This window comes from Desulforhabdus amnigena (genome assembly GCF_027925305.1).
Taxonomy (GTDB): Bacteria; Desulfobacterota; Syntrophobacteria; order Syntrophobacterales; family Syntrophobacteraceae; genus Desulforhabdus; species Desulforhabdus amnigena.
Genome location: NZ_BSDR01000001.1, coordinates 2,351,172 through 2,581,857, shown reverse-complemented (window position 1 = coordinate 2,581,857; position 230,686 = coordinate 2,351,172). Strand labels below are relative to the sequence as shown.

Annotated in this window: 191 protein-coding genes, 5 tRNA genes, 2 pseudogenes and 4 riboswitches (2 of these 202 only partly in view); of the genes and pseudogenes, 97 read left to right on the top strand and 101 right to left on the bottom strand. The window is 53.4% G+C overall.

Features of this window, described 5'->3' with window-relative positions; all coding sequences use genetic code 11:
* The 14 genes from nadD to QMG16_RS10955 form a co-directional block, all read left to right on the top strand.
* On the top strand, positions 1–168 hold the 3' end of the coding sequence (gene nadD / locus QMG16_RS11020; protein ID WP_281794191.1) for a nicotinate-nucleotide adenylyltransferase. It extends 504 nt beyond the left edge of the window; the window shows 168 of its 672 coding nt (coding positions 505–672); its start codon lies beyond the left edge, outside the window; the stop codon is at positions 166–168.
* Between the two features lie 17 nt (positions 169–185).
* Complete coding sequence (rsfS, locus tag QMG16_RS11015; RefSeq protein ID WP_281794190.1) at positions 186–617, top strand: ribosome silencing factor; 432 nt, start codon at positions 186–188, stop codon at positions 615–617.
* 19 nt (positions 618–636) lie between these two features.
* Positions 637–2,094 carry a M48 family metallopeptidase gene (locus QMG16_RS11010; RefSeq protein WP_281794189.1) on the top strand — a complete coding sequence of 486 codons (1,458 nt, stop codon included), beginning with the start codon at positions 637–639 and terminating at the stop codon, positions 2,092–2,094.
* A gap of 131 nt (positions 2,095–2,225) precedes the next feature.
* The gene (locus QMG16_RS11005; RefSeq protein WP_281794188.1) at positions 2,226–3,668 is read left to right on the top strand and encodes a thioredoxin domain-containing protein; all 1,443 of its coding nucleotides are present in this window, start codon (positions 2,226–2,228) and stop codon (positions 3,666–3,668) included.
* 196 nt (positions 3,669–3,864) lie between these two features.
* Entirely contained in the window at positions 3,865–5,445 is a 1,581-nt protein-coding gene (serA, locus tag QMG16_RS11000) for a phosphoglycerate dehydrogenase (RefSeq protein WP_281794187.1), read from the top strand.
* Between the two features lie 22 nt (positions 5,446–5,467).
* Entirely contained in the window at positions 5,468–5,896 is a 429-nt protein-coding gene (locus tag QMG16_RS10995; RefSeq protein ID WP_281794185.1) for a DUF1844 domain-containing protein, read from the top strand.
* A gap of 73 nt (positions 5,897–5,969) precedes the next feature.
* Positions 5,970–6,842, top strand: coding sequence for a 4-(cytidine 5'-diphospho)-2-C-methyl-D-erythritol kinase (gene ispE, locus QMG16_RS10990; RefSeq protein WP_281794184.1), 873 nt, complete (start codon positions 5,970–5,972; stop codon positions 6,840–6,842).
* A 5-nt stretch (positions 6,843–6,847) separates the two neighbouring features.
* Positions 6,848–6,922, top strand: a tRNA-Gln gene (locus QMG16_RS10985).
* A gap of 73 nt (positions 6,923–6,995) precedes the next feature.
* On the top strand, positions 6,996–7,934 hold the full coding sequence (locus QMG16_RS10980; protein WP_281794183.1) for a ribose-phosphate diphosphokinase: 939 nt from the start codon (positions 6,996–6,998) through the stop codon (positions 7,932–7,934).
* A gap of 49 nt (positions 7,935–7,983) precedes the next feature.
* Positions 7,984–8,580, top strand: a complete 597-nt coding sequence (locus QMG16_RS10975) for a 50S ribosomal protein L25/general stress protein Ctc (protein WP_281794182.1) — start codon at positions 7,984–7,986, stop codon at positions 8,578–8,580.
* Between the two features lie 46 nt (positions 8,581–8,626).
* On the top strand, positions 8,627–9,250 hold the full coding sequence (pth, locus tag QMG16_RS10970; RefSeq protein ID WP_281794181.1) for an aminoacyl-tRNA hydrolase: 624 nt from the start codon (positions 8,627–8,629) through the stop codon (positions 9,248–9,250).
* A gap of 503 nt (positions 9,251–9,753) precedes the next feature.
* A complete protein-coding gene (locus QMG16_RS10965; RefSeq protein WP_373878734.1) occupies positions 9,754–10,233 on the top strand; it encodes a CarD family transcriptional regulator in 480 nt (159 codons plus the stop codon).
* 121 nt (positions 10,234–10,354) lie between these two features.
* Entirely contained in the window at positions 10,355–11,392 is a 1,038-nt protein-coding gene (locus QMG16_RS10960) for a PIN/TRAM domain-containing protein (RefSeq protein ID WP_507769824.1), read from the top strand.
* 186 nt (positions 11,393–11,578) lie between these two features.
* The gene (locus tag QMG16_RS10955) at positions 11,579–12,556 is read left to right on the top strand and encodes an RluA family pseudouridine synthase (protein ID WP_281794179.1); all 978 of its coding nucleotides are present in this window, start codon (positions 11,579–11,581) and stop codon (positions 12,554–12,556) included.
* 286 nt (positions 12,557–12,842) lie between these two features.
* Here the strand turns inward: QMG16_RS10955 and gspD are convergent, their stop codons facing one another.
* The 9 genes from gspD to QMG16_RS10910 form a co-directional block, all read right to left on the bottom strand.
* Entirely contained in the window at positions 12,843–15,203 is a 2,361-nt protein-coding gene (gene gspD / locus QMG16_RS10950) for a type II secretion system secretin GspD (RefSeq protein ID WP_281794178.1), read from the bottom strand.
* A 97-nt stretch (positions 15,204–15,300) separates the two neighbouring features.
* Positions 15,301–15,888 (bottom strand): GspMb/PilO family protein, encoded by a 588-nt coding sequence (locus tag QMG16_RS10945; RefSeq protein WP_281794177.1) that lies wholly within the window; start codon positions 15,886–15,888, stop codon positions 15,301–15,303.
* Between the two features lie 4 nt (positions 15,889–15,892).
* Positions 15,893–17,413 (bottom strand): PilN domain-containing protein, encoded by a 1,521-nt coding sequence (locus QMG16_RS10940; RefSeq protein WP_281794176.1) that lies wholly within the window; start codon positions 17,411–17,413, stop codon positions 15,893–15,895.
* Between the two features lie 32 nt (positions 17,414–17,445).
* Entirely contained in the window at positions 17,446–18,360 is a 915-nt protein-coding gene (locus tag QMG16_RS10935) for a type II secretion system minor pseudopilin (RefSeq protein ID WP_281794175.1), read from the bottom strand.
* Positions 18,361–18,398: 38 nt separating this feature from the next.
* Positions 18,399–19,133, bottom strand: a complete 735-nt coding sequence (locus QMG16_RS10930) for a PulJ/GspJ family protein (RefSeq protein ID WP_281794174.1) — start codon at positions 19,131–19,133, stop codon at positions 18,399–18,401.
* A 31-nt stretch (positions 19,134–19,164) separates the two neighbouring features.
* A complete protein-coding gene (locus QMG16_RS10925; protein ID WP_281794173.1) occupies positions 19,165–19,563 on the bottom strand; it encodes a type IV pilus modification PilV family protein in 399 nt (132 codons plus the stop codon).
* A 3-nt stretch (positions 19,564–19,566) separates the two neighbouring features.
* Entirely contained in the window at positions 19,567–20,031 is a 465-nt protein-coding gene (locus QMG16_RS10920) for a prepilin-type N-terminal cleavage/methylation domain-containing protein (RefSeq protein WP_281797071.1), read from the bottom strand.
* A 78-nt stretch (positions 20,032–20,109) separates the two neighbouring features.
* A complete protein-coding gene (locus tag QMG16_RS10915) occupies positions 20,110–21,297 on the bottom strand; it encodes a type II secretion system F family protein (protein ID WP_281794172.1) in 1,188 nt (395 codons plus the stop codon).
* Positions 21,298–21,413: 116 nt separating this feature from the next.
* Positions 21,414–23,123 carry a GspE/PulE family protein gene (locus QMG16_RS10910; RefSeq protein ID WP_281794171.1) on the bottom strand — a complete coding sequence of 570 codons (1,710 nt, stop codon included), beginning with the start codon at positions 23,121–23,123 and terminating at the stop codon, positions 21,414–21,416.
* Between the two features lie 274 nt (positions 23,124–23,397).
* Between QMG16_RS10910 and QMG16_RS10905 the strand changes: the two genes are divergently transcribed.
* From QMG16_RS10905 to QMG16_RS10775, 27 genes and pseudogenes are all read left to right on the top strand, one after another.
* Entirely contained in the window at positions 23,398–24,129 is a 732-nt protein-coding gene (locus QMG16_RS10905) for a hypothetical protein (protein ID WP_281794170.1), read from the top strand.
* Positions 24,130–24,368: 239 nt separating this feature from the next.
* A complete protein-coding gene (locus QMG16_RS10900) occupies positions 24,369–24,680 on the top strand; it encodes a hypothetical protein (protein ID WP_281794169.1) in 312 nt (103 codons plus the stop codon).
* Positions 24,677–25,738, top strand: coding sequence for a V-type ATPase subunit (locus QMG16_RS10895; RefSeq protein WP_281794168.1), 1,062 nt, complete (start codon positions 24,677–24,679; stop codon positions 25,736–25,738). The genes QMG16_RS10900 and QMG16_RS10895 overlap by 4 nt, the downstream gene beginning before the upstream one ends.
* The gene (locus QMG16_RS10890) at positions 25,731–27,722 is read left to right on the top strand and encodes a V-type ATP synthase subunit I (RefSeq protein ID WP_281794167.1); all 1,992 of its coding nucleotides are present in this window, start codon (positions 25,731–25,733) and stop codon (positions 27,720–27,722) included. The genes QMG16_RS10895 and QMG16_RS10890 overlap by 8 nt, the downstream gene beginning before the upstream one ends.
* Before the next feature lie 34 nt (positions 27,723–27,756).
* On the top strand, positions 27,757–28,068 hold the full coding sequence (locus QMG16_RS10885; RefSeq protein WP_281794166.1) for an ATP synthase subunit C: 312 nt from the start codon (positions 27,757–27,759) through the stop codon (positions 28,066–28,068).
* Positions 28,065–28,361: a V-type ATP synthase subunit F gene (locus tag QMG16_RS10880; RefSeq protein WP_281794165.1), complete on the top strand. Its 297-nt coding sequence runs from the start codon at positions 28,065–28,067 to the stop codon at positions 28,359–28,361. The genes QMG16_RS10885 and QMG16_RS10880 overlap by 4 nt, the downstream gene beginning before the upstream one ends.
* A 7-nt stretch (positions 28,362–28,368) precedes the next feature.
* Entirely contained in the window at positions 28,369–28,995 is a 627-nt protein-coding gene (locus QMG16_RS10875; protein ID WP_281794164.1) for a V-type ATP synthase subunit E, read from the top strand.
* A complete protein-coding gene (locus QMG16_RS10870; protein WP_281794163.1) occupies positions 28,967–30,778 on the top strand; it encodes a V-type ATP synthase subunit A in 1,812 nt (603 codons plus the stop codon). The genes QMG16_RS10875 and QMG16_RS10870 overlap by 29 nt, the downstream gene beginning before the upstream one ends.
* Positions 30,775–32,208, top strand: coding sequence for a V-type ATP synthase subunit B (locus QMG16_RS10865; protein ID WP_281794162.1), 1,434 nt, complete (start codon positions 30,775–30,777; stop codon positions 32,206–32,208). Before QMG16_RS10870 ends, QMG16_RS10865 begins: the two co-directional genes overlap by 4 nt.
* Positions 32,174–32,812, top strand: coding sequence for a V-type ATP synthase subunit D (locus tag QMG16_RS10860; protein WP_281794161.1), 639 nt, complete (start codon positions 32,174–32,176; stop codon positions 32,810–32,812). Before QMG16_RS10865 ends, QMG16_RS10860 begins: the two co-directional genes overlap by 35 nt.
* Entirely contained in the window at positions 32,799–33,236 is a 438-nt protein-coding gene (locus QMG16_RS10855; RefSeq protein ID WP_281794160.1) for a universal stress protein, read from the top strand. Before QMG16_RS10860 ends, QMG16_RS10855 begins: the two co-directional genes overlap by 14 nt.
* Positions 33,237–33,431: 195 nt before the next feature.
* On the top strand, positions 33,432–34,814 hold the full coding sequence (locus QMG16_RS10850) for a sigma-54 interaction domain-containing protein (RefSeq protein WP_281794159.1): 1,383 nt from the start codon (positions 33,432–33,434) through the stop codon (positions 34,812–34,814).
* Positions 34,815–34,999: 185 nt separating this feature from the next.
* Positions 35,000–35,599, top strand: coding sequence for a NifB/NifX family molybdenum-iron cluster-binding protein (locus QMG16_RS10845; protein WP_281794158.1), 600 nt, complete (start codon positions 35,000–35,002; stop codon positions 35,597–35,599).
* Positions 35,600–35,630: 31 nt separating this feature from the next.
* Entirely contained in the window at positions 35,631–35,987 is a 357-nt protein-coding gene (locus QMG16_RS10840) for a DUF5320 domain-containing protein (protein WP_281794157.1), read from the top strand.
* 267 nt (positions 35,988–36,254) lie between these two features.
* Entirely contained in the window at positions 36,255–37,109 is an 855-nt protein-coding gene (locus QMG16_RS10835; RefSeq protein ID WP_281794156.1) for a damage-control phosphatase ARMT1 family protein, read from the top strand.
* 73 nt (positions 37,110–37,182) lie between these two features.
* The gene (locus QMG16_RS10830; protein WP_281794155.1) at positions 37,183–37,488 is read left to right on the top strand and encodes a DUF5320 domain-containing protein; all 306 of its coding nucleotides are present in this window, start codon (positions 37,183–37,185) and stop codon (positions 37,486–37,488) included.
* 610 nt (positions 37,489–38,098) lie between these two features.
* Positions 38,099–39,166: a cytochrome c3 family protein gene (locus QMG16_RS10825; RefSeq protein WP_281794154.1), complete on the top strand. Its 1,068-nt coding sequence runs from the start codon at positions 38,099–38,101 to the stop codon at positions 39,164–39,166.
* 36 nt (positions 39,167–39,202) lie between these two features.
* On the top strand, positions 39,203–40,042 hold the full coding sequence (locus QMG16_RS10820) for an MBL fold metallo-hydrolase (protein WP_281794153.1): 840 nt from the start codon (positions 39,203–39,205) through the stop codon (positions 40,040–40,042).
* Between the two features lie 106 nt (positions 40,043–40,148).
* Positions 40,149–40,333: riboswitch (cobalamin riboswitch) on the top strand.
* Between the two features lie 245 nt (positions 40,334–40,578).
* A riboswitch (cobalamin riboswitch) is annotated at positions 40,579–40,780 on the top strand.
* Between the two features lie 30 nt (positions 40,781–40,810).
* Positions 40,811–41,248, top strand: coding sequence for a hypothetical protein (locus tag QMG16_RS10815; RefSeq protein WP_281794152.1), 438 nt, complete (start codon positions 40,811–40,813; stop codon positions 41,246–41,248).
* Positions 41,242–41,550, top strand: coding sequence for a hypothetical protein (locus QMG16_RS10810; RefSeq protein WP_281794151.1), 309 nt, complete (start codon positions 41,242–41,244; stop codon positions 41,548–41,550). Before QMG16_RS10815 ends, QMG16_RS10810 begins: the two co-directional genes overlap by 7 nt.
* Before the next feature lie 34 nt (positions 41,551–41,584).
* Positions 41,585–43,087: pseudogene (locus QMG16_RS10805) on the top strand (acyl-CoA mutase large subunit family protein); the annotation flags it as partial.
* A gap of 73 nt (positions 43,088–43,160) precedes the next feature.
* Positions 43,161–43,722 (top strand): annotated as a pseudogene (locus QMG16_RS10800) (cobalamin-dependent protein); the annotation flags it as partial.
* Positions 43,723–44,069: 347 nt separating this feature from the next.
* Positions 44,070–44,639, top strand: a complete 570-nt coding sequence (locus tag QMG16_RS10795; protein ID WP_281794148.1) for a cob(I)yrinic acid a,c-diamide adenosyltransferase — start codon at positions 44,070–44,072, stop codon at positions 44,637–44,639.
* Between the two features lie 77 nt (positions 44,640–44,716).
* A complete protein-coding gene (locus QMG16_RS10790) occupies positions 44,717–44,896 on the top strand; it encodes a hypothetical protein (RefSeq protein ID WP_281794147.1) in 180 nt (59 codons plus the stop codon).
* Between the two features lie 141 nt (positions 44,897–45,037).
* A complete protein-coding gene (locus QMG16_RS10785; protein ID WP_281794146.1) occupies positions 45,038–45,652 on the top strand; it encodes a Slp family lipoprotein in 615 nt (204 codons plus the stop codon).
* 36 nt (positions 45,653–45,688) lie between these two features.
* Positions 45,689–46,618 carry a PAS and helix-turn-helix domain-containing protein gene (locus QMG16_RS10780; protein WP_281794145.1) on the top strand — a complete coding sequence of 310 codons (930 nt, stop codon included), beginning with the start codon at positions 45,689–45,691 and terminating at the stop codon, positions 46,616–46,618.
* Between the two features lie 141 nt (positions 46,619–46,759).
* Positions 46,760–46,957 carry a hypothetical protein gene (locus QMG16_RS10775; RefSeq protein WP_281794144.1) on the top strand — a complete coding sequence of 66 codons (198 nt, stop codon included), beginning with the start codon at positions 46,760–46,762 and terminating at the stop codon, positions 46,955–46,957.
* 403 nt (positions 46,958–47,360) lie between these two features.
* On the opposite strand, the gene QMG16_RS10770 is transcribed toward QMG16_RS10775, so the two are convergent.
* The 17 genes from QMG16_RS10770 to QMG16_RS10690 all read right to left on the bottom strand — a co-directional run bounded on the left by QMG16_RS10770 (position 47,361) and on the right by QMG16_RS10690 (position 60,786).
* Positions 47,361–48,218, bottom strand: a complete 858-nt coding sequence (locus tag QMG16_RS10770) for a GNAT family N-acetyltransferase (RefSeq protein WP_281794143.1) — start codon at positions 48,216–48,218, stop codon at positions 47,361–47,363.
* 165 nt (positions 48,219–48,383) lie between these two features.
* The gene (locus tag QMG16_RS10765) at positions 48,384–48,998 is read right to left on the bottom strand and encodes a CD3072 family TudS-related putative desulfidase (protein ID WP_281794142.1); all 615 of its coding nucleotides are present in this window, start codon (positions 48,996–48,998) and stop codon (positions 48,384–48,386) included.
* Between the two features lie 463 nt (positions 48,999–49,461).
* Positions 49,462–50,175 (bottom strand): cytochrome c biogenesis CcdA family protein, encoded by a 714-nt coding sequence (locus QMG16_RS10760; protein WP_281794141.1) that lies wholly within the window; start codon positions 50,173–50,175, stop codon positions 49,462–49,464.
* A gap of 142 nt (positions 50,176–50,317) precedes the next feature.
* Complete coding sequence (locus QMG16_RS10755) at positions 50,318–50,722, bottom strand: thioredoxin family protein (RefSeq protein WP_281794140.1); 405 nt, start codon at positions 50,720–50,722, stop codon at positions 50,318–50,320.
* Between the two features lie 114 nt (positions 50,723–50,836).
* A complete protein-coding gene (locus QMG16_RS10750) occupies positions 50,837–51,667 on the bottom strand; it encodes an arsenite methyltransferase (RefSeq protein WP_281794139.1) in 831 nt (276 codons plus the stop codon).
* Positions 51,668–51,981: 314 nt separating this feature from the next.
* Positions 51,982–53,037 (bottom strand): cation diffusion facilitator family transporter, encoded by a 1,056-nt coding sequence (locus tag QMG16_RS10745; protein ID WP_281794138.1) that lies wholly within the window; start codon positions 53,035–53,037, stop codon positions 51,982–51,984.
* A gap of 60 nt (positions 53,038–53,097) precedes the next feature.
* Positions 53,098–53,280: a rhodanese-like domain-containing protein gene (locus QMG16_RS10740; protein ID WP_373878733.1), complete on the bottom strand. Its 183-nt coding sequence runs from the start codon at positions 53,278–53,280 to the stop codon at positions 53,098–53,100.
* 3 nt (positions 53,281–53,283) lie between these two features.
* Positions 53,284–53,451, bottom strand: a complete 168-nt coding sequence (locus QMG16_RS10735) for a hypothetical protein (protein WP_281794137.1) — start codon at positions 53,449–53,451, stop codon at positions 53,284–53,286.
* A 172-nt stretch (positions 53,452–53,623) separates the two neighbouring features.
* Entirely contained in the window at positions 53,624–54,502 is an 879-nt protein-coding gene (locus QMG16_RS10730; protein WP_281794136.1) for a universal stress protein, read from the bottom strand.
* Between the two features lie 50 nt (positions 54,503–54,552).
* Complete coding sequence (arsB, locus tag QMG16_RS10725; protein WP_281794135.1) at positions 54,553–55,734, bottom strand: ACR3 family arsenite efflux transporter; 1,182 nt, start codon at positions 55,732–55,734, stop codon at positions 54,553–54,555.
* A gap of 15 nt (positions 55,735–55,749) precedes the next feature.
* Complete coding sequence (locus QMG16_RS10720; RefSeq protein WP_281794134.1) at positions 55,750–56,217, bottom strand: arsenate reductase ArsC; 468 nt, start codon at positions 56,215–56,217, stop codon at positions 55,750–55,752.
* Positions 56,218–56,532: 315 nt separating this feature from the next.
* On the bottom strand, positions 56,533–56,910 hold the full coding sequence (locus QMG16_RS10715; protein ID WP_281794133.1) for a putative zinc-binding protein: 378 nt from the start codon (positions 56,908–56,910) through the stop codon (positions 56,533–56,535).
* A gap of 30 nt (positions 56,911–56,940) precedes the next feature.
* Positions 56,941–57,174: a thioredoxin family protein gene (locus tag QMG16_RS10710; RefSeq protein WP_281794132.1), complete on the bottom strand. Its 234-nt coding sequence runs from the start codon at positions 57,172–57,174 to the stop codon at positions 56,941–56,943.
* A gap of 61 nt (positions 57,175–57,235) precedes the next feature.
* On the bottom strand, positions 57,236–58,345 hold the full coding sequence (locus QMG16_RS10705; RefSeq protein ID WP_281794131.1) for a permease: 1,110 nt from the start codon (positions 58,343–58,345) through the stop codon (positions 57,236–57,238).
* A gap of 23 nt (positions 58,346–58,368) precedes the next feature.
* Positions 58,369–58,863, bottom strand: a complete 495-nt coding sequence (locus tag QMG16_RS10700) for a thioredoxin family protein (protein ID WP_281794130.1) — start codon at positions 58,861–58,863, stop codon at positions 58,369–58,371.
* A 33-nt stretch (positions 58,864–58,896) separates the two neighbouring features.
* Complete coding sequence (locus QMG16_RS10695; RefSeq protein ID WP_281794129.1) at positions 58,897–59,244, bottom strand: ArsR/SmtB family transcription factor; 348 nt, start codon at positions 59,242–59,244, stop codon at positions 58,897–58,899.
* A gap of 678 nt (positions 59,245–59,922) precedes the next feature.
* Entirely contained in the window at positions 59,923–60,786 is an 864-nt protein-coding gene (locus QMG16_RS10690; RefSeq protein WP_281794128.1) for a DMT family transporter, read from the bottom strand.
* A gap of 1,112 nt (positions 60,787–61,898) precedes the next feature.
* On the opposite strand from QMG16_RS10690, the gene QMG16_RS10685 reads away from it, so the two are divergent.
* Together QMG16_RS10685 and QMG16_RS10680 are read left to right on the top strand one after the other, a co-directional pair.
* A complete protein-coding gene (locus tag QMG16_RS10685) occupies positions 61,899–62,588 on the top strand; it encodes an SDR family oxidoreductase (protein WP_281794127.1) in 690 nt (229 codons plus the stop codon).
* A gap of 816 nt (positions 62,589–63,404) precedes the next feature.
* Positions 63,405–63,860, top strand: a complete 456-nt coding sequence (locus QMG16_RS10680) for an acyl-CoA thioesterase (protein ID WP_281794126.1) — start codon at positions 63,405–63,407, stop codon at positions 63,858–63,860.
* A gap of 261 nt (positions 63,861–64,121) precedes the next feature.
* Here QMG16_RS10680 and QMG16_RS10675 read toward each other — a convergent pair.
* Positions 64,122–64,196, bottom strand: a tRNA-Lys gene (locus QMG16_RS10675).
* Positions 64,197–64,219: 23 nt separating this feature from the next.
* Positions 64,220–64,296: transfer RNA gene (locus tag QMG16_RS10670), tRNA-Arg, on the bottom strand.
* A gap of 317 nt (positions 64,297–64,613) precedes the next feature.
* Here QMG16_RS10670 and QMG16_RS10665 point away from each other — a divergent pair.
* From QMG16_RS10665 to polA, 4 genes are read left to right on the top strand one after another with little or no spacing between them, the layout of a single operon-like run.
* Positions 64,614–65,447 (top strand): AAA family ATPase, encoded by an 834-nt coding sequence (locus QMG16_RS10665; protein ID WP_281794125.1) that lies wholly within the window; start codon positions 64,614–64,616, stop codon positions 65,445–65,447.
* Between the two features lie 28 nt (positions 65,448–65,475).
* Positions 65,476–66,681, top strand: coding sequence for a hypothetical protein (locus tag QMG16_RS10660; RefSeq protein ID WP_281794124.1), 1,206 nt, complete (start codon positions 65,476–65,478; stop codon positions 66,679–66,681).
* A 43-nt stretch (positions 66,682–66,724) separates the two neighbouring features.
* A complete protein-coding gene (locus QMG16_RS10655) occupies positions 66,725–67,513 on the top strand; it encodes a PP-loop family protein (protein ID WP_281794123.1) in 789 nt (262 codons plus the stop codon).
* 1 nt (position 67,514) lies between these two features.
* A complete protein-coding gene (polA, locus tag QMG16_RS10650; protein WP_281794122.1) occupies positions 67,515–70,238 on the top strand; it encodes a DNA polymerase I in 2,724 nt (907 codons plus the stop codon).
* Between the two features lie 89 nt (positions 70,239–70,327).
* Here the strand turns inward: polA and QMG16_RS10645 are convergent, their stop codons facing one another.
* Positions 70,328–70,630, bottom strand: a complete 303-nt coding sequence (locus QMG16_RS10645; protein WP_281794121.1) for a hypothetical protein — start codon at positions 70,628–70,630, stop codon at positions 70,328–70,330.
* A gap of 410 nt (positions 70,631–71,040) precedes the next feature.
* Between QMG16_RS10645 and QMG16_RS10640 the strand changes: the two genes are divergently transcribed.
* From QMG16_RS10640 to QMG16_RS10600, 9 genes are all read left to right on the top strand, one after another.
* The gene (locus QMG16_RS10640; protein WP_281794120.1) at positions 71,041–72,210 is read left to right on the top strand and encodes a cysteine desulfurase family protein; all 1,170 of its coding nucleotides are present in this window, start codon (positions 71,041–71,043) and stop codon (positions 72,208–72,210) included.
* 162 nt (positions 72,211–72,372) lie between these two features.
* A complete protein-coding gene (locus tag QMG16_RS10635; RefSeq protein ID WP_281794119.1) occupies positions 72,373–74,919 on the top strand; it encodes a TIGR03960 family B12-binding radical SAM protein in 2,547 nt (848 codons plus the stop codon).
* A complete protein-coding gene (locus QMG16_RS10630) occupies positions 74,891–76,468 on the top strand; it encodes an Rne/Rng family ribonuclease (protein WP_281794118.1) in 1,578 nt (525 codons plus the stop codon). The genes QMG16_RS10635 and QMG16_RS10630 overlap by 29 nt, the downstream gene beginning before the upstream one ends.
* A 90-nt stretch (positions 76,469–76,558) precedes the next feature.
* Positions 76,559–77,863, top strand: coding sequence for a glutamate-1-semialdehyde 2,1-aminomutase (gene hemL / locus QMG16_RS10625; RefSeq protein WP_281794117.1), 1,305 nt, complete (start codon positions 76,559–76,561; stop codon positions 77,861–77,863).
* A 75-nt stretch (positions 77,864–77,938) separates the two neighbouring features.
* Positions 77,939–78,181 (top strand): AtpZ/AtpI family protein, encoded by a 243-nt coding sequence (locus QMG16_RS10620; RefSeq protein WP_281794116.1) that lies wholly within the window; start codon positions 77,939–77,941, stop codon positions 78,179–78,181.
* Entirely contained in the window at positions 78,178–78,579 is a 402-nt protein-coding gene (locus QMG16_RS10615; protein WP_281794115.1) for an ATP synthase subunit I, read from the top strand. Before QMG16_RS10620 ends, QMG16_RS10615 begins: the two co-directional genes overlap by 4 nt.
* 3 nt (positions 78,580–78,582) lie before the next feature.
* Positions 78,583–79,302 carry a F0F1 ATP synthase subunit A gene (atpB, locus tag QMG16_RS10610; protein WP_281794114.1) on the top strand — a complete coding sequence of 240 codons (720 nt, stop codon included), beginning with the start codon at positions 78,583–78,585 and terminating at the stop codon, positions 79,300–79,302.
* Positions 79,303–79,498: 196 nt separating this feature from the next.
* Positions 79,499–79,879 (top strand): ATP synthase F0 subunit C, encoded by a 381-nt coding sequence (gene atpE / locus QMG16_RS10605; RefSeq protein ID WP_281794113.1) that lies wholly within the window; start codon positions 79,499–79,501, stop codon positions 79,877–79,879.
* Positions 79,880–80,086: 207 nt separating this feature from the next.
* A complete protein-coding gene (locus QMG16_RS10600; protein WP_373878732.1) occupies positions 80,087–80,746 on the top strand; it encodes a redox-sensing transcriptional repressor Rex in 660 nt (219 codons plus the stop codon).
* A 12-nt stretch (positions 80,747–80,758) separates the two neighbouring features.
* On the opposite strand, the gene uvrA is transcribed toward QMG16_RS10600, so the two are convergent.
* Genes uvrA through QMG16_RS10570 form a run of 6 tightly spaced genes read right to left on the bottom strand, consistent with a single transcriptional unit; the run spans position 80,759 to position 88,794 of the window.
* The gene (gene uvrA, locus QMG16_RS10595; protein WP_281794111.1) at positions 80,759–83,362 is read right to left on the bottom strand and encodes an excinuclease ABC subunit UvrA; all 2,604 of its coding nucleotides are present in this window, start codon (positions 83,360–83,362) and stop codon (positions 80,759–80,761) included.
* Positions 83,363–83,421: 59 nt separating this feature from the next.
* Entirely contained in the window at positions 83,422–84,462 is a 1,041-nt protein-coding gene (pdxA, locus tag QMG16_RS10590; RefSeq protein ID WP_281794110.1) for a 4-hydroxythreonine-4-phosphate dehydrogenase PdxA, read from the bottom strand.
* Between the two features lie 37 nt (positions 84,463–84,499).
* Complete coding sequence (locus QMG16_RS10585) at positions 84,500–84,832, bottom strand: 50S ribosome-binding protein YggL (protein WP_281794109.1); 333 nt, start codon at positions 84,830–84,832, stop codon at positions 84,500–84,502.
* Positions 84,833–84,869: 37 nt separating this feature from the next.
* On the bottom strand, positions 84,870–85,781 hold the full coding sequence (gene nadA, locus QMG16_RS10580) for a quinolinate synthase NadA (protein WP_281794108.1): 912 nt from the start codon (positions 85,779–85,781) through the stop codon (positions 84,870–84,872).
* 8 nt (positions 85,782–85,789) lie between these two features.
* Positions 85,790–86,554, bottom strand: coding sequence for a LolA family protein (locus QMG16_RS10575; protein ID WP_281794107.1), 765 nt, complete (start codon positions 86,552–86,554; stop codon positions 85,790–85,792).
* The gene (locus tag QMG16_RS10570; protein ID WP_281794106.1) at positions 86,551–88,794 is read right to left on the bottom strand and encodes a DNA translocase FtsK; all 2,244 of its coding nucleotides are present in this window, start codon (positions 88,792–88,794) and stop codon (positions 86,551–86,553) included. The genes QMG16_RS10575 and QMG16_RS10570 overlap by 4 nt, the downstream gene beginning before the upstream one ends.
* An 811-nt stretch (positions 88,795–89,605) precedes the next feature.
* Between QMG16_RS10570 and QMG16_RS10565 the strand changes: the two genes are divergently transcribed.
* Both QMG16_RS10565 and fdhF read left to right on the top strand, forming a co-directional pair.
* Positions 89,606–91,531 carry an FAD-dependent oxidoreductase gene (locus QMG16_RS10565; protein WP_281794105.1) on the top strand — a complete coding sequence of 642 codons (1,926 nt, stop codon included), beginning with the start codon at positions 89,606–89,608 and terminating at the stop codon, positions 91,529–91,531.
* 24 nt (positions 91,532–91,555) lie between these two features.
* Entirely contained in the window at positions 91,556–94,315 is a 2,760-nt protein-coding gene (fdhF, locus tag QMG16_RS10560) for a formate dehydrogenase subunit alpha (protein WP_281794104.1), read from the top strand.
* Between the two features lie 133 nt (positions 94,316–94,448).
* Here fdhF and QMG16_RS10555 read toward each other — a convergent pair whose 3' ends face one another.
* The 12 genes from QMG16_RS10555 to QMG16_RS10500 all read right to left on the bottom strand — a co-directional run bounded on the left by QMG16_RS10555 (position 94,449) and on the right by QMG16_RS10500 (position 112,895).
* Entirely contained in the window at positions 94,449–94,955 is a 507-nt protein-coding gene (locus QMG16_RS10555) for a YbaK/EbsC family protein (protein WP_281794103.1), read from the bottom strand.
* A gap of 86 nt (positions 94,956–95,041) precedes the next feature.
* Entirely contained in the window at positions 95,042–96,457 is a 1,416-nt protein-coding gene (glnT, locus tag QMG16_RS10550; protein ID WP_281794102.1) for a type III glutamate--ammonia ligase, read from the bottom strand.
* 482 nt (positions 96,458–96,939) lie between these two features.
* Positions 96,940–98,676 carry a cation:proton antiporter domain-containing protein gene (locus QMG16_RS10545; RefSeq protein ID WP_281794101.1) on the bottom strand — a complete coding sequence of 579 codons (1,737 nt, stop codon included), beginning with the start codon at positions 98,674–98,676 and terminating at the stop codon, positions 96,940–96,942.
* Between the two features lie 252 nt (positions 98,677–98,928).
* Positions 98,929–100,959, bottom strand: a complete 2,031-nt coding sequence (locus QMG16_RS10540; protein ID WP_281794100.1) for a monovalent cation:proton antiporter family protein — start codon at positions 100,957–100,959, stop codon at positions 98,929–98,931.
* Between the two features lie 492 nt (positions 100,960–101,451).
* On the bottom strand, positions 101,452–104,544 hold the full coding sequence (locus QMG16_RS10535; protein WP_281794099.1) for a glutamate synthase-related protein: 3,093 nt from the start codon (positions 104,542–104,544) through the stop codon (positions 101,452–101,454).
* A 76-nt stretch (positions 104,545–104,620) separates the two neighbouring features.
* On the bottom strand, positions 104,621–105,541 hold the full coding sequence (locus QMG16_RS10530; protein WP_281794098.1) for a class II glutamine amidotransferase domain-containing protein: 921 nt from the start codon (positions 105,539–105,541) through the stop codon (positions 104,621–104,623).
* A gap of 393 nt (positions 105,542–105,934) precedes the next feature.
* The gene (locus QMG16_RS10525; protein WP_281794097.1) at positions 105,935–106,552 is read right to left on the bottom strand and encodes a helix-turn-helix domain-containing protein; all 618 of its coding nucleotides are present in this window, start codon (positions 106,550–106,552) and stop codon (positions 105,935–105,937) included.
* A gap of 172 nt (positions 106,553–106,724) precedes the next feature.
* The gene (locus QMG16_RS10520; protein WP_281794096.1) at positions 106,725–107,354 is read right to left on the bottom strand and encodes an aminomethyltransferase family protein; all 630 of its coding nucleotides are present in this window, start codon (positions 107,352–107,354) and stop codon (positions 106,725–106,727) included.
* Between the two features lie 123 nt (positions 107,355–107,477).
* Positions 107,478–110,399: an FAD-dependent oxidoreductase gene (locus tag QMG16_RS10515; protein ID WP_281794095.1), complete on the bottom strand. Its 2,922-nt coding sequence runs from the start codon at positions 110,397–110,399 to the stop codon at positions 107,478–107,480.
* Entirely contained in the window at positions 110,396–110,674 is a 279-nt protein-coding gene (locus QMG16_RS10510) for a sarcosine oxidase subunit delta (RefSeq protein ID WP_281794094.1), read from the bottom strand. The genes QMG16_RS10515 and QMG16_RS10510 overlap by 4 nt, the downstream gene beginning before the upstream one ends.
* Positions 110,675–110,687: 13 nt before the next feature.
* On the bottom strand, positions 110,688–111,908 hold the full coding sequence (locus QMG16_RS10505) for an FAD-dependent oxidoreductase (protein WP_281794093.1): 1,221 nt from the start codon (positions 111,906–111,908) through the stop codon (positions 110,688–110,690).
* Between the two features lie 519 nt (positions 111,909–112,427).
* Positions 112,428–112,895, bottom strand: a complete 468-nt coding sequence (locus QMG16_RS10500; RefSeq protein ID WP_281794092.1) for a DUF5658 family protein — start codon at positions 112,893–112,895, stop codon at positions 112,428–112,430.
* A 193-nt stretch (positions 112,896–113,088) separates the two neighbouring features.
* On the opposite strand from QMG16_RS10500, the gene QMG16_RS19580 reads away from it, so the two are divergent.
* From QMG16_RS19580 to QMG16_RS10485, 4 genes are all read left to right on the top strand, one after another.
* The gene (locus QMG16_RS19580) at positions 113,089–113,361 is read left to right on the top strand and encodes an IS1/IS1595 family N-terminal zinc-binding domain-containing protein (protein ID WP_373878670.1); all 273 of its coding nucleotides are present in this window, start codon (positions 113,089–113,091) and stop codon (positions 113,359–113,361) included.
* Positions 113,358–113,729, top strand: a complete 372-nt coding sequence (locus tag QMG16_RS10495) for an HMA2 domain-containing protein (RefSeq protein ID WP_281794091.1) — start codon at positions 113,358–113,360, stop codon at positions 113,727–113,729. Before QMG16_RS19580 ends, QMG16_RS10495 begins: the two co-directional genes overlap by 4 nt.
* A 559-nt stretch (positions 113,730–114,288) precedes the next feature.
* Positions 114,289–115,557: a radical SAM protein gene (locus QMG16_RS10490; protein ID WP_281794090.1), complete on the top strand. Its 1,269-nt coding sequence runs from the start codon at positions 114,289–114,291 to the stop codon at positions 115,555–115,557.
* Positions 115,558–115,790: 233 nt separating this feature from the next.
* The gene (locus QMG16_RS10485) at positions 115,791–116,366 is read left to right on the top strand and encodes a hypothetical protein (protein ID WP_281794089.1); all 576 of its coding nucleotides are present in this window, start codon (positions 115,791–115,793) and stop codon (positions 116,364–116,366) included.
* A gap of 232 nt (positions 116,367–116,598) precedes the next feature.
* On the opposite strand, the gene QMG16_RS10480 is transcribed toward QMG16_RS10485, so the two are convergent.
* From QMG16_RS10480 to QMG16_RS10470, 3 genes are all read right to left on the bottom strand, one after another.
* The gene (locus QMG16_RS10480; RefSeq protein WP_281794088.1) at positions 116,599–118,014 is read right to left on the bottom strand and encodes a virulence factor family protein; all 1,416 of its coding nucleotides are present in this window, start codon (positions 118,012–118,014) and stop codon (positions 116,599–116,601) included.
* Positions 118,011–120,569, bottom strand: a complete 2,559-nt coding sequence (gene mprF, locus QMG16_RS10475; protein ID WP_281794086.1) for a bifunctional lysylphosphatidylglycerol flippase/synthetase MprF — start codon at positions 120,567–120,569, stop codon at positions 118,011–118,013. The genes QMG16_RS10480 and mprF overlap by 4 nt, the downstream gene beginning before the upstream one ends.
* A gap of 160 nt (positions 120,570–120,729) precedes the next feature.
* Entirely contained in the window at positions 120,730–123,225 is a 2,496-nt protein-coding gene (locus tag QMG16_RS10470; RefSeq protein WP_281794084.1) for a plasma-membrane proton-efflux P-type ATPase, read from the bottom strand.
* Positions 123,226–123,776: 551 nt separating this feature from the next.
* Between QMG16_RS10470 and QMG16_RS10465 the strand changes: the two genes are divergently transcribed.
* From QMG16_RS10465 to QMG16_RS10435, 7 genes are all read left to right on the top strand, one after another.
* A complete protein-coding gene (locus tag QMG16_RS10465; RefSeq protein WP_373878731.1) occupies positions 123,777–124,025 on the top strand; it encodes a FeoA family protein in 249 nt (82 codons plus the stop codon).
* Positions 124,018–126,243 carry a ferrous iron transport protein B gene (gene feoB, locus QMG16_RS10460; protein ID WP_281794081.1) on the top strand — a complete coding sequence of 742 codons (2,226 nt, stop codon included), beginning with the start codon at positions 124,018–124,020 and terminating at the stop codon, positions 126,241–126,243. Before QMG16_RS10465 ends, feoB begins: the two co-directional genes overlap by 8 nt.
* 94 nt (positions 126,244–126,337) lie before the next feature.
* Entirely contained in the window at positions 126,338–127,480 is a 1,143-nt protein-coding gene (locus tag QMG16_RS10455) for a DUF2325 domain-containing protein (RefSeq protein ID WP_281794079.1), read from the top strand.
* A 35-nt stretch (positions 127,481–127,515) separates the two neighbouring features.
* On the top strand, positions 127,516–127,836 hold the full coding sequence (locus QMG16_RS10450) for a tetratricopeptide repeat protein (protein ID WP_281794077.1): 321 nt from the start codon (positions 127,516–127,518) through the stop codon (positions 127,834–127,836).
* Between the two features lie 182 nt (positions 127,837–128,018).
* Positions 128,019–128,936, top strand: coding sequence for an ATP-binding protein (locus QMG16_RS10445; protein WP_281794075.1), 918 nt, complete (start codon positions 128,019–128,021; stop codon positions 128,934–128,936).
* 578 nt (positions 128,937–129,514) lie between these two features.
* On the top strand, positions 129,515–129,793 hold the full coding sequence (locus tag QMG16_RS10440; protein WP_281794074.1) for a hypothetical protein: 279 nt from the start codon (positions 129,515–129,517) through the stop codon (positions 129,791–129,793).
* 136 nt (positions 129,794–129,929) lie between these two features.
* Entirely contained in the window at positions 129,930–130,376 is a 447-nt protein-coding gene (locus QMG16_RS10435) for a hypothetical protein (RefSeq protein WP_281794072.1), read from the top strand.
* Positions 130,377–130,500: 124 nt separating this feature from the next.
* On the opposite strand, the gene QMG16_RS10430 is transcribed toward QMG16_RS10435, so the two are convergent.
* The 3 genes from QMG16_RS10430 to QMG16_RS10420 are packed head-to-tail and all read right to left on the bottom strand — an operon-like array spanning position 130,501 to position 133,031.
* Positions 130,501–131,232, bottom strand: a complete 732-nt coding sequence (locus QMG16_RS10430) for a divalent metal cation transporter (RefSeq protein WP_281794070.1) — start codon at positions 131,230–131,232, stop codon at positions 130,501–130,503.
* A 35-nt stretch (positions 131,233–131,267) separates the two neighbouring features.
* Entirely contained in the window at positions 131,268–131,669 is a 402-nt protein-coding gene (locus tag QMG16_RS10425; RefSeq protein ID WP_281794068.1) for a divalent metal cation transporter, read from the bottom strand.
* A gap of 3 nt (positions 131,670–131,672) precedes the next feature.
* Complete coding sequence (locus tag QMG16_RS10420; RefSeq protein WP_281794066.1) at positions 131,673–133,031, bottom strand: magnesium transporter MgtE N-terminal domain-containing protein; 1,359 nt, start codon at positions 133,029–133,031, stop codon at positions 131,673–131,675.
* 1,037 nt (positions 133,032–134,068) lie between these two features.
* Here QMG16_RS10420 and QMG16_RS10415 point away from each other — a divergent pair.
* Positions 134,069–134,305 carry a hypothetical protein gene (locus QMG16_RS10415; protein WP_281794064.1) on the top strand — a complete coding sequence of 79 codons (237 nt, stop codon included), beginning with the start codon at positions 134,069–134,071 and terminating at the stop codon, positions 134,303–134,305.
* 120 nt (positions 134,306–134,425) lie between these two features.
* Here the strand turns inward: QMG16_RS10415 and QMG16_RS10410 are convergent, their stop codons facing one another.
* Entirely contained in the window at positions 134,426–134,749 is a 324-nt protein-coding gene (locus tag QMG16_RS10410; protein WP_281794063.1) for an HMA2 domain-containing protein, read from the bottom strand.
* A 728-nt stretch (positions 134,750–135,477) separates the two neighbouring features.
* On the opposite strand from QMG16_RS10410, the gene QMG16_RS10405 reads away from it, so the two are divergent.
* The 6 genes from QMG16_RS10405 to QMG16_RS10380 all read left to right on the top strand — a co-directional run bounded on the left by QMG16_RS10405 (position 135,478) and on the right by QMG16_RS10380 (position 143,003).
* Entirely contained in the window at positions 135,478–135,747 is a 270-nt protein-coding gene (locus QMG16_RS10405; RefSeq protein ID WP_281794061.1) for a DUF5132 domain-containing protein, read from the top strand.
* A gap of 73 nt (positions 135,748–135,820) precedes the next feature.
* Positions 135,821–136,633 carry a hypothetical protein gene (locus QMG16_RS10400; protein WP_281794059.1) on the top strand — a complete coding sequence of 271 codons (813 nt, stop codon included), beginning with the start codon at positions 135,821–135,823 and terminating at the stop codon, positions 136,631–136,633.
* Positions 136,634–136,957: 324 nt separating this feature from the next.
* Positions 136,958–137,581, top strand: a complete 624-nt coding sequence (locus QMG16_RS10395) for a hypothetical protein (RefSeq protein WP_281794057.1) — start codon at positions 136,958–136,960, stop codon at positions 137,579–137,581.
* Positions 137,582–137,741: 160 nt separating this feature from the next.
* Positions 137,742–140,795 carry a cation-translocating P-type ATPase gene (locus QMG16_RS10390; RefSeq protein ID WP_281794055.1) on the top strand — a complete coding sequence of 1,018 codons (3,054 nt, stop codon included), beginning with the start codon at positions 137,742–137,744 and terminating at the stop codon, positions 140,793–140,795.
* A gap of 75 nt (positions 140,796–140,870) precedes the next feature.
* Complete coding sequence (gene metK, locus QMG16_RS10385) at positions 140,871–142,058, top strand: methionine adenosyltransferase (RefSeq protein WP_281794053.1); 1,188 nt, start codon at positions 140,871–140,873, stop codon at positions 142,056–142,058.
* A 525-nt stretch (positions 142,059–142,583) separates the two neighbouring features.
* The gene (locus tag QMG16_RS10380; protein ID WP_281794051.1) at positions 142,584–143,003 is read left to right on the top strand and encodes a response regulator; all 420 of its coding nucleotides are present in this window, start codon (positions 142,584–142,586) and stop codon (positions 143,001–143,003) included.
* A gap of 14 nt (positions 143,004–143,017) precedes the next feature.
* Here QMG16_RS10380 and QMG16_RS10375 read toward each other — a convergent pair whose 3' ends face one another.
* The 5 genes from QMG16_RS10375 to QMG16_RS10355 form a co-directional block, all read right to left on the bottom strand.
* A complete protein-coding gene (locus tag QMG16_RS10375) occupies positions 143,018–146,110 on the bottom strand; it encodes a hypothetical protein (protein WP_281794049.1) in 3,093 nt (1,030 codons plus the stop codon).
* A 57-nt stretch (positions 146,111–146,167) separates the two neighbouring features.
* Entirely contained in the window at positions 146,168–148,636 is a 2,469-nt protein-coding gene (locus tag QMG16_RS10370; RefSeq protein WP_281794047.1) for a glycosyltransferase, read from the bottom strand.
* 26 nt (positions 148,637–148,662) lie between these two features.
* Positions 148,663–149,349: a phosphatidylserine decarboxylase gene (locus QMG16_RS10365; protein ID WP_281794045.1), complete on the bottom strand. Its 687-nt coding sequence runs from the start codon at positions 149,347–149,349 to the stop codon at positions 148,663–148,665.
* Entirely contained in the window at positions 149,346–150,038 is a 693-nt protein-coding gene (locus tag QMG16_RS10360) for a class I SAM-dependent methyltransferase (protein ID WP_281794043.1), read from the bottom strand. The genes QMG16_RS10365 and QMG16_RS10360 overlap by 4 nt, the downstream gene beginning before the upstream one ends.
* 244 nt (positions 150,039–150,282) lie before the next feature.
* Positions 150,283–150,783: a TraR/DksA family transcriptional regulator gene (locus tag QMG16_RS10355; RefSeq protein WP_281794041.1), complete on the bottom strand. Its 501-nt coding sequence runs from the start codon at positions 150,781–150,783 to the stop codon at positions 150,283–150,285.
* 281 nt (positions 150,784–151,064) lie between these two features.
* On the opposite strand from QMG16_RS10355, the gene QMG16_RS10350 reads away from it, so the two are divergent.
* The gene (locus QMG16_RS10350) at positions 151,065–151,208 is read left to right on the top strand and encodes a hypothetical protein (RefSeq protein WP_281794039.1); all 144 of its coding nucleotides are present in this window, start codon (positions 151,065–151,067) and stop codon (positions 151,206–151,208) included.
* A gap of 65 nt (positions 151,209–151,273) precedes the next feature.
* Here QMG16_RS10350 and QMG16_RS10345 read toward each other — a convergent pair whose 3' ends face one another.
* The 7 genes from QMG16_RS10345 to QMG16_RS10315 form a co-directional block, all read right to left on the bottom strand.
* The gene (locus QMG16_RS10345) at positions 151,274–152,038 is read right to left on the bottom strand and encodes an NADH-quinone oxidoreductase subunit B family protein (RefSeq protein WP_281794037.1); all 765 of its coding nucleotides are present in this window, start codon (positions 152,036–152,038) and stop codon (positions 151,274–151,276) included.
* A 164-nt stretch (positions 152,039–152,202) separates the two neighbouring features.
* Entirely contained in the window at positions 152,203–153,723 is a 1,521-nt protein-coding gene (locus QMG16_RS10340; protein WP_281794035.1) for a hydrogenase large subunit, read from the bottom strand.
* An 82-nt stretch (positions 153,724–153,805) separates the two neighbouring features.
* Positions 153,806–155,323 carry a proton-conducting transporter transmembrane domain-containing protein gene (locus tag QMG16_RS10335; RefSeq protein ID WP_281794033.1) on the bottom strand — a complete coding sequence of 506 codons (1,518 nt, stop codon included), beginning with the start codon at positions 155,321–155,323 and terminating at the stop codon, positions 153,806–153,808.
* A gap of 5 nt (positions 155,324–155,328) precedes the next feature.
* Positions 155,329–155,973, bottom strand: a complete 645-nt coding sequence (locus tag QMG16_RS10330; protein WP_281794031.1) for an NADH-quinone oxidoreductase subunit K — start codon at positions 155,971–155,973, stop codon at positions 155,329–155,331.
* 1 nt (position 155,974) lies between these two features.
* Positions 155,975–156,925 carry a respiratory chain complex I subunit 1 family protein gene (locus tag QMG16_RS10325; protein ID WP_281794030.1) on the bottom strand — a complete coding sequence of 317 codons (951 nt, stop codon included), beginning with the start codon at positions 156,923–156,925 and terminating at the stop codon, positions 155,975–155,977.
* A 4-nt stretch (positions 156,926–156,929) separates the two neighbouring features.
* A complete protein-coding gene (locus tag QMG16_RS10320) occupies positions 156,930–158,933 on the bottom strand; it encodes a proton-conducting transporter transmembrane domain-containing protein (RefSeq protein WP_281794028.1) in 2,004 nt (667 codons plus the stop codon).
* A gap of 161 nt (positions 158,934–159,094) precedes the next feature.
* On the bottom strand, positions 159,095–159,577 hold the full coding sequence (locus QMG16_RS10315; RefSeq protein ID WP_281794027.1) for a polyhydroxyalkanoate synthesis regulator DNA-binding domain-containing protein: 483 nt from the start codon (positions 159,575–159,577) through the stop codon (positions 159,095–159,097).
* Between the two features lie 305 nt (positions 159,578–159,882).
* Here QMG16_RS10315 and QMG16_RS10310 point away from each other — a divergent pair, with 305 nt between their 5' ends.
* From QMG16_RS10310 to QMG16_RS10300, 3 genes are all read left to right on the top strand, one after another.
* On the top strand, positions 159,883–160,158 hold the full coding sequence (locus QMG16_RS10310; RefSeq protein ID WP_281794025.1) for a hypothetical protein: 276 nt from the start codon (positions 159,883–159,885) through the stop codon (positions 160,156–160,158).
* A 52-nt stretch (positions 160,159–160,210) separates the two neighbouring features.
* A complete protein-coding gene (locus QMG16_RS10305; RefSeq protein WP_281794024.1) occupies positions 160,211–161,827 on the top strand; it encodes a hypothetical protein in 1,617 nt (538 codons plus the stop codon).
* A gap of 127 nt (positions 161,828–161,954) precedes the next feature.
* Entirely contained in the window at positions 161,955–162,458 is a 504-nt protein-coding gene (locus tag QMG16_RS10300) for a hypothetical protein (RefSeq protein WP_281794022.1), read from the top strand.
* Positions 162,459–162,558: 100 nt separating this feature from the next.
* Here QMG16_RS10300 and QMG16_RS10295 read toward each other — a convergent pair whose 3' ends face one another.
* The 9 genes from QMG16_RS10295 to QMG16_RS10255 all read right to left on the bottom strand — a co-directional run bounded on the left by QMG16_RS10295 (position 162,559) and on the right by QMG16_RS10255 (position 174,784).
* Positions 162,559–162,978: a MaoC family dehydratase gene (locus QMG16_RS10295; protein ID WP_281794021.1), complete on the bottom strand. Its 420-nt coding sequence runs from the start codon at positions 162,976–162,978 to the stop codon at positions 162,559–162,561.
* A 62-nt stretch (positions 162,979–163,040) separates the two neighbouring features.
* Positions 163,041–164,090, bottom strand: coding sequence for a GAF domain-containing protein (locus QMG16_RS10290; protein ID WP_281794020.1), 1,050 nt, complete (start codon positions 164,088–164,090; stop codon positions 163,041–163,043).
* The gene (gene phaC, locus QMG16_RS10285; protein ID WP_281794018.1) at positions 164,087–165,301 is read right to left on the bottom strand and encodes a class III poly(R)-hydroxyalkanoic acid synthase subunit PhaC; all 1,215 of its coding nucleotides are present in this window, start codon (positions 165,299–165,301) and stop codon (positions 164,087–164,089) included. The genes QMG16_RS10290 and phaC overlap by 4 nt, the downstream gene beginning before the upstream one ends.
* A 35-nt stretch (positions 165,302–165,336) precedes the next feature.
* Positions 165,337–166,251 (bottom strand): poly(R)-hydroxyalkanoic acid synthase subunit PhaE, encoded by a 915-nt coding sequence (locus tag QMG16_RS10280; RefSeq protein WP_281794017.1) that lies wholly within the window; start codon positions 166,249–166,251, stop codon positions 165,337–165,339.
* Between the two features lie 414 nt (positions 166,252–166,665).
* Entirely contained in the window at positions 166,666–169,932 is a 3,267-nt protein-coding gene (locus QMG16_RS10275) for an efflux RND transporter permease subunit (protein ID WP_281794015.1), read from the bottom strand.
* Positions 169,913–171,568, bottom strand: coding sequence for an efflux RND transporter periplasmic adaptor subunit (locus QMG16_RS10270; RefSeq protein WP_281794014.1), 1,656 nt, complete (start codon positions 171,566–171,568; stop codon positions 169,913–169,915). Before QMG16_RS10270 ends, QMG16_RS10275 begins: the two co-directional genes overlap by 20 nt.
* 16 nt (positions 171,569–171,584) lie before the next feature.
* Positions 171,585–172,895 carry a TolC family protein gene (locus tag QMG16_RS10265; protein ID WP_281794012.1) on the bottom strand — a complete coding sequence of 437 codons (1,311 nt, stop codon included), beginning with the start codon at positions 172,893–172,895 and terminating at the stop codon, positions 171,585–171,587.
* Between the two features lie 141 nt (positions 172,896–173,036).
* Positions 173,037–174,203: a BaiN/RdsA family NAD(P)/FAD-dependent oxidoreductase gene (locus tag QMG16_RS10260; RefSeq protein WP_281794010.1), complete on the bottom strand. Its 1,167-nt coding sequence runs from the start codon at positions 174,201–174,203 to the stop codon at positions 173,037–173,039.
* Positions 174,204–174,256: 53 nt separating this feature from the next.
* Entirely contained in the window at positions 174,257–174,784 is a 528-nt protein-coding gene (locus tag QMG16_RS10255) for a ferritin-like domain-containing protein (RefSeq protein ID WP_281794009.1), read from the bottom strand.
* 393 nt (positions 174,785–175,177) lie between these two features.
* Here QMG16_RS10255 and QMG16_RS10250 point away from each other — a divergent pair, with 393 nt between their 5' ends.
* Together QMG16_RS10250 and QMG16_RS10245 are read left to right on the top strand one after the other, a co-directional pair.
* Entirely contained in the window at positions 175,178–175,339 is a 162-nt protein-coding gene (locus QMG16_RS10250; RefSeq protein ID WP_281794007.1) for a hypothetical protein, read from the top strand.
* Positions 175,293–175,631: a hypothetical protein gene (locus QMG16_RS10245; RefSeq protein WP_281794006.1), complete on the top strand. Its 339-nt coding sequence runs from the start codon at positions 175,293–175,295 to the stop codon at positions 175,629–175,631. Before QMG16_RS10250 ends, QMG16_RS10245 begins: the two co-directional genes overlap by 47 nt.
* Before the next feature lie 12 nt (positions 175,632–175,643).
* On the opposite strand, the gene cydB is transcribed toward QMG16_RS10245, so the two are convergent.
* The 3 genes from cydB to QMG16_RS10230 all read right to left on the bottom strand — a co-directional run bounded on the left by cydB (position 175,644) and on the right by QMG16_RS10230 (position 180,267).
* On the bottom strand, positions 175,644–176,639 hold the full coding sequence (cydB, locus tag QMG16_RS10240) for a cytochrome d ubiquinol oxidase subunit II (RefSeq protein WP_281794005.1): 996 nt from the start codon (positions 176,637–176,639) through the stop codon (positions 175,644–175,646).
* Between the two features lie 192 nt (positions 176,640–176,831).
* Positions 176,832–178,202 carry a cytochrome ubiquinol oxidase subunit I gene (locus tag QMG16_RS10235; RefSeq protein WP_281794003.1) on the bottom strand — a complete coding sequence of 457 codons (1,371 nt, stop codon included), beginning with the start codon at positions 178,200–178,202 and terminating at the stop codon, positions 176,832–176,834.
* A gap of 253 nt (positions 178,203–178,455) precedes the next feature.
* Entirely contained in the window at positions 178,456–180,267 is a 1,812-nt protein-coding gene (locus QMG16_RS10230) for a sigma-70 family RNA polymerase sigma factor (protein ID WP_281794002.1), read from the bottom strand.
* Between the two features lie 375 nt (positions 180,268–180,642).
* Here QMG16_RS10230 and QMG16_RS10225 point away from each other — a divergent pair, with 375 nt between their 5' ends.
* A complete protein-coding gene (locus tag QMG16_RS10225) occupies positions 180,643–181,059 on the top strand; it encodes a hypothetical protein (RefSeq protein WP_281794001.1) in 417 nt (138 codons plus the stop codon).
* Positions 181,040–181,426, top strand: a complete 387-nt coding sequence (locus tag QMG16_RS10220; protein WP_281794000.1) for an HIT family protein — start codon at positions 181,040–181,042, stop codon at positions 181,424–181,426. Before QMG16_RS10225 ends, QMG16_RS10220 begins: the two co-directional genes overlap by 20 nt.
* Positions 181,427–181,616: 190 nt before the next feature.
* Here the strand turns inward: QMG16_RS10220 and QMG16_RS10215 are convergent, their stop codons facing one another.
* From QMG16_RS10215 to QMG16_RS10150, 14 genes are all read right to left on the bottom strand, one after another.
* Positions 181,617–182,390: a radical SAM protein gene (locus QMG16_RS10215; protein ID WP_281793999.1), complete on the bottom strand. Its 774-nt coding sequence runs from the start codon at positions 182,388–182,390 to the stop codon at positions 181,617–181,619.
* Positions 182,391–183,347: 957 nt separating this feature from the next.
* On the bottom strand, positions 183,348–185,414 hold the full coding sequence (locus tag QMG16_RS10210; protein WP_281793998.1) for an adenosylcobinamide amidohydrolase: 2,067 nt from the start codon (positions 185,412–185,414) through the stop codon (positions 183,348–183,350).
* 331 nt (positions 185,415–185,745) lie between these two features.
* Positions 185,746–187,323: a carbon-nitrogen hydrolase family protein gene (locus QMG16_RS10205; protein WP_281793997.1), complete on the bottom strand. Its 1,578-nt coding sequence runs from the start codon at positions 187,321–187,323 to the stop codon at positions 185,746–185,748.
* A gap of 163 nt (positions 187,324–187,486) precedes the next feature.
* Entirely contained in the window at positions 187,487–191,266 is a 3,780-nt protein-coding gene (locus QMG16_RS10200; protein ID WP_281793995.1) for a cobaltochelatase subunit CobN, read from the bottom strand.
* A gap of 30 nt (positions 191,267–191,296) precedes the next feature.
* The gene (gene cobN / locus QMG16_RS10195) at positions 191,297–195,070 is read right to left on the bottom strand and encodes a cobaltochelatase subunit CobN (protein ID WP_281793993.1); all 3,774 of its coding nucleotides are present in this window, start codon (positions 195,068–195,070) and stop codon (positions 191,297–191,299) included.
* Between the two features lie 11 nt (positions 195,071–195,081).
* Positions 195,082–196,125 (bottom strand): magnesium chelatase ATPase subunit I, encoded by a 1,044-nt coding sequence (locus QMG16_RS10190; protein WP_281793992.1) that lies wholly within the window; start codon positions 196,123–196,125, stop codon positions 195,082–195,084.
* Entirely contained in the window at positions 196,122–198,164 is a 2,043-nt protein-coding gene (locus QMG16_RS10185; protein WP_281793990.1) for a putative cobaltochelatase, read from the bottom strand. Before QMG16_RS10185 ends, QMG16_RS10190 begins: the two co-directional genes overlap by 4 nt.
* Before the next feature lie 160 nt (positions 198,165–198,324).
* The gene (locus tag QMG16_RS10180; RefSeq protein ID WP_281793989.1) at positions 198,325–199,383 is read right to left on the bottom strand and encodes a radical SAM/SPASM domain-containing protein; all 1,059 of its coding nucleotides are present in this window, start codon (positions 199,381–199,383) and stop codon (positions 198,325–198,327) included.
* Positions 199,384–199,501: 118 nt separating this feature from the next.
* Positions 199,502–201,553 (bottom strand): TonB-dependent receptor plug domain-containing protein, encoded by a 2,052-nt coding sequence (locus QMG16_RS10175; RefSeq protein ID WP_281793988.1) that lies wholly within the window; start codon positions 201,551–201,553, stop codon positions 199,502–199,504.
* A 229-nt stretch (positions 201,554–201,782) separates the two neighbouring features.
* Positions 201,783–202,307: a cob(I)yrinic acid a,c-diamide adenosyltransferase gene (cobO, locus tag QMG16_RS10170; RefSeq protein WP_281793986.1), complete on the bottom strand. Its 525-nt coding sequence runs from the start codon at positions 202,305–202,307 to the stop codon at positions 201,783–201,785.
* On the bottom strand, positions 202,297–203,364 hold the full coding sequence (locus tag QMG16_RS10165) for an ABC transporter ATP-binding protein (protein WP_281793984.1): 1,068 nt from the start codon (positions 203,362–203,364) through the stop codon (positions 202,297–202,299). The genes cobO and QMG16_RS10165 overlap by 11 nt, the downstream gene beginning before the upstream one ends.
* Entirely contained in the window at positions 203,361–204,449 is a 1,089-nt protein-coding gene (locus QMG16_RS10160; protein WP_281793982.1) for an iron chelate uptake ABC transporter family permease subunit, read from the bottom strand. Before QMG16_RS10160 ends, QMG16_RS10165 begins: the two co-directional genes overlap by 4 nt.
* Entirely contained in the window at positions 204,449–205,723 is a 1,275-nt protein-coding gene (locus QMG16_RS10155; RefSeq protein WP_281793980.1) for an ABC transporter substrate-binding protein, read from the bottom strand. Before QMG16_RS10155 ends, QMG16_RS10160 begins: the two co-directional genes overlap by 1 nt.
* Positions 205,724–205,760: 37 nt before the next feature.
* Positions 205,761–205,933, bottom strand: a riboswitch (cobalamin riboswitch).
* 166 nt (positions 205,934–206,099) lie between these two features.
* Entirely contained in the window at positions 206,100–206,981 is an 882-nt protein-coding gene (locus QMG16_RS10150) for a sirohydrochlorin cobaltochelatase (protein WP_281793979.1), read from the bottom strand.
* Positions 206,982–207,120: 139 nt separating this feature from the next.
* Positions 207,121–207,305, bottom strand: a riboswitch (cobalamin riboswitch).
* Positions 207,306–207,549: 244 nt separating this feature from the next.
* Between QMG16_RS10150 and QMG16_RS10145 the strand changes: the two genes are divergently transcribed.
* Positions 207,550–208,008 carry a cyclic nucleotide-binding domain-containing protein gene (locus tag QMG16_RS10145; RefSeq protein WP_281793977.1) on the top strand — a complete coding sequence of 153 codons (459 nt, stop codon included), beginning with the start codon at positions 207,550–207,552 and terminating at the stop codon, positions 208,006–208,008.
* 237 nt (positions 208,009–208,245) lie between these two features.
* Here QMG16_RS10145 and QMG16_RS10140 read toward each other — a convergent pair whose 3' ends face one another.
* From QMG16_RS10140 to QMG16_RS10125, 4 genes are all read right to left on the bottom strand, one after another.
* Positions 208,246–211,014, bottom strand: a complete 2,769-nt coding sequence (locus QMG16_RS10140; RefSeq protein WP_281793974.1) for a DNA translocase FtsK — start codon at positions 211,012–211,014, stop codon at positions 208,246–208,248.
* 215 nt (positions 211,015–211,229) lie between these two features.
* Entirely contained in the window at positions 211,230–211,385 is a 156-nt protein-coding gene (locus QMG16_RS10135) for a hypothetical protein (protein WP_281793972.1), read from the bottom strand.
* 411 nt (positions 211,386–211,796) lie between these two features.
* On the bottom strand, positions 211,797–212,366 hold the full coding sequence (locus tag QMG16_RS10130; protein ID WP_281793970.1) for a hypothetical protein: 570 nt from the start codon (positions 212,364–212,366) through the stop codon (positions 211,797–211,799).
* Between the two features lie 675 nt (positions 212,367–213,041).
* Positions 213,042–213,803, bottom strand: coding sequence for an IS5 family transposase (locus tag QMG16_RS10125; RefSeq protein WP_281792066.1), 762 nt, complete (start codon positions 213,801–213,803; stop codon positions 213,042–213,044).
* 94 nt (positions 213,804–213,897) lie between these two features.
* On the opposite strand from QMG16_RS10125, the gene QMG16_RS10120 reads away from it, so the two are divergent.
* The 10 genes from QMG16_RS10120 to QMG16_RS10080 all read left to right on the top strand — a co-directional run bounded on the left by QMG16_RS10120 (position 213,898) and on the right by QMG16_RS10080 (position 222,910).
* Positions 213,898–214,221, top strand: a complete 324-nt coding sequence (locus QMG16_RS10120) for a helix-turn-helix domain-containing protein (RefSeq protein ID WP_281793968.1) — start codon at positions 213,898–213,900, stop codon at positions 214,219–214,221.
* Positions 214,196–215,035: an IS630 family transposase gene (locus QMG16_RS10115; RefSeq protein ID WP_281793966.1), complete on the top strand. Its 840-nt coding sequence runs from the start codon at positions 214,196–214,198 to the stop codon at positions 215,033–215,035. The genes QMG16_RS10120 and QMG16_RS10115 overlap by 26 nt, the downstream gene beginning before the upstream one ends.
* A gap of 239 nt (positions 215,036–215,274) precedes the next feature.
* A complete protein-coding gene (locus tag QMG16_RS10110; RefSeq protein WP_281793964.1) occupies positions 215,275–215,991 on the top strand; it encodes an O-methyltransferase in 717 nt (238 codons plus the stop codon).
* Position 215,992: 1 nt separating this feature from the next.
* On the top strand, positions 215,993–216,760 hold the full coding sequence (locus QMG16_RS10105; RefSeq protein WP_281793962.1) for an SDR family NAD(P)-dependent oxidoreductase: 768 nt from the start codon (positions 215,993–215,995) through the stop codon (positions 216,758–216,760).
* Positions 216,761–217,177: 417 nt separating this feature from the next.
* Complete coding sequence (locus QMG16_RS10100; RefSeq protein WP_281793960.1) at positions 217,178–218,398, top strand: MFS transporter; 1,221 nt, start codon at positions 217,178–217,180, stop codon at positions 218,396–218,398.
* Positions 218,399–218,988: 590 nt separating this feature from the next.
* A tRNA-Ala gene (locus QMG16_RS10095) sits at positions 218,989–219,064 on the top strand.
* Between the two features lie 142 nt (positions 219,065–219,206).
* On the top strand, positions 219,207–219,434 hold the full coding sequence (locus tag QMG16_RS19575) for a helix-turn-helix domain-containing protein (RefSeq protein WP_373878669.1): 228 nt from the start codon (positions 219,207–219,209) through the stop codon (positions 219,432–219,434).
* 101 nt (positions 219,435–219,535) lie between these two features.
* Complete coding sequence (locus tag QMG16_RS10090) at positions 219,536–219,943, top strand: transposase (protein ID WP_281793958.1); 408 nt, start codon at positions 219,536–219,538, stop codon at positions 219,941–219,943.
* 386 nt (positions 219,944–220,329) lie between these two features.
* Positions 220,330–221,784, top strand: a complete 1,455-nt coding sequence (locus QMG16_RS10085; protein ID WP_281793956.1) for a glycosyltransferase family protein — start codon at positions 220,330–220,332, stop codon at positions 221,782–221,784.
* A 10-nt stretch (positions 221,785–221,794) separates the two neighbouring features.
* Positions 221,795–222,910 carry a glycosyltransferase gene (locus tag QMG16_RS10080; protein WP_281793954.1) on the top strand — a complete coding sequence of 372 codons (1,116 nt, stop codon included), beginning with the start codon at positions 221,795–221,797 and terminating at the stop codon, positions 222,908–222,910.
* 249 nt (positions 222,911–223,159) lie between these two features.
* Here the strand turns inward: QMG16_RS10080 and QMG16_RS10075 are convergent.
* Positions 223,160–223,236: transfer RNA gene (locus QMG16_RS10075), tRNA-Met, on the bottom strand.
* A gap of 464 nt (positions 223,237–223,700) precedes the next feature.
* Here QMG16_RS10075 and QMG16_RS10070 point away from each other — a divergent pair.
* Positions 223,701–224,984, top strand: a complete 1,284-nt coding sequence (locus QMG16_RS10070) for a mechanosensitive ion channel family protein (protein ID WP_281793952.1) — start codon at positions 223,701–223,703, stop codon at positions 224,982–224,984.
* 79 nt (positions 224,985–225,063) lie between these two features.
* Here the strand turns inward: QMG16_RS10070 and hisB are convergent, their stop codons facing one another.
* The 3 genes from hisB to QMG16_RS10055 are packed head-to-tail and all read right to left on the bottom strand — an operon-like array spanning position 225,064 to position 227,213.
* Positions 225,064–225,660 (bottom strand): imidazoleglycerol-phosphate dehydratase HisB, encoded by a 597-nt coding sequence (gene hisB / locus QMG16_RS10065; RefSeq protein ID WP_281793950.1) that lies wholly within the window; start codon positions 225,658–225,660, stop codon positions 225,064–225,066.
* Positions 225,661–225,694: 34 nt separating this feature from the next.
* On the bottom strand, positions 225,695–226,105 hold the full coding sequence (locus QMG16_RS10060) for a thioesterase family protein (protein ID WP_281793948.1): 411 nt from the start codon (positions 226,103–226,105) through the stop codon (positions 225,695–225,697).
* 19 nt (positions 226,106–226,124) lie between these two features.
* Positions 226,125–227,213, bottom strand: a complete 1,089-nt coding sequence (locus QMG16_RS10055) for a cation diffusion facilitator family transporter (RefSeq protein ID WP_281793946.1) — start codon at positions 227,211–227,213, stop codon at positions 226,125–226,127.
* Positions 227,214–227,509: 296 nt separating this feature from the next.
* Between QMG16_RS10055 and glgX the strand changes: the two genes are divergently transcribed.
* Entirely contained in the window at positions 227,510–229,747 is a 2,238-nt protein-coding gene (gene glgX, locus QMG16_RS10050) for a glycogen debranching protein GlgX (RefSeq protein ID WP_281793944.1), read from the top strand.
* Positions 229,748–229,931: 184 nt separating this feature from the next.
* Here the strand turns inward: glgX and QMG16_RS10045 are convergent, their stop codons facing one another.
* Positions 229,932–230,686 carry the 3' portion of an Ig-like domain-containing protein gene (locus tag QMG16_RS10045; RefSeq protein ID WP_281793942.1) on the bottom strand. The gene runs 1,399 nt beyond the window's last position, so the window shows 755 of its 2,154 coding nt (coding positions 1,400–2,154); its start codon lies beyond the right edge, outside the window — the gene reads right to left on this strand; its stop codon occupies positions 229,932–229,934.

Sequence of the window (230,686 nt, the reverse complement as noted above, 5' to 3'; positions counted from 1 at the left end):
CTCTATCCCGTGCATTACCTTCATAACACTCACCTGGAAATTTCTTCGACTCGAATACGGCATTTGGTCAAAGAAGGAAGATCCATTCGGTATCTGGTTCTTCCGGAGGTCATGAGTTATATTATGACGAAAAAGCTTTATCATCTTGAAAGTCTGATCATTTCATAGGAGAGGAAACGAAAAATATGCTGGAGATGGAGAACGAAGTGAGAGCGTGCCTGGAAGGGGAGAAACAGAAAAGCCTGAAAAAAGTGAATAGCGTGACTTCCATGGAGAAGGCTCTCTTGTGTGCTCGGGTAGGAGCAGAATTCAAAGCTTTGGATCTGGTATTACTGGATGTCTCGAGGTTTACTTCTTTTGCGGATTTTTTCGTGATCTGCAGTGGAAAATCCAGCCGCCAGGTACAAGGCATCGCGGATAATGTGGAAAAGAGCCTTCGGGATCACGGGATCAAACCTCTTGGGGTTGAAGGACGCATCGAGGGGCAGTGGATTTTGATGGACTATGGGGATGTGATCATTCATATCTTTTATGAGCCCATTCGCCATTTTTATGATCTGGAAAGCCTCTGGTCGGAGGCCAAAAGGGTGCAGTGGGAAGAAAAGATAGAGTCCTGAAAGGGATGAAGGATGTTTTATGAGTTTTCTCCTGTACTTCTCCGAAAGATGGCATCGGGGGGCCGCACTGCTGATTCTGACTTTCTTTTGTGCTGCCATGGGGGTGACCGCTCCTAAAACCGCCTGGGCGCTCAGCTTGAGTGAAGAGAAGGAGCTGGGGGAAAAGATTCTGCAGCAAATCAGGGAGAAACTGCCCCTCATCGAAGACGGTGAGATCCTCACCTATGTGCAATCCGTGGGAAATCGTGTGAGCAAACAGGTGGGAACAACGTCTTATCAGCATAATTTTTTTGTGGTCGATCAACCTGTCCCCAATGCCTTCGCTGTTCCGGGCGGGAACATTTTCATTTACCGTGGACTCATCGAAATGATGAGCTCGGAGGGGGAGTTGGCAAGTATTCTGGCTCACGAATTGGCTCACATTCAGGCGCGTCACATCCATCGGCGCCTGGAGGAGAGCAAGATTCTCAATGTGGCCACCATTGCGGGTTTGGTGGCGGGCATTTTGCTCGGAGGATCGAGTCCTGAAGTTTCCCGGGCTGTGGTGATGGGGAGCATGGCCGGAGCCAAGAGTTTTGAGCTGAAATACAGCAGGGAAAACGAAGAGGAAGCGGACCAGCTTGGGTTCAGGTATCTTTGTGCCGCTGGATATCCTCCGGACGATATGGCGAATATCATGCAGAAGATGGCTCAGGGAAACTGGAGCACGAGTTCCAAAATTCCCTCTTATCTCTCCACGCACCCAGCCCTGGGGGAACGCGTCCAGTACTTGCGCGATCTTGCTTCGCAGCAGCGGAAAAAGACGGGAAGCAAAGTCTCTTCATCGGGAAATCAAGGGGATTTTCCCATCATGCAAGCGGCTCTCATTGCCGAGTATGGTGACCCCCGAGTCGCACTCGACCGTTTTGAAGGTGACGCGCAAAAGGGCAAAACGGTTGCCTTGTACGGACTGGGAAGGTTCTACTTGAGGCAGGGGAAGGTGAAGGAGGCGATACCTTTGCTGCAGCAGGCTGCGCGTCAGGATTCGGCAAGCCCCTTTATTCTGAGTACGCTCGGTTCGGCCTATATCGAAGAAGGGCGGCTCATGGAGGCGCGTAGAGTGCTGGAGACGGCGCTTTTGCTGGAACCTTCCGCATCCATCGTGCACTTTCGGCTGGCGATGGTTCTCCAGGAAATGGGGCAAAAAGACGCAGCACTGGAACATTTACAGCAAATCAAGGACCTCTCACCCATGTTTCCGGAAATCGATTACAATCTCGGGGTGCTTTACGGGCAACTGAATCGGCTGGGTCTCGCTCACTATCACCTTGGGCGCTATTACCAGCAGAAACAGGATTGGGAACTTGCCTTTTTTCATTATGAAAAAGCCAGAGTGCTGCTCAAGGAATCTCCTGACAAACTGCAGGAACTCGACAAGACACTGAAGGAAGTCGAAAAGAAGAAAAAGAAGGCCCATTGGGAAAGTTACCGAAAATGAGCTCAAAACAAAGTATTGAAGAGAAAAATGACCTTAAAACCTCGGATTTCGCCCATTCTCCCCTGTATTGTCTCTTTTATCTTATGAACTGTATTTTTGATCAAGCCTGAAAGTCGAGGATCATCTCAACCATGTTGGAAGAAAAGCTGAGATATAGGGTAATATTGTTTCTTGCTCTGACCGGACTCCTGGTTTCGCTGTTGTCGCTGCTGGCGGAGTTTTTTCCCTGGCTGCAATCCTTCTGCGCCGGTTTTTCCAATGGCTGCAGGGAGACGGAAAAGATCACCCTGCTTCGACTTCCTTTGTGGGGATGGGGGGTGGCCTATTATCTCCTGCTGACGGTATCAGCATGGCGCTTCAAGGGCTGGCTTTTGTGGTGGATTCCCGCAGGAGCAGGAGTGGAAGTCACGCTCCTCTGGTTCATGTATGCCATGAAAGCTCCGTGTGTATTTTGTCTCGGCAATTTTATGGTGATCTTGCTCCTTCTTCTTTTTTCCGTTCCAGGGTTGCGCTTTTGGTCAGCCGCTTCAATGCTCCAATTCCTTTTCATCGCTTCGTTTTTTGTTATGTCTCACGAAAATCAAGGGGTACTGTCAGAGGATGTGAAGGCTGGGGTTCAATCGGATGTTGTGGCCAAAATAGGGGATGAAATCATTACGCGTCAAAGATTGGAAGCTCCCCTGTATGCCAGGATTTCTCCTTATGAGCGGGAGGTCTATCGGCTGAAACGGGAGCGACTGGATGGGCTGATCAGGGAAATGCTCCTGGAAAAGGAATCCAAAGAACGGGGAATTTCCACGGAAAAATATATCGATGAGGTTGTCCTGAAGAAAGGAACCCAGGTGAGTGAAGAGGAAACGGACCGGTACCTTCGAGAAAATCAGGAGCGTTTGAAGAATTGGAGAGGGTCGCAAGATGAGCTTAGAGAGAGGGTAAGGGCATATCTCGAGCAAGAGAAAAAATTGCAGGAGATCAACCAATATGTAAAGGCATTGGAGCCCAAGTATGGAGTGACTGTTTTTCTTGGGGAACCCAAGCCTCCCCTCACGCAGGTGCAAGTGGAGGGCAGTCCGGTGCTGGGTCCTGAAGATGCACCGGTGACGGTTGTTGAATTTTCTGATTATCAATGCCCCGCCTGCCGCCATAGTCACGGCGTGGTTCGCCGGATTCGAGAGGCTTATGCCGGCAAACTTCGCTGGTTTTTCAAGGACTTGCCGTTGAAGATGCATAAGGACGCTAAGAAGGCGGCCGAAGCGGCCCGCTGTGCTGCAGAGCAGAATAAGTTCTGGGAGTACCAGGATGTTCTTTATTCTACCCAGGAGGGTCTTTCACAAGAGCAGTTGAAAAACTACGCTCAGGATATGAGATTGGATACCGGCCGTTTCAATCAGTGTCTGGAGAGCGGAAAATTCGGGGCGGCGATAGAAAAGGAAGTTCAGGAAGCCAGGACAGTGGGAATAGACAGCACACCAACTTTCGTCATTAATGGGAAGATGGCCGCAGGAGGCCCAACCTTTGAGCAGTTCAAAGAAATCATCGAAGAAGAGCTGAAGCAGTCGGAAGGAAAATCATAATACTGCCCCTGCCCTTACCCCAAAAATTCTCGGTGCATTCCTTTCTATGAGTTTATTTCTTGACGATTCATTCATTGTGGTGTTAGCGTAACCGTTCGGATGAGTCAAAAACAATATGAAAAATAGATATTTATATAAAAATCAAATAGTTTTATTTTTTGGCCTGGTCGAAATTCATGTGTTTCAGGAGGGGTAGATGAAAGTTTTGGTCAGTGATAATCTGGCAGATTCCGGTATTGAAAAGCTGATGAGTGTTCCCGAGTTCGAGGTGGAAGTGAACACCAGTCTCACCAAGGAAGAGTTTCAGCAGATCATTAAGGAATACGATGCTCTCGTCATCCGAAGCGCCACAAAGGTGACGGCAGATGTGATCGAAGCTGCCGATAATTTGAAGGTGATTGCCAGAGCCGGAATCGGTTTGGACAATGTGGACATCGAAGCTGCCAGCAAGCGGGGCATCGTGGTCATGAACACTCCTGAAGGAAATGTGATCACCACTGCTGAGCATACCATTGCCATGATGCTTTCCCTCAGCCGGAATATCCCCCAGGCGACACAGTCTCTCAAAGTTGGAAAATGGGAGAAAAAACGCTTCAGAGGCAAGGAGGTCTTCAACAAGGTGTTGGGGATCATCGGTGTGGGGCGCATCGGCCGCGTTGTTGCGGATCGCGCCAAGGGACTCAAGATGCATGTGATCGCCTACGACCCCTATATCAGTACGGAAGTGATCGATAAGATGGGTATCGAAGGGGTCGCCCTGGATGAACTCTTTGCCCGGTCCGACTATATCACCGTGCATACTCCCATGACTCAGGAGACCCGAAACATTCTCAATGCTGAGGCTTTTGCCAAAATGAAGAAGGGGGTTTTCATTCTCAATTGCGCGCGAGGCGGAATTGTAAACGAAGACGATCTTCTCAAGGCCATCGAGTCGGGCATTGTAGCTGGAGCGGCCATGGATGTTTTTGTGGTGGAGCCGCCCAAGGACCACCCCCTTCTCGCCTTGGATCAGGTCATCGCTACACCGCATCTCGGGGCATCCACGGATGAAGCCCAGGAAAATGTCGCCACGGCGGTTGCCGATCAGGTGATCGATTACCTCCTGCGCGGAACCATCCGCAATGCGGTCAATGCTCCCAATATTGACGGTGCCGTGCTGGCCCGGCTGAGACCCTATTTGACACTGGCGGAAAAACTTGGAAGTCTCCTGGCTCAAATCACGCGAGGGGCCATCCAGGAAATTGCCATCGAATATGTCGGTGAAGTCACCAAAGAAGATACCCAGCCGCTGACCATTTCGATTCTCAAGGGTCTGTTGACGCCCATCCTGGGGGATATGGTCAATTTTGTGAATGTTCCCGTTATGGTAAAAGAAAGGAACATCAAGGTTACGGAATCCATGCGGACCGAGGCTGAAGACTTTACGACTCTGATCAATGTCTCCATCAAGACGTCTGAAGAGCGGAACCTTGTGGCAGGAACCATTTTCGGCAAAAAGGATCCGCGCATTGTGCGTATCAATGATTTCCGCATGGAATCGGCTATGGAAGGAAATCTGTTGCTCATCTATAACATTGATACGCCGGGCACCATTGGAGCCATTGGAACATGCCTGGGGCGCAATAAGATCAACATTTCCATGATGGATGTAGGACAGGTTTTAGAGCGGGGGCAGAATATCATTTTCCTCCAGACAGACTCGGTTGTTCCCAAAGAGGTTGTACAAGAGTTGCTTGCTATGGAAAACGTCAATGTAGTCCAGACGGTGAAGCTCTGATGGTGTAATGGGAGAGTGTGATATGGAAGAAAAGGAAGAAAAAGGTTTTGTGATAAAGGATCGCCGGAAGTTCTCCATGGATGAGGCCGAACGGGAGCCGGCCGGCGAAACCATCGAGGAGCCAAAAGCCAAGGACGAAGCGAAGGCGAAAGCGGAATTCCAGGAGGCTGCAAAGAAGGAAGAGGAAAAGAGCCGTCTATCTCTTCCGGAAGTGTCCTTTTCGACCTTTGTATTTTCCTTGAGTTCATCGGCTCTGGTGCATCTGGGTGAAATTCCCGGGCCCGATACGCAGCGGGTTCAGGTGGACTTGCCCATGGCCAAACAGATCATTGACACGTTGGGCATGTTGCAGGATAAAACCAGGGGAAACCTGGATCCGGATGAAGATCGACTGCTGAAGACGGTTCTCTACGACTTGCGCATGCGTTATGTGCAAAAGAGCAGTCAATAAGGCCTGAATCCATAGAAAAGGGTTTGAGGAGTACAGAACGTGGTTCTGTACTCGACTCATGGGGACTTCCATTTTGACCATAGACATCAGTGTGCCGGGCAAAATCAATCTTTGGCTGGAAGTGCTGCAAAAACGTGAAGACGGGTATCACGAACTCTCCAGCCTTATGCTGCCCATCAGTGTTTACGATCACCTAGAAATGGGTTTGCTTGATCACGCCGGAATTCATCTGGAATGTGATCACCCCGGGGTGCCCGGGGATTCCGCCAATCTTGCATGGAAGGCGGCCGAATCTTACTTGAAGGCGTTGGGGGAGCGTGCGGGCGTGCACATCAAACTGTCCAAAAACATCCCCGTGGGAGCGGGGCTCGGTGGTGGCAGTGCGGATGCTGCAGCGGTCCTTCTGGGGATGAATCGACTCTTTGAATACCCTTTCCCTGTGGACAAACTGCATCAATTGGCTCTGATGCTGGGCGCCGATGTGCCGTTTTTCCTCTACAGGCGGCCTGCCCTGGCCACAGGGATCGGGGAAAATCTGCAAGAGTTGGATGGAATTCCCGCCTATCCACTCGTGCTGATCAAGATGCCCGTCGCCGTTTCTACACGATGGGTTTACCAAAGTTTGAAGTTGACAAGAGGGCGAAGTCGAATTAAACTCGCTTCGTTTTTGTCTCACCCGTGGCAGGTTGAAGATGTACTGGAAAACGATCTTGAAACCGTAACTCAGGAAAAGTTTCCTCTCCTCACTCGGATGAAGGCCTGGTTGCGGGGGCATGGTGCAGTTGGGGCTCTTATGAGTGGCAGCGGCCCCACGGTTTTCGGCGTCTTTCCTGAAAAGGGCTCAGCCGAAAAAGCTGCTCTGTTGGCCGGCGAGGAATGGAAAGATTGTTATGTTGCAGTTGCAGAGGTGTTGACAGCCTCTCCGGCCGGTGAAAAATGGTTTTGATTTTTTGGGGCGTCGCCAAGCGGTAAGGCACGGGTCTTTGGCACCCGCATTCGGAGGTTCGAATCCTCCCGCCCCAGCCAATGATTTATGCGTGGTGAACCTGGAAGAGATACAGCCGTAGTCTTCCATAGGAAGGGTGGGATCGGGGATTGCATGCAAAGCCGGCTTGTCATTTTATCTGGCAATTCCAATCCTGAGCTTACCCGGAAGGTGTGTTTGAACCTCGGAGTGGAAGCTGCAAAGGCTTTGATCGGTCGCTTCAGTGACGGTGAAGTTCGTGTAGAGATTCAACATAATGTCAGGGGAAAAGACGTATACGTCGTCCAGTCTACCTGCCCGCCTGTGAATGAGAATCTCGTTGAGCTCCTCGTAATGATTGATGCACTCAAAAGAGCTTCTGCGCGGTGTATCAACGTTGTGATTCCTTACTACGCCTATGGGCGCAAGGATCAAAAAGATAAGCCCCGGGTTTCCATCACCGCCAGGCTGGTGGCGGATCTTTTGACCGTTGCAGGGGCGCATCGGATCATTACGGTAAATTTGCACGCTGACCAGATCCAGGGCTTTTTCAATATCCCCGTAGAGCATCTCTTCGGAACTCGAGTCCTCCTGGATGCTATACGAAAGGACATCAGGGGGGATGAGGTGATTGTGGCTCCTGATGCCGGGGGGGTTTCCAGGGCTCGTGCATTTGCCAGTCGGCTGAATGTCGACCTGGCCATAATGGACAGTAGATACCAGAATGACGTTCGGCACTCTTTTATAGTCGGTGATGTGTCGGGACGTCGTGTGATCATTCTTGATGATATGGTGGACACTGCACGGACGTTGCTCCGGGCTGTGGAAGGCGCTGAGGCGGCTGGAGCCGCTTCGATAGTTGCCTGCGTTGTGCATCCGGTTCTTTCTGGAAACGCCGTAGAGAAGCTGGCTTCTTCCGCGCTTCAAGCTTTAACTGTTACGGACACGGTTCCCCTTTCCCAGGAGGCTACAGGGTGCGAGAAGATCCGGGTAGTGAGTATAGCGCCGATGCTCGCTGAGGCGATTCGGCGGGTTCACCTGGAGGAGTCGGTGAGTTCCCTCTTTTCTGGATAATGAGCACACGGGTCGCGTGTGCTTTCTCATTTTTGGGAGGCTATCAGGCATGGATATAGATTTGATCGGTCAACTGCGAAACAAAACGGGTAAGAGCGCGGCGCGTAGACTGCGCCGCGAAGAAATGGTTCCTGCGGTTCTTTATGGTCCGAAGATGGAGGTCCTTTCCCTTTCCGTCTCTTCCAGGCGCCTGGAAAGGCTTTTGAGAGATATGGGCGAGGAAAGCAGGCTCCTCAACCTCTCTATAGAGGGTTCACCGGAGACCGGTACGAAAAAGGTATTGATCCGGGAGGTTCAAGTCCATCCGGTACGCAGGCGTTTTCTTCATGTCGATTTTTATGAGGTTCCCCTGGATCATCCCATTGTGGTGATTGTTCCCGTTGAGCCCGTAGGGGATGCTGTGGGGGTCAAGAAGGGGGGAACGCTTGATTTGGTTCGAAGGACTGTTTCAGTGCGTTGCCTGCCCGGAGAGATTCCTGAAAAGATCGAGCTTGATGTCAGCAAGCTCGACTTGGGCGAAGCCATTCATGTCCGCGATTTGGCAAAGATCGTTCCTTTTGAGCTCGTAGACGACAAACACCTTTCCATTGTGAACATATCTGCACCTGAAGGGGCGGGTAAAGGGGGAGCGGCAGGGGAAGAATAATCTGCCGGCTGTTCTTCAAGGCCATAGTGTTGCGGAAACATAACGGATGCTGATAAAGGATGGCCAAGCCGGTGACGAAGCAAGGATTGCCGTTGTGGTGGGGTTGGGGAATCCTGGAAAGCAATACGCCCTGACCCGTCACAACGTGGGGTTCCGTGTTGTAGATTGTCTCGCTCGAAGATATGGAATCAACCTCGAGGAAGGAAGATTTTCCGCGCTTTGGGGAGAAGGAATCATTGCCGGTCGGCAGGTACGCCTCCTGAAGCCCGATACTTTCATGAATCGAAGTGGTGTGGCTGTCGCCGAGCTGGTGCATCTTTTTGGATATTCCGCTCCTCAGATTCTTGTGGTTCATGATGATCTCGATTTACCCTGCGGACGTATTCGTCTCGTTCGAAAAGGAGGGGCCGGTGGGCACCGTGGGGTTTCATCGATTATCGAGCATCTCGGAAGTAAGCAATTTCCAAGGGTGAAATTGGGTATAGGAAGGCCGTTGCGCGGAGAGACAGTTGAGGCCTTCGTGCTCGAACCTCCCTATCCGGAAGAAGAAAGCCTCTTTGCCGAGATGTTGGAATCGGGGGTTGAAGCGGTATTGACCACTCTTCAATGTGGCCTTACTGTCGCCATGAACCAATATAACAGGCGGGAGTCCCGGAGTGCAGATTCATGATCCGTCCATTTGCATGGATGCTTGAAGGGAAAAGAGTTTGTCGCTCATAACACACCGTCCTCTTATATAATCTCAAGCTGTCCAACGGTAGTCGAGGCGCTGTCAGATATGGCTGTTCCAAATGCCATTTGCCGTTGTACTTCTTTTTACTCTTCTTTTGACTCTAACAGTTGGACCCGGCATGGGTGGCCTTTAAACGGACTTGCCTTTTTTATCAAAGCTGCCTCCTCCTTTTTGTTGTTCGAGTACAGCCTTTATTTCGTTGGCAGACGCATGGAGTCATTCCTGGAACAAGTAAGGCTTGGAATTTCGCCTTCTTAGACATTGTTAAACAGAAATCGCCAATTTAATAATTACTTCATGTGGTTATCTTTTTCTTGACCTCTCTTGCTTTTCTTTATTCTTCGTTTGGGGCTTTGCGCGCTATTGGACTAATGATAAAATAAAAAAGATTTTAACTTTTTGAAGATAAGCCTTGAATGACCGGGAGCATGGAGGAAATAATGTTTAAACTTGGGGACTTAGCCGTTTATCCTGCTCATGGGGTTGGTAAAATCGAATCCATTGAAACGAAGAACATCGGAGGAAAGAAGCAGGAATTTTATATCATGCGCATTTTGGAAAATGACATGAAAATCATGATTCCCATCAGCAACGCCAAATCGGTTGGGCTGAGAGAACTATTAAATTATAATGATATTTCAAGAGTTTATGAAATACTCAAATCAAGAGAAGTTTCTGTCAACGGTGGAACTTGGAATCGGCGATATCGTGAGTATATGGAAAAGATCAAAACCGGTTCCATCTATGAACTGGCGGAGGTGTTAAGAGATCTGACGGTACTCAAGGGTGATAAGGAGCTCTCTTTTGGTGAAAGAAAGATGTTGGATACTGCCAGAGCTTTGCTTTTGAAAGAGCTCTCAATTGTGCAGGAAATTACTGAAGATGAAGTTGACAGGGAGATCAGTGAAATCTTGAAGTGACCTGCTCGGATGGTTTGCGGATTTTGTTGAAAACCGAAGCTCAAACCTTCTCATACCGAAAAATTATACATTAAAATCCTATTTAAATTAATTATATCGAAAACTTAATGGAAAGGGGGTGATGGGGTTGAGATGGGCTTGGCTTGTACTAAAAATACTTCTTTTTGTCGTATGTAGTGTAGGAGGTTATTTTATTGCCGACCAAATGGAGGGCTTGAAGCATTTTTCTTGGGCTCCCTGGGCCGGGTTGATGGTCGGAATCTTTTTTGCGTTGTTGGCCTTATCCGTTGAGAAAATCATCAAGCACCTTCCTCTCAAAATCATTTTCGGTGGGACCATCGGCCTTGTATCAGGGCTTTTTGTGGCTAAACTCATAGGTTTTGGTTTTGCAGGACTGCAAAACAATACGCTCAGTGTATCCATTTATGTCGTTTTGACTTGCATTTTTGGTTACATCGGTATGGTTTTGGGAAGCATTAAAATAGAAGAAATACGTATTCCCAATTGGTCCTGGCTCATGCGTGGGATGAATCGAAGCAATCAGGTCATAAAAATATTGGATACCAGTGTGATCATCGATGGCCGCATCGCAGACATAGTTGAAACGGGTTTTATGGGAGGTGTCCTGGTGATACCTGAGTTTGTGCTGCAGGAACTTCAGCATATCGCGGATAGTCCCGACCCGACACGGCGTGTTCGTGGAAGACGGGGGTTGGATATTATCAAACGCCTGCAGCAGGAAAATATGGTTGAAATCCGCATTGACCGTCAGGACTTCGATAATCTGAACGAAGTCGATGCAAAATTGGTGGCTCTTGCGCTCCGTTTGAACGCAAAAATCGTTACCAATGATTACAACCTGTCGAAGGTAGCAGAGGTTCAGGGAATTCGAGTTCTTAACATCAATCAGCTGGCTAATGCTCTAAAACCTGTGGTTTTGCCAGGCGAAATACTCCGCCTGCAGATTCTCAAGGAGGGCAAAGAACACGGCCAGGGAATAGCTTATCTTGAAGATGGAACCATGGTGGTGGTGGAAAATGCCAGCCGGCATCTTGGTAAAGAGGTAGATGTTTCAGTGACGAGCATTCTGCAGACCACCGCTGGGCGACTGATTTTTACGACCCTCAAGGACGGAGATCATAGCCGGCAGCAACATTGATCTTGTGCCTCCAGCCTTCTGAGCGGACCTCAGTTAAGATAATGAGCGGCGATGTGGGGTTAAGGAAATCCGTCGGAAGGCAAACAATCCTTGGGGAAAGCCCCTTGGCTCTTTAATGAACACATCCGGCAAACACATCCGGCAACATTTTTCGCATGATATGCTAATAAAGAAGGTATGCTTTCGTTGAGTGCACTAGAAATTGAAACACAAGGAGACCCAGAATGCTCCTTTGTTGTTCGTGATGAATTGAATCAGCGACTGGATATCTTTTTGAGTGAGCATTGCTCGGAACATTCGCGAAGCCGTTTCAAGAAGCTCATTCAGGATGGTCTGGTCCTGGTAAATGAGCAGCGTGTGAAACCGGGGTATGAACTCCGTTACGGTGACAAGATCGTCGTCTGGCTGCCCGTCCTGAAGGCTCAGGAGCAGTTGGTTCCTGAGCCCATGCCTCTTGAAATCCTGTATGAAGATGAAGATATCATTGTGGTAAATAAGGCACCAGGCGTTGTGGTGCATCCAGGTGCGGGGCATGAAGAGGGTACGCTGGTCCACGGACTGCTTGCGCATTGTTCCCGCCTGGCTATGCAGGGGGCTCCTCAACGGCCTGGCATTGTCCATCGCCTGGATCAGAACACTTCAGGCGCGCTGGTTGCGGCCAAAAGTGAACGGGCTTACCTGAATTTGATTCAGCAGTTCAAAGAACACAGGGTCCATAAAGAGTATCTGGCGCTGGTTTATGGACGACCGCGAGAAGGTGGAGGGGAAATCAGAACACAACTGGACCGCCACCCGGTCGATAGGAAAAAAATGGCCGTGTCCGTGAAAAAAGGGCGTGAAGCTGTTTCGCTGTGGTCGGTTGAAAAAGCCTGGGATGAAGTTGCTCTTCTTCGTGTCACAATCCAAACAGGGCGGACGCACCAGATCAGAGTTCATCTCAGCCATTCGGGGCATCCTGTTGTGGGGGATGAAACATACGGCGGGGGAAAACGGCGGGCGCGATCCCTGAAAGACAAAACCCTACAACAATTATTCCTGCAGATAGATCGCCAAATGTTGCATGCCTGGCATCTGGCATTTGAACATCCCTTGTCTCATGCTCCTCTTTCCTTCACTGCTCCGCTTGCTTCAGACTTTGCCGAACTTCTCAACAGGCTTTCCTGATTTGCTGCTGTCCGAAAGCCGGGCAATACCGTTCATCCTCATTATACTGCGAACGGTTGAAACCTTGACTTTCGTAGGAGTAGCTTCCAGCCACGATTTCTTGGGATCCGGCTATTTCTATTGCAGCTGGAAGCCACTCGGGGGCGTCAAAAGAACCTGTCCGGCCTCCTTGGACTTTGTGACACCCCCCTTCAATTCCCCCTTCGAGGGGGGACTAAGGGGGGGCGCTGCCGAGGTAGGTTTTCGGATAGGCTCTAAGTCATGACCTCATCCTCTCTGAGTATATTTATCCTTCAATCTGCTTGCGAAGTCTCTTGAGTTGCTCCAGGAATTCACGGTTGGCGCCCCCAAGTTCGCGGTGGTCCACCACATGTGGGGTGATGGCAATGATCAGTTCTGTGCGCTTTCGCGTTTTGGACTTGTTTGAAAAGAGGGGAGAAATGATGGGAACGTCTTGCAGGAAAGGAATCCCCGATTGAGTTATGTTGTCCGCTTGTTCGATGATCCCACCGATCACGACAGTCGATCCATTTTGAGAAAGAATTGTCGTCTTGATGTTTCGTTCCGTAAATCGCGGTGCGGTATTGTTCGCTCCGACAATGACGGATGTGTCATCTACTCTTCGAACAGTCTGCTCCACCTCCAGGCGCACCAGTCCTCCGGCGTTTATATGCGGAGTGACGTTGAGAATAACACCCGTTTCTTCGTATTCAATGGTTGTGAACGCAGTGGTATCTGTGGTGGTCGATACCCCTGTGCTGTAAGAACCGGTGGGAACCGGCTCTCTACCACCCACCTGAATGGATGCTTCCTGATTGTCGGTTGCGAGAAGAGTGGGTGAAGAAAGGACATTGACATCCGTCTTTTTGGCGAGAAGGTTGATGAGGGCAGCAATCTTCTCGTCGATGCTTCCCCAGAAAAGGGTGAGTCCGCCGGATGCGGCCGATGCCAATGTACTCGCATCCGCTAACCCATGGGCTGCCGTGAACTGGCCGGATTTCCCGGCAATATCCATGCCGATGTCTCTGAAAAACCATTCCACGCCGTACTCGAGGCCCTTGTCCAGTGTGATTTCCGCTATCATGACCTCGATCAAAACGGCCCTGGGCATAATGTCCAGAGTCTCTATCGTCTTTTTGATCTTGGCGTAATCGGCTGCATTCCCTCGGACCACAATGGCGTTGTTGACCTCGTCGGGAATGATCGTCACCTCTCCAGTGAGAGCTGTGCTCAGGGATTGACCTTGAGAGACAAATGTCCGCGCTCCTGTATTTCTAATGGTGCCCCCGCTTCCGGTTGAAGACCGCTGAGAGGAGGATTGTTGGTTGCCGAAGGCTGATGAAGAGGTGGAGCCGCCAAAAGAACTTCCTGAAGAGGACAATGTCGATGAACCGGTGCTCCTCGAAAATGAAGAACCCGATGAGCTGCTGCCAAAACCTGTTCCACTGGTGGATGAACTGCCGAAAGGTCGTCTAGTAGATGCTGAACCGAACGCTCCACCTGATCGTACGATCTGCTGCTCGAGTCCTCTCCCTGTTCCTGCCGGTGCCTGCAATCCATAAGCTTGGGTCAAAATATTGGCCAGATCTACGGCAAGACCATTTTTGACGAAGTATACAAAGATCTGCTCACCGCTTTCCTGGGTATGCACATCCAGAGCGGTCAGCCAGTATTTTGCGGTCTTGAGAAGCTCTTCACTCTGAGCCAGTACGAGAACACCTCCGAAACTCTGCAAGGGGATGAATGCCAGGTTATTCTTGATGGAGCTCTCTTTGAAGAGATTGAGCTTGCCCATCAAGGTTTCCATGCCCTGGACGGCCTCCTGGGGGTCGATGGACTGGAGTGGAACGATTTCCATGCTCACTTCCCGAAGCACATTGATATCCAGGGCCTTGATGATTTCAACGATGCTTCGCGCGTTGTCGGAATCTTCAACGAAGATAACGCTGTTGGTCAAACTGTCCGAAGTGATGGGGCGGCCTGGGGTGAGGAAAAACTTAATGGTATTGATGGCCTGTTTGACATCCATATAGAGCAGTCTGTAAATGACAATGACCGGCTGTGCTCCGTCGGCCCCCGCCTTCAGGGTGAATTCGCTGGCAATGGGCAGACCGCTGCTCGAACTTCTTTGGATCGGTTGGATATAATAAACCCCGTTTCGAGGGACAACGGAAATGTTGTTGGCTGCGTAAGCTCTGGTGATCATCTGAAAAAGGTCGTCTTTGGAATATTCGCCTTCCAGATAGAAACTGATGCGTCCTTGAAGGGTAGGGTCCAAAACATAGTTCAGCTTGAGGTAGTCTCCAAAGATCTGGCTGGTGACTTCAGCCACCTCGACCTTTTCGAAGAGAAAGCTGATCTTTTGTCTGTCCTTGTCGGGGAAAGTGATTTCCTTGCCCTTCGATGGGGGAGAAAATCCGAGGAGCCCGGATTCGATGGTACCCTTCAAACTGGGCATTGGAGGGCGTTTGGCGGCTTCCTTGGTATCCTCCTTTTGACTTCCGATTTCTGTCGTCTCAGAAACAGGGGGGGGAGCAAGGGGAGGCTTGTAACTGCTGGATCGGTCAGCCGGCATCTTTGTGGCGCCGGCACAGGCTTGAATCAAAAAAGCCAGCAAAATGAATAAAATAGTCTGGCGCATCTTCATAAAATAGCCCCTCCTGGTTTCTATGCTTTGCTTAACCTTGATGGTTTGATGATCTCTAATGACACATGAGCGCAATCGCAGGACCCATTCCATAATTTCAAGATTTCTCTTTCTTTTCCATCAAAGCCGAAAGAATGACATTGATCACAAGATCAGGACCCGATTTCCGCTGGATCCTCTGGATGTTTATTTCTTGAACAAGCATTGCTGTCTCAAAGTTTCGGACGCGTTCGAGAAAATACTGAAGGCCTTCGATGGAGGTCATGAAATTGAACCTCAAATGGACTTCCTGGTAGAGGCCGTATTCTTTGCTTGCCAGAACTTGGTACGTTTTTATGTCGAGCTTTTTGCTGGAGTCCCCGTGGGATGAAAGCATGTTTCCGAGAGATGCCGCCAGTTGATACGGATCGTTGCCCCTATAGAGGCGTTTTTGCATCTCCTTGAGCTCACTTTCTTTTTTTACCAGATTATCTTTAATGCTTTGCGCCTGATTCAGCTTCTCCTGATATTTTTTGACAAGCTCGGTTTGCTGTTTGACTTTTGTTTTGAGGTCCGCCTTCTCCGAATCCATGGGATCGAGCCATAGAAAGTAAACCACCAAAAGGAACAGCAGTGTAGCGGCAACGATGCCTATGGAGAGGCGGTTTTTCTTCAATTCTGCTGAGGTAGGGAAACGGTATTCCATGATGTCAGTTACCTTTCGGAACTGCAGGGGCTTCCTCGCTGTCGAGGGGAACTTCTTGCCCCGGCGCTTCGTCTGCTTCCATAGGGCCTGCCAGCGCTGCATCGGCTGGGCCCTCTTCCAGGGCCTTGTCTTCCTCCATCTCTATCTGCAGGTCGGCAATCGTTTTTCTGAGTTTCTCGAGGTCCACCTGGAGGTTGAGATTGAAGCGCTCTTCATCGGATGCAGGGTTGCGAGTTACAGGGGATGCAAATCTAACATCTTGAAATCCTTCAATTTTAGAAAGATCTGAAAGATACTTGATCGCTGATTTGCTCTCTCCACGCAGCATCATCTGCCCTTTGCGCAAGGAAAAATAATTCAGCCACGTGTCATCGGGGGTTGCGTTCGAGAGAAGGGTGAGGAGTTCAAAAAGAGGATAACCTTCGGCGTTGAACTCGGAGAGAGTCTTCTGATCTTCCTCGAACTTTGAGACGCGTGTCTGAAGTTCCTCGATAGGTTTCCATTGCGCTTCCAACTGCAGTATCTGACGTTTGAGTCGCAGAGAATCTTGCTGCAGCTTGTTGTAGGCATACACCTGGAAAGCGGCGTAGATGGAAAACAGGGCAACCAGGGCAAGAACGGGCCAGGCGACTTTAGGGACTTCCCAGGGTTTCAGGAGCAATTGGGTATCAAAAGTCTTCACCACGTCCTGTGTGAGCAAATGTTTCACCCAATTCACCACGAAAGGATGCTGTAATGAATGCACCTCGATGTTCAGATTTTCACGTTCCCATTCCAGCTTACAGGCTTCGTCATTTTCTCCCTCGGCGCAAATGATCTGAATGGGGATGTTGGCGTTATCGGTCCCGGCCTCGATGCACTGCAGGTTCTCCCGGAAAAGCCTGAGGTTATACATCTGTCTGGCGATGACAGCGGAATCCAGAAAGATGCCCTCGTAGAATCGATGTATTTCCATGTGATGAGGATCAAGGATTCGGCCTACGATCCTAAGAGGCAAAGCTTCTTCATTTTCGGGAGCAGGAGGCAGGATCGAGCCATAAACAAGGGCGCTGGGCATAACGGCGAAATTCTCGAAAGCTTCGCCTCCTATCGCCTGGCTGAACTTTTCGTACAAGTCTCTCTGCAGAGAGAAAATGGGAACGGAGAGCAGGTGGTCTACGGGTATGGACGGCGCAGCGAAATGAATTGTTCGATCCAGTTCGTAGAAGATGTTTTCCTGCCAGTCAAAATTGAGAGCATCTTCCAGCTGATCTTTAAGGGTCGAAGGATAGTGTTCCCGGTGGAAATTGTAATAGGTGTGAGGCAAAAAGAGAAGGAGAGCTGCTCCCTTTCTGGCTTTAGGGCGCAAGTTGAGACGTTGTAAATATTCATACAAGTTCTCATCCTGGGGTACCGTGAACGTTTCTGTGGAATCGATCAACCAGGACCGCCATTGTCGATGCGCTCTGAGAACCTCTACGCGCCGGGGCTCGACATAGACGGCCACGAGCTCCCTGGTTCGATGCTTGATAGAACCCTTCAGCATCCCGTTTTTTTCCCTTTCAAAAATTCTCTAGGCTAGAGGATCTTGCGATATAGTACTTCATACCCCTCTTCAGTTTCTGGAGCAAAACGAACGGTGAGCCATATGACGACTGCGGGAGTGCCTCCGGAGGTCATTCCGGTGGAAAGAATACGATAAATTCCTCCATTCTCCCAAGTGGTATGCTCCTTGATAAATTCCTGGGTATCGGGGTTGTCCTGTAAAGCAATATTTTTACCATAAATTGTCAGCATCTGAAACAGAGAATCAGGTCTTGGCAACAAGGGGGGGATATAGATGCCGGCTTCGTTCTCCTGGGCCGGAAGGTCACCCTTGATCCCATATCCATAGAAAAGCTGCTGTGTGATTCCCGGTATGAGGAGCATCTGGTCGAGGCTGGTCAACGGTCCGTTGAAGGGTTGATAAGGCAGCCCCATATCTTCGTAGCGGTCTTTTTCTGCACCTTTTAAACCGGGGATATCATCTTGGTCTATAAAATCCCGGATGCGATCGGCCATTTCATTGGCGGCATCTTCTTGCATGCCGGCCTTTTCAAGAACGGTTTTGAGCTGTTCTTGGCTGGCCTTATTCACATTGACCTTTAGATTTTCCGATTCGACAATGACGAGGGCCTGCCCCGTTTGATAGTCAATGACATGAGGCTGTCCATTGGGCTGCCAGTTCGATTCCGGCGGGGCGTCGAAGCCTAGAGAGAGAGCCGAACCCATATGCGCCAAGGCTTCATAGCACCCCCCCACTGCGAGATAGAACGCCTGGGACCTGCGCAACATATGGACTTCCTCGTCGCCCTGGAGCCTGGTTTCGACTCCGATCTGGAGGGCGAACCACATGATGAGGGCGCAGATCCACAAAACGGAAATGAGCACGACCCCTTTTTCCCGCTTTCGGTCCATGCGTCTCTCAGGCGTTTTTCTTGTACCGTCTATCATTTTTTCATTGTGTCTCATCATGAACATCGTGATGTTTTTCATTCAAAAGATGAAGAATCTTCCAATCCGTCCTGACGGGTTGTCTTCGGGAAAAAAGAGTTGGGTCTGACACGGGATATGAAAGAGACGGAATCTTTTTCCCCCATCCACGTAATTTCGATGATATCGGGGATGTTGCTATTGGCTGGACGAGAGTTCGCGTCCTGCTCTTCGGCTTTTTCATACTTGAGTTCGAAATGCGTCATTTCAACGGAATAAAAGACGGGCCATTGCTTGCCTCCTCCTGAAGGTTCCATGTTAAGGAATGCTTCGATGGGCTCGGGATGATAGGGATCCAGCGGAATTTCAGCATAATAAAGTTTTTTTTCACCTGGACTGTACACATAGCGAACGACGACGGGGGCCCCCTTGGAAAGAGCCTTGACCGAAAAATCAGTCGCAAAGGCGATGGAATTCTCTTCTCCCTGAAACAGGGGGTGCGACTCGCCCTCGGAACGAATATCGACGAGATCTATGCAGGCCAGTTGCCATTTGAGAAGTTCTACCATGCTTGGGGCTTCGCTTGTTTCCCTGTTTTGCTCTCTTTCCCAAACTCGAAGTGAGAAGGTCAAGGCTACGGAGAGAATCCCGATCACCAAAGAAGCGATCAGGGTGGCAAGCACCAGTTCGAGCAGCGTAAAGCCGGTCTCCTTGCCGCGCTCTTCTTGTCTGCACCTGGAGCCGGAAGTGTAATTGTTATCGAAACTGCTCCTCTTCTCTTTTGTAACGATCATTTTTTACGCCTCAAGAAAATCCATTTCGGCCTCATTGCAGCTGCGACTGGGGAATGATCAAGCTGAACTCAAGGATTTGCCCATTGCATTTCAAGAAAACGCGGTAGAGTTCATTCAATCGATTCGATCCGCTTTTTTCGCTTTCCTCTGCCTTGACAATGGCCAGGTCGACAGGGGGGGAGCCCGTCGGTACATTCAGGATAAAGTTGCCTTTGGCTGCACTTTGAGGGTTTGCAAGGATTTCCTGGGCAACCGCTTCGAGAACCGGCTGAATCCGGCTTTTTTCTTTAAGCCTTTGTTTATATTGCAACGATACCGAAATGAGTCCCATGACCCCTCCGGCAATGATGGTTCCCACAATAAGTCCTACCATGACTTCCAGCAGAGTGAAGCCTTCACTTTTACTGCGGAGGATAGATTGCATATTCATGATCTAGGGAGACCCCGCTCTGGACAAGCGGACCGTCCCGAAAAGGGGGTGAATGGAAATCCGAAAGGTGCGCTGCCGGTCAAAGATGATTTCCAGGTCGCTTCCTGTGATACTGCCGTCCGGAAAAAAAAGAATCACATGATCTCCTGTTGCAGGGTCCTGTTCCAGGTGGTCTGCAAAGAGGTCCACATTTTCTGGAATCGGCTGAGACGGAGGAACCTCCAGGCCATAGAGTTTCTCGGATCCCCGGATTCGGAAGACAGAAATTTCGCCCGAGTTCATGGCCTGGAGCCTCGCGCGTTTGAGTGTCTGGGTAACCTCCTGCAAAAACTCCCGGTCTTCCATACGTTTCCATCCCGCTCCGATTCTTGGGATCACCATGCCGATGGTCAGAGTGAGGATTATGAGGACCAGCATGAGTTCCATCAGGGTGAACCCCCTTGGACTTCCGGTGGCTTTGAACCTCATTGCGGCTTGCGTACTGAGGGCCCGATGAGATGGCTTGACTGTAAGCATAGAATATAAAATATCTTTTCTTCTATGTGATTAGAACTGAATTTCGTTGATCCCGAAAATCGCGGTGAACATGCTGAGCACCATTACACCGATGACAAGCCCCGTGGCGAGGATGACGACCGGTTCCAGGAGGCTCATCAACCGCTGAAGGCTCCGCTGCAGTTCTTTTTCAAAGTGATCTCCCAGTCCGATAAGCCCCTCGCCCAGATTCCCCTGCTCTTCGGCAATCCGCAGCATGGTACCCATCCGGGTTGGGAAAGCTTGCTGGGCTCGGAAGAAATTGCTCATAGAATGCCCCACTTTGATTTCTCTGTGGAGGGAAGAAAGCGCATCTTTGAGCACCGTGTTGAACAGCAGTTCCTGTCCAAGGCTCAGCGCCCTCAGCAGGGGGACTCCGGATTGGAGCATGGTGCCGAGGGTCCGGCAAAATCGCGTGAGTTCACTGTGCAGAATGAAATAGCGTGTGAAGGGAAAGCGAAAGAGTATTTCATCCATCTTTCTGCGAACCTTGGGCTGCCTGTAAAGATAGCGTCCTCCAAAAAAGGCGATTCCGATGAGCAGAGGGATCACCCACCCGTATTCCTTGAGTAAAACTCCTGCCTGAAGAAGCAGCTCCGTCAGAAAGGGTACTTTTTGGTTCAGGTCGTGGAAAATCTGGGCAAACTTTGGAATGACGTAGACAAGCAGCACAACCATGGAAAGCATGCTGGTGGAAAACAATATGGCAGGGTAAATCATGGAGGATACAAGGCTCTGCCTGAAACTGCGGCGCTGCTCCAGGTATTGAGCCAGCCTTTTGAGAATGGGGCCCAACGTACCGCTGGCTTCTCCCGCCCGCACCATGTGATCCGAGAGATCTCCAAAAATGTCTCGACACTTGCCGATGGCTCCCGAAAGGTCGCTTCCTCCCTGAACTTCTTCAAGAAGATCTTTCACAACTCGCTGGAAGACTTTATGAGTCTGATTGGTGCTGATGAGAGCGAGAGCGCGGTCCACAGGAAGTCCTGCGGACAAGAGATCCGAGAGATCATAGAAAAAGCGAATGATATGCTCTTCCGGAACGCGGCGCCCCCTCCCGCTTTTGACCGCCTTGATCTTGACAGGATAAAGTCTTCCCGATTTGAGCTTCCTCGCCGCATCCTGTTCGGACATGGCTTCCATGACGCCGCGGTGAGTTTCACCCTGGCCGTCTTTTGCCTGATACTGAAAATAACCCATATACTACTATCTCCCACGAACGGAGCGGTCACAACGAAGCATGAAAGCGCAGGTCGGGATTCTTTCCCAATCGAATTTAGCGCATGCAAAGGCTTTTCGTTTCTCTCGGGATGCGATCATTCCGTCAAAGAGAGACTGGTGACCCGGAGGACCTCGGACATCGTTGTGATTCCTTCGATGACTTTCCTGTAGCCGTGGTGAAGGAGGGGCCGGTAGGACTCTTTAAAAGCTATCTGGGAAATATCTCCTGCCGATTTTTCCGCCACAATGGCAGAACGGATGGTCTCGCTCACACGGAGTACTTCAAAGATGCCCTGACGTCCTCTGAATCCAGTGTATCCGCATTTTTCGCAGCCCTTGTTCTGATAGAGGGTAACGGATGCAGGAAGGTCGGGAATGACCTGTCGCATTCGAACCATGTCCACTTCCCGCGCCGGGTAGGCTTCTTTGCAGTGAGGACACAAAACGCGCACCAGTCTCTGCGCCAGGATGGCCAGAAGGGAATCCGCCATCAGGAAGGATTCTATACCCAGGTCCCGCATACGAGTAATGGCGCCGGGGGCATCATTGGTGTGGAGCGTGGAAAGGACAAGGTGGCCCGTAAGAGCGGATTCAATGGCGATGTCCGCCGTTTCCTTGTCACGAATTTCCCCGATGAGCAGGACGTCGGGGTCCTGGCGGACCAGAGACCTCAGTGCATTGGCAAAGGTGAGGTCGATCTGCGGTTTCACCTGAATCTGGTTGATGCCGTTGATTTGATATTCCACAGGGTCTTCGACGGTGATGATCTTGCGCGTGATATTGTTCAGTTTTCGGAGAACGCCGTAAAGAGTGGTCGTTTTTCCCGAACCGGTGGGGCCGGTGACCAGGATCATGCCGAAGGGCCGCTCGATCAACTCTTCCAGAACGCTCAACTGTTGTGGGTCCATGCCTACGGAAGCCAAATTATAATCCACCGCTTCCTGGGCGAGAAGCCTCAATACGATACTTTCTCCGTAAATGGTGGGAACGGTTGAAACTCGAATGTCCACATCACGGTTGCCGAATTTCAGCTTGATCTTCCCGTCCTGGGGAAGCCGCCGTTCTGCGATGTTGAGATTGGCCATGAGTTTCAAACGACTGATGATGGCAGCCTGCATGGTTTTTGGAGGCTGGTCCAGATCGAACAAGACGCCATCCACCCGGGAACGAACCTGGAAAGAGTGCTCAAAGGGTTCGAAGTGGATATCCGATGCCCGCATGTCGAGCGCCCTTGAAATGAGGATGTTGACCAGCCTGACGATGGGAGCTTCCTGTGCCAGTCCTTTCAAGTGTTCGAGATCCTCTTCGAATGCGTCGCCATTGAGAAGACCTCCCTCTCCGGTTCTCGAGAGAGCCTCGGCTTCGCGTGCAGCGGTTCCGTAAAGACGGTCGATGGCCGTGCGTATTTCTTCCCTCTGTCCAAGGCACAAATTGAGCTCCATCCCTGCAAAGTAGTTTCCGAGGATATTCAAAACCGGAAGATTCAAGGGGTTGTTCACCACGACACGCACCCGTCCACTTTCCACCTGGATGGGCAGTATACTGTGTTTCCTAAGGAAGAACATGGAAACCCCTTCGAGGAGAACCGGTTTTTCAGGATAATCTTCACGTTCCAGAAGCGGAAGCTGGAGATGGTCGGCCAGAACATGGAGTACCCGATTTTCATCGGTAATGGAGATCTGTTCGAAGGCATCCATGAGAGAAATGCCTTGCATGAAATATGAACTTTGCAACTGCTTGACCTGTTCGTCCTGCAGAGCGAATTCTTTTTGAAACAAAGCAAGCAACGTCATCGGTTCGGGCATACGAACTCCATTATAAAAAAGAGTGACTTTAGCCACACATGATTAACAAATCTCATTATAAAAGTAAACTTCTTGCCTTGGGGCATGAGTGATCCTCGGTACGAGTGTCTCTCCGGATATTTCCAATTGTCGTCTTCCCCTTCCAAAACAAGATTTTTATCCGAAAAACACCCTGAGAACACCGCAAATGCAGAGTTGCCAAAATTGTATGAAAAAGGATATGTTTGCTTCTAAAATGACAGCTATCTGTTGCATAAATTTTTGGAGGAAAAATATGAAAAGGGGTGAACGTTTCGCTCTTTTATTCGCCGGAATTTTAATCCTTCTGACCATGGTGTCCGAAGGCTTCTGTGCCACTCCCATGGTGGAGAAGAATCTCTTTGCCCCGGATCGCAAGCCCCCATCGCCGGAATCCGTGGAAGCGGCACCGCAGAAAAAGGGGCCTGGAGTTTCCATCAAAGCGATTCAATTGGATGGCATCATCGTCTATGGAAATACCAAGAAAGCGATCATACGTTTCAAAGGCGCGGCTTCCGGAGCCGATTCCAAGAAAAAGGGGGGATCTCCCTATTCGGCGGTTCAAGAAGGGGGGCAGGTCGGAGACTATAAGGTCATTAAAATAGGGACCAAAAGCATTATACTGGAAAAAGATGGCGTTCATGAAGAAATCAGCCTTTTTGCAGAAGGAAAGGTTGTTCCCCCGCCTCCCCCTGTTCCCGCCTCAATCCCGGTGAATGAGCGGCCGGGCGTTCCGGCGCAAGGATCCCCCCAAGAGAATGCCGCTCCCCAGGACGCTCGCCCAGGTGTGATGCAAGGCGGCAATCCCGCAAACCAAATCCCTCAGCAACTTCCCCCCCAGCCGCTCAACCCCAACTTGGTCCCCCCTCGTCCTCCGGAAGGTCAGTCGATTTCAAACGAGGAGGACCAACAGGGAGGGGACGAAGAAATTTCTCCTGACGATCAGAACATTGACGAAGGGGATGAAGCTGAAGATGAGGACCAATAGCAAAATGATTTCGAATATATGAAATTGAGACCCTGAGAGCGCGGCCGTCTCGGCCGCCTTCTGCGGGCGAGGGCGCTTGCGTTCCCAGGAATCCATAAAATGAAGAAAAATTTTGATCTCAATCCTTTACAGTATAAATGCAGCATTTTCTTCCGAATAGTATCTTTTCTTGAGGCAACCGTTCACCACCCTTTGTCTATTCACAGATTACGCAGGTGTCCGTAGATAGAGAAACTTTTATGAAAACCGAGATAGAAAAGATTGTGCAAGCGGATGAAAATGCTTGTGAAAGGGTAGAAGCTGCCAGGGAAGAAGCCCGGGAAATAAGAGCTCGCGCTCAGCGGAAAGCCGAGGAGATGCTTGCCTTGAGGGAAAAAGAGTTTGCCGAGGCATTGAGTGCTGAGCTTCAAAAGACAGTGTCGGAAGCCCGAGCGAAAGCTTTGGAAATCAATGAGGCAACGGACCATTATCTCAAGGGGATACGCGAAAGGAAAAACGCCGTTTGGGATGAACTCATTTCCATTCTCCTTCGAAAGGTGACGGGCTTTTGATTGGGCGGATCGTCAGATATTCCTTTGCTCAGGCCAAGACGCGGGCAATGAAGGGAAAGCTCCTGAATGCCGACGACTGGCATTATCTCCTGAGGATGCGAAGCCTGGAAGATATTTTCAGGTATTTGAAGGGGACGGACTATGGTGAGGTCCTCTCCTCCTTTTCTGATGTGCCGTCTGATACCAGGGGCCTCATTCTGGTTCTTTACGGCGAACTCTTCAAGGACTACGCGAAGCTCCTGAAGGCAGTGCCCGCCAATGGATCTCTCCTGTTGCGGAATCTTCTGCTCCGCTATGAAGCCGAAAATCTGAAAACGATCCTGCGAGGGATCTGGCAGGGAAGGTTTCCTGATGAAATCAAATCGTTGCTCTACGGAATGGGACGACTATCGACCCTACCCATCGAGGCCCTTCTGTCGGCGCGGGAAATCACGGATGCTTTCCGACTTCTGAAGCCGACAATCTTTTATGCCCCGCTGCTTCATGCCATGCCCCAATTCAAGGCTCGGGGGAGCCTCTTCCCTTTGGAAATTTCGATAGATACGGCAGTGTTCGAAAGCATTCCGGCAGGCTTGAAGTTGCTCAAAGGGGTGGATCGCAGGGGCGTTGAAAGGCTGACAGGGGAGATGATCGATTGGGTGAATTTATGCTGGTTGGTCAGGTTTCGTCACTTCTATGATCTTTCTCCGGAGGAAACCATCAATTACATTTTGTCCGGAGGCAGAAGGCTGGGCCTCAGGGACTTGGGCCGCCTGGCCAGAACCAGCGATCTGCCGTCGTTCCTGGCTGCATTGCCAAATCCCTACCGGGAATCTCTCGGTGCGGTTGAGAAGTGGCCAGAGATCCGATATGTTTTCGAAAAATGGTTTATCCATGAGCTTTATAAGATCTTCCATGAAGATCCTTTCCAAATAAGATTGCAGGTTTCTTACTTGTTCCTGAAAGAAATCGAGGTCATGTCCCTGGAAAGCCTCATATCCGCCGCAGGCGTTGGCGCATCGCCGGAGAGGCTTCTCGGTCTCATTGGCCTGCCGGTGAAGGGGATCGTCCGTGTTTAAGTCCGAAAAGCTGGTCAGGATCACGATTCAAGTCCCGGAACAGTTCATATCAGCGGCTACGGGCACTCTTGCTAGGTTCAAGCTGCTGCATCTCATAAGAATCGACGAGACTCACCTCGGGCATTTGGGATATGTCGCTGAAACGGATGCCGGTCTTGTCAACGAATTCGATGAGCTTTTCAAGACGGTGGAAGATTTGCTGAGGGTTCTCCAGGTCCCTTTGGAAACGGTGGCCCTTGAGGAAGCGGTCATACCGGAAAAGGAAATTTTCAGGGCCAAAGAGTATCTCGGCACCATAAAGAGTGAATCGGAATCCGTTCTGGGTGATCTGGTTGCCGTTGGAAAGAGGCTCAGGGAAGATAAAGCCCTTCTTGAAAGATTGAAACTTCTGCCGGGAGATCTGGATTTTTCGCGCCTTTCCAATCGTCATTACGTGAGTTGGGCTATCGGGTTGCTGCCGGTTCGGGGGCTTGAAAAGCTTGAAGAAAGCCTCTCGCAGGTGCATCATGCATTCATTGAAATGGGCACGCTGCAGGAACGCGCCGTCATTCTGGCCTTTGGCCTGAAAAAAGACTGGCAGATTTTTGAGAGAGCGCTCAAAGGAGCTCTTTTTGAACCCATCGAAGCTCCAGTCCGGGTTCCAGGAACCGTTGCGGAAATGATCTCGAACATCGAATCCGGCATCAGGGACCTGGAGGCGAAGGAGCACAGCCTTGCGGAACAAAAGGTGTCGTTCCAGCGCAAGTTCGGGGCAGAGCTTTTGATGCTGCGTGAAAGGATCATTTCGGCCCGGCAGGTCCTTTCCGCCCGTCGCTTCTTTGGAAAAATAGACAAGAGCTACCTGATTACGGGTTGGATACCCAACCGTCTCTTTTCAGATCTTGAAAAGGAGCTCAAGAGAATTACCGATGGGCAGGTCATTATTGAAAGAGTGGACCCCGAAGACTTGAGGGAGGTGAGGGAAGGAATTGTGAAGATACCGATCCTTTTCAACAATCCGATGCTCATCAGCCCTTTTGAAAAGCTCACGAGCCTTTACGGAACACCCCGTTACCGGGAGGTCGAACCCACCGTATTCTTCGCTCTGACCTTCCTCCTCATGTTCGGCATGATGTTTGGGGACGTGGGGCAGGGTGGGGTTCTCTTTCTTTTGGGTTATCTTGTTTTTCGACGTTTTTACAGGTACATAGATTATGGAATCATCCTCATGGAGGCCGGGGTCAGCGCAACCCTTTTCGGTTTTTTGTACGGAACCGTTTTTGGCCTGGAGGGCCTTATTCCCGCCCTGTGGATGCGCCCGGCGGAGAACATCCCGTACCTGATCAAAGTGACTCTTTCATTCGGGGTTGCTCTGGTGAGTCTCGGATTGATATTGAATCTGGTCAATGCCTTGAGGCTGAAAGAATACGAAAACCTGCTCAGTGCAAGCGGTCTGGCGGGAGCTCTTTTTTACTGGGTATTTGCGGGGTTGTTCATGAAATATCTGCTTTTGGGGCGGGTGGCGCCGGGCGAGCTGAACTTTTTGGGATGGGCGGGCGCGGTGCTTATGACCATCATGATTCTTCATCGCCCCCTCTACCGCCTGATATTCAGGAAAGAGCATCCCTCGCGTCTCTCTCGTCAGGCGGGCTTTGGGACCGAGTTGTTGGAATCCATCGTGGAACTCTTCGACGATCTCATTCGCTTTGTGGCCAATACCGTTTCTTTTATCCGCATCGCGGCCTTCGCCCTCTCGCATGCCGCTCTCTTCGCTGCAGTCTTTTCCATCGCGGATGCTGTCGCTCATGAAAAGGGAACGGGAATCTCCTACTGGCTGGTGGTAATGATGGGAAATGTCATCATCATTCTTCTGGAAGGACTGGTCGTCTCCATTCAGACCGTGCGCCTCGAGTACTACGAGTTTTTCAGCAAATTTTTCAGAGGGGGCGGTGAACCCTTCAAGCCTTTTGATCAGGAAATCGGTTCTCAGGGAAAACCTTTGTAATATTTGATTTGAATGCCTGTGAAAGGAGACTTTCGTGGAACGCCTAAAACTTCTTCTCATGTTTTTCCTTCCCGTTTGTCTCGTTCCTGCTGCAGCTTGGGCGCAAGAGGCCGCTTCCCAGGGGGGTATCTCCGGAGCCGGAATCGGCTATCTTTCCGCCGCCATCGCAGTGGGGGCTTCGACGTTGGGAGCGGGTATTGCGGTAGCCGTTGTGGGGTCTGCGGCCATGGGAGCTCTGAGTGAAAAACCGGAACTTGCAGGGCGGGCTCTCATCTTTGTGGGTCTGGCGGAAGGGATCGCCATTTATGGAATGATCGTGGCCTTGATGATTTTGGCAAAACTATGAAAGCCTTCCTTATTGGAGATTCAGAAACTGTTCTGGCATTTGGACTTGCCGGGATCAGAGGGCAGGCTGTACGGGCAGGGGATGATATCCCCGCTCTACTGGAAAGTCTGGATCGAGAGCAAACAGGTCTCATCCTCATTACCGAAGCGTTGGCTGAGGCGAATCGGGAAGCGATAGACAGAGTGCTTCTCTCACCCGGAGGTCCGCTCATCCTTGAAATTCCGGATGTCAAAGGGCCTCTTCCCGGAAAAGCCGGGGCTACCGAACGCATTGTTTCTTTGTTGAGGAGATGATTGAAAAATGCCCATTTGGGGTGAAGTGGAACTCCTTTGCAGGGCTGTTGCTGAAGAGGCGGGGAAGGAGTCGGAAAAGATCCTTGCCGAGGCAAATGCCGATGCCGCAAGAATCATGGCGGAGGCGCGGGAGCGAGCTTCCAATGCCCTTGAGATAAAGATGCGCGTTCAACGAAGTGAGGCTTACGCGGAAGCCAGGCGGACGGTTGATTCCGCCGAATTGGAGGCCAGAAAGCGCATCATGTCCTTTCGAGAGGATCTCATGCGCGAGATTTTCCAGGCTTTGGAACAGCGGCTGAAAGAGTTCAGAAAAGAGCCGAAATATCTTCAATTCTTGCTGTCGAGTGTCGAAGAAGGAGTGGAAAATCTATCCGGCAGCGCATTTGTGGTGGAATTGAACGAGGAAGATCAAAAGCTCCTGGAAGGGGAACTGGAAAATCTGGCCGTGCGACTGAACGTAAAAATGGATATGAAGCTGTCGACCTCGTTAGGCGGCGGCGTGCGGATTTACACGGCGGATCGGCGCATTCTCTTTGACAACAGTTTTTCGGCACGGCTCAAACGCATGGAAGAAGACATCCGGCAGGAAATCTGGAGAGCGATTTTTGGGACAGAGAGAAGAGCAAGTCAGTAATGCCGGCGTGGTGGCCATCAATGGTCCGGTCATAAAGGTCAGGGGAGCTTTGGGACTCTCCATGAACGAGATGGTCGTGGTAGGGGAAGAAAAGCTGCTGGGTGAAGTGGTGGAGCTGGTTCAGGATATTGCCACCGTGCAGGTTTATGAAGACACGACAGGTCTCAAGCCCGGTACACCGGTTCAAGGGTTGCGATTGCCCCTCTTTGTCGAACTCGGTCCCGGCATTGTGGGGCATATCTTCGATGGCACTCAGAGGCCGCTTTCGGTTGCTTACCAGGATACGGGGCCTTTCGTGGCTCGGGGCAGAAGATCATCGGCGTTGGAGCGGGACAAGGTATGGTCCTATGTTCCTACCGTCGGAGTGGGCGAAGAGGTTTCCCCTGGACAGGTCATCGGGGAGGTCAAGGAGACGGAATTCATCACCCATCGTGTCATGGTGCCTCCCACAATCAAAGGGCGGGTTGCGGAAGCGGTCGGGCCGGGCCTCTATACCTTGGAAGACAGAATCTGTCTGCTGGAGGACGGTAGCGGGAAGGAGGGCGAAATTCGCCTTTATCAACGGTGGCCCGTGAGAAAGATCCGCCCCTACAAGGAACGGGTTTTTCCCCATGAACCGCTTTTTACGGGGCAGAGGGTGCTCGATTTCTTTTTCCCTCTGGCCAAAGGGGGCACGGCCGCCATTCCCGGCGGATTCGGCACGGGAAAGACCATCACACAGCACCAGCTCTCCAAATGGACCGATGCCGATATCATTGTCTATATCGGATGCGGCGAGAGAGGGAATGAAATGGCCGGGGTTCTGGAGGACTTTCCGAAGCTCCTGGATCCTCGAAGCGGGAGGCCCCTCATTGAACGGACGATCCTTATCGCCAACACTTCGGATATGCCCGTTGCCGCTAGAGAGGCAAGCATCTACACGGGGATCACCATTGCCGAATATTATCGTGACATGGGCTATCATGTTGCCCTGATGGCTGATTCCACCAGCCGCTGGGCCGAGGCGTTGCGGGAAATTTCGGGGAGACTCGAAGAAATGCCCGCCGAAGAAGGTTTCCCGGCCTACCTGGCCTCGAGGCTTGCCGAGTTTTACGAACGGGCGGGAGCGGTAATCACTTTGGGAGGAAAGCGGGGTTCCATTTCGGTCATTGGAGCGGTTTCTCCACCGGGAGGCGATTTTTCCGAACCCGTCACACAGCACACCAAAAGGTTTGTGAGTACCTTCTGGGCCCTGGACAAAGAACTGGCCGGCGCCCGCTATTTCCCCGCCATCAATTATCTCAACAGCTACAGCGGCTATGTGAATTCAGTGGCTCTCTGGTGGAAAGAACAAGGCGGTGTGGACTGGGTGAAGATGCGAGACGAAGCGCTTCGAATTTTAAAAGAAGAAGCCAGGCTTCAAAATATTGTCAAACTCATTGGAGAGGATGCCTTGCCTGATGATCAGAAGGCGACTTTCCACGGAGCGCGGCTCATCAAGGAAGATTTTCTGCAGCAGAGTGCATACGATCCCGTTGATACCTATTCCCCTGCGGGAAAGCAGGTCCTCATGCTGCAAATCATCATGCGGTTCATCGAAGGGATGCGGGAGGCGGTATCCCACCGCATTCCCGTCTATCGCATCATGGAACTGGGAGTTCTGGAAGATATCCACCGCATGAAATACACCTATAAAGGGGATGATCCGGCCCCCTTTCAAGCCATTCGGGAACGCATCGAAAGAGAACTGGCTCAACTGCTCCAGAAAGAAGTGCACGGAGAGCTGAAGGGAGTCGGAAAGTGACCGCCAGGCCAGGCATCGAATATCTAGGGCTTTCCCAGGTTCAGGGACCCTTGATTTTCGTCAAAGGCATCCGCAACGTGGGTTTTCGGGAAATGGCCGAAGTCGAAAGCCCAGATGGGGAGGTGCGCCTGGGGAGGGTTCTTTCGGTTTCGGAGGATCTGGCCGTCGTGGAAATCTTCGAGGGAACGGTGGGGCTTTCCGCTTTTCGTTCCAAAGTCCGGTTTCTGGGGCATCCCTTTGAATATCGGGTCTCCTCCGAGGAAGTTTTAGGGCGGGTATTCGATGGGCTGGGACGACCCCTTGACGGAGGTCCCATGCCTCTGTTGGGAAAAGCGAGAGACATCAACGGGCTTCCCATAAATCCCGTGGCACGCGTGTATCCCCAGGATTTCATTCAGACGGGCATTTCAGCCATCGATGGGCTGAATGCTCTCGTGAGAGGTCAGAAACTGCCCGTTTTTTCAGGAAGCGGACTCCCTCATGCGCAGCTTGCAGCTCAGATCGTCCGCCAGGCAAAGCTTCTTGAAGGGGATGAAAAATTCGCTGTCGTTTTTGCGGCTGTGGGAATCAAACATGAAGAGGCTCAGTTTTTCAGAAAGGATTTCGAGGAGAGCGGGGGGCTCAAGAATGTCTCCATGTTTCTCAATCTGGCCGATGATCCTTCCATCGAAAGACTGATCACCCCGCGCATCGCCCTCACGGTGGCCGAACATCTGGCTTTTGAAGAAGAGATGCACGTGCTCGTCGTGCTCAGCGATATGACCAACTACTGCGAGGCATTGCGGGAAGTCGCCACATCCAAGGGTGAGGTGCCCAGCAGAAAGGGATATCCCGGCTATCTTTACAGTGATCTGGCATCCATTTATGAAAGGGCTGGAAGGATCGCTACGGCTCGGGGATCCATCACGCAAATTCCGATCCTGACCATGCCCGACGATGACATCACTCATCCCATACCGGATCTCACCGGCTATATCACCGAAGGGCAGATCGTTCTGGATCGAGGGCTTTTTCAAAAGGGGATCTATCCTCCCATCAATATTCTGCCGTCACTTTCGCGCCTCATGAGTGACGGTATCGGTGAGGGACGCACCAGGGAAGATCACCAGAATCTCGCCAGCCAGATCTATGCTCTCTATGCCCAGGCCAAGCGGGTGGAAATGCTTGCATCCATCATCGGTGAGGAGGACCTGACAGCTCATGACCGGCTTTTTCTCAAATTTTCGCAGGAACTTGAAAGACGCTTTATCGGGCAGGAGCCCTATGAAGACAGACCCATCTTTGAGACCCTTGACCTCGGGTGGGAACTTGCCATGATCTTCCCGGAAAGAGATCTCAGCAGGGTAAAGCCGGACCAGATCCGGGAGCACGGACTGCGGAAAGGAGCAGTGACCGATGGAAAGACTGCCCCTGTCGGTCAACAAAAGTAATCTTCTGCGCTTGAAGGATGAACTTTTTTTCGCCAGAGACGGACTGGAACTTCTGGACGAAAAAAAGGAGGCGCTCATGGCGCACATCAATACGCTTGCCGGCAAGGCCGAGCGGGTGCGGGCCAAAATGAACGCCATGCTGGAAGAGGCCTACTCCCATCTTCGTGAAGCCATTTTGGTGGATGGACGTTTGGCGTGTGAAAGAGCCGCTCTTGCCTCAAAGATGGGGGAAGAGGTCCGTGTCAGGGAAAAAAGCTTCATGGGGGTGGCCCTTCCCATTGTTCGCATAGATCTTCCCAGGTTTGTACCCTCTTATGGTTTTCAGGGAACAGGAACCGCCATGGATGCAGTCGCGAAGACGATTCAGGGGGGCATGGAAATCATTGCGGAGTTGGCTGAAATCGAGGTAGGGCTGTTCCGGTTGATTGCAGAGATCAAGAAAACCATCAAACGAATCAATGCGCTGGAAAACATCTATATCCCGGTCTACGAATCAACCATCAAGCATATGGAAGAGAGTCTGGAGGAAAAGGAGAGGGAATTTTTATTTCAGATGAAGCGGCAGAAGGGTCGCCGAAGGGAGGTCGAGCATGGTTCCATTTAAAAGAATTTTGGTTCCGGTGGATGGATCGCGCTACTCCCTCGACGCCGTATGTCTGGCTTCCCGGATGGCCAGATTTCACGATTCCGAACTCATGATTCTGCACGTGGTGGATGAATCTCTGCTGGACCAACTGGCGCGGTTTGCGGAAAAAAACAGGGAAGCCGTCCGGGATGAGCTCAGGAAGAGTGCTCGGGGGTTCCTCGAGGACATGCAGCGGCAGGCTTCTCAAGAGTCCGTTTCTTCCGAGATTTTGATCAAAGAAGGCGTGCCCCATGAAATCATACTGAGGGAGGCTGCTGCCTGGGGAGCGGATCTCATCGTTATGGGGAAACTGGGGCGCAGAGGGGTCGCCAAGATTCTCCTGGGAAGTGTCGCCGAGCGTGTAATCGAGTTTTCCGATATTCCCGTGCTGGTCGTGAAGTGAAGCGCAGAACCGAATTTTACTGAGTCTTTCCATTATCCTCCATGACCAGAGTGCTCACAATGAAGGATGAAAAAAGGCAAAGACAATAGGGAAGCGGGAAACGCTCTTGAAAAGCGATGTTAAGTATGATCCATGAACTGTGCGGCGGAGTAATGGAGGAATGAGCCCCGGAAGGGCACAATGAGGGCGGTGACCATGCGCAGACGGAAAAAAAAAGCCGAATTTTCACTCAATCAGAACGAGGTGATTTTAGAAAGTATTTCCGACGGTGTTTTTACGGTGGATCTGGATTGGTGCGTCACCTCTTTCAACCGGGCTGCCGAGGAGATCACGGGAGTGGCCCGCACGGAGGCGATAGGGCGGCGCTGCTCGGAGGTGTTCCGCTCCAGCATGTGCGGTGCCGATTGCCCGCTTCAGCAGACTCTGAAGACAGGCAAACCCATCATCTGCAAGTCCGGCTACATCATCGATGCCGACGGCAACCGCATTCCCGTCAGCGTTTCTACGGCCGTTCTGAGAGACGTCGAAGGCCGTGTGATTGGCGGGGCCGAGACCTTTCGCGACCTTTCCGAGGTTGAAGCGCTGCGCCGCGAATTGGAGGGAAAATTCAGGATCGGTGATCTTGTGAGCAGAAGCCCGCTCATGCAAAAAGTGCTGGAAGTGCTGCCCGCTATTGCTGCCAGTCCGAGCACGGTCCTGGTTCTGGGGGAAACCGGCACCGGTAAGGAACTGATTGCCAGAACAATACATGATCTCAGTCCTCGCCGTGAAGGACCCTTTATTGCGGTAAACTGTGGAGCCTTGCCCGATACTCTTCTCGAGTCGGAGTTGTTTGGCCATAAAGCCGGCGCTTTTACAGGAGCGACGAAAGACAAGCCCGGGCGTTTTGCCCTGGCCAGTGGAGGGACCCTCTTCCTGGACGAGATCGGTGAAGTGAGCCCTGCGCTCCAGGTGCGACTGTTGCGTGTTTTGCAAGAGCGGACTTACGAGCCGTTGGGTGCGACGCGTTCCGAGACGACAGATGCGCGGATCATTGTCGCCACCAATAAGGATTTGGCGGAGCAAACCCGTAAGGGGGCATTCCGTGAGGACCTTTACTACCGTGTGAATGTTGTCCGTGTAGAACTGCCGCCGCTTCGCCGGCGAAAGGAGGATATTCCTCTCCTGGTGGAATATTTTATCCAACGGTTCAACCGCCTGCAGCGCAAATCCATTGAAGGAATCACCGCACAGGCGCTTTCCCTCCTCATGGCACACCAATGGCCCGGCAATGTTCGCGAACTGGAAAACATGATCGAACGATCCTTCATTATGTGTCGCGAAGGGTTCATCGACATCGGACATCTGCCCGAGGAGTTGACGGCGCACGGTGGATCGATAACAGCGGATTCGGATGTACGATCTGCTCATGATCTTCTGGATGCCCAGGCCATCCGTTCGGCTTTGGAAAGGAATGGCTACAATCGCCTGGCTGCCGCCAGGGAACTGGGTATTCACAAAACCACCCTCTATCGTAGAATGAAGAAACTGGGAATATCCCTTCCCGAACAGGACGGACGGTTCCGCAGTGCACGGTAGAGTAGCATAGAAGCATCACTAGCTGGCATATTGAGTAGTATATTTGCAATCGTATTCTCTCCCCCCATATCTCCTTTCGCTGAATATCATGATTGATTACCAATAGTTAGAAAATTATTTCAAATTTTTAAAATTTGGCATTGAAAATGCTTTTGATTCTCTTGAACACCTGCAAAGGACCTTGAATGATGAAAGTGGCATTTTCACAATGGGAGAATCGTATTGCGCCTGTTTTCGACACCGCCCGGCAGATCCACCTCGTGGAGGTCGATTCGGGAGAAATTATCGGAGAAACCCAGGAAATCCTGCCTTATGAGCTCCCGGTTCAAAATGTACTTCGTCTTGTAGAACTTGCTGTCGGCACTCTTGTTTGTGGTGCCATTTCGAGGCCTTTGCAGGAGTTGGTCACTGCCTACGGCATTCGGGTGATTCCCTTTGTGGCCGGTGAGTTGAGGGCGGTCGTTGAGGCCTGGCTCAGAGGCGACCTGTGTAGTGCCGATTTCGCCATGCCGGGATGTTTTGGACGGGGTCGGCATCGCGTGCGTGGAAAACGCCACGTCGAGGGAGAGGAACATCTGGGAAAGATATATGGAAGAGGCCCGGGCCGTGGGTATGGACAGGGAAGGGGTGGTCGGAGGTCCGGCCGTTTGGGTGGAGTTGGGAATGTTGGAGTCGGGGGGGGCTGCGTGTGCCCCGTGTGTGGACAAAGACTGCCGAATGAAGGAGGAACCCCCTGTGTGGAGCGGAGGTGTCCCCGGTGTGGGGCTGCCATGATCCGGGAATAGAGTGAAAATCATTGGAATGGAGGATATGATCATGCCAAGAGGAGATGGAACAGGACCTATGGGTATGGGACCCATGACCGGGCGCGGCGCCGGCTATTGCGCCGGCACCGGAATGCCGGGCTATGCCAATCCCTTTCCCCGTTGCGGATTTGGAATGGGATTTGGCTGGGGCCGTGGATTTGGAGGCGGTGGGCGAGGATGGCGGCACATGTACTACGCTACGGGTGTGCCAGGCCGGTTGCGATTCGGTGGGTATGCCGGACCGTATCAAAAGCCCGATTTGGAGATGGAGAAACAGTCTCTTAGGAGCCAGGCCGAAGCCCTGCAGTCGGAACTTGACTTCATTAAAAAGCGCCTGAGCGAGTTGGAAACCGGTGAGCAGGCGTAAGCTTGCGACAGAAAGTGCACGGCCACACCTTAGAGGATGTCTGAAAATTCCCCCTTGAGAGGGGTAGGGGGTGTCAAGATTTCGCGAACCAGAAAAACACCCCCCTTGGCCCCCTCAAGGGGGGAATCGAAGCAGGTTCGGCTCCCAAGCAGAGGAATTTTCAGACAGCCTCTTACTTGTTGAGCGGGATGCGGTCGCGCATTCTTCATCTGGGGAAGCGGAAGGGGGGATCTATGCGCGTAAAGGGAGAAGAGGTGTAAGTTCGGAATGAAGACATATTTGGATTGTATTCCCTGCTTTGTTCGCCAGGCCCTCGATGCGGCCCGCATGGCGTCGGCGGAACCGGAAGTTCATGAAAGGATGCTCCGTGAGGTGTTGCACTGGACGAGCGAGATGGACCTGGATGAGCCGCCACCCGCCCTCGCGCAACGAATTCATCGGAGGCTGCGTGAAGTCAGCGGCGTGCCGGATCCTTACCGGGAGGCGAAGGATCGTTTGAACCAAATGGCCTTGAATTTCCTGCCGGAACTGAAAGCCGGTATTGATGCGGCGGCGGATCCACTGGCCATGGCGGTGCGTCTGGCCATTGCAGGCAATGTCATCGATATGGGGGTGAACAGCAATGTGGAGGAGTCGGATGTGCGCCAGTCGGTTTCCCAGGCGCTGACGGAACACTTCACCGGAGAGCTGAACGGCTTTCGCCGGGCTGTGGCCGAAGCAAGAAATATTCTCTACCTGGCTGATAACGCTGGTGAAATTGCCTTTGACCGTTTGCTCATCGAACAGCTTTTGCCTGCGCCGGTCACCCTGGTGGTGCGCGGCAGGCCGGTCATCAATGACGCAACCATGGCCGATGCCCATGCCGTGGGGCTTCACGAAGTCGTTGAGATCATCGACAATGGTTCAGACGCTCCCGGCACCATGCTCGAAGATTGCAGCAAGGAGTTCAGGCGCCGTTTTGCAGAGGCTGACATGATCCTTGCCAAAGGGCAGGGCAACTTCGAAACGCTCAGCGACGAATCCCATAACATTTTTTTCCTGTTCAAGGCCAAGTGTCCCGTGATCGCAGCCCACGCGGGGCTGCCGCTGGGAACCCATGCATTGAGGCGAAGCAACACGTAATGATGCCTGTTCAGGCGCACACAAAACGAAGGCTTCAAGCGTTGAGAATTGTATAACTGCAGGAGACCCAATCATGCCGGATTTCGACGGAACAGGTCCAAGAGGACTGGGGCCCATGAGCGGTAAGGGCAGAGGCTACTGCATGCTGAAGATATCCCAGCTTCCCGACGAACCTCATACAGGATTTGCCGGTTTGGCTGGAAAGCCGCTGACTTTGTATCCCGGTTCACCATCCGCGGATATTGCTTCCTTGAAGTTTCGGGTGCAGTGCCTTCAAGTGATGCTTCGAGACATTCAGCGTCGCATCGAAGTCCTGGAGGATGTCAGACGAAGAATGTGTGATCTACAGCCCCCTACTGACGCTTTTCAACCTCCATGACCGGAACAGTCACAAGGAAAAATGAAAAAAGGGCAAAGATATGCAAGGTGATAGGGAAAGCGGGAAATGCTCTTGAAAAGCGATGTCAGCATGAGCCATGAGCTATGAACCATGAGCCTTTTTTCATATAAACCGCAGAGACATGGAGAACACTAAGTTTTCATTTGAAAGTCTTTCTCTGAGCCCTCTGTGTCTCCGTGGTTCCGATGAAATCTAGCAATGCCAAGTTAAGAGCCTATCCGGAAGCCACTCATGGACCTTGGCCCCCTCGTAGTCCTCTGACAAGGGCAGTTTTTTGCCCTTCCCGCTAAAGCGGCTATTCAAGCCACTTTTATTTTAATTCCTGCTTTGGTATAACATATTGAATTTGCTGTATTTTAGAAAAAATGCCCTTATTGGCTTTAGTCCACCCCCTCGAAGAGGGAATTGAAGGGGAGGGGCCGCTCTGGAGGATAGGTTTTCGGATGGGCACCAAAATAGGCGGATACTTTCTGCTCTCTTTTGTCTCTTTGAAGCGAAGGTTTGGGCTCTCTCATGGTTCTGGCGGGAGCTGTTTGTTCAATGTCGAAAAACCGGTTTCACCGAAAACGGAATGATGAAAGAAGGAACAATGAAAAAAAAATTGCTTGCCGGTCTCATTTTTGGAAGCATGATTGCTATGGTTGCCCTGGGGCTGGCAGTCATTGGCTCTGCTCAGGGAACGAAAAAGGAGGATTGTTTTTATTCTTCCAGTCTGCACGCCACAGCGAGAGGAATGGCCTATTGGTATGACAAGGCAAATGGCGGCCTTGAAACCATTACGGGTATTCCCTACGCGGAAGCTGGATGCAATAAGTGCCATGTCGCTTCATGCGATGCCTGCCATAAGGTGGAGGTGAAGGGAAAACCCACCTATTCTGTCGCTACAGCAAAAGATCAGGAGAAGTGTCTGGGCTGCCACGCTCGCGAGGCACATATGATCATGAGGATCGATAAGGAATCGAACACTCCTGATGTTCACGTTGCAAACGGGATGGGCTGTATGGATTGCCACACCGCACGTGAAATCCATGGCGATGGGATGGAGTATAAGTCAATGAAAGAGCCGGGAGCAATGGACGTGACGTGTGAGCAGTGCCACGAATCGGGGCCGGAAAGCATCTCGCACACTGTTCATGGAAACAGGCTGGACTGTAAAGCCTGCCATGTGCGTCATGTTGTGAGCTGCAACAGTTGCCACTTCGAGACCATGATGAAAGAAAACAAAAGGGTAGCTCTTCCCGTATCCGGCTGGAAATTTCTGATGAACTACAATGGAAAGGTGACGTCGGCGAATATGCAATCTTTCGTAGCCCCGGGAAATAAAACTTTCCTCATATTTGCGCCTCAATTCAGTCATTCGGTGATGAAAGAGGGGACCAAATGTGAAGAATGTCATGCAACAGAAATTGTCCAGAAAACATTGAAGGGGGGTATCGATCTTTCCTGGCTTGAAGGAGGAAAAGAACTCAATCTGAAAGGGGTGATTCCTGTCGTAAAAGGAGTGCAGTACCGTTGTGTATATCAAAATTATGAAAACGGAACATGGACGCCGATTTCCAATCCAGCCGATCCGAAGATACAGTATGTCGGATTTGGTTCTCCTTTGACGGAAGAACAGTTAAAGAAAATGGGAAAGCCGCAAAAGAGCGAAAAATAGAGTTGCGATGGCTTCCTACATGGACGGGGAGAGTCGATGAGTTTGCCTCGGGTTAAGATTACAATTTTGGTGGACAACAAGTCTGCCGATGGACTGCTTGCCGAACATGGTCTGTCCTTCTGGATAGAGGTTGACGGCAAAAGAATTCTTTTTGATACAGGCCAGAAAGATGCTCTGGCAGTGAACTCCAGGATGCTTGGCGTGGACTTGAGCCGGACCGATCTCGTGGTTTTGAGCCATGGACACTATGATCATACCGGTGCCATCCCCTACGTACTTGGATGTGCTCCTTGCGCTCATGTATATTTGCATTCGGCGGCGTTCCTGCCACGCTACAGTGTTCGGGATAAAGTTGCAAAGCCCATACAGATGCCAGCCGATTCCATGAGCGCTGTAATGAATTTGGCCGATGAGAAGATTCATTATATCGCACAACCTGTATTTCCCCTCGAACGGGTTGGAATCACCGGCCCCATTCCAAGAGAGACTGATTTCGAAGATACGGGCGGCCCTTTCTTTCTCGACCCGATCGGATTGCGTCCGGATCCCATCGAGGACGATCTTGCCCTTTGGATCCAAACAGAGGAAGGTCTCGTCATTTGTGTCGGATGCTGCCATGGAGGTTTGGTGAATACGGTGCGTCGCATTGCAGATATAACGGGTGAGCGGCGTATTCGTGTGTTAATGGGAGGGTTTCATCTATCGAATGCGGATATGGACAGATTGAAACGAACGGCCGCAGCATTGAGGGAATACGATATTGCTGCGCTCATTCCCTGCCATTGCACCGGCGATGGGGCCGTCGAATACTTCAAAAAGCATTTGGATTGCCCTGTGCAAGCCGGACATGGAGGTTTCTCGCTGAATGTTCCATGAGGGATTGGGCCCATCGGCGCCGGATCTCCATGCGGCCAACGACTGCCTTCATGGCCCGTTTTATTTCTTGACAGGGTGTGAAAGACCGTGCTACTTGTTCTGCCACAATCGAATATCGCTGTCAGGTGCATTGCCGCTTAAAAGGGAATCCCGTGAAAATCGGGAACGGTCCCGCCGCTGTAAACGGAGACGAAATCCGCACATGCCACTGTTTCACGCCGCTGAGACGGGAAGGCTCGGAGAGTAGGACGATCCGGGAGTCAGAAGACCTGCCTGATGCATGAAGAGTCGTCCGTACGTGGATATATGTGGTGGCTCACTGAAGGACCAAGTAAATCAGGGTGCAATCCTCAGAGCGTTTTTTGCTCTGGGGATTTTTTTTTGGCTGAAGCTGAGCACCTTTCGTCTCGCTCACGAAAGGCTTTGGCCCCTCCTCAACACACTTTCATCTCTTGACCATCCGGAGGCTCTGCCGGGGGCTTCCGGATGCCCGGACATCAACAGCCTGGAGGTGCAGCATGTAACGAGGCATGATCCTTTAGTTTTTCCAATCACTTCATTGCCAAACCGATATTGAATCTGTCAGCACCAGGGAAGGGAGTGAGAATCTCCCGCCGCCCCGCGACTGTGACCGGGACGAAAGCCGCATGTTAGCCACTGTTCTCGGATGGAGAATGGGAAGGCGCGGCCGGTAGGGCGAACGGCAGCCAGGAGGCCTGAGCGACGGAAAAACCTGATTTGTTGTCCCCGAGGGGGGAAGGAGGTTTTATGTGCCGGTGTACCTCGCTTCGGTTCAAGTCGTGCTGCGTTCTTGCGGTCCTTTCTGTTTCCTGCCTTTATATCGCAGATATTTCAACAGGTAATCGTCCTGAAGGAAGCACCGGTGGGGTCTCGATGTCTGCCATTTATGCCGGAGTCCATTCCGATAGTGCTTGCTTATGGGCTCACGCTTCCCCACTGGATTCCGGTGCTTATGATAAGTCCTCCCGATGCGTCCCGGAAGCAATGCCGGTCACTGGAAATTCTTTCTCCACGCCTGCCAGAGATCCATCCGTGTACGTGGATGCCGTTTCGCCCCTTGAAATCGGGAGATCCAGGGCCCTGTACCTTTTGGACCTTCTGGAAGAAAAGCTTCCAGCCAACTTCCGCAATGGTCCGAATTTGCTCTTCCATCAAAAACCCATGAACAAGGAGCTCACATGTTAAACCTTCTTTCCAACACCGAAAGTTACATGTCTTTCTACCACACAGTCCTCTCCCTCAATGGAGAGAACATGCATCTGGGGCGGGCAAGCCATGTTCAGGTCTTTCGATTGCCCGATGATTGGGCTCACCCAGGTATCACCCATTCCGTCCGCTTTTACGACGGCCGCTACTACAGAGAATTGCTGGGAGCCGCCTCCATCGAGCTCGAAAGCGACACGGTGGTTCTCGACATGGGCCAGGGGAAGGTCTACCGCTTCGTCAAGCAGGCCGCCCGGCGCGACGTAAATAAAACACAAGCATAGCGCATCATTTTCTCAAACTAAGGACGAACAAATCATGGCAGACGAATTCAATGCGAACGCTCATCAGACCTGCGGATGCGACAGCCCCAGGCTCTTCCCTGAATTCGAGCCGGCCACTTACGAAACCTGGTATCAGGAAGCGGTGGCCAGTCTCAAAGGGGCGCCCTTCGAAAAGAAGGTGATCACCAAAACCTATGAAGAAATAGACCTGCAGCCCATGTATTGGGCCAAGGACGTGGAGGACCTTCCCCACATGGGGGCTCTTCCCAGCTATCCGGCATATGCCCGGGGGACGGAGCCCGGAGGCTATGTATTGAAGCCCTGGGACATTTGCCAGGAAATCGATTGCAGCACACCCCAGGAATTCAATGAAGTGGCCAGGCATGACCTGGCTCGGGGGCAAAATGCTCTCAAGCTCGTGCTTGACCGGTCGTCCCGCAGGGGGCTTGACCCCGATGTCCACAGCAACAATGACTGGGTGGGAAAAAACGGCCTTTCTCTCGCCACGGTGGATGAACTCGGTACCGCCCTGCGAGGCATCGACCTGCGCACGACACCCCTCATGATCCATGCCGGGGCGGTCGCTCTGCCCATGGTGGTGCTTCTTGCCGCCTACCTTCGCCATCAGGGAGATTCTCTGGCTGACATTCGATGCTGCGTGGGCGCCGATCCTTTGGCCGAGCTGGTCACGGAAGGGAAGCTTCGGGTTCCTTTTGCCACCGCTTACGATACCATGAGCACGCTTGTTTCCTGGTCCAAAGGACATGCTCCCCATCTTCAAACCATCCTGGTGCATGGGAGTCCCTATCACGATGCGGGCGGAAGCGCCGTCCAGGAGCTCGCCTACGCCATTGCAACGGGAGTGGAATACCTTCGCGAGTTGAGCAAAAGGAGGCTCTCCGTCGACGATGTCGCTCCATGCATGCGCTTCGTCTTTTCCCTGGGTCCCAATTTTTTCATGGAAATAGCCAAGCTCCGGGCTGCACGCCTCTTGTGGGCTCAGGTTGTCCAGGCTTTCGGCGGAAGCCCCGAAGCCCAAAAGATGACGATTCATGCCCGAACTTCGGCGTACACCAAGACTGTTTGTGATCCTTATGTGAACATGCTGCGCAACACTACCGAAGCCTTCTCGGGCGCCATGGGAGGAGTGGACAGTATGCATGTTTGTCCTTTCGATGAGCCCATCCGCCCGGCGGATGAGTTTTCCCGACGTGTTTCCCGCAACCTGCAGATCATCTTGCAGGAGGAGGCGCATTTCGTTCATCCCATCGATCCTGCCGGCGGCTCCTGGTACATCGAAAAGCTGGCAGACTCCGTGGCCCGCAAGGCGTGGAAGCTTTTTCAGGATGTGGAAGCCGCAGGCGGTATGACCCAGGCTCTCCTGGAAGGCCTGCCGCAGGCCGCCGTGGCCGCTAGGAAGGCAAAGAACATCGATACCCGCAAAGATATAAAAGTCGGCACAAACATGTATCCCAACCTGAAGGAAATTCCGCTGGCTGCGCCGAACATGGACTTCAAGGCCCTTCAGAGCAAACGCGCAGGGCAGGTGCAGGCCTATCGCCTCCAGTCGGATCTATTCAAATTATATGATCAACTGGGGGATTTTCGTATCAAGATCGGGGGCCTACAGCACGGAATTCGGAGAAGAGCAGGAAGTGGAAATCGTTCGGAAAAATGGCCGATGAATTTGAAGCGCTTGAAGGCCGCCGTCCCCGCATCATGGTGGTCAAAATGGGCCAGGACGGGCATGACCGAGGTGCCAAAGTAGTCGCCACGGCTTTCGCCGATCTGGGTTTCGACGTGGACGTCGGCCAGCTTTTTCAGACACCTGAAGAGGCAGCAGCGCAGGCGGTGGAAAACGACGTGCACGCCATCGGCATGAGCTCCCTCGCTGCAGGAGACAAGATCCTCCTGCCGGCCCTGGTGCAGGAGTTGAAGCGGCTGGGGCGAGAAGACATCGTGGTCATCGCGGGTGGTGTCATTCCTGTTCAGGATTACGACTACCTGAGAGAGCAGGGGGCTTCCCTCATCTTCGGCTCGGGTACGGTCATTCCCGTGGCGGCTCAGAAAGTCCTGCCTGAGATCGAACGTGGGGTGGTCAGTGGAAGGTTCTCGGCCACCATGGCTGCGGACCTGCTGGTGAAGAGATTTGAAGCGTCAAGGCATACGTGAAGTCATGCCTCACATAAAAATGATCCGGGACGGGATTCCCCCTTCCTCATGAAAGCTCATAATGTTACCCTCACACATCTATGTGACATTGTCATATAAACCACGGAGACACAGAGGGCACAGAGAAAGACCTCCAAATGAAATCTCGGTGTTCTCCGTGTTTCCGTGGTTCAAATGAAATCTGACAATGTCAAGTTAAAATGGAGGCGGTTTTCCGAAAAGAGCCAGATTGCTTTTTAGAGCATCCGGGCAATGGTCGGAGGGCGTTTTCGCAAGAGGCTCGAAAGATATAAAATTCAGTCCGCCACGGCATAGTGGGGCGGATGTCTTCCTGAAGGAGATAAAAGATGAAAATCTATACTGGAACGGGGGATCGTGGGACCACCAGCCTCTTCAGTGGAGAGCGGGTTCCCAAGAGCCACGATCGACTCAAGGCCTATGGTGATCTGGATGAGCTCAGTTCCTTTCTTGGGCTGCTTGCGGCCAGGCTTCTACGGGAAGAAAAGGAGACAGTGGCTCAGCTCCAGAGTATCCAGGGAGACCTGTTGAGCATGGGGGCCTGGCTGGCCACGACCCCTGATTCACAGTCGGCCTGCGTGCTGACGGAAATGACGGATGCGCCCAGGCGTTGCGTGGAACGATCCATTGACGCCATGCAGGAGCGGCTTGAGCCCCTCACACAGTTCATCCTGCCGGGTGGTCACGAAACGGCGGGCCTGGCCCATGTGGCTCGTACGGTGTGCCGAAGAGCTGAGCGGGATGTCGTTGCCATGTATTCCGCCATGAGCGAAGAAGAGCGCACGCCCCAGGTAGAGGAGTTCCTGGTTTACCTCAACCGCCTTTCGGATTACCTCTTCGTGCTGGCCCGTTTCTGCAACGTCATGCACGGCGTTGGGGATGTGTTGTGGAGTCAGTAGCCACGGCGGGAGAGCGGGAAAAGGGTGGCGCGGAGCTGCTGTGGCCGGAGTCACTTATGCCCTTAGGGAGGATCTGCATGAAAATCGAAGTCCGATGCAAACAGTGCGGCCGGCATTTTGTCAAATATTCCTACAGCAAAACCGCGCGCTGTGAAGAGTGCAGGCGGTTCAACAGGGAGGCGATTGAGGCGAAGGAAACCTACACGAGGCATTGTGGTTTACCCCTCATGGCTGTGATTGGCCACAAAAAAACATGAACTGGTCAGTCGGGATTTTTTCCCGATAGGAGGGCGGTGGGCAGAGAACTCCGGGGCAAAGTTTGTGGGGAGCTTGAAAGGCTTTTATATCGGCATTAATTATGTCAATAGGAGTGAACCTGTCGCATGAGGTGATCTGTCATGTTTTGGGACAACATAACTTTTGCCTTTGAGGGAACGGCGGACCGCCCCTGCAAGGGTCTTGATTTGATCCGGGAGTTCAACGCATTGCATCGGCTTGGAGGGTATCGCAGGAGTGCGGGTGTATTTCTGGCGCTTGTCATCCTTCTGGGGTGTGCGCCAGCCATATCCCCCCAGCTTCGCAAAGAAGCCGCTGTGGATATTCCTTTCGGAGAAGTTTTGCGAGACCCTGAGCGCTATGTAGGGAAGACCTTCATTTGGGGCGGAACCATCCTCGATGCGCGAAACACTCCCGAGGGGACGATGCTCAAGGTGCTGCAAAAGCCGATGGATTTTCAGAGTCGCCCCAGAGATGTGGACAGATCCGAAGGGCGCTTTCTCGCTCTCGACAAACGTTACCTGGATCCCGCCATCTATGCGGAAGGACGGACCGTTACCGTGGCCGGTGAATTGGTGGGCAAGCGGGTTCTGCCATTGGGGGATATCGACTATGCCTACCCGTTGCTTGCCGTCAAGGAGATAAACCTGTGGCCGAAAGAACCCCCCACTCCTTATTACTACTATCCATATTATCCGTATCCCTATTGGGGATGGCGCTATTACTGGTGGCCCTGAGTTCAACGATGGGAATACCTTGCTGAGGAGGGACGTGTGGAACGGGGCCTGACTCGCCAGGAACTCCTGGAAAGATTGAGTGTACTCGAACAGGAAGAGGGCAGACGCAAGGATGCCGAGAGGTTTGCCGAAGCGGTGCTCAATTCTCTTTCCGCTCACATTGCCATTTTGAACCTGGACGGTGTCATCATTGAAACCAACCGCGCCTGGAAAGCATTTGCTCACGCCAATGCCATTCGCATGCGTCCGGATACTCTTGCCGTGAACTACATCCAACTCTGCGAGTCCTCGGTGGGGGATTCGGCCGAACAGGCCCGAGAGGTGGCCCGTGGTATCCGCGCTGTTATAGCGGGGGAAATGGATGAATTTGTCATTGACTATCCCTGTCATTCTCCACATGAAAAACGCTGGTTCTACATGCGCGCCACGCGTCTTGCGGGAGCGGGGACAGTCCGGGTGGTGGTCAGTCATGAAAACATCACCGCTCTCAAACTGGCGGAAGAAGCCCTCAGAAAAAGGGAAGCGGAGCTGGAACAGCAGTCGCGCCATCTTGAAGAAGCCAATACGGCTTTGAAGGTGTTGCTTCAGCAAAGAGAGCATGACAAGCGGGAGTTGGAAGAGAATGTGCTGGTAAACGTCAGAAATTTCATCTTCCCCTATCTGGAAAAACTGAAAAGTGCGTGCCTGGCCCCTCAATACAAAGCTTACCTGGAGATCATGGAATCCCACCTGAAGGAAATCGTTTCACCCTTTTTATGCAGGCTGAGTTTACAGCATCTCCAGTTCACCCCCCAGGAGATTCAGGTCGCGGCCCTGGTTAAGGATGGCCGAACCACCAAGGACATCGCTCAAACGCTGAGCGTGTCGACGAATGCCGTGGAATTCCACAGGAAGAACATCCGGAAAAAGCTGGGTTTGAACAACGTCAAAACCAACCTGCGCTCTTACCTCCTTTCCCTCTCTTAGTAGTAGTTTTTTACTACGGCTAAGCACCTGATTTTCTACCGTTGTCTTCTCGTAAAATCGTGGCATCTTTAAATCATGGAATGCACCTGCTGGAAGGAACTTTTTACAGAGGTCAACGACCTGAAAGAAGGAGGAACTACCATGTTGTGCAGCCTTTCAACCAAACTGGGTGAAGCGGAAATGAACGCCATTGAAACACTGGAAAAAGAAGTGGGACGCCCGCTCCTGGCATTTTCCTGTCATTCCCTTGAACCCGCCGACATCAGTGCGGATCAGTTGGCGAAGATCCAGGCGCTGGAAAACAAACTGGGCATTTCGCTGGTTGCCGTGAACGCTTGAGGAAAATTTTGATGCTGCTGACTGAACGGAGTCGACGGGGGCGATGAGGTTCCCATCGACTCCGCTCTTTTTTCTCCCGCAATGAGTTTCTTCCGGGCTCATCCTTTTTACCGACTTCGAGAGAGAAGATTTCGTTTTCCTTGAATACGGCATAGGCGCCGTTGATAGTGAAGCTCTCAACCATCTGTTCAACGCTGACTTCCTGCTCACGGCGTTTGGCAATGGCATCCACCACAGATGGATCGCTATTGGGATTGATAATGTAGATGGGACTCGGTCGTTAATCCTTTGCGCCTGAATCCTGTCAGTGATTTATTCACTGACCAACCGCCTTCACTCAAAACCGCTGTGTGGATGGAATGGGAACGGTTCCCTGGGTCACAAACCGGGCCAGGACGTGCTGTCAGTAAGTGATCGAAGGCAGGTAGGCACCGACTGGGTCGTTATAAAGCCCAAAGGTCAAAAGAATCGCCTGGCAGACGACTCGGAGCCCTCGGCTCAAGCACCAGCGAAACAGATCTCCGTTGCGCGACGGCACAAGAAAGCCTGCGTCGGAGAAGTCGGGCGCAGCACCAATCAACGCTTTTAGATCGTCATTGGACTCGGCAACAGCGTGGCTGCGACAGCCGATTCCGGTGGAATAGCCCGTGAGCCTTCCCAGATGTTCAACTACATTGATCGTCCCCTGTCGGAAAGCGTCAACAAGCTCACCTGCACGATCGTGGCCATGGACGCGAAAGCAAAGGCGGTTACAGGCGGGCAAATCCTCTTCACGTGCAGGTCGGACGTCATAGCCCGGGATTTTGAGGGCAAGCGGCGGTCCCTGCATCGTGGTGAGCGCCTCCCTGCTGTCAGCACCCAGCTTGGTGCAAAGCGAAAGCATGCGATAGTGCCAGGCGTCCACCACACCTCGTACGCCCGGAAACCGCCGCTGACTCGCCCGATCGATCACTGCCTGCATAAGCTGACGCCCAATCGCAGCATCCATCACAGGGGGATCGACCGATACCGGACCGATTCCGGCAATGACCGAACGCTCATCCAGGAAGTTGCTGCCGACGATCTTTCCATCCAATTCAGCTACAACCGAATAGTAATCCGGATGCGAGAGCCGCGTGGAGATGATCGCGGTGGCAACTTCAACCGTAGATATTTCAGGTGGAAAGTGATGTTGATCGGCTATGGATTTGAACGCCTCATAACAAATTCTTCCACACTCTGTGGCATCCTCAATGGTGCCGGGGCGCAGAATCACTTTCATGGTCATTCGTCCTCGGTGGGTCTCAAACTTTTTGTCGCCTTTTTGAAGCTCGGGCTACATGTTGAGCTGAACTTGATGAATGAAACTGATTCAACCAAAGTAGTGTCTGATTGAGTCCAGTTTCATCACTCACACCAGTACCAGGATGGCTTTCGCGCAGCTTTATCAGTCCTGCCTTGTTCGGACGGTCGATCGGATTTCCTGCAGAGCGTCAGGCAGCGAGCCGGCCTCCGGCACCTCTGGCAGGCTGAGTAACGGGAGGTCGTCCATGCCGCGCTGTTGCAGCTCAGCCTTCAATTCTTCGGTATAAACGCCCTCTGTTGCTCCAAAACGTTGAAGAGGGCTCGCATGCCAAACCATGCCGCCCCACACCTGCTCGTCATCGGGTTCGACGGCCGAGCACTTGAGACCACACGTTGGACTGCCGTCTCTGAGTACGATGCCGAGCACCTGATGATCGTTGTCGCGATAAGTTTGAATCTGATCGCAGATCTGCTCGGCAATGTGGCGGCAATGCCGGCGAAACATGGGATTGCCGTACATTTTCTTGACCTGTCCCCACCGCATTGATCCCAGATAGGTCACCTCGGGGCAGGGCATTTGATACATTCCCAAATTGGCATCGAGCGCCAAATCGACCATTTCGCGAATCACTGCCGGCTGACTCGCTAGTCCCCGTACACACGCGTTTTGATTGAGGATACAGTGCGACAGGAATATCAGCTTTCCCGACCTCGCATCCTGTACACTGGGTTTGATTTGCCCTATCTTTCCGGTCATGTTTTCCCTTTATGCTTGTCTCGGCCCAGTGTCTTTCGGTGGTATGAAATGAGGAGATGAGAAGTTGGTCTTCAATGGCGCTTGGGTAGCACTCTCGGTGGATCGTGTCAAGAAAATAGTACAGCAATTCTCATTTTGGCTAAGTATTCAAGATCGCAATTACGCACCCGTTTACCCGTGCGTTTTTGTAGATACAAGGAACGGCATCCTGCCGCGACAAAGTGTGCAGTTGCCAGTTCCTGTCACGGCTGGAAGCCTTTCCTACAAAGAAATGGCCGCATATTTACGATCTTCGGTACTTAAAGCCTATCCAAAAACCCTCTGTGGACTTTGCAACACCCCCCTTGGTCCCCCCTCGAGAGGGGAATTGAAGGGGGGTGTCCGCTGCCGAGGTAGGTTTTCGGATAGGTTCTTAGAAGAATTCAATATCTCCGCGATCTCGTGGTGGCTAAACTCTCCCATCTTACGCTGCCAAATCGACAAATGGGCGGATGATAAAGTATAGCCCCAAGATTCCTATAACAGTCCCAGCAACTTTCCTGAACCGGTGGCTCCCCTCCTGGAAGGAGCTGCTCTGGAGGAGCCTTCTTACCTTGGCGGTCGAGCTTCCCGCAACGGCAATGGGGATGCAGTGGCCAATGCCGAAAAGAACGATGTAGGTGATCCCGATTAGAACCTTTTGCTGAATCGTTATGATGGCGAGGATCGGGGCAATGAAACCGAACGTGCACGAGCCCGAAAGGATTCCATAGGAAAGCCCAAGGACGAAGGCTCCAGTTATTCCCCTGATTTTTATCCTTCCCAAAAGGCTTCCGGACATCGAGCACCTGGACACTCCCCACATGTCCAGGGCCACCCAGATAAGGATCAGTCCTACCAAGATGGTCCAGTAGGGGCCGGTCTCCCCCAGCATACGGCCAAGCAGCGAGCAGATGATTCCAACCAGGGCGATAGAGATGAAAAGCCCGATGCTGAATGCTGCGGCGTACCAGACGGCATCCTTTGGCCTGAGCGCCCTCTCCTGGCCTGCTACGTAGCCTACGATCAGTGGAATCGATGCCATGTGGCAGGGGCTGAAGGCTACGCTCACCATCCCCCAAAGAAAGCAACCCACCGCAGCGATCAACAGGCCCCCCATCATCCATGAGTTGATGGTCAGAAAAACCTGATCCAGCATACTCTCTCCCTTTTTCGGCACTCAGCCTATTTCATGACTCAGTCCAACGAAGGATCATGGAGGGAATCATGTCCACAGCACTTCTTTGTGGGACTGAGCGGTTATCATAAGGCGGCTCAGGCAAAAAGCACCTGATAGTTGTCTACTTCACCCCCAGCTTCTCGAGCACTGACACGATCTCTTTCTTTTCCATGAAGCCTTCGTGGCGGGAAAATTCCCTCCCATCTTTGCCGTAGAAAATTTGAGTGGGTATGACACGGATGCCGAATCTTTCCCCCTCATTCCTGTTCTCCCAGACATCGATAAAGATGATGGCAGCTTTGCCGGTTGCACCATATTCTTTCTCGAGCTCTTCCATGATTGGGATCATCATCTTGCAGGGGATACATTTCCTTGCCCCGATATCGACCATGGTGACTTTCCCCTTTACCGGCACCTCGACTGCTGCCGATGATTTACCCGCACTCAAGGAAACACCCACCAAGCATAACACAGCTACCAGGCCGATTGTTCCGATTAGCGCCGTAAGAGCAAAGATTCTTTTCATATTACCTTCCTTTGAACTGTCAGTGTTTTCGAAATCATCGAACTAATGAGCGAATGCTCCGGTACAAACTGAGGAAATATCGCTTCAAGCGATTTTCGCTCATCTCCTGAAACATCACCTCGGCTTTTTTGCAGTGACCCTGATGCTTGCAACCGAGGCGGAAAGGTTTCTGGCTTCCTCCTCCGAAAGGCTCAATTCTGCACAAATTTCCTGGGATATGGGATCGGCAGCCATGAGCTCTATGGGATAGGTGTCCTCGCCGAGCACCTGTATCTCCCGAAATCCTGTGGCTTCAATGGCGCCGAGATACTCATCCTTCATGATAGCCCCGGCTATGCAGCCGACATAGGCTTCGACGGACCTGCGGATGACTTCGGGGAGTTCCTTGAGGAGCACCATGTCGGAGACTATCAGGCGACCACCTGGCTTAAGTACTCGAAATGCCTCTTGAAACACTTTTTTCTTTTCAGGTGAGAGATTGATCACACAGTTAGAAATGACCACATTCACATGGTTTTCAGAGACGGGCAGGTTTTCAATCTCTCCGAGGCGAAACTCGACGTTTTGAAAATAGCCATCCTGAGCATTGCGTCTTGCCTTCTCGATCATCTCCGGAGTCATATCTACCCCGATGACCTTTCCCGTACTCCCCACTTTCGAGGCGGCGATAAAACAATCGAAGCCGGCCCCGGAGCCAAGATCGAGAACGGTTTCTCCCTCCTCGATAGAGGCAAACGCAACGGGATTGCCGCATCCAAGTCCGAGGTTCGCCCCTTCGGGTACGGATTTCAGCTCGTGATCCCCGTAACCAACCTTTCTGCTGATCTCCTCAGCCAGGTTGCTGTTGCCGCAACAGGGGCTTCCAGCTCCGCAGCAGGGCACATTCAGGAGAGCCACTTTGGCATAGCCTGCCTTCACAACATCCTTGATCTCTTCTGCTTTCATTGTATGTTACTCCCTTGAAACCTTCAGACCTAATCAATACTCATGCTGTCAGGGGCATTGCTCAGCATTCAAAATCTCCAACTACGCTTCAGACAATAAAGCGGTCCTTCTGCCGAAGCCCGTAACTGGCCTCGAATACGGGCACTCAACGTGGCTGCAAAGCCTTTTTGGAAGGTTCTTGGTACTGGTCTTCGTAATTACGCAGCCGTTTACCCATATGTTTTCGTAGGAGCGGCATCCTGCCGCGACAAGGTATGCGGTTGCCGGTTCCTGTCAGGGCTGGAAGCCGTTCCTACAAAGAAATGGCTGCTCATTTACAATTTTCGGTTCTTAGCGCTCTCCTGCGGAGATGCGCAAGATCCCTGCGCTCCGTTTCCAGCGGTCCCGCACGATATTTCGCAGAGCAGGCTTCCTTGTCCGCATGGCTCCGTTTCGAATTGGAGGATGGGGTGATCGATCCCGAAGCGATGGAGCAACTGGTCGCGGATTTTTTTCGAGAGTGCATCGACTTTACTCAGCCGCTGATCGGGAACCACCACGTGGCAGGAGAAGGCCACACTCGATGAGCACACATTCCAGGCATGAAGGTAGTGAACTCCACTGATGCCCGGGGTCTGCTCCAGGAAGCTTTTGATCCTCGAAATATCGAGACCGGTTGGTGTGGCGTTCATGAGGATGCAGGTTGCTTCCTTGAGAATCGTCCAGCAGTTTTTCAGGATGAAAAGAGCGATCAAAACGGACAGGGCCGGATCTAGCCAATACCAGGGTTTGAAGGTGAGCACGATGCCGTTTAGGACCACCACTACAGAAGTGAGCAAGTCCCCCAGCATGTGGAGGAAAGCTCCCCGCACATTGAGATTGTGGCCGGCATCCCGGTGCAGGAGCAGGGCCGAGAAACCGTTTCCCAGCACGCCCACCCCTGCAATCAACGCCACAAGTCGGCCCGAGACGGCCTCAGGATGATGCAGGCGGTGTACGGCTTCATAGACAATGAAGGCTGCTGCTCCGACCAGAAGGGCGACGTTGATCGATGCAGCTAGAACCTCTGCTCGCCGGTACCCGAATGTGTTGCTTTCCGACGCCCCCTTCCTCCCGATTCGGTTTGCGATGTAGGCAATCAAAACCGCTATAAAATCGCTGAAGTTGTGCGTCGCATCTGAGATGAGCGCCATGCTGTTCGTCTGGATGCCGCCGATCACCTGGACTACGGGGATCACCAGATTCAGCCCGAGTGTCATGAGGAGCCTGGGGCCGCTCGTGTCCCGGACATCAGTGTGATTGTGTCCGCCGAAGGATGTGTGGGTGTGATTATGATTGTGATCCTCATGGCCATGACTGCAACAAACCGAGCTTTCGTGTGCGTGCTCCACAGTTTTTTCTCCTCAAAAGTTATGTCGCTTCTGTGATTCAGCGATATTAACAGGCAATAGCTAACGGCTTCCCCCCCCCATTTCCACTGGCAGGCTCCTCGCCTGCCAAAGCGTCCAGCCGTTCATCAGCATACGGACGTTCGTGTAGCCTTTCCCAAGCAGCGCCATGGCGAGCTCCTTGCTCAAGGCGCTGCTTTTTCCGTCGCAGTAGGTGACAATTGCAGTCTCGTGCGGGGATGTCAGTCATTACGGCGGCAAATTGCTGGTCAAATCCGCGAAGAGATCCTGAGACTGTGCATCCAGGAAAACGGCGGCATGAGAGAGAAAGAACGCTTCCGCTTCCTCGAGTGGAATCATGAGGTTGTTACTCGAATTCAGCTTGAGCTGCGCCTCGGGCGACCAGTTCCCACACAAGGGGAGGCCTTCCGGGGCGAAGCTGGTTGACGGAAAGAGCGATAACAGCGATAACAAAGACAAGAAAAAGGATAGCCCCTCCCTGCCACATGACTTCACGCCAGGGCCGCTGGGTGGATCTTTACCGTACCCATGAGTCCCCTCTGTAAGCGCTTTAGTTGTAGGCCGTCAGCTAATCGCTGACAGCTTTTCTTGGCACCAGAAGCACGGGGCAGGGAGCGAGCCTTGCAACGTTGTAGGCCACACTCCCGAGGAGAATCTCCGAGAGCAGGCTTTTCCCCTGAGCCCCCATGACAACCAGTGAAAAATCTTCTGTCTTTAGGGAATCGAGTATTATGGAAATGGGATGACCCTTGGAAATCCGAGTGTGAATCCACGGAACGCCTGCCGCCTTGAGGCGGTTCTCCAGCACTCCGAGAAAGCCTTGGGCAGCGGTCTCTGCCGGCTCCAGGACAGCCAGAGGGTATGCATCGAGGACTTCCAGTGCATGCAGTATGGTAACTTTGGATAGCCCCCTTGGGGCAAGGTATTCCAGATAGGCTGCAGCTCCATTTGCAACCTGGGAGAAGTCGGTCGGGAAGAGCACGTGGCGCAAGAGCTCCGTGGTGCGCAGCTGGCAGGTGCCTCCTTGACCTCCTTCTTTGAGGCGATCGACATTGATGAGCAAAATGGGAAACCGGGCATGATGGAGAACGGCGTTGGAAACAGAGCCAAGAATTGCCTCCCGCCAGGCAGATTTTCCGTGGGAGCCCACGACGATTAGGGAAGCACAATGGTGCTGCGCCACGTCGTTGAGCGAAAAGGCTGGAAGCCCTACAGGGGTTTCAACAATTACCTCAAACCCCTGGGATTCCAGCTGCTGCTTTTGTGCTTCCAGCTTGGGCTGAGACTCGGAATGAGCGGCAGTATCCGCCCCTACCAGCCCCTTGGTCATAAAGACATGGGTGAGTATGGCCTGAGTACATCCAAGAACTTTGAACTCTTGAGCACACCCGATGATTTGATCCCAGTCGGATGAAAGGTCCGTAGCGAGTACGATTCTATCGAACATGGCTCTATCTCCTTGAGTCCGTTGCGTCTCCTGTTGCCCCTAACAGGTCGTCAGCGGCCCGTCTTTCCATGCTGGGGGTGCGAAGAGTCATCCAAGCAGGTTGGGCAAAGAAGCACCTCATCCTCTCCCCTGCGGCACCGGGACAGATTGAAATCGGTCGCTTCCCTTCTGCAGACGGCGCAAACCGAAGGAGTGAAATACTTCAGCTTGAAACGCAAAGCCACATTGACAAGGCTTATGAGAACAGGCACCTCCACTAGAGGACCGATTACGGCAGCAAAAGCCTGGCCCGAATTCACTCCAAAGACCGCAATGGCAACCGCAATGGCCAGCTCGAAGTTATTCGATGCAGCGGTAAAGCTTAAGGTTGCCGACTGCCCGTAAGTGGCTCCAGCTTTCCTGGACATGTAGAAGGAGAAAAGAAACATCACCACAAAGTAGATGCAAAGAGGTATTGCTATCCGAATGACATCTAGTGGGAGCTCCACGATGTACTCGCCCTTGAGGGAGAACATCACAAGGATGGTGAAAAGGAGCGCTATGAGGGTGATCGGGCTGATTCTTGGAATATATCTTTTCTCGTACCACTCACGGCCTTTGGTTTTGAGCCCCACAAGCCGTGAGATCATTCCGGCAATGAAGGGGATGCCAAGATAGATGAAAACACTTTCGGCGATCTGCCCCATGGAAATATCGACCACGGCTCCCGTCATTCCGATCCACTTCGGAAGCACCGTAATGAAGATATAGGCATAGACGGAGAAGAAGAGCACCTGAAAAATGGAGTTGAAGGCCACGAGTCCGGCGCAGTACTCGGTGTCACCCCCTGCAAGATCGTTCCAGACAATCACCATGGCGATGCAGCGGGCAAGCCCGATCAGAATCAGTCCCACCATGTACTCGTGATGCCCGGAGAGGAAAGTGATCGCCAGAAGGAACATGAGAATGGGGCCGATTATCCAGTTCTGAACGAGAGACAGCGTGAGCACCCTGACATTTCGAAACACCTGCCCCAGTTCTTCATATTTCACTTTGGCCAGAGGTGGGTACATCATCAGGATCAGGCCGATGGCAATCGGGATATTGGTCGTTCCCACCTGGAAGTAGTTGATGACGTTTTTGATCGCCGGGTAGAGCCAACCTCCCCCCACACCGATGAACATCGCCAGGAAAATCCAGAGCGTCAGATACCGGTCGAGAAAGGATAGCCGCCTGGACACTGATTGAACCATTGATTTTTCTCCTAACTATGGAGCGGTTCTTCGCTGCTCGCTACTTTCGTTCTCTTCCATCAGAATCTGAGGAAGTCTTTCAACAAAAGCTTTAATCTCGTCGCGCACCCGCCGGTAGTGAGCCATGGCTTCTTCTTCGCTCCGAGAGCCTGCAGCAAGCATAGGAGGATCATCAAAGCCCACATGCAGCACTCTGGTTTTGGCGGGGAAGACAGGGCAAGACTGCTGGGCATGGCCGCAAAGGGTTACCACGAAATCGAATTCCATATCACCCAGGGTGTCGATATGTTTGGAAGTCTGCCTTGAGATATTGACTCCGGCCTCAGCCATGGCCTTGACAGCCCTGGGGTCCACTCCGTGCGGCTCTACGCCTGCGGACCAGGCATTCATGACGTCTCCCTTCAAGTGGCGTGTCCAACCCTCAGCCATTTGACTGCGACAGGAGTTTCCCGTGCACAAATACAGAATTCTCAGTTTCTCCATTGCGTATCTCCATTGCTTCTATTCGAACTGGAACTGCTGGAGGTAGACCTCAAGCCTGGCCTTGCTCTCCGGTGCAAGGGGCGGGCAGTCTTCCGGACCTTGAAGGAGACGGAAGGAGGGTCCTTAAGGTACTGAAAGCCTCCAAGCACTGCGTTAAGGTAGGGAATCACCTGGGTGATGTCCTCATCACAAGCTAAGCGATACAGTGCACCGATTGGGCTTCGGGCCTGCACTCGGGGCGAACGATCTCTTTTCGGTAACCTCTCAGCAACATAGGACCCTCCGTACATTAAATATGTTCAACCCGAAGACTGCTCACGCTTTGGCGAGAGCCTCCTTTACAGCTTGTTTAACCTTGAGAACTTCTTCCGGTTTGAGGTCCAAATCTTTGTTCTTCTCGATACCAAGGTCCGTCAAAACGAGGTAGGTCTTCATCGGCACCTGAGCATTCTCGAGGCACGCCTTGACGCATGCGAGCGAGCAGCCATCGATTACCACCATGCTGGGTACGTCCTTTGCCGACTGAACGAACCCACTGAGCTGACCGCCTATTCCCGCTAAGCAAAACATCTTCCCGACTCCCTCCTGTGTCAGTTCCACAGCCGCCCGGTTCGAGAGCTGCCCAACGTTGGAGCCTCCGGAGCAGGCAAGGATCATCACGTTTGAACCAGATGCACAACACTCCCCAGCCATCGCTGTCTCCCTTGTTTGGGTCTAACCTGTTTACTTTCCAAGCCACCCCTTCACATCGGCCTTCGAAGGGACTTTTCCCACGCATTTGGCGGTCCCGTCTACGATGACGGCCGGAGTGGCAAAGATCCCGTGCTTTGCGATCTCGGCTAAATCCGTGATGTATTCTACAGTTGCATCGGAGCCCGCCTCGGCAACCGCCTCCCGAACCACTTTTTCCGTTTCATGACACTTCTTGCATCCAGGACCAAGTACTTTGATGACCATCGATTTTTCTCCCTTCGTAAGGCGTTTTGACCAATTGATAGGTTACACTGGATCTGAGCTCTCAGGTCAACAGGTTGAACAGGTAACCCACTATGAGAATGCCAAAGCCAACCACTCCGAAAAAGGTTGCAATGAGGGTGGGCTTGAGCACTTTTCGCAAAATGATCGCTTCGGGAAGTGAGAGCGCAATCACCGACATCATGAAGGCGAGCACCGTCCCCAATGCTGCTCCCTTCTCAATGAGCGCATGCACAATCGGGATGATCCCTGCCGCATTGGAGTACATGGGAATGCCGATGAGGATGGAGACCGGAACCGCCCACCATGCGCTCTTGCCCATTAAGGAAGCCATAAACCCTTGTGGGACATAGCCGTGGATTCCCGCCCCGACGGCTATACCCAAAATCACATACAGCCAAACCTTGCCGACAATGTCCCGCACCGCATCCGCGCCGTACTGAATGCGCTCCGCCCAGCTTTTGCGCGGCTCCTCGTATCCGCTTTCCGCTGCCTGGATCTGGAAAACCCACTCCTCGAGGTGGTGCTCCATGTGGAATCTGCCTATGGTCCAGCCGGCAATCATGGCGATAACAAGCCCTGTGCTAAGATAGATTGCGGCAACCTTCCATCCGAAAAGCCCGTAGAGGAGCACCAAAGCGATCTCATTCACCATGGGGGCCGAAATGAGAAAAGAGAAGGTCACACCAAGGGGCACTCCGGTGGTGACAAAGCCAATAAAAAGCGGCACGGCCGAACAGGAGCAAAAGGGAGTCACAATTCCAAGGAGAGCCGCCAGCACATTTCCCGCCGACTCACGCCTTCCCGCCAGGATTTTCCGGGTGCGCTCCGGAGTGAAAAAGGATCGCACGATGCCGACTCCAAACACCACCAGAGTGAGCAGCATGAGCACTTTGGGCGCCTCGAAGACGAAAAATTCGACGGCGCTGCTGAGATGCCTGTCAACGGGCAGGTGGAGGAGCTTATAGGTGAACAGCTTGGCGAAGGGTTCAAGGTTCCGGTAAACGATCCACCAGGCCGCCAGCAGCGGGATGCTGTACATAAGATATCTCAGGGTTAGGGATCTGCCGCCATTGGAGCGCACCTCTTCCGAGGTGGAGTCAAGACAACTTTCAGGACTGCAGCAACAACTTTTTCCTTCATTTGCTTTCATGGCCTTGTTTTCCTTGTAAGAACTTATCGGGCTTCAGCGAGCCACTTTCTGACCCTGTCCCTTGGAGGAACACTTCCCACAACCATAACTTTGCCGTTGATCACAAGAGCCGGAGAGCCCATCACACCGTACCTGGCTATTTCCTTAAGGTCCGTAATGTGATCGACACCAGCAGGGATCTCGAGCTCCGTGAGCACTTCCATTACCATCTGTGTCAAACTATGGCACTGGGTGCAGCCCGCACCGAGGACTTTGATATCGAGCCCGCGGGGGGTATCCTCCGCGTGGGACTGTCCGAGGAATTTTCGAAATTCCCGCACGAAGGCTTTGCCATAGCTATCCTTTGCGCTGTTCGGGATGTAGTTGTCCTTTCCGAGCTGGTCGAGCATAAAGGATTGGACTTCCTCATCGGTCTTACTGGCATGGGTTTGGGCCATTCTCTCCACGAGCCGTTTGATGCCAATAATGCCCACTGAGCAATTGGCTACGTGGATCTGTGTGATATCCTTTTCTGCCATCTGTTATCTCCTTCCGGTTCTCCTCCAAGCCTTTCAATCCTTCTTGCAGATATCCTCCCGCCGGATGCCGGGAAGACTTTCGATGATGTTGCTGATTTCCGGGTCGTCCTTGAGCCAGTGCTTGAGATTTCCGAGAAGCGATGCCGAGTATGGGCTGCTGTTCCCATCGGCCAGGGAGTAGTTGACCCACAGACCGTTTTTGCAATAGGTGACAAGCCCCGCGTCTTCGAGGACCTTCAGATGGTTGGAAACTGTCGGCTGCGCTATGCCCAGAGCCGCTTGCATCTCACAGACGCACAGCGATTTGTACTGGAGCATCTTGAGGATCTTTACCCGGTTCGGGTCGGATAGAGCCTTCATGACCTTAATGAATTCGTTCATCGTGAGATCTCCTGATAGCATATCGGCAATGGAGAATATACTTAGTGTATTGATTTTTGTCAATATGGTTTTTGGATAAGCATCATCTCATATCTCCTGGGGAGCTGATCTATCACATTCAAAGCATAGCTCATGATCAATGAATTAAAATCCTCCCGGCCGAAAATCCGAACAATCTGCTCAGCTAGACAAGGCATTCAGATTTCAACGAGCGGAACAAGGCTCTCTGATTGTGCACGTCAAATTGCACATTTATAGAGGTTGGGTGATTGCGATCCTGCATGCTTTCTGTGATTTCACGGAACGAGGATGTCTGTGGGAGGCTTTGCAGGGATCTAAAGGATACGATTTCAGTGCCCGGCGGAAAATCCCAAAATCTGAACAATGGGATCTCCATTACACATGGAAGCAAACTCTTCGTTTCTTACAAGGATATTTGGAATTGGCAATCTATAGGTCTATTTCTGCTCTATCCTAATGCCCAATATGGTTCCAACGCCCAAGTGCACTGTTAATTGGAAGTTGGTGGAAATGGTTAGCCGCCATCCAAATCTTGCCAAAATACTCGGCTTGGTGGAAGGATCTCGCATAACGCATATCATATGAATATTTTAAATATATCCGGTCTTATGGGAACTATGTTAAGAGAAGCGATAGGTTTTTCACTTCATCGTTGCGCTAGAGTACAATGAGTACGACCCCCAGCAGCATCAGAAGGCTTCCGGCAAGCCTTTCCTTCAGATGCTCCTCATGAAAAAAGATCCCGCCAAGAAGCACACTTAGAAGAATACTCATCCGCTTTACCGATATCATATAGGAGACCAAAATCATGGAAATGGCCTTAAAGTGGCATAAAGCCATGAACGCCTGGCTTATGCCGATGAGGAAAAAGAGGGTACCGCCCGAGCGCAAAGCTGAAACCCGCATGCCATTTCGCACCGCAAATGGAAGTAAAGAAAAGGAAACCAGCGGAAGATAGATGATGCCCATAAAGGCGGGGCTCGAGTGCTGGATGGCCATCTTGCCGAGGCTTGAGGTGATGCTGTAGATGAAGGCGACCAGGATCATGAGCAATGATCCACGCTCTGTCATGACCGCGCGAAGAGGTTGAAGAACGCCTTTTCTCGAAAGATGTACGTTCAATAGATAAGCGCCGACCATAATGAGAGAAATTCCCATAATCCCTGAGGAATCGGGTTGTTCACCGAGGATGAGAAAAGATGTAAAGATAGTGAAGGCCGGGCTGAAGGAGAGGAACGGGACCGTCAGAGAAAGGGGAGAGATATGCAGGGCCTTCATGTAGAGGATGATGGCGCCTGCTTCCAGGGGAAGCAACAGAAGAATGGTGATCCAAAAGATCCGATCAAGCGGAGGGATGGGAATGAAATAGAGAAAAGGCAGAAGAAAAGGGGAGGCGTAGGCGAGCCTTACCCAGGCGGTGACAATTGTCGAATGGCTGCGCAGTGCCTGTTTGGCCAATGCATCCGAAGTGGCCGCAAAGAAGGCAGAGCCAAAGGCGTAAGAGAAGCCGGATATCAACAATAGCGTATCCTCAATTGCGATTGAAATGCACAGGTCAAGAGAAAGCTCTCTCTGAGAATTCGACTTTTCAGGCTGAACTCTGAGGCGCCCACCCCGACCATTTCTTACCACCCGAAAAACTATCTCATGGGTTCACAACAGATATTGTTCCAGGTGGAGCGGGCAAGGTCGACCGGCTCCAGGAACCACGCAAGGACTTGGTGGGATTTGCCCTCATCCCCCTCCAGCCGCCGGTGAATCCTCCATCGGCCGGAAACTGCGGATAGTCAAGTCATCTTTGGCCGCGAAAAAGATTGTAAATGCTCCAGATGAACCCGGCAAGTTGGGAGTGCGTTTCAATGGTCATGGAATGTCTCTTGTCCTGTGTGGTCTGTGGTGACTGCAATTGTCATACTGAAGCCAGGCGACTCGTCCTTCAATGTCCCGGCTTATTTGCGATGCTCTTTAAAAGCGTTGAGGGCTTGAAGTCAGAGCAGCCGGCCAAAGACTGCGGGTAAGGTTCGAAACCTCTATGCTGGAATGCGGATCATCAGTAGAGTTCCTTCAAAACGAAACTACCAGGTCTTGAATCCTTGCCGTTCCAGCAGTTCAGTGCAAGGTACTCTCCCCACATGGTCCGGTCAATTCCGTTCTCCACTCCACCCTTATGAACAAGGCTCATTCTCGATCAAAAAGCATCAAATATCGGGAATCTCCTGATTGACAAAGTTTGCATCGTGAGAGCATAGGATTGAGCTGTCGGTTTATATTATGAACGCCTTAGATCCGGACTTTCCGCCTTATCCTGGGAGTGAGGGCGTCCTGCCCTCACTCCCAAGCTTGGTCCAGATTTCACCCGTTCACGGTATAACCTGTGGCCGTTCTTGATGGTTCATGTATTTTTTACACATTTGGCAAAGGTTCTGAACCGGTCACGCATCAAGAAGTATTGCCCTTTAGATTTTTGCAGATCCTTCCAATTGGAGTGATGTAAGGATGAACCACTACTTGTTTCCGCGCCATGCGCGGCGCGGAAAAACCACGCGGATTCACCTGCCGGCCAGGAGAGATTGGCCGTCGCTCCGCAGGGGATCTTGCGCCCTATAGTGCTTTGGGTGATGAAGATGAACAATATGCTTAATGAAAAAAGAATACTGGTCGTAGGGGGAAGCTCGGGGATCGGGCTTGCTGTGGCAAGACATGCCCTGCAAAATGGGGCACATGTCTTGATAGCCTCGCGTAAGGCATCGGAACGGGTGGGGGCATTGCCGGATTTGCCTGGTGAGTCAATTGAAACCCATGCTTTCGATATCACCTCCCCTGAAGATCCTCCGCGATTATTTGAAGCAATAGGTGTAATTGATCACCTTGTTATTTCAGTCAGGCCGGAGACCACCCCATCACCATTTGAAACCATGGACATCGATGAGGCAAAGCGGGCCTTTGAGACAAAGTTTTGGGGGCAATACCGGCTCATTCAAGTGGCTCAACACCACATCCGAGAGACTGGCAGCATTACTCTGACAAGTGGAATTGCCGGTGAGAAGATATATAAAGGGGCTTCTACCATGGCAATCATCAACAGCGCCACGGAAACCCTCTGCCGAGTCTTGGCTGTCGAGTTGGCCCCATTGAGAGTAAATGTTGTGAGCCCTGGGTTTGTTGAACCCAAACCCAAGCGAGTGCAGGAACGTGCCAATCAGTTTCCCCTGAGGAGGCTGGCTTCCATGGATGAGGTTGCGTCGGCTTATCTGTGGCTGATGGCAAGTCCATACATGACCGGTACGGTAAATGTGATTGATGGTGGTGCCAGGCTGATATGATTATGATGGAATCTGCGTGATAACTGAAATTGTTACTTGCGATACCTGTTTTCGTATAAACGAGGGATGTACTTTATAAATCCGGCGTTTACGCGCGAAAAATTCTGTATCTTACCTCTGTGATGCCTGTACGGTGTGTCTGGCTGAAAGTATAAGGTATGTGGCTCTTTAGTCCACGTTTGGGGAGAAACCCTTGAAACAAGTATGCTGAAGCCTAAGTTACCCGTATACAGACTGAGAGTGGAACAGCAGATGTGCCGAGCCGGAAACCAGGAAACTGAGGGGGCCTGGGCGGTAAGAGTGAATAATTTCAGGAATACAGCGGAGGAAGGTCTTATTTTCTGATTTTAAAACCATTTCCACTTACTATGATGCTCTGTATGTAATCGACTGGGAGTACGCGCCGGAAGCCGCCAGCCGAAACAAGAAATATCACCTTCGATAATGACTACTGTGCGGAACATGCGGGATTCCCCTTCCCGGTGATTTTATATCGATTATTCTGAATGACGATGGCATCGTGGCATAGTCAAACAAAACAAAGGCTTCATCAATGTCTACAGTGAACTTGGGAATGGAACCCCCTTTGAAGTATATTTTCCAAGGCATATGGGTCATGTCAAGAAAGCAGGACGCTTGGTGTTACCAGCATAAAGGCGAACTCCGGGGCCTTCAGAAGATTCTTCTCGTAGGCAAATCTTTCTGATATTTTCTTTGCCCGAAATTATAAGGGCTGAGGATGAAAGCCAGTTGGAATGGCCGGTGCGGAGAGGGTTGATCAAAGTCGGGTCCTGCTCGACAGGAGTGAGGATAGAGATGGATAGCAATACTCAAGATAAAGCGCCTGAGGTTTGGCACAAGACTCGGATGCGGGTTCCGCTTTTTGAGGTGGATATCGGGCAGGCTGTATATCATGGTAATTACTATCACCTTTTCGAGCTGGCCAGGGAGGACTTCCTTCGCGAGCTGGGCTATCCATATCGATGGTTCATGGATCGGCAGTTGCACCTCACGATTGTGGAGGCTTCCTGCACCTATAGGAAATCCCTCCGTTACGATGATCTCATCGAGATCCATACGGGAATTCAGTGGTGGCGCACGCGGAGCCTTGCATTCTCTCAGATCATTTACCGTTGTGAGGAGGAGGAAAACCCGGTGCTTTGCACCAGAGCTATTCTCAACATGGTCTGTGTACGTTTCTCTGGGCAGCCGACAATCCTTCCTGCCGAATTTGTGGATCTCCTCAGAGACTGGGTGGGGAAACGGGGATGAGAGGCGGTAGCCATTATTGTCCTGGTGCTAGCTGTCTTTTCTTCTCGGAGGAGATTCAAAACAATATGGCGCAAGAGGGCAAGGTTTTCTGAAGCATGATCTTTTACCGGATCGGAAGAGACCTCGAGAGATTCGGGAAAAACATCCTTTCGTATTCGTTGTCTTTTGGAGGATTTTGCCTCCTTCCGTCTGTAAATTCCTGGTTGAATGTACGCAACAAAAAAGGGGAAACAGGCATAACCTGTAACCCCTTGAATTTACTGGTGGGCCGTCAGGGTCTCGAACCCCGAACCTCCTGATTAAGAGTCAGCTGCTCTACCGTTGAGCTAACGGCCCATATTGAATTTCATCTGCCTTCCTGGTACGCCCGGCAGGATTCGAACCTGCGGCCTGCGGATTCGAAGTCCGACGCTCTATCCAACTGAGCTACGGGCGCATATGCAACAACCGGAAGAGGTCTGCTATCTACAATAAATTCCGCTTCGGTGTCAAGGCTTTTTTTGAAGATGTTGTTTTTCTTTTTGTCCACCGAAGGGCATCGGCCATGGAAAAATGATAAATGGCGGGTGCCTGCACTCCTTCCGGAGGTCGGTGTTTTGTCGGTTCACGGGACTTCTCTGCATTGTCAATGCGAGCGCTTTTGACTATGATGCGTGATTGGAAAGGTTATCCGAAACGGTAATTCGGGTACGACACCCTGGAAAATTTGGTGCGATAGCGGGTATCCAACCTCCGGTCCCGCTTTTGGAGTGAATGATGACAGAATTTGAAGGAAGCGATCGCTACTACCTGAATCCCGAACTGCGGGAAATTGTCAATATCGCCATTGCGATGGAAAAACCTCTTCTTCTGACGGGTGAAGCAGGAACGGGAAAGACTCAGCTCGCTTTTGAAGTTTCCCGATCTCTTGGCCTTGAAATGGAAGAGGCGCGATGCAAATCCACTTTCAAGGGAGAAGAACTGTGCTACGTCTACGACACCGTTTTGCGTCTGAACGATTCGCGTTTCGGCAGTGGAGAGACGGGGCGCGATGTGAACAATATCTGGGATTATCTGCGGTTCGGCCCCATCGGGCGGGCCTTCCTGGCGGAAGACCGCCGGGTGCTTTTACTGGATGAAATCGATAAAACGGATTCGGACACTCAGGACAATCTGCTGGATGTCCTGGAGGACGGTTCGTTCATTATCCGCGAAATCAACCACAAGGTGCAGGCGCGTCAAAAGCCGGTCATCATCATCACGAGCAATGCCAAGCGGGAGCTTTCCGATCCCTTTTTGCGGCGCTGCTTCTGTCACTATATCCCTTTTCCTCCCCCCGACGAGATGACCCGGATCGTGCGGTTGCACTTTCCCGATCTTCCCGAGTCTTTCCTGGAAGCCTCCTTGATGACGTTCTATCGCTTGAGAGAGCAGGGGTTTGAAAAACCCCCCGCTACGGCCGAGTTGCTCGACTGGATCGGGTCCATGTGGAAGTCGGGAACTCGGGCACCTGGTGCAGGCAGGGATACGGCTCACATCGGCACCCTGCTCAAACGCACACAGGATATATTGAAATTCAAAGGCATCAGGAGAGAGACGCGGTTCTGAGTCGCCGGAAAGCCACCGGGGTGTTTTCATGATCGGCTTTATTTATCAGTTGAAAGAAGCGGGCATTCCCGTCAGTGTTCAGTACATCCTGGAGTTTTACCGTGCCCTGCGGCGCGGGTTGGCGCCGGACCTGGATCGGCTTTTTTTGCTGGCGCGGCTCATTTTTGTAAAACACGTGGAACACTACGACCTTTTTGAGCAGGCCTTCAGGGCTTTCTTTTTGGGGGCTGACGGAATCGAAAATCCGGCCGGCTGGGAAGATCTGATGGCGGGAAAGCCTTTTCAGGATTGGCTGCGCGACGAGATGGAGAGCGGGCGCCTCTCCCCTGAAGCCCTTCAGGAGATGGAGACCGAGGAATTGCTCGCCCGTTTCTGGGAGACCGTACTGGCACAGCAGGGAGAACACCATGGAGGCAATACCTGGGTCGGAACACGGGGAACATCGCTGTTCGGGCATAGCGGAAGGAAGGGTGGAGGCGTCCGTGTTTACGGGAAGGGGCTTTACGGGACGGCTCAAAAGGTCATCGAAAAGAGAGGATTTGTCAATTACAGTGAAAAGTCCACTCTGGCTGCAGTGAATCTGGGGCAGGTTCTGACTTCCCTTAGAAGCCTGCGCCCGACCGGGCCCGAAGTGGAACTGGATATCGATGCGACCATCGCGAGAACGGCGCGCAACGGCGGTGAGATCGAACTGATCTTTCGGCGGGAATTGCGGAACCGTTTGCGTCTGGTCATCTTGCTCGACAACGGCGGCTATTCCATGATGCCCCATGTCGCTCTCGTGAAGACCGTTTTCAACAAGATCCGGGGACTCTTTCGGGATGTGAATACCTATTATTTTCACAACTGCGTCTACGGCGTCGTCTACCGGGATCTTCTGCGCACGGAACCCTTAAAATGGGACGCTTTTCTGGGAGAAAGCAAAAGCACCCGCCTCATCGTCATCGGAGATGCGAACATGGCGCCTTCCGAGCTCATGGCCGCATATGGTTCGCTCGATATCCACACCACTGAACGCAGGCCGGGGTGGGAGTGGTTGAAGGAGATGCGTGAAGCCTTTCCCGCAAGCGTCTGGTTGAATCCCATCCCCAGGGATCGCTGGGAGTGGCACAGCACCACCATTTCGCGTATCGGCCGTCTTTTTCATATGGAAGATCTCACCCTTGCGGGCATCAAGAATGCCGTGGAGCATCTCAACCTTCAGGGCTCAGAATTCGATCGCCGGATGGGGTGATTTGGATATCGAACCATTTTTCCGGGAGTTGCAAAGGATTAAAATGGCATTTATCGATCAGGAAGTGCGGCGCCTCGTGGGCAAGGCCATCCATCATTATGGTTTGATTGAAGATGGAGAAACCATTGTTGTGGCGGTTTCGGGAGGCAAAGACAGCATGCTCCTCCTGTGGTTGCTGAGGGAGCGTCTTTCCAGGCTTCCCATCCGCTACGATCTCGTAGCCGTCCATGTGGATCCGGGTTTCGAAACGGAATCTGCGGGTCTCCTGGAAGATTATTTCAAGAGAGAGGGTTTTCGTCACGAAATCATCCGAACGGATCACGGAGTGAAGGCTCATGGTCCCGAGAACCGGGAAAACCCGTGTTTCCTCTGTGCCCGCCTCAGACGAACGACTCTTTTCAAAAAAGCGCACGAACTGGGGTGCCGTAAGCTCGCTTTCGGTCATAACCAGGATGATTTCATTGAAACCTTTTTCATCAATATCTGTTATGGAGCTCAGGTGGCCGCGATGCTTCCCAAACAGGAATTCTTCAACGGCGAAGTGACGGTCATTCGGCCCCTGGCCCTGGTGCCGGCCGAGAAAGTGGAGCGGCTGAGTCGAAGATTGAATATTCCGGTGATTCGCAATGGCTGCCCATCCTCAAACAAAAACAAGCGCATGGAAATTCGAACCCTTCTGGATTCCCTCTATCGGAAAAGTCCCAAGGTGCGTGGAAACGTTTTCCATGCCATGAGTCACGTGAACCTGGCATATTTGCCTCCCCCTTTGAATGCGATGCCGGGGTCTTCGACCCTCCTGCAGACACTGGCTGTGCAAAAAGACGGATCATAAAATGACGGAAGAAAAGAAGAGCTTTTACCTCATCGACGGGAGTTCTTACATCTATCGCGCTTTTTACGCCATCGGGCGTCTCAGTAATGCCAAGGGCATGCCCACTCAGGCCATCTACGGATTTGCCCAGATGCTTCTCAAGGTCATTCGCGAAAGGAAGCCCGATTATATTTGCGTCGTATTTGACGCCCCCGGCCCCAACTTCCGCCATGAAATGTACGAAGCGTACAAGGCGACACGCCAGAAGATGCCAGAGGACCTCATTGTGCAGGTTCCATACATCAAGAACCTGGTCCGGTTCCACGGCATTCCCCAGATGGAGATGCTGGGCTATGAAGCCGATGACCTCATCGCGACCCTCGCGCACTGGGGGAGGGATCAGGGGTTGGAAGTGGTCATTGTTTCCGGCGACAAGGATCTGCACCAGTTGATTGAAAGCCCGTTCATCCGGCAGTGGGACACTCAGAAGGACAGGGTCTTCACGGAAGACGAGGTGAAGGAAAAATTCGGAGTGGAGCCCCGGCGGATGGGGGATTACCTGGCTTTGGTGGGAGACAGCTCCGACAATGTGCCCGGCGTGAAGGGGGTTGGGGACAAGACGGCGCAGAAGCTGCTCCAGCAATGGGAAACCCTGGATGGATTGTACGCTCATCTGGAAGAAGTCTCTCCACCTTCGGTGCGCAAAAAACTGCAAGAGAATCGAGAATTGGCCTATCTTTCCAGGCAACTGGTCTCTTTTAAGGAAGATGTGCCCCTGTCCCGTGAAATCGATTCCTTCGTAGCCGGTGAGCCCATGAAGTCCGAGCTGTTCAAGCTTTACGAAGAGCTGGATTTTAAGAATCTTCTGGAGACTCTTCGGCAGTCGTGGGAAGATTTCCAGGAGGTTTCTTCGAATACTGCGGGTGAAGGTACTGAAAGCCTCCGCAGGGACAAGATCATTCGAGATGAGAAAGATCTGTTCCGATTGATGGAAGAAATCAAAGCGCTCGACTGTTTTTCCATCGATCTTGAAACCACTTCCAGGGACCCCATGCGGGCGGAACTGGTGGGAGTGGCGTTGAGCCATGCCGACCACCATGCCTGTTACATCCCCCTCAACCACTCGGGAAAGGAGGCGGGAAACCAGCTTTCCGAAAAAGTTGTATTGAAAGCCCTGGCGTCGGTTCTGAGTGGAGAAAAACCCGGAAAGGTCGGTCAAAACATCAAGTACGAGTGGGTGGTCTTCAAACGGCACGGCATAGATTTGAAGGGAATCGTATTTGACACGATGGTGGCCAGTTACCTGCTCGACCCAGGCAAGCATTCGCACAGCCTGGATCGCATCGCAGCGGAGCATCTCGGGGAAAACATGATTTCCTACCAGGAGGTGACGGGCAAGGGGAAGTCTCAAATAGGTTTTGCAGAAGTGTCGGTGGATGTCGCCGCCGAGTATGCCTGTGAGGATGCCGAGACGACTTGGCGGCTCGTGCCCATCCTCAAACGCAAACTGAAGGAAGAGGGGTTCGAAGATCTTTATGTATCCCTGGAGCTGCCCCTCATAGAGGTTCTTGCCAGGATGGAATACCAGGGCATCCTGGTGGATGTTCAAAGGCTCGAAACGCTTTCCGTCGATTTTGAAAAGGCGTTGGACCGTGAAGCGGCCATAATTTATGACCTGGCCAAAGAGGAATTCAATATCCAGTCCCCGAAACAGCTGGCTTATATTCTTTTCGAAAAATTGGGTCTCAGAGTGGTGAAAAAGACGAAAACCGGTCCTTCCACGGATGTGAATGTGCTGGAGGAACTGGCGGGAGAACATCCCGTCGTCGAGCACATCCTCAATTATCGGACCCTGGCGAAGCTGAAGGGAACCTATGCGGACTCACTCATCAAGCTGGTGCATCCCGAGACGGGGCGCATTCACACTTCTTACAACCAGACCGTCACCGCCACCGGCCGGCTCAGCAGTTCAGACCCCAACCTTCAAAATATTCCCATCCGGACGGAAGAAGGCAGGAAAATCCGTGAGGCTTTTGTGGCTCCACCGGGGCATGTGCTCCTTTCTGCGGACTACTCGCAAATTGAATTGCGCATACTGGCGCACTACAGCCGGGACGAACACCTTGTGGAAGCCTTTCATGCGGGAGCCGATATACACCGGCGGACCGCCGCCGAAATGTTCAACATTCCTCCGCATGAGGTCACTCCCGAAATGAGGCGGCAGGCGAAGACGATCAATTTCGGAATCATCTATGGCATGGGAGCCTTCGGACTGGCGCGCCGGCTCGGGATCAGCAACAAACTGGCGAAAGCTTCCATAGATCGCTATTTCGACCGGTACCGGGGAGTGAAACGGTATATCGAACGGCTGATCGAGGAAACGCGTCAGCGGGGGTATTGCGAAACGCTCCTGGGAAGAAGGCGGTCCATTCCGGAACTGCAGAGTCGCAATTATACCCTGAGGCAGCAGGGAGAGCGTCTGGCCATCAATACTCCCATTCAGGGAACCGCGGCGGATCTGATAAAAAAAGCCATGATCGATATTCATGGGGCTCTGGAGAAGAGTGGATTCAAGGCGAAGATGCTTTTACAGGTGCATGACGAACTGGTTTTCGAGGTTCCCATGAAAGAACTCGATGTCGTCAGGAACCTGATTCGGGAAAAAATGGAAAATGTCTGGGAGCTCCGTGTGCCCCTCAAAGTCGATATGGGCTGGGGGGAAAACTGGACGCTGGCTCATCCGTGAGGAGGGGAAATAGAAGCCAAAAAAGCCGCCTCAATGAAAAAGAGGCGGCTTCCATATGAATGCGATAAAATGAAATGTAAGGATAAATCCTAGCTCTCAGCCTTGGTTTTTTCGAGTTCGGCTTTCAGTCTTTCGGCTTCTTGCTTGTATTTTTCAGCTTCTGCCTTGTAAGTACTTTCAGAACCGGCTTCTGATTCTTCGGACGGCTTGTTCTTGGGGAACGGGATCTTGTCTTTTACTTCGTCATAGCCAAGATATGCGGCCATAGCACCGCCGAGCAAGAGCATCAACGGCAAAGCGCCCGCCAAAAGATGCAGGAACGGGCCAAAAAAAATCAAAATACCGATAAGACCCAAAAATGCTGCAACAACCCCACCCAAAAATACCTTCATAATCTTTCCTCCTAATTCCAGTTCGAGATGTGGTATGGCCATACCCTGGTGCCAAACATCCGATTTCCCTAAAAAGTTCCAGGTTATCAAGCCTATCCTGAATCGCCGAAAAATCGCATATTGCTTAGCATGCTCAAGAAAAGATTGCAAGGAGAAATCTATGGAACCCGGTTCTTACATCGCATGGAATCGCAGCGGGTTGGCTTCGGTGCATTGGATCCGCAGAGCTTGCGGGCGTCAAACACATGTCGGTGCTTTTCTGTTGACTCTTTTTGAGTGTGAAAAGTATAAACGAATGTTTTGGGCTTTTTGGTGCTATCCCGATTTTGTCTCGTGGCTGAATGAAAGATTTTTCAGTTTTTGTCTATATTGGAGTTTATAGAAGAAGAGAAATGGAGGAATTGGGTCAAATGGAGAACAAGCGGATCTATATGGATCATATTGCGGGAACCCCTGTGGCTCCGGAAGTCGTGGAAGCTATGGAGCCTTTCCTGCGAGAGTATTTTGGAAATCCGGCGAGCATTCATCACGATGGCGAAGAACCTCAGGAAGCTCTTTTCAAGAGCCGGGAACAGGTGGCCCGCTTGGTCGGGGCCGAGCCAGAAGAGATCATTTTCACTTCTTGTGGGACGGAATCCAACAATCTTGCCATCAAGGGAACGGCTTTCCATAGGATGAAGGAAAAAAGGCACATCGTCGTTTCCGCAGTGGAACATTATTCTGTATTGTATTCTGCCAAGGCGCTCGAACGGTTTGGGTTCGAAGTCACTGAAATACCCGTCGATTCCTACGGGCAGGTGAATCCCGGGGATGTGAAAAAGGCTCTGCGCGAGGATACCGCCCTGGTTTCCATCATGCATGCCAACAATGAAGTGGGCACCATTCAGCCGTTGAAAGAAATTGCTTATTATACAAAAGAAAAGGGAATTCCGTTCCATTCCGATGCCGTCGCTTCGGTAGGGCGCATTCCCGTGGATGTCAGGGACCTGGGCGTTGATCTCTTCAGCTTTGCTGCGAGCCAGTTTGGAGGCCCCAAGGGTACCGGAGCGCTCTATTGCAAAAAGGGGGTCCAGCTATGGCCTCTCTTTCACGGTGGCGGACAGGAAGACGGACGCCGTACGGGAACCGAGAATGTTGCCGGTATCGTTGGAATGGGCAAGGCGGCGGAGTTGGCCCTGCAGAATCTGCCTCACCGCATGGCGACTTGTAAGCATTTAGAAGATCTGCTTCGAAAGGGGATTGCCGACCATGTCGATCAGATCAAGTTCAATGGGCATCCGGAAGAGCATATCCCCGGCCTTGTGAATGTTTCCATCCGTTTCGTTGAGGGTGAGGCGTTGCTGCTGCATATGGATTTGCGTGGGATCAGTGTGGCAGGGGCTTCGGCCTGTATGTCCATCACCGCCAAGGCATCTCACGTGCTGGAAGCCATGGGCGCTTTGGGCGGAGAAGCGCTGGGCACATTGCTTTTTACCCTGGGGGAGGAAAACACGGAAGAAGAAGTTCAACAGGCCGTGGATACTCTCTCTCACGTGGTGACTATGCTGCGGGCCATGTCTCCTTTGTACAAGCGGGCATAGTTGATTTGAAGATGGTCTGAAAGTTCATTTCAAAGAAGCTTCCGACCCGGACATTCCCAATGGTCTCGGTTTTTTCGTGGGAAATGAGGGTGAGGCGTCTCTCTTGAAAAAAGAGGCTGGGAGGGTTTTCAGGCGTTTTCCAGAAGTTTGGAGTTTTGGTTTATGTTGGAAAGGTCCTTGTACGGCATCGAAAAGCCGGGGCGCTATATCGGGGGGGAAATCAACGCTTATCGAAAGAGTTTCGATGAGGCCCGTGTGCGGTTTGCGCTGGCATTTCCCGATGTCTATGAAGTGGGGTTGAGCCATCTGGGCCTGCGATTGCTCTACCATGTTTTGAACGGGATGGAGCATGTCATGGCGGACCGGGTGTATGCGCCCTGGCAGGATTTCGAGAGCAGGTTGAGAGAGCTGGCCGAGCCGCTTGGCGGAGTAGAGAGCGAGCATCCCCTTGATGAATTTGACTTTGTGGGGTTCAGTCTTCAGTACGAGCTGAGCTATAGCAATATCCTGACGATTTTGGATCTGGGGGGGATTCCTCTTGAAGCCAGGGACCGGAACCTGGAGCACCCTTGGGTCATCGGCGGTGGACCTTGTGCTTTCAATCCCGAGCCTATAGCGGAATTTTTCGATTTTTTTGTTTTGGGGGAAGCCGAAGAGGTGCTGGTGGAGCTGGTAGATGCTTTCGAAAAATGGAAGGCATCGAAGGGGACTCGACAGGAATTTCTGGAAAACATTCGAAGAATCGAGGGAATATATGTGCCCTCCTTTTTTGATATATCGTATCGTTCCGATGGCGTTATTGCTGCCGTGGAACCCCGCTTTAGCGATTATACTTCTGTCAGAAAACGTTTGATTCTGGATTTGGATGACGACGCTCCTATACCGGAACGCCCTCTGGTGCCCATGCTGGATATCGTACACAATCGGTTGGGGCTCGAGATTGCCCGCGGTTGTACGCGGGGGTGTCGCTTTTGCCAGGCAAGCTTCATTTACAGGCCGGTCCGCGAACGGAGCCCGCAGGTCCTGTTGGATTGTGCCGAGAAAGCTCTTGCCAACAGTGGATTCGAAGAGTTGTCGCTCCTGTCGTTGAGTACGGGGGATTATTGCCGGATCCAGCCGTTGCTTGCAGCTCTCATGGAGCGGTTTGCGAACGAAAAGGTAGCGGTCTCCTTTCCGTCCATGCGCGTCGGGACCCTGACGCCGGAACTCATGGAATTGATTCGGAAGGTGCGAAAGACCGGCTTCACTCTCGCCCCTGAGGCAGGAAGCGATCGGCTGCGCCGCGTGATCAATAAGGGGATCCTTGAAGAGGACCTATTGGCCGCAGCCGAGAGCGCCTTTGGGCTGGGATGGCGCCTCATAAAGCTTTATTTCATGACGGGCCTGCCTACGGAAACCGAGGCGGACCTGGATGCCCTCGTAGAACTTTGTATGAAAGTGTGGTCCCTCGCCAAACCTTCCAAGTCTTCCGTCAATGTTTCCGTTTCGACCTTTGTCCCAAAACCCCAAACGCCTTTTCAATGGGCCCCGCAGATTCCTAAGGAGGCTGTAGAAAGCCGTCTTGGAGAGCTGAAGGTGCGGCTGAAAAAACCGGGATTGCGCTTGAAATGGCATCATCCGGACCACAGCATTTTGGAAGGCGTTTTTGCTCGTGGGGACCGACGTCTGGGGAAAACCCTGAAGCGTGCGTGGGAACTGGGAGTGCGCTTTGACGGTTGGACGGAGCTTTTTCGCCGGGATCTCTGGGACCGGGCTTTCGAGGAAACGGGAATGGATCCTGCCTTTTACAGCCAGCGCGAACGCTCGCGGGAAGAAATCCTGCCGTGGGACCATCTCTCTTCAGGTGTGGAAAAAGGGTTCTTGTGGAAGGAATATGAGAAGGCCCTGGCCGAAGAAGCCACCCCCGATTGCCGGTGGGACCGGTGCAGCCTGTGCGGAGTTTGTGATCATAAAACGGTTCAGCCTCGATTGCACCGCGACGAAATTCCTCTCACAGCGGGACCTGGGAAATCTCAAAGTCCAGGGACGGACGAAGGGTTTCCGTACCGCTTCCGCTACTCCAAGCTGGGGAAAGCCCGTTTCTTTGGGCAGCTTGAAGTCGCACAGGCTTTCAGTCGTGCCGTGCGGAGGGCAGGACTTCCTGCGGCCTATTCCAAGGGATTTCATCCGCATGTGAAGCTTTCGTTTGCCGATGCCCTGCCGCTCGGAATGGAGAGCACCGTGGCGGAGGCCCGGCTGACTCTCACGGAGCGCCTCGATCCCCTTGTCGTCAAATCCGGACTCAATCAGCATCTGCCTGAAGGTTTGGCCATAGAAGACGTGCGTCGGTCTACCACGCGGACCATGCAGCCGGACAAGCGGCGCGCCACGTACCGCGTGTCCGGTTTGAACCCGTTCGAGGTGCGCAGCATCCTCGACGGCTGGTCGGATCGGTTGGAGGAGCAGCTCGTTAAGAAAACCAAAAAGGGAGAAAAAAGAGCCACACTCAGGGAAGTCCTTCTCGATGTGCGGGAACTGGATGCAACCACCCTGGAGATGGATCTACTGGAAGGGACGCAGATGTTCTTCAGGCCTATGGCGATTCTACAACATCTTTTGGGGGAACCATTGGAGCATTTCGCTGGATGCCGGATCTGTAAGACAGCTATATCCCGCCTTGCGGGAGTGGAGGAAAGAGAAGATGTCGGCAGAGCTCATCATCAATGGTGATTTTTTTGAAACTCGTGTAGCCCTGGTGGAAAACGGGCAGGTTGCAGAATTCTATATCGAACGCAGTTCCGACCGTGGTATCGGCAGCAATATCTATAAGGGGCGTGTCGTCAGAGTGCTTCCAGGCATGCAGGCGGCCTTTGTGGACATCAACCTGGAGAAGGCTGCATTTCTTTATGTCAGCGACATTCATCATCCCATGGGGGAAATCGAAGAGGTCTTGTTGAATGCATGCGAAGTGGGGGGAGAAGAAGCGAACGTCGAGGAGCCGTCCGAACCTGCCGAGGAGGAACTGAGTGACGCCCTTTATCTGCAGCGGAATCATGTCGAGATTCCCATTGAAGACCGTCTTCAGGAGGGGCAGGATATTCTGGTGCAGGTGGCCAAGGAACCTATTGGAAACAAGGGAGCCAGAATTACGACGCACATCACGTTGGCGGGGCGTCATCTGGTTCTCATGCCCACGATGGATCATGTCGGAGTCTCCCGGCGCATAGAAAATGAAAAGGAGAGAAAGCGCCTGCGAGACCTCATGTGTACCATCAAACCTCCCCATTGCGGATTCATCGTGCGCACTGTCGCCGAAGGGGCCGAGCCGGAAAAACTGGAAGCTGAAGTGGATTTCCTCATGAAGCTCTGGGAAAATATTCAGCGCCGGGCAGAACAGGCTGCTGTCCCTTCCATGGTTTATCAGGAACTGGATATCACTCTTCGAGCGGTCCGGGATCTCTTCACCAAGGAAGTCGACCGCCTCATCATCGATTCCGAAAGCGAATATCGAAAAATCCTCAACTTTACCGAAACCTTCATGCCGTCTCTCAAGAATGCGGTGGAACTTTACCAGGGAGAGGAACCCATTTTCGATGCGTACGGCATAGAAATGGAAGTGCAACGGGCGTTGAGCCGTAAAATCTGGCTCAAATCCGGAGGATACATCGTCATAGAACGGACGGAAGCTCTCACGGCTATCGATGTGAATACGGGAAGATATGTGGGGAAGCGCAACCTGGAAGAGACGATTCTCAAGACCAACCTGGAGGCGGTCAAAGAAATTGCCTACCAGCTGCGATTGCGCAATATCGGCGGCATCATCATCATTGATTTCATCGACATGGAAAAGGAGAGCAATCGGGAGAAGGTTTGCAATGCCCTCAAAGACGCCATGCGCAAGGACAAGAGTAAGACCAATATACTGAATATGTCCGAGCTGGGGCTCATTGAAATGACTCGCAAGCGCACCAAGGAGAGTATCGGGCAGATACTTTGCGAGCCCTGCTTCTATTGCGATGGAGAGGGCTATCTCAAATCCAAGCAGACGGTTTGTTATGAAATCCTGAGAGAGCTTCAAAGAGATCACAGGGATCTTTTCGGCCGGAATATCCTTGTGGTGGTCCATCCGGAAGTGGCCGCCCGCTTTTACGATGAAGAGCGAGTGCCGTTGGAGAAGATGGAAGAGCGGTTGCATGCCAGTATCGTGGTCAAGGGGGATTCGACTTATCACCTGGATCAATATGATGTCACGGTGCTGGAGCCATCGAGCGAGGGATGAAAATGATCTGACTTGGAAAGCGATGTTATCATGAGCCATGAGTTATGAACCATGAGCCTTTTTCATAAATGATTGCAAAGGAAAAACATCATGGAGTGGGAAAAATCCAAACGGCTTTACGAGGAAGCATGCAAGTGGATCCCCGGGGGAGTGAACAGCCCCGTGCGTTCTGCCCGTGCTGTGGGGATGAACCCTATTTTTGTAAAGGAGGCGAGAGGGTGCCGCCTGGTTGATGAGGATGGCAATACCTACATAGACTATGTTGGATCCTGGGGACCCCTGATCGTCGGACATTCGCATCCCGACATCGTTGAAGCAGTGCGGAGAGCGGCCGAGAAGGGAACTTCTTATGGAATTCCCACCCAACTGGAAATTTCCATGGCGCAAAAAGTGGTCGAAATGGTTCCTTCCATCGATATGGTTCGCATGGTGAGTTCTGGAACGGAGGCGACCATGAGCGCCATACGGTTGGCCCGTGGATATACCGGACGAAAAAAAATCATCAAATTCAATGGGTGTTACCATGGCCATGGAGATTGCCTTCTGGTGCAGTCCGGATCCGGATTGGCCACATTGGGTATACCCGGGAGTCCCGGAATACCGGAGGAAATCGTCATGCACACTCTTTCGCTCCCTTACAATGATCTGGGGCAGGTCGAGGAAGTGATGGAGCGTATGGGGAAGGAAGTTGCGGCCATCATTGTTGAACCTGTGGCGGCCAATATGGGCGTGGTGCTTCCCAGGCCGGGATTTCTGCAGGGGTTGAGAAAACTTTGCGACGCATTCGGAACGGTATTGATTTTCGATGAGGTGATTTCGGGTTTTCGTCTGGCCGCTGGAGGTGCCCAGGAGGTTTTCGGCGTTCTTCCGGATCTGACCTGTCTCGGGAAAATCATTGGAGGAGGCCTACCCGTGGGAGCCTACGGAGGCAAACGGGAAATCATGATGAAAATGGCCCCCGTGGGGGATATCTACCAGGCGGGGACCCTATCGGGAAATCCCCTGGCCATGAGTGCAGGTCTGGCTACGCTCAACATTTTGAGCAGTGCCGGCATTTATGAAGTGTTGGAGGAAAAGGCGAATTACCTGGTTCACGGGTTGGCCGAAGGGGCGAAAGCGGCAGGTGTTTCAGTGCGGATGAACCGGATCGGGTCTCTGGGATGTGGTTTCTTTACTGCTGAAGAGGTATGTGATTTTGAGAGCGCACTCAAAGCCGATACTCAGGCATACGCCGTTTTCTTTCAGGAAATGTTGAAAGGGGGAATCTACATGGCGCCTTCCCAGTTTGAGGCTTTCTTTGTAAGCCTGGCTCATGAAAAAAGTGATTTGGATCGTACGGTTGAGGTTGCAGCCCAGGCCTTTGAACGGGTCAGGGAACATTCGGCCCGGGGATGAAATTTCAGAAAAAAACATTGACTGAACCAGGGACCTATGCTAGGAACCTGTGTGAACATTTACACGAAGTGGGCCATGAAAGAAGAAAATAAAAAGTATCTTCGACAGATCGCGGCAGCCAGCACCATCGGTTTCCAGGTGGCTTTTTCCATCTTTATCGGCCTTGGTATCGGCGTCTGGCTGGACAGTCGCTTTGGAACGTTTCCATGGCTTGCCCTGCTCTTTATGGTTTTTGGAATAGCTGCGGGATTCCTCAATTACTACCGATTCGCCGTCAAGCAACAAAAAGAAGATGAAAAGGATTCAAAAAAAGAGTGAGGGATGTCCTGCCAAGTGAAAAGCTTCTGCGGCGGATCGAATGGGTGAATGGTTTTCTGCTGGCGGTTATGACGCTTGGGGCTTGGGCGTTGTTTTCTATCCAAATGGCTGTGGGGGTGTTTTTGGGTGGGGCCATTGCTACGGCCAGTTTTCAGGTGCTCAAGTGGCAATTGGGAAGGGCGTTCGGAACGCCTGGAAAGATCCCCAGCAAAGGTGGCCTTTTTGCCAGTTATTACCTGCGGTTTTTGGGTACGCTCTTTCTCGTCTTTGTGGTGATGTATTACGGTTGGGCCGATCCCATTGCGTTTGTGGTGGGGTTGTCCGTGGTGATATTGAGCATCGTTTTGGTTGGAGGAGTGGAGTATTTGGTCGTGTCAGCAAAAAGGGGGGACAGTTAACGTATGGAACACCCAATTCTTTTCCTGAATATCCTGTTTCAAAAGTTGGGTCTGCCCGTGGTCGGGGCAGAAGAGGCGCATACCCTTTTGGAGCAAGTGCTTCAACCGCATGTGACATATACATGGTTGGTGATGATAGTGCTTTTGCTCCTTGCCAAGCTTGCGGTCAGCAGGATCCAGCTGGTGCCCGAGGGCGGTCAGAATTTTTTTGAAGTGGTGATCAATGGTATCGAAGAGTTCATGATCGGCATTACCGGCGAACATGGGCGATTCGTCTTTCCCCTGATAGCCACTCTGGGCTTCTTTATTCTCCTCAGTAACTACCTGGGAATGATTCCCGGCTTTTTCTCCCCTACGGCCAATATCAACACCACTGCAGCATGCGCCCTCATTGTCGTTGTTTTCACTCATGTGATTGGCGTCAAATTTCACGGTGCCAAGTATATCAAGCATTTCATGGGGCCCGTCTGGTGGTTGACCCCTCTCATTATGCCCATTGAAATCATCGGTCATATCGCGCGCGTTCTCAGCCTCTCCATCCGTCTTTTCGGCAACGTGTTTGGTGAGGAACTCGTGCTCGGTATTCTGTTCTTCCTTGCCGGTCTCTATCTGGCTCCTCTGCCGATGATGTTCCTGGGGTTGTTCACCGGTTTCATCCAGGCGTTCATTTTCTGCCTGCTTTCCATGATGTATTTTGCGGGTGCTCTCGAAGAAGCACACTAACGACCTGTCTGAAAACCCATCCTTGGCAGCGAACACCTCTCCGGTCCCTCCTTGAGGTGGGGGGGAATTGAGGGGGGTGTTCCAAAGTCCATGGGAAGTTTCAAACGGGTTCTAAATCTGGCGGTTACGGGAAGGCCGTGTGTATTATATCAAAGCTTTATCCACAAAATCCATTTAACCAAAGAGGAGGTTTTTCATGTCCAAGAAAGTTGCTCTGTTGACGACGTTGCTGGTACTGGGTTTGACCGCTATGGCTTTTGCTGCTGAGGCTCCTGCTGGTGGAGCTGAAAAGGCAGCCGGCATTAGTTTCTTTGTTTATTCTGCAGTAGCGGCCGGTTTCGGCATCGCCATCGCGGCTTTCGGTTGCGGTATCGGTCAGGGCATGGCAGTTAAGGGCGCAGTGGAAGGTATTGCACGCAATCCCGATTCTTCCGGTAAAGTTACCGTTACCATGCTGATCGGTCTTGCTATGATCGAATCTCTTTCCATTTATGCTCTTGTTGTTGCACTGATCCTCATCTACGCAAACCCTGTATCCAAACTGATCCAAGGCTTTGTAGGTCTGGTAGCGCACTAAGAAGGGCTTCTTCGTAAGTTTTCAGTTCCAATAGATGCAGGGGGAGGGGAGCGAAGGTTTTCCTGCCCCTGCATCCTCGCTTATGATAGGAAACCTTTGACCAGGCCTATTTTTTGGTCCAGTAATGTGAATTATCTCACATTACTGGACCAAAAAATGCATTCTTAAAAAGAGCGCATTAAAAAGTTTGTCTTGCTCCATTTTACTCTGCAGGAAAAGCATCGAGGTCAACGGATGAAATTTGCCAAGATTCCAATGGCTACCATTAACCGGCTCTCCATATATATGCGCACCCTTCAGGATCTCCTGGAAGAGGATGTGGACGTGATTTCCTCTGAACGACTGGCCAAGCAATGTGGGGTGAATCCGGCTCAAATACGGAAAGATCTGGCTTACTTCGGTGAGTTCGGTGTTCGGGGCGTTGGTTATCGGGTAAGCGATTTGGTCAACCAGATCAAAGAGATCCTTGGATTGCAAAGGCCATGGAACCTGGCCATGATCGGACTGGGAAACCTCGGGTCGGCCTTGATCCGACATGCAAATTTCGTCAAGCATGGATACATTTTTACGGCCGCTTTCGATGTAGATCCTCAGAAAGTGGGTAAGAGGTTGCCAAACGGTCTGATCATCAACCATGTGGATGAGCTTGAAGAACTCATCAAAGAGCGTGAGGTGCATATCGGACTCATTACAACACCGGCAAGTGAGGCTCAAAGCATCGCCAACCAGCTTGTTCTGGCAGGCATCAATGGAATCTTGAATTTTGCGCCCGTACAGATTCAGGTGCCCGACTGCTGCCATGTGGAAAACGTGGATTTTACCATCAAGCTCGATTCCATCGCCTATCATTTGTCGAGCGGACTGTAAAAGGATGTATTTCTAAACATCTCCATCGCCAGAGACAAAAAACCTCCTCAGATACAGGCCGGTTTGGGAATCCCCGGCTTCAACAATCTCTTCCGGTCTCCCTGTGGCTACAATGTACCCACCTTCTTCACCCCCCTCCGGCCCCAAGTCTATGACATAGTCTGCCGTCTTGATGACATCGGGATGATGCTCGATCAAAATCACGGTATTTCCCCTGTCCACCAGCCTCTGCAATATCTGCAAAAGTCTCAGGATGTCTTCAAAGTGAAGACCGGTAGTGGGTTCATCGAGAATGTAGAGCGTTTTTCCTCCCGTCTTTCTGCTCAGTTCCGTGGCGAGTCTCACGCGTTGAGCTTCGCCTCCGGAGAGGGTCGTTGCAGGTTGTCCGAGGCGCAGATAACCCAGTCCCACTTCAAGGAATGTCTGAAGCTTGTGATGGATGGCGGGAAAGTTTTCAAAGAGAGCCATTGCCTCCATGACGCTCATGTCAAGAACTTCAGCGATGGATTTTCCTTTGATCTGAATCTTCAGTGTCTCGGCATTGAAGCGGCTGCCATTGCAAACAGAACAGGTGACATAAATGTCTGGAAGAAAATACATGTCAATGCGCTGAAAACCTTCCCCTCTGCAGCTTTCACATCTTCCTCCCTTTGCATTGAATGAAAATCGGCTGGGACTGAAGCCTGCAGCGCGTGCATCGGGGGTTCGGGAGAAGAGTTGCCGAATTTGATCGAATACTCCCGAATAGGTTGCAGGAGTCGATCGGGGCGTTCGCCCGAGAGGAGACTGGTCGATCAGGATGACTTTTTCGATGCTTTCGGTGTTTTGAAGCTCGGAAAAGGGTTCCGGTTTGGCCTTGCTTCTGTAGAATTTTTGCGCCAGAGCACGATAGAGGGTGTGCATGACAAGCGTGCTTTTCCCTGATCCCGATACACCGGTCACGCAAATGAGACATCCCAGTGGAAATTGAACGGTGATCCCCTTCAGGTTGTGGCCCCGGGCTCCAGTAAGAGTCAGAGCGCCATTTTGGAATGGCTTCCGGCGATTCGGAATGGGAATGGACTTCTTTCCGGAAAGATACAGGCCGGTGAGGGAGGAAGTGTGCGATTTCAAGGCCTCGGGAGGACCTTCAAAAAGTACTTCTCCTCCTTGCACTCCGGCACCGGGACCCATGTCTACAACGTAATCGGCCTGCAGGATGGTCTCCCTGTCGTGTTCCACCACGACGACAGTATTGCCGGAATCACGCAAACGGAAAAGGACCTGTATCAGCCGTTCGTGATCCCGGGGGTGTAAACCGATGCTCGGTTCATCGAGAACATAAAGCACTCCGGAAAGGGGTGCGCTGATCTGGTGGGCCAATCGAATCCGCTGTGCTTCACCTCCCGAAAGCGTATTGGCCGGGCGATCGAGCGTAAGATAAGAAAGTCCAAGCTCTTCCAAACTGGAAAGGCGAAAGAGAATTTCCCGCCTGGGACGCTCTGCGATGAGTTCCTGTGAAGGGCTGAGGGGAAGCTTCAAGATCCACTGGCGAATGGCAGGGATGGAAAGGCGGGAGACCTCATGGATACCCAGCCCGTTCAGACGCACGGAGCGGGAGGCGTCATTCAGGCGGGTTCCGCGGCACCCCGGACAGGGGACTTGACCCTCTTCCATTTCATCACTGTCGTTGAAAGGTTCTTCCATCCAGCAATCCCAGTCTATCCCCTCGGTGCGCGGCCTCGAAGGTTTTTCGGCTTGCCCGGCGTGGGCTCTTTCGGTGACGTATCCAAGTCCCTTGCACACCGGGCATGATCCGAGGGGATGTTGAAAAGAAAAGAGGCTGGGTGACATTTCAGGGGCAGTGAAGCCGCAGGAAAGGCACTGGTGGGATTCACTGAAAACCTTTTCATCCCCTTCGATGCGGACAACGGTGACCGTTCCATGCCCCATCTTTGAAGCGAGTTCCAGGGAATCCAGGAGGCGGCTTTCCTGTGTATGTTTGAGAATGAGGCGATCGACGACAATATCGATGTCATAAGAAGGGCTGCGGGGAAGGTGCGGCAGAGGTTCCAGTTCGTATATCCGGCCGTTCGAACGGATGCGGGCGAAGCCGTCCTTCCTGAGTCTTTTGAGAAGATTGGGCAGGTTCTTTTCATCGATGGGCACCAGAGGCGCCATTATCAGCAATCGGCTTCCTTCGGGCCAATCCTGCTGAATTTCATGGGACATTTGGAGGATAGTATAGGCGCGAATCGGCAGGTTGCATTGAGGGCAAAACACCGTTCCCAGGTGCGTGTAGAGCAGCCGCAGGTGGTCGTGAATTTCGGTCAGGGTCCCGACCGTGGAGCGGGGATTCCGTGGAAGACCCTTTTGCTCGATGGCGATGGCTGGGCTGAGTCCACGGATCTCGTCCACTTCCGGTGCATCGAGCTGATGCAGGAAGTGTCGTGCGGAGGTGGATAGAGCCTCGATGTAGCGCCTCTGTCCTTCGGCGAATAGGGTGTTGAAGGCGAGGGAAGATTTGCCCGATCCGCTCACACCGGTAATGACGATGAGTTTATTGCGCGGAAGAGCCAGGTGAATGTTTTTGAGATTGTGCTGGCGTGCTCCGCTGATGATGATCGACTGGTCCATGGGATGATGAAAAAAATGAAGGTTTGGAATGTTTCAATTTGCCGGTGGTTTCGGCAGCCTCAGGACTGAACGGATGATTTCCTGCGGTTGGAGGCAATGGTCGCAGCCAGTTGGACCGCCTCCAGCAGGCTGTTCGGATTTGCCGTTCCGGTTCCCGCAATTTCGTAGGCCGTTCCGTGGTCGACGGAGGTTCGTACAATGGGCAACCCCAGTGTTACATTCACCGCATCATAGAAGTGAACAAGCTTTATGGGTATGAGACCCTGATCGTGGTACATGGCGATCACGGCGTCGAATTCTCCCTGAAAGGCCCTGTGGAAAAGGGTATCGGGAGAATATGGCCCGCTCAACCGGTAAAGGTTCGATTGAAGGGATTCGATGACCGGTTGAATCAGTTCCATTTCTTCATTGCCGAAGCGACCCGCTTCGCCGGCATGCGGGTTCAGTGCCGCCACAGCGATGCGCGGAGAAGGAACGCCGAAATCCCGAAGCATGGCCTGAGCTGTAATTTCTATGGTTTGGCGCAGTATTTCCGGCGTCAGGAGTCGGGGTACATCGGCGAGAGCGTGATGGATCGTGGCAAGCGAAACGCGAAGCCTGGGACCGGCAAGCATCATCACCACATGGGGAGTATGTGTCAGTTCCTGAAGGAATTCCGTGTGGCCGGGAAAGGAAAATCCATTGGCATGCAGATTGGCCTTGTGAATGGGACAGGTAACGATGGCGTTTACCAGACCTTCCAGCGCCCAGGAAACAGCCTGGCGGATGCTTTCGACAACGGCCGCGCACGCAGCGCGGCTGGGATGGCCGTAGCCTATATCGGCAGATGTCAGCTCGCCGGCGGATTTTATGAATAGAGTTCCGGGGCGGAACGTTTCATCGATTTCTGAAGGATTTTCAATGGGATGAATAGTGAGCTCCGCGTCCAGGAGGTCAATGGCGCGTTGAAAAGCTAGTGGCTCCCCGACGATCAGTGGGCAACAGCAGCCTTCCATATCTTTTGAAGCGAAAGCCTTGACAATGATTTCAGGACCTACCCCGCATGGATCCCCCATGGTGATGGCGATGCGGGGAATGAATGGTCGTGATGAAGCGGTCATATCCACTTCCTTGATTTTCATTGGAAATGAGAGATGATCATTTCCCATACCAGGCGTCAACCAGCGGTCCGATATCGAAGCTCTTGATTCCGGATTGGGTTTCGAACCAATTCGTGACTTTCGTTCGATCTTCCTCTGTGACCGAGCCGCGAGGTGCGTCCAATATCACAAAGCCTTCCCACGAGCTGCCGTATCCGCCGCCGCCAAAGAGAAGGCCGTTGGATTCTATGGCTGTTGAAAGGAAGCTATCCAAAAGTTCATTGCATTTTTCCGTGGGCAGTTCATCGGCGAACTCAAAACGAACCAGAAAACCCAGTTCTTTATATTCACCTACGCGAAGTTTCTTTCTCAATCTTTTTTTGCGGTGCATGTTCATCCTTTCATAAGAGGAATTTCCAAAATGGGAACTAGCCAAGGGTCAACATTCTCTCTACGGCTCCCAGGGCCCTGACGCGAATATCTTCAGGGACTGTGATTCGGGGTTGCAACGTTTCAAGAGAACGGAGGACATCCTCCAGAGAGGTCTTTTTCATATCGGGGCAGATCAAACTGCCCGAAGCGGAGTAGAACCGCTTGTCGGGATTCTGTTTTCGCATGGGATGAAGAATCCCTTCTTCAGTGCCGATGATGAAGGCCTCGTGGGTACTTTCACGGACGAAGCGCAACATTCCCGATGTGCTTTGAATCATATCGGCAAGATCGAGGATCTCGGGGGGACATTCGGGATGGGCGAGGAAAAGCGCTTCGGGATGCTCCTGTTTCTTCTTCTTTACGGCATCCATCTTGAGATGATGATGAATGGGGCAGTAGCCGTTCCAGTGCATTACCTGCTTTTTTGTATGACGAGCGGTGTATTTGGCGAGGTTTTGGTCGGGAGCCATGTACACGGTGTCATGATCTTTAAAGGATTCCACTACGTGAATGGAATTGGCCGAAGTGCAGCAGACAGTGCTTTCCGCCTTGACGGCGGCCGTGGAATTCACATAGGTCACGATGGGAATACCGGGGTATTTTGCCCGTACAGTGCGAACATCCTCGGGGGTGATCATATCCGCCATGGGGCATCCCGCATCGAGACGCGGAAGCAGCACGGTTTTGCCCGGATTCAGAATGGCTGCAGTTTCCGCCATGAAGGCGACCCCGCAGAAAACGATAACCTCTGCTGCTGTTGAAGCCGCCTGGCGGCTGAGCTCCAGTGAATCCCCGGTCATATCGGCGATGTCCTGAATGACAGGCGGCTGATAGTTGTGAGCCAGGATAATGGCATTTTTTTCCCGCTTGAGTTGCAAGATTCTTTTTACAATTTCTTCTTTATTCATGTGCATTCCTATTTCGAAAGGAGCTTGGCTTTAAGCTTTTGTATTTCTGAAGGGGTCAGTTGCCGTCCTTCACTATCCACAACCACCGCGGACGGTGGGATGTCCAAGTCGAAGAGTTTCGCGTCCAGTCGGGGCTCTGGCCTCAGACTGTCCAAAACAATAAGATTGGTGTTTCCCAAGGCATCACGGCTTTCTATGCTCAAGATGCGGTAGGTCTTGAGATCCACCCGGAGAAGCAGGGACTGGATGTTCGGGTCCTCCTGCCGTGGAATCAGCTTGAGGACGGCGACTTCCTGGGTCGTCTGTTTGGAATCGAGATTGACCTCAAAATTCTTTCTCACTTCCACCATTCCATCGAAAAAAGTTTGCGCCAGAGGGGATGAAAAAAAAGTGTTGGCGTCAAACAAAGAAAACTGTTTCTCGGAAGGAACATAGAGCCATGCCAGCTTGTGATTCGCCACAAAGATCTGAACTTCCGGTTTTTCGTATTCCCAGCGCATCTGCCGGGGTTTTTCGTAGTACAGGACCCCGGAAGCCTCTGTCTTCATGGCGCTGGCTGCGGCGGATGTTGTCGTTTGATGAAACTGTGCCGTGAAGGCGTTGATTTCCTGATAGTAGGACTCCGTTTTTTTCAGTATATCCCCCAAGACCAGTGGAGCTGCGGCATGGGCTGCAAAAGAACAAAACATTATTCCCCAAAAAACACCACACAAAACCATCTTTTTCAGGCTTTTCCTTTTCATTTTCGTCTCACTCAATTTCTTCTCTGTCATGAAGCGCCTCTTCCGAGGACCTCTCTGGGTTTTACCCCATCGGATGCTCCCACAATGCCCTGTTGTTCCATCATTTCTATCATGCGGGCTGCACGGTTGTATCCTACACGAAGCCTTCTTTGCAACATGGAAATAGATGCTTGCCGGGTTTCAAGAACCAGTTCGATCGCCTCTTCGTATTTTTCATCCAATTCTTCCTCCTGGATTCCTTCCGAGGAAGAGATTTCCTGAAAATTGACCCGCTCCCGCAAGGGATCATCCGCAAGCTGTTGAACTCTCCAGAACTCCGTCAGGTGCTGTACCTCGGCATCGGAAATGAAAGCCCCATGGATGCGCTGGAGTTTGGCCGTTCCGGGAGGGAGAAAGAGCATGTCGCCGCTTCCGAGAAGGCTTTCGGCACCGGAACCGTCTATAATGGTTCGGGAATCGATGCGTGAGGATACCTGAAAGGAAATACGTGTGGGGATGTTGGCTTTGATGATGCCCGTGAGTACGTCCACGGAAGGCCGTTGGGTAGCCAAAATGAGATGGATTCCACATGCGCGTGCCATTTGAGCCAATCGAGTGATGGATTCTTCCACTTCTCGGGAAGCCACCATCATGAGGTCTGCCAGTTCGTCGATAATAATGACGATATAGGGGAGGCGATGATGTTGGAGCCCGGATTCCTCCAGAGGAGTGGGGGCAGTGTTGGTGCTTGTCGTTTCTTCCCGTGCCAGGGCACGGTTGTATCCTTCAATGTTTCGAACATTTTTGTCCGCAAGGAGCTTATAGCGCAATTCCATTTCCTGCACCGCCCACCGGAGAGCTCGAGTCGCCATTTTGGGCTCCGTCACCACCGGGTGGACAAGTTGTGGAATCCCTTCATAGCTGCTGAGTTCGATGCGTTTGGGGTCGATGAGCAGAAGCCGCATGTCATCAGGCGTATTCCGAAAAAGAAGGCTGCTGAGAACCGCGTTGATACAGACGCTTTTCCCCGTTCCCGTGGCTCCGGCGATGAGCAGATGGGGCATCTTGGCAAGATTGGCCACGACGGGCTGTCCCGTGATGTCTTTGCCGAGAGCGATCGTAAGTGGAGCCGTGGACCCTGAAAAGGCTTCGGATTCAATGACGGTTCGAATGGAAACCAGTTCACGGTGTTCATTGGGAATTTCTATTCCGATGGCAGCCTTGCCCGGAATGGGAGCTACGACACGGATGCTGACCGCCTTGAGAGCCATGGAGAGATCGTCGGATAACCCGACGATTCTGCTGATTTTTATTCCTGGAGCAGGGGCATATTCGTACATGGTGATCACAGGACCCGGGCAAATCTCCATTACTTTTCCCTGCACGCCGAAATCTGCCAGCTTTTCCTGCAAAATAGCGGCGTTGTCCTCCAGTTTTTTCATGTCCGGTTTGCGGCTGGTCGCTTCATAGGCGTCCAGGAGATCCAGAGGAGGAAGCGCATATTGCCCGGAGGCCGCAGGAGGAGGCTTGATGGGCGCAGCATTCCTGGTGATCTTTTTTGCCTCCGGGATGGGAACCGCAGGTGGTTGCTGTACAGATTCAGGGGCGGGAAGGGCCTCCACCATCGGGGAGGAAGGTTTTTTGACTCTGCGCGGACGTGAAGCCGCTACAGGAACAAGTTCAGGAGGTTCCGGACGCAGATTGCGGATTTTCTGGAAGAACTGAATGGCGCCGCTGAAAGCTCCCTTGCCGCACAAGGAAATCTGTCGACAGATCCAATCCAGGGAAGACTCGATCGTCAAGGGAGTTGAAAGCAGCAGGGCGATGAGAAACACTCCTACCAGGAGAATATGGGTTCCCACAAAGTTCAACCTTGCTGCAAGGAATTGCGCCAAAAGAAGACCGATTTCACCACCGGTCAGAATTTCCTGGCCAAAAAAGTGTATTTTGGGCTCGTGGAGAGCTGCAAGACTCATGAAGCTCAGGAACAGAAGGAATATTCCCACATACTGGATACGCCCGTAGGGGAGAGGGGGGGCGCCTCGAAAAAGGCACAGACTGAACCAGAAACCTAAAAAAGTGAAGCCGTAGGCGGCGAGTCCGAAAAAAAAGAAGAGCGACCACGAAATATGAGCTCCCAGAGATCCGATCCAGTTGCGGGGCGAGCGGCCCATGCTCGATGCATTGAAAAAAGTCGGATCCGAAGAATGGAATGAAATCAGGCTGAAGAAAACCATTAGCGTAATGGTCAAAATGCAGAGCGCCCAAATTTCATGCTTTTTGTTTTCCACTTGATAAAACCTCAACCGATCTTTCATTTGAGTCGTTTCGCCAAAGGCGAACTCCGGAAAGGGAAGGATTCCGCAAACAACGAAATCATCCTGAACATTTAAACCCAAGGCGCATGCATATCAACCCCAAAAGGGAGAAAAGTCGGAGATTAATAACACACTCGGCCCTAAAACTTAAAGGCGGCATGGGACGCAATCTCCTCATTCATACTCCATTGTGACCGCTACGGTCATGGGGGTGGATCTCTGATCAGCCTTAAGAGGAATCCGTTCCTGATGATTGAATGGCAGAGAGCCTCTCATCGATTTGCCGGGGCAGCGATTTATGGATTAATAGAAAATTTCCATTTTACATATCGTCAAGCTTTCAGTACTTTTATAGCTGAGTGCCCGAGCGAGAATTTTTTTTAGCATTTCAAAATATCCGATCGTCGCTCCCGCTTTCAGAACCCTCCAAAGGAGTCTGTAGATGTATCTTTTTACCGGTTTTACCTGAGGTGGCGCTTCAATGCTACCCGTGTTCGGTAGGTTCGGGGTCAGACCGAAAGATACTCTTCCCATCACATCATTTTCTCCATTCTCCTCTCATCAATCCTCCTGAAATCTCTTTCAGTCCGACTCTTTCGCTCTGCCGGAGCCTCTTTAGCGGCTCAGGATCGAAGGAGGCGCAAGCTCGATCGTAAAGCCTCTCCTCGGAGTCTATTTTCTCTATCGATAAGTCATGTTTTCATTGATATGAATGCATTGATAGCTTCTTTTCGGAAGAGGACCCCGCGTTTTGAACAGCAGAAAAAACGGATGAGAGAATAAAATGACGAGTCAGATCTTTTCGACATGGGGGAGATGGGTACCCGGGCGGGAACCCGTTCAACCGGAAAAACTGCCTGTGGAGTTCGCCCCGGGGAGGCCCCTCAAAGCATTTATGGGTTGGGACGGACTCTTCGTCCACGACTGGTCCGTGAACCTGGTGGACATGGTGCGAGCTTATATGGAAGAGGCGCGAAAGGAATCCTGCGGCCAGTGTTTTACCTGTCGTCTCGGCACGGAAGAAATTTGTGGCATCCTGGAAGGAATCTGTGGAGGAGAGGGCCGTCCGGAGGATTTGGATCGCCTGGAAGTACTGGCCCGAGCCATGATGGAAACGGGCCGCTGCGACATCGGGCAAACGACTCCACGGCCGCTTCTGGATCTACTTTGCCATCGCCGGCAAGAATTTCTCGATGTTATACAGAGTAAAAAGCCTATCCCCAAGGGAAGTTATATTGCCAAAGTGACCGCTCCCTGCACCAATGCCTGTCCTTCACATCTGAATATTCCCGATTACGTGGAAAAAATCCGTATCGGTCGCTGGGATGAAGCGCTCTCCACCATACGGCGGGATTGCTCTCTGCCGGGAGTGATCGGCAGAGTTTGTGTCCGCCCCTGTGAATTCAACTGCCGGCGCCAGCGCGTGGACGACGGGATCGCCATCCGGGCTCTCAAGCGCTATGCCGCTGATGCGGAGCTTGAGCACCATGTGGAGCCTCCTTTACACCCGGGGCCTGGTAAAGGCAAAAAGGTGGCCATCATTGGAGCGGGGCCGGCGGGTTTGTCCTGTGCCTACTACCTAGGATTGGCGGGGTATCGTTCTACGGTCTTCGAAGCTCTGAATGAACCGGGAGGGATGGCCGCAGTGGGGATTCCCGACTATCGGCTGCCTCGAAATATTCTGCGGGGAGAAGCCGCTCAGGTGGAAAAACTGGGAGCTGAAATCCGCTACGGTGTCAATGTGGGAGTGGACGTTACTCTGGAAGACCTGCTCAGAGAAGGCTATGAGGCGGTTTTTGTGGGGGTGGGGGCTCCCGAGTCGGCCAAAATGAGGTGTGAAGGTGAGGATGCCGGGTACCGGTGCTTCATGACCGGCGTGGAGTTCCTGCGCCGTGTAGCCATGGGCGAGCGTCCCATCGATGGGAAGAAGCTCCTGGTGATCGGCGGCGGCAACGTGGCTATGGACTGTGTGCGTTCGGCTCTACGTCTGGGGTTTGACGATGTGAATCTGATCTACCGCCGCACGGAAGCGGAAATGCCTGCAGATCCTCAGGAAGTGAGGGAAGCCAGGGAAGAAGGTGTCCACTTCCATTACCTGGTGGCCCCCGTGAAAATCATCGCGGAGGAGGGCAAAGTGACCGGTCTCGAATGCCAGAAGATGGAGCTGGGTGAACCCGATGCATCCGGCAGGCGGCGTCCCGTGCCGGTGGAAGGGTCCAATATCGTGATTCCCTGCGATGCCATCGTGCCCGCCATAGGCCAGGTCTGCGTGGTGGACTGCGTTCTGCCTCCCGAAGAAGTGGAAATTTCGCGCTGGAAGACTCTCGTAGTGGACGAGATCACCTGCCAGACCAGGCAGCCTTACGTCTTTTCGGGAGGCGATTGTGTGACCGGCCCCGCCACCCTCATTGCCGCCCTGGCGGCGGGCAAGAATGCGGCCCGCTTTATTGATCAGTACCTGACCTCGGGGAAATGCATACCGGGCGACAGCGACTGGATAGAAAAACTCATAGGGCAGTTGGGGATCTTTTTTTACAAGGAAAAAATGCCCTACGAGGATACGACCAGGAAGATGCATCCCCCGGTTCTTTCTCCGGAGGAGCGCATCAAGAGCTTTGCCGAGGTCGAAGGCGGGGTGAAGCCGGCTCAGGCCGTCAAGGAAGCGGCTCGTTGTCTGCGTTGCTTTCGTATTGCCATGGCCGCAGTTTAGAAGCGCCGAACTGGAGGGGTTGACATGTCCACATTGTTGTTGAACGGTCAGGAAATAGAATTTGAACCGGGGCAGACCATTTTGCAGGTAGCGAAGGCCCATGGAGTACACATTCCCACACTCTGTCACCTGCAGGATGCGGATCACAAAGAAGTGTGTCGCATTTGTGTGGTGGAAATCAAGGGGAGTGACCGGCTCCTGCCGGCCTGCGCCACACCGGCCGTCAAAGGGATGGAAATCCAGACAGATTCATCCCGGGTGCGTGAAGCTCGCAAGATCATCATCGAAATGCTGGTGGCCACCGGCCAGCACACCTGTTTTGCCTGGGATCGCCCCCGGGAAGGCTGGACCGGGGCTCATGTAAGAGCCGCTAACAGGCCCTGGCACCAGATCATGTGCCCGGCTGACGGCGATTGCCGCCTTCAGGAACTGGTGAGGGAATACGGGGTCGACACCACGGACCTGGTGCCTCAGGACTTTGAATTTCCCCTGGACGACGAACACCCGCTCATGGTGCGGGACTTCAGCCGCTGTATACTTTGCGGCCGCTGCGTGGCCGCCTGCAACCAGGTTCAGGTGAATCTCGCCATTCCCTATCCTTACGGCCGGCGTGAAGAAAAGCCGCTGCCGCAGGGATGGTTTCCGCTTGCGGATTACGACCAGTGCGTGCACTGCGGCGAGTGCGTTCAGGCCTGTCCCGTGGGGGCCCTCTTTGAAAAAAGGGCTTTCGGGCTGGCCCGGGCCGGGGAAACCAACAAAGTGCTCACCACCTGTGCCTATTGCGGAGTGGGGTGCCAGATGTGGCTGCATGTAAAAGACGGCCGTGTCGTCAAGGTCACGGGGGTGGAGAATGCTGTGCCCAACCGGGGGCGGCTTTGTGTCAAAGGGCGCTTCGGTTACGACTTCATTCACTCCCCGGATCGCCTCACCGTGCCGCTCATCAAAGAAAACGGTACTTTTCGCGAAGCTTCCTGGGATGAAGCCCTCGACCATGTCGCCGGGCGCTTCGCACAGATCCTGCGCGCCCATGGCCCACGGAGCCTGGCGGGCCTCTCTTCCGCACGTGTGACCAACGAAGAAAACTACCTGATGCAGAAGTTGGTGCGCACAGGCTTTAAAAGCAATAACATCGACCACTGCGCCAGGCTCTGCCATGCCTCGACGGTAGCCGGTCTGGCCGCCTCTTTTGGTTCCGGTGCCATGACCAATTCCATCGCCGAGATGGAAGACGCGGATGCTTTCATCGTTATCGGGTCCAACACCACAGAGGCGCATCCCGTCCTTTCCACCTTCGTCAAAAGGGCCGTGATTCATAACGGGGCGGAACTGGTGGTGATCGATCCCCGCCGCATCCCCCTGGTAGCTCATGCCGCCGTCTGGCTGCGTCAGCGCCCCGGAACGGATATTGCCGTCATCAATGGTCTGATGCACGTCATCATCAGGGAAAACCTGGCCGATGAGCCGTTCATTGCGGAGCGTTGCGAAAATTATGATGCTCTGCAGAAGGTGGTGGCCTCCTATACCCCCGAAAGGGTGGAAGCCCTCAGCGGTATTCCGGCCGAAGACCTGATCCGCGCCGCCCGCATCTACGGCAGGGCGGGTAAAGCCATGATTCTGTACGCCATGGGGATCACTCAGCATAGCTGTGGTACGGACAACGTCAAGTCTCTCGGCAACCTGGCTATGCTCACGGGGAACGTCGGCCGGCTTTCAACAGGCGTCAACCCCTTGCGAGGCCAGAACAACGTTCAGGGGGCCTGTGACATGGGGGCTCTGCCCAATGTCTTTCCAGGCTACCAGGTGGTGACAGACGGTGGAATCCGGTCGAAGTTCGAGGCTTTCTGGAAGGCCCCTCTGGATGCCGAAGTGGGGTTGGCTCTCACCGAGATGCTTCCAGCCGCGGCTGAAGGCAGGATCAAGGGCCTTTTCATTTTGGGTGAAAACCCCGTGGTGTCCGATCCCGATTCCCATCATGTGTCGGATGCCCTGAAAAACCTGGGTTTTCTGGTGGTGCAGGACATCTTTCTGACGGAAACGGGGCGCCTGGCCGATGTCGTTTTGCCGGCCGCCTGTTTCGCGGAAAAAGACGGAACTTTCACCAACACGGAACGCAGGGTACAGCGGGTGCGGAAGGCTGTTGAGCCGCCGGGGCAAGCCCGGGCCGACTGGAGGATTCTTACGGATCTGGCCAACCGCATGGGGCTTGGCTGGCGATATGATTCTCCTGAGAGCATTTTCGAGGAGATTGCGGCCTTAACCCCCAGCTATGGCGGGATCAGCTATAAACGCCTGGAAAGGGAATCGCTGCAGTGGCCCTGCCCCAGCGCCGATCATCCCGGCACTCTTTTTCTGCATAAAGACCGGTTCACCCGGGGCAAAGGGGTTTTCTTCCCTGTGGAGCATCAAGATCCCTTCGAACTTCCCGACGATGCCTATCCCATGATTCTGACCACCGGGCGCCTGCTTTACCAGTATCATACACGCACTATGACGGGGCGCTGCGAAGGGGTCAATGCTCTGGCTCCCCTGGCCGAAGTGGAGCTCAATCCGTCGGATGCGACAAGGCTCCAACTCGTCCACGGTGACCGCGCCCGGCTTACCACCAGGCGCGGGAGCATCACCGTGCATGTCCAGGTTACGGAACGGGTGAAAGCCGGCGTCGTCTTTATGCCTTTTCACTATGCCGAGGCCGCCGCCAACATTCTCACAGTGCCGGCGCTGGATCCGGTGGCCAAGATTCCGGAGTTCAAGGTTTGTGCGGTACGGGTGGAAAAAGAATCGTGAACCTTTGAGGCATCCCTCAATTATACTTATGGACGGTTGAAAACTTGACTTCGAGCGGCTTCCAGCTGCGATAGAAATAGCCAGTTCCCAAGAGAACTGCATCTGGAGCCGCTCCCACAGGGTCATCAAGAAGTCAGGATCTCATCCGCGCGGAAATATAAACGGATGTCGATCGTGTGATGGGGTGGATTCGCGCCTGGGCCACCTGGACCAGATGGTCGAATTTCATCTCCACCGTTCGGGTATTGATTCCCATGCCGCAAAAGACGGTGTCCAGCCCCATCAAATGTTCGTCGAACACCACGTGGACGTCTTCCCTTATGGGAAAGGGCCCCACGCCTCCCACCTGGAAGCCGAGATCCGCTCGAACCTCTTCTGGGGAGACGGAACGCAGGTCCGTGCGTTTCACTTCAAACGCTTGCGCCAGTTTTTTATAGTCGATACGGTCAGGGCCGAGGACGGCGGCTAAAATCCAATGATCATGCTTGATTTTAAAGACCACCGTCTTCAACAAGTTTCTCGTGAGATGGACCACCTTTTCCCGTGCTTCCTGGATGGTACAAATGGGCTGGTGGGAGTGGATCGTGTAATCAAATCCGCTTTGTTCCAAGAGTGCGATGATGCGTTCATAAACCATCATCGAAATAACCTGGCTGTTTGCTGGAAGGGCATCGAATGTCCCTTTTGTCGGTTCCATTTGACGTTATGCCGTTTTGAGTCGAGAAGCTACAGCATGGTCAGATAGCGGCTCACTTCCCATGGTGTGACCTGGCGCATGAATTCGCTCCATTCCGCTTTTTTCAAGCGAATGTACTCATCCGCGATGGGTCCCAGCCCCGACTTTACCACTTCGTCTTCCTCCAGGGCTTCGATGGCTTCCATCAGGTTCTGGGGCAGCAGGATCATTCCACGTTTTCTTCGTTCTTCATGGGAAAGGTTCCAGACATTTTCCCGCAGAATGGCTTCCCCGGGGTCTATTTCATTTTTGATCCCGTCCAGACCCGCCGCCATGTGAGTTGCCAGAAGCAGGTAGGGATTCACCATGCCCGAAGGAGACCTGTCTTCAAAACGGTTAGAATCGGGACATCTGAAGAGTTGGGTCCGGTTGTTGTCTCCGTAGGATGCATACGCAGGAGTCCACGTGTAACCCGAAGCGGTGGAGTAGACGAATTCACCGCTTTGAATGCGGCGGTAACAATTGACTGTGGGAGAAGCGACGGCGGTGATGGCGCGAATGTGTTTGAGGAGTCCTCCCACGTAATGGACTGCCGTCTTGGAAATTCCCAATCCCTTGCGATCTTTTTCACCCTTCTTGAGAGGAAACAGATTTCTCCTGTTCAGTACATCCGCCACATGGAAGTGCAGATGCGCCCCCGATCCCGTCCTGTTCTGAAAGGGTTTGGCCATGAAGGTGCAGATGGCCCCGTATTTGGTTGCAACCTGACCCGCCATCATCCTGAAAAGGGTCAGGCGATCTGCTGAAGTCAGAGCATCGGACCAGCCGAAATTGATCTCATATTGACCATTGGCATCCTCGTGGTCGCTCTGGTAGATATCAAAGCCCATCTGGTTGCCATATCGGATGATGTCCTGCAGGTAATCCATAGCCTGGCACATGCCTTTGAAGTCGTAGCAGGGCTTGGCCAGTTTGTCGATTCCCTGCGGGTCCCAAGGCATCAGACCACCATCCGGTCTGCGCATGACGAGGAAATGTTCCGGCTCGAAGCCCCCATTGAGGGCATAGCCCTCCGCAGCAAAGATTCCCATCATGCGCTTGAGATTGTTGCGAGCGCAATAGGGCCACGGTTCATCATCCACGTAAAGATCGCAGCTTGCGATGGCCACGTTCGGTCTCCAGGGCAGCCGGCAATAGGTGGCAAGGTCCGTCCTCGCCATGAGATCATGACTTTCCGGTCCCTGTCCGAGCCCCCACACCGCTCCCCCGGCAAACCCGGCTCCTTCGTCGATCAGGCCTTCGAAGCAATTCACCGGTACCTGCTTGACCTTGGGAGCTCCGTGAATGTCCACAAACTGAGCCAGAATGAATTCGATGCCCTGCTCCTGGAGTCTTTGCCGGACCTGTTGCCTCAAATCACTGTTGCCATTGTCCATGGTGTCTTGCACAGCAGCCGTCAGAGTCATGACCGATCCTCTCTTTTTTGTTTTTACCTTTATGATTATTTTTTTCTTGTCATGAATCTTTAAGCAGTTCCTGTGCCAATCCTGCAGCATTTTCTGTAATGCTTTCAAACTTATGATATAATTGATTATATTCTTATATAAATGCTTGTCTTAAGCCATTCGTTGCGGGAATGATCGATACAAATTTGTTCTATTACTTGAATGTTTTTTCGGAATTCAACCGGGCAGGGTCCTGTTTTGTATTCAATGATTATTTCATTGAAAAGATTTGTAAAAAATGAAATCAGCGGACTGTCCATGCATATTATAACAGTCCGCTGATCCAATTTTCTCTTTAGCCGGCGGGTGCGAACCGGGCTGAAATGAGGTTTTGGAGTAAATAAAAAAATAACAAAAATGTTTCATTTTGCTTTTGGGACGGTCTGGAACATATTAGCCGTTTTTTGGGAATCGATGCAATTTACTCGGTTTCCAGGCTTATATCAGTCAAGGACTTCCTTGCGGGCCAGGAGATGTGTCATTTCTTCCTCCCGATAGTGCTCGAGGTTCTCATGCAAAGAATCGGAGATGACCCTGGCCACTAATCCTGCCGAGTGTATTCTCGGGATGAAGACAAAGTCCGCTCCTTGCTGATAGAGGTTCAGGGCCGCCTGCAAGGTGTTGGCGGTTACTATTACCCGGGCCTGCGGGCAAAGGCGTCTTGAGAGGCTCAGCAGTTTTTCATTGGTTGTGCCGCGAAGGATGGTATCCGGGATGGTGCACACCAGCGTCTTAGTATGATTGACGTGTGCATGCATCAGCGTGTCCACACTCGAAATATCCCCATAGATGCACTTGACGTCGCGTTTATTCAGTTCACAATGAACCACGGGGTTGAAGTCGATCACCAGCACCTTCTTTGCAAGTGGAACTCCATTTTCATCCAGCATGGACTCGATTTCATAAAAGACCGAGCTCGTTTCCCTGTAAAACCCGAGAAAGACAATCTCCTTTGGTTGTTCTACTGCCTCTCCGGTAGAGGATTGCCTGTCGATATCCTTCAAACCGAATTTTTCCAGAACAGGAGCGATCCTCAGTTGGATTTCGTGGTTGTATTGGATCATGTAGGTTGATGCGACCGATGTGATGGCAAAGACGAAAGTCAAAATCCCCACCACCTGGGAATCGATGTGGTTGAAGCCGAGCCCCAGGGATGCAATGACGAGGGAAAATTCGCTCATCTGCGACAGGTTGATGGACGGGATAAGACTCGAGCGCAACCCTTCCTTCATGGAGTAGAGAATGGGAAAGACGGAGAGAAATCTCGTCGCGACGAGGAAGAGGGAGGCTAAAGCGGCGTAGGCAAGGAGCGAGGCTGTTGGAACAGGGATCTGAAGCCCGAGGCCGACGAAGAAAAGTGTCACGAAAAAATCCCTTATGTTGGTCACCTTGGAAATGACGTCGATATTGTAGGGAAATGTGGAGAGACTCACTCCCGCCACAAGGGCTCCCATTTCCTTGGAAAGCCCTACTTCACCTGCGATACCGCTTATGAGAAAGCACCAGGCGATGGCGGTTACGAGAAGCAGTTCAGGGATCTTTGCGATGAAGGAAAAGACGTGCGAGAGAAGGTACTTGCTTACGGCAAGGCTAAAAAGCACAAGGCCGGCTCCCTTCACAAACGAGAGCAGAATGATCGACGCTCCCGGGCTCATGAGATTCGGCTGTAGGGATAAAAAGAGAATAGCCCAGATATCCTGAAAGACGAGGATTCCGAGAGTGATTTGTCCTGGCAGTGTAGAGAGTTCAAACTTGTCATAGAGGATCTTTACAACGATCATCGTGCTGCTCAATGCCATCGCTACGGCAAGATAAAGCGCATCGAATCGGCCGCCTCGCAAGTCGAAGCCTATGAGGGAAAAAAAACCGATTCCCAGCGCTGCGCAGATGAGAAACTGGGAAAGACCCGAGACGATGAGGGTCCGTCCGGCCGAGAGAAGCTTTCTCAGATCGATTTCGAGGCCGATGATGAAAAGGAGAAGAATAAGCCCTATTTCTGAGATGAGCGTGATGCTCGCCTCGTCCTGGATCAGCCCAAAGCCTATTTTCGGCCCGACCACGATTCCTGCCGCAAGGTAAGCCAGAATCAACGGCTGCTTCAAAGCCCTGGCAAGAAGCGCGAAAAACGTTGCAGCAACAATAGAAAGTCCAATGTTCGATAGAAGATCAATTTCGTGCATATGCAAATTACCTCTCTCTAACAACGGGAAATGGGAAATCCCCGGCAACTCGATTCGGGCATAAGAAAACCCCGGCAGAAGGTTCGTCTGCCAGGGGGAAAACCAATTCGCATTTGCCGGGGAAGGTTTTCAGATAGGCTTTAAGACCTATCCGAAAACCTTCCCCGGCAGTGGACACCCCCCTTTAATTCCCCCCTCGAGGGGGGACCAAGGGGGGTGTCGCAAAGTCCACAGGTGGTTTCCGGATAGGTTCTAAGAAGGTGCAATCTCCTCGCTGCCGGATTCAAATAAGTGCTGTATCTGTGCAATCTTTTCCGGGGTTCCGACCAGGATGGAAATATCCCCGGCAAGGAATATGGTGTCGGCTCCTGGATTGGAGACCATCTCCGAGTTTCGACGGATCGAGAGGAGCGTAACCCCGTATCTCTTTCTCAAACCCACTTGAGCAAGCGTTTTTCCTGCTATAGGGGCTCCCTCTTTCACCCTTAATGAACAGATTTGGACGTCGGGAAGGTAGAGCCTGTAGTCACAAAAAGACGGGGAACAAAAGGTTGTGGCCTCCTCTGAAAGGCTTCTCAGCATTCCGTAACCGTCGTTTCTAACCCCGGCTACTAATCGCTCGATCTCATCCCTTGGGATGAGATATTTGGCGAGAACCCGGCTGAAGATTTCAACCGAAGTTTCAAATTCTTCCGGAATGACTTCGTTTGCGCCAAGCTCGTAAAGCGGCTTCATCTCCGGCAAATAGCGGGTCCTGGTGATGATGTGCAGCCTTGGGTTGAGACTGCGGGCTGACGCTACCACCATTCGGGTAGCGACAGGGTCGGGGATGGCAACGACCATGATCCTTGCATTGTGCACGCCCACATGTTCAAGGACGGCCTCCTGGCTCGCATCCCCAAAATAGATGGGTTCTCCCTTCGCTTTCTCTTTTTTTACCGTCACTGGATTCATCTCAACGATCATGTAGGGGATGCCGGCACTCCTGGCGGCACGCGCCACATTCCTGCCGTTTAGCCCGTAGCCTATGATGAGGAGATGGTCCTTTGGAATTTCTTGACCGTTGTTTACGGGCTCCTTGGGCGCACGTTTCAGGCCGGTTTGCAGCCTCACCGGCATAGGAAAACGCATGAGCAGGGCGGCAATGGGAACTCCCTGTGCAATGATGAAAGGGGTTGCCGCCATGCTGAGAACGGATACTGCAAGAAAAACCTGATATGCATTTCCGGAAAGAAGACCGTGCTTGACCCCTGCCTTGGAGAGGATGAAGGAAAACTCGCCGATCTGGCTGAGTGCCAGCCCCGATAGGACCATCGTGCGGAAAGGGTATCCCAAAAGAGCGGCCGCGCCGCCTGCCAGGATTGTTTTTAGGACCAGGATGCCCAAAATGATCAAAACGACCATTACTGGATGCTCGAGCATCACGCGGGAATCGACCAGCATGCCTATAGAGATGAAAAAGATGCTCGTGAAAAGATCGCGAAAGGGGAGGAGGTTACTCAGGGCCTGGTAGCTATATTCCGATTCCGAGATAATGAGACCGGCGAGAAATGCTCCCAGAGCGAGTGAGAGCCCGATGCTTGATGTAAGCCAGGCAACCGAGAGGCACATGACGACGACGGTGAGGAGAAAGAGCTCTCTGCTTCTTGTCTTTGCAATCTGAAAGAGAACATGAGGAACAACCCATCTGGCGCTGAATATAGCCAGGACCACGATTGCTATTCCTTTGAGGAAGAGCATCGTGAAAGTCCCAGAAACATTTCCCTCGCCTCCCTTCATGAGGGGGATGAGAAGCATCATGGGAACGGCAACCACATCTTGAAAGATCAGGATAGCAAGGTCGATCCTGCCCTGAGGGCTATCTACCTCGGCTCTTTCCTGCAAAAGCTTGAGGACTATGGCCGTGCTGCTCAGGGATACCAGGAAGCCGAGGAATATGGATTTTCCAACGTCCTGGCCGAGCATTCTGGCTATGAGAAATGTAATGAGGAGGGTCGCAAATACCTGGAAGGAACCGCCGATAAGAACCGACCTTTTGAGCTGCCAGAGGCTTTTCATGGAAAATTCGAGGCCGATGGTGAAAAGGAGCAGCACCACCCCTATTTCAGCCAGGACTTCCACCTCGTGAACGGCGCCGATCAGACCGAACCCGTGAGGTCCCGCCAATACGCCTGTCAAAAGGAACCCGACAATGGCCGGGATGCGCAACTGGTGGCATATATAGAGCACACCGATGGCCAGCCCAAAGATGATCACAATGTCGCTCAGAAGCGGTATTTGCATGAGATGACTGGTTCTCCTTCTCTATAGAACACGGAGGCGAAAGTTCCACCCTATCGGAAGATTTGATTTCCCGTCGGGACCGGCAAGCCCAAACAAAAAGGCCGCTGTCCACAACGGCGATCGTGGGCAGCAGCCCGACTATCCGAAACCTGGAGGAAAAAAACGATTCCTTCCGAACCCGTGGCTATATTAGCGACTTATCCTCCCTGAATCAAGAAGCACTAGACCGGAAAAGAACATTGTCTCTTTACGTGGAAAGGGCTCTCCCGGCTATCGGGCATTTCGCCCTTCGCTTCATTTGTTTTGTCTTGGATAGGCTGTCTGAAAATCCCTCTGCTTGGGAGCCTAATCCGCTTCGATTTCTCCTGGTCCCTCACTTGACATTGTCAGATTTTATTTGAACCACGGAGACACAGAGGGCACAGAGAAAGACTATCAAATGAAATCTTTGTGTTCTCTCCGTGTCTTTGTGGTTAATGTGGCAATGTCGCACTAAAAGCCTTCCCGTTTTTTTCGGCCCGACGCCAGAGGAATGTCGAGAGCTTTGGATGTTGCCAGGGTGATGCTGCGCATGTCCTCCGGTTCCAGGTTGTGGATGTCGGTTTTTCCCGTACACCGGGCGATGATGGCCGTTTCCTGGGCGGTTCCCTTGATCCACTGGGTCATGGCTGTGGATCTCTCTTCCATGGTCATGGGGGTATCGAAGTGAACGCTCTTCCCCTCAACCCTTCCTCCCAGTGCGATCCCGGCAGCGACTCCAAAGACGGATGCCTTGCAGTTGAGGGCGAGGACTTTTGCCACGTCCGTGCCCGACCGCATGCCGCCAAAATTGATGAGGGCGATCTCTTCTTCCCGGTTCATATCGCGCAGAAGATGGATTGCATCTCTCATGAGGGTGAGGTCCGGCTGCCCCTTGAGTTCGGCCCATGGGTGTTCCATGCCCAGAGAAGAATCCAGCAGAAGAAAGTCCATTTGCTTTTCAAGGGCATGCGGTAGTGCCTCCCGAAGAGTTTTCGCCGTGGCAACCATGCCGAGAAGCTGGCTGGAACTCTGCCGCTCCATCTCCATGGGTTTGAACGTATTGCCGGGGGCATGAACGAGGGCTGCAGCTTCAGGATGGGGGCAATCCCCATTGCATAGAATTTGAAACCAGAAAACCTTTTTCCATGCTTCCTCTTCGTTTCCGGGAATCCCTTCCATGAGAGGCATTCTGCCCACATAGGCGCATTGCGTTTCTGCAAGGCTTTTGGCAAGGGCCGCCTTTACGTCCAGGGGTGCAGCGTCAAAACCAGTGAAAAGGAAGGGCTGTGCCAAATCGACCCATGGCGCGCCCGCGGGAACTCTTCCCAGCCCTGCCGACCTGCTGATGCGGGTGCGGGTGCTGCACTCCTCCCTGTACGGGTCGATGACCAGGCGGGTCAGGGCTGCGGAAAGGAAAACCAGGTCATCCAGGTGAGCCGGACGGTTTTCGGGAAAGGGATTTTCTCCGGGGCGCAGGAGTTGCATGAGGATTTCCCTCTGTTTTTCAGTGTTCCTTGCATCAGCTTTCGACATGGCCTGAATGGCGATCCGGTCGCGCCGGGAAAAACCAGCGGACCCCGTTTCGCTCTTTCCTCTTTCGAACCGTTCGGATTCCTCCCGCAGCCCTGTGAATTTATTCCGATAGCCGGGATCGTAGGGGAGCCGGGTCATTTCTGCGGCCTCGGGAGTCAGGGCCACGAGATCGTTGCGGGAGAGCTGCCGAACGTCCGTGTACCCAAGAGCCTGCACGATGGAAGCGAGCTGCCAGCGGATGGATTCCAGGTACTTGTGCATCCTCAGTGCCTTGGATTCGACGTCGAAACGCTCCGTGTACTTTTCGTTTTGAGTGGCGATGCCCACAGGGCAATTCCCCGTGCTGCACTGCATGCATCCCGTGCATCCCGCGGCGATGAGCATGGAAGTGCCGAGTCCAACGGCCGTTGCCCCGAGAGCGATGGCCTTGGCTGCGTCCACTCCGTTGCGGATGCCCCCCATGAGGACAATGGGGAGTTCCCCTTCCGCGTCGATTTCCGCCAATCCATCCCGGGCTTCCATAATGGCGGCGATGGTGGGGATTCCCACATATTCCAGGACTTCACAGGCGGCGGCACCCGTGCCTCCCTGGAGTCCGTCCAGTTCGACGAAATCCAGGTCGTCTTTGAGTGCGATCTTGATGTCGTCGCGCGTGCGGCCGGCCCCGAGCTTGAGCCCTACGGGCAGCCTTCCTCCCACGGCTTCCCGAAATTCCTGGATTTTCATGATGAGGTCGTCGCCTCCCAGAACGTCGGGATGCCTTGACGGGGAGCGCAGATCCATTCCTGCGGGAATCCCTCGCATCTCGGCAATTTCCCGGGTGAGTTTGGAGGCCATGAGCTGTCCGCCCAGGCCCGGTTTGGCTCCCTGGGAGATATAAAGCTCCAGGGCGTCCGCCCTTTTCATGTCGTGGATGTTCCACCCGAGTCGTCCCGAGAGGCATTGAGCGATGAGTTGCCGGGCTTCGGCCCGTTCTACGGAATACATACCGCCTTCGCCGGTATTTTCGGAAATGCCGGAAAGGCGCGAAGCGGCACCGAGAGCGGCCTTCATTTTGCCGCTCACCGCGCCGTAGCTCATGGGAGCGATCATGACGGGCATGCTGAGATCCAATGCTCTTCCCCCGTGCTTGCCGCCGACAAAGGTCCTGAGATTCACCCGCGAGAGTCCATCCGCATCTTTCCCGGCTTTGGAAAGATCCGCTTTGAAGGCAATGTCCTGAAAGTGGGGAATATGCCGTGCGGCGCCGTAGCCCCGGATGCGGTACCGGCCGATCTCTCCCTTGATGCGAATGTCTTCCTGAACCTTTTCGTTCCAGTAAGCGGCATTTCCCCCGGAAAACTCCTTGAAGGGGATATAGCGCTTTTGAACTTCGGGCTTGGAATAGCGCAATCCCTTTCCTGCACAGACGATCTTTTTGAAAGAACCCTGAAAGGTTATTCCATAGCGGTCCAGGAATTCCATGATGCCGTCGATGTCTTCCCGGGTCGGCTCGCAGACCATGGCGTCATTGCCCAGGGATTCCAGGGCTCCGCCCACGAAGATTGCGCCCCCCGCCATGTCTTCGCCTACCTTGAGGCCTGAATTTCCCAGAATGATGAGGCGTCCTCCGTACATCATGTAACCGGCCATGAAGCTGGAATTGCCCACGCAGCAGAGCGTTCCCTTCTTCATGACCTGTCCTGCGCGGGACCCCATGTTGCCTTTGATGACGATTTCACCGCCGCGCAGGGCTTCGCCGGCGATCGCTCCGGCATTGCCGCCCACGACGATGGAGCCGGCGAGCATATTGTCGCCCACTCCCCAGCTCACGTTTTTCTCGACCTCTATGGTGGGACCGTCGGTGAGCCCCCCACAAAAATACCCCGCGGAACCGCGGATTTTTATTTTGATGGGATTGGTCAAACCCACGGCGATATAGTGCCTTGCGTCCGGGTTGATGAGTTCCACATCCTGATGGTTTGCCCCGTACCCCTTGATCACCTCATTGACGGTACGTATAGACATGCTGGATAGATCGATTGTTGCCATCTGTTTACACCCTTTCTGCCGTCATAAGAGGCTGAATAGATGAAAAAGTAACAATAGTGTGCTTTCGAGGACCTTCTCAGACGGTTCGCGACCAGAGCCCGCAGGTAAAGGGAGCCGGTTCCACGGTCTCGAGGGCCTCTCCCGGAAAAAGCCGGTTCAGCCCGACTTCCTCGGATGAAACGGCTATCAGGTCGTCATTTTCACAGATGACCAGAGGCTTGGCGGCCAGTTTGTCTTTGGCGTACCCGATGGAATCTTTTGTCGCGACAAGGTACGAAAATGTGCCGTCCAGGTCGTCCAGGGATTCCTTGAGAGCGTCTTCAAGGGATGCTCCCTGGCTCATCTGGTACGCCAGGTAGACGGCGATGAGTTCCGTATCGTTTTCCGTCTGAAAGATCATTCCCTGCCGCTCCAGCCGGCGGCGCATGATCCAGTAGTTGGTGAGCTGTCCGTTGTGTACTGTGGCCACATCCGCGAAGCCGGAGGCCCAGAATGGATGAGAAGTCTGGGGATGGACTCCCGATTCGGTGGCAAGGCGGATGTGGGCGATGCCGTGTGTGCCGTCGAAAGCTCCGATTCCGTAGCGGTCGGAAATTTCCCGCGGCTGCCCCACGTCCTTGATGATGTCGAGGCTCGTTCCCATGGAGACCAGTTTGAAATCCCGTTCCAGGCCGTGGGTCAGCGAAAGGATATCTCCACTATATCGAATGCGGATGCCATAGGTGCAGCCCGTCACTTCCGCATCGGTCACCGTGGCGTTCAAATCGGCCAGCCTTTTGCCTATGCGTTCCCGGTCTTTGTCCATCCCTTCACCTTGAGAAACGAAAAAGCGCAGCCGGAGTTCTTCTCCCACGGGTTCTTTGTAGAGAGCCCATCCGGCGGAATCGGGACCGCGGTGTAAGGTGGCGTCCAGCATTTCTGTGAGCGCTTCTCCCGTTGTTTTTTTCAGTTTTTTGCTTTTGCCGTTTTTACGAAGAATCCCTGCTATGGCGCACATGAGTACCTCCCGAAGTAAAACTCCCAAGATAAAAACTCAGCTCTCCCTTTTTCGAACCTTCCCTTGTCACAATGTGGGGATGGTTTTTGAACGTTTCACATTCAGGGAAGAACTATGCAAATTTCATTCACTTTTTTTTCATTTAATGAAATATTTTCCAGGCAAAAAAGCCCCCGGGGCAGATGCCGATATGAACTCCCCCTTTGAAGGGGGATGTTGTTCGAGCTTTATCCCCCTGCCCCTTCTCGAGGGATTGAATCGTTCAGTGGGGCGAGAGAGCTTTCGCCACCGTATACCGGCTAGTACATGCCCGCATAAATGGGATTTTGATCATTTATTTGCGCGGAGCCGTACGGGGTATCGCGGCGCATTTCCTGGCCGGTTTACCTGGTGTTACTCTGAAAACCTTGGGGAGACGATGATGGAGAGAAACTTTATGGGCAGTTCGTTGAGCTCCTCCGGCCCGTGGGGAGCGTCGGCGTCGAAGAAGAGGGAATCTCCCGGCAGGAGAGGGTACGACCGGTTGCCGTGCATGTAGAGCATCTTCCCTTCCAGCATATAGATGAATTCCATGCCGGGATGTTGGAAAAGAGGAAAGACCTCCGACTTTTCGGACAGTTCGATGAGGTAAGGTTCGACATTGATGCTCTTGCCCACGCTGTGCCCGAGAAGCCTGTACTGATGGCCCGCCCGTGTTCCCCGCCGCTCGATGACGAGCCCCTGACCGGCTCGAACATAACTGGCGTCACGCTCTTCTTCGAACTTTCGGAAGAATGCCGTGACCGGAATGTTCAGAGCCTGAGAGAGGGATTGAAGCGTTGCAAGAGAAGGGGAAGCGTTTCCGTTTTCGATTTTGGAAAGCATGCCGGCGGAAAGGCCGGCCAGCTTGGCCAGTTCAGCGATGGTGAGATCCATCTTTTTTCGGAAGCTGCGTATTTCACGCCCTATAGCCAGTTCCAATTTGTTGTTCTGGCCACTCTGTTCGCTACTTTCTGAATGCGGAGTCTTCATTTTCTCTTGCATGGCCTGAGTTGTCGACAGATCGGTTTCCCTCTCGAAACCTTGCGGAATGGAAACCCCCTCATCTGAATCCTAAAAAAGGGTAACAGCTTCGATGGGTTCCCGTCAACAAGGTCGTATCGCTCCTGGTTTCTTTCCGTCAAATCATCCTGTTTCACCCGTTTTACGCCAGAGCGCTTTCGAATCGCTTGGTTCCGGCTGGGCGCAGCCCGAATTCCTCCCCTGTATCCATGATGGCGTGAACCATGTCTTTCGCATATCCACGTGAGCATGCCACGAGGAAGGCTCCGTCAAGGCCGTTTCTTTTCAGAACCACAACCTGGGAAGGGACATGCGAAAACGGTCCCTGCACCAGGAAAGGCGCCTCCTTTTGGGGATCGCCGAGATCCATGGAGGTGAGTTTTTCCGCGATGCCAAAGACACCACGTCCCACCACTGCGGTCATCATGTATCCCTCAGTGACCTCCGTGAAAGCGGCTTCCTGGGGGGAAGCCGCCGCTTCTCCCCAGAGCTGATAGATGGATGCGCCGGTGCGCCCGGTGCGGCTGACGACAAATCCGCCCTGGAGAACGCTTTCCCCCGGCACCTCGGGTATCCGAATTCCAAAGGGGGTGAACGCGCCGATTTGGGCGTCCTGCAAAATCCATTTGAGACGGTGGCTCAGATCGGTCACAAAAGGCGCTTCTTCATGTTCCTTCTCATATTGAAGAACCACCTGCCACGCCCCTCGAATTTCGGTTTCAAGGGGCCGGGCGGGAAAAACTACCGGCGAAATTCTCCTTATGGTTTTCATGTATATTCCTCCCGGTATTGCACGTGATGCATTCGAAAAAGTCGTCACCCCGGTGAAAATCAGGGGCAAAGAAATTTTGTAAGTTACTAAAAACACAGGATTCCGGCGAGCCTTCTGCTTCCACTACATCTTCATCCGCGTGCCTTCGGGATCGTAGAAGGGGGTTGGAATCACTTCTCCATGGAGCAGCTTCCCTTCACAGCCATCTTCGTAGATTCCCAGGCGAGTGCCCATTTCCGTGAGGGAATCCTCCACCAATGCCAGCCCGACGGTCTTTTCCTGCGCCGGGCAGTACCTGGCGGTGCAGACATATCCGCGAATCCTGCTGTCCACAATGATGGACCCGTCTTTGGGTGGACGGGCAGACCCGTCGGCCATTTGGAATCCCACCAGTTTCAAACGTCCCTTCTGATGTTCCGTATGCCGCAGGGCTGCAACACCTACCGTTTGACATTCCGGTTTTTTGCGCGCCCAGAGAAAGCCGAGCCCGATGTCATGCAGGGTTGTCCGCTGTTCGGATTCCGCTCCCAGAATGACATGAGCCTTTTCCAGCCGCAGTACGTTCTGGGCTTCCAACCCGAAGTTTTTTATGCCGAAAGGCTGCCCCGCTTCTTCCAGAACGTCCCAGAGAGCCTGCATGTAAGAGGATGGGACGTGGAATTCATACGAGAGCTCCCCGACAAAACCCAGCCGCATGGCCCGGACGGGGATTTCTCCCTCGATGAAAAATTCCCTGTAGCCCATGAAGGGAAAACCCTCGTTGGAAACATCCGCATCGGTCACTTTTTCCAGGACTTTCCGGCTGTTGGGACCTGCCAGGTTGATGACTCCAAAGGCGTCCGTGAGGTTCACGATGTGGTAGTCCCATTTTTCGTAGCGGGTATGGTAGTGGAACCACTCGGCGGTGGCGCCGGCTCTAACCGTGGAACTGGTCAGGTAGTATTCGTTTTCCCCTCGCTTGATGACGACGCCGTCGTCGATGACACAGCCGTCTTCATTGCACATGGCGGAATATTTGACCCTGCCCTCGACGGTCTTGGACATATCTCCCACGTAGACGCGCTGGAGAGCCTTCAGGGCGTCGGGCCCGAAGAGCCTGAATTTGCCCAAGGTCGAAGAATCGAGCATGCCGACGTTGTTGCGTACATTGAGGATTTCGTCCCGGACCGTCAGGTCGTCGCTGAAGCGGCGGGCGCGATTCCATACTCCGATGCGTTCCATGCGGCCGCCTGCGGCCACCTGCGCATCGTGCATCGGGGTCCGTTTGCTCATGTCATGGTTGGAGCCGGCATAGGTGGCAATGAGGGTGGGGACCAGCGGCGGACGCACGGTGGTGGGTCTCGGGTCCCGGTCGGGTGAGTCTCCCGTTTGAGCGACATAAAGAGGAAGATTGTGCCCGGGAATGCCTCCCTGGCCGGGGCCGGTTCCCGCTGCTGTCCAGCGCTTGATGAGTTCCGGCACATCGAAGCCCGTCTTCATGGCCTGATCCACGTTTTTCACCGTTGTGTCTTCATCGAAACAAATGAAGGTCTTGCGGCCTTTCACCGGCGCCATGACATGTTTGCAACCGTGGGAAGGAGCGGTGGTCGCGGCCTGCTTTTTTTGAACGTCTTCCAGCTCGGAAGCCGTGTTTTTCCCGCAGTCCATGGCGGCGCGAAGGCCGGCGATCCTTCCGGACATCTCCAGGGATTTTCCTTCAGAGAGTCCCAGCAAACGTCCTGCTGCGTGCATTTTTTCCGGGAAGCTCACGGGCAGGAAGAAGCCGGTCGCACCGTCGTAGGCAAGTTTGGCTCCCGCCAGGCTGAGGGGACCCGAAACAGGAGTGAGTCCCGCGGACGCCACCAACAGATCGCACGGATACTCACGCCGGCGAATTCCATTGTGGGTGGTCAGGGTGACTCCCGTGACACCTTTTCGTCCGTGGGCCCTGGCGGCGACCCATCCCTTGAGAAGAGGGATCTTGCGGCCGGCCAGTTTGGAAAGGAGGGCAGGGGACTGTCCGTCCATCCGGTGGTCTGCGATGCAGGCGATCTCCACTCCGAGGTCGAAGAGGTCCAGCGCTGTTTCAAGCCCCAGGTCGTGCCCCACGCTGAAAACGGCCTTTTTTCCCGGCAGCAGCCCCCAGGTTCTTGCCAGACGCTGGGCGCATCCCGCCTGCATGACTCCCGGCCGTTCATTGTTGTCAAAGAGCAGGGGGCGTTCGATGCATCCCGTGGCGACCACGACGCTTTCCGCCCGGATTTCAATGTAGCGTTCGTCGAAGGAATCGGATGAGCCGCCTTTTTGAAAGCCCGTGACGACATTCCCAGGGTAGGTCCCCACCACCGCCGTATGTTTCAAGACCCGGATTCCGTCGTGTTCTTCAACGCGCCGGGCCAGTTCCCGGGCCTTTTCATAAAGGGGAACATCCCCGTCGTAAGGAAGGGCGCGGTATTCCCAGCAGCCTCCCAGCCAGGGTCTCGCTTCCAGAAGAATCACGCGAAGTCCCTGTTCCGCAGCAGCCAGCGCAGCCGACATTCCCGCGGCACCGCCACCGATGACACAGACATCCGCCCGGGGAAAAATCTCGTCGAACCGGCCCTTCATTTCAAAATCGGGCGAAAGCGCTCCCTGGCCTGCAGCGTTTCGAATGAGCTTGATCACATGAGGCCATAGCCTGGCGGGCCTGTGAAAAACGCGGTAATAGAATCCAGCCGGCATAGCCCAGCTCATTTTGTCCATGAAACTCATGAAATCCCATTCCGGGCTGCCGAGGCAATTCTGGGGTTCCACCACCATGCCGTTTCGAATGAAGGTCTTTTCTGCCGAGACATTGGGCATACCGTCTACCTTCATCATGGTGTTGCTGCATTCGCCATCCAGGCTGTAGAGGCCGCGCGGACGGTGATACTTGAGACTGCGAGAGAAAATGCGCACTCCTGCGGCATAGAGGGCCGTGGCGATCGTATCCCCTTCCATCCCCCGGATGGTTTTCTTTCCGTAGCGAAAGGTGACTTTCTTTTCCGGGTGCACTCGAAGCGTTGGCATTTGGTTCAATCTGTTCATTTTTCCGCCTCCGATCCCTCGGCAGCTTCAGGTGACGGCACCTGGAGGTTGGTACGCGTATCACGATGGATGCGAAACCAACTCCCGCAGCCGCTTCGATGGCACCACCATTCTTCCTGAATGCCTGCCGTCGATTTGTTCATGTGGACATATTCACACCAAGCTTCCGGTGTGAGATCGGACGTTTCGGGCCTGGGACCCTTTTCTTCCCCTCCGTAACGGAATTCATACCCACTGCGTTTTCCGCAGATGGGACAGGTGATCTGCAATGACATGAGAAGCCTCCTTTTAGTTGTCGGATGTATATTCCACGAGGGCGGCCGTTTCCCCCATGAGGTTGTGGTTTTGAAAGCGCCGTAGAGTGAAAGGCTTCAAGATTTCCGGGCATTCGCCCTTTGCCATGAATTCGGCCATGTACTTGCCGGTGACGGCACACGACTTGAACCCGAAATACCCCCATCCGCAATCCATATAGTAGCCCTGAATGTGGTCGTTCCCATCCATGATGGGAGCCATATCGGGGGTCATGTCGGCCAGCCCCGCCCAGGTGCGCATGAATTTCACGCCTCTCAGGCACGGGATCATCTCACCCAGGGCTTCGGCCTGGTGCTTGATGTAGTGGGCGCTCGTCCGAGTGGTGTAGTTGGGCCAGGGGTCCATGTGGGCTCCCGTGGCAATCTCTCCCTTGAGGGTCTGATTGGCGTAGCAGTGGTACATGCCCGAGGAGACCACGTGGTGCAGGATCGGCTTCAAGGGCTGCGTCACCATGGCCTGAATCGTCAAAGGGCTGATGGGGAGCTTGATGCCGAGCATCCGGTAGGAAATATCGGCCGAATAGCCCCCCGCAGCCGTCAGGACCCTGGGGGTGTGAATCCTTCCTTTGTCGGTATCCACATGTTGGATCTTTCCGTTCCGGACTCCGATCCCCTGCACTTCCGTTCCCTGGTGGATATGGACTCCGTACTTGGATGCCCCTCTTGCCAGTCCCCACACGACGGCATCGTGGCGCACGATGCCTCCGGGAGGGTGAAACATTCCTCCAAAAATGGGATATCGGGGCCGATCGGAAATATCCAGGATGGGAATCAGCTCCTTGCATTCCCTGCGATCCACCAGTTCGATTTTGACGCCATTGAACTGGGCCGAAGCCACCTGCATGCGCATGGCCTTGAGGGCCGCCTCACTGTGAGCCAGGTTGAGGTTGCCGCAGTTGTAGAACATGAGGTTGAAATCCAGTTCTTTGGTCAAGACCGGCCAGAGGTCCAGGGCTTCCTTGTAAAGGGGAAGATTTTCCTGGGTGCGCTGATTGGCCCGCACGATGGCCGTGTTGCGCCCCGAACCTCCGAAGCCGATGTAGCGTTTCTCGAGAACCGCCACACGGGTCATCCCGTGGCGGCTGGCCAGGAAATAGGCCGTCGCCAGCCCGTGCAATCCCCCCCCGATGATCACTGCATCGTAATGAGATTTGAGCGGATACGTGTTCCACAGTCGCTTGCATCTTTTGAACATGGGGTCTCCTTAGGTTGTCTGGGTAAATATTTCTCATGAGACTCAAAACAATTCTCTTGATTCAAATTTATTGAATTGTCAGAAACCTTTTGTTCATTAAATGAACTTCATTGAAAAGCCTTCCTTTCCTCGAAAGAACTGAATAGAGTGACATTTACGAGTTTCATTTGTCCTACTTCGGTTGATTTTTCATTTTACAAGTTTTGCAAGGACTTATGAGCAAACCTCATACCAGGATTCTCGGAATCGAAGCGGCTGTGTATTGAAATAAATGTAATTAAATGAATTTTTTTTGAATATTTTGAAATAAACAAGGGGGTTCACGCATGAGCATTCAATGCAGAAAAAAGAACAATTATGTCTCTTATCGGGAATTAACAGGATTCAATGGATACGAAATGGTTTCAAAACTGTGAATCTATGGCAAGAAGTTTGTTTTCGAAAGCGGGGGACGCGGCTGAAGTTTTGGTGATGCGCGTTGGGGTATCTCAAGGGCAAGAGGGGGGAGTGGCCTGGCCGTCAGAAGATTAGAGAGAGTTCGTAGACAATGAGGCAACTATACAGGAAGAGGATATAGACCAGGACAGACCTGACTGTGAGAGTCCGGTTGAAAAATTGAAAATTCTTGTGAATGAGCAACCAGATCGAGCCCAAGGCCGTCAGGGCATATTTTGAGAGAACAAAATGGAGGGGGCCGAATTCCAGAAAAAACGCCATGACGGGGTTGATTTCCGAACTTCCCATTTCAATGAGCAGGAGGGTCAGGAAGGCATCCGACAGGGAAAGCAGGAGGATCAGCAGGATCAGGGAAACGATATCCCAGTCGTAAAGATCCACATAGCGGTGAACTGAAGCATCCTCTTCCCGGCGGACCTGTCTGCGCCGGCCCCGAAGGCTCGCCAGGGTGAAAGGCGAGGTCGGCTTGCTCCGTCGATCCTTGAAGGATCTCCTCTCTTCGTACCGTGGGGGTCTCATGGTGGTAACCAAGGTGCTTCATTGGAAGATTGTGTGAAAGCGTGAATACTGTTTTCTTCTCCTTCTGCCTGTATTGCATTCGTTTAACAACTCGCATAACGGCCTCGAATCGTCAAACCTTTTGTGTCACCAGAATGTAACGTTCTCTTCATGGAAATGGAATAACCGCCGCTTATATTCAGATCGTGAAAGGATCTGGGGTTTGATGGCGGGAGTGAAGTGCCCAAGATGCGGAGCCGAAACCGTATACCGGTATGGGAAGACCAAACAGGGAAAGCAGAGGTACCTGTGCCTTGCCTGTGGGCTCCAGTTTACTCCAGGTTCGCGGAGGGTCGAGCCGGCTGAAAGGCCTGTTTGCCCCGCCTGTGGGAAGCCAATGCACGTTTACAAAAGAGAAAATGGAGCGACGCGGTTCAGGTGCTCAAACTATCCAGAATGTAAATGTTTCAAGAAGATATTGGAAAAGGAGACGAAATGAGCTACTACGTTCACGATGTCCCGGGAAGGCTACGTGTCAAGACCCCTGCCATAAAGGGCAACCCGGCAAGGGCCCTGCAAATTGAAGAGCTCCTCAGCAAGAAAGAAGGCGTCTTGTCGGTTGTATCCAATAAGACCACGGGCAGTGTGGTGATCAATTATGATTCGGATGTGTTGAACAAGGAAGCGATCCTGGATATTCTCACAAAGAGAGGCCATTTTGATCCTTCCAAGGCGGTTACCAACGACCAGCTTATAGAAGATACGGTCTCAAAAAGTGGGAAGCTGGTGAGTAAGGCCGTCTTGGGATTGCTCATGGATGCGGCTTTCGGAGGTACTCCCCTGTCCGTGCTGACGGCAATACTTTAAGGGTCGAAACCTTTTTAAAGGGTTGTCCGGGAGTGCATGAAATGCACGCCAAAAGTGCGGGTGCCGGCCGTATAATGTTATAAATACGTAATCTTAAACTTCCCGCGTTGTTGAATCGAATAGCCTTGCTGTTTGATGAGGGAATTCATTTTCCGTGTTGAAAATTTTTCAACGCTTTTTTGTTCCCCCGTATTTGCATCGGCTCTAGTATTTGCTCTTTGGTGTATCCACCTTCAATTCTTCCTATGAAAATCATAGGTTTTGTTCAAGATCGAACGACGGGGAGACCTTCCATAACATCGGCCTGCAAGGGGCGCGATTGTGAAGAAATCTCGGTTCCTGCCGGTTTTGAAAAGAAGTGAGGTCTCTTCTCAGCTTCGATCCTTAACAAAAAATTAAAATGTCCGACACGAAATCTTCATAAATAAAGAGTCGAATTCATGGAACATCCGGGTGATGTTGCGTGAAGATTCAGGGCCGGCTAAATGACTTCAGCGAACCGGAACCTTTTCATCGGACAGGTCAAAATTCTTGATTTTACAAGAAGGTGGTCGTCAAAATGGGTGTCTCCCACGATTTGTTATCGCTCATGCAAAAGAGAATCCCCGGACAGCTCGTGATTCAGTTCACGGATCATTGCAATGCGCGCTGTCCCCAATGCGGTATGAGGGTGACCGAAGCTTTTCCCCGTACAAAACTTTCAGTGGACAGAATAAAGCGGATTCTGGACAGGGCTTCGGAAACAGGGATCAAGATTGTTTCATTTACCGGAGGGGAACCGCTGCTTTTTCTGGACGAGCTGGTTGTTCTCATAAAATATGCGGGCAGTGCGGGCATTGAATACATACGCACGGGTACCAACGGCTTTTTGTTCACCCAGCCGGAGCGGCCCGGTTTCCGTTCGCGGGTGAATCGCATTGCGGAAATGCTGGCCGACACCCCTCTCAGGAACCTCTGGATCAGTATCGATTCTGCAATACCGTCTGTTCATGAGAAGATGAGAGGATTTCCCGGTGTCATTGCGGGAATAGAAGAGGCGGTCCCCATATTTCATGGGCATGGCATTTATCCGTCGGCCAATCTCGGGATCAACAGAAATATCGGTGGAGCTGGGTCGGTCTCCGACGGATGTCGCCCTGCAGATGAGGATTATCTCCCGTTATTCATGAAAGATATGAAGGCCGCTTTCCGGAGTTTCTACCGCTTCGCCATCAATATGGGCTTTACCATCATCAACACCTGTTACCCCATGAGTATCCATGGTCTCAATGGAAACGCATCCCTAAAACCCATCTACGCTGCAAATTCGACGGATTATATAGTGCACTACAGCTCCGGAGAAAAGGCGATGCTTTTCAGGGCATTGATGGAAACGGTGCCTGAGTTCCGTTCGAAATCGAGAATCTTCTCTCCGAGATGCTCCCTTGACAGCCTCTACAGGCAGTATGCACAGGGCACGATGAGCGATTATCCCTGCCGAGGCGGCATCGACTGCTTCTTTATTGACTCCAAAGATGGAAATGCCTATCCATGCGGTTTCCGCGGGAAGGAAAATCTCGGTGATTTCTGCGAGCTGGACCGGGAAAAGCTGAACCGTGAACCCTTCTGCCATCACTGTGACTGGGAGTGTTTCCGCGATCCTTCCGAGATGTTCGGCCCCATTCTGCATGCAAGGCGCAATCCGTTCGGCCTGCTCAAAAACATCGCAAACCGGGGTTCCTACTTCAAAATCTGGATGGAGGATCTTCGATATTATCTCGCTTGCGATTTCTTCGATGGTCGAAAGCCACCTGCTTATGACCGGCTGTCAGCATGGCAGGGAAGCTGACTCATGCCAACAGTGGCCTTCCGTTCACCCCCATGCCTTTCAAACCGGAACACGGTAGAATGATCGCTGCGTCACTTCTGTCTGGATGCCTCAGTGCACAGAATATGGCGCTTCTTGACATGTGATAACGTTCGTGGCAGTAATATCTCTGCCCGCCTGATTTGCCGCGGTATCAATCTCCATATCGCTTTGCAAGTTGTTTAAACCAGTTAGCCATCTTTGGGAGGACTGGCATGGCCGATAAAACAGAAGTTTCCCAACAGAGCATTTTGACGGATCAGTTTTTCTACTTTTTTTTTCGCCTGAGAAAAAATCGTGTTCGCAAGGTCGTGGATGCCGTCAATGAGGCTTTCCCTGACGAAACCCCGCAGCAGAAAGCGCGTCGCCTCATTGAAGCGCAAATCCCCCTCTCGTTTCTCGGAGGGACACTCATGCATTTGCCGGCGCTTATTCCGGGAGTTGGCCAGGCGCTGCAATTTCTGGGATTGGTGGGGGGAGCTTCTGTGATCACGCGAATGCACCTCTATCTTGTCCTGGAGATCGCTCTGCTCCATGGAAAAGATATCGATGATGCCGCCCGCGTTCCCGAAATGGCCGCCGTCGTTGCCGCCACCGGCCTGGCTGCCGGCGTTCCCTTGCTCACTCAGGTGCTGGATGTCAATCCTCTTTATTCATTGCCCGCAGCGGGCCTCACCGCTTCGGGAGTCTCCAAACTCATCGGGGAATCAGCCATTCGGTTTTATTCCGGCGCCAAACTGGAGCTTTCCGCATCTCCCCTTTCAACTCCCCAGCCCGTTCCCGCCCAATAGTTCAACCGGATAGTTTAAATGGACTGCGCCGAAAGAATGCACAAAAAGTTCATCATTCCGTGACAATACCGACCGGCTTTCCATGGTATATGAAACTCAGAATATGGAGGGTCTCGAGAGGATTTTACAGGTGGGTTTTCTACAGATTATGGCTCAGAGAGGAAAGGTCCTCTTATGCCATAGTCCTTTTTTCATCGCTTCCAGATAGAACCGTGCACAGCCGCATCATGCTTCAGCGATCGGCGGGAGGAGCCCCTTCCTCGGAGAGGATCTTCGCGGCGATGGCCGGATAGTTTCCATCGAAGTGGTGGCCTCCCGGCAGGGGAATTTGTTCCGCCAAGGAGGGGGTGAGGTCGGGGCAAAGGCTTTGGTCTTCTTCTTTGCCGAAAAGGCACAGAATCTTTTGACCTTTCATGCGCTGAACCTCGGGCTGGGTAGGAAAAGAATTGTCCGATGCGCCTTGGAACCAATCCGTCAAGTGGAACTGGAATTGGGCGCTCCGGCTGGGGCCGATGAGGGCCACCCGGTCAATCCGTACCTTCAGGTCCTCTGGAAGGCGGTTCACCACAAAGGGCAGAACGTCCGCTCCGAAGGAATAGCCGATGAGGATGACCTTCTCCTTCTTCCAGGTTTTGAGGTAATGCCTGACAGTGGCAGCGATGTCCTGCGCTGTCTCTTCAGGCGTCCTGGGGGTCCAGAAGTACCGGAGGCTGTTCAGTCCCACGACGGGGATGCCATGGTTTGCGATGGCTTCGCCTACCTCTCGATCCAGCCCTGCCCAGCCTCCATCCCCCGAAAGGAATACGGCCATGAGATCCGGCAAAGAACCCGTGCTCGAACCTCCAGCAGGAACTTCGACAAGGGGAAGTCCTTTCAGGTTTCCCGTATCACGGGCCGTGGGGGCAGTGGGCTTCTGCGCTTTGCCGGAAAGGAGCGTGATGGCTTCAAGCAGTGGGTCGTTCGTACTGAGAATGTGAGTTCCAGGTTCTTCTTTCTGCTGGGGTGTCAGGATCTGTACGTTCTTTACCTGTTTCAAAAAGGCATCCTCCATGGACGAACACTCCTTGACTCCGGACTGGGACAGCACCACCCAGGGTGTCCGTAGTTCGGGTACAGGAAGCAGGTGGTCTTGCTGATCCCAGCCCAAACCCAGGCCCCGGCACACGCCTCTGGTGAGAGGGGTGACAGGACAAAAATCGATGCTGATGCCTCCGGTGAAAATGCTCACAGGGGCCTGCACCAGGGTCGCATAAACCAGCGCGGCGCCGGCGGAGCAACCCGCCAGTATGGGTGGGGTATATTGAGGAAGCACCAGCTTTTGCTGTATGAACCGGCTGAGGTTTTCAAAGTCTGAGGCAGGGTAGGTACACGATTTTTCCCCAAGGATGGGGCGGAGGTATTCCGTAGCATCGATCCCCATCACCAGGCAGTCCAGAGAGGCCATCCGCACCGCCAGTTCTGTCTCCGCCCCGCTCCATCCCTCTTCCCCCGATACGAGGATCACCACTCGGGAAGGATGCTCCTGGGCCTTGTAGAGTCTGACGGTTCCGAAAGGCCGCACGACCAGTGCCGGCAGTTCCTGTGCCTCCACCTTTCCCGGCGCAAGGAAAAGCAGCACGAAGAATATTCCCAAGAGTGCGCGTTTCATTTGGAGATCACTCCTTTCATGCCTCCCGAGACAAGAGAAGCGATATTGGCGAGGATGCGCGGCAGCACAAAGCCGGGGGGACAGGTGAGATAACGGGGCTCCCACTGGGGATCGAATTTCTCTTTGTACTGTCTCAGCCCCTGAAAGTTGTAGAATTGTTCCCCGTGCTGGTAGATGAGGGAGCCGAGCCGGTTCCAGGCCGGGGCGAGGGTGCGGCCGTCCAGGCCGGAGAGGGGAGCCATGCCGAGGTTGAACCATTGATATCCCTGTGCCTTCCCCCAGAGCATGAGTTGAAGAAAAAGGTATTCCATGGTATCACGCGGAGCACTCGGAAGATAGCGCATGAGGTCGACGGAGAGCTCCTCCTTTTCCGCCCCTTCCAATATGTTGCAAAAGGCGAAAACCGTTGCCTCTTTTCGTACGATGCCCAAAGGAAAATGCCGGATATATGCGGGGTTGAAGTACCCCAGGGAAAAACGCTTCTCGCGAGTGTTTTTCTCCGTCAGCCACGCATCGGAAATTGTCTTCAGCATCGGGATCATGGAGGGGACTTGTTCCACCGCGACGATTTCAAAGCAAAAGCCCTCCTTCTCAAACCCGTTGCAAACCCGTCGAAAGCCCTTTCTAGATTTCCCCTCCAGCGAGAAATTCCCCAGGGGAACGCGTGCCTCTTCACCGATTTTGAAAGGTACCAGCCCAAGATCCAGGTAAAGGGGAAGGTTCTCCTTTCCCACCTCGTAGAAGACGGTCCAACCTCCGTAGCGGTCGCACATCTCGTGGAACTGCCAGACGAGTTCCCTCCATTCGTCTTGTTCCCCCACGGGATCTCCCATGGCAACCCAACTGCGTCCTTCTATTCCATACATGATGAAGCTCCGCCCGCTCCCGCTGAAAAGGAACAGCTTGTCCCCAAGGAGGGCCAGATTTGCCGAGGTACTTTGCGAAAGCCGGACAATGGACTGCACCTTCTCCTCTTCCGCAGCGTTGAAGACGGGCCTGGACCGCGGCGGCGCAGGGCGGAGAAGGCGCACCGCCGCAATGAAAAAGCACGTCATCACAGCTCCGACCATGGCTCGAAGCGAGCGCGGAGCATTCCCCGAGAAGGTGAAAGTCCACCACAGATCGCCCCGGTATTCAACGTGCTTGAAGGAAAAAAAACAGAGCCACAGGGAAGCGAGAAGCACAATCCCCACGCTTGCGATCCACCCTGAACTGAACGGCTCCGCAAAAAGCGAGGCCTTTCGGTAGAAATATCTCCGAGCGGGCAGGAGCATGAACAATACCATTCCGAGCACCCCTGCCTCCTCGAAATCCAGGCCTTTCAAAAGAGATGTCACCATCCCGGCTCCCAGAAGAAGAAGGGTGAGGAAATAGGCGGCATCGAGTTTCAGCTGCAATCCTCTGGCAAGGAGGAGAAGAACGACGCCGATAATGCTCCCCAAAAAGTGGGAAAATTCCACAACCGCCAGGGGAACGCTATGGCGCAGCAATTCCATCCGCCAGCCTGCTCCGGGCGTGGCTCCGGAAACGAGAAGAACAGCGCCGGAAATAAAGGCCAGGAAAGCAAATACGGGTGGTGCCAAACCAGGGATCCATTCACCAAAAATCCTGGCGGCCTTTGCAAAACCGGTTCTTAGAGCGAACAACTCATGCAGTCCCAGAAGCACAACGGCCACGGCGAGCGGGATCAGGTAATAGATCATCCGGTAAGCCAGCAGGGAAGCGAGGACCGAATAAGCCGGCAGTGCCGGGGCAAGTCCTATTACCATCACTGATTCAAAAACACCCAGTCCTCCCGGTACCTGACTCACCAATCCCGATAGTTGCCCAAGAAGGAATACGGTCAGGAAAGCTGGAAAAGAGAGGGATGGGGTCGGTTCCAGAAGAATGTAGAGAACGCTGGCAGCAAGGGTCCAGTCCAGTCCGGAGACGGCGATTTGCAGGATGGAGAGCCCCGGGGGCGGCATGGGGACCTCCCAGCCTCGAATGGAGACAGGCTCTTTTTTGAGGAAGGCTGCAGTCAGGTAAGCACAGAGGAGCAGCAGGAGCAGGAATCCGATGGGACGAACCGATGAGAAGGGAAGATGGAGCCAGCGGGGAAGATCTATGGGGTTTATGAGAAATGCACCTCCGGCAACGGCAAAAAGACCGAGCCAGAGAGTGATGGTATAGAATGCTACGACTTTGGTGATCTCAAAAGCCGTAATTCCCCATGCCGAATAAAGCCGGTAGCGCACTGAGCTTCCCGTAAGCATGGCCAAACCCGCATTGTTGCTGAAGGCGTAGCCGATGAAGGAGGCCAGGGCAATTTTCGGATAGGCAAGAGTACGGCCGATGTAGCGAAAGGAAAGTAAATCGTAGCCGGTGAGTACAAGATAGTTCAGAAAAGTGACGGCAATAGCGGCGAAAAGGCGGATTCCGGGAATCCGGCTCAGGCTGGCGATAATTTCATGATAGTGGTACTGGTACAACTCCCGGTGCAGCACCCAAAGGGCTGTACCGAAAAGGACGACCCCTATCAGGGGGCCAAGATATGATAAAGGTTTTTTTCTCATGAATGCGCCGGCCTTATCCTCTGTATCGGTCGCTCCGGCAAAAGCGGGAATCCTGGTTGCTCAGAGATCCCCGGTCCTCCGCCTTAAAAAAGGGCACCTTGCCGGACGGTCCGCCTTAAAATCCAATGCGTCGGCTGCCGGTGGGGAGGAACGGCTGCTCTTACCGACGAAAGATGATCCCGTTGTGGTCAAGCACCCTGTAAACCCAGACTTTGATAGGGTCGGTGACCAGGAGTTCTACCGCGGCCCATCCCCAAACGATCAGCACCAGTTGCCAGGAGATGGAAGTCATATACCAGCCGAACAAGGCGATGGCCGTTGCCAGGATTCGCGTAGCGATCCCGGACCAGAGCAGCATGGCTCCCGGTCTGCTGGACCAGAAAAAGCTGCGGGTCCTCCCCATGAAGATGTCCAGGTATCCGGCTATGCTGAGCTTGAGAAAGATGAGCGTCTGGATCTGCTGGTGATTGAGGTGGAGCATTTTCAGCGCCACCAGGAAAATGCTGAAGGAAAAAAATACTCCCATCAGTCCAAGGTAGGTGGCGATGCTCAGGATTTCCCGCATGTTCCACTTCTCCGGTTGCCTCGAGTAGCTCACGTTGTCGTAGGCGATGGAGAGGATGGGCAGATCGTTCAGGAGTGTCATCAAAACGATCATGACGGCAGTCACGGGATAGAAGTTGAAGATAAGGATGGAGAGTGTGACGAACAGCAGGACCCGGATGATGCCTCCAATGCGGTAAATGGCGTAGCTTTTCATGCGCTGAAAGATCTTGCGGCTCTCCTGAATGGCATCCACAATCACACCGAGGCCGGGGTGAGTGAGCACAATATGGGCTGCCGATTTGGCTGCGTCCGTAGCCCCCGCCACGGCAATCCCCACGTCCGCTTTCCTGAGGGCCGGAGCATCGTTCACGCCGTCACCGGTCATCCCCACGATGTGTCCCCCTTCCTGCAGCAGTTCGATGATGTGATACTTATGTTCGGGGAAGACCTGAGCAAAGCCGTCCGCCGTCTTCACCAGGTGCCTGGCCTTGCGGTCGGGTAGATCGAGCAGGTCGGAAGCGAGCTGGAAATGGGTTCCCAGGTTCACCTGGCGGGCGATATTTTGAGCGATGGCCTTATGATCGCCCGTAACCATTTTGACCTGGATCCCCAGGGACTGGGCCAACTGGATGGTCTGAGCCGATTCGGGTCGCGGTGGGTCGTAAAGAGAGATCAATCCCATGAGGTTCCAATTCCCCGCCTGGTCTGTGCGGGCTACAGCGAGGGCGCGATAGCCCTGCGCCGCAAAGGCGTTGACCTGCTCCTCCACAAGAGCATCCGTTGCCTCCGGTTCGCGGCTCAACGAAGCGATCACCTGAGGGGCCCCCTTCGCGACCCGGAACCGGTTGCCGTCCGGGGCTTCAATGAAAGCCTCGGTGCGCTTGGAGATGGGGTCGAAAGGTTTGAACTCCAGGATTTTGTAGCCGCTTGAGGTAGCGGTGCCATCGGGCAGTTCCTTAACCCTGGCCAGAACAGCATCGTCGATAGCGTCCCGGTCCTCCTCGCGGGAAGCGAGAGCGGCGTGTACCAGAACCTCCTCGGGAAGGAATCGGCCTAACGGTGCAATGTCCCCCACCGTGAGGGCATTTTGAGTGATGGTGCCGGTTTTGTCCGAGCATAGGATGTCCATGCCGGCCAGTTCGTCGATGGCCGCCATTTTGCTCGCAATAGCACCACGATCCGCCAGTACGGCCGCTCCTACGGCCAAAGTGACCGAAAGCACGGCCGGGAGCGTAGCTGGAACGGCTGCCACGGTGAGCACAAGGGCATACTGAAGCGTTTCCATCAGGCTTTCGTGACGGAACAGGGCGACGAGGAAAACGATGGCCACCAGGCCGAGCCCGATGGCGATGAGGTAGTCGCCGATCTTGACCAGGGCCTTTTGGAAATGGCTTTGCGTTCTGGCTTCTGTGACCAGTCTGGCTGTCTTGCCAAGGAACGTTTCCATCCCCGTCGCCACCACCAGAGCATTCATTTCTCCCTGGCGGATGATGGAACCCGCGTAGGCCGTATCCCCCACAGGTCTTTCCACCGGTAGAGATTCCCCGGTGAGGGCGGATTCGTCGATCATCAAATAGTCGCCGTCCATGAGCTTGATATCCGCGGGGATAATGTCCCCCAGGCGGATGCGGACCACATCTCCGGGAACCAGTTCCCGCGCGGGGACTTCCATCCACCGGCGGTCGCGTTGGACCCTCGCGTTGAGAGCCAGCTTGTCCTTGAGCAGAGCAATGGCGTTTTCGGCCTTTTGCCTCTGCCAGAATCCTACCCCCGCATTGAGCAGCAACATGGTGAGGATAATGTAAAAATCCTCCCAGTGGTGGATGAATCCCGCCAGGAGCGCCGCCGCCTCGATCATCCATGGAATCGGACCCCAGAAGAAGCCAAGGAACTCCAGGATGGGATGTATCTTCTTTTCGCTGATTTCATTGAAACCGTACTCATCGAGCCGGGTTTTCGCCTCCCCGGCGGAAAGCCCGGCTTCAGTGGAATCAAATCTGGCCAGAAGTTCGGGCAGCGGCATTTTCCGCGCCTGTTCCAGGCTGATGCCTTCCAGGCGATGTTCATCAGCGGGATTGATTTCGGATTCCGGATTTTCTTGACCACCCATGGGATCATTCTCCTTGCTTGGAGTGATACTCGATGTTCAAGTTTTGATCTATGGCGGGAGGGAGTTTACGGATGAACAATCTAAGCGATTTTTTCAGGAAAGTCAGTTGAAAAATAACAATTCCCGCAGGCTTCAAAAAGTGAGTTCCGGCATGATTTCCCTGGCCTGATGACCTTCACCTTCAGCGTTTTTTCGTGAGCGAAAAAACGCTTGACAAGTTAGGTTCACCTAATATATTACGGCGCACCAGATTGTATGTGTTGATCCGTACTTTGATGGCAAGATGAATGGGGGCTGCAGGCCTGTCAGATTGTGCCCAGTCTTCCATGTCCAGGGAGAGATTCCGGAAGGTCAACCATGGGCTGAATCAAGCCTGCCGGGCGGCCCGCCACGAGCTGCCGTCGGGCGTGTTTGACCGAGAAAAGGAGAAGCGGATGCAAGGGGCCAGGAACAGAACGGAAGGGAAGAAGGCGCAGCGCGCGGAGGCGGCGCTTCCTGTAGAGTCGAAGAACCAACCGGGCGGTATGGCAAAAAGAGGGGTGGAGGGTGCCATGACGGACATCCCTTTGCGCAAGATGGCTTCGCGGCAAAAGGGGGTTATCGTGAGGGTCGATGCCCAGGGGGAGCTTGGCCGGCGCATTCGGGACATGGGCCTGGTGCCGGGTACAACCGTGGAGGTGCAGGGGCGTGCTCCGCTCAAAGATCCAGTGGCGGTCAGGATCCGCGACTGTACCTTGACTCTTCGCAACAACGAGGCCGATCAAATCCTGATCCAGCTGGAGGATAAGTGGAATGAATGAGCATCTCATAGCCATCGCCGGCAATCCCAACTCCGGTAAAACGACGCTTTTCAACGCTCTTACGGGCGCCCGCCAGAGGGTTGCCAACTATCCCGGGGTGACGGTGGAGCGAAAGGAAGGCAGCTGCAAAGCAAACGGTCGCGAAGTCCGCCTGGTGGACCTGCCAGGGACCTATTCCCTGACCGCTTATTCCCTCGAGGAACTTGTGGCCCGCAATGTTCTCTTGACGGAAAACCCGCGTGTCGTGGTCAATATAGTCGATGCCTCCAACCTCGAGCGCAATCTTTACCTCACGGTTCAGCTCTTCGAATTGGGAATCCCGGTCGTGATCGCCCTGAACATGGTGGATGTGGCAAACGGCAGGGGTATCGAGATCGACGCAGCGGAGCTTTCCCGCAAACTGGGGGCTCCCGTGGTTGAAACGGTGGCCCGGAGCGGAAACGGCAAGGATGCCCTTTTGGCCGCGGCCGTCGAGCTTGCCGACAAAAATGCTGCCTGGACTCCCCTGCGCATTTCATATGGTCCGGATATCGATCCCGTTCTCGATGAAATGGAGCGGAAGATCCTTGCGGAAAGATTCCTTACCGGTCTTCATCCCGCGCGTTGGACGGCCCTGAAGTACCTCGAATCCGATGAAGACGTCATTAAGAAAGGAAAGGAAGCAAATCCAGACCTTTCCTCCGGGCTCGAGAAAATGGCCGATGGAGTTGCGGCCCATCTCCAAAAGACTTTCAGCGCATACCCCGAAGCGATCATAGCGGACCACCGCTACGGGTTCGTCGCCGCACTGCTGAAATCCGGAGTGGTAAAGCGAAAACACGGCGCCGACCGCATCTACCTGTCGGACAGGATCGACCGTGTTCTCACCCATCGCTTTCTTGGCCCTGTCATTATGGGATTCGTCCTGTACGCACTCTACTACTTCACGTTTACCTACAGCGAAATCCCGATCGGCTGGCTGGAAGATGGTTTTGCGGCCTTGAGCGGTCTCATGGAATCCTGGCTTCCCCCGGGCCATCTCCGCTCGCTCGTCACGAAGGGCATCATCGACGGAGTGGGTGGGGTCCTCGGCTTCGTACCGCTCATCGTTTTCATGTTCCTGGGAATCGCGCTCCTTGAGGACTCGGGCTACCTGGCAAGGGCAGCCTTCATGCTGGATCGCGTCTTCCGGCTTTTCGGGCTTCATGGCAATTCCTTCATGGCTTACATCGTGGGAGGCGGAATTGCCGGCGGATGCGCCGTTCCCGCGGTCATGGCGACACGAACGCTCCGCAGTTCCAGGGAGCGGCTTGCGACGATCCTTACCGTTCCTTTCATGAACTGCGGGGCCAAGCTTCCCGTCTATGCCCTTCTGGTCGGTGCCTTTTTCTCCGAAAACGAAGCCCGCATGATGCTTTTGCTGACTCTCATCTCCTGGTCGATGGCGTTCCTGGCCGCAAAACTTCTCCGCTCGACGATCCTCAAGGGCCCCAGTACTCCTTTTCTCCTCGAGCTTCCTCCCTATCGGCTGCCCACCCTGCGCGGCATTCTCATTCATACCTGGGAGCGCGCCTGGCTTTATATAAGGAAGGCGGGAACCATTCTTCTGGCTGTTTCCATTCTTTTCTGGGCGCTCATGAACTTCCCGGAGCTTCCGGAATCGGAGAAGGCGGCTTTTGATGCGAAGCGGGAAGCCATTGTGGCTCATCTTCCCGAGGATCTTCGTGCGGTTGCCCTGGAAGGAGAGCTTCCCGGGGAGAATCTGCCGGAGGAAATGACGGAGGTCCGTGGAAAGCTCCTGGCCGTGGATCAGGCTCAAGCCCAGGCCGCTTTGAAGGGCTCGGTCGCGGGGCGCATGGGAACCGCCCTCGAGTACGTTACCCGCTTCTGCGGATTTGATTGGCGCACCAACGTGGCTCTGGTGGGGGGCTTCGCAGCCAAGGAGATGGTCGTATCGGTCCTGGGCACCGCGTACTCCATGGGTGAAGTCGACCCGGAGGAGGATGCATCGCTTCGGGAGCTCCTTGCGAAAGACTCCGCATGGAACCCCCTTGTAGCCCTCTCTCTGATCCTTTTCACCATGCTCTACGTGCCCTGCGTGGTGAGCGTCGTCTGCCTCGCCAGGGAAGCGGGAAGCTGGAAGTGGGGCCTCTTTTCGGCGGTGTTTGGCACTTCAGTGGCCTTTATCGTGGCGGTCCTAGTCTACCAGGGCGGGCAGTTGCTTGGAATCGGCGTGTAGGAGAACGGCAAAGTGAGGCTTATATCTGCTTTAAATAGTGCTATCAAAGTGTTGATGTATATGAGATCGACTTGATGGAACGGGAGGAATCGGTATGAGGCAATGGAACCATCCCTGGTATGCGGATTGTCTCAGCGTGGTCTCGATTCTCGCCATGTCGCAGGGGACGAAGAACCTGCGCAAGCTTGCACGGCAATTCGGTCTTCTGGAAGAAGGGACCGAGGCGGATACAGTCGAAGTATTCGTGAGGCTCCACGAGGCGTGCCATCAAGACATGGATCTCGTGAAGGCCATTGCCAGGGACCTGGACGATCGATTCAGGTCCACCGTGGCTCGAGTTCGCTCGATGCATCTAAAGGACATAAAAGAGCTGGAGATGAGCTTGCCTCTGCCTCTGCTGTGGGCGGTCCTGAGGGACTGCCGCGCCGAGGTGCGGTCTCATGGACGTCATCTTGTGCATGGACTGCTCTTGGATGCTCTTCGCGGCGCCAGGGAGGGCAAGGGAAAAGAGAGGGATCTGAGCGAGGCTGTCAGATCCCTCGAGGCACAGGCCGCAGCCTGGAAAAGGGAGGTGGCCGATCTGAAACGGGAATTGCGGGAAAAGTGCGCCGAGAATGAACGTTTGAAGAACCAACTTATAGTGAGGGAGTGCCGGCGCGAGTCGGGCAGGCCGGAGGAGTCCGGCAAAGGGAGGCTGACCAGGGAGGTTCGAAAGCTGCGGCATGATTTGGAAGGTCACCGCCAGAGAATAAAGGAGCTGGAAAGAATCCTCGCCGATTCGGGTACCCTTTTGCCGGAAAAGGTCGCCCCGGCAGCTTCTCTCGAAGCTGCCGGCGAAAGGAAGGGAATCTGCATTTTCCAAAGGCCCCGTATTGTGCCCGCGGATAAAGAGCTTTGCGCCGGTAAAAAATCGGACTGCTGCAGGGACTGTCCCCTGGACGGTTTGCGCGTTGCCGTTGTCGGAGGGCTCAGCAGGATGCAGCCCGAGTACCGTGAGATCGTCAGGCAGCTTGGAGCCGAGCCCCTCTTTCATGACGGTGAAGTGCGAAACGGCAGCTACAAGCTGAAAAGCTTGGTCTGCGGGGCGGATATCGTCGTCTTCATCACCTCGGTGAACAGCCACGGCGCTCTCAGCGTGGTGAGAGCGGTCTGCAAGAAGACCGGGAAGAAGTTCATGGCCCTGAAGGAAACCGGGTCCGAGTCACTGGAGAAAATTTTGAGGAATTGTGCCGCATAGGCTGTATCGCGGCATATTTCAGGGAGGTTGTATACATGTGTGCCATGGGATTTGTTGGAAGATTGAACAGGATCGGCATGGAAGCTTGCCGGAGAGGACAGTTCGATGAAGCTGAACTGAACCTGCTTGCTGCGCTGGAATTGGCTCAAACCAGGGGGGGAGGCTGCACCTCCATAAAAATCCACAACAACCTGGGCATTGTCTGCGAGCTTCAGGGACGGCATGAAAAAGCTGCATATCACTATGGAAATGCTCTTGATCTTCTGAAGGAAAAAGTGCCCGGAAACCATCCCCTGCATGAGCGGCTCACCCGGAGTCTGACAAGGGCTGCGTCAGCCGGTTCCACCGCCGGTTGACGGTCTGTTTTCTCATCCTCGGGTGAAATTCAGCGAAAACCCGTTTATCTATCGTAGGACCGCTTTACTCAAGTCGTCTGCGGCGTGAAGAGGGCTCTGCCAGGGCCTGCGCGTGGCTTTCGCCGGCACAAGGTCGACAAATGTGGATTTCTGATCTCTACGATTTTATAGGAGGAAGCATCATGATGTCAGGTGCCGCATCGAGCATCTCAAAGCAGACCGGAGAGTCTTCTCATCGCTTCAAGTACGGGTCTCCACACGCGACGGTTTCGCTTCCCACCCTGAATGACATCCGAAATTCCCTCGGAGAGGTGAGAGCCGTTCTGGAGTCTACGGACCATGTCATTGCCGAGTACATCCAGATTCAAAAGATGGAGTCGGTGGGATACCTGGCCAGGGAGTTGGGGCACGATCTGCGCAACGGCTTGATGGCGCTTGCCGGAAAGCTGTTCCAGCTGCAGCGGGTTTTGCCAAACGAGGAAGCCCAAGGGAGGATCGAAGATATACTCTGCATACTCAAGAACCTTGAAGGGATGATCGGCCGCCTCCAGTCCCTCGGACAAGATGAGTATTCCGAAGAAGAGTCCGTACCGCAGGACTTCTCCCGGGAATCTGCCAGGGTGATCCGAATCATGCGCTCCTCACTCGGCGCAGGGATGCACCTTCAGTACGAATCGAGCCCGGAGCCTCTCAATGTGATGCTCTGCAAAGGGGATGTGTGGCGAATACTGAGCAACCTGCTCCTCAACGCCCGGGACGCCATGCCGCATGGAGGCAGGATTCAGGTACGGATTGGGGGGCGTCATGTCGACGCCGAATATTGTCGGAATCACGGGAACGCTCATCCGGGGCACTTTGCCAGTCTTTCCGTGGAAGACGAAGGGGTGGGAATATCCCCGGAAATCCTGCCGAGAATTTTCGATCCCCTCTTCACTACAAAATCCTCTTCACAAGACGCGCAAAAGCGGGGCTGGGGACTGGCCATTGTTTACACCCTTGTCCGGCGTCGAGGTGGATGGATCGATGTTGAGAGCCAAATCGAAGAGGGGACGCGCTTCGAGGTCTTTCTGCCTGTCCATCGATCTTCTGAAACCAGTTAGAGACTGTCTGAAAATTCCTCTGCCTGGGAGCCGAACCTGCTTCGTCCCCCCTTGAGGGGGGGGCTTGGGGGGGCCTGTTCGCCAAATCTTGACACCCCCCAGGCCCCCCCCCAAGGGGGGAATTTTAAGACAACCTCTTAGTACTGGTCTTCGTAATTACGCAACCGTTTATCCATTGTTTTCGTAGGAGCGGCATCTTGCCGCGACAAGGTTATGCGGTTGCCGGTTCCTGTCACGGCTGGAAGCCGTTCCTGCAAAGAAATGGCCGCATATTTACGATCTTCGGTACTTAGTACTACTATGTCACAAAGGACGGGAACTGTCCTTGAGCCTCAGTTTTCCTTAAGGAAGGCGATCCCGGCAAACCGCCAGTACCGGTATTTTGTACGCTTTGTGACACAGTAGTATTAGAGACCATTTCAAGCGGGATTTCGATGCATTCCGCCGTTCGTGGTGCGATACCTCACCATGAACGGCGACGCATGAAAGTTTGCCATTCGATCCCTCAGGTCGAGTCTCCTCGCTGCATTTTTGCCAGGTACGGCGAACAAAATGGATATTCATCCGGAGGTTTGTGTATGTGTGTCATGGTGGTTTGTTCCAAGGGGAAGTTCCCGTCGATTCTCGAAAGGCTTGATGGAATGGATGTATCACACGTCTATTTCTACAACACAGATGCATCCAAGGGCGCCCGAGTCCCTTTCATTACCCTCGTACGTTTCACGAACATGGTCGTTTGCGAGGAGTCGGTGCTGAATTCGGCCGATTTCAGGGAAGCGATGATCATTCACCAGGCGAACCGGATGTCCATTACGGTTGTGAATGAAAGGGACCTGGCAGGAACCGCTCTCTCATGAGGACCCTTTTTTCTGCTTACCCCTCCTCGTGTTTCCAACCGACGAGGACAACGAACGGTCTTCAAAAAATGCGTTCCATACCGTTGCGGGCGGTCGCGGCTGCTGGATGGCGCAGACGAAAAGAGGAGCATGGTATATGTCAGATGAAGAAAAACAGGAGTTGTTGGAGACTCTCAGCAGGAACATGGCCGTTTTACAGCGTGAAGTCGGTCAGTGTCGCTCCCTGATCGGCATGCTGCTCGGCCGGAATGTCAACGAGCCCTTTCCTGGCATGCTCCAGGGCGTATCGATGTCCGCATCCAGCGAAAACCGGCTGAGAGAATCCGTCCTTGAGGCCATCGATACCCTCGAGGAAACCAGAAAGGCCTTCAAATCGAAAAGGCTCGAAACCCTGCGCAAGAAGCTCACCCAGGTCCTGGCTGAAGCGCAGGGTTCGGGACGGCCGGTTCTTATCCTCCCCGAAAGTTGTTCCTGCTGTGGGAGCGGGGATTGTGAAAAATGCAGTTGCTGGTCCGGAGGATCTCCATACCGAGAAGAAAAAGAGCTTCAGGAGAAAATCAAGGGAGGAGGAGAGCGGGAGTAGGAAAGAACCGGCCGTGATCGATCCCCGCAATGTGGGATTGGGCTTTGTGAGAGCAACAGGAAATAGGAACGGACGGACTTGCGCCTGGCGCACAAGCCGGGTCAAGTATTTAAAATAATTTAACTTATAATTTTATAAGGTGAGTCTTACGGCCTTTGGTCGATATGCGGCGCGAAGGAAGTGAAGGCGCAACCGGCAGCATCGGGTGGTTGTCATCGGGCAACGGGCCTGCGCAAGCCCTTTCGAGGAGCGGAGCGGCCAGGGGGGATCGGAATATGGAAGGCGATCCGGCGCTTCTGAGTACCCCCCTGACACAACAACTATTCTGACACAGGGGGCATCCCAGAGCCTCACAAATGGTGTAGGCAGTGGATAGGGGCAGAATACTGGCTGCGAAGAGGGAGGCATTCCAGAGACCGAAGCCGAAAAGATATCCGCTGCCGGCACCTGCCAGGGGTTTCAATACGCGTGCCGCGTCGGTGGCGAACTCAATGCGGATGCCGGTCCTGTGCAGCGTGAGGGCGCAAACCACGATGATACAGACGGCCACTATGTTGACCATGATGCAGCCCGCGATGGTGTCCAGATGTGAATATTTGTAATCTTGCATGGAGATATTCTTTTCTGCCACCGATGCCTGTTGATAGAACTGCATCCAGGGAGCGATAGTGGTGCCGACAAGCCCGATGACCATGGCCAGATAGGGTCCGGAAAAATCCAGCCGCGGCTCGATCATGGCCCGGCCGATGCTTTTGAGGTCCAGCTTGAGAAGAAAAAACGTTATGGGGTACGCCAGGTAGAAAAGACATGCGAAAAGAAAGACTTTTTCCACCGATTTATAGCTCCCTTTGACCACCAGGAGCCAGACCAGAACGGCGCATCCGGGAACCGTCAGGATGGGGGTAGCCCAAAGAGTTCCCCCGCCGAAGCAATCCCTGCAACTTCGGCCATGACGTTGCCGAAGTTGGTGCCCAGGACGAGCAGCATGATATAAGATGTCGGTTTCACTCCAAATCGCTCATGGATCATGTCCGACAGGCCCTGGCCCGTGACCACTCCCATTCGATTGACCATTTCCTGAATCATCATGAGAAGAATCGCCGTGGGAATGACGACCCACAAGATCATGAAACCGAAGTGCGCTCCCGCCTGGCTGTAGGTTGTGAGCCCCCCGGCATCGTTGTCCACATTGGCGGTGATGATTCCAGGTCCCACAACCGCCAGAAAAATGGATACACGTGTCCAGAGGGATCGGGAAGGATTCTTTGGACCGGTCTTTTCCGTCGCTGCCATGAATCAACTCGCCAGCCTGTGGTAATAGTTGAGAAGTTCGTCAAAGGAATGTTTGAAGGTGACGATGCCCTGCAAGCTCCCATCGTCCCCAATGACCGGCAGGGCCTTGAAACAGTATTTGAGAAACTGGTTGGCAACGGATTCCCAATCGTCGCAGGATCTCAGCACAGCCAGTCTTCGATTCATTATATCCAGCAGCACCGCATCGGAGCCGGAAAGCAGCAGGTCTCTGAGAGAAGCCACCCCCGCCAGACGATCCTCTTCATCCATGCAATACACATAATTGATGGATTCCACTTCGTCAGCGTTCCGACGAATGTATTCCAATGTCCGAGTTACGGTAAAAGTCGCAGGGCACGACAGAAAATCCACGGTCATGAGGGAGGCTGCGGTATTCTCCTCGGCCCGGACAAGGGGTTCCAGCCGTGCCCGATCCTCCTCTTCCATGGCTGCCATAATGGTTTGTTGGGTGTCGACGGGGAGTTTGTCGATGACATCCACTGCCGATGCCGGTTCCATTTCTTCCAGAATGTCGGCGGCCAATCCGGAATCGAGATCTCGCAAAATGGACGCCTGAACGTCTATATCGGCTTCCTTCAACGCCTCCGCTGCGTGCTCTGCACTGATGGATTGAACGAGGCTGATGCGTTCATCCCGGTCCAGATCTTCGATGATGTCCGCAAGTTCTCCGGCATGAAGCGCTTTGATTTGCTCGTGGCGAAGGTTGATGTGAATGGGCCCCGCTACCCTCTCTGGCAGGGGTTGCACATATTTCCAGGCAATGAGTTCGTCTTTGAGTTGTTTGCCCACCATGAGGATTCTGACCAGCCTCCGCAGCCTGACTTCCCAACCCATGCGCCAGAGCAGACCGGTGAATCCGACATCCACGGAATCGATGAAGGGAGCTCCTTTTGCGCAAAAGAGGATTCGAACGTCGTTCACCCCTTCCACCTTGGCGCCGTTGATATCCACGATTTGCTTGTCAAGAAGGGTTTCCCGAACAAGAAAATGCCGCCCCGGGGGAGAGGCGGGTGTGGAATGATCCTCTGCGATGATGAATTTCCTGGAGCGCGCAAGGCCCAAAAGGTCGATCTCCTGCGAGGGAAAGTAGAGTATGGTGCCGTTGCGAGTAAGCACCAACGCATCTATTTCAGGGTGTCCGTCGCCGGATCTGGCGGTGAGATCGATGACTTTACCGATGACCGCATAGTCTTGCCCATAGACCTTTTTGCCGAGGATGTCCGATAAAAAACAAAAGACCCCTTTAGTCGCATTCTCGTTGGAAGAGGATTGCACCAAGAGTAAGTTTCTTTCTCCGGCGGCATCTCCGGTGCGTGTGAGCGAAAACTCAAACAAATCCATAAACCTGATCATTATTAAAAAAGGAATATCAGGGGTCAAGAAAGAGTTTCATTAAAAGCCTACTGTTGCTTCCTGTTCCATGTTGCACCGGCGAAGGACGCAGTGGAGCGATGATCTGCAAGGATCCTCAGCGGGGGATGCCTGGATTTGCATCAATAACAAAATAGCCGAAGTGCAAGGGACGTAACCGTTCACCGCAGAGCATAAAGAGAGCGCAGAGAATAAGGAAAATTCAAAAAACGGCTCTTTTCCTCTGTCTGCGACATCTGCATAATTTGCGGAGGATGCAATCCAAAGTTATTGGATTCAAGCTGCATGTTGGAATTGGGAGTCCCAATATGCATCCCAGCACGTAGGTCGCGTTGAGTTTCGAAACGCGACATGTCATTATTGTGTGTTGCGTTTCATTTCATTCAACGCAACCTACGCACTGAACCGTATTGCCCCTTAGCACGTAGGTCGCTTCTTCCAATCACTTTGGATTGCACCTATTTGCGGATATGCAAATGGGAGTGAACGGGTTACCATTGGACAATCTGTGCAAATTGCCTTATCCTTCATAGGAGAATAGATGGTTCACTTTACCTGCTGTTTTGGTTTTTATGATTTCGGGGGAATGACGGTGAAAAAGCCGGGACTGCAGGGTCTCTTGCGCGATGGCGGGAATGAAGAAGGGTGAACACCCGCTTTGTAATAACAATGAAGAATACTCGATATCTTGTCGTCATCCGGTGCCTGTTTTGATGGAAGATTTTGAAAATCAGGCTTTTGTCATCAAAATGTCACAAATTGGACTTACAAGGATAACAATCCGCCGGGAGTGCATCCATTGACAGGCGGGTTGATTCAAGTCCTAAACGGATATTTTTCGTTTTTTGTACGGGTTTGAATGGCTTGAGATTTGATGCAGGCTGCTGGAAACGAACGTAATGGGCAGGGTTTCGAAACAAAGATTGCAGGAATATTTTGTGGTAATGTTTTTTTAATTATTTGTATTAATTGTTTTTTTCTTTTGATCTTCAAAGGAGTGGGGGAAGATGGAGCGGAAAGAGACGACAACGGTGGTCAACATTTTTGACGACAGGGTGAGGGTCTATGAATTGCCTCCGGAAAAAGCCGTAGTGGCGGCTTATGAAGAAGTTGAGGAAGAAAATTACGATTACTGGTCTTACCCGAATCCCGAGGATCACCCCCAATTTCAGGAATACGAACTGGGATTTGCGTGTGGAGACTGGGTGGCCTGGAAGCGCTCCGGGGGGCGTCTGGCTTCGTAAGGAAACCTCATGGGGCCATTTTCCCCATCGAGTTTTTAATGGTTTCCTCTTCCCCCGTTGAAACGACGCCTGTGGATACTTTCCGAATCGGGTGGGTTTATATCTAATCTTTTAACGCCTTCAAGCGCATACATTCTGCAGCCTGCTTCTGATTTCCATTTCGAGTTCCGGTTTTCCTTTCAGGTATCTCAGTTTTTCCCATAGTTCATAGGGCAGGCGTTCCTGGTCATATTCAATCACGAGCGATCGAGAGGCTGGATTGACTTTGATGCGGGTGATTCCCGGAATGCAGCGGATCAACTCGTCAGTGTCCATATCCAAAGCCATTTCATAGCCCGACGGGAGGACTTTTATTCTTACCCTTCCCGGAATGTGGTGTGCGATTTCCGTATGGGGCGCCAAACACATCAAATCGTCTATGATCGTAGAAGTTGAACTTCCCATGCTTTTTCTCTCCTTGAACATCAATGCTTCCGCCTATGCTGTCAAACAAGAACCGCTGAAAAGCCCTTGGGGCCGCAGCCGAGTTGAGCCGATATCACCATAAGATCCATCCAAGTGACGACTATCCCTTGAAGGTCATCCGACAAAATGACGGGAGCCTATAAGAGGCATTCTTCTTTTTTCCACAGGGTTTCACCTAACACGAGCTGCATGTGAAGTAAATAACCCTGAATCATTGTTTGCCTACTTCCATTTCAAAGGAAAACACAATGATTCGGAAAGCAATTTGGATCGATGGGGATGTGTCTTTTTAAGCCGGTATGAATCAAACCGTTGTCGAAATTTTCATTTCGCAGGGAGGTGATGAATCTGTTGTATGTGTAGGTAAATAATGAAAGAAAAACGTGACAAATCGTCCGATAAACATTACCATAAAGGACAATTTCGAAACCTGCAAATGAACCTGCTACTGGGATGATGAAAATCGGAGGATGGCAGTAAGACTTTTTCATCTTCATCCCGTTTTTATCTGCAGATTACCCAGATTTTCGCAGATTAAAAAAACCCTTTATATTAGTGATGGGATTTATTCAGTCTGTGCAATCTGCGGATCGATTCAGCCGATTTTCACCGCACCAGCCTGCTGCCGACCTTGACTTATGCCTGATCACGCGAGATCAGGCTGTTTCCGATAAAGATCGCTCAATGATAAGGAAGGAGACCTGCATATGGCACTTTTTGATAATGGATTGAAGATGGGAACCGGCATTGCGGTGGGAATCGGGGCGCTTATTCTGGCTCCGGTGGTACTGCCTGTTGTGGGCAGTGTTGTAAAACCTCTGCTCAAGGCCACCATCAAGGGCGGCATCATTCTTTTTGAAAAGGGCAGAGAAGCTATTGCGGAGACGGCCGAAGTGCTCGAAGACATTGCCGCTGAAGCAAAAGCAGAGTTGATCAAGGAACAAACGGCGGAAGCATCGACTCCTTCTGGCGAGTAGGGAAGAGGGGGGTGCTTTTTTATTCATTCAATGGTGTTGACTGAACTCCGGGAAGGTACGGAGGAGGTGTGTGATGTCAGAACTGATAAGCCAGGGTCGGCCGGAATTAGCAGGGACCCTGGGTGCTGCGGCAACGATTTTCAAGGAAGGGATCATCGGCACGGTCAAGGGGGTCGGCGAGGTGGAGCATCAAGTGTTTGAACTTGCAAAAAGTGTCGTGGGAGACACGATCCGCGCAGCAGGTTCAGTGACGACAGACGCGGTCATTGTGACCCGCGATGTAATCTTAGGGACTCTCTCCGCAGCGGAGGAAGTCGGCGGAGGGGTCGTAGGGGTATTGAGTGCCGTGGCGAGAGGTTTGATTGGAGGCGTTGCTGCTGTCGGTGCTGAAGTAGCCTCCGTCACCGATCGGGCGGTGCGTGAAACCATAAAGTGTGTCGCGGAAGTCGGAGCCGGTGTCGGGGGAATGACCGGAAATGCTCTGAATTTTACCCTCAAGACGAGCAAGGACGTTTGTCTGAATATTGAAGATGCCGCCAAGGTCGTTGTGATTGGAGCGATCGATGTGGGCGCTTCGATTGGTGACACCGCGGTGAGCACCACACGGAATATTCTTGTCGCCACGGTCACAGGGGTCAAGGATGTTGCGAGCGCTCTTCTGCCCAAACCCGGATCTCCCGAAGTTGAAGTGCAAAAAGCCGAGGTCGTGACTGCGGCCACCAAGACCGTGGCAAAGACTGCAGCCACCAAAACTACGGCTGCCAGGACCCGGGCGGCAAAGATCGAGGCGCTCAAAACATCACCGGAGGAATCCCCTGTTCAAGAAGAGAAGCCACCGGATACTTCAAAATCTTCTTCGATTCCTGAACCTGAAGAGATCACTTGAAAATGACCCGCAAGTCCTCATCTTTTCGCTAGCAGCCTGTCAGAGAGCCGTGATTTCGAGCCGAAGGCGAGAAATCTAGTTGGTCCAACGTGGCTCATTCATTAGATTTCTCTCTTCGCTACGCTTCGTTCGAAATAACAAAAAAGCAGCTCTCCGACAGACTGCCAGCGCTCGCTGTGGGAACGAGAGGTAAGGTGTTCTTTAATGCAAGGTTCACGTGTTCGACATGCGGATGTAACCGTTTTGCAGATAGATTGTCCCTGGGTTCATGGGTGTGAACATATCGACAATATCAGATGACGGAAAGGGAAGGATATGTCTGACATGGAAACGACAACAAGTGGCGGGAGTGTCAAGGAAAGTATCGAGAGGGCCGGAAATACCCTCAAAGTTGGGATTCTGAGCAGTCTCAAGGCAGTGAACGAGATCGAGGTCGGAGTCGTGGATCTGGCCAGAAATGTAGTTTCCGATGCTTTGAAGGCCACCGGCTCCGTTGCCAACGAGGCGGTCGATGTGGCCAAAGGTGTCATCAAGGGAGCCATCGCGGCCACTGAAGACGTCGGCACGGGGCTTCTCATGAGCACCAAGAGTGTGGCCAAGGGCATCGTGATGGGGGTGAGCGATGTGGGCGGGGACGTATTTGCCGTTGCCCGGCAGACAGCCAAGGGGGCGGTTGAAGGAGCATCCAGTATAGGGGCAGATGTGGGACAGGTCGCCAAAAAGACGGTGGACGGAATCCTAGAGGCGGGCAAAGAGGTTGGTGCCAACGTCGAAGAGTTGGCGAAGACAGCCATTGGTGGATCCATCGAGGCCGCCGGAAGTATCGGCGAGTCGGCCGTCAAAGCTGTGAGGGGTGTGCTGCTCGGAGCGGTCGAAGGGGTGAAGGACATTGCGGGAGCTGCCCTGCCAAAGCCCAAAAGCCCTGCTGAACCGTCCGAGAAGGAATAAGGCGTCTCAGTAGAGCCGTTTGCCCGCACGACTGCAAAGTTTCTGTTGTTCCTTCTGTTGTTGGATATCCTGATTTGTGAAAGCTTTTATGCTTGAGGGGGGGGAGGCCGGCAAGGACTCCCCTCATGCCACTTGCACCTTATCAGAGGGGTGAGCTCCGGTGATTGAGCCGATACATACCGCTATCAAAGGCAGGGCGAGATACAGGGTCAGGGAGCTTTACCGTTCCGAGGCTCTCCAGAATCATCTGGAGGAACACCTGTCCCGGATGGATGTCGTGAGGCAGGTCTCTGCGAGCCGCTTGACGGGCACGGTTCTCATCCATTTCAATTCGGGAAACACGGTTCAGACCATCGCATCCCTGCTGGAGCAGGTGGTCTCGGGGTTCAGACAGCAGAGGGGCTTACCGGCCAGTGAATCTTCGCCTGCCCCTGAATCCCCTGGGAAGAATTCCCTGAAGAGTGCTCTTTTAAGTGGAATCCCCTTTTTGGGCAGCGGCAAAAGGAATGCCGCACCAAAGCCGAAAGCATCCTGTCTTTATATCCATGGTATCGAGGATCCCCGCCTCAAGCCATGGCACACTATGGATCCGGATTCTGTCATCAAGGAATGGGGGACTTCGGCGGTCTCGGGTCTCTCCCGGGAGAGCGCTCAAGCCAATCTGAAGAAATATGGTACGAATACCCTCCCCGAATCGGAACCCAGGTCCAGGTGGAGCATCCTGGCAGAGCAGTTCAAATCCTTTCCCGTGGCGCTCCTCACTGTCTCCGCCGGCATTTCGGTCGCCACGGGGGGAGTTGCCGACGCCGTTGTCATCATGGGGGTGGTGGTTATCAATGCGGTCATTGGATTTGTAACGGAAAACCAGGCGGAAAGAACCATCGAATCTCTCAAGAGCCTGGTCCGTCCCGGTGCGCAGGTCATGAGAGACGGAGTCCTGACGGAAGTGAGCATGGAGGAGGTTGCGCTGGGGGATCTCCTGGTTCTCAGGCCGGGGTCCTACATTGCCGCCGACAGCAGATTGATCGACAGCACCAACCTGACCGTGGACGAATCGTCCCTCACGGGGGAAAGTCTTCCCATAGCCAAGACGCACCTGCCGATCCTGGGAGAGAAAACTCCCCTGGCCGACCGGCTGAACATGGTCTATATGGGAACCCTGGTCACGGGAGGGCAGGGCATCGCCGTGGTGGTTGCAACAGGCAAATCCACTGAAATCGGTCAGTTGCACCTCCTCGTGGGGGAGGCCACCGTTCCCGAGACTCCCATGGAACGGCAATTGACACAAATCGGCAATCAGCTCGTCCTCATCAGCGGGGCCATTTGCGGCATCGTTTTCCTGATGGGGCTCGCCCGGGGCTACGGCCTGCTCTATATGCTCAATTCATCCATCGCCCTTGCCGTTGCGGCCGTTCCGGAAGGACTGCCCGCAGTGGCCACCACGACCCTTGCCATTGGCATCAGGAAAATGCGGGACCACAAAGTTCTCATTCGCCATCTCGATGCGGTGGAGACCCTGGGCGCCATCCAGACCATATGTTTTGACAAGACGGGAACCGTCACGCAAAACCGGATGACCGTTCAAAGGATCTTTGCCGGTGACAAACGTATCGAAGTCGCCGGTACCCTTTTCAGCTATGGGAAGGGTAATTTGCGTCCCGAAGCTTGTCGGGAGCTCCTTGAACTTCTGAGGGTCTCCATCCTTTGCAGCGAAAGCGATATCGCAAAAAGGGGGGATGAATATATCCTCAAAGGGTCTTCAACGGAAAATGCACTCCTTGCCGCCGCCGTCAAGGCGGGTTTGAACCTGGGTGAAGTGAGATCGCAATATCCCCTTTTGAAAACAAAGCTCCGCTCGGAAGATCGCAATTTCATGGGGACATTCCACGAATGTTCCACGGGAGAAAGGCTGGTTGCCGTCAAGGGAAGCCCCATGGAAGTGCTTGCCATGTGTGAATGGCGCATGCAGGATGGGGAAAGGATTGCCCTGACGGAGGAGGATCGGCAAGCCATAGAGGTCGAAAATGAACGCATGGCCGGAGATGCCCTCAGGGTTCTGGGGTTTGCCACTGCGGTGGTGGGAGGCAACGAAGGCTTAGACTGGCTCAGCGGGTTGACCTGGCTGGGTCTGGTGGGGATGGCGGATCCCGTCAGGGAGGGAGTGAAGGAACTGATCGGACTTTTTCATCAGGCCCGGATTGAAACGATCATGATCACGGGGGATCAGAGCCCCACGGCGTATGCCATTGGAAGGGACCTCAATCTGAGCAGGGGGGAGCCTCTCGAGATCATGGATTCCTCGCACCTGGGGGATATGGACGCCGATGCCCTGAGAGCCCTTTCCCAGAGGGTCCATGTTTTTGCGCGGGTCAGCCCGGCAAACAAGCTGCAGATCGTTCAGGCCCTCCAGAAGGCCGGCAGGGTCGTGGCCATGACGGGGGACGGAATCAATGACGGCCCTGCCCTCAAGGCGGCCGATGTCGGTGTGGCCATGGGACATTCCGGAACGGATATCGCGCGCGAAGTGGCCGACGTCGTCCTGGAAAACGACAACCTCGAAACCATGATCGTTGCCGTGAGCCACGGGCGGACGATTTACAGCAACATTCGAAAGGCGCTCCATTTTCTTCTCTCTACCAACTTCAGCGAGATCATGGTCATGTTTGCGGCCGGGGCCCTGGGACTGGGGCATCCCCTCACCGCCATGCAGCTTCTCTGGATCAATCTCCTCTCGGATATCTTTCCCGGCCTGGCTCTCGCCCTGGAACCGGCTGAACCGGATGTGATGCAGCGCCCTCCCCGGGATCCCCACGAACCCATCATCAAGGCGTCCGATTTCAAGAGGCTTACGGCCGAATCCGCCGTGATAAGCGCGAGTGCTCTTGGAACCTACGGCTATGGCATCATGCGATATGGCATGGGGGCGAACGCGAGTACGATTGCATTCCAGAGCCTGACCCTGGCGCAGCTCATGCACGCCGTCAGCTGCCGTTCGGAAAAGACCGGCATTTTTTCCAAGGAAAAACTGCCTCCCAATAGATATCTCAATCTGGCTCTCGGAGGCTCCCTCGCCCTTCAACTGCTGACGATGATCGTTCCGGGGCTGCGAGGACTCCTAGGACTCACACCGGTCGGCCTGGTGGACGCGGCGGTGATCGGAACCAGCGCCGTAGTCCCTCTTATCATCAATGAAGCCACAAAGAAACCGGTTTAGAGCCTGTCCGAAAACCTCCCCGCCCTTTTTGGAGAGGGCCGGGGGAGAACGTACAGGCGCTTGGGGAAAAATGAAATGAAAAAGGATTTCATGTTCACATCGGAATCGGTGACTGAAGGGCACCCGGATAAGGTCTGCGATCAGATCAGTGATGCCATCGTGGACCATTTTCTGGAGCAGGATCCCTCATCGAGAGTCATCGCCGAATGCGCCGTGTCCGTATCCATTCTTTTCATCGCAGCGAGGTTTGCCTCCGATGCCGTGGTGGATTTCCCGAATGTTGCGCGGAGGGTCATCCGGCACATCGGCTATGATCAGCAAGACTTCAATGCAAAGACCTGCAGTGTGCTGACGAGCCTCAAGGAATTGCCCGTGGAAGAACACTGCTGTTTCGATGAAAGAGCTCTTTCCGAGGATGAAATAGAACGCATACCCGCCAGAAACCAGGTCACCGTCTTTGGTTTCGCGTGCAATCAAACACCGGCTCTCATGCCCCTGCCCATCTGGCTGGCTCATAAGCTTTCACGGCAAATCACCCATGTACGGCGCGAGAAGATACTGCCCTATCTTTGTCCCGAGGGCAAAACCGATGTGGGAATCGAGTACAGGAACCGGAGGCCTCATCGCATTCACAGCATCACGGTCACCGCAAGCCAGGCCCATACTTACGAACCGAGCCTCCAGAAAATCCGCAATGACATCTATGAAACTGTCATCAAGCCGTCTTTCGAAGACGAAGCCATCAAGCCGGATCAGAACACCGATATTTTCATAAACCCCGAAGGCGCGTTCATTTCCGGAGGTCCGTCCGTGCACTCGGGGCTCACGGGGAGAAAGACGGCGATCGATACCTATGGCGAATATGCACGGCACAGCGGGGCGGCTCTGAGCGGCAAGGACCCTCTCAGAATAGACCGGGTGGCGGCTTATGCCGCCCGTTATGCGGCTAAGAACCTTGTGGCTGCGGGTCTGGCGGATGAATGTGAGGTGCAGCTCAGCTACTCGGTTACCCTTTCGCGGCCGGCAAGTATCCAGGTGGAAACCTTCGGTACAGGAAGGATTCCCGACGAAGAGCTGGTAAAGCTTTTGGAAAAGCATTTTGAATTCCGCCTGGCCGGGATCATGCGGAATTTCAACCTGAGACGGCTGCCCCAGATTGTAAAAGGCGGGTTTTATGAAAAACTTGCGGCCTATGGGCACATGGGCCGAACGGATATCGATGTCCCCTGGGAGAAGACGGACAAGGCAGAACTCCTGAGATGAACCGTTTTTTCGAGCTGTGCCTTTGAATCCATCATCTGGATGCATTCACCGTGGCACCACGAATCTCCTTGAATCTCCTTTCAAGAACAGGCTTCCGTGAGTTTTTTAGGACGGCGCCACATCGTTTAACAAAATCGCCACCAGATTGACACATTCTTTCTTTAAATTCCAATCAGATTTTCTCGTTGAAACCTGTCGTTTTAAGCCCCTCCCGCATCATTCCGGCAAAAGCGGGGCGCCAGGCTTTGAATTTCCCTGGGCCCCGCTTTGCGGGAATGATGGGCGAAGATTTCCGCGACGGTTTCAATCAACAGGTGCGAGGGTCTGTGCCTGCCTTCTGTTGAAAAGGCTACTTGGGTTTTGCTCCTCTGCTTCTCTTTTTTCTTCATAACTCTGAGTTTACTCTTCGCAGGAACCTTCTGTGCACCTAAGGCCGCTCGTACCGAATTCCAGGAAAAACAGAGACAGGTGATATGCCGGTCTTTCAATCCCAATATAATATGGTTTGCAGATAAGGAGTCCAAAGTGTCACGAATTCTTGTGGTTGACGATGAAGAGCATATCAGGAGCTTTTTTGAAAGTGAACTGGCCGATGAAGGACACGAGGTCATTACGGTCGCTACCGGTTTGAGGCTCGTAGAGAGAATAGAGTCTATCCAGCCCGAAGTTGTTATTCTCGATATCAAGCTGGTCGACAGTGACGGGCTTGATCTGCTCCAGGAAATACGGGAGTTCTACCCGGACTTGTCGGTTATACTCTGTAGCGCATACGACAGCTTCAGGTTTGAACCGAAGGCCATGGCGGCGGATTATTATGTGATTAAATCATGTGACCTCTCGGAGTTGAAGACGAAGGTAGAATGGGCTCTGGAGGCCAATTCGGTGACCCGGCAACCTGACACTGAAGGAATCCGGTCCACCGACCGACCCTCGATGGACACATGAATCCCTGTGCTTTTTTAGTGTGCCATGGGATGACGCTTTGAAAAAAAACGCATGAGAAAACCGGTGCCGGCTGCGAGAGTGCCGCACAGCGCAATGTAAAGCGGCAGATGGGGATTGATGTTGAGATGCGTTGTGATTCCAAGAACTTTCGACAGGCTGAGGGGGAGGATGACCATTTCGTTGTTCAAGGCCGTGAGACAGTGCTCCAGTCCAACCGTTGCGGCCAGCAGGCCGTTTGTGACGCATACCATGCCGATCGCCGTGAGGACTAGCCCCATTGCTGGAAGAACCGACTGCCCACAGCGGGTTCTGACGCTCCTGTAAACTGCGAAGAAAAGCCAGAGTCCAAAAGCGATAAAAAGGGTCACGAAGAGGATACGGAAGGCCGGGTGGGTCCAGAATCGGTACCAGAAGAAGAGCGGCCCTCTGATAGAGGCGACTCCCATGAAAAGACCGGCCAGGCCGAGGAGCGGTCCCGAGGTTGTAGCCAGGGGGGGAATCCATCCGGCTGAGCCGCGGGGGCTGAATGCTCTGAGTGAAAGGGTAAAAACGGAGAGGGAAAGAAGCGTCCAGGCAGGGAAAAGGATAGATCGGAAAGAAGAGAAGATCAGGGTGGCTTTGATGAAAAAGATGAAGGAGAGGCCCGTCGCTGTGCAAGAGGCAGGAGAACAGGAGTCGGACGGAATGCCGGCAAATGCGGTGCGCATCCGCCGAAGCATCCTGAAAGCCTTTTCTTCCTTGCCAATGGGGGTCGGCTTTCGTGCTGACGGGATGAAGGAAATCAAGAAGAGCGGCAGGAAAACCATCTGAATACGTGCCAGCCAGGTCATGGCGCCATTGCGTTCGAGAATGGCCATTCCCGCATCGGCGTCGACGAAATCGAAAGCGGGAAAGTCCAGATTCTTGCCGTAGGCCAAGAGATGGCTCCTTTTCTTTTCTTGAAAGAGAGCAAAGGATTCCCGCCATCTTTCAAGGGATGTGGGGTCTCCGGTATCCAGCCAGTGGTAGTAGGAGAGAAAAGAGGTCCTGTACCAGGCGAGAGTGTCGAAGAGGCTTTCTTCGTACTCCAGGGATTTCATGAGACCTGCATGGAATCTTTGGGCATCAGGGTGGGAGCAGGCGATATGCTGGGTCAAATCCTTCATTTGACGCACCACGTCGACGGCTTCGAACCCTTCGGCGAGGGTTCGCTCCAGTTTGTCGCGGCCGGCGAAATACGTCAATGAGAGTGCTGAAGAGGACCCGCCAATCATGTTCCACAGCCAGGGAGTGGGGGGAAGCTGCAGGCCGCAGGCAATCACCTGTCGGAGTGCGGAATCCCCCACATAAAAACCTTTTAAAATCGCTTTTCTTGAAAGGAAGAGGAGTTGAGAAAGAGAATGAATCGTTCCTGGATCATCGCCGAAATTCTTGCGTATCCATGATTCAGTCAGGGTTTCGATATCGGCCTCGGGGTCCCAGGCCAGACGAGCGGTGGTGTAGACATTGGCGTCGACAAGAATCCAAAATCCGTGAAAAGGGTACAGGGAGAGGGGACCGGCATGAAGCGGTCCGCCGCGCTGAGTCCACAACCAGATGCCGTCGATGGCCGGGTTGCGTTTGCGAAGCTCCGACAAGGCCACCTGTTGAAGTGGACCCATATAGTTGGGAAGCACGCCGAATCCTTCGAACTCCCTCCTGGCCTGAAATTCGACCATTCGCGTCTGCGAGCCCGACATCAGTGTGGGATTGAGGGGGAGAAAGCTGAAGAAGTCTCCCATGCAGTACTTGGTTGAAACAATAAGGTGGGGAGAATGGAAATCTCCAAGAACTTTTTCATAGGTTTCGGGATTCGTATGAACGTCTCCCACCTCTCCGATTCCGACAGACCAGTTGCGAAAGAAAATCTTGCGCTCTTTTTTTTCTGCCGCATACAATAATTCCTGCAGCATGGCTCTTACGGATTCGCCGGTTCGAACGAGAAGCGTGCTGTAATAGTCCCAATCCTTCAGATTGTAGATGGCTCCCGCTTCCCCAATGCGGATCATGATACCGTCCACGCTGGGAAAAGCATCGAAGAGCTCTTCCAGGCCGGCTCGATAGACCGACCAGAGATTCGGATCGGAGGGATCCATTCCCCCCGGTTTGCTGCGGAGATACCTTTCAAGGGGTGCTGTCAGGGGGAGCATGTCCGTAGCAAGAACGACTTTCATTCCGAGGCTGTGAGCATACTGGAAGAGTTCCCCAAACCTTTCGCGCAGGACCTGGTGGCGTTTCCTGTAAGGGCTGTCGGGGCCGTAGACTTCTCTTCCATTGCCGACCCGGTCGAAATTGATGAATTCCAGGAAACCATCGAAGACGATGCCGTTGTACCCGTAGGAAAGAACGCGTTGGAGGTATGTCCTGAATTCCTCGGAAATCCGGCTGAAATTGCGTTCATCCACATAGGGTTCGGTGAGAAGAACGGCATCTTGAAAGGCATGAGTGTGATGCAAATAGTCATGGCCCCAGGCGGCGGGGTCGGGGACAATCCCCACTGCGCCCATGTCGACGAGACGATACCGGAATGCCGGATCGATCGTGCGATTGATGTGTATCAGTTCCCGCTCGGTGTATCCTCCCCGCAGGGCATCGGCAAGCCAGTACATGCCGTAAACATTTCCCATGGGGCTGCCGCCGGTGATCGCGAGCTTCCAGCCGCCGTCCCGAAAATGACCCTGCAGCGAAAAACCTTCGGCTGAAGGCGGTGGGGTGTGAAGCTTCTGAGGGGTCGTTTTTGCCGCTCCAGTGCCGACCGCAATGATCCCCCCGGGAGGCAATTCCTTGTCCGATTCCTCCATGATGATGGGCCGCTCGCCGGTTCTGGTCTCTATGGCGTTTGCCAGGTCGGCGGCAGCTGTTGCGTAGGGAATGTAATGCGTCCAGCCTTCGGGCAGGGTGACGGCCGCAATCCTCCCGGCAAAAGCCGGAAGGGAGTGCGGCGAGATTGCGTGCGGGAGTTTTACCTCCGGAAGAACCTTCCCTCCGTAGCGAATTCCGAGAAGCCTGTTGAATTCGGTGGCCATGATGAATCCAACGAGCAAAATGACAACGGGAGGGAGGATTCCCCTCAGGTTGGATTTACGCATGAGGGGTGTTTTTCGTGTCGCTTTCTTCAAGCAAACTGGATTCGACTGCGGCTGTTTTCAACTCGCCTTAGCCAGGGGACATTCCGGTTCGTGGGGCTTCGGCGGTTTGACCTGGAATTGAATCTGCCAGGTGCGTTCGAAATTCTTCTCGAAAGACCGCTCTTCCATATAGATGCGTGCTTCCCTGCTCATGTTTTTGAGTCGATTCGGGTCCTTGATGAGGCTGCAAATGGCATCGAGAAGCGCTTCACTGTTGTTGGCTGGGACGATGAGCCCTGTCTTCCCTTCAATCAGGTTTTCCTGTGGTCCTCCCGAGTCAGTTACGATCACCGGCAGGCCGGATGCCTGAGCTTCCAGCACGACGTTTCCAAAGGTATCCGTCGTGCTGGGAAAAACGAAGAGATCGCAGGATGCGTAGGCTTCGGTGAGGTCTTCACCTTCCAGGTATCCCGTGAAAACGGCCGGCTGTCCCTTCAATTCGCTTTTCATTTCTTCCAGGTATGGACCGTCACCCACGACGACAAGGCAGACGTCGGGCATGGAGAGGCTGAGGATTTTGAAGACATCGGTGAGGATGTGGAGGTCTTTTTCCCTGGAGACGCGTCCCACATAAATCAACCTGGTTTTTCCCTGCAATGCGTAACGTTTTTCGAACCTGCCGTTGCGCTTTGAAGGGTGAAACCTTTCGATGTCTATGCCTCTTGGAAAAAGTTGAATCTTGTCCGCATGTATTCCCTTTTCTTCGAGTTCCTTTCCCGTACTGCGCGAGGGAACGAATATCGTGTCCATGTGATCGTAGTACCAGAGAACGTAGTTCCAAGTGAGATCCTCGATGTTGGGGTCTCCCGTAAGGTATCTCGCATACTGGGGGAGCGATGTGTGGTAGGTTCCGCTGATGGGGAGTTTCAAAATACGGGAAATGGCCAGGGCCGCGAGCCCGATGGGGCCGGGGGTGGCCGAGTGGATGTGGGTGAATCCTTGCTCGTAGCAGTAATTGAGCATTTCAAGGAAAGGGGGGTAGAAAAGTTTCTGTTCCTGGTAGACGGGGAGTTCATACACACCGACGGGACGGAAATTCTTGATTCCCTGCTTTTTTGCATGGTTCTCCGCGTCACAGGTGATCACGGTAAGTTTCTTGCCCGTCTGAATGGCCTGTCGAACCTGCTGCTGCAGAGTGTGGGCGACTCCATTGACTTCGTAGAGGGTGTCCGTGAAATGAGCGACATGAACGTCCTTGCGTTCTCGAAGTTTTTTGCGGACCAGGTGAGGATAGCGGTCGATGATTTGATCCACCAGCTGCCTGTCCTGGGTGAAAATGGAGAAGGCGACAAAATAGGGCGCGAGCATGGAATAAAGAGCACCGGCCGAACCCAATGAATTGAAGATGTTGAAAAAGTTGCCCCCCGAGATATGGTCCATCAAATGATTGCCAAAGTGCATGAGCACTTTGTTGGAAACCTTGTTGACGAACTCGAACCAGCGTTTTTCAGCGTTTTTGTTCTCATTGTTTTCGCCGCCGTTTCTCACAATGGCCATGAGTTCGGGGTCGTCCATGATGAGCTTCTGGGATTCGAGTTTGAAGATCTGTTGAACTGAAGCGGACCCGCGTGACCTGGCTCGCGACCGGCGGTAGTTCCAGATGCAGTAAAAACGGCTCAACAATCCCTCCTCCCGCTCTGGACCGGCTTGGAGAAAACGATCGACAAAGCGCAGGAAAATGTCTTTGTGGATGTGTCGATCCAGGTTGAATTTGTTCTTGTAGAACTGGTAAGCAATGCCGTAAAGATTGTGAGCCATGGTCTGAGGAGATGCTCCCCTGCCCAGAACTTCGGCCCTGCCGGTTTCGATGCCTTCAAGAAACTCACGGGCGTTGGCGGCGCCTTTAACCTGAGTGTATCTCCTGGATATATTGAGTGAACTGTGATCGTCCGAGCCGCCGGTGAGATTTTTCTTCCACGGTTGAGAAAAACCCGGCTCCAGGCGATGTTTTTCCACGAGCATTTGGATGTCCTGTTCCGTCAGCTGCCCCAGAAAATCCCTGAGAAAGTGGTTCTGCAGGTCTTCGCGGGCTCCGTTCAGTTCAAAATTCCGGAAAAGCAGCAGGAGCTTCTCGAAGTGTTCCAGGGTCAGGCGTTCATTAATGGAATAAAGAGGATGCGCTACGGCATGAAAGATTTTTTCCTGTTGCAGATACGGGACAAGGTCGTAGATACTTTCTCGAAGTCTCTGGATTTCCGTGTGTTGACGCTCCTGGATGTCCCAGGTGAGAACGTGTATTTTGCAGCCGTTTTCTGGAAAATAGGTTGTGACCTCCTCGCTGAGGAAGGTGTCCGGGAGGTGTGCCAACTCCATCGCCCCGGCGATCGTGTTGTGATCCGTGATCGTAACCAGAGACATGCCCCGTTCCTTTGCGATTTTGTAGAGCTGCAAAGGCTCTGTGAAACTCTCGGGGCAGTTGATTTTCTGCAGTATCCATTGCGATGGCCGCCTGGAATATTTCGAGTGAACATGGAGATCGGCTTTCATTTTTTTCCTTCCTCTCGGACTGTCTGCTATTGGACCAATAAAGTCTTTCCCGCCCTTACCTTGTCTCCCGGGCGGACCATGAGTTGCATTCCTTCCTGCCAGGGCATGATGACGTCCACCTGGGAACCGATGCGGATCATCCCGAAAATGGAACCGCGCTCGACCCTCATCCCTTCCTCGACATAGCTTTCAATGCCGCTGACGCTTTTGGCTGCAATTTGAACGACATAGCAGGGGCAGGGTTTTCCCCGGAAGTGACCGTTTATTTTCGTTACGGTCCGTTCGTTCTGTAAAATGTGCATGCTGCCTTTGTGGTAGGGATTGCGTTTGAGGAGCGCTCTGAGATGCATCTGCCACATGGCCAGATTGGTTCCTTTCGCCGGGTGGTGGTGTATGAACCCGACCGTTCCGGAAAGGGGGGCACGGTTATAGTGAACGTCGAAAGGGCTCATGAAGATGCCGATCAGGATTTTTTCCGAGCCCATGTCTTCCCGTGCAATATCGTTGATGGTTGCCTGGACACCTCTCTTGATGACGAGCACGGCGTCGTGAGGTTGGATCCTTTTGGCATAGACCACCGTACCGTCCGCGGGGCTCAAAATACCTTCGCCCGCTGGAGGGATTCTGTCGGGATTTCGGAAAAACCAGATATAACGCCAGTAGCAAAAGCCAATAAGAAGGGCGGCGAGACCCGAAGCGATGATCGTGATCATTGCAGCTCTTTCCGTATGTTGTTCTTTTTCACTCGGACCAGGGCCACTCCAGACGAAAAAGGGAAATTGATGACTTCGAAAAAATTTTCTTTCTTTTCCAGCACCTTGAGCCACCTTTTGACCCCGGAATGACGAAGCAGTTCTCGAATGGGAATATGCGTATCATGGAGAAAGATGTAGGTGTTCTTGTGGCTTTGTTCGAGGGTTTGAAGAAAATCGTACTGGACGTCCCTGTAACTGTGGCTCCCGTCAATGAAGGCCATGTCGATCTGGGGGAGACCAAAAGTTTCATAAGAGGGGAAGAACTGGTCGTTTCGCAGTTTATAGTGTGTGACGATCTCTTCCACGCCAAACTGCCTGAAATGTTCAACAACTTTCCCGGGTTCGTTCCAGTGGTTGCTGCCGCCCACTGTCTTGAAGGGGCCGTCTTTCAAGAGGGAATAGGATGGATCCACGAAGGTCAGGCACCCCCCGCCGTTGTCTTTCAGACCGAGGGCGAGGCAAACCACACTGAATCCATAGCCGGAGCCGATGACCAGGGTGTGATGGGGCCGGAGTGCTCTCACTGCGCCATAATACAGGAACCCGAAACCGAGATTCAGGTTTGCAGGGTTCTCATGATGGCCCATGGGTTTTGCAAACTGAAAAATATCCTTCAAAAGCGTGTTGTTTAAGCTGAATCCTTCCATCCATTCCCTCGTCTATCGTTTATTATATTTGAACACTGTTTTCCGCGGCATCATGAGCTGATGGCACGTAGGTCGCGTTGAGTCTCGAAACGCGACATATCATTATTGTCCGTTGCTACGCACTTCTCCGTGCCCTCCGTGTCTCCGTGGTGAATGACGGGATATCGGAATCTGCCAACTCCCTCATAGCTCATGGCTGATGGCTCACCGGCATTTTCTGCTCGCTCCGGTATCGCTCTGCACCTCATTTGTCGCTTTCCGTCGCTTGTTCTTTTGCTGAGACCCATTGGACCATGGAGTACCTGCCCTTTCCCTGGTCCCTCACAGCGAGCATGCTTTGAAGTCTATTTCTCTCCAGGGGCCAGGGAGGGTTCCATGCCATGTTTTTTCCAAGCTTGCGCCTTTCGGCGTTTTCCATTTCCTTTTTGCAATGAACGCAGACTCGGGTCATAGGTTGGACCTTCAGTCGTTCCAGCCCGATTTCATCACCGCATTCCTCGCAGATTCCAAACTCCCCGCTGTCGATGCGCTTCAAAGCCTGTTTGATTTCCAATATGAACTGATGGTTCCGCTGCTTCATGTGCAGTATGAAATCCTCTTCGTACCGAGCCGAAGCAAGATCCGCCTCATCCATGGGATCCCCCCGGCGGTATCCGTAATTCTCGAAAGTGGAAGTGATTTTGTTGGCCCCCAACAGATAGTCCTCCAAACGTACCTTCAATGCCTCACTAAAATATGCAAGCATGGCTATACCTCCCGAATAGGTGTGTTGGTTAACGTACTGGTGGCCGCGTGCTCAACCAGGCACTCTAATTTCAATGATTGAAACAAGATTGGTTAAACGGTGAGAAGAGTATCTATGAGGATTGTTACGTGGTTGTTTCGGACTTGTTTCAAATTGGTCGATTTTTTGTTTGGTATTCTTTGAAGTAAAAATAATAATTTATTGTAATTAATACATAATCATGCAATTTTGAAACCAAATACTTGATATTTGATAGTCGTGGAGAGCGGAAAATCCTCAGGATGACCACCACCAAAATAAAAGATAGCCAGGGACGGTTCTTGGGGGCGGTAAAATATGCTCAGGACATTATGAGAGAGGAACGGATTCAAAAACACCTGGAGCACGCCAGGAAGATGGAACCCCTTGGGGCACTGCCGGAGTGATGGCCCATGTGATTTAGTGGAAGGAATATTTTTAACAGAAATGTAACTTTATTTTTGTCCCTGTATTACTCTTTGCGAATCCTCCCAATGAGCCGCAGCAATCCATCCAGGATGGTGAGGGGGTGGGGAGGGCAGCCGGGGATATAGAGATCTACGGGGAGAAGGGAATCGGCCCCATTGTGAACTTCGCTGTGGTTCCGATAAATGCCTCCCGAAACGGCGCATGCTCCCACTGCAATGACGAGCTTCGGGGAGGGGACCGCCTGGAAGGTTTTGAGCAGGGCGATTCGCATGTTCTCGGGTACCGGGCCCGTGATGAGGAGGCCGTCGGCGTGCCGCGGTGAGGCCACGAACTGTATGCCGAACCGCCCGAGGTCCCAACCGACGGTGGAGAGGACATTCGTATCGGCTTCGCACGCATTGCACCCGCCGGCACTCACCTGCCGCAGTTTGAGAGATCTTCCAAACAGCCGTTTGATCTCGCCCCTGAGGTCCCGTGCCAGGGAAAAAGAATCGGATGCGATCAGCAGGTCTTCACGGGTACTCGTGGACATTCTGTATTCCCGCGTGAAGCTGATGGCCTGTGCAGGGCAGGCAGCGGCGCATTCGCGACAGAAAATACAGCGGCCGAGATCTATTTGGAGCCGCTCCCCTTTGGCGATGGCTCCCGTCGGGCACACATCGATGCATTGCCGACAGTCCTTTGAACATGCCCCATGTTGTATGACCGGCCTCCCGGCAAAACGCGCAGGCAGTTCCGGAGGAGGCCCATCGGGGTATTGGATTGTTCGGTACTTTTGCTGCAGCCTTGCCAAAAGAGCATCAAACATGGTGACGTCGGCCTTTCAAATGTGCATCCTCATCCACTGGCGTTGAATCGAGGATACGTGGTTTTCTCATTCCGGGCAGCGCCGCCTTCCTCGCGGCGTTGTATCGCTTTCCCGATTTTTTTGCTCTATGTTGCGTAAACATTTCCATTGACAGGATTCCGTCATCACAAATCGTGGCCGCAATACGAAAGGTTGAAGCTTTTATTGCAGAGGGGGAAATCGGATATCTGCTGATCCCTGAGAGCGCAGGCCAGACCGAACCAGTTGTGAAAGGACGGATCCACGATCTTGTACCGGGCGAATCTTCCCTCAGAATCCGTTAGGGCCACGTGGCAGATTTCTCCTCGCCAGCCTTCGACGAGCGAGACCGCCAGGCGATTGGGAGCCAGGGGAGCGGGGGGGGAAAGGACGGCTCCGGCGGCCGAGTTTTCGAGATGTTCCCGGATGAGAGCAATGGAACTCTGGATTTCAAGCCATCTCACTTTGCTTCGAGCGAAAACATCCCCGGAATCGCATGTGGCCACGGGAATGCGGGATGATTCAAAAATTCCCAGCGGCATGTCCTTTCGAATGTCCCGGTCCGCTCCGCAGGCACGGGCTGCGGGACCCACCAGCCCGATGTCGTCGCAGAGCTTCCTTGTGACCGTTCCGGTCCCCTCGAACCTTGCCATGACCGACGGTGCGTTCCAAAGCAGGTCGACCGCCACCCTCAGATCCGTCTCCACCGCCTGCAGGCGATTCAAAAGATCGTCTCTGATGCCCGAATCGATGTCGAAACCCGTTCCGCCCGGCCTCAGGAAGCCCCTGCCGAACCGGTTTCCGCACAATACGGCCGTCATGTTGAGGACATCGCCGCGAATGCGCCCGCAAAAGGAGAGGGTAGGAAGATAGCCCACGTCTCCCGCCAGCGCGCCGAGGTCCCCGGTATGGTTGGCAATGCGCTCCAACTCCAGGGCAATACCGCGCAGCACTTGAGCCCTGGGCGGCACTTCGGTCCCGCTCAGGGCCTCAATGGCCTGGCAGTAGGCCAGAGTATGTCCCACGGTGGTATCGCCGGCCGCCGTTTCCATGTAGTGAACCGTCCGCCTGTCGGGTCCTCCCGTTAGGGCCTTCTCTATGCCGCGGTGTTGGTAGCCGAGGGAGATTTCAAGATGGAAGACATCTTCTCCGTGGCACTGAAAGCGGAAGTGGCCAGGTTCGATGATACCGGCATGGACGGGGCCGACTGCCACTTCGTGTATTTCCTCCCCTTCCACGCGGAAAAAGTCCGTCATTCCGATCTCGTGCTGCGCGGAACCGGAACGGGCACCGGGGAAAAAGGGCGGTTGGAAACGGATGGGCTTCAGCCAGGGGTGCCCCTCCGGGATGATTCCGATCTGTTCGAAGAGTTCCCGTTCAAACCAATGCGCCTGGGCACAGTAGGGCGTGAGGGAAGGATACCGGTTGCGGGCGAGATCCGTATAAATCGGCAACACCAGGGACTGGTGGTCGTAGGAAAGGATCGCCCAAAGACGTGTGATGTCATGTTCCAGGGGTTGGGCGAAGAGGGAAGATATTCTCACGTGATGTTCCGTGGCCTCGATCACGTATTGAAGAAAATCGTCCAAGCCTGCCGTGGAAATATCCTTAAAATCCAGGGCCTGGCCGTTGGCGATGGGATGCACCTGAGCGGCAAGTAGAGACATCGATTCAGGTCCTCAATTTGGAAAAGAAGGGTAATGACATGTGAAGATTTCGTGAACGCAGAGCATGGATTGTCTCCCTCGATTATCCTGAGATGGCCCTGGCCGCCGCTTCCAGAACACTCCGAAGACCTGGGGGGATATAGAGCCCCAGGACCAGCACCATTGTTCCCAGTGCCATGGGCGGCAGGACGGAAAAGAAAGATTCTGCATGGGGAGACGCGTTCCGGCCCTTCAGGGAGAAAGCTTCCAGGGCCGGGGTTTGCACACCCGGCTTGATCAGAGGCATTCCCTGGGACATGCGCAACATAATGGTGGCGAGCCCGATGAATATGATGCTCAGGAGAGCGAGGTACACCAGGGCCACCCCGATTTGACCCTGGTCCAGGGCCGCTTTGAGGATGACCAGTTCGCTCAGGAAGGGGCCGAAAGGAGGCGATCCTGAAATAGCGAGAAAGCCCACCACCCAAAGCACGCCCGAGACGGGAAGCACTCGAAGAACCCCCTGCACGTCCTCGGTGGATTTGGTCTTGTATGCAGTCAAAATATTGCCTGCCACCAGAAAGAGCATGCCCTTGGTCAAGGAGTGGTTGACGGCATGCAGCATGGCTCCGAAGTCCGCTCCGCCCCCGATCCCCACGGCAAGAGAGAGTATTCCCATGTGCTCCACGCTGGAGTAGGCCAGCATCCGTTTGAAATCGGCCTGGCGCAGGATAAAAACGGCGGCCACGGCCATGGAAACCAGGCCGAACCCGAGCAATAGTTTTTGTCCGAAGATGCCTTGACCCGCGGCCACGCACACCTGCTGAATACGGAGTATTCCGAGAAAGGCGCAGTTGAGGAGAGCCCCCGAAAGCAGGGCGGAGATGACCGAAGGCGCTTCGCTGTGGGCGTCGGGAAGCCATGTGTGCATGGGAGCCAGCCCCAGCTTGGTGCCGTAACCTACGAGCAGAAAAAGAAAGGCCGCCTTGAGCCAGGGGATGTTCAACGTCTGCCCCTGGAGGATGAGATTTCGCACGGTCATGGGCATATGACTCTCCCGCCCCATGGTGCCGGCAACGGACAGGAAGAAGGTCCCGAGAAGGGCCAGGGCGATTCCCACAGAGCAGATGAGGAGATATTTCCATGTCGCCTCCAGGGAGCGGCGGTGACGGTGGAAATAGATGAGAGGCGCGCTCGCCAGGGTGGTGGCTTCGACCGCCACCCAGAGCAGGCCGAAATGCTGGCTGACGGTCACCAGGGTCATTGTGGCCAGAAAAAGAAGCAGACATCCAGTGAAAGTCGCTTCGCGGGCGTTGGTGAAAAGAAATCCCTCTTCGAAATCCTGCCGTTTGCCCCAGTCTTCCTGCCGGAGGTATCCCACGGAGTAGAAGGATGTGGCCAGGAAAAGTAAGGTCGTCGTCGTCAGGAAAATGAGCCCCTGTGCATCCAGCAGGAGCCATCCCCCGAACATGGGGGCCGGGAGGGCCGCCCATGCCGAAAGGGTCAATCCGGTGTGCGTGAGAGCGGTCGCTACGAGCACCCCGCGTCGCACGCTGTTGGATCGGAGCAGGAAAGACGCGATTCCCGCCAGTGCCGGTATCAGGATCAATGCCGAAATCATGTGAATCAGTCCCTCAGGAGGCTCAAACGGTCGGTGTCGATGTGATCGAATTCCCGGCTGATGTGGAAAATGGCGATTCCCATTACAAAGACAGCCATGAAGACGTCAAGGAGAGTTCCGATCTCCACCAGGAGCGGCTCCTGCCTTGCGAAGGTCAGTCCGAAGGCATAGATGCCGTTTTCCATGACGAGGTATCCCAGGACCTGGGTGAGGGCCTTGCGGCGGCTGACAATGGCAAAGAGTCCGATCATGATCGTAAACAGAGCCAGGGGCACCATAAAGGGTGAAGCGGCCGATACGGGCAAGGGCAGCCGCCTGCCAAGCCACATGGCCAGGGCCAGCAGGACGGCCCCCACCAGAAGGGAGGTCGTATAACCCACAAGGGGTTCTATTTCCCTTCGGACGTTTACGGCGTCAAGGGCGCGCAAGAGCAGCCAGGGAAAGATCATCCCCTTGAGCACTATGGTGATGCCCGAGAGGACATAGGCGCGAAACGTGACGGCTTCCGTTCCCACCAGAAGCGGCAGAAAGCCGAGCAAAATCCCCTGAAGAGCCACCACGTAAATGCAGGAGGCGATTCGGCTCGATGCGATGAGTCGGAGATTGGTCAGAATGAGCGCGACGATGAGTGCATCGATGATGAGTTTCATTTTATCTCCAGAGCAGCAGGATCAACGCCAGTGAAGAAAGGAAGCCTGCGCTGACCAGCAACTGAGGCACGCGGAGCAATCGTAGGCGGGCCATGGAAGATTCCACCACGCCCGTAAGCACCGCAAGCAGGATCATGCCTCCGAAAAGAGCCGCTCCATCGAGCCAGGGATTTCCCGTTCGCACAGGAAGGAGAATTCCCACGAGCAGGTTCCCGAGAATCCACATTTTGATGGAGGCGGCATAGAGAATCATCGCCAGGTCTGGACCGCTGTGGTCTAGAACCATGACTTCATGGATCATGGTCAGTTCCAGGTGAGTGTTGGGATCGTCGAAGGGGATGCGGGAATTTTCAGCCAGAAAGACGATGAAAAAGGCCGCTGCCACCATCAGGAGGGCCGGTCCCGAATGGAGCCAAGTGCCCATGGAAATGCTGGAATAGATTTCCGTGAGGGAGAGGAAACTGCTCAGATCGCGAAATGAATTTGTAATGATGTACTGCCCTGCATGCGCAACGGCAGCCAGCCCCAGGAGCAGCGCCGGTTCCGCAAGAGCGGAGAACTGCACCTCACGGCTGGCGCCCATGCCTTCAAAGGCCGATCCCGTGTCCAGGGCGGAAACGACAATGAAAAACCGCATCAGCCCGAGAAGATAGGCAAGAAAGATCAGGTCCCCGCTGAAATGAACCGGGGCCGCTGCTCCTCCCCACGGAAGAACAAAAAGGGCGAGGGCGGCTGCAACCAGCTGTACCACCGGACCCGCGCGGAAAATCCAGCTAGTCGTTTTGCTGTAAACGGCCCCCTTCTTGAAGAGTTTGGCCAGATCATAATAGAGTTGAAAGAGGGACTGTCCCTTGCGCCCCGCGAAGAAGGCCTTGGTGCGGTTGATGATTCCCGCCAGCAACGGTGAGAGGAGCAACGCCAGGATGGGTAGAATGAATGCGGAAGGATTCATGGGATCATCTCAGGTTCCAGATCAGAAGAGCCAGAAGGGTCAGGGCGATATAGAGTATATAGAGCTGGACGTGTCCCTCCTGGAGCCAGCGCAGCTTCAGTGCGAGCCGTTCCACGCCGAGGAATAGGGGGCGGTAGATCGCATTTCGAAAGATATCCGTAGGTTCCGTTTTCAGGGTGGCATAGTGCGGAAAAAGGCCATCGGGTTTATCGAAGACCCGGCCGGGCCTGAGAATACCCTGGAACATCTTTATGAGAGGAGCGGCGAAGGAGGATGCCGTGTACTGCATGCGCGCCGTGGGGTGGATATAGCCGCAATCCCAGGTGTCCGCTTCCTCGACGGTGCGGTTGGCGAGCAGACTTTGCTTCAGCCAGGCCACGAGAGAAACCGCCAGGATGAGAAGAACGCTTCCGGCCGCGATCCATTTCAAGGGGAGCATGGCGACGGAAATATGGCTTTGCACGTTGAGGGAACGATATCCCGTCACCACAGTCACCGCCGGATAAAGGATTTTCATGATGAGGGGAGCGCAAAACGCGATGAGGGCACACAAAGCGGCCAAGGCACCCATGGGGAGGCTCATTCCCCATGAAGACTCGTGTGCGTGAGCGGTGTGAGCGCTTCTCGGTTCCCCCAGAAAAACGATGCCGAAAGCCTTTGCAAAGCAGGCGAGGGCCAACCCGCCGATCAGGGCGAGTCCCACGATCACCACAAAGCCTGTAAGGGCCATGGAGGGGGCCTGGACACTTCCGAACGCACCCATATAGATGAGAAATTCACTGACAAAACCATTGAGAGGCGGCAGTCCGGAGATGGCGACAGATCCGACGAGAAATGTCGCCGAGGTCCAGGGCATTTTCTTGATCAAACCGCCCAAATGATCCAGTTCCCCCGTGCCCGTTGCATGCATGACGGAACCCGCTCCCAGGAAGAGCAGCCCCTTGAAAAAGGCGTGATTGATCACGTGCAGCAGCCCCCCGCCAAAGCCCAGGACGGCAAGGACCGGAAGGTCCGTGCTGATTCCGAGAACGCCCAAACCGAGACCGAGAGTGATGATGCCGATATTTTCAACGCTGTGGTAAGCCAGGAGCCGTTTCATATCGTGCTGGGCCAGGGCGAACAAGACGCCGAGGATTCCGGAAATGAGGCCGATCCCGAGCAACAGCCATCCCCACCAGGGTGCCGGGGGTCCCAGCAGGGTCATAATCCGGAGCAGGCCATAGATGCCTGTTTTGATCATGGCGCCGGACATGACGGCGGAAACGTGGCTCGGAGCGGCTGGATGGGCTTCTGGGAGCCAGACATGAAAGGGTACCAGCCCCGCTTTGGTTCCGAAGCCGACGAGCGCAAGGACGAAGGCGATATTTGCGATGGAGGAAATGTCTGTCCCCGTGAATCGGTCGAAGTCGAGGATTTCCGTTCCCGCCTGGTGGCCGAGCATCAGGAAGAGAATAAAGAGAAAGGCGGTTCCGAGGTGAGTGGCCGTAAGGTAGGTCCAACCCGCGCGGCGCACGCTTTCCTTTTCGTTTTCGAAAGTGACCAGGAAAAAGGAGGAGAGCGACATGATTTCCCAGACCATCAGGAAGAGGATGCCGTTGCGTGCGACAACCACCAGTACCATGCCGGCGATGAGCAGGTTATAAAAGAACCAGAAGGCGCCGAGACTTTTGTGGTTCCCGTAGGACGTCATGTACCGGCGGCCGTAAACCGCCGCCAGGGCGCCGAGCACAAAGATGGGAATCAGGAAAAATGCAGAGAGGGCATCGATTTCCAGAAAAAAGGAAGCGTATGGAATGTTCCAGGGAAAATAGAGTCTTTCAACTGTCCCGCTCAGCAGGGTGTGAACGGCCGGCGCCAATCCCAGGATACAGCCCGCAACAGCCCCGGCAGGCCCAAGGGCATTGGTCCACTGCCTGTTCTTACCGGCAAGAAGCGATGAGAACCCGGAACAGCATAAAGTAGTCAGAGCGATGAGCAGGAGCAGCATGGCGAACTGAGAAATCTCCATGGGACTACATTTTTATTCTGCATGAGCCGCAAGATAACGAGAAACAAGTCACAGGAACGGCAAAATGTTCCTGAAAGTTCCAAATGTCAAGCACGAAATTTACAGTTGAATGTTCAAATTCCTCCCTTGAGGAGAGCAAGGGGGGGTGAAGAGGAAGATCCTCACTCCTTACTTTTCCCGTTCCTCTTGCTTTTCAGTTTTTTGGCCCAATCTGAAAAAGATTCGAGGATGGATTCCATGGACATGAACGGCGGAAATCCTCCGGGGGTGAGGCTCGAAATATCCATGCTTTTACCGAGCCATGCCTTGAATTGCTCATCGAGGGCCGACTTGTAGGTGAGATAGTTCTTGATGGAGAGTTCCAGGTATTTTTCGAAAAATTCGCTGAGGACATTTCCCCCGTAGCGGATAACGAGATGGAGAAGGGGAGCGGGCAAAAGCGCATTCTTGTTTTTTGCTTCTTCCACAATGATCTGAGTCAGTATGAAGGCGGTGACATCCTCTCCGGTTTTCGCGTCCAACACTCGAACCCGTCTTCCTTCTTTAATGATATCAGATATTTGACTTAAAGTGACATAGGCGCTTTTCTCTGTATTGTACAGGCGCCTGTTGGGATATCTCTTAAACACTACATGATCGGTCATGGCATGTCCCTGCGCATGGTATCTGAAAATGGATTTATGGTACGATGCAATAAAAATTATTTCCACTGAGTCGTTTTGTTTTCATTTAAAATGAATCAATTTTTTAACTAACATGAATCACTATAAAATTCTATAATCGTTTTTACCGCTCGATAAAAAATAACCGAATAAAAAATGTTGCATTGCAGCATTTTTTATTGACAACAGCATCGTTGTCATTACAATTACTTTTATACGGCACCGAACGGATTCGGGAGATTCAATTTCAATCAATCATTTATCGGAAGGCAGGAGGTTTTACGGATATGATGGAACCGCTCAAAATGGCAAAACAGATGATCGAATTCAACAAGGCAACTTTCGACAACACTTTTAACGCCATGGTCCTTATTCAGGAGCAGACGGAAAAGGCGGTCAACACTTTCCTGGAGCAGGCCGCATGGTTGCCCGAAGAAGGCAAGAAACTCTTGAACGAATGGGTCGCCAACTACAAGAAGGGTCGGGAAGAGTTTAAGAAAAATGTAGATGAGAGCTACAAGAAGGTGGAAGCTTATTTCAGCGAAGCCGGCAAGAACGAATAAGAACTTATCCAAAAAACCCCTCACCCCCTCGGGGTGAGGAGGGGGGGCATCGATGAACAATCATTTTGACGCCGTCCATGATTCAATAAACTGTTTGATTCGTGCGGTTGAAAAACTTCCTGAATGGAATCGGAAGATTCTGGAGGCGTCCCTCAACGAGGCGAAAAGCGCTCAGATCTACTGGAATGCCATTCTCAAATACACGAACGAGTTTATGGCTCCGTATTGGACCGCCCTGAAATCCTTTTCCAACCTGGAAAAAATCAAGGCGCTGGATTCTCCACCGGAACAAACCGCCAGGGATTATCTCGAACTGCTGCAGTTCAACATCCAGATCGCGAACAAAGGCCTTGCCAACACGTTCAGGATGGCCAGTGATTACCACTCCCGCAAGATGTATGAATTCCTTGCTGCAACCCTGAATACTTTTCTTGCGTCTGAAGGAGAGGATATTGCCGGCTATACGGACCGGCAACTGCGCCTCCTGGACCTGGTCGTCAACGTCTACCCCAAGGCAATCCGGGATATCAAGGCGGAATACGGGTTTCATTTCGAGAGCGGCGGCTACAGCAAGGTGGCAGAGACGGACCGCTTCGAGCTCTACCAGGTTTTTCCCCTGGATAAGGCGGTTCAAGTCAGGGAAGACGGTAAACCCATCATGATCGTTCCCCCTTATGTACTGGGCGCCAACATTCTAGCCTTTCTGCCGGCGGAAAACAAAAGCTATGTCCATTGTTATGCAAACCAGGGGATTCCGACCTATATCCGCATCCTGAAGGACATCGATACGACGCCGGCGGTACAGACCATGACGGGAGAAGACGATGCTCGCGATACCCGCTATTTTTGTGAGCAGCTCAAGGCCAGGCATGGAAGACCGGTTACCTTGAACGGCTATTGCCAGGGCGGATTCATAAGTGTGGTAAACCTCCTGTCCGGGGAACTGGACGGATTGGTGGACGCCCTCATTACTTGTGTTGCGCCCATGGATGGAACGCGAAGCAAGTCCCTGGTCGAGTATCTCTCCCATCTGCCCCCCCGTTTCAGGGACCTGGGGTATGCGTTGAAAACATTGCCCAACGGGAACCAGGTGGTGGACGGTAAGGTGATGAGCTGGGTCTACAAGCTGAAAAGCATTGAAACAGAGGCTCCCATATTCACTTTTTACAGGGATCTCCTGATGTTTGACAGATCCGACGGGAAACCGCCGGAAATCAGCAAAACGGCGGCAGCCGTCAACCATTGGTTGCTTTACGATCAAAAGGATATTCCACGGGCGATCACCCAGATGAGCTTCGATTCCTACACCATCCCCGTGAGCGAGGATGGAACGCTTCCCGTGAAGATCTTTGGTCGTTCTCTTAATTTCAAGCGGTTGAAAGAGATGGGTATTCAGTGGCTCATCTGTATCGGGGAAAGCGACGACCTGGTGGACGAGAGAGCGTCTCTTGCAGCCCTGGATTTCGTGGAAGCGGAGGTCTCCGTTTTTCCCAAGGGGCACGGAGCCATAGCCACCTCCTGGTCTATGCCTACGTCCGCATGTGCCCTTCATTCATGTTTCGTTCATAAATCGTCCCGTTTCGATACCACCGAGTGCCGGGGACCGGTCCGCTTCCAGTTGGATTTGCAGAACGCGGGCAATGATGTCGGTTATACCGTGAACGGTTGAAACCTTGACTTTTGAGGGACATCAAGAAGTCGGGATCTCATTCGCACGGAACGTAAGTCGGGTGCCTGTTTGAAATGGGGATCCTCATGAGGCGATCAGGTGGTCAAAGTTTAAGGAGAAACATCATATGGACAGACAGTTTCTGGAATTCTGGGGCAACTACCTGCTGAATGTCGCCAAGGGCCAAAAACAAATGGAAGAAGTGACGGAATGGATCCGGAAGGGCTTCAGCGGTTTTGAGGAAATGAATTCCCTTTTCAGGAAGATTTACGGGCTGGACAAGACTCCCCAGGGGACTCCCGATTACTTCAAGGCATGGAAAAAAGCCCAGGTGGATTTCAAGAAATCCTTCACGGATTATTTGAACCTTCTGGGGGTTGTGCCCCTCGACGTACATTTAGAGCTGGTGAGAAAATACGAGGAGCTCAAAGAAAAGGTCGCCTCGCAGGAAGAGACGATCAAGCATTTGCGGATGTTGTTGGCGGAATCACAAGGCGCCAATTCCGCCGAGGTGGCCCGGCACTTCGATGAACTCATCAAAAAGCAGAGCGATCAGTTTCAAAACCTCATAGAGGGTTTCAACAAGATGTTCAAGAAAGATTCGGTCCGGTCCGAAGGCGAGCAGGAATAGACAGGATTGGTGTGGTGAAAATCAGGCTAAATGGATCCGTAGATTACGCAGATTAAAGGTAAAATAATTCTTCATCTGCGCAATCTGCGGGTAAAGTTTGTCACCCTCGCGGAGGGCTCACGATGGCTTCGCCGTCCAGGACCAGGGTCCCTTCCTGGTTGGCGCATGTCGTCTTGAGCCTGATCCGTTTCTTCTCCGCAATGATCTCGATTACTTCAACTCGAGCCGTAATCGTATCGCCGATGCGAACGGGTGCGAGAAAGTCGAGTTCCTGCCGGATATAGATCGTCCCGGGCCCCGGAAGCTGCATGGCGATGACCGCCGAGATGAATCCCGCTCCCAGCATGCCGTGGGCGATCCGGGTCTTGAAGAAAGTTTTCTGTGCGTAGGCTTCGTTGATGTGGGCCGGATTGAAGTCGCCGGTCACTCCAGCGTAAAGATACACGTCCGATTCAGAAACCGTTTTTGAAAATTCCGCAGTGTCGCCCATCTTGATTTCACTCAGGGTCTTTCCTCTCATGAACCACTCCTCGCTTGCATTTATTTTTCAAGGTTCGATTCGCTGCAGCACAAATCTCGTGTTTAAAACCAGGCCCGGTGGCTCCAGATGTTTTCTCTTAAGTCCTTCACGTCACTCTCGAGCATCAGGTAAAGGGAAGCGTTCTGGATGGCTAGGCCGCCCAGGTGAGCCAGAACGGTGCCAAACAGGATCTCCTCTTCCGTGAACTCGCGCCTTGTTCCGCTGTAGAGCCTCATCACCCCGATCACCTTCTCTCCGGCCTTGATGGGGATGGAGAGAATGGAGACGATCCCTTCTTTTTCCTTTTCCTTCTTGTGCTGTACCCTCTCATCGGTTAAGGCATCACGGACCACCACCAGTTCGCCGGCGAGGGTTTCCTGGACACTCTTATCCAGGGTCAAGGGGCCTCTTTTCAAATACTCCTCACTCAGCCCGTAGCTCGCCACGAAATCCAGAGTATTTCTATTTTCATTCACAAGGAGGATCGATGAGGCCTTTACCTTGAAGTATTCCGCAACATCGGCGGTCAGGATGTGCAGGATCTTCTTGAGGTCCAGGCTCGACTGGATGTTGACGGCCAGGTCCAGGAGGATGCCGGTGTTTTGCTTTATCTTGCCAAAGAGACGCGCATGTTCTATGGCCATGCTAGCCTGCTCCCCCATGGCCATCAGGAAGTCGATCTCGGCTTGAGTAAAAACACGCGGGCTGCCGGTATAAAGACAGAGGCCCCCGATGAGTTTGCCTCCCTTGACTCGCATGGGGACAACCAGTATGGAAGCGATTCCTTCCTGCTTTTTGACCTCCAGGTTGTCCAACCTGGTGTCGCTGGTGGCATCCTCTACAAAAAGATAGTTTTCTTTTTCAAGGAAGAAGACGAGCTTGCGAGGTGCTGTGAATCCCGAGCGAAGGTAATTTTCCGACAGCCCCCTCTGAGCCACGGGAAGAAATTCCTCTTTTTCTTCGTCGAGCAGAAAGAGAAGGGCGGCCTTCACCTTCATGGTGTCAATAGCACTGTCCACAATCAGGTGCAGCAGTTCGTCATGATTCAAGGTGGTCCAAAAGGCTCTGCTCACCTTGCAAATGGCCTTGAAGTAATCATTTTCACGGTTCATGATTTGCTCTCCCTGGGGTCCTGCTTTCTTGTCTTCGAAGAAGCTGCAGCTTGTGTTTTTCTCGTTTTGGCCGCATCTTTCCGAACGCTCGAAATATTACTCACGTCCTTTCTGCTGACTTGGGTCGCCCCGGTTTCATCCCTTTCTTTCAGCCATCCAACGATCTTCGGCGTCAGTTCCCTCTGGCACTTTGAACTCACGTAGATTCCTATGTGGCCGGTATTGAGACAAATGTCTTCGGTGTCCTTGCTTCCCACCCTGCTGGTGAGATGTTCACACGCTTCGGGCGGAACCAGGTGGTCGTAACGGCCATAAATGTTCAGGAGAGGCATGGTGACGTTCTTTAGGTCGACACGCCGTCCTCCCAGTTCCATCTTGCTTTGGATGAGCAAATTCTTCTGGTAACAGTCCTTTATGAATTGCCGGAAGGTCTCTCCAGGAACGTCCGGGCTGTCAAAAATCCATTTTTCCATGCGTATGAAGTTTTCCACGAAGACCTTGTCGTCCATGTTCTCCAGAAAACCGACATACTTGTCGAGCATGAGACGGGCGGGATTGAGCAGCAAAAAACCCATGTTGAGCAAATCTCCGGGCATATTGCCATAAGTATCCACCATCCGGTCCACGTCGATTCCCTTCATCCAGATATGGAGAAGGCCCTTGTCCGTATCGAAGTTGCTCGGGGTCACCGTGGTGATCAGGTTTTGCACCTTTTCGGGATGTAGGGCCGAATACATGATGGAAAAGCTCCCACCCATACAGATCCCCATGAGGTTGATCCTGGGGAGCTTGTGACGGTGAAGAATGAAGTCGATAACGTTGGACATGTAGCCGTTCACGTGGTCGTCTATGGTGAGATAGCGATCTTTGCGGGCCGGATAACCCCAGTCGATCATGTAGAGATCGACCCCTTCGTCGAGGAGGTTTTGCACCACGCTTCTTCCCGGTTGCAGATCAAGCATGGTTTCCCGGTTGATGAGGGCATACACCATGAGAAGTGGTGTTTTGAGTTGCGTCTTTTGGGTTGGAATATAATGCTTGAGTTTGACCCGGTCCTCCTCGTAGAGGACCTCGTAAGGGGTTGTGGCAATGCTTGTATCGAGCGGACCCAGCAGCACGTCCTTGGATTTTAGGATGCGATCCTGTGATTTCTCGACATCTTCCGCCAGCTTGTTCAAAATGAGATCGACTGGAATTTTGATTGGACTCATGGGAAGCTCTCCCTTATTGACTTGCTACCGTCATTTCAGAATGGGACCGAAGTTTCCTGCTCAGCCATTTTTTTCTTCATCTCTTTAACGGTCTTTTTCAGCAGGTAGATTTCCTTGTAGAGTTCATCCATGTCCTTGTTTGTTGGAATGGGGAGGAACTGCAAGATATCGACGAGCATTTTATGCCGCGCCGTCTTGAAGTTCGCTATTGCATTGAGTGTGTTCGAGAGGGACTGGAGGTATTCCGGCGACTTGAAGAGGGTCATATAGTGGCCCTCAAGCACTTTGACCCACATGTCATAGTAGTCTTTGAAGTTTTCGGAGAGTTTTCCCTCCCGGGAGAGTTCTTCGAGCTTTTCTTCCATCACGCGGAGCGATTTTTCGACGGGAAGAGAAAGCATCTGGAAAAACTCGGCGACGGCTGTCTGATAGAGATTGAAGCTATCGAGAGCCTCGTTCATTCTCTCCTGATAGGAACGGGTAAGTCCCAACTGCGGAGACTTGAGAAACGGCCGAATTTCTTTCTCATAGAGTTCCCTCCAAGCTTTGAAGGTGTTCTGGTCGAGGTTTTCGAAATGATAAGCCTGTCCCGGTTCCGAGAGATTTCCCATCTTTTTCAGCCATTGTTGATAAAAAGCGGAATACCCCTCCATTGCCGTGCGTGCTATTTTCATAGCAATTTCAGGGGAGGTGCTCGCCCCGCTGAGGAACGCTTCCACGGATTCCGGGGTGCTCATGCTCGAAAGCAAACCCTGCCATAATTTGAATGCATTTTGCCACGATTCCTGAGTCCGGTCCTTAAAACCGCCGACCGACGTGGAACCGTTCTTCGGCGCTTCCGAGGGTGGAGACCACATTTTTGCACCGGACATCCAGAAGTCTGTAGCCGATTTCATCCATGCAGCCAGTAAAGAATCCATATTGCCCTTTTCTTGGCTATCCTGATTCATGATTCAACTCGCTCTTTCAAATTTAAAAGTAATAAGAATGATCAAAGCATCCCGATCGCTGAGAGGACTTTCTTCTTGCGGGCTTTTAGATCGCTGACTTGAAAGCAAAACTTTTGCCGTTTCCCAGGTAGTAGAGGCCCTGTTGTGGCAATCCAGAGAGGGTGGTAGAAAAAGACATGCTCCTTTGAAGATGATTTATCCATAAAACGGAAAGAAAGGAGAAGCGCTCATAAAACTTTACGTAAATATATGCCGAGTAGTGACCATTTTCAAGGCAATTCAAACTTCTCCCTCCTGATTGACTGACAAAATGAAAAAAAAGAGGGAAGGGGGCTTGGGCTTCCTATTATGCTTCCCATCCGGAAGGAAGAGGGTGGATCATCCGGTTCTCTTCGAGTGAGCGCTATGAGCGCCTCACGCCGCCTCCTTTTTGACATAGAAATGCCATCGCCACAGCTCGTAGATGGCTGGATAAACCAGGAGCTCCATGATGAAGGAGGTGAAGATGCCGCCGATCATGGGGGCGGCGATGCGCTTCATGACATCGGCTCCGGACCCTGTGGACCACATGATGGGAACGAGGCTCATGAACATCACGGCAACGGTCATAAACTTCGGCCGAAGCCGCTTTACGGCTCCCTCCACGATGGCCTCTCGCAGTTCGTCCTTCGTTTTCATGAGACCCTGCTTCACCCTGTCGTAGTAAGCCAGGTCCAGGTAAAGGAGCATGAAAACCCCGGTTTCTGCATCGACTCCGAGAAGAGCGATGAGTCCCACCCAGACGGCGATACTCATGTTGTAGTCGAGCAGATGCAGGAAAAGTATCGCTCCCACGGCGGAGAAGGGTACGGCCAGGAAGATGATCAGGGTCTTAGCCACGGAGCCTGTGTTGAAGTAAAGGAGGAGAAAGATGATAAAGAGGGTGATGGGGACCACAACCGAAAGGCGTTCGCGAACGCGCTGCATGAATTCGTACTGACCGCTCCAGACCAACCGGTATCCGGGCGGAAGCTGCACTTGCTCGGCCACCGCCTTTTTTGCATCGACCACGTAACTTCCCACATCCCTTTCGGCAACATCCACGTAGACATAGCCGCTGAGGCGCGCGTTCTCATCCCGGATCATACCGGGGCCGTAGAGGAGCTTGATGTCGGCAAGCTGTTCCATGGGGATTTCGGCTCCACCGGGAGTCGGCACCAGGACGCGCTTGAGCTGTTCGACCGTACTCCGGTAATCCCGAAGGTACCGCACGTTCACCGGATAGCGCTCCCGGCCCTCGACGGTGGTGGTGATGTTCTCTCCTCCGATGGCGGACATGATGACCATCTGGACCTGGCCTATGGTGAGACCGTAGCGGGCAAGCTCGGACCTCTTGAGATCGAAATCGAGAAAATACCCTCCGGCTGTTCTTTCGGCAAAAACGCTCGTCGTGCCGGGGACCGTCCTCAGAGCTGCCTCCATGTGCCGGCCGATCTCCTGGATTTTTTCGAGGTTCGGCCCGAGAATCTTGATGCCGACGGGAGTTCTCACTCCCGTTGAGAGCATGTCTATGCGGGCACGGATGGGCATCGTCCATGCGTTGACGAGTCCGGGGAAATTCATGGCCTCGTTCAACCCTCCGGGGCCGTAGATGAGCTCCTGGGTGGTTTTGTGATCGGGCCAGGCGCGGCGCAGCATCCCGTGCGTCCACTCGGGCAGCCGGTCCGTGTACCATCGCTTGACTCTGGGCCACCGGGCTGGGGGCTTCAAAACCACTACCGTCTCCATCATGGAAAAAGGTGCCGGATCAGTTGCGGTCTCAGCTCGTCCCGCTTTTCCAAAGACACTTTCCACCTCGGGAAAGCTTTTCAAGACCTTGTCCTGCGTTTGAAGCAATGCCTGCGCCTCGGTGACCGATATGCCCGGAAGGGTTGTGGGCATATAGAGGAGCACCCCTTCATCGAGGGGCGGCATGAATTCCGATCCCAGCCGCATGAATGCCGGAATGGTGAGAATCACCGTAAGCACGGCGGCCATGATGGTCGGCCAGGGATGCCGGAGAACGAATTCGACAAAGGGGTGATAGAGCCTCATGAGCGGCCGGCTTATGGGATGGTTCTCCTCCTTGTGGATCGTCCCGACGAGTATCCCGTTCACCATCTTCGACAGAAGACGGGGGCGGAATTGAAACCGTTTTGTCCTGATGAGAAGCAGGACAATGGCTGGAAGTAGTGTGATGGAGAGGAACGCGGCAATCCCCATGGCGAAATTCTTCGTGAAGGCCAGGGGCTTGAAGAGCCTTCCCTCCTGAGCCTCCAGTGTAAATATGGGCATGAAGGAAACTGCGATCACCAGCAGGGCGAAGAAGCTCGGTCCGCCCACTTCCTTCAAAGCCCCGAGAATCACCTCCCTGAAGTTTTCCCTTCTTCCGGCCGCTTCCCAATGTTCCATCTTCTTGTGGAGCTGCTCGACCATAACGATGGAAGCGTCCACCATGGCGCCTATGGCGATGGCAATGCCGCCGAGGCTCATGATGTTGGCCGTGAGCCCCATCCAATACATGGGGATGAAGGAGAGGATCACCGCTATGGGAATAGAGAGGATGGGAATGACGGCGCTCGGCACGTGCCACAGGAATATCAGAATGAGGACGCTTACAATCGTGAGCTCTTCCAGGAGCGTTCCCTTGAGGGTCTCGATGGAGCGCTCGATGAGGTCGGCACGGTCGTAGGTGTGGACGATCTTGACCCCTTCAGGAAGATTCGGTTCGAGTTCGGCAAGCCTTTCCCTCACCCGTTCGATCACCCGAAGAGCGTTCTCCCCGTAGCGCATGATGACGATTCCGCCGACGACATCCCCCTCGCCGTCGAGGTCGGCAACTCCCCGCCTCATGTCGGGGCCGAGCACCACGGTGCCGATATGCTTGACCAGGATCGGAACCCCCGTCTGCTGGTTCACTCCGACGACGATGTTTTCTACATCCTCGACGGATTTGATGTAGCCCCGGCCCCGCACCATGTACTCCCGTCCTGAGAACTCGACGAGCTTTCCGCCCACATCGTTGTTTCCATCCTTTATGGCCTCGACCACCTTGTCGATGGGGATGTCGTAGCCCAGCAGGGCGTTGGGATCGACGTTTACCTGGTACTGACGAACAAAGCCCCCGATGGGGGCGACTTCAGCCACTCCGGGAACCGACTGGAGCTCGAATCGCAGGAACCAGTCCTGGAGACTTCGAAGTTCGGCGAGATTGTGCTTCCCCGTGGTATCGACCAGCGCATACTCGAAGACCCAGCCTATGGCCGTTTCATCTCTTGCGAGCTCGACTTCTACGCCCTGGGGAAGTCTTGGAAGAATGTTGCTCAGGTATTCCAGGGTTCGAGACCTCGCCCAGTAGATGTCGGTCCCCTCCTCGAAGATGATGTAGACATAGGAGTAGCCAAAATCGGAAAAGCCCCGGATGTCTTTGACTCTCGGAACACCGAGCATGGAGGTAATGATGGGATAGGTCACCTGATCTTCCATGATGTCGGGGCTTCGGTCCCATCGGGAAAAGATGATTACCTGGGTGTCCGAAAGGTCGGGGATGGCATCCAGGGTGATGTGCCTCATGCAGTAGAGGCCGGAGAAGATCGCAACCACTGTGAAGAGGAAGACGAAGAACCTGTGCGTTGCACACCATTCAATGATTTTGTTGATCATGGGCTTCTCCGTTCATGGAGGGCATCGGGTGTCCCGAATGGTCGGGCTGTGCAACCGGTGGAGAAGGAGCCTGATGTTGTGAATGGTCGGGTTGGCTCATTGGCTCAGGTGGACGCGGGTGTCGTAGGTGGTCGACCGGGGTCGTTGGGGCCTCTTTGGACAGGGATGGGGCCGACGGCTTCTTCTCCTCCTCAGCCCCCGGAGCGACGCCCCCGTGAACGTGCTCCCCCATGGCGCCCACTGCCGACTTGAGCTTGCTTTCGGAATCGACCAGGAAAGTGCCTGAAGTGACGATCTTTTCGCCGGGCTTCAATCCCTTCTGAATGATGTATCGCCCCTCAACCCGTGGGCCTGTCTCGACGGTGCGGGGCTCGAAGTAGCCGTTGTCGAGAGCGACAAAAACAATCTGCTCGGTCCCCGAATCCAGGACCGCACTGGCCGGGACCGAGATGCGGACTCCAAGGTCTTTTTCGACCACCACGCTGGCGTACATGTCGGGCTTCAGGCGATAGTTCTTGTTGGGAAATTCCAGGCGAACCTTGAGGGTGCGCGTCTCTGCGTTGAGCCTGGGATAGATGTAGGTGATCTTTCCAGTAAAGGTTTCTCCAGGATGATAGCTCAGGCTCATCTTCGCCTGCTGTCCGACCTGGACCATGGGGAGCTCGTACTCGTAGATTTCGGCAAAGACCCAGATATTGGAGAGGTCCACAACAGTGTAGAGCTCAGTATCCGGTGTAACGCGAAGTCCCGGGAAAGCGTTCCTCACCTGCACGAAGCCCTTGATGGGTGAATAGAGCTTGAGGGACCGCATGGGCGAGCCGCGCTTTTCGATGGCGTCGATTTCCCGATCTGGAATGTCCCAGAGCTTCAGGCGCGCCCGGGTAGCCTGGTAAAGCGATACGGCCCCGGAGGCGATCTCTTTGAATTCGTTGTCGGCAAGAGTCTCTTTTGATTTTTTCGCAAGCAGCAGCTCCTGCTGCGTGGAATAGAGATCCGGGCTGTAAATGCTCAGGAGGGGTTGCCCCTTCTCCACGAGCATTCCCACGAAGTCGATATAGGTTTCATCGATCCATCCCTCGAATTTGGTGTGGATGTGGGCGATTTTCGTTTCATCACTTGCCAGCATTCCAACGGCACGGATGGTTTTTGTAACCGGCCCTTCGGCAACTTCTCCATATTGTACTCCAATCAGCTGTTGACGCCGGGGCTTGATTTGTACCGACCCTGGGGGAAGGCTCTCAGACGGAGCCCCCTCTTCGGCATAGACGGGAACGAGGTCCATCCCATCCGGCGCTTTACCGGGCTTGTCCGATTTGTGAGACGGGTTCATGGGGTCCACCCAGTAGAGAGGTTTCCTCTCTCCCGAAGGGGGCTTTTCCTGCGGAAAAGCCGGTACGGTTTTTCCGCTCATCTCTCTTGGAGTTTTATGCCGCAAAGCCAACCGGCCCTGGAGCAGAGCCTCGGTATCGACCCATTTGCCAATGGCGATACCGCATGCAAAGACGATGGCAAGAAAAAGGAGTCGTCCGAACCACCGTTTCTTAATCCTTGGAGATGGTGCTTCCAGTCCGTCGGAAGCCGTACCGCCAGCGGGCTGCGGATTATCCCCTGCCGTGGGATTGTCCTTGGGTTCCATGCTTGGGGTCTCCTGGTTAGCGGGTCAGCTCCATGCCCACGAGGGGCTCCAGGCGAGCGAGGGCTTTCTGGTATTCGTTGAGAGATTCATAATATTTTAACTCATAATCGAGCAGGGTAACCAGGTTGTCGATAAGAGTCAAAAAATCGACTTTCCCGGCCTGGTAGCCCGCCATGGCCGATTCGAGCGACATCCTGGACTGAGGCACGATGGCCGAATAATAAAGTTTTATCAACTGATCCGCCGTCGTTGCCGTCACGTAGGCTTCCCTTATCTTCGAGCTGATGTCGGAGACGGTTTCATTGCGCATCATCTGGGCGCTCATCAAGTTCGCCCTGGCCGCTTCGAGCTCAGGGCGCTGTCTCCTCCAAAAGTAGACAGGAAGCTTGGCTTTGATCATGATCCCGTACATATCGGACTGGTCACGCCGCTCGACATAGCTCGCTCCCAGAGCGAAATCCGGGTAATATTCCTTTTGGGCGAGCTCAACGCCGTACTGCCTCCCCTCTATCTCCCGCCTGCGTGTCTGAATAGTGGGCGACGAGGACCTGGCCATCTCCAGGAGCTCATCGAGAGAGTAAATGAGCTCCGCCTTTTCGAATTCGGCAGGCTTGCCGATGGGGGTTTCCACAGAGCGATAGAGGAGCTTGTTCATGTCCGCTTCAATAGTGTGCCGCTGCCTGTCGAGGTTGACAAGCCGATCGATGAGCTTCGAGATCTCGACCTGCGCTTTCACGACATCCTGTTGAATACCCTGGCCTGTCTGATAACGGGTCTCTGCGATTTGGGTAAAGGTGAGGAGGAGTTCCTTGTCCGTGCGCACCGTTTCCATGGATTTGTAGGTGAAGAAAAGATCGTAGTAAGCCTGTTTGATGTTGGACTTGAGCTGCAGGAGAAACTGCGCGTGACCGAGTTCCTGAACATCGGCTTCGGAGGAGGCGATTTTACCCTTGAGATCGAGTTTTCCTGGAAACGGCAGCTCCTGCTCGAGGGTATAAGTGCGCCCGGAGGTCGCATCGCCCGCGTCCAACTGCGGGAAATCCGGGCCGGCCATGTTCTGAAAAGTGAAGGTCGGATCGGGGAGCGTTCGGGCAGGCGTGACCATCTGCCTTGCGGCATGGGCCGATTGCATGGCGGCTTTGAGTCCCGGGTTCCCTTCGACGGCCGCACCAAGGAGTTCCTCAAGTGTCACCACTGCTCCCGCTTCCAAGGTCCGATGTTGATTGCCTGCCGCTTTCTTTTCAGGTTCATGGGTGTTCCGGCCGAGCGCCTGGCCGCAAATGAACAGGCCCGCCAGGCACAGGGCAAAGCTTGCAAATTGCCACATCTTCGTCGTTTTCCCTCTCACGGATCCTCCTCCTGGATCAATAGGGCCGAAAGTTACCTGGGGAAATGGATTTTCATCGTTCAAGGGTGCCGCCCCGGAATGAGAATTTACATGACAACAGTCTGGATCTTCTATAGCCTCTCAGACGTACTGACCAGCCGCATATCCGGAGGCCCAGGCCCAGTGGAGATTATATCCTCCAAGCTGTCCCGTCACATCCACGACCTCTCCCAGAAAATAGAGCCCCTGCACTTTCTTCGATTCCATTGTCTTGGAGGAAAGTTCGTTTGTATCGACCCCGCCCAGGGTGACTTCTGCCTTGCTGAAACCGTCGGTGCGAGCGGGTCTTATTCGCCAATGATGCAAGGCAGCGGCGACGGCATGGAGTTCTCTTGGCGAGTACTGATTGAGCGGTTTGGACTCGAAGTGAAGATCGCACCATTTCTTTGCAAAACGTGCCGGCAGGTGCTGATCCAGCAATGTGCCGAGGAGCATTCTGCTGCCGCGCTTTTCCAGGAGCATCGTGTGCGTGTCGATGCCGGGGAGGAGATCAAGGGTGATGTCCCCCCTTTCATCCCAATAGGATGAAATCTGCAGAATGGCCGGGCCGCTGAGTCCCTTGTGTGTAAAGAGAACGCTCCCCATGAACTCTTTTGCCCCATAGCTCACGGCCGCCTTCATGGAAATGCCGCTCAAACTCCCGAAAATCTCCTGGTCCTTTGGACTAAACAGGAGTGGAGTGAGGGCGGGCTTCAATGGAGTGACTTTCAGCCCGAACTGTTTTGCCGTCAGATACCCGAAGTTTGTCGCTCCTACCTTCGGTGCGGCCAGCCCCCCGGTGGCAATGACGAGGGACCCGGTTTCGAAAACTCCACGGTTTGTTGCAACAAAAAAGCGTTCGGCTTTCTCAACTTTCGATATCTTGCAGCGCATGACGAACTTTACCGATGCCTTTTGACACTCCGCCTGGAGCATGTCGATGATCTCTTGTGCGCTTTCGTTGCAGAAGAGCTGCCCCCCTTCCCGTTCGTGATATTTGATCTTGTGTTTTTCTATCAAGGAGATGAAATCACCCGGCGTGAACCGGGAGAGGGCCGAGGTGGTGAAATGGGGATTTGTTGATATATAATTCTCACGGCTAACATTTCTATTGGTGAAATTGCAGAGCCCTCCCCCAGAGATACGAATTTTGCTGCCTGTTCTTTCTGTATGTTCCAAAACAAGAACCGACCGGCCCCTTTTTCCCGCCTCCATGGCGCACATGAGTCCTGAAGCGCCTGCTCCGATGACGACAACATCTGCCTGCATTCATGATCCTCAAATTGAGTCCCGCGGCGGGATGTCCGTCCCGCTCCGGGCAGCTATGCCGGCCAGCTCAACAGACACTCGTTGCCAACTTCTGAACACTTCTGGAATTGAAGAGAGAGCCGCCTCACGTGCTCCTGTTTTTCCTTGATGAGAAGATTGACAAGGTCGCGCGCCTTTCCTTCGCATGTGGCATCCAGCATGCTGAGATAGAAAATTACGCAATCCTTTTCGCATTGCAGGGCCAGCTTGACGGCATCCGCAACCGTTCGGGCTTCGGCCAGTTGAGCGTTCAATTTATCCATGTCGTTAAAAACATGCTGATCGGCCATGGCCTTGAGGTAAGCATCGAGTTCGTTGTCGAGATCACTCACCGTAGGGCGGACCAGTTCCCCTGGCAGATCAGCCTTGAGTTCTTCAAAATACCTTTTGTGTTCCCTGTTTTCTTGAATGAGCAGGGAAAAAAGCTCTTTCACCTCGGCATCTTCTATGAGTTTCTGAGCCTTCTCATAAAATCCGATCCCATTTCCTTCCATATCGATGGCCAACTGAAAGACTTCTCCTGCATTAAAACAAAACAACATACCATTACCCTCCTTTCATGGTGTTGGTTTTTCATCTGTCGAGAGCCATGTCGGGGAATGCGACAAAGAGGGCATTCCGTTTTAAATTTCGGAACTCCGAAATCTTGGGCTTAAAGAAAAAATCGCTTATCTTCAGCATCATATAAGACGTAGAGACGGAAGAATCAACTTGCAGCGGAGTTCCATAATTACGTGGCTATTTCCAGGGGTGACACGGACAACCTGTTGGCCGCGTCACTCATTTTTAATCTGCGAAAATCTGCGTAATCTGCGGATAAAAACGGGATGGAAAAGCCTGACGGCCATCCCCTGATTTTCATATCGCCATAAAGCATAATGATGTAAAAACAGTCCAAGAGGATGAGACTTCCATTTTTTAAAAGGAGATCGGCCATGAGCAAGTATATGCAGTTGACCGTCACGGTCCGGCCCCATTATGAACCGGACCTGGAAAGGACTTATCCCCACCTGGCGCGCCACCTGGGGCGTCTCGATAAGGAGATCGGCCATGAGCAAGTATATGCAGTTGACCGTCACGGTCCGGCCCCATTATGAACCGGACCTGGAAAGGACTTATCCCCACCTGGCGCGCCACCTGGGGCGTTTCGACCCGGCCCGGCCGCTCCGGAATCCCTCTCTTTATGAATTGACCGGAGAACTGGATCAGCTCCTTTATCGCCATGAAGGGACAAGGCTCGGAGAAGTGCTCCTGAAATATCATGGGAAGCTCAAGAATCTCCATAAGAGCATCGAGAAGAGTATTGCCGACTGGGACCTTGCTCAGGCGGATAAATTTCTGTACAGCATGGAAGATGTTTTTGAAGAAATCGAATTGGAGCTGGACTAGCCCTTTGCAAGACTAATGGTAGCCTTCTTCAGCCACCACTTTGCCCCGAAACACCCAGTAGCTGTAGATGGTGTAACCGAGTACCACCGGCAGGACCAGGCATGCCCCCCAAAGGGTGAAGATGAGGGTTTCCCGCTGGGATGCGGCCTCGAGAACCGTGACGGCAGGCGGGATGGCATAGGGATAGAGGGCTGCGAGCAAGCCCAGGTAAGCGGATATGAAAAGCACTATCGCACTCAGGAAAGGCGTGACGGATTTTTTCGCCATCAGGCTTTTCAGAAGTGTAAAAAACGCAACGACCCCCAGCAGAGGGAAGGTCCAGATGAAATAGACGCGGGGAACACTGAACCACCGGGCCGGAATGGAGGGATCGTGAACCGGCGTCCAAACGCTCACCAGGAGCATGAACCCTCCCACTACCAGGGCCAGCCAAAAGGCCTGGCGGCGGGCGCGTTCCTGCACGGTTCCGGTGGTCTTGATGATGAGATAAGTGGCCCCCAAAAGACTGTAGCCGGCGATGAGCGCCAGGCCGACCATGACGGAAAAGGCATGGAGCCAGTCGAAAGGACCTCCCGCGAAATGACCGTCCACCACGGTGGTTCCGGAAATATACCCGCCCAGGGTGATCCCCTGAGCGAATACCGCTACTACGCTTCCCAGGAAGAAGGCCCTGTTCCATTTGGTCTTTCTTGTGGAGTTGGCCCGGAATTCGAAAGCAACCCCCCGGAAGATCAGTCCGAAAATGAAGGTGAGGAGAGGAATGTAGAGGGCGCTAAAAAGAATCGTATACACCATGGGAAAGGTCGCAAAAAGCGCCCCGCCGCCAAATACGAGCCATGTCTGATTTGCATCCCAGATGGGAGCGATGCTGTTCATGAGCACATCGCGTTCTTCCTCGTTTCGGGCAGTGGGAAAAAGCATGCCCACACCCAAACTGAAACCGTCGAGAACCACATAGAGAATGATGACGAGTCCGACCAGGCAGAGCCACAAATGAACCAGATCCATCTATCGACCTCCATAAGGGAGTGAGTCGCTCTTGAAATCCCCGTTTACCAAGGAGGCACAAAGATCGCAGAAGGATTCCATAAGAATTCCAAAATCTTCTCCGTGCCCTCCGTGTCTCCGTGGTGAATAGTGAGTAATGGAATATTGGAATCTGCCAACTCCCTAAATCCTACATTATCTGTAAACCTGATATTACATTGAATCCTTGACGGGCCGCATGCCCGCGGGTCTTTGCACCGGTGGAATGGGACTGGTGAGGTCCGGACCCCGCCGAAGAGTCCTCAAAACATAGAAAAAGTAGCTCGCTCCGATGAGGGCGAAGAAAAACATGAAAAGCGTCAGGGACCAGATCACGTTTCCCGCCGCAATGGGAGAAACTCCATCGGTAGTCCGCAGCAGCCCATAGACGACCCACGGCTGGCGACCCATTTCAGCGGTGACCCAACCGGAGACGGTGGCGATGAAACCGAGGGGCTGTATGGCTACCAGGGTTTTCAGGAAAAGGGGAGTGTCGAAGAGCCTGTTGCGCCACCAGAGAACGATCCCCCAGAGCATGACGGCCGGAAAGAGAAACCCTATTCCCACCATGATTCGAAACGTCCAATAGGTGATGAGTGCATTAGGGCGATCCTGGGGAGGGAAGTCCTTGAGCCCCTGGATTTTGCCGTTCATCGAGTGGGTGATGAGGAGGCTGAGGCCATTGGGCACAGTGACTTCGAAACGGTTTCTTTCCGCCTCCATATCGGGTATGGCGAAGAGCACAAAGGGGGCGCCTCCCTCTGTGTTGGTTTCCCAGTGGGATTCCATGGCAGCCAGTTTGGCCGGCTGGTGGTGCGCTACGACGAGCCCTTTCTGATCTCCCACGAAAACCTGCAGGGGAGCGATCATCACAGCCAGGAGGAACGCGAGCTTGAGCGACTTGCGGTAAAAGAGCACGTCTTTTTCCCGAAGCAGGAAATAGGCGCTGATTCCCGCCACGACGAAGGCCGCTGTCTCGTAGGATGCCAGCACCATGTGGATCAGGTGCGTGGGGAAGGATGGATTGAAAATCGCCTTCCAGAAGTCGGTGACCATGAATTTGCCGTCCACCAGTTCATAGCCCGCAGGCGTCTGCATCCAGGAGTTCGCCGCCATGATCCAAAAGGAGGAGAGGGTCGCTCCGAGCGCTACAAGACAGGTGGAGAGAAAATGGATGACGCGTGGAACCCTGTTCCACCCGAAGAGCATAATGCCCAGAAATCCAGCCTCCAGGAAGAAGGCCGTCATTCCTTCGTAGGCAAGGAGGGGAGCGATCACATTCGCCACCGCCTGGGAAAAGCGGGCGAAATTGGTCCCAAATTCGAATTCCAGAGTGATTCCCGTAACAACGCCCACAGCGAAGTGAATCGCGAAGATCTTCACCCAAAACCGGTACATGCGGTAATAGATCTCTTCCCGGGTTTTCAGCCAGAGGAATTCGACGATGACCAGGTAGAGGGCAAGACCTATCGTCAGGGTGGGAAAGATAATATGAAAGGCGGTGGTCAAACCGAACTGCAGCCTGGAGAGAAACACGACATCCATTTTTATCCTCCGCTGATTCACCGGATGAAATCAACCCTCATGGCAAGGATTGGAGGGAGCTTATCCTTGAACGCCCCAATTCCCCCTTCGAGGGGAGGCAGAGGGGGTGGGCAGGCACACATCATTCTTCATCCCCCTTCAAAGGGGGGCTGAAGGATGATGACCTTTTTCTTTATACGCCGGATGCATCGAGAGAGCAAACCTTCTCGAAAGAATTGAGTGAATCCGCTAGGCGCTTGCGCGTTCTTTCGACTCATTTCTTCCGCAGTGATCTCAGCAGATTCCCCATTTGAGCCGGATCGACCCACCCGAGGTCCGTCGTCCCGCAGCCGCTCTTGAGACGTTCCATCAAGCGGCGTCCTGCATCGTCTTCCCACAGAATATTTCCCTTTTTTTGGAGTTCATGAGACATCATGGTGAGGAGAGGTTCGGCTTCCGGGTTCAAACGGTGCATTTTCTGCCAGTGATCCGCTGGACCCACAATGTTCGAGGCAATCATGAGCGCCAGGAGGGGTACGGCGGTTTGGTCGTGGATCTGGTGAAGGAGCTGCGGTCTCAGGATTTGCTCGATTCTCAGCCAGTTGATGTAACCCCATTGCTGCGTACACAATGCAATGGCAAAGAGATCATGGAGTGCGGGACGCAGTTTCCAGGCAGATTTCTTTACATTGAGAGCGATGTGATAGTGTCGGCCGATGCATTGCTTCTTGAAAGACCAGATGTCCCTGAACGCTCGAGGTGCTTCCCACTTTTGGGGTTCCGCTATAGCCAACAGGGATGAAAAGAGCTTGCGTTCAACATGGCTTTCCGCCCAGCCGCAGAGCCGCTGTTCACCCATGAGTGGCCACAAAGGGTAGGCATCCATGGGCTCTCCGGCATGACGGAAGAGGGTGTAGAGGCGGCAGTGCCTCGGTGTGAAGAGGAAGGGAAGAGCGCCCTGCAGGATTGCCGGGTCGCTCAGGTGGTCTTTGAGAGCAAAAATTTCCGGAGCGAGGATGATGAAATCCTCTGAAGCCTTGAGGTACCCAGTCAACATTTTGGGGCCGAAAGCACTGGAGCTCTTTTCTTCAAACCGGCGATCGAGCTCGGAAACGTGGCAGGGGCCTTCCTCCAGGATCTGCCGGATCAGGTCCAACGGGTCCGTTTTGGATAGCTCATCGCTTCTCTTCGCCTGGTGTCTCGAGATACGGCCATCCGGATCGAGCGGAGTGGAAGGAGGGCCGGAGTTGATGTAAGAGAGGTCCTCTTTCGGAAGCCCGGTGGCGCACCAGCCCATCCAACCCGCGTCACGGAAAAGATGGGAACTTGTGTTCAGTACGGTCTCCACTTCGTCGGGTCCCAGCGCATCGTTCGGGTGGAGGAGATTGTACTCCTTGGTAAGGCGTCCAAGGGTGACACATTCGTGTATGTATTTGGATGCGAACAGCAGGTGGATATCGACAGCTCTTGAGACCCGTTCCCCCATAGAGGAGTTCGAGAGGTATCCCCTGTAGATGGAGGAGGAATCAGCCAGCTTGATGGCCGGTATCAAAAGCTCCAGGTCCATTTCAAGGAGCTGTGAGAGAAACGAAAGGGGGGTGGGAAGGCATATTTCGCTATGGATCGTTTCGATGCGGGCAATGGCATGCAGCAGTTCGTCGCAGGAATACCGGCCGCGGTACCACGCCCCGGGCGTTTCACAGGTATGCTCCTCGAGCCAGGGTTGGATGGCTTCGTACCGGACCTTAACGGCCACACGAAGCTCCCCGGGGAGATGTTCTTCGATTGTGGGCTGGAGTTCACTCTTGAAAAGCAGGCGATTGGGCCCGGCCAATGCGCGCCATATCTCCTCGACGGCATCGTCCAGGGCTTGAACAATGGATCTAAGCACCCTGGGATGCCTCAGCCTCCTGATGGCGCCGGTCTCCATTTTCAAAACTGCTTCAGGAGGGCAGCCGAGGGCCCGGCTCACCTCTTCCGGGGTGGAACAGGACCTTCCGCCGAAGCCGTAAAGCAGCTCCAGTACCTGGGCTTCCTCTTCCCCCAGGCTGCGTGCGGCCTCCCATATCCTTTCTTGCGGCGACAAATTTTCCTCTGTTCTGTATTCAGTGAATCTCATCGACTTGAAGCTTCTATACTTCCCGGCTTTCAACGGACATATCGGAGGGGATGTGCGGAAAAACGGGCGATATGGTCTGGCGGGGAAGTATCAGGATCATAAAATATTGGTGCCGGTTTGGCAATTTGTATCAACTCTCGGCAGGGCGATGGGCGCAATTTCTGGCGAAGATCAGTGCGCGTCAACGTTTATCAGCGTCTGATTCTGATTATGACTACCCTTCAGTCAATTCTACAATGTCATATTTGATGGGTACGGCTCTTTTGAAACGACTGCCGAATCCGAAAATCAGCGAGTGGAAGTCCGGGTTTGGAGGTCATTGGAACGACATGAATCATTTCGATGATCCAATATTCGGTAGCGCCGCCTTCCACGGCGGCGCTACCGTCCCTTTTGAGTGTACTCCTTGCATCGCTCCAATCGGTTTGCGATAAAAATGGCCACACGAAGGTTGTCGATGTTTTGAAAACATTCTGGGAATTCTATAAAAACCGGAAAGAGCAAGGTCTTGCTGTCGAGAAGCCGGGTATGCGGATGGTGGATGTCGACAACCTCATTCTTGATGAAGTAAAGCAGGTATTGCTTTCTATGCCGTTCGAGGAATTCGAGAGACGACACTATTTCCGTTATGGGCGGGATTTGGCCCTTATCGAAATGAAGCCCTCGCTTTGGAAGCAACTCGCTCCAGAGGACATTGAAGAACCTCATCGCGCCTGTAAGAAAGGGATCGAAACATACTATGCGCGCCTTAACCCCTGAAGAATGCCCTTTCTGTCAACTCGAGAATCGCAAGTGTGTGATCGAGTCCAACCTCTCCTACGCTGTCTTTGACGCATTTCCTGTCAACCCTGGCCATCTTCTCGTCATCCCAAGACGCCATGTCAGCAACTTCTTTGATCTACACCAAGACGAGGTGGAGGATCTCATGCGTCTCTTGTGGCGGGCAAAAGAATATCTCGCTAAAGAATATCACCCGGACGGCTTTAACATCGGAATCAATGTAAACACGGCCGCAGGGCAAACCATTCCCCATGTCCACATCCATCTCATTCCGCGCAATACAGGCGATGTTGAAGATCCGACCGGGGGCGTTCGCGGTGTGATACCCTGGAAGTCGAAATATTGATACCATTACGAAATTCTTCGACGATGTCTGCAAAGCCGGACCTGCAAGCGGTACAGCTCGGCAGAAACAATCCAGCAATTCTTTCGGCCAAATATGCGGTGCAGACGAGATCCTCGGCTATGATGAGAAAAGCCTCGCGCCATAATGGAATGATCATTGGTATTCAGGGTGACACCGGGGGATGCCGAACTCAGATTTGCTCGGGTGGGATGCTGTCGGGGCGATAGGATGTGCGATAGCGCACCTTTGCACGCTTCAGCCTCTCCTCTACACCTGGGTTGAAAAACACAAGCTCTTCGATTTCCATTTCCCCCAGTTCCTGTGATATTCGAGCAAGTCTTTTTCCAAGCCTCTCAACGTCCTCCGGTGAAGAGAAGCTCACCATCGCTGCGGCGTGAGTCGATACCCCGGCTCGGATGAGATTCTCCAGGGCTCTCAACTGCAATTCGAAACCGGCAGGTATTGCTCCCGTCAGGCGTGAGAACTCCTCCTCATTCGTTCCCTTGAGGCTCACCCTGACATGGAGGTTTTCATAACTTGCCAAAGCCCTGGCATATTTCTCGTCATGGCCGATGAGGATCCCGTTGGTCTCGAGTATGAACCGGATATCTTTGGGGATGAGGTCGAGAACCTTGAGGAGATGTACCTTTGAGAGGGTCGGCTCGCCTCCGCTGATTCTCACCTGATGAAAGCCTTTCTTTCCGGCGATGCCGACGAGCTTTCGAGCAACTTCTTCAGGAGAGTAGAACTCCCCGATGGCCTGCGGTCTCACCACACTATCATAGGACCAGCAGAAGATGCATTGAAGGCAGCACCCCACGCAGTCTGCCGTGGCTATTCCTCCATAGAATCTTGCCGGCCTGAAGCGAGAATATTTCCTCAGATCTTCCCGGCAGGCGATCTTTGCGGTGTCTATTGCTCTTTTGACAGGATCGTACATGACCAAGTCACCGGGGTCAGTCACCGGGGTCAGCCCTTGAAATGGACTAAGGGCCCTTAGAAAAACAAGTTCCGTATTTCTTCAAAAAAGACCGGATTCCGGCGAAAACCGGAATCCAGGAGAAACCGGGAAATAGTTCTTTTACAATCACCGGGGTCAGCCCTTGAAATGGACTAAGGGCCCTTAGAAAAACAAGTTCCGTATTTCTTCAAAAAAGACCGGATTCCGGCGAAAACCGGAATCCAGGAGAAACCGGGAAATAGTTCTTTTACAATCCCTAAGGTCAGCCTTTAACCATAGACATAGACCCATCTCAATTCGATTAATCTTACAAACCGCCCAGGTTGCAGACCCGCTTGCCGTTGCGCTGTGGGGCTGGAGGACAAAATCCATCGGTTGTTACTCAATTCGAGTAGTTATCCAGGGAGGCGGTAACCCAACAAACTTGGATTTTGAATAGTTACTGGGTTCTGTTGGCATTTCATCCCAATCAATAAAACTGTCGGCAGGAAAATTTCGGGTCAAGAAAGAATAATATACAACAAAAATATGGCTATTCAGAGGGATTGTCCATCAGGAGATCACGGATTTTTTCAGTGACTAAAGAGATAATTGACTGGACCCAACTGGGGGGACACCTCCCAACCTGTTTTGGGAGGCCCCTTGAGTGGAAGGGGGGATTGAAATGGGATGTTTTCAGAGCGTTACACCCCCCTGTCCCCCTTCAAGGAGGGATTTTAACCTTCATAGGATGTCTGAAAATTCCCCCCTTGAGGGGGGGGCAGGGGGCCAAGGTTTCGCGAACCAGAAAAACACCCCCCCTTTGGCCCCCCTCAAGGGGGGAATCGAAGCAGGTTCGACTTTCAAGCAGAGGAATTTTCAGACAGCCTCTTACGGTTGAGCGGCCTTACTTAACCTGACGCCAATCTCCTCAAGGGGAGAATTTTCAGAGAGTTTCTCAGTGGCGGACTTTCGGGGCCATCATTGTTGCGGTTGCTCGTTTTTCAGCACCATTCCATTCAGCAAGGCGTTGAGAGACATTCTGAGAACAATAGGGATCTCCTCGGAGGTTATTCTGTCGGTCCAATTTTCTGTCCTATGCCCTGCAATTTCCTCGGAAACGGTGCGACAATACGCTTCGAAGGCGCCGAGGTCCGTAATCAGTCCCCTTTCGTAGGCATCGCTGAGGGCAAAGGCCGATTCCAGGAAGGCGGCGTATCGAGGCTGCAGCAAAATGGCCTCGAACCGGGCGATATTGGCGCGTTCATCGTTTCCTTGACCAAGGCAACCGCATTCCCTCAGAAGTCCATTGGGGTTGATGTGTCTTTCCCGGAGCTTCTGAAAGATACTGCGCTGGAGCAGGATTCCATTTTGCCGGTAGACCGCTTCCTTCACTCCGTCGTAAACGGTTTTTGCAATCAATTCCCCCATCTTGCAGTGTCCCCCTGTATTGTCGATGGGCTTGCCTTCTCCTTCGACCACAAGGACCTCATCCGTGCCGGTCCCTGTCGCCTGACTCTTCAGGGGGCTGACGGAACTTCGAATGTCCAGGTCCTGCATTGCCGCCGTTTTGCCTTCCGTCGCGCTGATGACCGCTCTCGCCCTCGCCTTGGGGGAGAGTTTCATATTGGTCATGAGAATCACGTTGATGGTGCCCGGTTCGTAGAAAAGCCCTTCGTCTACCGACATGCGTACGGCGTTGGTCTCCACACCCGCCGTCACCAGGGCATACACGGTCATCTCTTTGAATTGCGCCTTTTGAACACTCAAATTCCCCATGTCTGCACCGGTAAAAAGAAAGCAGCTGTCCTTTTTCGACCTCCCGATCGCCTTGTAGATGCGTTCCCTGCTCTTTTCGAGACCCAGCCTGTGTTCGATGCTCCAGCACGGGGGAGAAGAATAGTGGTTGCCGACGGCGATGATCTTTTCGCGCTCTCCTTCAAGGGTGGAGGTGACCCCCATGGGTCTCCTGAATTCAATCGTCAAGGTCTTGTTCGGAAAATCGAAGATGTTGCTTTCATCCACTCTCGCCGACCGGACGTAATCCAAAGGGAGCTCTATGGGCTTGCTTTGAACACGCTTTTCCTCGAGGACCCTGTTCCGGACGGAGGAAAATTCCTCTTCGTAAACCAGGGACGCGAGTCCCTGGACAAAATCGCCTGAACGCACCGAAGCGCGGCACGTCAGTTCACAGGGCAGATAGAAAATCCTGCCCGTACGGACGGCTTCCACATCCTTCCAACCCGGCTGGGAAAAAAACTTCCCGGCAACCTCCCGGTCTCCATTGCAGCCATAGATCACCTGGGGATTGAAACGCGTCCATTCCTCGAGGGAAACATCCACCACGTTTCCCTTTTTGCCGAGTTCAGGAGGAATGCCTCCCGCGGCACGGATGAATGCGTTCTGGAAGGAGTCGTCCCCCGGTGTCATCACGCGGTCCCGCCCCATGAGCCGAATAACTCTTTTTCTTTGACTGCCCGGGATCTTGTCGATTTTTTGAGCAACGAGCCGCAGCTGGTTTTGAATCCCCTCAATGATTGCTTCCGCCTCACGGGTCTTCTCGAAGATCAATCCCAAAGAGCGAATGTTTTCATAGAGCTGATCAATGGAATGAGACTCCAGCTGAATCATTCGACAGTTTTCATGAGAAAAGCGGTTTTGGATTTCCCTGTGCAGGGAAGAGACAAAGATCAGATCGGGTCCAAGGGCTTCCATTCGATCCGGTGACGGAGCGAAGAATCCTCCCACGATGCTCTTTTGATTTTCACCGGGTGGACAGGTGTCGTGATAAGTGATTCCCTTGATGGATTCACCCTCACCCAGAGCAAAAATGATCTCGGTGATCGCGGGGACAAGGGAAATCACGTTTTGGGGTTTCCGCTCCAAGATGATGGTATTTCCCCCGGAATCCGTCAGACTGACAGGATAGGCAAAGAGTGAAGCCGCAGATCCCAAAGCGGATCCCAGGAAGGTCAGACAAAAGAGAGCCATAAGAAAACAATACCGCAACCGCCAGTTTCGTCTCATAAAACGCTTGTATTCTTTCATGGATTTCGATCCCTGATCCCTGTTTTTCAGCCCCACACAAACAAGTGTACAAAATCGGTGGAGGCTATCCATCCTCATTCCGACGGAAGTCGGAATCCAGGTCAATTAAGCTTTTCTGGACCCCGGCTTTCGCCGGGGTGACGGCAAGTGCATTTTGTTCACCTTCAATCTGGAGCTGTACTAATAACCTATCCGCCCCCCCCCGTGGACTTTGCGACACCCCCCTCGGTCCCCCCTTGAGGGGGGAATTAAAGGGGGGGTGTCCGCTGCCTAGGTAGGTTTTCGGATAGGCTCTAAAGTGGAGTATTCCTCGAATCGCTTCCCAAGCCGCTCAGGAAGTCCTCAGGAGAAGCTCGAAGTCCACTCGATCCTGAAAGCGCTTTTTCCTGATCCGCGCTGTGTCGAGTGCGTAGGAGCAGGTTCCCGGACCTTCGATGCTTTGCTCTTCCCAGCGTTCGTGTCCTTTCGGGACCATGGAGATGATCGCGCCGTTCGGGGAGCAGGCGGCTACGGCAATTCCTTCGATTGTCCTGATTCCGCAAAGGAGACGTTGGGTCCTGTCCAATCGATTTTCCGAGAGGACCACCAGGTCATATCCCTCCTTGGAAAAAGCGACGGCCAGTTCGGGATGCAAGAGCAGTTCATACGGGGCCATGCCCAGTTTTGCCGGGCCGTAATGAACCGTGGGAAAAGGAAACTTGCCGTTTGGATGCTCCGTATCTTCGATGCGCCATTCACAGGTTGTGTCGGGTGTCACCAAAACCTGAACGGCGGAAGGGTTTTCCCTTCCCGGTGTCTCATCGCTCGAAGAAGAGACGCTGTCTGCCGGTCCGCCACTGTAAAGGGATGTGGCCAGTGCGACATCGTGCTGTCTGGCCAGGGACTTCAAACTCTTTGCATCCATGAGAGCAGAAGAAAGAGGGGGCAGCACGAAGAGGTTGGAGCCTTCCTTTTTTGTGACGGTAATTTGCCTCTCGAAGGTTTCGAGATCCCAGTCTTCCCCGCCTGGAACAAGGCAGTGAACATGCAATGGTCCCGGCTGCGGCAGGTCATAATGGGCCGTAAGATCGTCGATGAGGCGAAAGTCCAGGTAGATGGATCGATAGAGGGAGGGATTCCGGCCTTGCAGGGTTTGGGGGTGTGATCCATTGGAAAGCCTTCCCACTTCGTTCAATGGAATTTCCACCATGAAGACCCGGGATTCTTCCGAGGATGCGGCGAAGAGCTCCCGGCCCTGCGGGTCGAACGCGCAGGAGACCGCGGAGGTGCAGTCCATGATGCGGTCTTTTCCCGTACGCCCGCAGGCGGCGATGAAAAAACCATTTTCGATAGCTCTTCCCTTCCAGAGCTCCAGCGGGTCGAGGCCGCTCGGAGGCCAGTTGGCCGGCACCCACAGGAGGTCAACCCCTCGCATGGCCATGGAACGCGGCATCATTCCATAGTAGGAATCCGAGCAGATCAGGACTCCTATCCGCCCCCAGGGGGTATCGAAGGTCCCGCTCTGCTTGGGGTCTCCGGGGCATGCCCAGCGCATTTCCGCATTGATCTTGCGGTACCTGCAAACCCGCCTGCCATCCGGATCGATCACGAATGCGCTGTTGTAGTAGATTCCCGTCGCTTCATCGTGCTCGGCAAGCCCCATTCCGATGTAGGTCCCGTATTCTTTTGCCAGCCGCTTGATTTCGGTCAGAGTGGGACCGTTTTCCGATTCAACGTAACCGGAAATGTCCTCCCGTGAAGAGAATGAATAGCCCGCCAGGGGCATTTCCGTATTCAAAATGAGGTTGGCTCCCTGTATGGCCGCTTCCCGGTTCAACCGGAGCAGGTTTTTCCGGTTGGCCTCAGGATCTTTGTACCGGACGTCTAGGTGCACAAAAGCGACCTTCAGGACCTTCAACGATGTGTCCATTGCCGTTCTCCCTATATCAAAAGATCAAAAGTCCTCTTCAATGCTATCGTGGATGAAATCCATAAAAATTTTAAAGCATTCTCCGTGCCCTCCGTGTCTCCGTGGTGAATAACGGGATATTGGAATCCGCCGGTTCCCTAAACACCCACAGCGCGAAATCTTTCTACGGCTTCTTGAAAGTCCATTTGGGCTCCCACTTCTCCACGTTGCGGGAGGTCAACATCTCCACCTTGCCCCCCTGGAATTCCCCTTCCACGTCGCCCATCATCTCCTCCATATCCCCTTCGATGGTGAGGGCGGCGGACTGCACCTCGGCCAGCAACTCCGGGTCGGCCTCCCAGAGTCCGCGGGAGTGGGCTTCGAGCAGCCTGCGGGTAAGTTCCTCCAGGGCATGCGGATTGGCTTCCCGCAGCCACTCGAGATTTTCCCGATCAAGGATGTAGGACTCCACCACCGAGTCGAAAACCCATTTTTCCACCTCCCGGGAGGTGGCGCTCCATTTGAAGAGGTTGTTCACGCGGCTCGATACGTCCTGGGCCCCTTGATAGCCGTGCCTTTTCATGTTCTCGATCCACTTGCGGTTGAGAAGCCTGGCGCGGGCGGACCTCCCGATTTCCTCCTTGAAATCACGTATGTCCGGAGTATCGGCCTGGTTGGCGTCTCCCCAGTAGAGCTTCGGTCCCTTACCGCCCAGAGCCCTGGAAGCGGCCGCCATCCCCCCCTGGAACACAGCGTAGCATCCGCAGTCTAGGATGTCGTATTCCGCGGTGCTCTGTTTCATGAAAGATACGTCTATATTGGACAGCTGCCGGGCCAGCAGGTCCTGCACCTCCATACCGTACACCTTGAGTCCCTCGGCGTTTTTGTTGGAACCGTAAGCGTATCCGCCCCAGTTGACATAGACTTCCGCCAGGTCCTTGTCGTCTTCCCAGGCGGAGGCGTCCAGGGCGAGTCCCACTCCCAGCCCATAGGTACCGGGGGCCGAGGAAAAAACACGGAAACTGGCCAGCCTTCTAATCTGCGATTCGGAGAGCCGGTCCTGCATTTCGCTTCGCAAGGCATCCATGTGTTCCAAGGTGTGCTTTCGTATGAAGTTCCATTCCCCGGGTTCATCGAGGCGGCTCACCAGGAGGACGGCATCGTCGAGCAGTTCGCAAAAGTTCATGACCATGTCCCTCAGAATACCGCTCGCCTGGATGGTCACGTCGATGCGCGGGCGACGGACTATTTTTTCTCCCGCGACCCGGATCTCCAGCTCTTCCAGGGGGATGGCCTCGACCTTGCCGACCCGCCCGTAGGCATTCCAGACGGGCCGCACCCCCAGGAGATAGAGTATCTGGGAACAGACTTCCCCGTCGGATTTGAAGGCATCGGAGCTCCAGAGGTTGATCCCGATGTTTTCCGGAAAGCGGCCTTCCTCGTCCAGGAACTTGGAGAGAAGCCTGTCGGCCAGTTTGCAGCCGATTTCCCAAGCGGCCCGGGTGGGAAGCATGGTGACGTCCGTTGCGAAGAAATTCCGTCCTGTGGGGAGGGCATCCGTTTTGCCCTGGTAGATGGAGCCGCTCAAGCCCGGTTCTATGTAGCCTCCGTTCAGGGCCTTGAGAAGCTGAGGAATTTCACGCCGGCTCTCCCTGATCTGCCAATCCATGTTTCGGCACCAATCCGCCAGGCCGTTGAAGCTCTCCCGGGTGAGCAGTTCATCGGGCAGCCTTTCGGGCTTGAGGTTTTCAAGGATCGACTGCGTAATTTCGACTCCGTCCTCAAAAACGTTCCCTGTTCCCCCCTCCAGCTTTTGTGTGATTCCCTGGAGGTCGGGCAGTTCCGGGGAGGGATGGAGCAAAATGGTCGTAAGCATCCGGGCTCTGCCCGTTGCATCGGGAAAAGTCCCCAGAATATGCATGCCGTCGGGGGCCAGGGCCCTCTTGGTGAGTTCGATCTGGCGCGACGCGAGCCGTGCCTTTTCTTGCAGATCCTCGCCGCCGTCGTCCTTTTCCACGAATTTTAGTCGCTTCATGAGGGGCAGCATCTCTTTTCCGATGAGATCCAGGCGCGCCGCCTCCCCCATATCGGAGGCCCTGAAGTACTGTTCCAGGAGGGCCTCCAGTCGCCGTGTTTCTTCATCCATTTCAGCAGGCCGGTAAACGGGGGTGAGGTGATCCACCATCACGGCGCCTGCGCGCCGTTTGGCCATCAGCCCCTCACCGGGAACGTTCATCACGTAGAGATAGATATGGGGGAGGTCGTCCACAGAGAGGGCGGGAAAGCATCGCTCCGAAAGGGCGGCGCGTTTCCCGGGAAGGTATTCCAGGGACCCTCCGGTGCCGAAGTGAACGACCGCATCGGAAGTGTCCCGAATGTACTTGTAGGTGGCCAGCCAGTGGTGAGGCGGCGGAAGTTCGGGGTCATGGAGGATGCGGCAGACTTCGCCGTTGCACTTGGAACCGTAACAGCCTCTTTTGGGCTGGGGCATGATCTTGATCTTTCCGAACCGAAGGCCCGTAATGAGCAGCACGTCGCGTCCGTCTTCCCGGTAAACCATTCCCTGCCCCGGAAAGCCCCCCCACTCCGAGAGGACACGCTCCCTGGCTTCCGAAGGCAGGGAATCCAGGTACGTTTCGTATTCTTCCCGTCCCATGCGGTAAAGCACACCCCCCTTTTGAACGATTTCCGAAACCGTCGTCCAGCGGAATTCGGAGACAGCTTTGCGCTGCAGGATCATTTCCAGGATTTCCTTGCCGTTTGCCGGCGCATCCCCCGTGTCGTAACCCGCACTCTTCATGGCCTGCAGGACGGACGCCAGGCTTTGGAAGGCGTCCAGTCCGGTCGCCATTCCCACCGTGGCTTCCACTCCCTTGCAGGGGTTGTTGTGGAGAACGAAAGTGATGCGTTTTTGAAAATTGGGAAGCCGCCGCAACCGGATGAGACGCTTCAGCCGCCTGCAGAGGGTATCGATGCGTTCCTCGATGGGAGTGAATGGCCTGGAAGAAGCCGGATCGGCGGGGGATATCTCGATCGCGAGCGCCGCCACCAGCGTGGGTTCGATGATTCCGGCCACTTCCGGCTGGGCCACGGCATAGACCAGGCTGTGGCCGGAGAGCCCCACGGGATCTTCGAGCCACTGTCCGGCGGTCTGAGTATAATTGCGAATGAGCTGGTAAACCGGCACATCCAGTCCCTGCAGATGTCGCACATCCTGCTGCCGAGCCAGGAAGCGGCCGCCCAGCAGGTTGAGGACGGCTTCGGGGTGGGAACCGTTTGTCTTGAAGTATGAAAGCCAGGGGTAGCGTCTGTCGGGCAGCAGGGAGCTGTCCGGAATGCCTTCGCAAAAAACGCAGAGGGGAACGAGCCCATGATCTTCCAGGGAGTGGATCACTTCATCGATTTCGACGGTGTTCCCTTCGACGATCTGCGAATGATAACAGAGCATTCCGACGATGTTCCCGTCGCTGGAGACGCCCCGGTGTTTTTCATGCCAGTTGAGATAGGAAGCCGTGTCTCCGAAGGTTTCCGGGGCATCGCAGTGGTAAATGCCGTGTGTTTTCACCGGCTGGACGGCTTCGTAGGCCGTATCCATGCCGGCCTGAGAAGCGAGGTATTTGATGCCGTTATAATAGTTTTCCTCGGAGACCTTCGCGATATAGCTTTTGAAAAGGGAGAGAACGTCCTCGCTTAGAGTGGAGAACCCCTTGGGCATTTCCATTCCGAAGCCGATGCGATGCCTGGCCTGTTCCGCTGCCGCTGTCAGCTCTTTGAAAGCCGGCAGCCCCTGAGACAGTTCCCCCAGGAAGAGATCCGTATCCCCCGCAGCCAGCATATCCAGGACAAGAGGCGCGTTTTGCTGCGGAAAAATGCTGAGACGAATGCCTTCACTCTCGAGACGGTCGGCGACCCTTTTCCACGTTTGGTGGTGAAACATGTGCGTATGGACAAAAACGATATTCATTGTGCATCTCCCATCGTGAGGCGAAAGGCCTCATTCCGTCACTTCTTCGATTTCCCCTTCAATGTCCAGGTAGGCGTTGCGAAGCTCTTTTTCCATCTCCTCGTCAGCGTTCCACATCCCTCGGTTGACGGCTTCCAGGAGCTTGTCCAGAATGTTCTGGAGGGCGTAGGGGTTGACCTCTTTCATCCACTCCTGCATTTTGGGATCAAGGGCGTATTTTCGGGCCATCCTCTCGTACATCCAGTCTTCCATCACTTCCCCCGTGGCATCCCAGCCCAATACGACGTCCATCATCTTGGAAATGTCTCCGGCCCCCTTGTAACCGTGGCGTTTCAGCCCTTCGAGCCACTTGGGATTGAGAAGGCGGGAGCGCAGAACGTGCCTGGCCTCTTCGAAGGTGGACCGGATCTTGATCCGCCGGGGGTCCGAGCTGTCGCCCATGTAGGCGTGCGGGAGCTCCCCCCGGACGGTCTTGACCGCAACGATGAGCCCCCCGTAATAGTTGTAATAGTCAGTGCAGGAGAGCATGTCGTATTCCCGGGAATCCTCGTTCTTGATCGTCACATCCATGCGTGAGAGGATTTTTCGGAACGTTTTGGGTTTTTGTTTCCCGTAGCTTCCCTTCCCATAGGCGTGAGCGGTATAGCGGATGTAGTTGTTCCCGAGATCCTCCTGGGTTTTCCAGTGCTTGGATTCCACCAATTCGGCGACTCCGGCACCGTAGGTACCGGGGGGACAGCCGAAGATGCGGAAAGTCGCTTCCCTGAAGGCATCTTCCTCGGACATCCCATCCTTGCGGTAGGTCTGCTGATCTTCCAGCACGTGACGCCGCAGGATGTTGCTTTCGAGAGGCTCTTTGAGTACGGCGACGATTTTCACCGCATTGTCGATGAGTTCCACCAGGTTGGGGAAGGCGTCCCGGAAAAAGCCGGAAATCCTGGGGACCACATCCAGGCGAGGACGGCCCAGTTCCGACAGGGGAATGACTTCCAGGCCGGCCACTTTTCCGCTCCCTTTCCGCCACCGGGGACGCACCCCCATGAGGTAGAGGATTTCGGCCAGGTCGTCTCCCTTCGACCTCATCGTGGGTCCCCCCCAGAGAAGGATGCCGATACTCTCGGGATACTTACCTGTTTCTGAAAGATACCGTTCGATGAGCCCGTCTCCCAGTCTCTTGCCCACTTCCCAGGCTGCGGGGCTCGGGATCTTGTCCGGGTCCACGGAATAAAAGTTGCGCCCGGTGGGCAGGATATCCGCCTGTCCCCGGCTGGGAGCTCCCGAAGGCCCAGGCTGCACAAACCGTCCGTCGAAAGCCCGGAGGCTCGCGGTCAGTTCGTCGGTCACCTGTCGGATTCGGGGTACCAGGGTCTCGGTGATGTATGTCAGAACCGAAGCAACATCGGCGTGATAGACCCCCAGGTAGGACTCGACGGCGGAGCGGATGCTTTCCCGCTGGAATCCAGCGGATTCGAGCTCCCTCACCATCCCGAGGGCCGCTTCATGGCCCAGGCGGAGGATCTCCCCGCCGGTCCTGTTGCCGTATTGTTCCAGAGTTTTCCCCTTGTTTTCCAAGAGGTCGTCGTGGTCGTAGCCCATGGCTCTCAGCACGGATTCTCGAAGGGACGGAACCTCCCCGTTGGGAAGCCGGGTGAGTTGCACCAGAAATTCCACCAGTTTTTCACCTTCGGGGGTCGTACCCAGGATGTGGAGCCCGTCGTTGATCATGGTGTCGGCCAGATCCGTCAGGCAGTCGTGGAGGCGTTCCAGGAAACGATCGAAATCCTGGAAGGCTTCCGCCTCGCCGATTTGCAGATCCTTGTCCAGATCGGCCTGTACGACGGCTTCCCAGAGCATGGGTTTCAGCACGTTCAGCTTGTCGGGATTTTGTTGCCTGGCTTCGATGTAGTCCTTGACGAGGTTTTCCACCTTTGCCAGGTCTTCATAGAGGTCCGCATTGGTGAAGGCGGGAGTGAGATGGTCGATGATGCAGCAGTACGAACGGCGTTTGGCCTGAGTTCCCTCACTGGGATCGTTGATGATATAGGGATAGACATTGGGAAGGTCCATAATGGAAAGGTCCGGATAGCATTCCTCGCTCAATCCTACCCCTTTTCCCGGCAGCCATTCGAGCGACCCGTGCTTGCCCACGTGCATGACCGCATCGGCCTTGAAAACGTCCCTGATCCAGCGGTAATGAGCCAGATAGTGATGCGGCGGGGAAAGGTACATGTCGTGGTAGATCTTGTCGATGTTTTCGAAATAGCCCCTCGGGGGCTGAATGGTGAGGAAGACGTTTCCGTCGATCATTCCGGGAAAATGCATCCGGTAGTCGTGCACAAAAAGGTCCCCTGGAACCTTTCCCCAATCCGCCGTCATTTTTTCTCGAATGGGTGCGGGAAGCGCTTCGTGCCACGGAACGAAGTGCTCTGCCCCTGCATGGGCTTCAGCGCGTTCCGCCATGCGCTCGGGAGTCAGCCACCGCCTGTCGCAGGTCATGCGCTCCAGCATTTCCCGGGCCAGGGCATCGCCGCTTTCAAACGTGCGGTCGATGCGGTATCCCTCATCCCGCATGTGGTCGAGCAGCCGCTTGACGCTCTCGAAGCTGTCCAGCCCCGCGGCACAGCCGATGCGGTCGTTGCGGGGAGGGTAATGGTGGAAGACGATAGCGATCCGTTTTTCGGCGTTCTCTTTCCTTCGAAGCCGCGCCCAGTTGAGAGAGAGGGAAACCATTTTTTGCACCCGCTCAGGGATGGGCATTGTCCGGGTGAGAAGGGCGCCCGTCAGGGGATCTACGGCATCTTCCTCCCTTGTTGCCACGGGAACGGTGATGAGCGCTCCGTCGAATTCGGGCTGTGCGGCGCAATAGGTCACGTCCATGGCGGTCAGCCCCTGCGGGCTTTCCTTCCAGACCGCATGGGGATTCATGGTGCAGACGGCCTGGATGAAGGGAACATCCAGTCGCGAAAGGAGTTCCTTACATTCCGGAGCGACGAGGGTCAGGGAAAACATGAGGGGATTGATGAGAACATTGATTCGAGGGCGTCCGTTTTCCATGAAAAAGTGTTCCACGATGTAGTCCGCCCCCCGGTTCCCCCTCAGGGCATCCTTGTACCTGAAGTGAAAAACCGGGATCACGTTGGCTCCCTGCCTTTCGATTTCCCGGATGATGGCATCGATGGCGGCCAGGTTGTTGTTGACCCAGTAGGTCTGGTAAAACCAGAGCCCCACCGTGACCTTGCCGGGATCGACCCGTTCTTTGAGGTACTTCTCGAAATCGGGAACTCCCGGAAGGTCGGGGTGATAGATCCCTTCATGAGGGAGGGGCTGGGGGAGTTCCAGGGGCTCGATCTTGTGGAAGACCAGGTTGTGCAGGTAGACTAAAAGGTTTTTGCAGTTGAGCGCTCCTCCCTGGAGGAGATAGCCGCTGATGGTATTCCAGACCTCCCGGCCGAAGCCGTCAGAATGCTTCTGGGCCAAGGCCGAGGCATCCTCATCCCCGGCGGAGGGTTGAATGTGGAAATGGGGTGTTTTTTCTCCCAGCGATCTTTTTTCTTCCAATGCCTGAATGAGTGGGGAAAATGCGGGACAGGACTCCTCCCCCCCGTGCAGCGTGATCAAAATCACGTCGGATTCCAGGGCCGCCTGGACGAAGGCATGGATTCGGGAATCATCGAAAAGCTGACTCTTCGTTCTCGCGAGGACTCTGATACGTCCGCCCTCTTCCTGGTATTGCGACACCCCCTGGCTGAGGGAGGCGATCTCCATGGAGGTGGCGCTGTAGTAGCAGAGTGTATAGGCGTTCATGGCCGTACCCCTCATCCTTGATTTCGGTTCCTTCGCACGCTCTTCACATCCATGACGATGTCTTGCAGCGGTTGACGCCGCATGCGATGAGGCAGAGCGAGCTCCGCGGCCGTATCGATATCTTCCCGTATCACTTCCGTTCTGCTGTTGAAGGCCGCGATCGTTTTGGCCGTCTTCAAAATGATGATGTCTCCCCGGTGTCCGTCTACCCCCACGTCAAGGCAGTATGCGGCGATTTCGAAAAAGAGGGAGCGGTCGACGGTTACCCTGGGATAGAGTTGAATGGCGTTTTCGATTTCTCGAACCAGTTGAGCCGACGCCCCTTCCCACTGCCTGCAGAAGCTTTCTGGGTCTTCGTCGAAGGCTGCCCTCCGTTCCATGATGGCGACGCGCTGCTCCGGATCCTGAAGGCTCTCGATATGGACGCACAGGCCGAATCGGTCGAGCAGTTGAGGCCTCAATTCGCCCTCTTCGGGGTTCATGGTCCCCACGAGAGTGAACCTTGCCGGGTGAGAAAAAGAGACTCCCTCCCGTTCGATGGTGTTGATTCCCATGGCCGCGGAATCCAGAAGCACGTCCACGACGTGGTCGTCCAGGAGGTTCACCTCATCCACGTAGAGAATCCCTCGGTGAGCCGCCGCCAGAAGGCCGGGCTCGATCCGTTTTTCACCCATCTTGAGGGCGTGTTCCAGGTCGAGGGTCCCCACCACGCGATCTTCCGTGGCCCCCACGGGAAGCTCGATCACCCGGATCTTTCTTTTCAGGGTTTCGACCGGTTCCCCTTTGAGGATTCTTTCACGGCATTCCACCCGGGCGCATTCCCTGCAAACGTCCCGTTCGGAATTCAAGGAAAGCTGAAAAGGGCAGCTCCGGACCACTTCGATTTCAGGAAGGATCTCCGCCAGCGCGCGCACCGCGGTGGACTTGGCTGTGCCTTTCTCGCCCCGGATCAGGACCCCGGAGAGGGTGGGGTTGATGAGGTTCAGGGTGAGAGCCAGCTTCATCTTTTCCTGGCCCACAATAGCGGCAAAAGGGTATGTCATTCTCTGGGTCATTGAACCGTTCCTTTCACAACGTTCACGAGTTGGTCCGCTTTGAGGTCGTCGATTTTGAAATATCGGGCATGCATTGCAGCGGCAAGCTGCCGTGCCAGGCCGAAAGAGACGACTCCGTCTTCTTCCGTGTCCACGACAATGAACTGAACGCGGGGATCCAGGCTCATCCTGGCGGCCAGGTCCAGGGCTTCTTCTACGGGTTTCCCTTCCCCCAGCGCCACGTTGGACTTTCCATCCGTGATGAAAATAACGAAAGGCCGCATGCTCGGATCCCGCAGAAACTGATTTCGCAGGATCTCATGGCATTTGACCAATCCCGCTGAGAGGGGAGTCCTTCCTCCGACGGGCATCTCTTTGAGCAGCCTTCCCGCCAGTTCCACGGAGGAGGTGGGGGGGAGGTTGAGCACCGCTTCCCGCTTTCTGAAGGAAATCATGGCCACGCGGTCCCGCTTCTGATAGGCGTCGAGGAGCAGGGACATGATGGCTCCCTTGGAAGCCGCCATGCGGCTTCGGGCTCCCATGGAGCCGCTTGCATCCGCCACGAAAAGCAAAAAGTTCCCGATCCTCTTTTCCCGGATCTTCTCCCGTATATCCTCATCTTTGAGGTAGACGGCGAGCTTCCCGTTTCCCTTCCTGCTCTGCTGATAAGGCGCCGCAGCCCGCAAAGTGGCGTCCAGGGCGATGTCCCCCGTTCCTCTCTTCATGGTGCTCTTGACGTATCGCCCCTGTTTTTGTGAAATGCGCGTGCGGGATCTTCTCCCCGACCCCCTCCGAACGACCCGGTCCTTGGGGGCTTCAAAGTGCTTGATGCGGAAGGTCGCTCCCACCTCGAAGACCTGTTCCCGCATTTCCCGCTCTCCCTCTTTTTCCTCCGGGTCCATTGGATCCTGTTTCCCGTCGTCCCGGGGAGGCGGTGGGGCATCGTCCGCTCGGGAATCCGCCTCTTCGGGCGGGGGCTGGGATTCCTGGGGGGAGTCATTCTGCTGCTCGTCCATGGGATCCAGATTAGGGTTTTCATCCTCCGGGGATTTTTCCTGCTCTTCATTCTTCGCAGGCGGAGGAGGGGGCGGGGGTGCCGGGGCTTCATCCCGTTTTCGGTGTAGAAGCACCATGGGAGCCGTTTCGCTGATGTCGTCGATCGTGACTTCAAAGCGATCGTGGTAGGCGGCGTGAGCTTTGGCTGCCTGTTCCATGACCAGGTCGGCCCGATGCCCGGCTGCATGGTTTTGCGTACTGAGCTCGGAAATGAACAACCGGAGATGCCGCGGGAGCCTCACATCACCCAGGATTTCCCGGGCGTGGATGATCCGGGCGGCGATCTTTTCGTTTTCCTCGCGGAATCGCTCTTGAAAGCCCCGGGGGTCCAGGTCGTATTCTTCCCGGTATTGCATGAGAAGTGCCCGTTTTTCGAGATCGGCTTCGGCCGTTACCTCGACGCAAAGCCCAAATCGGTCGAGAAGCTGCGGCCTCAATTCCCCTTCTTCGGGATTCATGGTCCCACTCAGGATGAAGCGGGCGGGATGACGGTAGGAAATCCCCTCGCGCTCGATGCGGTTTTCCCCGCAAGCCGCCGCATCCAGGATGATGTCTACGATGTGGTCGTCCAGCAGGTTGACTTCGTCCACGTAGAGAATGCCCCGGTGTGCTTTGGCCAGGAGCCCCGGCTGAAGGACGCGTATCCCCTTTTTTATGGCCAGATCGAAGTCGATTCCCCCTGCGACCCTGTCCTCGGTGGCATTCAAGGGAAGTGTGATCACTTTCGTGCGGCGCCACACTTCCCGATGTTGCGCCCGCTTTTCACGGCACTTTTCACAAAGCTCGCTTTGCTGATCCGGGTCGCACGAATAGGGGCACCCCTGAACGACCTTGATTTCCGGCAACAGAGCCGCCAGCGCACGCACTGCTGTGGACTTGGCCGTACCCTTCTCGCCCCGGATGAGGACTCCGCCGACTTGAGGGTTGATAGCATTCAGGATCAGGGAAAGCTTCAGTTTTTCCTGTCCCACGATGGCGGAAAATGGATAAACATTTTTATGCATAAGTCCTGCTCTTTAAGCAAAAACGATGGCTGAATAAGAGCCTGTTCGAAAACCTCCTATGGACCTTGGAATAACCCCCTCAGTCCCCCTTGAGGGGGGAATTGAAGGGGGATGTCCTCTGCCAAGGATGGGTTTCGGATAGGCTCTTGGTGCGACACTGTCACATGAAATCTGAGAACGTCGAGTTAAGGAGAAGGTTGAAATCGCCATTTTTCCTGGAGCCGTTCCATAAAGTGCGGTACATCACACAGGTCAAAGAATTGGTTCCCCCTCGATTGTAATACTGCCTGCTGGGACAATCGCCCGGGCAGCGATCCGCCAGGACGCAGGTTTTGCACTCCTCGGAAAACAATGTGAACCGTTTCAAGGCCATGAGGCGCTCTCTATCGGGATGATCCAGCGTTCCCGCGGCGAAAAGGGGATCGCCGGCCGTCTGTGAACAGGGATAGAGCGTTCCATCGGGATGTATTGCCAGGCTTTCCCCCTTGCAGGCATGACAGAAGGGCGGATTCTTCTTTCGATGAGATGCCTGTTCCAACAAGTCCATTTCCCGAAGCCGCAGAGGAGAGGTTCGCCTGGCGTTGACCCCACTCAGTGTTGCCATAAAGCCGGTGATTCCTTTTTCAAGGGATTCGGGAGTGGCTTGAGACACACCCCCTTTCACTCCCCTTCCTTTTCGGACAAAGAGGTCCATTCCCACTCCCCGTGCGCTTTTGAATGCGCCGAGGACAAGGGGGATCTGCTTCAAATGCGCAACATTCTGCTGGGTGACGACGGTAGTCACTCGGAACGGGACGCCTTCCTGTGAAAGGAGTTTCATTGCATGGATCGTGGCGAGGGCTCCCCCGCGCAGTTTTTCCTGAACTTCGGGGGGACCGTCGAGGCTCACTCCCACTTGAATGTCATATTTCGCACAGAGCCTTACCAGAGCCCGATCCATCGTCGTCCCGTTGGTCTGAAGAGCCAGCGTTGCCGGCCAGCCCGCTTTTCGCGTGGTCGAGGCGACCCATTCGATCAACTCCGGTTGAAGGGTCGGCTCCCCTCCCGTCATTTGAACATGAAACGGCAGGCCCGAAGATGCGGCAAGCCTCAGGCCTCTCATCGCCGTTTCACGGGGCATGGAGAGCGGATGGACCTCCTCTTCCCTGTAACAATAGGCGCAGCGGAGATTGCAGGCCGTTGTCAGCAGGAGCATCAGGTAACGTGGAGCCGTCTTCATCGAGTTTTTTAGAGCCTATCCGAAAACCTGCCTCGGCAGCGGACACCCCCCTTTAATTCCCCCCTCGAGGGGGGACCAAGGGGGGGCGCAAGTCCACAGGTGGTTTCCGGATAGGTACTTAGAAGACCATTTTCAAACCGCCGTAAACCCAGCGGCCGGGCATGGTGTACCCGCCTTCGGAATAGTTTTCATCCATGAGGTTTTCCACTTTCATGAAGAGATCCAAGTCCTTGAAAAACTTGTAGTCCTTCAGGACTTTGTAGGTTGCGGCCAGGTCCACTGTGGCGACACTGTCTTCTTCCCATCGGATCTTGTTCCAGTATGGATCATAGAGCGGAACGATCTTTTCATCCTGCCAGGTTATTTTTGCCGACATGCTCAGCCTCTCCAGGGGGTAGGTCTCCAAAATGAAGCTCAGCTTGTTTCTGGGCAGGTACTCCTTTCGAATCCATGCGTCGGTGGGATCGTTCTTGTACTTGGAGTCCGCGTAGGTGTATGCCGCACCGAAGCTGAAGTATTTGCAGGGTCTTGTCAAAAAGGATGCCTCGACACCCTGTGTCTGGGCCTCTTTGGCATTGACGTATTGGTTGGCGAAACCGTCATAGGCGATCTGGTCATCGAAATCGATGTGGAACCAGGTCAGTCCCAGTTCGATCTTTTTATCCAGAAAATATTGGGAGATACCGAATTCGTAGCTGGTGCTCTCTTCAGGTTCCAAATCGGGATTGCCTACGGTGATGAGTTGCCCCATGAAAATGTAACCGCCGTAAATTTCATAGAGAGACGGTGTCCGGTAGCCGGTACCGAAGTGGGAATGAATTTTGGTGTCGGTTTGCTTGAAAATATAAGCGGCGGAAACTTCCCCGACCACTTTGGAGTCGAATTCCTCGTGGTCGTTGTAGCGCAGGCCGCCGGTGAAAAAGAGGGACCGGTCGAAAAAGGCGAACTGGGCCTGCCCGAAGAGATCGTATCCTCCCCAGTCGTAATCGAAATCGACGGGATCGTATATTCCACTGCCGGGATCCAGGGGTTCACGCCCGTCATAGCTCGCCCCTTCATAGTCCATCCCCATAGTCAGGGTGAGCCACTCGGTGGCATGAACGTTATGCTGCATCTCCACATAGCTGGTGGAGCCGTCGTAGTTGGAACGGTCTCCGGATATTTTGGACCAGAAATAATGGCGTTCGGTTTCTCCGTATGACGCCTTGACGGAATAATCCCACATCGAACAGACCTGGTGGTTGAAGTTGAGCCCTGTCTGGTTCAGGAAGCTTTCTCTATGGCTGTTTGGGTCGGCCACGTTCTTAACGAGCTGATAGTTTTTGTCCAGCGAGGGATTATGTTCGCTCATGGCCAGATCGGAGTCGTACATGATATTGCTGAGCTCCAGCGTCATGTCGTCTCTAAGCTTTACTCCCGCTCCCGCCGTGAATCCCAGATTTTCGTAGTAATACCCGTACTTGCCTCCGTTCTTCACGCCGTCGGTGGTCGTGTATAGGGGGTCGAGGTCGATGTAATATTTTTCTTGCCCGTAAGCAAACCGGCCGTTTTCGATGAATGTGTTGTATTCTCCCATTTCATTTCGCAGGCTGACCGTGAGCCCTTCCCGCCACCTTTCCGGGATAATATTGATCACTCCTCCCATCGCCTGAGTTCCGTATAGAGTGCTGTTGGTTCCTTTGAGCACCTCGATGCGGTCGAGGTTGCTTGCGCTTTGGAGGTCTCCAATGAAATATTGCAAAGTATGCTGGGTATCTGCGGCATCCCTCAAAGGCATGCCGTTGTATTGAAACTGGGTGTATTGAGCTCCCGCCCCGCGTATGCTGATGTTGGTGAACTGCCCCGGCCCTCCGTTTCGCTCCATGATGACGCCGGGGAGGGTATCGATCAATTCCGGAATGTAGTATTGCTCCCGGACCGCCCGGTCTTCCCGATCCACCACACTGACACTTTTGGTCACCTCGGAAAGGGGTGTTTCCGTTCTGGTCGCCGTTACCACCATGGGCTCCAGGGCGGCTGTTTCTTTTACCGATGCCTCTTTTTCGTCTTTTCCCGATTTCTCCTGTTCAGCGGAATTTGCTGTCACCTCCTCGTTTTCCTGCGCCGGAACCGAATGAAGAGGAATCATCAGGCAGAATACCGCCAAAACCGCAACGAAATAGCGTTTCACATTTCCTCCTTGCCAATCCCCCCACCTTTTTGTGAGAATGACGGCGGGGACTACTTTGAAACAGGTTTACAGTTCCCAGGGGGCAGATCCGGTTCTTGCCAGGGACTCCGATCTGCCCCTTTCTTTTTGCTTTGCGATGACAGGTATTTGATTCTTTGATATTTCTCCTTTCGCTTGTTGAGTAAACGCCCACAGGTTTCATGTACGCCGTTGTTCAGGGGGGAGCAGTTCAGAATTCGATGCCCTTCTGAGCTTTGATTCCGGCCTTCAAATGGTGCTTCACTTCACGCATTTCAGTGACCATGTCCGCAATGTCCAGGAGTGATGCTGGGGCATTGCGCCCTGTTATGAGCACGTGCAGCGCTTCCGGCTTTCGACAAAGAAATGCGATGGCCTCCTCTTCGTCCACCATCCCATAGTTCAGGGGGTACGTGAATTCGTCCAAAACGACCAGGTGATGCCGTCCCTCTTCAATGATGCTTTTGGCCAGTTTCCATCCCTCCTGCGCCGCCCGGCGATCGCCTTCCGGGTCGCCGGACTTCCAGGTGAAGCCCTGTCCCACAACGTGAAACTCCAGCAAGTCTTCAAATCGCTTTGCGGAGTTTAATTCGCCGTATTTCCACTTTCCTTTGATGAACTGAATGATACACACGGGCAGTCCGTGTCCCAGAGCGCGGAAAGCAAGACCGAGGGCTGCGGTGGTTTTGCCTTTGCCGTTGCCGGTATTTACCATGATCAATCCTTTAGTCTGCATGGGACAACTCCTCGGTGAGCGGTTTTGCACATTCCTCATGAAGCGCAGTCCAACGGTATTCCAGCCCCGCAAGCAAAGCTTCCAAGGATGTGTACGCTTTGTTCGAGCCGCGAATATGCCAGGATATCGAGCCGTTTTCGCACGTCACTTCGACGCACCGCTCCGTTTTGCCCTGGGGGAGGACGCGATATCCTGCACGCTCGAGTGCACGGTAGGTCCACATGGCATGCACGCCTTCCCCACACAATCCGATTTCTCCCCGTTCCGCATTGCTGAGGGTGAAAGCCCCCGATCCTTTGTCGAACGACACCCCGGCGTCGGCGAAGGTTTTGGCAAAGGCGTCGCACAATACCAGGTCTTCCGGGACGCCCTCGAGGAGCGGGCCGCCGGCAGGCAGGAGCCATAGCCGGTCGGCACAGCGGAGCGCCAGATCGAGATCATGTGTCGACAGCAGGATGGCCCTCTGTCCGTCGTGAACCAATCCCTTCAACAGATGCATGAGTTCCACACGGCGAGGCAAATCGAGAAACGCCGTCGCTTCGTCCAGGATCATGACTTGTGGCTCCTGGGCCAGCGCCCGGGCTATCATGACCTTTTGCCTTTCACCGTCGCTGAGTTCGCAGACCGGGCGGTGCGCCAGTTCTTCGATGCCCACGTCGGCAATGGCCCGCCACACCGCTTCCTCGTCCTTTTTGCCCAGCCGTCCCGCCCAGTCGGTGTAGGGATGGCGGCCCAAAGCCACGAGCGTCTTGACCGGCATCATGCCGACGGCGACCCTTTGGGTCAGGACCAGGCTCATGCGTTGTGCCAGCATGTGGGGGGAGAGCTCCTTCAAAGGTTCTCCTGCAATGCAAACCGTGCCGGATAAGGGGGGGTGCATCCCGCAGAGGGTTCGGATCAAAGTCGACTTGCCGGCGCCGTTGGGGCCGAGGAGACAGACGAACTCCCCTTCGCGCAGCGCAATGTTGATCCCCTCCGTGACGATGCGCGGGGGGCGCCTGGGTTTCCTGTATCCGACAGCCAGATCCCGTGCCTCCAGCAGTGTTTGTCTCTTCATGTTCCAGCCTCCATGGCATTTCGACGGCGAAGAATCACGCCAATGACGACCGGTGCACCGATCAGAGCGGTCACCGCGTTGAGGGGCAGTACGACCTGAGTGCCGGGCAGCTGAGCGATGAGGTCGGCCAGCAGCGCCAGCGTCGCCCCGAGAAGAATTACGGCGGGTACGAGAACATGGTGGTCCGATGTCTTCAGCAGCAGACGGCACAGGTGAGGGACCGCTATTCCAAGAAAACCGATGGGGCCGCAATAGGCCGTGACGGACCCCGCCAGGAGCGAAGAGCCCAGAATGATCCAGAAGCGCGTGGCGCGGATATTGACCCCCATGCTGCGGGCGTAGCCTTCCCCCAGGAGAAATGCGTTCAGGGGTTTTGCAAGGAACCGGGCCAGTGCGAGACCCATGATCACGGTCGGAGCGAAGACCGTGATCTGTTTCCATGTCACTCCACCGAAGGAGCCGAATGTCCAGACCACGTATCTTTGCATCTGTTGTTCGAGGGAGAACTGCATGAGGATGCTCACCAGAGAGCCGCTGATGTAGCCGAACATGAGTCCGATGATGAGCAGGGTCACGTTACTCTCCACCTGGCGTGCAATCCCCAGAACGATGCTCAGAACCGTAACGGCGCCAAGCGTTGCCGAAAAGATCAGGGAGAAGTTCCCCGAGATCCCGGTTTTTTCCACCAGGATGCTCCAGCCCATCCCCCCGGCGGTCATGATGGTCAAGGCCACGCCGAGACTCGCTCCGGAGCTTATGCCGAGGACAAAAGGGTCTGCCAGTGGATTGCGGAACAGGGTCTGCATTTTCAATCCGGCGATGCCCAACGCCGCTCCCGCAAGAGCGGCAGTGACCGCTCGCGGCAGGCGGAAGAGCAGGACGATGTTTCGCCATCCGGCAGGAGCGTCCTCATGCCCGAGCAGAATGGAAATGACGCTCTTGAAGGGAATCAATACCGAGCCCAGAGAGAGCTCCAGTGTGAAGACGACCGCCAGCGTGGTGATGAGTCCCGCCCAGAGAAGTGTACTGCTCCGGGAGAGGGTTTGTGCTGGGTCGGCATAAAAAAAAGAGGGAATGTTCCGCATCAGTTTTCTTTCTCCGCGTGGAGTGGAAGCTGCCGGTACCAAATGCGCTGGTGGGAAGGCAGTCGATCCGGATGGAAAATGCTGATGAGATCGGCGAGTACGAGGTCCGGCCGGGCCATCCCCGTTTCCCAGAAATCGTTGCCGCCTCCGGGCCCTATTTTGGCGTTGTTGTTGTACACATGGCCCGTGCGAAAGGCCCGGAATGCACCGTAACGCTCGTCGGCTCCCGACAGTTCTTCCAATGAGCTGCAGGCCCCCGGATTCAGCCAGAATGCCGCATCCCTGGCGCGATCGAAGACCGTTTCCATGCCAATGGGCATGACTCCCGTCGACGTGTCGTCGCTCCAGAGGTAGTCCGCCCCCGCATCTGCCATGAATTTTGCGTGGTAGCTTTTGCCTCCGGCGACATACCATAAGTCACGGTAGACCATTCCGTACAATACCGTGGGCCGTTCCGTCACCGTCCCCATCTTTTCCGCCAGATCTTCATAGCGCATTGCTATCTCGTCGAAGAGGCGCTCGGCTTCCGCCTCTTTGTTGAAAAAAGCGGCAATGAACTTTATCCACTCGGTGCGGCCCAGTGGCGTAGATTCCATGTGACAGGCTTCGATGACCGTTCGAAAGCCGGCTTCAATGAGTTTGGGATGTTTGTCAAACTGGGGAATGCCGGTGCCGTGGGTTATAACGATGTCCGGCTGAAGAGCGAAGAGCTGCTCCATGTTCAGTTCTCTGTCCATTCCGTTGCTTCCGCAGCCGATTTCAGTGACCTGCCCCTGCTGGATCATTTCTACCACCTTGGGCGTGGTGACACGTGTACAACCGGAAAATCCCACCAATGCCTGTTCAATCTGAAGCATAGGGAAGAACGGCACGGAGCTTGTGCTCGTAAGAGCTGCCCGCCGCACCGGGACCTCGACGACCACGGCTTCAGGAGGCGCTGTCGGAGGCGTTTGGCCGTGCGGCACGAGGAGGTAGGTGAAAGTCACTTGAGCGTCACGCCAGGGGGAGAGAACCTGAATCTTTTTGTACGTATTGTGGTATTCGATGGTGAAGCCTTTGGCATATCGAATCCGCGCCTTGCCGGGAAAGAGGTCAGCCTGCCCGTGCTCCGTTTGAGCTTCATGCTCCGCAATGGGCGCGGAAGGATGGGGAGGTTGCGGGAGCGTATTTTCGGCCATGAACATCGCCGCACAGGTCGCGATGGAGATGAAAGGAAAAAAAGCCGAAAGGATGCAGAAAACAATACGTGCAAAGGATGAAGGAAAAACGTACATGGATGGGGCTTTCCTTTTCCCCCCTCGGGGATTCGGTGAAAAGTTCCGGCATCGTTCAGGTCTCCTGGCTCACGTTCATCCTAATCACCGCGCCTTCCCATCACGCTTCTGGGCATGACAGTGGCACCATGCGGTTTTCGTCCCGATCACAGTCGCGGGGCGGCGGAAGATTTGCACTTCCTTCCCTTGAAACGATGCAACTTGTTCAATGAGTTTTTGCTGTTAGAGTTTTTAGTACCTCTTACCACGAAGGCACAGAGATCACAGGGGAATTCCATAGGAATTCCAAAATTTTCTCCGTGCCATCCGTGTCTCCGTGGTGAATAACGAGATACCGGAATCCGCCAACTCCCTTGAGCGGATCGCAGCCCTCTTTTCAAAAATGAGCAAAAGCGGCAGCGAGATGATCCAGCCATATCTCGACAATCTCAGGGTATTCGGCCGTGCCCTTCAAAACGGCCTCGCTCGCGATGCCGTTCTTGGTGAGAACCGACTTCCAGCTGTCCGGCTCGTCTCCCGCCATGTCGTTTCGCGCATGATCACCCGCTACGAGCATAAACGGCATGAGATAAACCTTTTTCACTTTTCGTTCAGTGAGTTTCGGCAAAAGGTCATCCAGGGCCGGGTACCCTTCCACAGTGCCTACGAACACGTTGGGATCGAGTTCCTGAAAAATTTGGTTCATTGCCAGGTACAAGGCGTCGGCTGGATGCTTTTCACTGCCGTGGCCCATGAGAAGAACCGCTTCTTCCGGTTTTCTGCTGGCCGGAATATGTTTGATCATGGCTTTTGCCGCTCTTTCCATGTCTTCCTTGGAGGAAAGCAGGGGCCGTGCGATTAGTATTTTCTCAAAACCTCCCGACATCTCCTGGAAGCAATGAGCGTTCTGGTAGAGATCGTGGAACTCGATTCCGGGAATAGTGTGCAAGGAAAGGATGGCGCAATGGGTGTAATTTTCGTTCATGAGCTTTGCCAGAGCCACTTCGGGGGAATCCATGATCTTGCCCTGCTTGGCCAGTTTGGCTCGAATGATACCGGATGTATAAGCCCATCGGATCTCAACACCCGGAAAGCGTTTTCTGGCTTCAGCGTCAATCACGTCAAACGCCTTTTGGGCTTCGGGTACGCTTGTTCCAAAGGCTACCAGCAAAATCGCCTTCTTTTCAGCCCTCTTTTCCCCATGGCCGGCAAAGGCATTGACACTCAAAGTACTCAAGAAAACGAGCAGGCCCATTAGAAACAGCCATTTTTGCAGCATTTCGAAATCCTCCCTTTTGTTTTCGGTTCATTGCAAGCGCGGCAAGGCAAAAAAAAAATCCTTAGAGCTGAATACTCTAAGGATTGCACCCTGGTTCACTTAGTCCTCGATCAGGTCATCGGATATCTCCACGCACCGATTTCCAAAGCAACATCAGGCAGGTCTTCTGACTTGCGGATCATTCTACTCTCCGAACCTTCCCATCCCGCTTTGAACGGACAGTGGCTCCTACGGATTTCGTCCCCGGTAACAGCGGCGGGACCGTTCCCGAATTTCACGGGATTCCCTTTTAAACCAAGCGGCACCTGACATCCATATTGTTTATACGGCATCATCTATACGAGATACTGTCAGATATGTCAACAATCATTCATGTACCTTATGGAAAAGCAGGCAGGACAATACCTCGACAAAGTTCCCTGGTTCATTGTTTCAGCTTCACATGCCATTGCGCGTTCATCTCTAAGCGATTATCGTAAGACAATAGTTAGGAAAGTATTTTAGGGACGACCTTGAATTCCTGAGACAAGACTGAAGTTATTCCACAACTGCAAAGAGGAGACAGGTTATGACGGAGCTTCTGCGAGAAATGTTGGAACACCCCCTCTTTAAAGATCTCAACATTGGAAACATCGAAAAGCTTGCCAATTGTGCTTCTGAAAAAGACTTCGGGGCCGGAAGTGTCATTTTTGAGGAAGGTGGAGAGGCTGACCGGCTTTATCTCATTCGCAGCGGCAAGGTTGCCATTGATCTCCCGCTGCCGAATCGAACCCCATTGACAATCTACACCATCGAAGGGGGGGGAGTTGTCGGCTGGTCATGGCTTTTCCCGCCCTACAAGTGGCACTTCCAGGCCAGAGCTACGGAACCGACACAGACGATCTTGATCGATAGCAAATGCATCATGGATCTCTGTAAGAAGGATCATTCTTTTGGTTATGAAATGATGCAAAGGGTCTCTCACCTGATTCTTGAGCGATTGGAAGGAACCACGCAGCAGTTGGTAAATTCGTTCGATGTCCCCTAGAAATACCTCCCGGATATATCCTGTGGGTACGATCATTTATTTGTCGTGTTGAATCTTTGGGCGGGAACCGAAAAAAGAAATGCCCTTCGGTTCCCGTCTGCATCTGTTCGAGGGTGATCTGAAGGGCCTTTGGTCTTTGAAAATATCCGGCTATTGGCGCCTGACAATCTCTAAATTCTGCGCAGGCGCAAGCTGGGACGTTGGTGAATGGTCCGAGAAAGCATTGGCCATACCGGATTACTCTTGCCGTGCCGGCACCAAAACCGTCCGACTGCCATTGCTTTCCATCGGACTGACCAGGCCGGACGCCTCCATCTGCTCGACAAGCCGGGCGGCGCGGTTGTAGCCGATCCGCAGCTGGCGCTGAACGGCGGAGATCGATGCGCGGCGGGAGCTGATCACGAAGGCGACGGCATCATCGTATAGCGGATCAGACTCGTCGCCGAACCGATCCACCTCCGTTCCTCCATCCTCGGCATCCGCCATTCCATCGAGTACGCCATCCACATAGTGTGGCTCGCCGAACTGCTTCAGATGTTCGGCCACGGCATACACCTCATCGTCCGCCACAAAAGCGCCATGCACGCGCTGCGGATAGCCGGTGCCAGGCGGCAGGTAGAGCATGTCCCCCTGTCCCAGCAGGCATTCCGCGCCCATCTGGTCGAGAATGGTGCGGCTGTCGATCTTGGACGAAACCTGAAAAGCGATGCGGGTCGGAATGTTGGCCTTGATCAGCCCCGTAATGACATCGACCGAAGGACGCTGCGTAGCAAGGATAAGATGGATGCCGGCGGCCCGCGCTTTCTGGGCCAGGCGGGCGATCAATTCCTCGATCTTTTTCCCCGACACCATCATCAGATCGGCGAGTTCGTCGACCACCACCACAATGTAGGGGAGGGGCGAAAGCGGCGCAGGGTCGTCCTGAGCCGGGGAGAAAGTATCAACCAGCGGCTCTCCGGCGTCGATGGCTTCGCGTACCTTTTGATTATAGCCCGCCAGATTGCGAACCCGGAGCCCACTCATCAGATGATAGCGCCGCTCCATCTCCCCCACGCACCAGCTGAGCGCGTTGGCCGCAAGCTTCATGTCCGTTACCACAGGAGCCAGCAGATGAGGGATGCCATCGTAGATCGACAACTCCAGCATCTTCGGATCGATCATCACGAAGCGCACCTCGTCGGGTGTCGCCCTGTACAACAGAGACAGGATCATGGCGTTCACACCGACCGATTTGCCCGAACCGGTCGTTCCTGCCACCAGGATGTGCGGCGCCTTGGCCAAATCCGCCACCACCGGTGCGCCGATGATGTCCTTGCCGAGCGCCATGGCCAGTTTTGATGTATGAGACTGGAAAATCTCGGACGATAAAACCTCCGAAAGGCGAATCATCTGACGGTGCGGATTGGGCAGTTCCAGCCCCATGCATGTCTTGCCCGGAATGGTTTCGACCACGCGAATGGATGCCACCCCCAGGACGCGGGCCAAGTCCTTCATCAGGCTCACCACCTGCCCGCCGCGTACCCCTACGGCCGGCTGTACCTCATAACGTGTGATGACGGGGCCGGCATAAGCGTCCTGAACGTTCACCTTGACGCGGAATTCGGCGAGCTTTTCCTCGATCAGGATGCCGCCGTTGATCAGGTCGTCCTGACTCATTGACGCGACCGCCAAATCGGCGGGGTGAAGCAGCGAAACAGGCGGCAGGCACACCTCGTCATGGAATTCAGATTGGACAGGGTTGCCTCGGTTGCCCGCCGCAAGGGGTGCGCACAACACTCCCGGCACAGGCCCGCCCGCCGCGAGGTCAAGAGCATGTGGATCCGCTGGAAATTTCTGCGCATCGTTTTGGAATGATACCGCCGGGCAAGGAAGCCCGTCCGGTTTAAGTATCGGCTTGTACGGGTTTGCCGGGGTAAGGGTATAAGAGTCCTTCACCTTGCCGATGTCCGGTTCGCCGCTCGGAACCGCGCTGACCAGGCCCCCATTGGACACGCCTGTCGTCGGCACCCTGGAGTCACTTGCCGGGAGAGTTCGGTCAGATGGCGCCACCGGCGGATGCGGTGGCCTTGTTTTTACGAGCGGCTTCGCGCCTTCCACGACTCGCCCCGGGAGTTTCTCCTGTGAACCGCAACGGGCGGCATCGATGGTCAGTTTCGGACCACTGCCCGGATTACAGGCAGGCCGACATCCCCTGGCGGCCTCTCCAACCGTCATTCCTGCAAACCTCGACGACCCGGCGGGCATGACGGGCTTTGGAGCGGGAGCGTCGACGCGCCCGCTGTGGGTACCGGAGCCGGCCCCGCGCAGGCTTTCCTCGGGCGTATCAGAAGAGGTCTTCCGGGTGCTGCCGGACAGTCTCTCGCCATAGACCGCCATTAGCCGTCGGCGGATCTCCTCGATATCTATCGTGACCGGCGGCCCCTTGGCGGAATGCGGTTCGGACGCCGGTGTTCGATCGGCAAGCCCTTTGCCTCGATACCTTTTCTCCAGGTTTTCCAATATTGATGGAAGATCAATCACCTCCTCCGGTTCAGCCCGTGGGATCGACTTCTCGTGTTCCCCTCCCGCCGCCATACCGTCGGTAGCCAGGCGGAAACTGTTTTGCGGACGCAATGTGGCTTCTATCGACGTTTCCCGCGCGCGGGCCTGTAACGACCATGAATGAAAAGCAAACGGCCGGCACAATGTATCCTCCGCCGACACCTCCTGTGTATGCCCGATGGGACCTTCGACCGGGGTGCTCTGCGTGCCGTCTTCGTGCAAAAGTAAAGATTCACTCTCTTCCTCTTTTTTCGAGGAGGGAGAATGAGCGCCCGAGTGCAACAAACGCGACGGCACCAGGTTTGCTGATTTCAGACAGCTTCCCAAAGGTTCCAGAATATTTCGCCACGACCGCCCCAACCAGAACGGAAGACCGATCCCCAGCCCGAATCCCGCCAACGCCAGCCCAACCCAGGGAGACCAGGGCACCAGCATCATTGCGGCGATCACGCATGCCAGGCCCAATCTCCACCACTGTTTACCTGAATTCCTACTGAAATCCATCACCGTACCAATTTATTCGCCAGGCAAGTGGATCACCGACGTGCGCTTCGGCATAGAGCCGCAACACGGCCTGTGAAAGAGAACTTGCCGAAAATGGCAGGGCAGAAGGATTCCTATCCCTGCCACTGCAATCATTCAAAAGATGCGCAAGACACGCAAGAAATATATGGCCTGCGTTATCGACCGGTACGCGGTTGAGATGCAGCGCCCTGAGAGGTGGACCCGGTCGAGGTTGTTCCAGATCCAGTGGTTCCCTGATTTTGCCCTCCTTCGGCAAACACCACGCCGGTGGTAAGAAGAAGGGCCAGCATCACAACAAGCAGTGTTCTCATATCGTTCACTCCCTTTTGATAGTTTTATGGAATATTGCAGCAGGCTTCCAACTATAGTGGCCCTGCATCTGTAAAGCAACGGTATTTACAGAGGCGGGCCCGGCCAAGGAAGTGCCCTGCCTATTGCGTGTCTATTATAATGGATCATGGAGCAACTTCATGGTGAACGACACGTCCGGCAGTGCGAATACATATGGGTTGGCACCCTCCACGCTCGAATACCAGGCAATCGCGAAGGCGGTGCGTGGGTAGCTCTCGCGGACCCGTTTCACCAGCGTCCGCGCATTCCAGGTCGACCCGTTGGCGTTGGTACAGCGGGTCGCAAGCGTAATGTCCGCCAGTACCGGTTGCCCCATCACCCGATATGCGGGAGCGGCGTTTGTTGGTGTAGCCGTAAGTAGAGCAAAGGAGTTATTTTGCCATCGCTGCGCGTTTGATCGCAAAGTTCAATGCACCTTTGCACTCATTGGCTACCATTTCGGGTTCGGCGTTTCTCCACTCCGCCACTGCTTTTTGCGCGAGCTCTTGGCTAATAGCGCTGTTTCGTATCTTGTGGGTCAGCATTTCGGAGATTGTGCCTCCATCCTTTCGCCTCAGTCCTTCAAGGAGTCGAGTCTGAAAGATTAGCTTATCCTCAATCTTCTTTGCCAACACTTCAATGGTGGAATTGCCTCTCAACTCACCCGCTATCACATCAGCCACCTCATGCGCCATCGCCATCACAAAAAGATCTTCGAGCTGTGACGCCTGTTCACGAGTAAGCAGGCTCTGTTGGGCAGCAACAATCTCTCCGAGTGAGGCAACTGATTGGCGGAGTTGCTCATACCGTTCGGCCTCCTTGGGCTGCATTACGAGTACGTAATAGAGCACAAGAAAAACGGCAAGGCCAAAAGTGCCAACGAGTTGAACAGCAACTGCCCAGCTTTTCGGCAGACCGGCGATACCAGTTTCATTGGATGTTGTATGGTCTTCATCGGGCATACGCTCTCCTTTGCTGTTTTCGGACTAATGTAAAAGATATACTCCGCCCGGATGAGATCCTGACTTCTTGATGATCCTGTAGGAGTGGCTTCCAGCCGCGATAGAAATAGCCGGCTCTCAATAGAATTGCAGCTAAAAATCAAGATCTTAACCGTTCGCAGTATACAATACCTCCCTCTTATGCTGAACTCTTGGGCTCGGATGTTTGGTATCTCTCATAGTCCAAATTCTCGATGGTCTCGGGGCTGAATTTGACTCGAATCATGGCGCTATCCCTCCTGTTTGGATTCTTCATGGGAAGAGGGTAATCACCATGCATCGCAATGTCCAACTCTTATCCATTCACAGTATATATTGCCCCAAAGGAGAAGCTCGAAGGCCGAGAAAGTATCATCTTTGCCCAACGCGATCGCAAGTTCGATATCTCCCCCGAGCGCAGGCTTATCCATCGCATAGAAAGGGACTGGGTCATCAATGATTGACCGGCAAGCTCATCCCCGGTTAATGTTGCTGCATCCGGCGAAGCGGACACGCTGGAGAGCGACTCGCTGGGGGATAACCGGCTGGGGGTGGCGACGGATGACCATCAGGGGGGAGCAAACCCGCCCCTCGCTAAGTACTCCAGCGCGATAATTACGCAACCAGATTTGTTCAACCCTAGGTTCTGTTGACATTTCACCTCAACCAGATGAGAGCTGCGACAAAGCCAAGAAAGCCCAAGAAGCTTCTGTCGAGCTTGTCGAATCTGGAGAAAATGCGTCTGAAATGTTTGATCTTGCTCATAAAGCACTCGATCAGATGTCGTTCGCGGTAGCGGCATTGGTCGTATTCGCGGGGCTCTTTGCGATTGGACCGGGGTGGAATCACAGCAGTAGCTCCAGATTGGGTGATCGCCTGGACGAAGGCATCCGAATCATAGCCCTTGTCTCCCAGTGCATGAGCGAAGGTGAAGCCCTCGATAAGAGCCGGTCCCTGTTCGATGTCACTCTTCTGACCGGGAGTGAGAATGAACCTCAGGGGATTTCCCAAGCCATCTACCGCTACGTGGATCTTGGTGGAAAAACCTCCTCGGCTGCGCCCGAGAGCCTGTGTCTCTTGTCCACCGGATCTTTTGAGGGCTCCGGCAGCACAGGGATGGGCACGAACAATGGTGCTGTCAAACATGAAGTTCTCCATATCGGGATCATCTATGAAGTGCTCGTGCATTCTGGAGAAGATACCCTTGTTACACCAGCGGGCGAATCGTTTATAGACACTGTTCCAGTTACCGAATTTCTCCGGGAGCAGTCTCCACTGAGCACCACTTCGTGTAATCCAAAGGAGTGCCTCAATGAAAAGACGGCAATCACCTTCTTCTCCTACGTAAACATCCACACAGGAGCGAAGGAATTGGAGGATCTTCAACCATGTTTCATCTTGTAGTAGTGCTGTTGACATCTATTAATTAGAACCCAAATGTCAACAGAACCTAAGAGGTTCCAGGCATGTTAAAATTAAATAAGAAGGCAACAAACAGGAGAGGAGTACAACCATGCCTGGACCTCAACACAAATACTGCATCTACATTCCTCCAGAGAAACGGAAAGTATTGAAACATCTGAGAGTGAGCTACACAAAACCCTATGCGGAGGTTGTAAGGGCTCGTATCCTCCTCCTATCGCATGAGCACCCGGAATGGAGCATCCGGCAGATCGCTGATGAAGTCGGATGCAGGCCATCCACCGTTAAGAAGTTCCGCAACAGATGGGTCAATGAAGGTAGCCTCAAAAACCACCCCCCGACCCGGAGCCCCAAGAAAGCATCCTTCTGCCGTGAGGGCTCAGATCACCTTGTTGGCCTGTTCGAAACCGTGTGATCATGGCAAGCCATGGCAACGCTGGTCTGGAGAGAAGCTTTGTCAAGTCGCCAAAGAAAAAGGAATCGTCAGCCACATTGCCCCGAGCACTATTCGTCTTTGGCTGAAACAGGACAAGATCAAACCCTGGCAATATCATCTATGGCAAAAATCTCCTGATCCAAAATTCGTTGAGAAAGCGTCTCCAGTCCTGGATCTCTATGAGAACGCTCCCCAGTTGTTCCAGCAGGGTGAAGCTTCCGTTTGTATCGATGAGAAGACCTCCATTCAAGCAAGAAGACCTCTTCACGAGACCAAACCCGCCATAGCCGAACACCCCGTTCACGTGGCATCCCGATACAAACGGATGGGAGCATTACAGCTGTTTTGTGCTCTTATCGTCGCCAATGGAATCACCTTCGCCCGTACCTTCGCTCGCAAGCGCTTCGCGGAGTTCAAAACCTTTCTTCTGAGTTTCTTTTCTTCAGCCATTGTCAAGGGATTCAAGGTTATTGATCTCATTCTGGACAATGGCTCTACGCATGCACCCAAACAACTGGGCAAATGGATTGCTTCTCTCAACCTTTCTTTTAATGTTCGTATCTACTGGCTTCCCACATATGCCAGTTGGCTCGATCAGGTTGAGATCATCTTCAGTAAGGTTACAAGGGATGTACTCACTCCCAACGACTTCAACGACAAAAAGGAGCTTTCACAAATGCTTATGGGTTACTTTGATGAGCTCAACAGACATCCAAAACCCATAAAGTGGACCTATACGAAAACAAAGCTCGTGGCCAAGTTCGCTCCAAAATCCGTGCAAATGGCCGCGTAATTAGTGCGTTGGGGTACTAAGCTCCCATGAACAACGTCCGGAACTTCTCCCCTATGCCTTATAAACTCCGGCAGCGTGGGGGGCAGAACGCTCCACACGCTCCCGGTTCCCAATATCTTCTACCGACAGTAGCTTATTTTGTGAAGGCAAAAATCCATTTCTCACTGAACCAAGATAAACCCTTTTAAGGTGATTAGAATATTTTAAAAGGTATTGTAAAATTCAGGGAGGAATACACTGTGAGCCCCAAAAACACTCAAGATTCCGACATGCGAGCAGATACCTCTGCGGGTATCTACAGCTTCATGGATATTGTGGCCAAGCAAGCAGAGGAATATGCTGCGGCTCATACATCGCCCATGTCCATGCTCCTTGAGGAGATTGAACTCTTTACCCTGACAAGAACTCCCTATCCCAGTATGCTCACCGGACGAGTTGAGGGTCGGTTCCTGCAACTAATGGTTCAACTATCAGGCGCTCGGCACATCGTTGAAATCGGTACTTTTACCGGCTATTCGGCCCTTGCCATGGCCGAGAAACTTCCTCACGACGGGGAAATTCTGACCATCGAGCATAATCCTCTTCACGCAAAGATCGCGCAGGATTTCTTCGACAGGAGCCCTGACGGCTTCAAGATCACGTTGCGCATCGGTGAAGCGCTGGAAGTCTTGAAGACCCTGCCGGATGCCAAAACCGACTTTGTCTTCATTGACGCCGACAAAGAAAACTACAGTACATATTACAGGGAATCGATGCGGATCTTACGAAAAGGCGGCTTGATCCTTGCCGATAATGCTCTGTGGTATGGCAGGATTTTCGATCCAAAAGACGATGAAAGCCTGGCAATGGCAGACTTCAATGAGCTGGTAAGAGCAGACGACCGGGCCGAAAAGCTGTTCCTTACAATTCGTGACGGGATTTACCTGATCAGGAAACGTGTCAACTTAGGAGGATAAGATGAACCTTACAGGTAAGGAAGCATTGATCGTTGGCGGCGGGAGCGGGATAGGGCTAGCAACTGCCAAGATGCTGACTGAAGCAGGAGTTGCGGTGACATTGGTGGGGCGCAGTCTAGAAAAATTGGAGCATGCGCGTGAGACATGCAAAGACTTCGGCAGAGTACACACATTTCAGAGTGACCTCACAAGAAAAGAGGATCTCGAAAGACTGATACGCCATATAAAGATGAACATGAAGGATTTAAAATACCTGGTAAATGCAGCCGGCGTGTTCTCTCCCAAACCCTTCCTCGATCATACCGATGATGATTATGACGCCTATATGGATTTAAACCGGGCCATGTTCTTTTTGACTCAGCAAGTAGCGAGGAACATGGTCGCAAACGGGGGCGGAGCCATTGTGAACATCGGTTCGATGTGGGCACATCAGGCCATCAAAGCCACGCCCTCTTCGGCCTACTCCATGGCTAAAGCAGGTCTTCACTCTCTGACCCAGCACCTGGCAATGGAACTCGCGGACAAGAATATCCGTGTCAACGCTGTGGCCCCTGCAGTGGTAGAGACACCAATATATACCGCATTTATAAAGCCTGAGGATGTTCATGCTGTCCTGCAGAGCTTCAACAATTTTCACCCGATTGGGCGAATTGGCACCCCCAAGGATGTCGCTTCTGTTATCGTGTTCCTGCTCTCCGAGGATGCCGCCTGGGTAACCGGTGCGATCTGGAACGTCGATGGCGGTGTCATGGCAGGCCGCAACCAGTAAGGATAAATTGAGGAGCTTTCACAAGATAAAATTAGATATACTGCCTGGATGACTTTCATAAAAGATCTCATTAAGAAAAGGAGTTAAGGACGTTAAAAACGGTATTGAGTAAGATATAATGAAAAAATGTATTATGAATCCAGCCCAAAGAAGACTTTTTTAAGGGCAAGATATCTGGGGGGATCTCATTCCCGGCAAGGCTCACCGACTTCGGTATCCTATCAAAAGGATTCTTTTCCTCATCATTGTTATTGTTAGAGTGGTAAACTGAAAAAAATAATATTTAGATGACATTGAGCAGGTAGAATTTTGATCTACTGGATTTATTTATGCATCGATGATGCAAGACAGTCAAAAAACCTAATAAAATCATAGGGAATGCTCAATGTCAGTTAAAGCGCAAACAAAGGAATTTCTATGATAGGGCGTGTACAGACATTCAATATTCCAGCCGAAATCAAGGGTGATACGAGCTTCAAGGTTTTGGGGGCCATCAGCTTCTCACACTTTCTAAACGATATGATCCAGTCCTTGATCTTGGCGATTTATCCCCTCCTAAAAAGTGAATTTCAACTTAGTTTCGCGCAGATCGGCCTGATCACGCTGACCTATCAGATTACGGCATCCATGTTGCAACCGATAGTCGGGCTTTACACTGATCGATATCCTCAGCCCTATTCCTTGTCCATAGGGATGGGCTGTACTCTGTGCGGGTTGATCTCTCTGGCATTGGCTCCCAATTATGGCATTTTACTTACTGCGGCCGCCTTGGTGGGGATGGGTTCATCGATTTTTCATCCGGAATCTTCTCGAGTCGCTCGAATGGCCTCGGGCGGGCGATATGGTCTGGCGCAGTCCATCTTCCAGGTGGGGGGGAATGCAGGGACCTCTCTGGGGCCACTGCTGGCGGCTTTGATCGTCATTCCTCAGGGCCGGAACAGCGTGGCTTGGTTTTCCCTGGCCGCGCTGGCGGCCATTGGAGTGCTGTGGCAGGTGGGTGGATGGTACAAATGCCGACAAATCATGGCGACTCGGCAACCCCGGTCACATGCGTCTCCCCAAATGGCGCTTCCGGTGAGTATTGTGAAAAAGTCCTTCCTGATTCTGTTGGTCCTTATATTCTCCAAATTTTTCTATATGGCGAGCCTCAGCAGCTACTTCACTTTTTACCTTATTACCAAATTCCACCTTTCGGTGGCGTCCGCACAGATACACCTCTTCGTGTTCTTGTTTGCAGTAGCAGTGGGAACCCTTGTGGGCGGACCCGTAGGGGATCGGATCGGCAGAAAGCACGTGATATGGGCGTCAATTCTAGGTGTTGCACCGTTCACACTGCTGTTGCCCTATGTGAATCTGACCTGGACGGGGGTATTGTCATTTATCATTGGTCTGATTCTAGCGTCGGCTTTTTCAGCCATTCTGGTTTTCGCCCAGGAGCTTATTCCCGGTAAGGTGGGAATGGTCTCAGGGATGTTTTTTGGGCTCGCTTTCGGTATGGCCGGTATTGGTGCAGCGGTACTTGGAAAAATGGCCGACGCATATGGTATCGAGTACGTCTACCGAATCTGTGCTTACCTGCCTTTGCTGGGATTGCTGGCGGTGTTCCTGCCTGATATTCGGAAGGCGCCTCCCGCATAGAGCGGGGATGAACTCAGTATCGCTCGAAAATCGAAAGTGTACGAACCAATGCCGCTCCCTTTACCGTGGAAGTCGGAAACAGACTCAGAGCATCTCAGCATAAATATAAATGGCGGGCAGCCCTTGATGTGAGATATTTTTTTAGTACATGCCCATATAAATGGATACACAAAATCTCATCTCTCATTCCCACGATGGCGCATTGGCATTAATTCAAGGATTTGTATCTGGCATCTTTATGTATGCTATTGGTATTATTATGTAATTGTTTTAGGTTAACACTTGTGCGCGAAGGCGGGAATGACGGATGATAGATTGATCACCTATTTGCATGGAGCTGTACTGAGGGACGGTGGAAACGTAAAAGTTCATGGAAGTCTCTTATGTTGCCCTATTGCTTGCAGCAATTTTCATTTTGAAAAACCTACACCCCCTGCCCCCCTTCAAGGGGAGAATTTTTAGGATAAAATCCCCCTTTGAAGGGGGATCAAGGGGGATGTCGGAAATGCCAATATCATGAGAGACATCCAAAATGAGAATTGCTGATTGCTTGACACCTTCTGATGAAAACGGTATGTTGAATGTCAAGAGGGGATGTGGCTCAGTTGGGAGAGCGCTGCCTTCGCAAGGCAGAGGTCACGGGTTCGAATCCCGTCATCTCCACCAAATAAAATCAATGATTTAGCCCAATCTTGAAAGAGGTTGGGCTTCTGTTTTTGACTACTAACGTTCATGCCCAGATGTTAGCGAAAAGCAGCGTGGGGTTCTACGGGAGATCACAAGCTGCCGACACAGTGCACAAGGTGAGGTGCTGCGGGCCAGGATAATACTCAAGGCTGCATCCGATCTGCGCAATGAGCACATAGCACAAAGGCTTGGAACAAGTCGAAGAGCCGTCAAGCTATGGCGCAAGAGGTGGAGCCAGGCTAAAGAGGCACTAACCGAGGCGGAGAGAAAGGACGATGAAAAAGAGCAGTGTCGGGCGTTTTTTAAAATCAGGCGGATCTCAAACCTCATAGATCCCGCTACTGGTTGAACAATGAGAGAGCTGACAATCCCGAGGAGTTTGATAGAAAGGTTGAGAAGGTTTGTCAGCTCTACAAGAGCTCCCACAGTCTTCATGAAAAGGGAGTTCACGTGATCAGCACCGATGAGAAGACAGGCATTCAGGCTCTGGAGCGTGCCCATCCGACAAAGCCCCCAAAACCAGGACTTGTCGAAAGAGTTGAGCATGAGTACATCCGTCACGGAACCCAGTGCCTCATTGCCAACTTCGAAGTGGCAACCGGTCAGATCTTGGCTCCCTCAATCATCAAAGAGGATCTGGGCATCAAGGGAGAGAGCGGCATCCTCGAATCCATGGCCACTCGCACCCAGTTTCTTGAAGATTCCACCCATCGTATTCGTTTCGTCTATACTCCCAAGCACACTTCCTGGCTCAATCAGGTGGAGATCTGGTTCTCTATCCTGGTCAGGAGACTTCTCAAAAGAGGCAGCTTCAAATCCACTGAGGATTTGCGCCACTGGGATACCATCCTTTATTGAATATTTTAACAAAACCATGGCCAAGCCCTTCAATAGTTCCCGACCTGAAGGGATGTTCGGCCTTCAGGGAGACTCCACAAGAGGCATTCCAGGAGATTCAGGTGGCGGTTGACCTGTGGCTCGATGTTGCCCGGCGGGATTCCAAAGCAGTTCCAGAGACATCGCTGATGACGGCATAAAGAAAAACCCTTACCGGGGATAGACTACGTCTGATCAGCATGGCTGACAAGCGGGAAATCCTTGTCTGCTTTTCCGTCGAACAAGAAGACCCTCCGGAGGAATGAGTGTGAATGAAAAAGGTAGGAATAACAGTGGAGAGGTCATTGGATCTTTTCAGGCTGCTTCTGCAGTTTTGTGAAAACTGAATCGACCACCGGGATATAGTGATGAATCAACGCACTCATTTGGAAGAGAGGCACCTATACCTTCACCTCACCTATATCATCGTGTTTTCTTTACTGGCAATCGCCCTGCTGCTTCCATTCGTTCTTCAGGTGTCTCTCATCACCACTCCCAACTATAATGAGGGTTGGAATGCTTTTTTTGCGCTTAAAGCGATGCGCATGGAAAACCTGTACAGTTCTCCCGGAACTCTCGTTCAAAACAATTATCCTCCACTATCTTTCTATATCGTAGGTCTCATCGGAACGCTGATTGGGGATCAGGTTATTGCAGGCAGGCTCGTATCGCTTGCTTCTATGCTCATCGTATCGTTTAATATTTTCCTTTCCGTTTTCTTGATGACCCGTGATCGCTTTGCGTCAGTCCTTTCAGGGCTGTTATATCTTGCGATTATGGGTGCTTTTTTCAATGAATACATCGCAATGGACGATCCCCAGATGCTGGCCCATGCATTCATGACGAGTGCTCTGGTTGTGTTCTTGCGTGGCTGGGACCGCCGCATGGGGCTACCGCTGGTAGCTGCACTAGCTCTTGCTGCGGGCCTGACCAAGCATAGCATTCTGGCCTTTCCGATGGCAGCAACTCTTTTCATTCTGTACCGGGATCGGAAGGCCTTTCTGAGATGGATAGCCTGGAGCGTGCTCTTATTTGCCTGTGTTATGGCCGCTCTGCTGGCTTTATATGGATGGAGTATGGTCGAGAGCATCGTTTCTGCCCGGGTATACAGTATCGATAAGGTTCGATCGGGGGCTTTTGATCTTCTGGCGGGTCTGCAGATCCCCTTGGCTTTCTGGGTGATAGTCGCCTCGATGCGGGAAGGGGGCCGCTATGCTCTTTTGATCAGCTTGTATGCGTTTTTTGCCGCTGCGATAGGGCTCTTTTTCTATGGGGGTGAGGGTGCAGGCTACAATCAGTTGTTCGACCTCGTTATAGCTCTTGTGATAGGGTGTGGGGTCGGTCTATCTAATCTTAACCGGCTCCTTTCAACAAGAGAGTTCCCCGACCGAATTCTATTCCGTCGTACTCTCCCCCTGCTGCTCTTTCTAGGAGTCATCCTGGCTACTCCTGGCAATCTCAAAGACCCTTTTAGAGTATGGCATACGCTCAAGGATTTAGAAAAGCAGAACATTTCGGATATTCAATATCTGGCTTCCCACGAAGGGCCAGCCCTCTGTTCTTCGATAGTCCTTTGCTACTGGGCGGGCAAGGAATTTGAATTCGATCCATTTAATATAAAGCAGGCCGTTGCGATGGGAAAAATGGACCGGGAACAAGTCTACGAAAGACTGCGAGAGCAGTATTTCAGAGTCATTCAGCTCGAGTCGGGGCGGAACCGCGGAAGCGGCGATTTCATGGACGTATTTCTCGAGCTTATCGAGACCGGCTACAGAGTGGAGAGGGTCAGCGCAAACGGCTTTTTCTTTGTTCCTAAGCAGTGAGGACAGAACGATGAAAATCGTGATCATCATACCAACCTACAATGAGCGCAAAAACATCGGAACCTTGATTGATGAATTGCAGCGTCAGTTCTGCAAGATGGCTCACCACGAAATGAGTGTCCTGGTTGTTGATGACAACTCCCCGGACGGAACGGCCGAGATTGTTCTCAACCGGAGCGAGAAGTATGGCAATATTCATTTGCTCACAGGCGAGAAGGCAGGGCTCGGGGCTGCCTACATAAGGGGCATGGTCCACGCCCTCAACGGCATGAAAGCGGACGCGGTTTTCGAGATGGACGCCGACTACTCGCACAAACCCGAGGACGTCCCCCGTATGGTGCAAGCGCTGGACGAAGGGGCGGACTTTGTCATCGGGAGCCGATACGTCCGGGGCGGGAAGATCCCCGACGAATGGGGAATGCACCGGAAGATGAACTCAAGGGTCGGCAACTTCGTGGCCCGCTACGTGGCAGGGCTCAATAAGGTGAGGGACTGCACGGCGGGATTTCGCGCCATTCGGTCTTCACTCCTTCGCAAAGTGGATTTGAAGGGCTTAAGGGTGCAAGGGTACGCCTTCCAGGTGGCCCTGCTTCACGAAGCGGTGGTCAACGGCGGCAGGGTCAGGGAAATCCCCGTTGAGTTCATCGACAGAACGGTAGGGGAATCAAAGCTGGCTTTCTCGGACATTCTGGAATTCGTGATCAATGCGTGGTGGATACGCTACCAGAGTTCCAGGACTTTTCTCAAATTTGCAGCCGTAGGAGCCTCAGGCATTGTGGTAAACCTCGGCTGCTTCAGTATTCTTCTCAAATTGGACCTTAACAAGTATATCGCCTCCCCCATCGCAATCGAACTCTCCATCCTCTGGAATTTCCTCTTCAACAACTGCTGGACCTTCGGCTCGAGGGAAACCTGTACCAGGTTTTCGGTGAGAGGCATCAAGTTCAACCTCGTCTCCGTGCTCGCACTCGGGATCAGCTACAGTTCGTTCATGCTCCTGAACCTGCTCTTCCCGCAGGTGAATCCCGTCGTGCACCAGGGCGCAAGCATTGTGCCGGCAACACTTGTCAACTACTTTCTGAACTCCTACTGGACCTTCCGTAAACGCACGGAGAACGTCTCCTGAAGGCATCATGGAAGACTTGATCCAGCTCAAGAGCAAGGTCCAAAGGCTTGAATCCCTCTATGTAGCGGCACGGGAAAGAGGGAGATCCCTCCCAAAAACCTTAAAAATGTCTCCGGAGAGGTCTGAATACCGCTCTTTGAAAACTGAATATCGTTGTGCTCTCTAAAGTTTTATTTCCAGCGTGGGTGTGGGGAATAGTGTGAGGAACAAAAAAAGGGCTCATGGTCTCCCATAAGCCCTTGATTTTCCTGGTAGCGGGGAGAGGATTCGAACCTCTGACCTTCGGGTTATGAGCCCGACGAGCTACCGGACTGCTCCACCCCGCGATAACAAAATCAAAATAAGTCAGAATGCATATAATGTCAAGAACAATCACCTGATTATTTTGAACGGTGGGATTCGTCCATCAAACCTCGCTGGTGAACGGTTGAGACCCTCATTGATATTCTCGAAGCAATTGAATATATTCTCCGACCTCGGATAGGGGTTGCGCAAGAGTCGTTTGGGTGGAAGAATGTATGAGCCCATCGCCGGCTTTCTGCAGCGACGGAACTGGAGCCTGGGTGAACCCTGCAGGGAGCCTTCCGTAGCTTTGAGGCGCTTTGGATCAAGTCCTGCGAAATCGTTGTGATGTCTGTAACTGCATGCACGGGAGGAAAAGTTGATTTCTCGTAATAAATGGAGCTTAGGCCTTATCATTTTCATTTTATTTTTTGTTTTTTTCTCTTTCGGATCTTTTTCTCTTTCTTTTGCTCAGAATGCGACTGGAGCCCAGGAAAAAAAAGATGCAGTGAAAGAGAAGGAATCCGAAGCTCCGGTGAATCTCTTACCTTCTCCCAATGAGAGTCCTGTTCCCCTGCAGACTGAAAAGTTGGACCAGGCGGGGAAGATGCTTGGAAAGAAAATTGACGAGGTGGGGAAAGGGGCGTCACGTAAAGTCGGAAAATGGATTACCGCCAAGGCCTTCTGGGGAATCTCCTGGCTCAAGTTGATCTCCTGCCTGCTCCTGCTTGTTCTTGTGGTGCTGGTGGAACGCATGGTGAGATATTTTCTCTTGAGGAAACTCCAGCTCCAATCTGAAGATAAGAGAGCCGTCCAATGGTGGCGGCTGTTTCTCAAGGCGCTCTCCAAGCCCCTTTCCCTTTTCATCAGAATCTACGGGGTCTATTGGGCCCTCTCACCCATCCTCGGGTATTTCAATGCGGCCGATGGCAGCAATTATGTGCATCACGTGGCCAGCAAGGTTGCCGATCTCGGAGGAACCGTCGCGCTCTTTTGGTTCATTTACCGGTTTGTCAATGTAGTGGATTTGCAGCTCAGAAAATGGGCGGCGCAGACCGAGAGCACCATCGACGACATGCTGGTCCCTCTTGTGGGGAGAACCCTCAGAGTGTTTATCCTCATTATCGGCGGCATTATGGTCGTGCAGAACATGACGGGCATCGAAGTCGGCCCCCTCATCGCATCTCTCGGGATTGGAGGCCTCGCTTTTGCCCTGGCGGGGAAGGATTCCATCGCCAATTTTCTGGGGAGCCTCACCATTCTTCTGGACAAGCCTTTCCAGGTGGGGGAGCGCATCGCCATCGACAGCTACGACGGTTTTGTGGAAAATGTAGGGTTTCGGAGCACTCGAGTACGCACTCTGGCAGGGCACCTGGTTTCCATTCCCAACGAGAAAATCATCAATTCCACCCTGGAAAATATTGGGAAAAGGCCCTATCTGCGTTGGCAGACCAATCTTACCATCACTTATGATACTCCGCCTGAGAAGGTGGAACGGGCCGTTCACATCGTAGAGGGGATTCTTGAAAACCACGAGGGGATGCGAGAAGATCTTCCTCCCCGCGTTTACTTCAATGCCTTCAACGACTGGAGCCTCAACATTGCCGTTTTTGCCTGGTATCATCCTCCCAATTACTGGGATTACCAGGCCTGGATTCAAAAGACCTGTCTTGAAATCATGCGACGCTTCAAAGAGGAGGGAATCGAGTTCGCTTTTCCCAGCCAGACCGTCTATCACGTCAACGAAGAGAAGCACCTCGAATTACAGGTGCTTCGTGACAAGATCGTCTGACCGTTCCTTGGAGAGTCGGTTCTGAAATCTTCTCCGTGTCTCCGTGGTGAATAACGGGAGATTGGAATCCGCCAACTCCCTAAAGGGCCCCTTTGGATGAGGGGACGCCGCTACGCCTTTCGTCCATCCGGGTGGCCTGGTCCAGGGCACGGCCAAGTGCCTTGAAGATCGCTTCAAGGATATGGTGAGTGTTTTTTCCATAAGGAACCTGAATGTGCAGAGTGACTCCACCATGCTGACAGAATGCCCGTAAAAATTCCGGGACGAGCTCCGTTTCAAATTGCCCGACCCGTTCTGACAAGGGTGGAACCTGATAGACGAGGTAAGGGCGGTTGGAGAGATCCATAACCACGGAAGCACAGGTTTCATCCATGGGAACGATAGCATGCCCGTAGCGGCAAATGCCCTTGCGGTCTCCCAATGCACTGGAAAGGGCATCCCCGAGACAAATGCCGAGGTCTTCCACCGTATGATGCGCATCGATCTCCAGGTCACCCACGGCTTGAATCTTGAGATCGAAGAGTCCATGAACACTGAAGAGGGTCAGCATATGGTCCAGAAAAGGGACACCCGTTTTCAGATCAACAGATCCCTTTCCGTCCAGCACTAAGTCCAGCTGGATTTGAGTCTCTTTGGTCCTGCGGTCGATGGTGCCCCGGCGCAATTTTCCTGTCATAGATGTGATCCGTCCTTTGTCTTTCCCTGGTTTTCTATTTGGAGGTTTCTTTTTTCCCGAGGACCCTGGAGAAAAAACGGTCTTTCTGGACAATGAACCTCTCATGCTCTCCTTCGCCGATTTTTTCTACTTCATCATAAGCGGTCACTCGGAAAAACAATCGACGTCCGTCTATTTTTTCCAGTGAGGCTTCCGCCCGCACCTGCATTCCCACAGGAGTGGCGGCAATATGAGACAGTTCCATTCGAACCCCCACCGAAGTCTCTCCAGCGGCCAGACGGCCCTTGAGGCATTGTACGGCGGCCGCCTCCATGAGAGCTACAACGGCCGGAGTCGCGAAAACCTCTACCTCTCCGCTCCCCATGGCAATGGCTGTATTGTGTGCATCCACCATTCCTGATGACGTTCCCTTCATCCCCGGCTCCAGATTTGCCTGGCTAGTCATACGCGTCTCCTTTTAAAGGTCAAGAATTCTCTGCTTCAGTGTCCTCTTTCTTTTCTTGTGAGCTCCCCATCTGAACTCTGCTTGCCACATCGTTAGGGCGCTGTGCGTCTTCAAGGGGAACGGTAACCGCCTCCCTGTTCCACAACGTCTGATGGCTTACCGGGTGTTTTCTTAAATTGCAGGGGTCGTATCCGCAGATGGGGCATTCAAGGGCAATGCAGGGTTCGATATGAATGAGCGCCTCGGCCCTGCCCTTGAAATAGTCCCGTAAAATGGCCTGCAGATCTTCAACCTCATGGTGGGCCCTTTCCAGCGTGAGATCCCGTGGAAGGATCAGGTGGAAATCCATGTAGATCCGGTCTCCTGCCCGCCATGCCCGGAGGTGATGTATGTCGATCCATATGTCTCTCCGGTGTTTTGCAATAAGGTTTGAGATCTCCTCCAGCAATACTGGGTCGGAGGTGTGCATGAGTCCTTTGAAGGATTCATGCATCAGTCTGGTCCCTATGATGAGGATATTGATGGCAACCATACAGGCTATGGCGCCGTCCAGCCAGTACCACCCCGTCTGATGCACCAGCACAAGCCCTACCAGAACCCCTGCCGAAGTGTATACGTCCGTCAAGACATGCTTTCCGTCTGCCTGCAGAGCGAGGGAATGCGTGTGTTTGCCCGTGCGGATCAGGCCAAAGCCCAAGATGAAATTGACTGCACTGGCGACGAGCAGAATCCAGAGCCCATCCTCAAGGTGGGGCAGAGGATGGGGATGCAAAATCTGGGGCCACGCGGCCCGCACAATGCCGAATGCAGCAAAGACAATAAGAGCTCCTTCAAAACCTGCGGAAAAGAACTCTATCTTTCCATGTCCATAGGGGTGGGTTGGATCCGGTGGCCTTGCAGCAAAGAGGATGCTTCCCAACGCGAAAGCGCTTGCCACAACATTGATAATGGATTCCAGCGCGTCCGAAAGAATTGCCGAAGACTGAGTCAGCCAGTAGACATAGAACTTGGCAACCATCAACAATATTCCCACCACAAAGGAAAGGGTGATGGCAATGATCCGTTGTTTCAGGTAAGGGTTTGCAAGGCTATCTCTGGTTTCATTCATTGCGTTATCAGGCCTCGATTCCGGTATGGCAATTCCCTGGGTACTTCTTATCACGATTCGGGTAAAATTCGGGGAGGCTATCGTTGGGGTGACGACCTGTGGCAATAAAAGCTCCCCGTGCAGGCAAGATATCGCGTCTGCCTTTTGGGATCAAATCTTTCTTTGAAGTGTCGCACTCTTTGAAATGTAAGGTTGGTGGCAAAAGGGAACCGTTTCGGGTATTGTGATTCAAAAATACCAACAGGTTGAGAAAAAGGCATTGATTGGAAGTCTGCTTCAAGGAATATGGGGGTGCAATGGGTCCTGGAAAATTTTCCAATGCCAAAAAAGTTTCAAAAGGTAAGAAAGAAGATGGTGGCCCAAGAGGGTTTTCTCATGCCTGCCATGAATATCATAAACTCACCGGTGCAGGGAAAGAATTGCCTGCGGACTTTGCCGTGGGCATTGGCAAACCGCTTCCGTTTGGAGCCTCGGAGGTGGAGGGGGGAATCAACTTCGCCGTTTTCAGCCGTCATGCCCAGAAAGTGTGGCTCGAGCTCTTTGACGCTCCCGAAGATGAAAAAGCGTTTGCTTCTATTGAGCTGGATCCGAAAGGGCATCGGACCGGAGACATCTGGCATGTGTGGATCAGAGGAATCGGCAACGGCCAGATTTACGCTTTCCGTGTCGATGGGCCGTATCAGCCGGAAGAAGGGCATCGCTTCAACCGGCACAAGTTGCTCCTGGACCCCTATGCCCACGCTCTGGTAGGGACACGGAACTGGGATTTCAAGCTTGCCATAGGGGCTCAACTCTATGCGGCTGAGCTGGATATCTTTTGTTCGACGGAAAACAATGCCAGGCATATGGCCAAGTGTCTTTTGGCGGACACCCGTTTTGACTGGCAGGGAGATCGTCCCCTGAAGCATTCCTGGTCCGATACTATCCTTTACGAAACCCATGTTCGAGGCCTTACCATACATCCCTCTTCGGCCGCCAAGAATCCCGGCACTTTCCTCGGCATAGTCGAAAAGATTCCCTATTTCAAGAAACTGGGCATTACCGCCATCGAACTGATGCCGGTTCAAGAATTCAACGAGAATGAACTGGATCGGCTGAACCCCATTACGGGAGAGCGGTTGCGCAATTTTTGGGGTTACAATACGGTCTCCTTTTTTGCTCCCAAGGAAAGTTATTCCAGCGGCAGAGAACTGGGATGCCAGGTCACGGAATTCAAGACGATGGTGAGGGAATTGCACCGGGCCGGCATAGAAGTCATTTTGGACATTGTGCTGAACCACACGGCAGAGGGGGATGAAAGGGGGCCCACTCTGAACTTTCGGGGAATGGAAAACAGCATCTACTACATGTTGAGAAGTAACCGTCGGCTCTACAGGAATTATTCAGGCTGTGGAAATTCTCTCAACTGTAACCATCCGGTTGTGAGAGGCTATATTTTGGATTGCCTGCGGCATTGGGTCATAGAGATGCATGTGGATGGCTTCCGCTTCGACCTGGCCACGGTACTGGGCCGGGACCTCAATGGGGACATATTGCCCAACCCGCCGATTCTCGAGAGGATCGCCGAAGATCCTCTTCTTCGGGATGTGAAGCTCATTGCCGAAGCATGGGATGCCGGAGGGGCTTATCAGGTAGGCTCTTTCCCCGGGCAGCGTTGGTCTGAATGGAACGGACATTATCGGGACGATGTGCGCAGGTTCTGGCGAGGTGATCCCGGAATGATCGGCGCACTGGCTAGTCGCATATGCGGCAGTGCCGATTTGTATCAGCGTACCGGAAAGCATCCCTTGAACAGCATCAATTTTATCACCTGCCACGACGGGTTTACTCTGAACGATTTGGTGAGTTACAAGCTGAAGCACAACGAGGCAAATGGTGAAGAGAACCTGGATGGGGAGGACGAGAATTTCAGTGACAATTACGGCGTCGAAGGCGAAACGACCGATCCTGCCATTGAAAGTCTTCGCATCCGCCAGATCAAGAATATGCTGGCAACGCTTTTCATTTCCCGCGGAGTCCCCATGATTTTGGGAGGAGACGAATTTCGAAGGACTCAGAAAGGAAACAACAATGCTTATTGCCAGGACAACGAGGTCTCCTGGTTTGACTGGACTCTGTTGTCGCGAAATCGTCAAATTTTCAGGTTTACACGGGAGATGATTCATTTTCGTAAAAGGCACAAGGTGCTGGCCGCAGAAAAATTTTACACGGCTGACGATATCGTTTGGTTTGGTCCGGATGGAAAAGTGCCCGAGTGGGAAGGCGATGGGCGTACTTTAGGGTGTATGGTCAACCCCATGAAAGGTGAAGCGGACGAATCGAAGCAGGCCTTGTGTATCCTCTTCAACGCTGAAGAAACGGCGAAAGTTTTCACGTTGCCGTCTCCGCCTCCCGGCCGTTTTTGGCATCGCTTTGTCGACACCTCCAAATCCTATCCCCACGACATACGAACAGTGGGAAAGGAAAAAATAATGAAAGAGCAGGGTATCTATCCTTTGCAGGCCCGGTCGATGGTCATTTTGATCGCAGAATGATTTGATACTCATCAAAAGGACGTTTGCCGGCTGCATCAACTGTTTGGTTCAGAGGAAATCCAGAAGAGCCATCGCGCAAAACGACCGCCCCCGAGGAAATGAAGGTTCCTCGGGGGCAGAAATTTTTTATCCAGTGAACGGTTGAAAACTTTACCAACCATTGCGAGCATATTTTGTATGATGCCTAATTTGTCTGAACAAGAATTGCACTGATTTTTGCGTTGTCCTTATCGGTTCTGAAACGGATATCAAGAGTCCCGTCTCGAACGCTTACGGGGAAGACCATATCGTAGGGTGTGAATTTCCCCACTTTAGAGAACAAATCGAGGTTTGTAACGGCTTCGGCGCCCTCGATTTGGACATCGAAACTGCGTTGGTCGGCAGTATCCCAATAGATTTCTGCAAACTTGAGCGTTATGAGATAATTTCCATTGGTAACCGGGATTGCGTAAGCGAAATCGCCGTAGCGCTCGCTTTGGTAGAGGGGATCATCGGGGGTTCCTCCTATGGATGCGGTGGAAACGTATGTTCCTCCATTGGAGAAAAGCCTGTCGGCTTGGTAGGTGATACCTGTTGCATCTACATACTCTGAGCCCCCGGAATTAACGGCGAAGACAACCTCTCTTTGCTTGGATGGGTTTTCCTCGAAAGCCATAATGCCCACTGTTTCCGTGGTATGCCAGGTTTCTGAGTCTTTGGACTGCTCTTCTTCGACTTTGAGTTCCGACTGTATGCAATTTTTGGATGAGTAACGCAATCCAGCCGTGTCGCCGCCGTTTGTGGTCTGCATGTCCGCCAGCAGAGCGGGTGGTCCCTCAAAGCTTTGTCCATAGACCACAGAGTTCCAATCGGAATTCATAACTTTATCGGTGCGGCTTACAGCAAAATGCAGAGCGCCCAGAGACCCGGCCGAAGGTTCCCAGGCTATATAGGAAACAG

Excerpts from the sequence above, each read along its gene's own strand:
- fdhF (WP_281794104.1), top strand. The coding sequence starts at position 91,556 with ATGTCCACATTGTTGTTGAACGGTCAGGAAATAGAATTTGAACCGGGG.
- QMG16_RS10210 (WP_281793998.1), bottom strand. The coding sequence starts at position 185,414 with ATGAAAGAATACAAGCGTTTTATGAGACGAAACTGGCGGTTGCGGTAT.
- QMG16_RS10860 (WP_281794161.1), top strand. The coding sequence starts at position 32,174 with ATGGAAAGACTGCCCCTGTCGGTCAACAAAAGTAATCTTCTGCGCTTG.
- QMG16_RS10290 (WP_281794020.1), bottom strand. The coding sequence starts at position 164,090 with ATGAACCGTGAAAATGATTACTTCAAGGCCATTTGCAAGGTGAGCAGA.
- QMG16_RS10875 (WP_281794164.1), top strand. The coding sequence starts at position 28,369 with ATGCCCATTTGGGGTGAAGTGGAACTCCTTTGCAGGGCTGTTGCTGAA.
- glgX (WP_281793944.1), top strand. The coding sequence starts at position 227,510 with ATGGGTCCTGGAAAATTTTCCAATGCCAAAAAAGTTTCAAAAGGTAAG.
- QMG16_RS10405 (WP_281794061.1), top strand. The coding sequence starts at position 135,478 with ATGGCACTTTTTGATAATGGATTGAAGATGGGAACCGGCATTGCGGTG.
- QMG16_RS10520 (WP_281794096.1), bottom strand. The coding sequence starts at position 107,354 with ATGAAAACCATAAGGAGAATTTCGCCGGTAGTTTTTCCCGCCCGGCCC.
- QMG16_RS10055 (WP_281793946.1), bottom strand. The coding sequence starts at position 227,213 with ATGAATGAAACCAGAGATAGCCTTGCAAACCCTTACCTGAAACAACGG.
- QMG16_RS10540 (WP_281794100.1), bottom strand. The coding sequence starts at position 100,959 with ATGCAAATACCGCTTCTGAGCGACATTGTGATCATCTTTGGGCTGGCC.
- QMG16_RS10825 (WP_281794154.1), top strand. The coding sequence starts at position 38,099 with ATGAAAAAAAAATTGCTTGCCGGTCTCATTTTTGGAAGCATGATTGCT.
- QMG16_RS10400 (WP_281794059.1), top strand. The coding sequence starts at position 135,821 with ATGTCAGAACTGATAAGCCAGGGTCGGCCGGAATTAGCAGGGACCCTG.
- QMG16_RS10695 (WP_281794129.1), bottom strand. The coding sequence starts at position 59,244 with ATGAACGAATTCATTAAGGTCATGAAGGCTCTATCCGACCCGAACCGG.
- QMG16_RS10135 (WP_281793972.1), bottom strand. The coding sequence starts at position 211,385 with ATGAGAACACTGCTTGTTGTGATGCTGGCCCTTCTTCTTACCACCGGC.
- QMG16_RS10915 (WP_281794172.1), bottom strand. The coding sequence starts at position 21,297 with ATGGGTTATTTTCAGTATCAGGCAAAAGACGGCCAGGGTGAAACTCAC.
- QMG16_RS10130 (WP_281793970.1), bottom strand. The coding sequence starts at position 212,366 with ATGCCCGATGAAGACCATACAACATCCAATGAAACTGGTATCGCCGGT.
- QMG16_RS10480 (WP_281794088.1), bottom strand. The coding sequence starts at position 118,014 with ATGAAACGCGCACTCTTGGGAATATTCTTCGTGCTGCTTTTCCTTGCG.
- QMG16_RS10840 (WP_281794157.1), top strand. The coding sequence starts at position 35,631 with ATGCCAAGAGGAGATGGAACAGGACCTATGGGTATGGGACCCATGACC.
- QMG16_RS10225 (WP_281794001.1), top strand. The coding sequence starts at position 180,643 with ATGATCCAATATTCGGTAGCGCCGCCTTCCACGGCGGCGCTACCGTCC.
- QMG16_RS10620 (WP_281794116.1), top strand. The coding sequence starts at position 77,939 with ATGAAAGAAGAAAATAAAAAGTATCTTCGACAGATCGCGGCAGCCAGC.
- QMG16_RS10375 (WP_281794049.1), bottom strand. The coding sequence starts at position 146,110 with ATGCGTAAATCCAACCTGAGGGGAATCCTCCCTCCCGTTGTCATTTTG.
- QMG16_RS10490 (WP_281794090.1), top strand. The coding sequence starts at position 114,289 with ATGGGTGTCTCCCACGATTTGTTATCGCTCATGCAAAAGAGAATCCCC.
- QMG16_RS10150 (WP_281793979.1), bottom strand. The coding sequence starts at position 206,981 with ATGCTGCAAAAATGGCTGTTTCTAATGGGCCTGCTCGTTTTCTTGAGT.
- polA (WP_281794122.1), top strand. The coding sequence starts at position 67,515 with ATGACGGAAGAAAAGAAGAGCTTTTACCTCATCGACGGGAGTTCTTAC.
- QMG16_RS10255 (WP_281794009.1), bottom strand. The coding sequence starts at position 174,784 with ATGTTGTTTTGTTTTAATGCAGGAGAAGTCTTTCAGTTGGCCATCGAT.
- QMG16_RS10245 (WP_281794006.1), top strand. The coding sequence starts at position 175,293 with ATGAGCAAGTATATGCAGTTGACCGTCACGGTCCGGCCCCATTATGAA.
- QMG16_RS10295 (WP_281794021.1), bottom strand. The coding sequence starts at position 162,978 with ATGAGAGGAAAGACCCTGAGTGAAATCAAGATGGGCGACACTGCGGAA.
- QMG16_RS10100 (WP_281793960.1), top strand. The coding sequence starts at position 217,178 with ATGATAGGGCGTGTACAGACATTCAATATTCCAGCCGAAATCAAGGGT.
- QMG16_RS10525 (WP_281794097.1), bottom strand. The coding sequence starts at position 106,552 with ATGAAGACTCCGCATTCAGAAAGTAGCGAACAGAGTGGCCAGAACAAC.
- QMG16_RS10665 (WP_281794125.1), top strand. The coding sequence starts at position 64,614 with ATGATGACAGAATTTGAAGGAAGCGATCGCTACTACCTGAATCCCGAA.
- QMG16_RS10765 (WP_281794142.1), bottom strand. The coding sequence starts at position 48,998 with ATGACCGGAAAGATAGGGCAAATCAAACCCAGTGTACAGGATGCGAGG.
- QMG16_RS10355 (WP_281794041.1), bottom strand. The coding sequence starts at position 150,783 with ATGCTTGCATATTTTAGTGAGGCATTGAAGGTACGTTTGGAGGACTAT.
- QMG16_RS10635 (WP_281794119.1), top strand. The coding sequence starts at position 72,373 with ATGTTGGAAAGGTCCTTGTACGGCATCGAAAAGCCGGGGCGCTATATC.
- QMG16_RS10710 (WP_281794132.1), bottom strand. The coding sequence starts at position 57,174 with ATGGTCATCAAAGTACTTGGTCCTGGATGCAAGAAGTGTCATGAAACG.
- QMG16_RS10270 (WP_281794014.1), bottom strand. The coding sequence starts at position 171,568 with ATGGAACCCAAGGACAATCCCACGGCAGGGGATAATCCGCAGCCCGCT.
- QMG16_RS10155 (WP_281793980.1), bottom strand. The coding sequence starts at position 205,723 with ATGTACGTTTTTCCTTCATCCTTTGCACGTATTGTTTTCTGCATCCTT.
- nadA (WP_281794108.1), bottom strand. The coding sequence starts at position 85,781 with ATGAATAAAGAAGAAATTGTAAAAAGAATCTTGCAACTCAAGCGGGAA.
- QMG16_RS10880 (WP_281794165.1), top strand. The coding sequence starts at position 28,065 with ATGAAAGCCTTCCTTATTGGAGATTCAGAAACTGTTCTGGCATTTGGA.
- QMG16_RS10060 (WP_281793948.1), bottom strand. The coding sequence starts at position 226,105 with ATGACTAGCCAGGCAAATCTGGAGCCGGGGATGAAGGGAACGTCATCA.
- pdxA (WP_281794110.1), bottom strand. The coding sequence starts at position 84,462 with ATGACCGCTTCATCACGACCATTCATTCCCCGCATCGCCATCACCATG.
- QMG16_RS10470 (WP_281794084.1), bottom strand. The coding sequence starts at position 123,225 with ATGGGTGGTCAAGAAAATCCGGAATCCGAAATCAATCCCGCTGATGAA.
- QMG16_RS10365 (WP_281794045.1), bottom strand. The coding sequence starts at position 149,349 with ATGATCACGATCATCGCTTCGGGTCTCGCCGCCCTTCTTATTGGCTTT.
- QMG16_RS10960 (WP_507769824.1), top strand. The coding sequence starts at position 10,355 with ATGGGGTTGAGATGGGCTTGGCTTGTACTAAAAATACTTCTTTTTGTC.
- QMG16_RS10080 (WP_281793954.1), top strand. The coding sequence starts at position 221,795 with ATGAAAATCGTGATCATCATACCAACCTACAATGAGCGCAAAAACATC.
- QMG16_RS10715 (WP_281794133.1), bottom strand. The coding sequence starts at position 56,910 with ATGGCTGGGGAGTGTTGTGCATCTGGTTCAAACGTGATGATCCTTGCC.
- QMG16_RS10925 (WP_281794173.1), bottom strand. The coding sequence starts at position 19,563 with ATGAATATGCAATCTATCCTCCGCAGTAAAAGTGAAGGCTTCACTCTG.
- QMG16_RS10275 (WP_281794015.1), bottom strand. The coding sequence starts at position 169,932 with ATGATCAACAAAATCATTGAATGGTGTGCAACGCACAGGTTCTTCGTC.
- cydB (WP_281794005.1), bottom strand. The coding sequence starts at position 176,639 with ATGGATCTGGTTCATTTGTGGCTCTGCCTGGTCGGACTCGTCATCATT.
- QMG16_RS10415 (WP_281794064.1), top strand. The coding sequence starts at position 134,069 with ATGGAGCGGAAAGAGACGACAACGGTGGTCAACATTTTTGACGACAGG.
- QMG16_RS10190 (WP_281793992.1), bottom strand. The coding sequence starts at position 196,125 with ATGACCCAGAGAATGACATACCCTTTTGCCGCTATTGTGGGCCAGGAA.
- QMG16_RS10085 (WP_281793956.1), top strand. The coding sequence starts at position 220,330 with ATGAATCAACGCACTCATTTGGAAGAGAGGCACCTATACCTTCACCTC.
- QMG16_RS10940 (WP_281794176.1), bottom strand. The coding sequence starts at position 17,413 with ATGCTGAAGGGTTCTATCAAGCATCGAACCAGGGAGCTCGTGGCCGTC.
- QMG16_RS10315 (WP_281794027.1), bottom strand. The coding sequence starts at position 159,577 with ATGACCGATCATGTAGTGTTTAAGAGATATCCCAACAGGCGCCTGTAC.
- QMG16_RS10450 (WP_281794077.1), top strand. The coding sequence starts at position 127,516 with ATGTGTGCCATGGGATTTGTTGGAAGATTGAACAGGATCGGCATGGAA.
- pth (WP_281794181.1), top strand. The coding sequence starts at position 8,627 with ATGCTGATAAAGGATGGCCAAGCCGGTGACGAAGCAAGGATTGCCGTT.
- QMG16_RS10410 (WP_281794063.1), bottom strand. The coding sequence starts at position 134,749 with ATGGGAAGTTCAACTTCTACGATCATAGACGATTTGATGTGTTTGGCG.
- uvrA (WP_281794111.1), bottom strand. The coding sequence starts at position 83,362 with ATGGACCAGTCGATCATCATCAGCGGAGCACGCCAGCACAATCTCAAA.
- feoB (WP_281794081.1), top strand. The coding sequence starts at position 124,018 with ATGAATGAGCATCTCATAGCCATCGCCGGCAATCCCAACTCCGGTAAA.
- QMG16_RS10680 (WP_281794126.1), top strand. The coding sequence starts at position 63,405 with ATGGATAGCAATACTCAAGATAAAGCGCCTGAGGTTTGGCACAAGACT.
- QMG16_RS10120 (WP_281793968.1), top strand. The coding sequence starts at position 213,898 with ATGCCTGGACCTCAACACAAATACTGCATCTACATTCCTCCAGAGAAA.
- QMG16_RS10920 (WP_281797071.1), bottom strand. The coding sequence starts at position 20,031 with ATGAGGTTCAAAGCCACCGGAAGTCCAAGGGGGTTCACCCTGATGGAA.
- QMG16_RS10200 (WP_281793995.1), bottom strand. The coding sequence starts at position 191,266 with ATGAATATCGTTTTTGTCCATACGCACATGTTTCACCACCAAACGTGG.
- QMG16_RS10965 (WP_373878734.1), top strand. The coding sequence starts at position 9,754 with ATGTTTAAACTTGGGGACTTAGCCGTTTATCCTGCTCATGGGGTTGGT.
- QMG16_RS10125 (WP_281792066.1), bottom strand. The coding sequence starts at position 213,803 with ATGTCAACAGCACTACTACAAGATGAAACATGGTTGAAGATCCTCCAA.
- QMG16_RS10305 (WP_281794024.1), top strand. The coding sequence starts at position 160,211 with ATGAACAATCATTTTGACGCCGTCCATGATTCAATAAACTGTTTGATT.
- QMG16_RS10165 (WP_281793984.1), bottom strand. The coding sequence starts at position 203,364 with ATGAAGAGACAAACACTGCTGGAGGCACGGGATCTGGCTGTCGGATAC.
- QMG16_RS10330 (WP_281794031.1), bottom strand. The coding sequence starts at position 155,973 with ATGAAACTCATCATCGATGCACTCATCGTCGCGCTCATTCTGACCAAT.
- mprF (WP_281794086.1), bottom strand. The coding sequence starts at position 120,569 with ATGAGAAAAAAACCTTTATCATATCTTGGCCCCCTGATAGGGGTCGTC.
- QMG16_RS10370 (WP_281794047.1), bottom strand. The coding sequence starts at position 148,636 with ATGAAAGCCGATCTCCATGTTCACTCGAAATATTCCAGGCGGCCATCG.
- hisB (WP_281793950.1), bottom strand. The coding sequence starts at position 225,660 with ATGACAGGAAAATTGCGCCGGGGCACCATCGACCGCAGGACCAAAGAG.
- QMG16_RS10795 (WP_281794148.1), top strand. The coding sequence starts at position 44,070 with ATGAAAATCTATACTGGAACGGGGGATCGTGGGACCACCAGCCTCTTC.
- QMG16_RS10535 (WP_281794099.1), bottom strand. The coding sequence starts at position 104,544 with ATGGCAACAATCGATCTATCCAGCATGTCTATACGTACCGTCAATGAG.
- QMG16_RS10420 (WP_281794066.1), bottom strand. The coding sequence starts at position 133,031 with ATGGATTTGTTTGAGTTTTCGCTCACACGCACCGGAGATGCCGCCGGA.
- QMG16_RS10485 (WP_281794089.1), top strand. The coding sequence starts at position 115,791 with ATGGCCGATAAAACAGAAGTTTCCCAACAGAGCATTTTGACGGATCAG.
- atpE (WP_281794113.1), top strand. The coding sequence starts at position 79,499 with ATGTCCAAGAAAGTTGCTCTGTTGACGACGTTGCTGGTACTGGGTTTG.
- phaC (WP_281794018.1), bottom strand. The coding sequence starts at position 165,301 with ATGAGTCCAATCAAAATTCCAGTCGATCTCATTTTGAACAAGCTGGCG.
- QMG16_RS10310 (WP_281794025.1), top strand. The coding sequence starts at position 159,883 with ATGATGGAACCGCTCAAAATGGCAAAACAGATGATCGAATTCAACAAG.
- QMG16_RS10935 (WP_281794175.1), bottom strand. The coding sequence starts at position 18,360 with ATGATAGACGGTACAAGAAAAACGCCTGAGAGACGCATGGACCGAAAG.
- hemL (WP_281794117.1), top strand. The coding sequence starts at position 76,559 with ATGGAGTGGGAAAAATCCAAACGGCTTTACGAGGAAGCATGCAAGTGG.
- QMG16_RS10495 (WP_281794091.1), top strand. The coding sequence starts at position 113,358 with ATGAGCTACTACGTTCACGATGTCCCGGGAAGGCTACGTGTCAAGACC.
- QMG16_RS10145 (WP_281793977.1), top strand. The coding sequence starts at position 207,550 with ATGACGGAGCTTCTGCGAGAAATGTTGGAACACCCCCTCTTTAAAGAT.
- QMG16_RS10720 (WP_281794134.1), bottom strand. The coding sequence starts at position 56,217 with ATGGAGAAACTGAGAATTCTGTATTTGTGCACGGGAAACTCCTGTCGC.
- QMG16_RS10300 (WP_281794022.1), top strand. The coding sequence starts at position 161,955 with ATGGACAGACAGTTTCTGGAATTCTGGGGCAACTACCTGCTGAATGTC.
- atpB (WP_281794114.1), top strand. The coding sequence starts at position 78,583 with ATGGAACACCCAATTCTTTTCCTGAATATCCTGTTTCAAAAGTTGGGT.
- QMG16_RS10845 (WP_281794158.1), top strand. The coding sequence starts at position 35,000 with ATGATGAAAGTGGCATTTTCACAATGGGAGAATCGTATTGCGCCTGTT.
- cobO (WP_281793986.1), bottom strand. The coding sequence starts at position 202,307 with ATGCAGACTAAAGGATTGATCATGGTAAATACCGGCAACGGCAAAGGC.
- QMG16_RS10760 (WP_281794141.1), bottom strand. The coding sequence starts at position 50,175 with ATGCTGGATCAGGTTTTTCTGACCATCAACTCATGGATGATGGGGGGC.
- QMG16_RS10775 (WP_281794144.1), top strand. The coding sequence starts at position 46,760 with ATGTTGTGCAGCCTTTCAACCAAACTGGGTGAAGCGGAAATGAACGCC.
- QMG16_RS10810 (WP_281794151.1), top strand. The coding sequence starts at position 41,242 with ATGTTAAACCTTCTTTCCAACACCGAAAGTTACATGTCTTTCTACCAC.
- glnT (WP_281794102.1), bottom strand. The coding sequence starts at position 96,457 with ATGACTCTGACGGCTGCTGTGCAAGACACCATGGACAATGGCAACAGT.
- QMG16_RS10545 (WP_281794101.1), bottom strand. The coding sequence starts at position 98,676 with ATGCACGAAATTGATCTTCTATCGAACATTGGACTTTCTATTGTTGCT.
- QMG16_RS10205 (WP_281793997.1), bottom strand. The coding sequence starts at position 187,323 with ATGGACACATCGTTGAAGGTCCTGAAGGTCGCTTTTGTGCACCTAGAC.
- QMG16_RS10855 (WP_281794160.1), top strand. The coding sequence starts at position 32,799 with ATGGTTCCATTTAAAAGAATTTTGGTTCCGGTGGATGGATCGCGCTAC.
- QMG16_RS10790 (WP_281794147.1), top strand. The coding sequence starts at position 44,717 with ATGAAAATCGAAGTCCGATGCAAACAGTGCGGCCGGCATTTTGTCAAA.
- QMG16_RS10265 (WP_281794012.1), bottom strand. The coding sequence starts at position 172,895 with ATGTGGCAATTTGCAAGCTTTGCCCTGTGCCTGGCGGGCCTGTTCATT.
- QMG16_RS10530 (WP_281794098.1), bottom strand. The coding sequence starts at position 105,541 with ATGTGCGCCATAGCAGGGATTCTTCGTAAAAACGGCAAAAGCAAAAAA.
- QMG16_RS10350 (WP_281794039.1), top strand. The coding sequence starts at position 151,065 with ATGACCACCACCAAAATAAAAGATAGCCAGGGACGGTTCTTGGGGGCG.
- QMG16_RS10260 (WP_281794010.1), bottom strand. The coding sequence starts at position 174,203 with ATGCAGGCAGATGTTGTCGTCATCGGAGCAGGCGCTTCAGGACTCATG.
- QMG16_RS10220 (WP_281794000.1), top strand. The coding sequence starts at position 181,040 with ATGCGCGCCTTAACCCCTGAAGAATGCCCTTTCTGTCAACTCGAGAAT.
- QMG16_RS10435 (WP_281794072.1), top strand. The coding sequence starts at position 129,930 with ATGTCAGATGAAGAAAAACAGGAGTTGTTGGAGACTCTCAGCAGGAAC.
- QMG16_RS10630 (WP_281794118.1), top strand. The coding sequence starts at position 74,891 with ATGTCGGCAGAGCTCATCATCAATGGTGATTTTTTTGAAACTCGTGTA.
- QMG16_RS10565 (WP_281794105.1), top strand. The coding sequence starts at position 89,606 with ATGACGAGTCAGATCTTTTCGACATGGGGGAGATGGGTACCCGGGCGG.
- QMG16_RS10730 (WP_281794136.1), bottom strand. The coding sequence starts at position 54,502 with ATGTTCGATAGAATCGTACTCGCTACGGACCTTTCATCCGACTGGGAT.
- QMG16_RS10930 (WP_281794174.1), bottom strand. The coding sequence starts at position 19,133 with ATGATCGTTACAAAAGAGAAGAGGAGCAGTTTCGATAACAATTACACT.
- QMG16_RS10280 (WP_281794017.1), bottom strand. The coding sequence starts at position 166,251 with ATGAATCAGGATAGCCAAGAAAAGGGCAATATGGATTCTTTACTGGCT.
- QMG16_RS10995 (WP_281794185.1), top strand. The coding sequence starts at position 5,468 with ATGGAAGAAAAGGAAGAAAAAGGTTTTGTGATAAAGGATCGCCGGAAG.
- QMG16_RS10685 (WP_281794127.1), top strand. The coding sequence starts at position 61,899 with ATGCTTAATGAAAAAAGAATACTGGTCGTAGGGGGAAGCTCGGGGATC.
- QMG16_RS10820 (WP_281794153.1), top strand. The coding sequence starts at position 39,203 with ATGAGTTTGCCTCGGGTTAAGATTACAATTTTGGTGGACAACAAGTCT.
- QMG16_RS10815 (WP_281794152.1), top strand. The coding sequence starts at position 40,811 with ATGTGCCGGTGTACCTCGCTTCGGTTCAAGTCGTGCTGCGTTCTTGCG.
- QMG16_RS10640 (WP_281794120.1), top strand. The coding sequence starts at position 71,041 with ATGGAGAACAAGCGGATCTATATGGATCATATTGCGGGAACCCCTGTG.
- QMG16_RS10440 (WP_281794074.1), top strand. The coding sequence starts at position 129,515 with ATGTGTGTCATGGTGGTTTGTTCCAAGGGGAAGTTCCCGTCGATTCTC.
- QMG16_RS10830 (WP_281794155.1), top strand. The coding sequence starts at position 37,183 with ATGCCGGATTTCGACGGAACAGGTCCAAGAGGACTGGGGCCCATGAGC.
- QMG16_RS10105 (WP_281793962.1), top strand. The coding sequence starts at position 215,993 with ATGAACCTTACAGGTAAGGAAGCATTGATCGTTGGCGGCGGGAGCGGG.
- QMG16_RS11010 (WP_281794189.1), top strand. The coding sequence starts at position 637 with ATGAGTTTTCTCCTGTACTTCTCCGAAAGATGGCATCGGGGGGCCGCA.
- QMG16_RS10455 (WP_281794079.1), top strand. The coding sequence starts at position 126,338 with ATGAGGCAATGGAACCATCCCTGGTATGCGGATTGTCTCAGCGTGGTC.
- QMG16_RS10325 (WP_281794030.1), bottom strand. The coding sequence starts at position 156,925 with ATGAATCCTTCCGCATTCATTCTACCCATCCTGGCGTTGCTCCTCTCA.
- QMG16_RS10185 (WP_281793990.1), bottom strand. The coding sequence starts at position 198,164 with ATGCATAAAAATGTTTATCCATTTTCCGCCATCGTGGGACAGGAAAAA.
- QMG16_RS10425 (WP_281794068.1), bottom strand. The coding sequence starts at position 131,669 with ATGGCAGCGACGGAAAAGACCGGTCCAAAGAATCCTTCCCGATCCCTC.
- QMG16_RS10900 (WP_281794169.1), top strand. The coding sequence starts at position 24,369 with ATGAAAACCGAGATAGAAAAGATTGTGCAAGCGGATGAAAATGCTTGT.
- QMG16_RS10335 (WP_281794033.1), bottom strand. The coding sequence starts at position 155,323 with ATGATTTCGGCATTGATCCTGATACCGGCACTGGCGGGAATCGCGTCT.
- QMG16_RS10700 (WP_281794130.1), bottom strand. The coding sequence starts at position 58,863 with ATGGCAGAAAAGGATATCACACAGATCCACGTAGCCAATTGCTCAGTG.
- QMG16_RS10160 (WP_281793982.1), bottom strand. The coding sequence starts at position 204,449 with ATGCGGAACATTCCCTCTTTTTTTTATGCCGACCCAGCACAAACCCTC.
- QMG16_RS10910 (WP_281794171.1), bottom strand. The coding sequence starts at position 23,123 with ATGCCCGAACCGATGACGTTGCTTGCTTTGTTTCAAAAAGAATTCGCT.
- QMG16_RS10770 (WP_281794143.1), bottom strand. The coding sequence starts at position 48,218 with ATGAAAGTGATTCTGCGCCCCGGCACCATTGAGGATGCCACAGAGTGT.
- QMG16_RS10505 (WP_281794093.1), bottom strand. The coding sequence starts at position 111,908 with ATGTTCAAAAGATGCAAGCGACTGTGGAACACGTATCCGCTCAAATCT.
- QMG16_RS10835 (WP_281794156.1), top strand. The coding sequence starts at position 36,255 with ATGAAGACATATTTGGATTGTATTCCCTGCTTTGTTCGCCAGGCCCTC.
- rsfS (WP_281794190.1), top strand. The coding sequence starts at position 186 with ATGCTGGAGATGGAGAACGAAGTGAGAGCGTGCCTGGAAGGGGAGAAA.
- arsB (WP_281794135.1), bottom strand. The coding sequence starts at position 55,734 with ATGGTTCAATCAGTGTCCAGGCGGCTATCCTTTCTCGACCGGTATCTG.
- QMG16_RS10645 (WP_281794121.1), bottom strand. The coding sequence starts at position 70,630 with ATGAAGGTATTTTTGGGTGGGGTTGTTGCAGCATTTTTGGGTCTTATC.
- QMG16_RS10945 (WP_281794177.1), bottom strand. The coding sequence starts at position 15,888 with ATGGAATACCGTTTCCCTACCTCAGCAGAATTGAAGAAAAACCGCCTC.
- QMG16_RS10655 (WP_281794123.1), top strand. The coding sequence starts at position 66,725 with ATGGCATTTATCGATCAGGAAGTGCGGCGCCTCGTGGGCAAGGCCATC.
- metK (WP_281794053.1), top strand. The coding sequence starts at position 140,871 with ATGAAAAAGGATTTCATGTTCACATCGGAATCGGTGACTGAAGGGCAC.
- QMG16_RS10905 (WP_281794170.1), top strand. The coding sequence starts at position 23,398 with ATGAAAAGGGGTGAACGTTTCGCTCTTTTATTCGCCGGAATTTTAATC.
- QMG16_RS10465 (WP_373878731.1), top strand. The coding sequence starts at position 123,777 with ATGACGGACATCCCTTTGCGCAAGATGGCTTCGCGGCAAAAGGGGGTT.
- QMG16_RS10250 (WP_281794007.1), top strand. The coding sequence starts at position 175,178 with ATGAGCAAGTATATGCAGTTGACCGTCACGGTCCGGCCCCATTATGAA.
- gspD (WP_281794178.1), bottom strand. The coding sequence starts at position 15,203 with ATGAAGATGCGCCAGACTATTTTATTCATTTTGCTGGCTTTTTTGATT.
- QMG16_RS10980 (WP_281794183.1), top strand. The coding sequence starts at position 6,996 with ATGCAAAGCCGGCTTGTCATTTTATCTGGCAATTCCAATCCTGAGCTT.
- QMG16_RS19580 (WP_373878670.1), top strand. The coding sequence starts at position 113,089 with ATGGCGGGAGTGAAGTGCCCAAGATGCGGAGCCGAAACCGTATACCGG.
- serA (WP_281794187.1), top strand. The coding sequence starts at position 3,865 with ATGAAAGTTTTGGTCAGTGATAATCTGGCAGATTCCGGTATTGAAAAG.
- QMG16_RS10515 (WP_281794095.1), bottom strand. The coding sequence starts at position 110,399 with ATGAACAGATTGAACCAAATGCCAACGCTTCGAGTGCACCCGGAAAAG.
- QMG16_RS11005 (WP_281794188.1), top strand. The coding sequence starts at position 2,226 with ATGTTGGAAGAAAAGCTGAGATATAGGGTAATATTGTTTCTTGCTCTG.
- QMG16_RS10395 (WP_281794057.1), top strand. The coding sequence starts at position 136,958 with ATGGAAACGACAACAAGTGGCGGGAGTGTCAAGGAAAGTATCGAGAGG.
- QMG16_RS10575 (WP_281794107.1), bottom strand. The coding sequence starts at position 86,554 with ATGACAGAGAAGAAATTGAGTGAGACGAAAATGAAAAGGAAAAGCCTG.
- QMG16_RS10345 (WP_281794037.1), bottom strand. The coding sequence starts at position 152,038 with ATGTTTGATGCTCTTTTGGCAAGGCTGCAGCAAAAGTACCGAACAATC.
- QMG16_RS10555 (WP_281794103.1), bottom strand. The coding sequence starts at position 94,955 with ATGATGGTTTATGAACGCATCATCGCACTCTTGGAACAAAGCGGATTT.
- QMG16_RS10785 (WP_281794146.1), top strand. The coding sequence starts at position 45,038 with ATGTTTTGGGACAACATAACTTTTGCCTTTGAGGGAACGGCGGACCGC.
- QMG16_RS10755 (WP_281794140.1), bottom strand. The coding sequence starts at position 50,722 with ATGAAAAGAATCTTTGCTCTTACGGCGCTAATCGGAACAATCGGCCTG.
- QMG16_RS10750 (WP_281794139.1), bottom strand. The coding sequence starts at position 51,667 with ATGAAAGCAGAAGAGATCAAGGATGTTGTGAAGGCAGGCTATGCCAAA.
- QMG16_RS10585 (WP_281794109.1), bottom strand. The coding sequence starts at position 84,832 with ATGCACCGCAAAAAAAGATTGAGAAAGAAACTTCGCGTAGGTGAATAT.
- QMG16_RS10180 (WP_281793989.1), bottom strand. The coding sequence starts at position 199,383 with ATGAAGACGGCTCCACGTTACCTGATGCTCCTGCTGACAACGGCCTGC.
- QMG16_RS10360 (WP_281794043.1), bottom strand. The coding sequence starts at position 150,038 with ATGGAAGGATTCAGCTTAAACAACACGCTTTTGAAGGATATTTTTCAG.
- QMG16_RS10705 (WP_281794131.1), bottom strand. The coding sequence starts at position 58,345 with ATGAAAGCAAATGAAGGAAAAAGTTGTTGCTGCAGTCCTGAAAGTTGT.
- QMG16_RS10340 (WP_281794035.1), bottom strand. The coding sequence starts at position 153,723 with ATGTCTCTACTTGCCGCTCAGGTGCATCCCATCGCCAACGGCCAGGCC.
- QMG16_RS10235 (WP_281794003.1), bottom strand. The coding sequence starts at position 178,202 with ATGGATGTCGTGTTTCTCTCCAGGCTGCAGTTCGGTTTGACCACCGCC.
- QMG16_RS10975 (WP_281794182.1), top strand. The coding sequence starts at position 7,984 with ATGGATATAGATTTGATCGGTCAACTGCGAAACAAAACGGGTAAGAGC.
- QMG16_RS10850 (WP_281794159.1), top strand. The coding sequence starts at position 33,432 with ATGCGCAGACGGAAAAAAAAAGCCGAATTTTCACTCAATCAGAACGAG.
- QMG16_RS10320 (WP_281794028.1), bottom strand. The coding sequence starts at position 158,933 with ATGGAGATTTCTCAGTTCGCCATGCTGCTCCTGCTCATCGCTCTGACT.
- cobN (WP_281793993.1), bottom strand. The coding sequence starts at position 195,070 with ATGAACGCCTATACACTCTGCTACTACAGCGCCACCTCCATGGAGATC.
- QMG16_RS10660 (WP_281794124.1), top strand. The coding sequence starts at position 65,476 with ATGATCGGCTTTATTTATCAGTTGAAAGAAGCGGGCATTCCCGTCAGT.
- QMG16_RS10510 (WP_281794094.1), bottom strand. The coding sequence starts at position 110,674 with ATGTCATTGCAGATCACCTGTCCCATCTGCGGAAAACGCAGTGGGTAT.
- QMG16_RS10445 (WP_281794075.1), top strand. The coding sequence starts at position 128,019 with ATGATGTCAGGTGCCGCATCGAGCATCTCAAAGCAGACCGGAGAGTCT.